General features: G+C 41.6%; 200 protein-coding genes, 4 tRNA genes and 1 pseudogene (1 of these 205 running past the window's edge). 71 read left to right on the top strand and 134 right to left on the bottom strand.

Features of this window, described 5'->3' with window-relative positions:
* Positions 1 to 166: the 5' portion of a 5-(carboxyamino)imidazole ribonucleotide synthase gene (purK, locus tag J5A60_RS04710; RefSeq protein ID WP_212509620.1), read on the bottom strand. The gene continues 923 nt to the left of window position 1, outside the view; the window shows 166 of its 1089 coding nt (coding positions 1-166); it begins with the start codon at positions 164 to 166; its stop codon lies off the left edge, out of view.
* A 140-nt stretch (positions 167 to 306) separates the two neighbouring features.
* Positions 307 to 804: a 5-(carboxyamino)imidazole ribonucleotide mutase gene (gene purE / locus J5A60_RS04705; RefSeq protein ID WP_212509619.1), complete on the bottom strand. Its 498-nt coding sequence runs from the start codon at positions 802 to 804 to the stop codon at positions 307 to 309.
* 152 nt (positions 805 to 956) lie between these two features.
* Between purE and pepN the strand changes: the two genes are divergently transcribed.
* The 3 genes from pepN to J5A60_RS04690 all read left to right on the top strand — a co-directional run bounded on the left by pepN (position 957) and on the right by J5A60_RS04690 (position 5507).
* On the top strand, positions 957 to 3566 hold the full coding sequence (gene pepN / locus J5A60_RS04700) for an aminopeptidase N (protein ID WP_212509618.1): 2610 nt from the start codon (positions 957 to 959) through the stop codon (positions 3564 to 3566).
* Between the two features lie 76 nt (positions 3567 to 3642).
* Positions 3643 to 4662 (top strand): quinone-dependent dihydroorotate dehydrogenase, encoded by a 1020-nt coding sequence (gene pyrD, locus J5A60_RS04695; RefSeq protein WP_212509617.1) that lies wholly within the window; start codon positions 3643 to 3645, stop codon positions 4660 to 4662.
* Between the two features lie 8 nt (positions 4663 to 4670).
* Positions 4671 to 5507 carry a PHP domain-containing protein gene (locus J5A60_RS04690; protein ID WP_212509616.1) on the top strand — a complete coding sequence of 279 codons (837 nt, stop codon included), beginning with the start codon at positions 4671 to 4673 and terminating at the stop codon, positions 5505 to 5507.
* A gap of 47 nt (positions 5508 to 5554) precedes the next feature.
* Here the strand turns inward: J5A60_RS04690 and J5A60_RS04685 are convergent, their stop codons facing one another.
* Positions 5555 to 6451, bottom strand: coding sequence for a LysR family transcriptional regulator (locus tag J5A60_RS04685; protein ID WP_212509615.1), 897 nt, complete (start codon positions 6449 to 6451; stop codon positions 5555 to 5557).
* A gap of 98 nt (positions 6452 to 6549) precedes the next feature.
* Here J5A60_RS04685 and topA point away from each other — a divergent pair, with 98 nt between their 5' ends.
* Entirely contained in the window at positions 6550 to 9156 is a 2607-nt protein-coding gene (gene topA / locus J5A60_RS04680) for a type I DNA topoisomerase (RefSeq protein ID WP_212509614.1), read from the top strand.
* A 166-nt stretch (positions 9157 to 9322) separates the two neighbouring features.
* Here topA and uspE read toward each other — a convergent pair whose 3' ends face one another.
* Both uspE and J5A60_RS04670 read right to left on the bottom strand, forming a co-directional pair.
* The gene (gene uspE / locus J5A60_RS04675; protein WP_212509613.1) at positions 9323 to 10255 is read right to left on the bottom strand and encodes a universal stress protein UspE; all 933 of its coding nucleotides are present in this window, start codon (positions 10253 to 10255) and stop codon (positions 9323 to 9325) included.
* 112 nt (positions 10256 to 10367) lie between these two features.
* Entirely contained in the window at positions 10368 to 11141 is a 774-nt protein-coding gene (locus J5A60_RS04670; protein ID WP_212509612.1) for an FNR family transcription factor, read from the bottom strand.
* A 107-nt stretch (positions 11142 to 11248) separates the two neighbouring features.
* Here J5A60_RS04670 and J5A60_RS04665 point away from each other — a divergent pair, with 107 nt between their 5' ends.
* Positions 11249 to 11419 carry a hypothetical protein gene (locus J5A60_RS04665; RefSeq protein ID WP_212509611.1) on the top strand — a complete coding sequence of 57 codons (171 nt, stop codon included), beginning with the start codon at positions 11249 to 11251 and terminating at the stop codon, positions 11417 to 11419.
* A gap of 58 nt (positions 11420 to 11477) precedes the next feature.
* Here J5A60_RS04665 and ftnA (J5A60_RS04660) read toward each other — a convergent pair whose 3' ends face one another.
* The 14 genes from ftnA (J5A60_RS04660) to rplY all read right to left on the bottom strand — a co-directional run bounded on the left by ftnA (J5A60_RS04660) (position 11478) and on the right by rplY (position 30529).
* Complete coding sequence (ftnA, locus tag J5A60_RS04660; RefSeq protein WP_003686798.1) at positions 11478 to 11975, bottom strand: non-heme ferritin; 498 nt, start codon at positions 11973 to 11975, stop codon at positions 11478 to 11480.
* A gap of 16 nt (positions 11976 to 11991) precedes the next feature.
* Positions 11992 to 12477, bottom strand: coding sequence for a non-heme ferritin (gene ftnA, locus J5A60_RS04655; RefSeq protein WP_109858854.1), 486 nt, complete (start codon positions 12475 to 12477; stop codon positions 11992 to 11994).
* An 893-nt stretch (positions 12478 to 13370) separates the two neighbouring features.
* Positions 13371 to 14795 carry an exodeoxyribonuclease I gene (gene sbcB / locus J5A60_RS04650; protein ID WP_212509610.1) on the bottom strand — a complete coding sequence of 475 codons (1425 nt, stop codon included), beginning with the start codon at positions 14793 to 14795 and terminating at the stop codon, positions 13371 to 13373.
* A gap of 14 nt (positions 14796 to 14809) precedes the next feature.
* Positions 14810 to 15682 carry a DMT family transporter gene (locus tag J5A60_RS04645; protein ID WP_212509609.1) on the bottom strand — a complete coding sequence of 291 codons (873 nt, stop codon included), beginning with the start codon at positions 15680 to 15682 and terminating at the stop codon, positions 14810 to 14812.
* Positions 15683 to 15703: 21 nt separating this feature from the next.
* Positions 15704 to 16600, bottom strand: a complete 897-nt coding sequence (locus J5A60_RS04640) for a restriction endonuclease (RefSeq protein ID WP_212509608.1) — start codon at positions 16598 to 16600, stop codon at positions 15704 to 15706.
* 70 nt (positions 16601 to 16670) lie between these two features.
* A complete protein-coding gene (gene mukB / locus J5A60_RS04635; protein WP_212509607.1) occupies positions 16671 to 21164 on the bottom strand; it encodes a chromosome partition protein MukB in 4494 nt (1497 codons plus the stop codon).
* Entirely contained in the window at positions 21164 to 21904 is a 741-nt protein-coding gene (gene mukE, locus J5A60_RS04630; RefSeq protein WP_006718195.1) for a chromosome partition protein MukE, read from the bottom strand. The genes mukB and mukE overlap by 1 nt, the downstream gene beginning before the upstream one ends.
* A 93-nt stretch (positions 21905 to 21997) precedes the next feature.
* Positions 21998 to 23320: a chromosome partition protein MukF gene (gene mukF / locus J5A60_RS04625; protein WP_006718191.1), complete on the bottom strand. Its 1323-nt coding sequence runs from the start codon at positions 23318 to 23320 to the stop codon at positions 21998 to 22000.
* A gap of 133 nt (positions 23321 to 23453) precedes the next feature.
* On the bottom strand, positions 23454 to 24332 hold the full coding sequence (locus tag J5A60_RS04620; protein ID WP_006718189.1) for a D-alanyl-D-alanine carboxypeptidase family protein: 879 nt from the start codon (positions 24330 to 24332) through the stop codon (positions 23454 to 23456).
* Positions 24333 to 24450: 118 nt separating this feature from the next.
* The gene (locus J5A60_RS04615; RefSeq protein ID WP_032997874.1) at positions 24451 to 26760 is read right to left on the bottom strand and encodes an autotransporter outer membrane beta-barrel domain-containing protein; all 2310 of its coding nucleotides are present in this window, start codon (positions 26758 to 26760) and stop codon (positions 24451 to 24453) included.
* A 168-nt stretch (positions 26761 to 26928) separates the two neighbouring features.
* The gene (locus J5A60_RS04610) at positions 26929 to 28884 is read right to left on the bottom strand and encodes an autotransporter outer membrane beta-barrel domain-containing protein (protein WP_249113864.1); all 1956 of its coding nucleotides are present in this window, start codon (positions 28882 to 28884) and stop codon (positions 26929 to 26931) included.
* Between the two features lie 50 nt (positions 28885 to 28934).
* Positions 28935 to 29276 carry a hypothetical protein gene (locus J5A60_RS09545; protein ID WP_249113863.1) on the bottom strand — a complete coding sequence of 114 codons (342 nt, stop codon included), beginning with the start codon at positions 29274 to 29276 and terminating at the stop codon, positions 28935 to 28937.
* 222 nt (positions 29277 to 29498) lie between these two features.
* On the bottom strand, positions 29499 to 30107 hold the full coding sequence (locus J5A60_RS04605) for a lipoprotein HlpB (protein ID WP_212509606.1): 609 nt from the start codon (positions 30105 to 30107) through the stop codon (positions 29499 to 29501).
* Positions 30108 to 30241: 134 nt separating this feature from the next.
* Positions 30242 to 30529 (bottom strand): 50S ribosomal protein L25, encoded by a 288-nt coding sequence (gene rplY, locus J5A60_RS04600; RefSeq protein ID WP_109432345.1) that lies wholly within the window; start codon positions 30527 to 30529, stop codon positions 30242 to 30244.
* A gap of 213 nt (positions 30530 to 30742) precedes the next feature.
* Between rplY and J5A60_RS04595 the strand changes: the two genes are divergently transcribed.
* A complete protein-coding gene (locus J5A60_RS04595; protein ID WP_006718177.1) occupies positions 30743 to 31351 on the top strand; it encodes a DedA family protein in 609 nt (202 codons plus the stop codon).
* Positions 31352 to 31446: 95 nt separating this feature from the next.
* On the opposite strand, the gene J5A60_RS04590 is transcribed toward J5A60_RS04595, so the two are convergent.
* From J5A60_RS04590 to J5A60_RS04545, 10 genes are all read right to left on the bottom strand, one after another.
* A complete protein-coding gene (locus J5A60_RS04590) occupies positions 31447 to 33912 on the bottom strand; it encodes a glycogen/starch/alpha-glucan phosphorylase (protein ID WP_212510725.1) in 2466 nt (821 codons plus the stop codon).
* A 118-nt stretch (positions 33913 to 34030) separates the two neighbouring features.
* Positions 34031 to 35470 carry a glycogen synthase GlgA gene (gene glgA, locus J5A60_RS04585; RefSeq protein WP_006718173.1) on the bottom strand — a complete coding sequence of 480 codons (1440 nt, stop codon included), beginning with the start codon at positions 35468 to 35470 and terminating at the stop codon, positions 34031 to 34033.
* Positions 35471 to 35704: 234 nt separating this feature from the next.
* Positions 35705 to 37003 carry a glucose-1-phosphate adenylyltransferase gene (gene glgC, locus J5A60_RS04580; RefSeq protein WP_212510724.1) on the bottom strand — a complete coding sequence of 433 codons (1299 nt, stop codon included), beginning with the start codon at positions 37001 to 37003 and terminating at the stop codon, positions 35705 to 35707.
* Positions 37004 to 37024: 21 nt separating this feature from the next.
* Positions 37025 to 39040, bottom strand: coding sequence for a glycogen debranching protein GlgX (glgX, locus tag J5A60_RS04575; protein ID WP_212510723.1), 2016 nt, complete (start codon positions 39038 to 39040; stop codon positions 37025 to 37027).
* Positions 39041 to 39043: 3 nt separating this feature from the next.
* Positions 39044 to 41233: a 1,4-alpha-glucan branching protein GlgB gene (gene glgB, locus J5A60_RS04570; RefSeq protein ID WP_212510722.1), complete on the bottom strand. Its 2190-nt coding sequence runs from the start codon at positions 41231 to 41233 to the stop codon at positions 39044 to 39046.
* A gap of 12 nt (positions 41234 to 41245) precedes the next feature.
* On the bottom strand, positions 41246 to 43339 hold the full coding sequence (gene malQ / locus J5A60_RS04565) for a 4-alpha-glucanotransferase (RefSeq protein WP_212510721.1): 2094 nt from the start codon (positions 43337 to 43339) through the stop codon (positions 41246 to 41248).
* Between the two features lie 254 nt (positions 43340 to 43593).
* Complete coding sequence (locus tag J5A60_RS04560; RefSeq protein WP_212510720.1) at positions 43594 to 44037, bottom strand: YcgN family cysteine cluster protein; 444 nt, start codon at positions 44035 to 44037, stop codon at positions 43594 to 43596.
* A gap of 174 nt (positions 44038 to 44211) precedes the next feature.
* Positions 44212 to 45474 (bottom strand): cytosine deaminase, encoded by a 1263-nt coding sequence (locus tag J5A60_RS04555; RefSeq protein WP_212510719.1) that lies wholly within the window; start codon positions 45472 to 45474, stop codon positions 44212 to 44214.
* Positions 45475 to 45483: 9 nt separating this feature from the next.
* The gene (gene codB, locus J5A60_RS04550) at positions 45484 to 46710 is read right to left on the bottom strand and encodes a cytosine permease (RefSeq protein ID WP_212510718.1); all 1227 of its coding nucleotides are present in this window, start codon (positions 46708 to 46710) and stop codon (positions 45484 to 45486) included.
* Positions 46711 to 46870: 160 nt separating this feature from the next.
* A complete protein-coding gene (locus J5A60_RS04545) occupies positions 46871 to 47575 on the bottom strand; it encodes a DUF6882 domain-containing protein (protein WP_212510717.1) in 705 nt (234 codons plus the stop codon).
* Positions 47576 to 47775: 200 nt separating this feature from the next.
* On the opposite strand from J5A60_RS04545, the gene J5A60_RS04540 reads away from it, so the two are divergent.
* Genes J5A60_RS04540 through J5A60_RS04530 form a run of 3 tightly spaced genes read left to right on the top strand, consistent with a single transcriptional unit; the run spans position 47776 to position 49536 of the window.
* A complete protein-coding gene (locus J5A60_RS04540; protein WP_032997867.1) occupies positions 47776 to 48444 on the top strand; it encodes a CsgG/HfaB family protein in 669 nt (222 codons plus the stop codon).
* Between the two features lie 10 nt (positions 48445 to 48454).
* Positions 48455 to 48865, top strand: coding sequence for a DUF4810 domain-containing protein (locus tag J5A60_RS04535; protein ID WP_212510716.1), 411 nt, complete (start codon positions 48455 to 48457; stop codon positions 48863 to 48865).
* Positions 48862 to 49536 (top strand): DUF799 domain-containing protein, encoded by a 675-nt coding sequence (locus tag J5A60_RS04530; protein ID WP_212510715.1) that lies wholly within the window; start codon positions 48862 to 48864, stop codon positions 49534 to 49536. The genes J5A60_RS04535 and J5A60_RS04530 overlap by 4 nt, the downstream gene beginning before the upstream one ends.
* A gap of 134 nt (positions 49537 to 49670) precedes the next feature.
* Here J5A60_RS04530 and J5A60_RS04525 read toward each other — a convergent pair whose 3' ends face one another.
* The 3 genes from J5A60_RS04525 to J5A60_RS04515 all read right to left on the bottom strand — a co-directional run bounded on the left by J5A60_RS04525 (position 49671) and on the right by J5A60_RS04515 (position 51900).
* The gene (locus J5A60_RS04525; RefSeq protein ID WP_249113897.1) at positions 49671 to 50522 is read right to left on the bottom strand and encodes a hypothetical protein; all 852 of its coding nucleotides are present in this window, start codon (positions 50520 to 50522) and stop codon (positions 49671 to 49673) included.
* A gap of 5 nt (positions 50523 to 50527) precedes the next feature.
* Positions 50528 to 50722: a hypothetical protein gene (locus tag J5A60_RS04520; RefSeq protein ID WP_212510713.1), complete on the bottom strand. Its 195-nt coding sequence runs from the start codon at positions 50720 to 50722 to the stop codon at positions 50528 to 50530.
* 350 nt (positions 50723 to 51072) lie between these two features.
* Positions 51073 to 51900, bottom strand: a complete 828-nt coding sequence (locus J5A60_RS04515) for a neutral zinc metallopeptidase (RefSeq protein WP_212510712.1) — start codon at positions 51898 to 51900, stop codon at positions 51073 to 51075.
* 137 nt (positions 51901 to 52037) lie between these two features.
* Here J5A60_RS04515 and lysM point away from each other — a divergent pair, with 137 nt between their 5' ends.
* Positions 52038 to 52481 (top strand): peptidoglycan-binding protein LysM, encoded by a 444-nt coding sequence (gene lysM, locus J5A60_RS04510; protein ID WP_212510711.1) that lies wholly within the window; start codon positions 52038 to 52040, stop codon positions 52479 to 52481.
* Positions 52482 to 52975: 494 nt separating this feature from the next.
* Positions 52976 to 53311: a hypothetical protein gene (locus tag J5A60_RS04505; protein WP_212510710.1), complete on the top strand. Its 336-nt coding sequence runs from the start codon at positions 52976 to 52978 to the stop codon at positions 53309 to 53311.
* A 414-nt stretch (positions 53312 to 53725) separates the two neighbouring features.
* On the opposite strand, the gene J5A60_RS04500 is transcribed toward J5A60_RS04505, so the two are convergent.
* The 15 genes from J5A60_RS04500 to glnS all read right to left on the bottom strand — a co-directional run bounded on the left by J5A60_RS04500 (position 53726) and on the right by glnS (position 75666).
* Positions 53726 to 54382: a hypothetical protein gene (locus J5A60_RS04500; RefSeq protein ID WP_212510709.1), complete on the bottom strand. Its 657-nt coding sequence runs from the start codon at positions 54380 to 54382 to the stop codon at positions 53726 to 53728.
* Between the two features lie 179 nt (positions 54383 to 54561).
* Complete coding sequence (locus J5A60_RS04495; protein ID WP_212510708.1) at positions 54562 to 54801, bottom strand: hypothetical protein; 240 nt, start codon at positions 54799 to 54801, stop codon at positions 54562 to 54564.
* Positions 54801 to 55061, bottom strand: coding sequence for a hypothetical protein (locus J5A60_RS04490; RefSeq protein ID WP_212510707.1), 261 nt, complete (start codon positions 55059 to 55061; stop codon positions 54801 to 54803). Before J5A60_RS04490 ends, J5A60_RS04495 begins: the two co-directional genes overlap by 1 nt.
* Positions 55062 to 55430: 369 nt before the next feature.
* The gene (locus tag J5A60_RS04485; RefSeq protein ID WP_106014042.1) at positions 55431 to 55733 is read right to left on the bottom strand and encodes a hypothetical protein; all 303 of its coding nucleotides are present in this window, start codon (positions 55731 to 55733) and stop codon (positions 55431 to 55433) included.
* 6 nt (positions 55734 to 55739) lie between these two features.
* Positions 55740 to 58619, bottom strand: coding sequence for a hemagglutinin repeat-containing protein (locus J5A60_RS04480; RefSeq protein WP_249113896.1), 2880 nt, complete (start codon positions 58617 to 58619; stop codon positions 55740 to 55742).
* A gap of 264 nt (positions 58620 to 58883) precedes the next feature.
* On the bottom strand, positions 58884 to 59192 hold the full coding sequence (locus J5A60_RS04475; RefSeq protein ID WP_006718129.1) for a hypothetical protein: 309 nt from the start codon (positions 59190 to 59192) through the stop codon (positions 58884 to 58886).
* Positions 59193 to 59604: 412 nt separating this feature from the next.
* Complete coding sequence (locus J5A60_RS04470) at positions 59605 to 61359, bottom strand: hypothetical protein (protein WP_169308658.1); 1755 nt, start codon at positions 61357 to 61359, stop codon at positions 59605 to 59607.
* A 200-nt stretch (positions 61360 to 61559) separates the two neighbouring features.
* Entirely contained in the window at positions 61560 to 62105 is a 546-nt protein-coding gene (locus tag J5A60_RS04465; protein ID WP_111704458.1) for an RNA 2'-phosphotransferase, read from the bottom strand.
* Between the two features lies 1 nt (position 62106).
* The gene (locus J5A60_RS04460) at positions 62107 to 62493 is read right to left on the bottom strand and encodes an SMI1/KNR4 family protein (protein ID WP_212510705.1); all 387 of its coding nucleotides are present in this window, start codon (positions 62491 to 62493) and stop codon (positions 62107 to 62109) included.
* Between the two features lie 128 nt (positions 62494 to 62621).
* Complete coding sequence (locus tag J5A60_RS04455; protein ID WP_006718120.1) at positions 62622 to 62963, bottom strand: hypothetical protein; 342 nt, start codon at positions 62961 to 62963, stop codon at positions 62622 to 62624.
* Positions 62964 to 63054: 91 nt separating this feature from the next.
* Positions 63055 to 63399, bottom strand: coding sequence for a hypothetical protein (locus J5A60_RS04450; protein ID WP_198493435.1), 345 nt, complete (start codon positions 63397 to 63399; stop codon positions 63055 to 63057).
* An 856-nt stretch (positions 63400 to 64255) separates the two neighbouring features.
* Entirely contained in the window at positions 64256 to 64627 is a 372-nt protein-coding gene (locus J5A60_RS04445; RefSeq protein WP_006718116.1) for a hypothetical protein, read from the bottom strand.
* Complete coding sequence (locus J5A60_RS09540; RefSeq protein ID WP_249113895.1) at positions 64627 to 72060, bottom strand: hemagglutinin repeat-containing protein; 7434 nt, start codon at positions 72058 to 72060, stop codon at positions 64627 to 64629. Before J5A60_RS09540 ends, J5A60_RS04445 begins: the two co-directional genes overlap by 1 nt.
* Before the next feature lie 42 nt (positions 72061 to 72102).
* A complete protein-coding gene (locus J5A60_RS04420) occupies positions 72103 to 73860 on the bottom strand; it encodes a ShlB/FhaC/HecB family hemolysin secretion/activation protein (protein ID WP_212510704.1) in 1758 nt (585 codons plus the stop codon).
* Positions 73861 to 73995: 135 nt separating this feature from the next.
* Positions 73996 to 75666 carry a glutamine--tRNA ligase gene (glnS, locus tag J5A60_RS04415; RefSeq protein WP_212510703.1) on the bottom strand — a complete coding sequence of 557 codons (1671 nt, stop codon included), beginning with the start codon at positions 75664 to 75666 and terminating at the stop codon, positions 73996 to 73998.
* A gap of 266 nt (positions 75667 to 75932) precedes the next feature.
* On the opposite strand from glnS, the gene J5A60_RS04410 reads away from it, so the two are divergent.
* From J5A60_RS04410 to J5A60_RS04400, 3 genes are all read left to right on the top strand, one after another.
* Positions 75933 to 77108 (top strand): efflux RND transporter periplasmic adaptor subunit, encoded by a 1176-nt coding sequence (locus tag J5A60_RS04410; RefSeq protein WP_212510702.1) that lies wholly within the window; start codon positions 75933 to 75935, stop codon positions 77106 to 77108.
* Between the two features lie 19 nt (positions 77109 to 77127).
* Positions 77128 to 79059, top strand: coding sequence for a MacB family efflux pump subunit (locus J5A60_RS04405; RefSeq protein ID WP_212510701.1), 1932 nt, complete (start codon positions 77128 to 77130; stop codon positions 79057 to 79059).
* A gap of 87 nt (positions 79060 to 79146) precedes the next feature.
* Positions 79147 to 80517, top strand: coding sequence for a TolC family protein (locus tag J5A60_RS04400; protein WP_212510700.1), 1371 nt, complete (start codon positions 79147 to 79149; stop codon positions 80515 to 80517).
* A gap of 128 nt (positions 80518 to 80645) precedes the next feature.
* On the opposite strand, the gene J5A60_RS04395 is transcribed toward J5A60_RS04400, so the two are convergent.
* The 3 genes from J5A60_RS04395 to J5A60_RS04385 form a co-directional block, all read right to left on the bottom strand.
* Positions 80646 to 80969, bottom strand: a complete 324-nt coding sequence (locus tag J5A60_RS04395) for a zinc ribbon domain-containing protein YjdM (protein WP_048750901.1) — start codon at positions 80967 to 80969, stop codon at positions 80646 to 80648.
* A gap of 73 nt (positions 80970 to 81042) precedes the next feature.
* Positions 81043 to 81924 (bottom strand): DMT family transporter, encoded by an 882-nt coding sequence (locus J5A60_RS04390; protein ID WP_212510699.1) that lies wholly within the window; start codon positions 81922 to 81924, stop codon positions 81043 to 81045.
* 44 nt (positions 81925 to 81968) lie between these two features.
* Positions 81969 to 82649, bottom strand: a complete 681-nt coding sequence (locus J5A60_RS04385) for a TIGR01621 family pseudouridine synthase (protein WP_212510698.1) — start codon at positions 82647 to 82649, stop codon at positions 81969 to 81971.
* 139 nt (positions 82650 to 82788) lie between these two features.
* Here J5A60_RS04385 and J5A60_RS04380 point away from each other — a divergent pair, with 139 nt between their 5' ends.
* From J5A60_RS04380 to J5A60_RS04370, 3 genes are read left to right on the top strand one after another with little or no spacing between them, the layout of a single operon-like run.
* Positions 82789 to 83697, top strand: a complete 909-nt coding sequence (locus tag J5A60_RS04380) for a lysine exporter LysO family protein (protein ID WP_212510697.1) — start codon at positions 82789 to 82791, stop codon at positions 83695 to 83697.
* 13 nt (positions 83698 to 83710) lie between these two features.
* Positions 83711 to 85168 carry a cardiolipin synthase gene (gene cls, locus J5A60_RS04375; RefSeq protein ID WP_212510696.1) on the top strand — a complete coding sequence of 486 codons (1458 nt, stop codon included), beginning with the start codon at positions 83711 to 83713 and terminating at the stop codon, positions 85166 to 85168.
* Between the two features lie 58 nt (positions 85169 to 85226).
* On the top strand, positions 85227 to 85868 hold the full coding sequence (locus tag J5A60_RS04370; protein WP_212510695.1) for a histidine phosphatase family protein: 642 nt from the start codon (positions 85227 to 85229) through the stop codon (positions 85866 to 85868).
* Positions 85869 to 85924: 56 nt separating this feature from the next.
* Here the strand turns inward: J5A60_RS04370 and folC are convergent, their stop codons facing one another.
* Together folC and accD are read right to left on the bottom strand one after the other, a co-directional pair.
* A complete protein-coding gene (folC, locus tag J5A60_RS04365) occupies positions 85925 to 87271 on the bottom strand; it encodes a bifunctional tetrahydrofolate synthase/dihydrofolate synthase (protein WP_212510694.1) in 1347 nt (448 codons plus the stop codon).
* Between the two features lie 2 nt (positions 87272 to 87273).
* Positions 87274 to 88161 carry an acetyl-CoA carboxylase, carboxyltransferase subunit beta gene (accD, locus tag J5A60_RS04360; protein WP_109432374.1) on the bottom strand — a complete coding sequence of 296 codons (888 nt, stop codon included), beginning with the start codon at positions 88159 to 88161 and terminating at the stop codon, positions 87274 to 87276.
* Positions 88162 to 88357: 196 nt separating this feature from the next.
* Between accD and J5A60_RS04355 the strand changes: the two genes are divergently transcribed.
* The 4 genes from J5A60_RS04355 to dxs all read left to right on the top strand — a co-directional run bounded on the left by J5A60_RS04355 (position 88358) and on the right by dxs (position 92529).
* Entirely contained in the window at positions 88358 to 89308 is a 951-nt protein-coding gene (locus J5A60_RS04355) for an alpha/beta hydrolase (RefSeq protein ID WP_212510693.1), read from the top strand.
* 137 nt (positions 89309 to 89445) lie between these two features.
* Positions 89446 to 89691, top strand: a complete 246-nt coding sequence (xseB, locus tag J5A60_RS04350) for an exodeoxyribonuclease VII small subunit (RefSeq protein WP_212510692.1) — start codon at positions 89446 to 89448, stop codon at positions 89689 to 89691.
* 10 nt (positions 89692 to 89701) lie between these two features.
* Positions 89702 to 90592, top strand: coding sequence for a (2E,6E)-farnesyl diphosphate synthase (gene ispA, locus J5A60_RS04345; protein WP_212510691.1), 891 nt, complete (start codon positions 89702 to 89704; stop codon positions 90590 to 90592).
* Between the two features lie 80 nt (positions 90593 to 90672).
* Complete coding sequence (dxs, locus tag J5A60_RS04340) at positions 90673 to 92529, top strand: 1-deoxy-D-xylulose-5-phosphate synthase (protein ID WP_212510690.1); 1857 nt, start codon at positions 90673 to 90675, stop codon at positions 92527 to 92529.
* A gap of 389 nt (positions 92530 to 92918) precedes the next feature.
* On the opposite strand, the gene rplT is transcribed toward dxs, so the two are convergent.
* The 4 genes from rplT to thrS form a co-directional block, all read right to left on the bottom strand.
* Complete coding sequence (rplT, locus tag J5A60_RS04335) at positions 92919 to 93272, bottom strand: 50S ribosomal protein L20 (protein ID WP_005596075.1); 354 nt, start codon at positions 93270 to 93272, stop codon at positions 92919 to 92921.
* Positions 93273 to 93327: 55 nt separating this feature from the next.
* Entirely contained in the window at positions 93328 to 93525 is a 198-nt protein-coding gene (gene rpmI, locus J5A60_RS04330) for a 50S ribosomal protein L35 (RefSeq protein WP_005542274.1), read from the bottom strand.
* 206 nt (positions 93526 to 93731) lie between these two features.
* Positions 93732 to 94274, bottom strand: a complete 543-nt coding sequence (infC, locus tag J5A60_RS04325) for a translation initiation factor IF-3 (RefSeq protein ID WP_081456132.1) — start codon at positions 94272 to 94274, stop codon at positions 93732 to 93734.
* Between the two features lie 303 nt (positions 94275 to 94577).
* Positions 94578 to 96509, bottom strand: coding sequence for a threonine--tRNA ligase (gene thrS / locus J5A60_RS04320; RefSeq protein WP_212510689.1), 1932 nt, complete (start codon positions 96507 to 96509; stop codon positions 94578 to 94580).
* A gap of 239 nt (positions 96510 to 96748) precedes the next feature.
* Between thrS and J5A60_RS04315 the strand changes: the two genes are divergently transcribed.
* Entirely contained in the window at positions 96749 to 97624 is an 876-nt protein-coding gene (locus J5A60_RS04315) for a fructosamine kinase family protein (protein ID WP_212510688.1), read from the top strand.
* Positions 97625 to 97682: 58 nt separating this feature from the next.
* On the opposite strand, the gene sohB is transcribed toward J5A60_RS04315, so the two are convergent.
* Positions 97683 to 98741, bottom strand: coding sequence for a protease SohB (gene sohB, locus J5A60_RS04310; RefSeq protein WP_109127927.1), 1059 nt, complete (start codon positions 98739 to 98741; stop codon positions 97683 to 97685).
* 199 nt (positions 98742 to 98940) lie between these two features.
* On the opposite strand from sohB, the gene J5A60_RS04305 reads away from it, so the two are divergent.
* Positions 98941 to 99531, top strand: coding sequence for an FMN-dependent NADH-azoreductase (locus J5A60_RS04305; protein ID WP_109127926.1), 591 nt, complete (start codon positions 98941 to 98943; stop codon positions 99529 to 99531).
* A 90-nt stretch (positions 99532 to 99621) separates the two neighbouring features.
* On the opposite strand, the gene J5A60_RS04300 is transcribed toward J5A60_RS04305, so the two are convergent.
* Both J5A60_RS04300 and J5A60_RS04295 read right to left on the bottom strand, forming a co-directional pair.
* The gene (locus J5A60_RS04300; protein WP_109127925.1) at positions 99622 to 100959 is read right to left on the bottom strand and encodes an NAD(P)/FAD-dependent oxidoreductase; all 1338 of its coding nucleotides are present in this window, start codon (positions 100957 to 100959) and stop codon (positions 99622 to 99624) included.
* Positions 100960 to 101217: 258 nt separating this feature from the next.
* Positions 101218 to 102807 (bottom strand): glycerol-3-phosphate dehydrogenase/oxidase, encoded by a 1590-nt coding sequence (locus tag J5A60_RS04295; RefSeq protein WP_212510687.1) that lies wholly within the window; start codon positions 102805 to 102807, stop codon positions 101218 to 101220.
* A gap of 319 nt (positions 102808 to 103126) precedes the next feature.
* On the opposite strand from J5A60_RS04295, the gene J5A60_RS04290 reads away from it, so the two are divergent.
* The gene (locus tag J5A60_RS04290) at positions 103127 to 103921 is read left to right on the top strand and encodes an MIP/aquaporin family protein (protein ID WP_212510686.1); all 795 of its coding nucleotides are present in this window, start codon (positions 103127 to 103129) and stop codon (positions 103919 to 103921) included.
* A gap of 34 nt (positions 103922 to 103955) precedes the next feature.
* The gene (glpK, locus tag J5A60_RS04285; RefSeq protein WP_212510685.1) at positions 103956 to 105455 is read left to right on the top strand and encodes a glycerol kinase GlpK; all 1500 of its coding nucleotides are present in this window, start codon (positions 103956 to 103958) and stop codon (positions 105453 to 105455) included.
* 130 nt (positions 105456 to 105585) lie between these two features.
* On the opposite strand, the gene rsmI is transcribed toward glpK, so the two are convergent.
* Positions 105586 to 106434, bottom strand: a complete 849-nt coding sequence (gene rsmI, locus J5A60_RS04280; protein WP_212510684.1) for a 16S rRNA (cytidine(1402)-2'-O)-methyltransferase — start codon at positions 106432 to 106434, stop codon at positions 105586 to 105588.
* Between the two features lie 76 nt (positions 106435 to 106510).
* Between rsmI and J5A60_RS04275 the strand changes: the two genes are divergently transcribed.
* The 4 genes from J5A60_RS04275 (at position 106511) to dolP (ending at position 109841) form a co-directional block, all read left to right on the top strand.
* Positions 106511 to 108229 (top strand): penicillin-binding protein activator, encoded by a 1719-nt coding sequence (locus J5A60_RS04275; protein ID WP_212510683.1) that lies wholly within the window; start codon positions 106511 to 106513, stop codon positions 108227 to 108229.
* A gap of 9 nt (positions 108230 to 108238) precedes the next feature.
* A complete protein-coding gene (locus J5A60_RS04270) occupies positions 108239 to 108598 on the top strand; it encodes a YraN family protein (RefSeq protein ID WP_006717984.1) in 360 nt (119 codons plus the stop codon).
* A gap of 5 nt (positions 108599 to 108603) precedes the next feature.
* A complete protein-coding gene (locus tag J5A60_RS04265) occupies positions 108604 to 109188 on the top strand; it encodes an SIS domain-containing protein (RefSeq protein WP_109432392.1) in 585 nt (194 codons plus the stop codon).
* Between the two features lie 65 nt (positions 109189 to 109253).
* Positions 109254 to 109841, top strand: a complete 588-nt coding sequence (gene dolP, locus J5A60_RS04260; protein WP_212510682.1) for a division/outer membrane stress-associated lipid-binding lipoprotein — start codon at positions 109254 to 109256, stop codon at positions 109839 to 109841.
* A gap of 92 nt (positions 109842 to 109933) precedes the next feature.
* On the opposite strand, the gene can is transcribed toward dolP, so the two are convergent.
* Positions 109934 to 110626, bottom strand: a complete 693-nt coding sequence (gene can, locus J5A60_RS04255) for a carbonate dehydratase (protein WP_212510681.1) — start codon at positions 110624 to 110626, stop codon at positions 109934 to 109936.
* Positions 110627 to 110837: 211 nt separating this feature from the next.
* Between can and msrB the strand changes: the two genes are divergently transcribed.
* From msrB to J5A60_RS04240, 3 genes are read left to right on the top strand one after another with little or no spacing between them, the layout of a single operon-like run.
* Positions 110838 to 111908 carry a peptide-methionine (R)-S-oxide reductase MsrB gene (msrB, locus tag J5A60_RS04250; protein ID WP_212510680.1) on the top strand — a complete coding sequence of 357 codons (1071 nt, stop codon included), beginning with the start codon at positions 110838 to 110840 and terminating at the stop codon, positions 111906 to 111908.
* Between the two features lie 3 nt (positions 111909 to 111911).
* Complete coding sequence (locus tag J5A60_RS04245; RefSeq protein ID WP_212510679.1) at positions 111912 to 112553, top strand: cytochrome c biogenesis protein CcdA; 642 nt, start codon at positions 111912 to 111914, stop codon at positions 112551 to 112553.
* A gap of 15 nt (positions 112554 to 112568) precedes the next feature.
* The gene (locus tag J5A60_RS04240) at positions 112569 to 113051 is read left to right on the top strand and encodes a redoxin family protein (RefSeq protein ID WP_212510678.1); all 483 of its coding nucleotides are present in this window, start codon (positions 112569 to 112571) and stop codon (positions 113049 to 113051) included.
* Between the two features lie 73 nt (positions 113052 to 113124).
* On the opposite strand, the gene J5A60_RS04235 is transcribed toward J5A60_RS04240, so the two are convergent.
* Together J5A60_RS04235 and J5A60_RS04230 are read right to left on the bottom strand one after the other, a co-directional pair.
* Positions 113125 to 113754 carry a DUF1919 domain-containing protein gene (locus tag J5A60_RS04235; protein WP_212510677.1) on the bottom strand — a complete coding sequence of 210 codons (630 nt, stop codon included), beginning with the start codon at positions 113752 to 113754 and terminating at the stop codon, positions 113125 to 113127.
* A gap of 58 nt (positions 113755 to 113812) precedes the next feature.
* A complete protein-coding gene (locus tag J5A60_RS04230) occupies positions 113813 to 114784 on the bottom strand; it encodes an oxidoreductase (protein WP_212510676.1) in 972 nt (323 codons plus the stop codon).
* Between the two features lie 60 nt (positions 114785 to 114844).
* Between J5A60_RS04230 and ybaK the strand changes: the two genes are divergently transcribed.
* Entirely contained in the window at positions 114845 to 115324 is a 480-nt protein-coding gene (gene ybaK, locus J5A60_RS04225; RefSeq protein WP_109103744.1) for a Cys-tRNA(Pro) deacylase, read from the top strand.
* A gap of 112 nt (positions 115325 to 115436) precedes the next feature.
* Here the strand turns inward: ybaK and J5A60_RS04220 are convergent, their stop codons facing one another.
* Positions 115437 to 116834, bottom strand: coding sequence for an MATE family efflux transporter (locus J5A60_RS04220; RefSeq protein ID WP_212510675.1), 1398 nt, complete (start codon positions 116832 to 116834; stop codon positions 115437 to 115439).
* A 24-nt stretch (positions 116835 to 116858) separates the two neighbouring features.
* Here J5A60_RS04220 and J5A60_RS04215 point away from each other — a divergent pair, with 24 nt between their 5' ends.
* Positions 116859 to 117473: a riboflavin synthase subunit alpha gene (locus J5A60_RS04215; RefSeq protein ID WP_212510674.1), complete on the top strand. Its 615-nt coding sequence runs from the start codon at positions 116859 to 116861 to the stop codon at positions 117471 to 117473.
* A gap of 100 nt (positions 117474 to 117573) precedes the next feature.
* Entirely contained in the window at positions 117574 to 117876 is a 303-nt protein-coding gene (gene yhbY / locus J5A60_RS04210; RefSeq protein ID WP_212510673.1) for a ribosome assembly RNA-binding protein YhbY, read from the top strand.
* Positions 117877 to 117943: 67 nt separating this feature from the next.
* Here yhbY and greA read toward each other — a convergent pair whose 3' ends face one another.
* Positions 117944 to 118420 carry a transcription elongation factor GreA gene (gene greA / locus J5A60_RS04205; RefSeq protein ID WP_109127911.1) on the bottom strand — a complete coding sequence of 159 codons (477 nt, stop codon included), beginning with the start codon at positions 118418 to 118420 and terminating at the stop codon, positions 117944 to 117946.
* A gap of 183 nt (positions 118421 to 118603) precedes the next feature.
* On the opposite strand from greA, the gene dacB reads away from it, so the two are divergent.
* Positions 118604 to 120022: a serine-type D-Ala-D-Ala carboxypeptidase gene (dacB, locus tag J5A60_RS04200; protein ID WP_249113894.1), complete on the top strand. Its 1419-nt coding sequence runs from the start codon at positions 118604 to 118606 to the stop codon at positions 120020 to 120022.
* Positions 120023 to 120132: 110 nt separating this feature from the next.
* Here dacB and folE read toward each other — a convergent pair whose 3' ends face one another.
* Positions 120133 to 120789, bottom strand: a complete 657-nt coding sequence (gene folE, locus J5A60_RS04195; RefSeq protein ID WP_111294286.1) for a GTP cyclohydrolase I FolE — start codon at positions 120787 to 120789, stop codon at positions 120133 to 120135.
* A 192-nt stretch (positions 120790 to 120981) separates the two neighbouring features.
* Here folE and moeA point away from each other — a divergent pair, with 192 nt between their 5' ends.
* Both moeA and moeB read left to right on the top strand, forming a co-directional pair.
* Positions 120982 to 122196 (top strand): molybdopterin molybdotransferase MoeA, encoded by a 1215-nt coding sequence (moeA, locus tag J5A60_RS04190; RefSeq protein WP_212510671.1) that lies wholly within the window; start codon positions 120982 to 120984, stop codon positions 122194 to 122196.
* Between the two features lie 15 nt (positions 122197 to 122211).
* Positions 122212 to 122940: a molybdopterin-synthase adenylyltransferase MoeB gene (gene moeB, locus J5A60_RS04185; protein WP_212510670.1), complete on the top strand. Its 729-nt coding sequence runs from the start codon at positions 122212 to 122214 to the stop codon at positions 122938 to 122940.
* A gap of 153 nt (positions 122941 to 123093) precedes the next feature.
* On the opposite strand, the pseudogene J5A60_RS04180 reads toward moeB, so the two are convergent.
* From J5A60_RS04180 to yfbV, 4 genes and pseudogenes are all read right to left on the bottom strand, one after another.
* Positions 123094 to 124057 (bottom strand): annotated as a pseudogene (locus J5A60_RS04180) (hypothetical protein).
* A 178-nt stretch (positions 124058 to 124235) separates the two neighbouring features.
* Positions 124236 to 125747 (bottom strand): amidophosphoribosyltransferase, encoded by a 1512-nt coding sequence (gene purF, locus J5A60_RS04175; protein ID WP_212510669.1) that lies wholly within the window; start codon positions 125745 to 125747, stop codon positions 124236 to 124238.
* Between the two features lie 13 nt (positions 125748 to 125760).
* Positions 125761 to 126306 carry a CvpA family protein gene (locus J5A60_RS04170; protein ID WP_109127906.1) on the bottom strand — a complete coding sequence of 182 codons (546 nt, stop codon included), beginning with the start codon at positions 126304 to 126306 and terminating at the stop codon, positions 125761 to 125763.
* Between the two features lie 177 nt (positions 126307 to 126483).
* On the bottom strand, positions 126484 to 126927 hold the full coding sequence (gene yfbV / locus J5A60_RS04165; RefSeq protein ID WP_048750943.1) for a terminus macrodomain insulation protein YfbV: 444 nt from the start codon (positions 126925 to 126927) through the stop codon (positions 126484 to 126486).
* Positions 126928 to 127220: 293 nt separating this feature from the next.
* Here yfbV and J5A60_RS04160 point away from each other — a divergent pair, with 293 nt between their 5' ends.
* Positions 127221 to 128423 (top strand): acetate kinase, encoded by a 1203-nt coding sequence (locus tag J5A60_RS04160; RefSeq protein ID WP_048750944.1) that lies wholly within the window; start codon positions 127221 to 127223, stop codon positions 128421 to 128423.
* Between the two features lie 71 nt (positions 128424 to 128494).
* On the top strand, positions 128495 to 130630 hold the full coding sequence (gene pta, locus J5A60_RS04155; protein ID WP_212510668.1) for a phosphate acetyltransferase: 2136 nt from the start codon (positions 128495 to 128497) through the stop codon (positions 130628 to 130630).
* Between the two features lie 142 nt (positions 130631 to 130772).
* On the opposite strand, the gene folK is transcribed toward pta, so the two are convergent.
* The 3 genes from folK to dksA form a co-directional block, all read right to left on the bottom strand.
* Positions 130773 to 131279 (bottom strand): 2-amino-4-hydroxy-6-hydroxymethyldihydropteridine diphosphokinase, encoded by a 507-nt coding sequence (gene folK, locus J5A60_RS04150; protein ID WP_212510667.1) that lies wholly within the window; start codon positions 131277 to 131279, stop codon positions 130773 to 130775.
* Entirely contained in the window at positions 131272 to 132561 is a 1290-nt protein-coding gene (gene pcnB, locus J5A60_RS04145; protein WP_212510666.1) for a polynucleotide adenylyltransferase PcnB, read from the bottom strand. Before pcnB ends, folK begins: the two co-directional genes overlap by 8 nt.
* A 283-nt stretch (positions 132562 to 132844) precedes the next feature.
* Entirely contained in the window at positions 132845 to 133282 is a 438-nt protein-coding gene (dksA, locus tag J5A60_RS04140) for an RNA polymerase-binding protein DksA (protein ID WP_006717934.1), read from the bottom strand.
* A gap of 293 nt (positions 133283 to 133575) precedes the next feature.
* Here dksA and J5A60_RS04135 point away from each other — a divergent pair, with 293 nt between their 5' ends.
* The 6 genes from J5A60_RS04135 to uvrC all read left to right on the top strand — a co-directional run bounded on the left by J5A60_RS04135 (position 133576) and on the right by uvrC (position 141699).
* The gene (locus J5A60_RS04135; protein ID WP_212510665.1) at positions 133576 to 136005 is read left to right on the top strand and encodes a DNA internalization-related competence protein ComEC/Rec2; all 2430 of its coding nucleotides are present in this window, start codon (positions 133576 to 133578) and stop codon (positions 136003 to 136005) included.
* A 44-nt stretch (positions 136006 to 136049) separates the two neighbouring features.
* The gene (gene msbA, locus J5A60_RS04130; protein ID WP_212510664.1) at positions 136050 to 137798 is read left to right on the top strand and encodes a lipid A ABC transporter ATP-binding protein/permease MsbA; all 1749 of its coding nucleotides are present in this window, start codon (positions 136050 to 136052) and stop codon (positions 137796 to 137798) included.
* 18 nt (positions 137799 to 137816) lie between these two features.
* Positions 137817 to 138797: a tetraacyldisaccharide 4'-kinase gene (lpxK, locus tag J5A60_RS04125; protein ID WP_212510663.1), complete on the top strand. Its 981-nt coding sequence runs from the start codon at positions 137817 to 137819 to the stop codon at positions 138795 to 138797.
* Between the two features lie 6 nt (positions 138798 to 138803).
* Positions 138804 to 138983, top strand: coding sequence for a Trm112 family protein (locus J5A60_RS04120; protein WP_006717924.1), 180 nt, complete (start codon positions 138804 to 138806; stop codon positions 138981 to 138983).
* Position 138984: 1 nt separating this feature from the next.
* A complete protein-coding gene (gene kdsB, locus J5A60_RS04115) occupies positions 138985 to 139758 on the top strand; it encodes a 3-deoxy-manno-octulosonate cytidylyltransferase (protein ID WP_006717922.1) in 774 nt (257 codons plus the stop codon).
* A 111-nt stretch (positions 139759 to 139869) separates the two neighbouring features.
* Positions 139870 to 141699, top strand: a complete 1830-nt coding sequence (gene uvrC / locus J5A60_RS04110; RefSeq protein WP_212510747.1) for an excinuclease ABC subunit UvrC — start codon at positions 139870 to 139872, stop codon at positions 141697 to 141699.
* Positions 141700 to 141833: 134 nt separating this feature from the next.
* On the opposite strand, the gene J5A60_RS04105 is transcribed toward uvrC, so the two are convergent.
* The 11 genes from J5A60_RS04105 to J5A60_RS04055 form a co-directional block, all read right to left on the bottom strand.
* Complete coding sequence (locus J5A60_RS04105; protein ID WP_212510662.1) at positions 141834 to 142925, bottom strand: extracellular solute-binding protein; 1092 nt, start codon at positions 142923 to 142925, stop codon at positions 141834 to 141836.
* A 19-nt stretch (positions 142926 to 142944) separates the two neighbouring features.
* Complete coding sequence (locus J5A60_RS04100) at positions 142945 to 143796, bottom strand: ABC transporter permease (RefSeq protein ID WP_109127896.1); 852 nt, start codon at positions 143794 to 143796, stop codon at positions 142945 to 142947.
* The gene (locus J5A60_RS04095) at positions 143793 to 144662 is read right to left on the bottom strand and encodes an ABC transporter permease (RefSeq protein ID WP_109860367.1); all 870 of its coding nucleotides are present in this window, start codon (positions 144660 to 144662) and stop codon (positions 143793 to 143795) included. The genes J5A60_RS04100 and J5A60_RS04095 overlap by 4 nt, the downstream gene beginning before the upstream one ends.
* Entirely contained in the window at positions 144659 to 145729 is a 1071-nt protein-coding gene (locus tag J5A60_RS04090) for an ABC transporter ATP-binding protein (RefSeq protein WP_212510661.1), read from the bottom strand. Before J5A60_RS04090 ends, J5A60_RS04095 begins: the two co-directional genes overlap by 4 nt.
* A gap of 174 nt (positions 145730 to 145903) precedes the next feature.
* The gene (locus J5A60_RS04085) at positions 145904 to 146665 is read right to left on the bottom strand and encodes an ABC transporter ATP-binding protein (RefSeq protein WP_212510660.1); all 762 of its coding nucleotides are present in this window, start codon (positions 146663 to 146665) and stop codon (positions 145904 to 145906) included.
* 4 nt (positions 146666 to 146669) lie between these two features.
* The gene (locus J5A60_RS04080) at positions 146670 to 147647 is read right to left on the bottom strand and encodes an iron ABC transporter permease (RefSeq protein WP_212510659.1); all 978 of its coding nucleotides are present in this window, start codon (positions 147645 to 147647) and stop codon (positions 146670 to 146672) included.
* A gap of 72 nt (positions 147648 to 147719) precedes the next feature.
* Complete coding sequence (locus J5A60_RS04075) at positions 147720 to 148145, bottom strand: transposase (RefSeq protein WP_212510658.1); 426 nt, start codon at positions 148143 to 148145, stop codon at positions 147720 to 147722.
* Positions 148146 to 148239: 94 nt separating this feature from the next.
* Positions 148240 to 149052, bottom strand: coding sequence for a helical backbone metal receptor (locus J5A60_RS04070; protein WP_212510657.1), 813 nt, complete (start codon positions 149050 to 149052; stop codon positions 148240 to 148242).
* A 66-nt stretch (positions 149053 to 149118) separates the two neighbouring features.
* Positions 149119 to 151047, bottom strand: a complete 1929-nt coding sequence (locus tag J5A60_RS04065) for a TonB-dependent siderophore receptor (RefSeq protein WP_212510656.1) — start codon at positions 151045 to 151047, stop codon at positions 149119 to 149121.
* Between the two features lie 89 nt (positions 151048 to 151136).
* Positions 151137 to 152081, bottom strand: a complete 945-nt coding sequence (locus J5A60_RS04060) for a 2-hydroxyacid dehydrogenase (RefSeq protein ID WP_212510655.1) — start codon at positions 152079 to 152081, stop codon at positions 151137 to 151139.
* Positions 152082 to 152233: 152 nt separating this feature from the next.
* Entirely contained in the window at positions 152234 to 152800 is a 567-nt protein-coding gene (locus tag J5A60_RS04055; protein ID WP_212510654.1) for an anthranilate synthase component II, read from the bottom strand.
* Positions 152801 to 152894: 94 nt separating this feature from the next.
* Between J5A60_RS04055 and J5A60_RS04050 the strand changes: the two genes are divergently transcribed.
* A complete protein-coding gene (locus J5A60_RS04050; protein ID WP_212510653.1) occupies positions 152895 to 153872 on the top strand; it encodes an aminodeoxychorismate synthase component I in 978 nt (325 codons plus the stop codon).
* A 2-nt stretch (positions 153873 to 153874) separates the two neighbouring features.
* Positions 153875 to 154471, top strand: coding sequence for an aminotransferase class IV family protein (locus J5A60_RS04045; RefSeq protein ID WP_212510652.1), 597 nt, complete (start codon positions 153875 to 153877; stop codon positions 154469 to 154471).
* A gap of 81 nt (positions 154472 to 154552) precedes the next feature.
* Here the strand turns inward: J5A60_RS04045 and J5A60_RS04040 are convergent, their stop codons facing one another.
* The 4 genes from J5A60_RS04040 to aceE all read right to left on the bottom strand — a co-directional run bounded on the left by J5A60_RS04040 (position 154553) and on the right by aceE (position 161720).
* Entirely contained in the window at positions 154553 to 155359 is an 807-nt protein-coding gene (locus tag J5A60_RS04040) for a CatB-related O-acetyltransferase (protein WP_249113891.1), read from the bottom strand.
* Between the two features lie 227 nt (positions 155360 to 155586).
* Complete coding sequence (gene lpdA / locus J5A60_RS04035; RefSeq protein WP_212510651.1) at positions 155587 to 157011, bottom strand: dihydrolipoyl dehydrogenase; 1425 nt, start codon at positions 157009 to 157011, stop codon at positions 155587 to 155589.
* A gap of 97 nt (positions 157012 to 157108) precedes the next feature.
* Positions 157109 to 158989, bottom strand: a complete 1881-nt coding sequence (gene aceF / locus J5A60_RS04030; RefSeq protein ID WP_109858944.1) for a pyruvate dehydrogenase complex dihydrolipoyllysine-residue acetyltransferase — start codon at positions 158987 to 158989, stop codon at positions 157109 to 157111.
* Between the two features lie 73 nt (positions 158990 to 159062).
* The gene (gene aceE, locus J5A60_RS04025) at positions 159063 to 161720 is read right to left on the bottom strand and encodes a pyruvate dehydrogenase (acetyl-transferring), homodimeric type (RefSeq protein ID WP_109127883.1); all 2658 of its coding nucleotides are present in this window, start codon (positions 161718 to 161720) and stop codon (positions 159063 to 159065) included.
* Positions 161721 to 162155: 435 nt separating this feature from the next.
* Here aceE and tehB point away from each other — a divergent pair, with 435 nt between their 5' ends.
* Positions 162156 to 163016 carry an SAM-dependent methyltransferase TehB gene (tehB, locus tag J5A60_RS04020; protein ID WP_212510650.1) on the top strand — a complete coding sequence of 287 codons (861 nt, stop codon included), beginning with the start codon at positions 162156 to 162158 and terminating at the stop codon, positions 163014 to 163016.
* Positions 163017 to 163088: 72 nt separating this feature from the next.
* On the opposite strand, the gene dapD is transcribed toward tehB, so the two are convergent.
* The 6 genes from dapD to sppA form a co-directional block, all read right to left on the bottom strand.
* Positions 163089 to 163916 carry a 2,3,4,5-tetrahydropyridine-2,6-dicarboxylate N-succinyltransferase gene (gene dapD / locus J5A60_RS04015; RefSeq protein ID WP_048750968.1) on the bottom strand — a complete coding sequence of 276 codons (828 nt, stop codon included), beginning with the start codon at positions 163914 to 163916 and terminating at the stop codon, positions 163089 to 163091.
* Between the two features lie 43 nt (positions 163917 to 163959).
* Positions 163960 to 164931 carry an HTH-type transcriptional regulator CysB gene (cysB, locus tag J5A60_RS04010; RefSeq protein ID WP_048750969.1) on the bottom strand — a complete coding sequence of 324 codons (972 nt, stop codon included), beginning with the start codon at positions 164929 to 164931 and terminating at the stop codon, positions 163960 to 163962.
* A gap of 34 nt (positions 164932 to 164965) precedes the next feature.
* On the bottom strand, positions 164966 to 165952 hold the full coding sequence (rluB, locus tag J5A60_RS04005; RefSeq protein WP_048750970.1) for a 23S rRNA pseudouridine(2605) synthase RluB: 987 nt from the start codon (positions 165950 to 165952) through the stop codon (positions 164966 to 164968).
* A gap of 45 nt (positions 165953 to 165997) precedes the next feature.
* Entirely contained in the window at positions 165998 to 166621 is a 624-nt protein-coding gene (locus J5A60_RS04000; protein WP_006717883.1) for an L-threonylcarbamoyladenylate synthase, read from the bottom strand.
* Between the two features lie 79 nt (positions 166622 to 166700).
* Complete coding sequence (gene tyrA, locus J5A60_RS03995; protein WP_212510649.1) at positions 166701 to 167825, bottom strand: bifunctional chorismate mutase/prephenate dehydrogenase; 1125 nt, start codon at positions 167823 to 167825, stop codon at positions 166701 to 166703.
* A gap of 40 nt (positions 167826 to 167865) precedes the next feature.
* A complete protein-coding gene (gene sppA, locus J5A60_RS03990; RefSeq protein WP_212510648.1) occupies positions 167866 to 169752 on the bottom strand; it encodes a signal peptide peptidase SppA in 1887 nt (628 codons plus the stop codon).
* A 134-nt stretch (positions 169753 to 169886) separates the two neighbouring features.
* On the opposite strand from sppA, the gene J5A60_RS03985 reads away from it, so the two are divergent.
* The 4 genes from J5A60_RS03985 (at position 169887) to J5A60_RS03970 (ending at position 171900) form a co-directional block, all read left to right on the top strand.
* The gene (locus J5A60_RS03985; protein WP_212510647.1) at positions 169887 to 170441 is read left to right on the top strand and encodes an NAD(P)H nitroreductase; all 555 of its coding nucleotides are present in this window, start codon (positions 169887 to 169889) and stop codon (positions 170439 to 170441) included.
* Between the two features lie 247 nt (positions 170442 to 170688).
* Positions 170689 to 170880 carry a DUF2892 domain-containing protein gene (locus J5A60_RS03980; protein WP_006717876.1) on the top strand — a complete coding sequence of 64 codons (192 nt, stop codon included), beginning with the start codon at positions 170689 to 170691 and terminating at the stop codon, positions 170878 to 170880.
* 73 nt (positions 170881 to 170953) lie between these two features.
* Positions 170954 to 171385 (top strand): rhodanese-like domain-containing protein, encoded by a 432-nt coding sequence (locus J5A60_RS03975; protein WP_371817621.1) that lies wholly within the window; start codon positions 170954 to 170956, stop codon positions 171383 to 171385.
* A 212-nt stretch (positions 171386 to 171597) separates the two neighbouring features.
* Entirely contained in the window at positions 171598 to 171900 is a 303-nt protein-coding gene (locus J5A60_RS03970) for a helix-turn-helix transcriptional regulator (protein WP_006717872.1), read from the top strand.
* A 73-nt stretch (positions 171901 to 171973) separates the two neighbouring features.
* Here the strand turns inward: J5A60_RS03970 and rfbB are convergent, their stop codons facing one another.
* From rfbB to J5A60_RS03930, 8 genes are all read right to left on the bottom strand, one after another.
* The gene (gene rfbB, locus J5A60_RS03965) at positions 171974 to 173002 is read right to left on the bottom strand and encodes a dTDP-glucose 4,6-dehydratase (protein ID WP_212510646.1); all 1029 of its coding nucleotides are present in this window, start codon (positions 173000 to 173002) and stop codon (positions 171974 to 171976) included.
* A gap of 6 nt (positions 173003 to 173008) precedes the next feature.
* The gene (locus tag J5A60_RS03960; RefSeq protein ID WP_212510645.1) at positions 173009 to 173797 is read right to left on the bottom strand and encodes a TIGR01619 family protein; all 789 of its coding nucleotides are present in this window, start codon (positions 173795 to 173797) and stop codon (positions 173009 to 173011) included.
* Entirely contained in the window at positions 173797 to 174600 is an 804-nt protein-coding gene (gene xthA, locus J5A60_RS03955) for an exodeoxyribonuclease III (RefSeq protein WP_048750978.1), read from the bottom strand. The genes J5A60_RS03960 and xthA overlap by 1 nt, the downstream gene beginning before the upstream one ends.
* A gap of 24 nt (positions 174601 to 174624) precedes the next feature.
* Positions 174625 to 175743: a lytic murein transglycosylase gene (locus J5A60_RS03950; protein WP_048750979.1), complete on the bottom strand. Its 1119-nt coding sequence runs from the start codon at positions 175741 to 175743 to the stop codon at positions 174625 to 174627.
* A gap of 3 nt (positions 175744 to 175746) precedes the next feature.
* Positions 175747 to 176550 carry a glycosyltransferase gene (locus tag J5A60_RS03945; protein WP_048750980.1) on the bottom strand — a complete coding sequence of 268 codons (804 nt, stop codon included), beginning with the start codon at positions 176548 to 176550 and terminating at the stop codon, positions 175747 to 175749.
* A 95-nt stretch (positions 176551 to 176645) separates the two neighbouring features.
* Positions 176646 to 177527 (bottom strand): glycosyltransferase family 2 protein, encoded by an 882-nt coding sequence (locus J5A60_RS03940; protein ID WP_212510644.1) that lies wholly within the window; start codon positions 177525 to 177527, stop codon positions 176646 to 176648.
* Complete coding sequence (locus J5A60_RS03935; RefSeq protein ID WP_212510643.1) at positions 177527 to 178720, bottom strand: hypothetical protein; 1194 nt, start codon at positions 178718 to 178720, stop codon at positions 177527 to 177529. The genes J5A60_RS03940 and J5A60_RS03935 overlap by 1 nt, the downstream gene beginning before the upstream one ends.
* A gap of 8 nt (positions 178721 to 178728) precedes the next feature.
* Positions 178729 to 179499, bottom strand: coding sequence for a glycosyltransferase family 25 protein (locus J5A60_RS03930; RefSeq protein WP_212510642.1), 771 nt, complete (start codon positions 179497 to 179499; stop codon positions 178729 to 178731).
* A 148-nt stretch (positions 179500 to 179647) separates the two neighbouring features.
* On the opposite strand from J5A60_RS03930, the gene J5A60_RS03925 reads away from it, so the two are divergent.
* The 4 genes from J5A60_RS03925 (at position 179648) to J5A60_RS03910 (ending at position 183911) form a co-directional block, all read left to right on the top strand.
* Positions 179648 to 181171 (top strand): oligosaccharide flippase family protein, encoded by a 1524-nt coding sequence (locus J5A60_RS03925; protein WP_212510641.1) that lies wholly within the window; start codon positions 179648 to 179650, stop codon positions 181169 to 181171.
* On the top strand, positions 181168 to 182133 hold the full coding sequence (locus tag J5A60_RS03920; RefSeq protein WP_212510640.1) for a polysaccharide pyruvyl transferase family protein: 966 nt from the start codon (positions 181168 to 181170) through the stop codon (positions 182131 to 182133). Before J5A60_RS03925 ends, J5A60_RS03920 begins: the two co-directional genes overlap by 4 nt.
* Positions 182134 to 182164: 31 nt before the next feature.
* Positions 182165 to 182908, top strand: coding sequence for a YdcF family protein (locus tag J5A60_RS03915; RefSeq protein WP_212510639.1), 744 nt, complete (start codon positions 182165 to 182167; stop codon positions 182906 to 182908).
* Positions 182909 to 183080: 172 nt separating this feature from the next.
* On the top strand, positions 183081 to 183911 hold the full coding sequence (locus J5A60_RS03910) for a DNA ligase (RefSeq protein WP_212510638.1): 831 nt from the start codon (positions 183081 to 183083) through the stop codon (positions 183909 to 183911).
* A gap of 36 nt (positions 183912 to 183947) precedes the next feature.
* Here the strand turns inward: J5A60_RS03910 and truB are convergent, their stop codons facing one another.
* The 7 genes from truB to J5A60_RS03875 form a co-directional block, all read right to left on the bottom strand.
* Positions 183948 to 184868 carry a tRNA pseudouridine(55) synthase TruB gene (truB, locus tag J5A60_RS03905; RefSeq protein WP_212510637.1) on the bottom strand — a complete coding sequence of 307 codons (921 nt, stop codon included), beginning with the start codon at positions 184866 to 184868 and terminating at the stop codon, positions 183948 to 183950.
* Positions 184868 to 185254, bottom strand: coding sequence for a 30S ribosome-binding factor RbfA (gene rbfA, locus J5A60_RS03900; RefSeq protein ID WP_005700694.1), 387 nt, complete (start codon positions 185252 to 185254; stop codon positions 184868 to 184870). Before rbfA ends, truB begins: the two co-directional genes overlap by 1 nt.
* A gap of 147 nt (positions 185255 to 185401) precedes the next feature.
* Positions 185402 to 187897 (bottom strand): translation initiation factor IF-2, encoded by a 2496-nt coding sequence (gene infB / locus J5A60_RS03895; RefSeq protein WP_212510636.1) that lies wholly within the window; start codon positions 187895 to 187897, stop codon positions 185402 to 185404.
* Positions 187898 to 187912: 15 nt separating this feature from the next.
* Positions 187913 to 189409, bottom strand: coding sequence for a transcription termination factor NusA (nusA, locus tag J5A60_RS03890; protein ID WP_212510635.1), 1497 nt, complete (start codon positions 189407 to 189409; stop codon positions 187913 to 187915).
* A gap of 23 nt (positions 189410 to 189432) precedes the next feature.
* The gene (rimP, locus tag J5A60_RS03885; RefSeq protein ID WP_212510634.1) at positions 189433 to 189888 is read right to left on the bottom strand and encodes a ribosome maturation factor RimP; all 456 of its coding nucleotides are present in this window, start codon (positions 189886 to 189888) and stop codon (positions 189433 to 189435) included.
* Between the two features lie 155 nt (positions 189889 to 190043).
* Positions 190044 to 190120 (bottom strand) — tRNA-Met (locus J5A60_RS03880).
* Between the two features lie 99 nt (positions 190121 to 190219).
* Complete coding sequence (locus J5A60_RS03875; protein WP_048748887.1) at positions 190220 to 190471, bottom strand: YcgL domain-containing protein; 252 nt, start codon at positions 190469 to 190471, stop codon at positions 190220 to 190222.
* 84 nt (positions 190472 to 190555) lie between these two features.
* Between J5A60_RS03875 and minC the strand changes: the two genes are divergently transcribed.
* Positions 190556 to 191218: a septum site-determining protein MinC gene (gene minC, locus J5A60_RS03870; protein WP_212510633.1), complete on the top strand. Its 663-nt coding sequence runs from the start codon at positions 190556 to 190558 to the stop codon at positions 191216 to 191218.
* An 18-nt stretch (positions 191219 to 191236) separates the two neighbouring features.
* Here the strand turns inward: minC and J5A60_RS03865 are convergent, their stop codons facing one another.
* The 7 genes from J5A60_RS03865 to sstT all read right to left on the bottom strand — a co-directional run bounded on the left by J5A60_RS03865 (position 191237) and on the right by sstT (position 197600).
* Complete coding sequence (locus tag J5A60_RS03865) at positions 191237 to 191641, bottom strand: hypothetical protein (protein ID WP_212510632.1); 405 nt, start codon at positions 191639 to 191641, stop codon at positions 191237 to 191239.
* Positions 191642 to 191736: 95 nt separating this feature from the next.
* Entirely contained in the window at positions 191737 to 192207 is a 471-nt protein-coding gene (gene sixA, locus J5A60_RS03860) for a phosphohistidine phosphatase SixA (RefSeq protein WP_212510631.1), read from the bottom strand.
* Positions 192208 to 192225: 18 nt separating this feature from the next.
* Positions 192226 to 193560, bottom strand: coding sequence for a phosphoglucosamine mutase (gene glmM, locus J5A60_RS03855; RefSeq protein ID WP_212510630.1), 1335 nt, complete (start codon positions 193558 to 193560; stop codon positions 192226 to 192228).
* Between the two features lie 66 nt (positions 193561 to 193626).
* Complete coding sequence (gene folP / locus J5A60_RS03850; RefSeq protein ID WP_109103723.1) at positions 193627 to 194454, bottom strand: dihydropteroate synthase; 828 nt, start codon at positions 194452 to 194454, stop codon at positions 193627 to 193629.
* 90 nt (positions 194455 to 194544) lie between these two features.
* Positions 194545 to 195651 carry a DNA polymerase IV gene (gene dinB / locus J5A60_RS03845; protein ID WP_109103722.1) on the bottom strand — a complete coding sequence of 369 codons (1107 nt, stop codon included), beginning with the start codon at positions 195649 to 195651 and terminating at the stop codon, positions 194545 to 194547.
* A 74-nt stretch (positions 195652 to 195725) separates the two neighbouring features.
* Complete coding sequence (locus J5A60_RS03840; RefSeq protein WP_109103721.1) at positions 195726 to 196238, bottom strand: hypothetical protein; 513 nt, start codon at positions 196236 to 196238, stop codon at positions 195726 to 195728.
* Between the two features lie 123 nt (positions 196239 to 196361).
* A complete protein-coding gene (gene sstT / locus J5A60_RS03835; protein ID WP_109103720.1) occupies positions 196362 to 197600 on the bottom strand; it encodes a serine/threonine transporter SstT in 1239 nt (412 codons plus the stop codon).
* Between the two features lie 317 nt (positions 197601 to 197917).
* On the opposite strand from sstT, the gene J5A60_RS03830 reads away from it, so the two are divergent.
* Entirely contained in the window at positions 197918 to 198367 is a 450-nt protein-coding gene (locus tag J5A60_RS03830) for a LexA family transcriptional regulator (RefSeq protein ID WP_048748903.1), read from the top strand.
* Between the two features lie 86 nt (positions 198368 to 198453).
* On the opposite strand, the gene J5A60_RS03825 is transcribed toward J5A60_RS03830, so the two are convergent.
* From J5A60_RS03825 to J5A60_RS03800, 6 genes are all read right to left on the bottom strand, one after another.
* The gene (locus J5A60_RS03825) at positions 198454 to 198966 is read right to left on the bottom strand and encodes an NlpC/P60 family protein (protein WP_109103865.1); all 513 of its coding nucleotides are present in this window, start codon (positions 198964 to 198966) and stop codon (positions 198454 to 198456) included.
* Positions 198967 to 199142: 176 nt separating this feature from the next.
* Entirely contained in the window at positions 199143 to 199997 is an 855-nt protein-coding gene (gene kdsA / locus J5A60_RS03820) for a 3-deoxy-8-phosphooctulonate synthase (RefSeq protein WP_109103719.1), read from the bottom strand.
* A gap of 9 nt (positions 199998 to 200006) precedes the next feature.
* Positions 200007 to 200906 carry a peptide chain release factor N(5)-glutamine methyltransferase gene (prmC, locus tag J5A60_RS03815; RefSeq protein ID WP_109103718.1) on the bottom strand — a complete coding sequence of 300 codons (900 nt, stop codon included), beginning with the start codon at positions 200904 to 200906 and terminating at the stop codon, positions 200007 to 200009.
* A 44-nt stretch (positions 200907 to 200950) separates the two neighbouring features.
* On the bottom strand, positions 200951 to 202033 hold the full coding sequence (gene prfA / locus J5A60_RS03810) for a peptide chain release factor 1 (protein WP_109103717.1): 1083 nt from the start codon (positions 202031 to 202033) through the stop codon (positions 200951 to 200953).
* 138 nt (positions 202034 to 202171) lie between these two features.
* Entirely contained in the window at positions 202172 to 202627 is a 456-nt protein-coding gene (locus tag J5A60_RS03805) for a glycine zipper 2TM domain-containing protein (protein ID WP_212510629.1), read from the bottom strand.
* 96 nt (positions 202628 to 202723) lie between these two features.
* A complete protein-coding gene (locus tag J5A60_RS03800) occupies positions 202724 to 203311 on the bottom strand; it encodes a VOC family protein (RefSeq protein ID WP_212510628.1) in 588 nt (195 codons plus the stop codon).
* A 96-nt stretch (positions 203312 to 203407) separates the two neighbouring features.
* On the opposite strand from J5A60_RS03800, the gene argS reads away from it, so the two are divergent.
* Positions 203408 to 205141, top strand: coding sequence for an arginine--tRNA ligase (gene argS / locus J5A60_RS03795; protein WP_212510627.1), 1734 nt, complete (start codon positions 203408 to 203410; stop codon positions 205139 to 205141).
* Positions 205142 to 205497: 356 nt separating this feature from the next.
* Here argS and J5A60_RS03790 read toward each other — a convergent pair whose 3' ends face one another.
* Positions 205498 to 206934 carry a YdgA family protein gene (locus tag J5A60_RS03790; protein ID WP_212510626.1) on the bottom strand — a complete coding sequence of 479 codons (1437 nt, stop codon included), beginning with the start codon at positions 206932 to 206934 and terminating at the stop codon, positions 205498 to 205500.
* Between the two features lie 336 nt (positions 206935 to 207270).
* On the opposite strand from J5A60_RS03790, the gene dnaK reads away from it, so the two are divergent.
* From dnaK to dnaJ, 4 genes are all read left to right on the top strand, one after another.
* Complete coding sequence (dnaK, locus tag J5A60_RS03785) at positions 207271 to 209172, top strand: molecular chaperone DnaK (protein WP_212510625.1); 1902 nt, start codon at positions 207271 to 207273, stop codon at positions 209170 to 209172.
* 120 nt (positions 209173 to 209292) lie between these two features.
* A complete protein-coding gene (locus J5A60_RS03780; protein ID WP_212510624.1) occupies positions 209293 to 209691 on the top strand; it encodes a GyrI-like domain-containing protein in 399 nt (132 codons plus the stop codon).
* A 75-nt stretch (positions 209692 to 209766) separates the two neighbouring features.
* Positions 209767 to 211035, top strand: a complete 1269-nt coding sequence (locus tag J5A60_RS03775; protein ID WP_212510623.1) for an O-acetylhomoserine aminocarboxypropyltransferase/cysteine synthase family protein — start codon at positions 209767 to 209769, stop codon at positions 211033 to 211035.
* A gap of 269 nt (positions 211036 to 211304) precedes the next feature.
* Entirely contained in the window at positions 211305 to 212432 is a 1128-nt protein-coding gene (gene dnaJ / locus J5A60_RS03770; RefSeq protein WP_212510622.1) for a molecular chaperone DnaJ, read from the top strand.
* Between the two features lie 131 nt (positions 212433 to 212563).
* Here dnaJ and J5A60_RS03765 read toward each other — a convergent pair whose 3' ends face one another.
* Together J5A60_RS03765 and metC are read right to left on the bottom strand one after the other, a co-directional pair.
* Positions 212564 to 213625, bottom strand: a complete 1062-nt coding sequence (locus J5A60_RS03765) for a porin (protein WP_109103709.1) — start codon at positions 213623 to 213625, stop codon at positions 212564 to 212566.
* Between the two features lie 200 nt (positions 213626 to 213825).
* Positions 213826 to 215019 carry a cystathionine beta-lyase gene (gene metC, locus J5A60_RS03760; RefSeq protein ID WP_006717786.1) on the bottom strand — a complete coding sequence of 398 codons (1194 nt, stop codon included), beginning with the start codon at positions 215017 to 215019 and terminating at the stop codon, positions 213826 to 213828.
* A gap of 186 nt (positions 215020 to 215205) precedes the next feature.
* On the opposite strand from metC, the gene pgsA reads away from it, so the two are divergent.
* The 5 genes from pgsA to J5A60_RS03735 all read left to right on the top strand — a co-directional run bounded on the left by pgsA (position 215206) and on the right by J5A60_RS03735 (position 218514).
* Complete coding sequence (pgsA, locus tag J5A60_RS03755) at positions 215206 to 215763, top strand: CDP-diacylglycerol--glycerol-3-phosphate 3-phosphatidyltransferase (protein WP_212510621.1); 558 nt, start codon at positions 215206 to 215208, stop codon at positions 215761 to 215763.
* A gap of 153 nt (positions 215764 to 215916) precedes the next feature.
* A tRNA-Gly gene (locus J5A60_RS03750) sits at positions 215917 to 215992 on the top strand.
* Position 215993: 1 nt separating this feature from the next.
* Positions 215994 to 216080: transfer RNA gene (locus J5A60_RS03745), tRNA-Leu, on the top strand.
* A gap of 52 nt (positions 216081 to 216132) precedes the next feature.
* Positions 216133 to 216208, top strand: a tRNA-Lys gene (locus J5A60_RS03740).
* A gap of 920 nt (positions 216209 to 217128) precedes the next feature.
* A complete protein-coding gene (locus J5A60_RS03735) occupies positions 217129 to 218514 on the top strand; it encodes a cytochrome-c peroxidase (protein ID WP_212510620.1) in 1386 nt (461 codons plus the stop codon).
* 83 nt (positions 218515 to 218597) lie between these two features.
* Here the strand turns inward: J5A60_RS03735 and rnd are convergent, their stop codons facing one another.
* The 5 genes from rnd to J5A60_RS03710 all read right to left on the bottom strand — a co-directional run bounded on the left by rnd (position 218598) and on the right by J5A60_RS03710 (position 224834).
* Positions 218598 to 219755, bottom strand: coding sequence for a ribonuclease D (gene rnd, locus J5A60_RS03730; protein WP_212510619.1), 1158 nt, complete (start codon positions 219753 to 219755; stop codon positions 218598 to 218600).
* 63 nt (positions 219756 to 219818) lie between these two features.
* Complete coding sequence (gene fadD, locus J5A60_RS03725) at positions 219819 to 221510, bottom strand: long-chain-fatty-acid--CoA ligase FadD (protein WP_212510618.1); 1692 nt, start codon at positions 221508 to 221510, stop codon at positions 219819 to 219821.
* 66 nt (positions 221511 to 221576) lie between these two features.
* The gene (locus J5A60_RS03720; RefSeq protein WP_212510617.1) at positions 221577 to 222131 is read right to left on the bottom strand and encodes a Slp family lipoprotein; all 555 of its coding nucleotides are present in this window, start codon (positions 222129 to 222131) and stop codon (positions 221577 to 221579) included.
* 31 nt (positions 222132 to 222162) lie between these two features.
* On the bottom strand, positions 222163 to 222885 hold the full coding sequence (gene tsaB / locus J5A60_RS03715; RefSeq protein WP_212510616.1) for a tRNA (adenosine(37)-N6)-threonylcarbamoyltransferase complex dimerization subunit type 1 TsaB: 723 nt from the start codon (positions 222883 to 222885) through the stop codon (positions 222163 to 222165).
* A gap of 2 nt (positions 222886 to 222887) precedes the next feature.
* On the bottom strand, positions 222888 to 224834 hold the full coding sequence (locus J5A60_RS03710) for an ATP-dependent DNA helicase (RefSeq protein WP_212510615.1): 1947 nt from the start codon (positions 224832 to 224834) through the stop codon (positions 222888 to 222890).
* A gap of 70 nt (positions 224835 to 224904) precedes the next feature.
* Here J5A60_RS03710 and J5A60_RS03705 point away from each other — a divergent pair, with 70 nt between their 5' ends.
* Positions 224905 to 225726 carry a D-hexose-6-phosphate mutarotase gene (locus tag J5A60_RS03705; RefSeq protein ID WP_212510614.1) on the top strand — a complete coding sequence of 274 codons (822 nt, stop codon included), beginning with the start codon at positions 224905 to 224907 and terminating at the stop codon, positions 225724 to 225726.
* 208 nt (positions 225727 to 225934) lie between these two features.
* Positions 225935 to 226303 carry a rhodanese-like domain-containing protein gene (locus tag J5A60_RS03700; protein WP_212510613.1) on the top strand — a complete coding sequence of 123 codons (369 nt, stop codon included), beginning with the start codon at positions 225935 to 225937 and terminating at the stop codon, positions 226301 to 226303.
* Between the two features lie 123 nt (positions 226304 to 226426).
* Here J5A60_RS03700 and ygiD read toward each other — a convergent pair whose 3' ends face one another.
* The 4 genes from ygiD to J5A60_RS03680 form a co-directional block, all read right to left on the bottom strand.
* Positions 226427 to 227212, bottom strand: coding sequence for a 4,5-DOPA dioxygenase extradiol (gene ygiD, locus J5A60_RS03695; RefSeq protein WP_212510612.1), 786 nt, complete (start codon positions 227210 to 227212; stop codon positions 226427 to 226429).
* A gap of 158 nt (positions 227213 to 227370) precedes the next feature.
* A complete protein-coding gene (locus tag J5A60_RS03690; RefSeq protein ID WP_212510745.1) occupies positions 227371 to 228156 on the bottom strand; it encodes a LysR family transcriptional regulator in 786 nt (261 codons plus the stop codon).
* Positions 228157 to 228281: 125 nt separating this feature from the next.
* Positions 228282 to 229391, bottom strand: a complete 1110-nt coding sequence (locus J5A60_RS03685; RefSeq protein WP_212510611.1) for a hypothetical protein — start codon at positions 229389 to 229391, stop codon at positions 228282 to 228284.
* Entirely contained in the window at positions 229384 to 230571 is a 1188-nt protein-coding gene (locus J5A60_RS03680) for a DNA cytosine methyltransferase (protein ID WP_212510610.1), read from the bottom strand. The genes J5A60_RS03685 and J5A60_RS03680 overlap by 8 nt, the downstream gene beginning before the upstream one ends.
* Between the last annotated feature and the right edge of the window lie 115 nt (positions 230572 to 230686).

Below are 230686 nucleotides of genomic sequence, written 5' to 3'. Positions count from 1 at the left end.
CGATTTCCGCAGTAATAATGTCATTCGGCGATAATTCAAATACCGGCGCATCGAAAGGTAACGGTTGAACATGAATATCTAAAGGTGCACCGGCATAGCGTAACATTCTGCCGAGCTGTCCATTGCCAAGCACATAAATCGTCGGGTAGAGGGCGGATTTTTGCATAGTATTCTCATTGATTTTTATTGATGGCACAAACGTTCATGTTTGCACTACCTTTAGTTACTTATTAAAAAACGCGGAAAAAAATGACCGCACTTTTTAGGTTGAGCATGGATAAAGTGCGGTAGATATTTTTGTTGTTTTTAACGTCGCGGGTCCGGATTGTCTAACACGCTTTGTGTTTGTGCCTGTCTGAACTCATGTAAGCGTTGTGCTAATTCAGCATTATTCATGGCTAACATTTGTGCGGCTAATAAGCCTGCATTTGCCGCACCGGCAGGTCCAATAGCTAAGGTGCCAACGGGAATGCCTTTAGGCATTTGCACGATGGAATAGAGGCTATCTACACCACTTAATATGGAACTTTTCACCGGTACGCCAAGTACGGGCACGATGGTTTTGGCAGCGATCATTCCCGGCAGATGGGCAGCACCGCCTGCACCGGCAATAATCACTTGATAACCCTTTTGTTGTGCATTTTCGGCAAACTGGAAGAGTTTATCGGGGGTGCGGTGTGCAGAAACAATCTCTACGTGATAAGAAACCTGTAATTGATCGAGGATTTGCGTGGCTTCTTGCATGGTTGCCCAATCACTTTGAGAACCCATTACAATCGCGACTTTTGGGGATGTTAAAGACATTTTTGCCTCATTCTTGGAGATAAAAAACGGCGCTAGAATAGCATAATGCGCAAACGTTTGCGATAACTTTGCCAAAGAAAATCCATTTGCAACTTAAGGCTAAAAATCATATCCTTAACGGCACTTTTTAGCCCTTAGAATTAGGTTGTTTTATGCTCGCTAAAGCCAAATATAGAAAAGATTATCAAACCCCCGATTTCACTGTTACCGACATTTATCTTGATTTCCAATTGGAGCCTGAAAAAACATTTGTTGTAGCAACAAGTCAATATCAACGTCTTAACAAAGAAAGTACGACATTGCGTTTAGACGGGCATGATTTTCAATTTTCTTCCATTAAATTAAATGGCAAACCGTTCTCCCAATATCAGCAGGACAGTGAAAGTTTAACGTTGGATTTAGCGCGAGTAGAGGCGGACCAATTTGAGCTGGAAATTACCACTGTTTTAAGTCCTGCTGCCAACACCTCATTACAAGGGTTATACCAATCCGGTGAAGCATTTTGTACACAATGTGAAGCAGAGGGCTTTCGTCAAATTACTTACATGTTAGACCGTCCGGATATCTTAGCGCGTTACACCACGAAAATTACGGCAGATAAAACGAAATATCCTTTTTTACTTTCTAACGGCAATCGCATTAACAGCGGCGATTTAGAGGATGGACGTCATTGGGTTGAATGGCATGATCCCTTCCCAAAACCAAGCTATTTATTTGCTTTAGTGGCAGGCGATTTTGATGTACTGAAAGATAAATTCATCACCAAAAGTGGTCGTGAAGTCGCTTTAGAATTGTATGTTAATCGTGGCAATTTAGATCGCGCCGATTGGGCAATGCAAAGTTTAAAACGTGCCATGAAATGGGATGAAGAACGTTTTGATTTAGAATATGACCTCGATATTTACATGATTGTCGCGGTGGACTTCTTCAACATGGGCGCCATGGAAAATAAAGGGCTGAATATTTTTAATGACAAATATGTCTTGGCCAATCCTCAAACGGCAACCGATGACGACTATTTAGCCATTGAAAGTGTGATTGCGCATGAATACTTCCACAACTGGACAGGGAATCGAGTCACTTGCCGTGATTGGTTTCAACTAAGTTTAAAAGAAGGTTTAACGGTTTTCCGTGATCAGGAGTTTTCCTCTGACACAGGCTCCCGCCCGGTAAATCGCATTAATAACGTGAAGTTTTTGCGTACCGTACAATTTGCTGAAGACGCAGGCCCGATGGCACATCCGATTCGTCCGGAAAAAGTAATTGAAATGAATAACTTCTATACGGTCACAGTGTACGAAAAAGGGGCGGAAGTGATTCGCATGTTGCATACCTTATTGGGCGAAGAAGGCTTTCAAAAGGGCATGAAGTTATATATTGCGGAAAATGATGGCAAAGCCGCAACTTGTGAAGATTTTGTGTCAGCCATGGAACGTGCCAATGATTTGGATTTAACCCAGTTCCGCCGTTGGTATAGTCAATCCGGTACACCGGAGTTAACCATCAGTGATTGTTACGATGAAAAAAATCACGTTTATCAATTGCAGGTTTCTCAATTAACGCCACCAACGGCAGATCAAATGGAAAAAGTGAATTTACACATTCCGTTGAAAATTGCGTTATATGATGAAAAAGGGGCAGCACAAACGCTTTATGATGCCGATGGTGTTGTGGATAATGTGTTAAACATTACACAAAAAGATCAAACCTTTGAATTTCATAATATTTACACCAAGCCGGTTCCAGCATTGTTATGTGATTTCTCTGCACCGGTGAAATTAGATTACGATTATTCCACTTCACAACTGATTACTTTATTAAAATTTGCTGAAAACGGGTTTATTCGTTGGGATGCCGCACAGATGTTACTTGGTGCTGAGTTACGACGTAACGTAACTAACTATCAGCAAGGACAACCGCTAGAATTATCAGCAGAAATTGCAGCGGTGCTTTATCAAGTTTTAGATAATTATCAAAAAGACATTGAGTTAACCAGTTTAATTCTGACATTACCGAAAGCGACAGAATTTGCCGAATTATTTAAAACCATTGATCCTGATGCAATCAGTGCTGCACGGGAATTTATGGCACATACCATCGCCGACAATTTAAAAGAATTACTGTTAAAAACTTATAATCAAATTCGTTTAGATGATTACCAAATCAATCGTCAAGACATTGCATTGCGCAAACTGCGCAATGTGTGCTTAAGTTATTTGGCATATAGTAATATCGGAAATAATTTGGTGAATAAGCATTACACCTATTCCAATAACATGACCGACACGCTTGCCGCTTTAACTTCTGCGACGCAAGCGAAATTGGCCTGCCGGGACGGTTTATTGGCTGATTTTGAGCTAAAATGGCAACATGATGGTTTAGTTATGGACAAATGGTTTGCCTTACAAGCTACTCGTCCGGAAGACAATGTGCTGCAAAATGTGATGCAGTTAATGGATCACCCAAGCTTTAATTTTAATAACCCGAATCGCGTGCGTTCTCTAATCGGTGCCTTTGCGGGACAAAACTTAAAGGCTTTCCATGCTATTGACGGTTCAGGCTATCGTTTCTTAACGGATATTTTGATTAAGCTAAACAAAAGCAACCCACAGGTGGCTTCTCGGTTAATTGAGCCGTTAATTCGTTTTGCACGTTATGATGCGCAGCGCCAAACCTTGATGAAACGTGCGCTAGAACGCATTAGTGAGACAGAGGATTTATCTCGCGATTTATTTGAGAAAATCGAAAAAGCGTTACAGTAAACATAAAAGTGCGGTTAAATTTGACCGCACTTTTTCTATTCCTTTCACAGTTAACTATCCGGAGAGATAAACGAGTATGTATTCTTTCATTCGTAAAGGGATTTTTGCCCTTGATCCTGAAGATGCGCATAATTTGGTGATAAAAGCCCTTGGCTTAGCGGCACATTCGCCGGTTCATTTTTTATTAAAACAACTTCTAAATTGCCCTCAAGGCACACCCAAAATGGTCATGGGGATTGAATTTAAAAATCCTATCGGTTTGGCGGCAGGTGCAGATAAAAACGCTGAAGCGATTGATGGCTTTGGTGCCATGGGCTTTGGTTTCATTGAAGTGGGCACAGTGACGCCATTGGCGCAAGAGGGGAATGCCAAACCACGCCAGTTTCGTTTGGTAGAAGCCGAAGGTATTATTAATCGAAACGGTTTCAATAATTATGGTATCGATCAGCTAATTGAAAATGTCAAAAAATCCCACTATGACGGTGTGTTAGGGATTAATATCGGTAAAAATAAACTGACGCCTTTAGAACAAGGGAAAGATGATTATCTGATTTGTTTGAATAAAGCCTATAACTACGCCGGTTATATTACCGTGAATATTTCTTCGCCTAATACGCCGGATTTGCGCCAGCTGCAATATGGTGATTATTTTGATGATTTGTTGAGAAGCATTAAATTCCGTCAACAAGAATTAGTGACACAATATGGCAAATATGTGCCGATTGCAGTGAAAATTGCACCGGATTTAGCGGAAAGTGAGTTAATTCAAATTGCCGATACGTTGTTGCGTCATAAAATGGACGGTGTCATTGCCACCAATACGACGATTTCTCGCGACAACGTCACACATTTAAAAAATGCTGAGCAGCAGGGCGGATTAAGCGGAAAACCATTACAACAGAAAAGCACGGAAATCATTAAACGATTACACCAAGAACTCAAAGGACAGCTCCCCATTATTGGCAGCGGCGGCATTGATGGTGTGCAAAATGCGCAAGAAAAAATCCAAGCTGGCGCCGAGCTTTTACAAGTGTATTCAGGCTTGATTTACCATGGCCCCAAATTGGTGAAAGAATTAGTTCAAGCAATTAAATAAGGAAAAGCATGATCAAATATGACCTACATTGCCATAGTACTGCCTCGGACGGTATCTTGACACCATCTGAGGTGGTTTTGCGTGCTCATGAAAAAGGCGTGAATGTATTGGCATTGACAGATCATGACACCGTTGCCGGGGTTGCAGAGGCGAGACAGCAGGCAGACGCTTTAGGCATGAGGCTCATTAATGGCGTGGAAATTTCCACGTTGTGGGAAAATCGCTCCATTCATATTGTAGGGTTAGGGTTTGATATTTCACATGAAAAAATGACCGCACTTTTAGCAGAGCAAGCGAAATTACGCGAGATTCGAGCGCAAGAAATCGGGGCGAAATTAGAAAGAATCGGTGTGGAACATGCCTATTCAGAGGCAAAAAAATTAGCCGGCGACGGAGAAGTGACCCGAGCCCATTATGCCCGTCATTTAGTACAAATCGGTAAAGTTTCTAATGATGGTCAAGCCTTTAAACGTTATTTGGGGCAGGGGAAGTCGGCGTATGTCAAACCGCAGTGGGTTGATATTCCAACAACCATCGACATCATTCATCAAGCCGGTGGGGTTGCCGTGTTTGCCCACCCGTTGCGTTATACGATGACTATGAAGTGGGTACAAAAACTGACGGAAAGTTTTAAAGCATGGGGCGGCGATGCCATTGAAATTTCAGGCTGTGGGCAACGCCGCGATCAATATCAGTTGTTAGTAAAACTTGCGGAAGAACATCAACTTGCCGGCTCTATGGGGTCTGATTTCCATTTTCCTTGTGCGTGGGTGGAGTTAGGCAGACTCGCACCGTTGCCGGAGCACATTCCTTTTGTTTTAGACATAAAAAATGACCTTGCTTAATTGCAAGGTCATGTAAAACGAAAATGTACTTAAAAAGGACCGCACTTTTACGGTTTTGTCTTACATAAATCCAGCCGAGTAATAAAATCAATGAAGGCTTTGACTTTGGCTGACAAATGACGGCGGTGTGGATAAACAATGTGTAAATCCAACTCTTGTTGTCGGTAGTCCGCTAAAATCTCAACCAATTTTCCCGAAGCCAATTCTTCCTCAATAAAGAAACGTGGAGTGTTAATAATGCCAACACCGTCAACGCACAATGAAGCAAGGGTTAAGCCATTATTACACACCAGTTTAGAACGCATTTTAATACGCTGAATTTTATTGTGTTTGTTAAATTCCCAATAAATTTGATTTCCTGTGGCTTTGTATAAAAGACAGTCGTGATGTTCTAATTCTTCCGGTGTTTGTGGTGTACCATGAATGGTTAAATATTCCGGTGAAGCGACGAAGTGCATTGAGGAGGTCGCAATTTTCTTTGCCACCAAGGAACTGTCTTGCAGATAACCAATACGCAAAGCTAAATCAAATCCTTCGCTGACCAAATCAATCATGCGATCGTTAAACTCAATGTCCACGTGTAAATTCGGATGGGCTTTAACAAAACTCGCTAAATTCGGCGTAATAAATCGTAAACCGAAATCACGCGGCACGGAAACCGTTAAATTGCCTTGCAGAGACGTAGAAAGATTGCTGATACTGGATTCGGCTTCCTCCAATTCCAATAAAATCGGCTGGCAACGCTGATAATAGAGGCTGCCGGCTTCCGTTGGCACAATCTTACGGGTAGTTCGTTGTAACAAACGTGTTTTTAACTGTTCTTCTAATTGAGAAACCAATTTGCTTGCCATGGCAACGGAGATATTTTGCAATGCGGCCGCTTTGGTAAAACTTTGAGTTTCAATCACTTTGCAAAAAATTGAAATTGCGTTGAGTTTATCCATTTCTTATGCCTTTTGGAAAAAAGTAGTTGACCTACTTGAAGATAGTTAGCAATATAGCGGGCAATTTTATACAAGTTAATCGAAATTAGGTAATAATAATGACAAAATCCTTGGTTATTGTGGAGTCGCCGGCGAAGGCGAAAACCATTAATAAATATTTAGGAAACAATTATGTAGTGAAATCTAGCGTGGGCCATATTCGTGATTTGCCGACGGTGGGTTCCGCGACCGGAGAGAAAGCCAAACCTATTTCCACCAAAGGTCTTAGTGCGGAAGAAAAGCAAGCGATAAAACAACAAAAAGAACAAGATGCTTTAGTCAAACGCATGGGGATCGACCCATATCACAGTTGGAAAGCCAACTATCAGATTTTACCCGGTAAAGAAAAAGTCGTTGCTGAACTAAAATCCCTTGCCAAAAAAGCCGATCATATTTATCTCGCTACCGACTTGGATAGAGAAGGAGAGGCCATCGCGTGGCATTTGCGTGAGGTGATTGGCGGTGAGGATGAACGCTATAGCCGTGTCGTCTTCAACGAAATTACGAAAAATGCCATTAAACAAGCCTTTGAACATCCTGAAAATTTGAACATGGATCGCGTGAATGCGCAGCAAACTCGCCGTTTCCTAGATCGTGTTGTCGGTTTTATGGTGTCGCCGTTGCTGTGGAAAAAAGTGGCGCGAGGGTTATCTGCCGGCCGTGTGCAATCGGTCGCCGTGAAATTGATTGTAGAACGTGAGCGTGAGATTAAGGCGTTTGTGCCGCAAGAATATTGGGAAGTTTCCGTTCTTACTAACACACCGAAAGGTGATGAAATTCAGTTAGATGTCACGCAATTTAAAGGCAAAAAATTTGAGCCGAAAAATGCGGAACAGGTACAAAGTGCGGTGGATTTTTTAAGTAAATCCGATTATGTCATTTCTGATTTAGAAACCAAGCCGACCAGTTCTCGACCAAGAGCACCGTTCATTACGTCTACGCTACAACAAACGGCAAGTACCCGTTTGGGCTTTGGTGTAAAGAAAACCATGATGTTAGCGCAACGTTTATATGAAGCGGGTTACATCACTTATATGCGTACGGACTCCACTAATTTAAGCCAAGATGCCTTAAATATGGTGCGCGGTTATATTGAAAAACATTACGGACACGCTTATTTACCGGAAAAACCGAATTTTTACTCCAGTAAAGACAATGCGCAAGAAGCCCATGAGGCTATTCGACCTTCCGATATTCATGTTGGATTAAATGATTTAGTCGGCATGGAAAAAGATGCCGTGCGTTTATACGATTTAATTTGGCGTCAGTTTGTAGCCTGTCAAATGCCGGCTGCACAATATGACAGTACCACGTTAACAGTGACAGCAGGGGATTATACGTTAACGGCCAAAGGACGTATTTTACGTTTTGACGGTTGGACAAAAGTATTGCCGCAACAAAGTAAATCTGCTGAAGATCAAGCGCTACCGGATGTTTCTGTTAACGGTAAGCTCAATTTGTCTGCAGTGCAGCCACAACAATATTTCACTAAACCACCGGCACGTTTTTCAGAAGCCGCATTAGTGAAAGAATTGGAAAAACGTGGTATTGGCCGACCTTCCACCTATGCCGCCATTATTTCTACGATTCAGGAACGCGGTTATGTGCGTACAGAAAACCGTCGTTTTTATGCAGAAAAAATGGGCGAAATTGTGACCGATCGCTTAAATCAATCTTTTGCTGATTTAATGAGCTATGATTTTACTGCCAATATGGAAGATGTGTTGGACCAAATAGCGTCCGGCGAGAAAAACTGGAAAACCGAATTAAACCAATTCTTCAAAGATTTCTCGACTCAACTGACCAAAGCGGAATTAGACGAATTAGAAGGCGGAATGCGTCCGAATAATTTGGTCGAAACCGATATTGTTTGTCCGACTTGCGGACGCAATATGGCCATCAGAACGGCTAGCACAGGAGTTTTCTTAGGTTGTACCGGTTATTCTTTGCCACCGAAAGAACGTTGCAAAACTACTATTAATTTGATTCCGGAAGCGGAATTATTAAATGTGTTGGATGATGCATCGGAAACGAAAGCGCTAATGGAACGTAAGCGTTGTCCGAAATGTGGTACGGCGATGGATAGTTACATTATCGATCCACATCGCAAATTGCACATTTGCGGTAATAATCCAAATTGCGAGGGTTATTTAATCGAAGAGGGTAAATTTAAGATTAAAGGCTATGACGGTCCGGTTGTCGAATGTGATAAGTGCGGTGGCGATATGCACCTCAAATTAGGACGTTTCGGTAAATACATGGGCTGTACGCAATGTGATAACACCCGTAAAATTTTAAAAAATGGTGAAGTTGCACCACCAAAAGAAGACCCGATTCCTTTCCCCGAATTAAAATGCGAAAAATCGGATGCTTACTTTGTATTACGCGATGGTGCCAGCGGCGTGTTTATGTCAGCCCATAATTTCCCGAAATCTCGTGAAACTCGCGCCCCGAAAGTGGTAGAATTGGCGTTGTATCGTGAGCGTTTACCGGAGAAATTGCGCTACTTAGCCGATGCACCACAAGTCGATCCGGAGGGGAATGAGGCAATTATTCGTTTTAGCCGTAAGGAAAAACGTCAATATGTTACCTCTGAAAAGAATGGCAAAGCCACGAAATGGATTGTGGATTTTGTCGATGGAAAATGGATAGAGCGGAAGAAGTAATTTCCTTCTTCTTTATTGAAAGTTAAAAGTGCGGACTAAAAAACAGTTAAATTTTAGACCGCACTTTTCTTATTAAAAAACCACCTATAGAGGTGGTTTTTGTTTTATCAGAATACCCATAATTTTTCTGCAATAAGAAAAAATCATTAAACTGAAAGCAATTAAATTAATTTTCTTTCTTTGATGGCTTGATGGCCAATAAATTGCAGTCTAGTTTGCTAATGACATGTTCCGCTGTATTTCCTAAAAATGCGGCAGAAAGCCCCGTTCTACCAATGGTTCCTAAAATTACGAGTTCAGCTTCGATTTTTTTAGCAATTTGCGGAATCACATCTTCCGGGAAGCCTTCAACTACATGGGTATGATCGTCATTAATACCGTATTTTTGGCGCAATGCCTTCATATTAATTAAATATTGTCCACGTAAACCGCTATTGTATTCACCAGAGCTGAACTCCGGTAAATCTATAGCCATATTGATTGGCGTTGGCGGATAAGCGGTAACAAGATGGATATTGCCACGATCTAAAGATGCCGCTAAATCCATACTTAATGAGACTAATTCATCATTAAACGAGCTATGCGCTTCATTTTCATCATCAGATACGTTGACAGCGACTAAAACCCGGCGTTGGTGTTTCCAATCGCCATCTTTCACTACTAAAATAGGTACCGGACATTTACGCAGTAATTGCCAGTCAACCGGCGTCACGATTAATGATGTCAGGCTTTCTTCCGCTTTAGTGTATTTCACCACCAAATCATATCCTTGATTTTCTACTTCAGTGGCAATGGCTTCTGCCTCATTGCTGTTCCAAACAACGGTTGTAGCAAATTCAATTCCATCAGAAGCATATTTTTCAATGTAGGGTTGAATGGCTAATTTACGTTGTTCAATGACATTTTTATGCATTTCTGTACGTTCTTCCGAGGAAAGTAACGCAGACATTTCATAAGATAAATCGTAAATTGCGAGGAAAAGGGTTATTTTTACTGGGGATTGGCTTTTTTGCTCTTGAGCTAAACGAACAGCTCTAGCAAGGGCATATTGTTTGTCATTTTCAGGATTTAAAATCACCAGTATGTTATTGAATTTCATGTACAACCTCCATTTATTGGTTATAAATAGGGTAGAACATTCTTGAATAAATGACAAGGAGAGAGACTTAAAAAGGCATCCGGCGCAATTTTATGCGCCGAAAAGGGAAAGGTTAGATAACCATTTTGATTTTAGTTTTATTAGTGCCGGATAGATCGATTAACTCTGCCATATTGTTAATCGTAATGTATTTTCCTTGTACAGACAAAACACCTAGTTTTTGGAAACGGCCAAGTAAACGACTGATTGTTTCAACGGTGAGACCGAGATAATTACCGATATCACCACGTGTCATCGTTAAACGGAATTCTCGAGCGGAAAAGCCGCGTGCAGAATAGCGTTGCGATAAATTATAAATAAAAGCGGCAAGGCGTTCTTCAGCATTCATTTTTGAGAGTAATAAAATCATTTCTTGATCACTTTTAATTTCATTACTCATTAAACGCATAATTTGTTGGCGTAATTTCGGCATTTTGCCGGATAAATCATCCAAAATATCAAACGGAATTTCGCACACCATAGCGGTTTCCAGGGCTTGAGCAAAACTTGGATGTTGCATATTCATAATCGCATCAAAACCGACTAAATCTCCCGGTAAATGAAAAGAAGTAATTTGTTCTTCACCGGTTTCACTAATTGTGTAAGATTTAATCGTACCAGAGCGAATAGCATAGAGTGATGTAAGTTCATCCCCTGCTTTGAAAAGCACTTGAGATTTCTGGATAGGTTTTTTACGTTCAATGATATTATCTAATTGATCTAATTCATGTTCATTTAAAGTAAAAGGAATACATAGCTGACTAATGCTACAATTTTGACAATGGATTGCGCATCCACCAGATTGAACTCGACGTCCTAATTTTGTTTCAGTCGGTAAAATTTTCATTTATTCCCCAAATTCCAGAAAAATGGAAAAGAATCGTGTAAAATTGATCTATCTCAATAATACCACTAAATTATTAATTTAAAAAGTACAAACATTGGTGAGGAAGTATGGCTGCTGAAAAACTAACTAAAAAGCGCTTAATTCAAATTTTACTGGCGCTAGTTATTCTACTTATTGCGTTTTTTTATCGTACATTTCATTATGAAACCAACCAACAATCTCAATATCCTTCAAAAACACCTGAAAAAAGCACCGCACTTTTAGACAAAAGTAGCTAGATTTTGATATAAAAAAAGGCTAAATCGATAATGACTTAGCCTTTTTCATCAGACTTGATTAGTTGTTTGTTGTTAATGCGCCTAAATCTTTATCAACTAAGAATAAACCTTTACCATCTTCACCAAGAAGATTTAATTTATCCAAAATTCCACTGAATAATTTTTCTTCTTCATGTTGTTCAGCCACATACCATTGTAAGAAGTTAAAGGCAGAGTAGTCTTTCTCTTCAAAAGTTCTACCAACTAATTCATTGATTTTAGAGGTAATTAACTTTTCATGTTCATAAGTTAATTCAAGTACTTGTTTCAATGAGGAAAATTGATGAGGTGGTTCATCAATTTGTGTGATGATAGCCAAAGCGCCGGTCTCATTTAAATAAGTGAAGAGTTTACGCATATGCTGCATTTCTTCAGCCGCATGCTCTGATAAAAATTTTGCAGCTCCCTCGAAACCTTGTTGTTCGCACCAGGCGCTCATTTGTAAATATAAGTTAGAAGAATAAAACTCTAAATTCATTTGATCATTTAATAGTTTAATCACGCTATTTGATAACATTTTATTTCTCCTATTCTTATAAAGTTTTTAATTCACGATCAATGTAGTAGAGCGCTGTGCCACTTTCACCAAGAAGTTTGAATTTATCAACAATACTGTTAAATAATTTTTCTTCTTCATGCTGTTCAGCCACATACCATTGTAAGAAGTTAAAAGTAGAGTAATCCTTTTCTGCAAAAGTACTCTCAACTAACTCATTAATTTTAGATGTCACTAGTTTTTCGTGTTCAAGTGTTGTTTCAAAAACTTCTTTTAATGAAGCGTAATCGTGTTTAGGAGCGTCAATTTTACCTAACAAAGGCATCCCACTGGTTTCGCTCACATAAGTAAACAACTTTTGCATATGTTCCAATTCTTCATCGGCATGACGAAGTAAAAATGCTGCAGCGCCTTCATAACCATGTTTATGGCACCATGCACTCATTTGCAAATAGACATTTGATGAATAGAACTCAAGATTAATTTGTTCGTTTAATTTTGCTGTAATTGACTTACTTAGCATAACTAACTCCTTTCCTTAATATGGTTAATAGATGTATCACAATACAAAATTTGTATTTGCGGATGAATTTTACTCACATTATTGAGAATAGTCAATTTTATTTTATTGATTTTTAGTGTAACCCATTAATTTAAAAGGATTTTATAAGTAAAATCATTCTCATTTGGCTAGATTTAATGAAATGAGTTATCAATATCGCCTTTGCTCAAATTCTCTAGAGAAATGATGAGGTGTTGGAAAGAGAATCGCAGATTTCCAAAGTTTTTTGCTATTACTTATTAAATCCAAAACACTGGATAAATAGAAAACATGAAAATTTAATGTTTTTTATAGAATTACGCATCAAAGCGATATAGCTTCAAAGTAGGTAGGTTATCCTTAATATCTAAATGTGACAAATACTATTTAATATTTAACATAATATGCATTATACGAAATTAGTTATAGGGTGAGCAAAAACTACGAATTAATAAGATCACAGACTTATACACAAGTCACTCTTACTAGTAAAACTAGATGAAAAGTGATTTTTCATGATATGTAACAAATATAAAAATGAAGTTATAGACTTTAAGTTTGAAATGTAAATATTTATTCAACAAAAGTAAGAGGCGGAAAATCATAGTATATTTGCTATTGTTTCCTGTATTCCTTCGTTTTTACGCCTTACTTTATTGGAAAGTAATTTTTATGAAAGGGATGAAATTTAGGGATAGATTGCGCTACGTGAAATCTAGAGTTGTTCTCAGGGGTTATTTTTGCCAAATTTTCAAAATACATAAAAATAAAAAAACACGCTGAATTTTTATCCAGCGTGTTTTCATTATTTAATATTTAGTGACGTTGTCTCTTTTCTTCTATTGAAAAAACTTTAAAAAATTTGACCGCACTTTCTAATCAATTATCTTATTGCCATATTCATAAACTTTTTGTAATAAAGTCAGCTTTTCTTCATTGTTCTCATTTTGTGCAGCTAACTCTTGAAGGCTTTGCTCAAATCGCAAAACTTCAGCCTCTAATTTTTTCCGGCGATATTTTTGCCATTTAATTTGTTCAGCTCTGTTCAATGTGCGATAAAAATGTCTGGCGCGATAATGAAACAACAATTGAGGGATTCTTGGGTCTTGAAAACTCAGATTATGTTCAGCGAGCTTTTCGGGTTCCAAAGTGCGTAAAATAGCCATATTGTTTTTATCTGCATCACTAAAAAAGCCATTATAAAGTTCAGTTTCAACATTATCAGATGTTTCAAACTTGCGATCTTGCTGAAAAATATCTATGACTTTTTGTCGAATATCCTTAGATGCCAACAAACGCTGTTGATTTTTCTCGCATAATGCTCGATCAATCCCTAAACGTTCAGCATTTTGAGGCAATAAGGTTTTTTCCGGCGCTACAATAGGACATTTATTGATATGAATGAGCTTTAACGGAACAGGAAGCATTCCGGCCTCTAACAACATTTCTTTCTTCGTATAAAGATTTTCACGCAACTCCTCTGCCGATTTTGCCAGCAAATCATCAATATTGGCGGTTAAATCGCATACTATTACCGCATTTTTATTCGTTGGGTGCCAAGCTAAAGGTGCAATTAATGTCGTATTTCCACGGTAATTTCCTAACATTCCCGACACATGTACTAACGGCGTCATTTCTGCGGTATTAATGAGTTTTTCAATCTCTTTTTTTCCACGATTTTCAAAGAAATATTGAAATAACTTCGGCTGTTTTTGCTTAATTAATTTTGCCATTTCAATAGTGGCATATACATCGGACATGGCGTCATGAGCATTGGTATGTTCTATTCCATTCGCCTCCGTCAGTTTTTCCAAACGAAAACTCGGCATGCCTTCATCATCTAAAGGCCACTCAATGCCATCGGGACGCAAGGCATAGCATGCACGCACTAAATCCAACAAATCCCAGCGGGAATTACCATTTTTCCAGCTGTATTCATAAGGATCTATAAAATTGCGATAAAAGGTATATCGCGTCATTTCATCGTCATAACGGATATTATTGAATCCCATAACGCAGGTATGTGGTTGGCTGAATTCCTGTAAAATTCGAGCGGCAAAATCCGGTTCCGGCAGGCCTTTTTCATTACACTCCTGTGGTGTAATGCCTGTCACTAACACAGCCTCCGGAGCAGGCAAATAATCGTTGGTTTGCTTGCAATACAACACAACGGGCTCGCCTATAATGTTAAAATCGGCATCTGTACGAATACCCCCAAACTGCGCCGGGCGATCGGTTGCCGGATTGACACCAAAACTTTCATAGTCGTAAATGAAAAAGCTGAAATCGTTTTTTGCCATCATTTTTCTCAAATTTAAGCCAAGATTTTATCGAGATAATACAAACAGAAAATTGCACACAAGCTGAATACAATGCCTAACCAGTTAACTTTACTGATTTTTTCTTTAAAAATTAATGCGCCGGTAATCGTACCTAAACAAATCACCCCAATGTTCATACCGGCAAAAACCAATGTCGGATTTGCTCCAAAACTCTGATGGGCTTTTATGTAGAACAGAATATTGAAGAAATTCAGCCCCCCTAAAATAATGCCGCCAATAAAATTTGCGACATTCCATTGCGTTCGTTTGAATAACAAGTAAATAAACATAATGCAGGCAGCCAAGGAAAACGCAATGAATAGCGTCGTAGGGAATGCTCCCCCGCTTTTCGCTACTTGTTTAAACAAAATATCGATGATGCCATAACCAAACCACACACCGACTAAGCCCAAAACACCTCGAAAATCGACCACACTTTGCTCATTTGGTTTGCTTAAAAGGCAAAACAACCCGATAAATGCCAACACAATACCAACGACTTTTGATTGACTTAGGATTTCGTGGAAAATTAAAAACGCAGCGAGAATGGGTAAAAATAAGGATAAGCGTTGTGCCGCATCAGAACGTACAATACCGGCAAATTCCACAGCTTTGGACATAATGATAAACACGCTTGGTAACAAAATACCTAATGCCAAGAAAATCGGTGTATTTTCGCTTTGGACAATAAACTCACTGAATTCAAGACCTTTGAAATCCGGTTTCAATAAAAACCAACTAAGTGACAACGCCACAATATAGTTAAAGGCGATAGCTTGCTGAATAACGATATTACGCTTGCGGGCGACTTTTAATAATACAGACACCGCAACACTACAGAGAACGGCGATAATGAGGTTGTGCATAGCTAAATTTTCCTTATTAAATTATTCTTCAAAAAAATCACGATCAATTTCACAAAGCTCAATAGTTTGTTTCACATAAACGCCAACTTTATGTTTAACCATTAGATTACACAATTGATCACCATTGATTAGTATAATAACCAAATTCTGTATGTTCTTTGCATAATTAATAGCTTCTTTCGAGAAATCAGATGTTGTAATAAAAACTGCTTTTTGTGTAGGCTTATCAGAGATTGCACCTACAAATTTTTGTATTTCAGGTCGTGAAACATTATCTTTCCAGCGTTTTGCTTGAATATAAATTTTACTTAAACCGAGCTCATCTTCACTAATAATTCCATCGATTCCTTCATCAGCCCCTTTAGCTGTTAAAGATGTATAATTGCTAGTTCCATATCCCATTTTGTTTAGCAATTGCAAAACTAAATTTTCAAAAAATCTAGGATCTTTATTTGTGATTTCGTCTAATAAATTACTTTTTAATGCTGCTGTTAGTTCAAGGTAGATATCATCAATTCTTTCATTAGGTGTTTTTTCTTGAGATGTAAATTTAGCTTCCTTTTTATCCTTTGGCTTAGACTTACTTTCTTTACCATGTACTTCCTGATACCAATTCTCAAATAGTTTCTCATCCTTAGCAATTGAAAAACCCAATTCTGTTATTTGATAAATGCCACGGGATATTCTCAATAAAAGTTTCTCTCTTTCAGGTATATTATTTAGTGTAGATAAATAGGTAATTGCCCAATCTGCCCTATTTTTATAAAGTGCTTGTCCTGATTTTATTCGTTCACTTATTTGTTGTTCAGTTAAAGAAAAGTACTTTACTATGAATTGATATACATCACTACGAGAGTATTCTTTCCGATCAGAAAATAATCTTAAAATAGGAAACATCATTTCTTTATATGTTTGCATATTTGTTCCTTAACAAAAAGTGCGGTCAAAAAATACTTCATTTTTTAACCGCACTTTTTTATTTATTAAACTACTCTGTTGCGCCGAATCCGCGTAATCCGACCACATGAACGTGTTCGTGATTACCGGAGATTTTACGCACCAGTTTATAGGTGGTGCCTTTTTCCGGGCTGATGTTTTCCGGTGCAGCAATCAGTAGCTGCATATCTAGGCGTTCGCATAGCTCAAACAAAGTAGAAATGGATTTCGCATCAAGACGAGCCGCTTCGTCCAAGAACAATAAGCGGCACGGCACGATGTCTTTGCCACGAATGCGACGGCTTTCTTCTTCCCAGCTTTGTACCACCATTAAGAGGATGGACATACCGGTACCAATAGCTTCCCCTGTGGATAATGCGCCGCTTTCTGCGCGCAACCAACCATCTGCGCCACGGTAAACTTCCACTTCTAAGTCGAGGTAATTACGGTAATCCAATAATTCTTCACCGATGGTTTGCGCAGTACGTTGTCCTACATCAATATGCGGGTTGAGGCGTTGATATAGCTTCGCAATGGCCTCGGAGAAAGTCATCCGGTTGTCGCTGAACAGATCTTGATAATCTGACTGATTGCCAGATAACGCATCCAACAACATGGCATGCGTATCACGAATATTCACCACTAAACGTACCGATTTCACCTGACCAAAGGCGATATTTTGTAGGCCTTGGTTCAGCATACGAATGCGATTTTGTTCACGTTGAATGGTTTTACGCATGATATTCGCCACACTTTCAGAACTGATCGCCAATTTTTGTTCACGACCGGTCAATTCTTCCGTTAAGCGGGAAAGCTCGATTTCCATTTGTTCAATTGCATCAATCGGGTCATCGGTTTTCAGAATATCCTGACGAATACGTTCGCGCAGATGTTGATATACGGCGATAAAGAACCGCACTTTATTTTCCGGTTTACGGCTATCTTCCGACAAACGTAAGGCATCACGCAGATATTCATTGTCAGCAACCGCTGTACGCAACGCACCTAGCGCTTTATCCGACATGGAACGTAATTCATCTGCGGATAAATAGGCTAATTCACGACGATTTAAACGTTTTTCTACATCGGAATTACGGGATAAACGAAGCACCACACACCAACTCATTTTGGCTGCCGTCACCAACTCACGCTGGGTTTTATAATCACGTTCTGCTTTACGAATACGACGAATCAGATTTTCCGCTTCGCTTTCGATAAGGGTTAGTTGTTTTTCAATGTAAGAACGGCGTTGGCGATTAGTAGAAAGTTGTTGATATAACTCGTCACGACGAATTTTGGCACGTTCTTCCGCACCTTCATCAGCACGCACACCCAATTCACCAATTTCTTGCATCAATTCCTGCAACATTTGATTTTTACTGTTGAAAGAACTTTGCAATTGAATCAACACTTGATTGTACTGCGCATATTGCGCTTGAACTTGACGTAATTGTTCGCGCTGAATTTCACGTTGTTGCTGCATTTGTTCTAAACGCGCGCGTAACTGTTCGTTTAATTCAGAGGTTTCCGTTTGTACGCTTTCCGCATAATTGAAATGTGCTTTGCGTTGCACCACATCCGCCAAGGCAAAGACTTTTTGTTGCACTTGTTTTTGTAGCTGAATGGCTTGTTCATAATCGGCTTTTAAGTGCTCGTAATTTTCCGGGTCGCTTTGCAATGTGTTAGCAATCGGTTCTAATTGTGACAACGTGACACCGTGTTGACGGATAAATAATTCATCCTGCTCTGCAAAATCTAATTGCTCACGACATTCTTCAATGCGATCAGTTAAGCTATCATCAGCCAATAATGGCAATTGCGGAATTAATTTATTCAACAACTGCATTCTTTCTTTCGCATCATCTAAACGAAGACGAATTTGTTGCTCGCCGATCACCAATTGATTAAGCTCGCGCTCAATTTCATTGCGTTGTTGATTGGTCTTCGCCATCACTTGTTCTGGATTGGCTTGGAATGCCAAGGCTAAATGCAGACCAACAAACTGGCTAAAATGCTCATGTAAACGCTGGCATTTTTGCACATCAAAAGCACGTTGTGCGTACTGCTCCGCCACTTCTTCACGTTTAGCCTGTAATTCTTCTAAATGTTTTTCACGAGCCGCACGGCCGAATAACGGAATTTCAGGGAATTTGGAATAACGCAATTCACGATCGGACACCTGAACAACTACACCAAGCTCTAACTCTTGCGCGGAAAGTACGCTGTCGTCAAATGCTGCCGGATCGCCCTCGATTAAATACAAATCTTCCGGGCAATCTTCCAAATTAGCGAGTTGCTCTTTCACCGCATTCAAATCACGCACCACAATAGCGTGGCGTGCCGGGCCGTATAAGGCGGAGAAATAAGGCGCGTCTTCGATCGGCACATCATCGTATAATTCAGACAGCAACACGCCACCGAAACGTTCTGCCAGCACATTCAAACGGGCATCTTCCGAACCATCCGGCTGACTTAAACGGCTAATTTGCTCGTCTAATTGCTGACGTTGAAGTTCTAGCTGGTCGCGCTCCATGGTCAATTCGCGCTCTTTGGTCAGCTGTGATTGCATGAAATTCATCACATCCTGACTGTCTGCGAATTCTTCTCCACTCTGCTCCTGCAAGCGTTCCAATGCCGCTTGAGCGGTTAACCAAGCCGGCGCTTTACGTGCGTTTTCATCATAAAGTGCGGTTAAGTTTTCACGTTTTTGACGTAGCGTTGAACGTTGCTCAACTAAATCAGAAAGTTCGGCAGATAAATCCTCAATTAAGACTTCTTGATCGCCATAAAACGCTTCTAATTCATCCGCCGTTTCTAAGCTTTGATTCGCACGTTGATTAAAATCATTTAATAATCTCACCGCACTTTGTTGTTGATTTAAGCGCTGCTCTAACTCATGTAACTTAGCATGCAATTGCGGCGTTTGTTGTGCTTGGAGTTTTTGTGTCGGATATTCGCGTAATAATTCTTTTGCACTTTCCCATGCGGCAGAACGAGGCACTTCTCCAGCAATTTTACAAACCAACTGATAGGCTTTATCAAATTGCGTTTTCGCCGCCTCGGAAATAGACATTTTTTGCTCTAGTTCAAGCACGTTATCTGTCAACACTTCCGCTTGCGCTTCAAATTCTTCGTGATATGCCTCCACGTTTTTTACCGATAAATCGGCTAATCCACACAACGTCTTGGCTTTTTCTAAGGCTTGAATGGCTTGCTGATATTGCAATGCACGGGTTTGTTGTGCATCAAGCGCTTGCTGATAATCTGCTAATTGGGAACGCAAGTTGTCAACTTCTTGTTCTGTTTGTTCAAATTGCGCCTGACTTTCTTCCAGTTGCTCGTTAGCAGTTTCAACCACCATTTTCTGCTCTTCCAAGCGTTCGGTCAGTTCACTGACATCTTCTTGATAACGAGAGATTTTTTCCTGATGACGTAACGCATTTAACACCAAATTCAGGTGATCAAGCGCACTTTGGTGATCCACTTCCAGGATTCTTTCACTTTCGGCTAACTCAGCGGCTTCACGGCTTAATTCAACTAAACGATGTTGTGATAAATTCTGTTCAGACTTGGCTTTATACCACTCCTGACGGAAATTTAATGCGGTTTCAATGTTGCCACGACGCTCGTTGGCATTTCGCATATAATCCGCCGCCACATAATTAGTCGATTCGGTGATTAAATGTTTAAATAAATCGCGATCCGCTTGGGTGACTTTAATCGCTTCCAACGTCATGCGGTTTTCACGCAAAGCGCTTTCCATGTCTTGGAAGGCTTTTTTCACACCAAGATTTTCCGGCAATAAGTAATCACGCAAGGAACGGGTAATGGCACTGGAAATACCGCCGTATAAAGAGGCTTCGATAAGTTTATAGAATTTGCTGCGGTCGGAAGAAGAACGTAAGCGTTTTGGAATAATCCCCAAATCAAACATCATGCCATGGTAATCTGTGATGGAATGATATTGTTTAAATTGCGCGCCGCCCTGCTCAACTTTGTCTTTTAGTTCATTTAAGGTCAGTACGCGCGCTTGACGTTCGTTAATGGTTTCGGTGAAAAGTGCGGTCGGATTGACAGACAATTCTACGCCTTGAATAGAAAAGGTTTTTAAATCCACTTTTTTATCACGGCCTGCCACTTGCTGCAGACGTACACCCGCAATAATCCGTTGATGACGGGAGTTGATGGTATCCAACGCCGCGTAACACACGCCCGGACGCAATTTACCGTGCAAACCTTTATCACGCGAACCGCTTGTGGCACCGGCTTCCGTGGTGTTACGGAAGTGCAATAAGGTTAAGTCCGGAATCAACGCTGTCACAAATCCGGCCATGGTCGTAGATTTACCGGCACCGTTACCACCTGAAAGTGTGGTCACCAATTCGTCTAAATCAAAGGTACGGGCAAAGAAACCGTTCCAGTTGATGAGCGTTAAAGAACGGAACTTACCGCGTTCTACCCCACTGTTTTGATTAAAGATGACCGGCGCTACATCAGAGGATGCAATATCCATTACTTCATTTTCCAGAGATAATTCTTCAGTCATTATTCTTGTTCCTCTTCTACGAATTCGTCTTCAACGTCAGTATCGTTTTCAGTGCTTTCTGTATCGCGTTGTAATGCTGCTTTTTCAGCTTGTAAAGATTGTGGCGTTGCCGCTTCACCATCGCGAATTAAGCGTAATTGTGCTTCAATCGGATCATCACCGGCACGCACTTCTGCGCCGAAACGGAATACCGATTCAGAAATGGTAAACTTGCCACTATTCGGTTCACCTACGGTATAAATCATGCCTAAACGGCGCAAACGACCGATTGCCGCACGCACTTTTTCTGCTAATTTTTGTTTATCCAAATCGGAACCACTGGAACGTTGATTCACCGCTTTCAGTAACTTGCCTTCATCCGCTAAATTCAGCAATTCGTCATACACTTCCTGAGTACTAAAAATACCTTGTTGAGCTAGTCGCTCCGGGCTTAAATACAAATAACACAACACCTTACCCACTAACATTTCCAATTCAGTTAACACAGAACGGGCAATGAGTGTTGTCGCTTTCGGGCGTAAATAGAAAAAACCTTCCGGCGCACGAATCAGTTCGACGTTATAGCGACGATAGAACAGATCCAGTTCCGTTTGAAAATCAAGTAAAAAAGCGTGGTTATCTAAATGTTCTGTGCCGATATGTTTACCGGAACGCAACTGGCTGTCCACAGCAGGAAATAACGGGTTGGCAATGGCAGCTGCCAATTTCGGTGAAATTACATCTTGAAGGTTGTCTGTCATTATTTTTTTCTCTAACTGAATTGCTCTGTTATTGTCTTATTCGTGCGATAGCGAAATACGACTCAAAAAACGCGTGGATTTTCGACCGCACTTTTAATATTTATCAATGATATGCGCCTGAACTTCTGCGCCGTAATCGTTAATTTCTGTCCAATGCGGATAGATACCTGCCAAGTCATCGCCTGCAATACCTAAACGCACAGCCTGATCCACGATAATTCGCGCTACATCAAAATGTTGTATCAATGGATAATTTTCTAATTGTTGCTTCAACACTAAACTTAAATTAATCGGACGATTTTGTTCGCGGTAATCAATTAATAAGCCTTGCATGTGTTCGACGATTTTTTCGCGAATATCGGCTAAAGATTCAAATTGTAATTCTTCCGGCAATTCGCCCAAGGCATCTTCTTCGCGTAGTGCTAATTCCTCATCGCGCAAATCAACTAAACGCTCTGCTTGCGCTGTCCACAAGAACCAAGGGTTGTCGAAATAATGATGAATAGAATTGCGTAAACGTTGGGAAAAGACGCGATTTTTATCCATATCAATGGCGGTACGGATAAATTTATGCACGTGGCGGTCGTAGCCGATCCACAAATCGATAGCTTGTTGTCCCCAACTGATAATGCGGTCTAGCTTAGCTTGCAAATCAATGATTAATTGTTCGATAAAATACAATTCTTGGCGACCGATCACACAATCTTGAATGCGTAATAATTGCGCCTGTAATTTGTCACCGGCAGCATTTAAGGTGTCTTGGAGTTCCCGTAAATTGCCGGAGGTTTCATCTAATAATTGTTCACAGCTGGAAATTGCTGCTTGCCAATCTTTGGTTAACAGGGCGGCGATATCTTCTTTAATGCTTTGTTGATTTTCATCCATCACGCGTTGTGACAAGTCAATGCTGTCAAAAATTTCTGCAACGGAATATTTTAATGGTGCAAAAACACTACGACGCCAATAATGCTCATCGCCGTCTTCTTCAGCGGCATCAGAAGCACGTTGGATTTCATCAGCAACAATGGAAAGTTGAACGGAAAGACGTAAGGCAGAAAATTCACGTTGACGAATGTAATAATCGGATACACCAACCCCCAACGGCGTTAAGCGATAAATCGCTAAACCTTCGGTAAATTCACTGCTAAAACGGTTAAGAAAACGTTGTTTAACCAGTTCATTAATTGCATTATTAGCACGAACGGCAATTGTTTCTTGAGATTGTTCAAAGGCGGTGGAAATGTGGCGGAAAATATCGACTAAATCAGCTTCTAACATTTCGCCGTCAAAACGTTCATTATTATAAACGGCAATCGCCAGTAAAAATGCCAAACGCTCTGTCGGCAAATTTAAGGAAAACTCACGTTCTTTCGCCCAGGAGACCAGTTCGGGAATGGTTTGTGATGTGTCAAGCATGAGGGATCTCACAACAGGTTAATTTCAACAAAAAATTGTGGGAATTATACAGGAATTTGCCTTTTCTAACAGCTTGAAAATGGAAAGTGCGGTCAAAAAAACAATGGTTTTTCGGATAAAACTTATCTTTAGATTAACCTGCAACTTTTTTGATTAATTCATTCATACCCTCTTCATCATAGCCTTCTTCATATTGCATATCCTCTACGAAATCTCTCAATACTTTGCTATTTAACGCGGTACAACCGTATTTTTCCAATTTGCTTTTGGTAAAGCTGGAACGATACGCAGAGGAGATATTATTGAGGCTTATCACGCCGATGGTGGCTCGATTGCAAGGCACTTTATTGACGAACACCAAATTGTATCCTGATTCGCGGATATAGCCGGTTTTATTGATAGCCGCACTAAACATTTCGTCACGCACGAGTTTATTGGTGTTCTTCACAAAAATATTGCGCTTTCCTGTTTGGATATAGGTGGAAGAGATATTAGAAAGACGTTTAATTTCCGCGTTATTTAAAGAATATTTAGCTAGCTTCACCAAATCCATCACGCTGGACACATTACTGTTAGATAAACCTGAACTGTCGCTAAAATGAGTTGAGGTCATACCAAGCGCTCTCGCCTTATCATTCATTTTTTTTATGAATTGTTGACGGCTCATACCGGCTGAACGGGACAAAGCATGTGCAGCATAATTATCAGAATGCACCAACATCGCTTTCAATAATTCGTTGCAAGAAATGGGTGTGTATCTAGGCAATTTTGTGCTTGTGCCTTTGATGTGGTCCGCATCTTCTGCAGTAATTGAGGCTGTGCAACGGGCATTTTTGTTATGTTCCAAAAACACATTTGCCGTCATTAATTTTGTTACAGAAGCAATGGGACGCACGCTATGAGGTGAGCTACTTTCCAATATTTTATTGTGGGTAAAGTCATACACAACATAAGATTGTGCAACGGCAACCGTTGGTAGTAAAAATAATAAAGGCAAGGTTTTTGATAACATAGGATGATTCAAAGAAGTAAGCAACGGCGCTATTTTAGCAGTTTTTCAAGGTGAGATTAAATAAAAAAACCACCCTCAACAGAAGGTGGTTTTTGTCTTTATATATTCGTTATTTAAATTACCAAGCGTAGCTATAACCTAACACGGCTTTCGCACCGGAACGGGTACCTTTACTGCCTAGAGAATGTTCTAAACGAAGATCGGCATGAATAGCGTGATTACCAAATGGTACATTGAGACCTGCACCGCCTTCTAACCAAGTGCGGGCATCATTTTCGCCATATTTTTTATCACCGATTAAAACAGATTTTGCGGACATAAAATCATGCCATACGTTTGCAACAAAATACACGGTTGGGTTACGTTGGAAGTCTTTACTGTGACTTAAACGCACACCGATACGTCCACGTAAATTGTTGTCCGTACCTTGTTCAACACGGCGATCTGCATCGTGATAGAACGATTGAAGTTTCAAGCGTTGGTAAACCAATTGGGTTTGTGGTTCAAGGCGCCAGTTGGAATTACCCAATGCAAAGCTGTGACCACCTTCAACGGATAACGCACCGCTCCAACCATGTTGTCTTACTTCCGGATTAGATACAAAGTTGTATTTGTTCGTTAAGTAAGAGAATTGCGCCACTGTGTCCACATAGGCATTATTTGGTGCACGGTATAAGTGATATACACCGATATTTGCCGCAGTAGTTTTACCTTTACCGATATATTTATCTGCAATAAGCTCACCGTGTTCAGCACGATATTGGTCGTAGAAACGGCTGTCTGCACGAGAATACGCAAAATATACACCACTTAGAGATTGTGGCAGACCATTTTGCATTTCGCTACGGTTAAAGTCGTAACCTACTTGTGCGATATATTGTGAGCTGTCAACGTCTAAACGGGTACGACCCTCGGTTTCTAAACGTTTACCGGAAACTCGCGCCCACACGGCAGAATTTGGTGATTGTCTGATTTCACCACGGCGTTGATGTAAGGTATCCAACACGCTATAGCCTAATTCCATATTGACACGAGGCATTTGGATATACGCAGTGGCCGGTTCGATATAAATATCATGACCAAGTACTTTTAATGTCCAAGCATAAGTTGTGCCATTTTTCTTGGCTAACTGCGCTTCATCCGCATTTCTGGTTTTTGCTGTACCCTCAAAGATAGCTTCACTATTAGGATCATCCATCTTAATCATATCTGCAGAAAAAATATTTTCCCGCGCCTGACGAAGTACATCCCCTTCAATGAAACCATTGCGAGTTGAAACAATAGTGCGACCTGTTGCTTTACCTTTAATATGTAATGTATCAGAACTACTATTGTTATTATTCCAAGTCGTTTTTACGATTAATTTACCGCCATCAGAATGATAGTCGCCTTCCACGGTAAGGGTTTTATTTGCGTTTTCAGAGGTAAGATCAAGCGTACCTTTATTATTAAGGTTGGTTACTGTTGCATTAAAGTTATTTAACTCAAATGTCCCTTTCTCACCGATATCAACATTACTTTTAACGGAAGCGTCGCCAAAAGCATTATCTCTACCAACTTTTAATGTACCGTTAGTAATATTTACATTAGAATTAACACCACTCATGTTTCTTGGTGCAAATAAAGTGGTGCCACTACCTCTTTGAACAAAGTCTACAATCTTAGTAGTAGGCGAAGCTGAAGTCATTTCAGGGGTAAAGTTAAAATTATCTGTTTGTGCGAAATCAAATTTGACTTTTTGAGGATTCTCTTCAAGTTTAATTTTTTCTACATCAAACGTACCTGCTTTGTTGTTATCACCAATTTGGATGTTGGTTGTACCATTTCCTACTCTTAATGTCCCCGCAGTAAGTTGACCTTCATCTGCAACTAATACATTAACAGTGTTGGTTTTAGAGCTCCAATCACTGGCGGCAACACGGATTTCGGCATTTTTCGGGTACTGAAGCAATGAACCTTTACCTGTGACTGAAATTACCGTATTGGTGACATCTTCCGGGGTATCACGAAGCCATCCCCAAAAGTGAGGTGTCGGTTCAGTTCCTTCGAATTCACCGATTACCTGCCCACCATTGGAAACATATAAATTACCATTACCAAAGTTACCGATATTCATTGGATTATTGGCATTACTGTTTACAACGAGTTTACTGCCTTGCCCGTCAACGACAACAGTTCCTTTAGACTGGCGATGGTTGGCTATATGTAATGTACCTTGTATATTTACAACAGAGCCTCCATCAATTCTAAGATTGCCTTCATTACCAGTACCAGTACCAACTTGAATTAAGCCGTTAACCGTATCCGGATTGACTTTTCCAAGGGTTTCCGGAATTCCGTCATTAGTCCCAGACCAAGTAACACTTGCATTTGCTGCTAATGGGGCAGCTAATAAAAGTAATGTTAATTTATTAAGTTTGAACTTCATAGTTTTCTCTCGTCCTTTTGTTGTTGTATATATCATTGTTGATTTTATCACTCTTAGATCAGGTAAACAAATCAGCAACACGTATTGTAAGGAATTTATAAAAGTTCTTAATAAAAAAACCACCTTCAACAGAAGGTGGTTTTTGTTTTTATATATTCGTTATTTGAATTACCAAGCGTAACTATAACCTAATACAGCTTTCGCACCGGAACGGTTACCTTTATTGCCTAGAGAATGTTCTAAACGAAGATCAGCATGAATAGCATGGTTACCGAATGGTACATTTAAACCTGCACCGCCTTCCAACCAAGTGCGGGCATCATTTTCGTTATATTTGGTGTCACCGATTAAGACAGATTTTGCAGTAATAAAATCATGCCATACGTTTGCAACAAAATACACGGTTGGGTTACGTTGGAAGTCTTTACTGTGACTTAAACGCACACCGATACGTCCACGTAAATTGTTGTCCGTACCTTGTTCAACACGGCGGTCTGCATCGTGATAGAACGATTGAAGTTTCAAGCGTTGGTAAACCAATTGGGTTTGTGGTTCAAGGCGCCAGTTGGAATTACCCAATGCAAAGCTGTGACCACCTTCAACGGATAACGCACCGCTCCAACCATGTTGTCTTACTTCCGGATTAGATACAAAGTTGTATTTGTTCGTTAAGTAAGAGAATTGCGCCACGGTGTCCACATAGGCATTATTTGGTGCACGGTATAAGTGATATACACCGATGTTTGCTGCTGTTGTTTTACCTTTACCGGTATATTTATCAGCAGCCACAACGCCGTTTTCAGCACGATATTGGTCGTAGAAACGGCTATCTGCACGAGAATACGCAAAATATACACCACTTAGAGATTGTGGCAGACCATTTTGCATTTCGCTACGGTTAAAGTCGTAACCTACTTGTGCGATATATTGTGAGCTGTCAACGTCTAAACGGGTACGACCCTCAGTTTCTAAACGTTTACCGGAAACTCGCGCCCAAACGGCAGAATTTGGTGATTGGCTAATTTCACCACGACGTTGGTGTAAGGTATCCAACACGCTATAGCCTAATTCCATATTGACACGAGGCATTTGAATATAAGCGGTAGCAGGCTCAATATAAATATTTTGACCAAGTGCTTTTAAGGTCCATGCATAAGTATTCGCATCTTTTTTAGTTAATTGTGCTTCACTAGCATTGGTTGTTTTCGCTGTGCCGGTAAAGGTACCTGAATGATTTGCATCAGCAACTTTAACTACATCTGCAGAATAAATATCTTGATTCGTTTGACGAACTACATCACCTTCGATGAAACCTGTAGAGGTTGACACAACAGTGTTCCCTGTTGCTGTTCCTTTAATATCTAGCACATCAGAAGAGCTATTAGCATTATTCCAAATTGTTTTCACTAATAGTTTTCCGTCGCCACTGTAATCTCCATAAACAGTAAGTTTTTTATCTGCATTATCTGAAGTAAGATCAAGCGTACCTTGATTGTTAATGGTGCTAACAGAGGCATTAAAATTGTTTAACGCTAATGTACCTTTCTCACCAATATTCACTTCAGTGGTAACAGAATCGTTACCGAATGCATTATCTCTACCGAATGCATTATCTCTACCGACTTTTAATGTACCATCAGTAATGTCTACATTTGAATTCACGTTATTCATACCTATTGGAGCAAATAAAGTTGTGCCAGAACCACTTTGTATGAAATTAACATGAGATTCTTTCAGTGAACGATGCGTGTGGATAATAGGGGTAAAATTCAACATATCATTTTGGTCAAAGGTGAATTTTACATCTGCACTACCAATAGTAAAACGTTTAACATCTAGCGTTCCACCTTTACTTTTGTTCCCGATTTGGATATTGGCTGTGCCAGATTCTAATTGCAACACACCTGCGCTGAGTTTACCACCATTAGAAATCAACAAATCGAGGGTTGTTGCCTTATGACCTCCACCCACTACACGAATTAAGGAGTTTTTATGATAAGAAAGTTCCGAACCTTCACCATCAATAACAATTTTAGTGTCAATCGCTGTTCGAGCCGTTCCATTATGAAGAAACCATCCCCAAAAGTGAGGAGCGTTAGGATTACCATGAAATGTTGAGGTCACCTTTCCGCCCTCTAAAATAGAGAGATTCGCATTACTATAGTTACCAACATTTAACTCCCCCCTACATTTAATTCACTTCCAGCACCAGTGACAGTAAATTTAGCACCGAAACCGTCATTGTTTTGATTCCCAATATACACTGTACCTGTAGAGTTTAATTTGGAACCATTGTCGATGGTCATTTCACCCTTGGTTTGCCCGCTAGGGTTTGTTTTAGCCCCTTCCGAAATCGATAAAGGCCCATTTATAGTGTGCTCTTGATTATCGGTTATATTTGTAGCCAGATTAGAAGGAAGAAGATTATGTTCACTTCCGTTATGAGAAATACCTGCATGAGCAATAAGCGGAGCTGATAATAAAACTAATGTAAGTTTATTAAGTTTGAATTCCATTTTATCCTCGTCTTTAATTAAAAAAGGTCCTAAATTCTAGCACGCCATGCACCCCAATACAAATCAAAGGAGTGTTTCGGAAAAAAACTGACATAAAACTCACCGCACTTTTTTGATTTAATTAGAAAAGTGCGGTGAGTTTTCAAGGTATATTTCATATAAAAAAATCGCCCTACTGCGGAACAATAAGGCGATTTATTTTTAGATAAATAAGTCAGAATATTATTTTGCGTCTTGTGCGGGCGCTGCTACCGGTGCAGGATTAAATTTTTGTTCTAATTCGACACTTTGTTTTTGTAACTCGGTCATCGCATTTCTTAATGCTTCAGCTTTTTCAGCATAAGCTTTTTGTTGTTCTTGTGTTGGAGTTGGATTGATTAAACTCACATTCGCTTGTTCAACTAAAAGGGCGGTTGCTAAATTCAATACTTTTTTAGTTTGTTCTTTTACTGTTTTAATCGACTCAGATTTCAATTCCAATGCATCTAAACTTGCAATAGTATCGGCCACAGATTGATTAAATGTATTAATCGCCTCTTTTACTTTTTTGTCATCTTTTTCTTGAACTGCTGCAACTAAATTTTGTTGAAGTTTTTGTTGAGCATCTAATTGAACTTGTTCTTGAGCCTTGTTCCATTCCAATAATTTTTTATAATCTGCTTCTTCAACATCGATATCTGAAACTTTATTTTCTTCAGTTTTTACTTCAGTAGTCGTTTGTGTTTGTGCTGCTTCCGGTTTCGCTTCTGGTGCTTTGTCTGCCGGTTTGTCGCAAGCTGTTAAGAAAAGAGCCAATAATGCGGTAGCACTAATTTTTGTAAATTTGTTCATAAAAAATCCTTATTAATTGTTGATGAAAATTACTCTATTACGAGCAAAAGACGGGGCGTTAGACATAGCATGTTATGATTCGTTCAATCTTTTAAAATAAAAAAACTCCGAGAATTTCGGAGTTTTTTTCATGATTAAACGCGTTTGAAGTCAACGTGAACCAATTTTGGTTTGAACGGGTGACGTTGCATTGCTTGTGCTTTTACTGCAACTTCTTTACCGTCGATAACTAAAGTAATCACATCGGAATAGAATGAATCGTGTGCTTGAGCGTTGTTAACTTCATCATGGTTTAAGATAATAGAAACCGGTGCTTCGCTACCACCGTAAACGATAGCAGGAATTTGACCGTTATGACGCAGGCGGCGGCTCGCACCCTTACCTTGCGCTGTACGAACTTCAGCGTTAAATTTAAATGCCATTGTTATGTTCTCTTTTGTAAAGATTAAAATTAAAAAATCGCAGGCGACCCAGCGATTTCCACAAATTTTGCTCAAAGCCTGAACTTTGAGGTGGTGCATTATAATGAATTCGTGGTGCTAAAGCAAACGAAAATCTTGTTAATTTTCCTAGATATTACGCTAAAAAACGGGCTAAAATAAGGCGTTATTTTTATTGAGTTAAAAGAGTATTCGATGGAATTTTTAATTAACTTTTTTAGTGATTACGGCTATTTTGCCGTGCTATTTGTTTTGATTATTTGTGGTTTTGGCGTGCCGATTCCCGAAGACATTACCTTAGTGTCCGGTGGTGTTATTTCCGGTTTGGGTTATACCAATGTGCATATCATGTTAGTTGTGAGTCTATTTGGTGTCCTCTTAGGTGATAGCACTATGTATTGGCTGGGACGTATTTATGGCACAAAAATTTTACGTTTCCGCCCTATTCGACGCTTTTTAACCTTAGAGCGTTTACGTATGGTTCGGAGCAAATTTGAACAATATGGCAATCGTGTTTTATTTGTTGCCCGTTTTTTACCGGGATTACGTGCACCGATTTATATGGTTGCCGGCATTACCCGTCGCGTGAGTTTTATTCGCTTTCTTTTATTAGATTTTTTTGCCGCCATTATTTCTGTACCTATTTGGGTTTATTTAGGGGATTTCGGGGCAAGTAACTTGGATTGGCTACATGAGCAAATCAAAAAAGGACAGTCCATTATTTATATTTTAATTGCGCTTTTAGCAATCTATCTGGTCTGGAAATGGCGTAAAGGACGTAAAAATACTGGCAAAAAAGCATAAAGTGCGGTCAAAAATCAAAACGTTTTTCTAGTTACTTTAAGCCCATAAAACAAAACCCCATTCAGATTCAAATGGGGTTTCTTTTTATCAGGAAATTATTTCTCGAGATTTAATGGCTCAATGTGCCAAATATTTTCCGCGTATTCCTTAATGGTGCGGTCGGAAGAGAAATAACCCATGTTAACAATATTTTGAATCGTGCTATCAATCCATGCATCACGGTTTTTATATTTTTCATCCACCAATTTTTGTGCGTCCACATAGCTGCGGAAATCAGCAAAGGCTTGGTAGAAATCGTGATATTGTAAACCCTGTAATAGCTGTTGATAACGGTTCGGATCGTTTTCGGAGAAACGGCCGTTAATAATTTGATCAACAACGTTTCTGAGTTCCACATCCTCTTGATAGAAATTAAATGGACAGTAACCGTCGCGACGTAACTTCTCTACTTGTTCTACGGTATTACCGAAAATAAAGATGTGGTCTTTGCCGACATTTTCCAAAATTTCTACGTTTGCACCATCCAATGTACCCAAGGTTAATGCACCATTTAATGCAAATTTCATGTTACTGGTACCGGAGGCTTCCGTACCTGCTAAAGAAATTTGTTCAGAAATATCTGCAGCCGGAATGATCAATTGAGCCAAGCTTACGCTGTAGTTCGGGATGAAGACCACTTTTAAGCGGCCGCCCAAACGGCCATCGTTATTGATGACATTCGCAACATCATTAATTAAATGGATGGTTTGTTTCGCTGCATAATACGCCGATGCTGCTTTACCAGATAAGATAAACACACGAGGTTGCCAATCTTTTTCCGGATGCTCTAACATGGCGTTGTAACGAGCAATAATATGCAACACGTTCAAAATTTGACGTTTATATTCGTGAATACGTTTTACTTGAACGTCAAATAACGCATGGGGATCCAAATCAATGTTTAACGTTTTCTTCACGTAATTTGCCAATTTCACTTTATTTGCAAATTTAATATCGGCAATGGCGTGTTTGAAATCTGCTTCATGGGCGTATTGTTTTAATTTTTCGATTTGGCTTAAATCGCAACGCCAATCAGAACCGATATATTTATCAAATAACGACGCTAATTGTGGGTTTGCCACAGCAAGCCAACGACGCGGGGTAATACCATTAGTCACATTAGTGAAACGTTCCGGATAAATACGCGCGAAATCCGAAAAAGTAGATGTCACCATTAAGTCGGAATGAATTGCCGCAACACCGTTGACCTTGTGCGAACCAACCACGGATAACCAACCCATGCGAACTTTACGTTGATACCCTTCTTCTACTAAAGAAACGCGACGAATGAAATCTACGTCGGTAGTGATGTAGGTTTTGACGTATTCCAAGAAATGATCGTTAATTTCAAAAATCATTTGTAAATGACGCGGTAAGATTTTCGCCATCATTTCTACCGGCCAGGTTTCTAACGCTTCAGACATTAATGTGTGGCAAGTATAAGAGAAAATGCGACGGGTCATATCCCAGGCTTTTTGCCATTCAAAGCCTTCTTCATCAATTAAAATGCGCATTAACTCAGGAATCGCTAATGCCGGGTGAGTATCATTTAAATGAATTGCCACTTTATCCGCTAAATTTTCCATGCTGTCATGGGTACGTTTATGGCGACGGATAATGTCTTGCAATGAAGCGGAAACCAAGAAGTATTCTTGACGTAAGCGCAATTCACGGCCATTCCAAGTGGAATCATCCGGATAAAGCACACGAGAAAGATTTTTAATAGAGGCGCGGCTTTCCACGGCAGCAATGTGTTGACCGCGGTTAAAGTCTTCTAAGTTGAAAAGTTCACCGGCATGAGCAGACCACAAACGTAATGTGGCCGCAGAATCATTTTTATAGCCTGGAATCACTTGGTCATAAGCAAGTGCGGTCACTTCTTCGCCTTTATTCCAGATACATTTTTTGCCTTCAAAATGAATATTACCGCCGAAAGAAACGGTAAAACGTTTAGACGGACGAATAAATTCCCAAGGAGCCCCTTTTTCTAACCAGGCATCCGGGCGTTCAACTTGTTGGCCATCTTCAATTTTTTGACGGAACATACCGTATTCATAACGAATACCGTACCCCATGCCCGGCAAACCTAATGTCGCAATAGAATCCATGAAACAGGCAGCCAAACGACCTAAACCACCGTTACCTAAACCCGGGTCCACTTCTTTTTCAATAATTTCTTCTAAATCAACGTTTAATTCGGAAAGGGCTTCTTTAGCGATGTCATACAACCCTTCTGCGATCATGGCATTGGATAAGGTACGACCAATCAAAAATTCCATTGATAAATAATAAACACGGCGGGAGTCTTCTGCTCTAGCTTCGCGTGCAGTGGTAATCCAACCTTCGGTGACGAAATCACGTACGGCATATAATGTGGCGTTTAGCCAATCCCGTTGACTCGCTTCTTTTGGTGAGCGGCCAATTAAAAAAATCAGCTTATAAACAATCGTCTTTTTCAATGAATCGACATTGACTTCAGGTCGATCATATAGGAATGGAGAATCGAAATTATCCATTATCATAAAAATAGTCCTCAGTTAATAAAAAAAGCGGGTGAATTTTAATCATTCAAAATAAAAAAACAACAACAATCTTCTGCGCAAATTTTGTTTTCTCTCTACGCAGAAGATAAGTATTTCATTAGTGAGATAAAATTCTTTGATATAAATGTTGGTAATGGGTTGCAGAGATTTGCCAACTAAAATCTTGTTCCATTGCAATGACTCGAACCGTTGCCCATAAACGTTGTTTTTTCCATAAAGCAAATGCCGTTTGTAACGCTTGGCGCAAATCATCCGCCGTCGCATGACTAAAGACAAATCCGGTTGCTGTTCGAGCTTGAATATTTTCCGCCGTGCTATTGACCACCGTATCCGCCAAACCACCCGTTGCACGAACTAAGGGTAACGTACCGTATTTTAAACCGTAAAGCTGTGTTAAACCGCAAGGTTCAAAACGGCTTGGCACTAAAATAACATCGCCACCGGCAACCATCAAATGTGATAACGCTTCATCGTAGCCAATTTTAACGGCAATATTTTGCGGATAGGTTTCCGCTAATTGACGAATACCGGCTTCTAAGTGCGGTGCGCCTGAGCCAAGAATCGCCAACTGTCCACCCTGTTTAACGATTTCATCAGCGCTTTCTAGCAATAAATCAACGCCTTTTTGTTCTGTTAAACGGGTCACCATGACAAACAATAGCGCATCAGATTGTTGTGGAAGATTGAAATAAGCTTGTAGATCCGCTTTGTTTTTCGTTTTGCCACCCATGTATTTCAACTTGTAACCATGTTGAATGTACTGATCGTTCATCGGATGCCAAATTTTTTCGTCAACGCCATTTAGAATGCCCACCAAGCGCCCTTCATGATCTAGGGTTGAAAGTAAGCCTTGTAAGCCATAAGCAAATTCCGGTGTGGTAATTTCTTTCGCATAAGTCGGACTAACGGCTGTCACGGCATCTGAATAATAGAGCCCGGCTTTTAAGTAAGAAATTTGCCCAAACAATTCTAAGCCATCTACATGGAACATACTGTGCGGCAAGCCGATTTCAAATAAATGGCGATAATCAAATTGACCTTGATAGGCTAAATTATGAATGGTGAAGACGGATTTTGCCGGACGCCCTTTATTAAATAAATACGCCGCCGTTAGACCTGCGTGCCAGTCATGGGCATGAACAACTTCGGCACGCCACCAACTATCTAAACCGGTGGTCAATTCAGCCCCAACCCACGCTAACAATGCGAAACGTTTGTAGTTATCGCCGTAATCATTGTAATTAGCATCGTGATAAGGGTTGCCTTCACGCGCATATAAGTGCGGTGCATCAATAAGATAAACGCCGACACCGTTATATTCGCCATAGCGCAAAACGATATGACCGGCAAAATTATCAAATTCTGTCACCACGGACGTGTGCGGAATGCCAGCCATAATCGCCGGATAAGCCGGCAACAAAATACGTGCATCAATGCCGATTTCTTTTTGTGCAAATGGCAATGCGCCCATCACATCGGCTAATCCGCCGGTTTTCAGTAAAGGATATAACTCCGAGCAAACGTGTAATACTTTCATTTTATTTACCTAATATGACGCACGTTTTCTAACGCGTGTCGTTATAAACAATTCTGTTACAGGCACAAGCGAAGACGCTTGCGCCTGTATTTACCTTCTTAAAGTGCGGTCACAAAATCCGAAGGATTTTGAACGTTGGCTTTGCCAACGGCTCCGAAGGAGCGAATAAATCACTTGCGTGATTTATGAGTAATAGTTAAAACGTTTTGAAAACTGACCGCACTTTATTTCACGTTAATCTAAATGTTCTTCCGAGAACACTTCTTGTCCTTCTAATTTTTTCAACATCGAAGGTGTCACTAAAATGACTTTACCAGTTGAACTGATGCGGAAGCGTTTGCTGTCCAATTCGCGATCAACACCGATTTGCATACCGTCCGGAATGACACAATGGCGGTCAATAATACAGTATTTCAACACGCAATTTTTACCGACACTCACTTCCGGCAACACGACACTATGATCGATCACTGAGCCTTCATTAATTTTAATGCGATCAAATAACACGGAATAACTGATTGACGCATCGGTAATCACACAACCACCGCCGATAAGGGAGTTATCCACCGGCTTAACATTGGCATTTTTATAGAAGAATTTAGACGGATACGCTTGTACCGGGTTTCCGCGAATCGGCCAAGTTTGGTCATAAATATCTAATTGCGGATTTTCAGACACTAAGTCGATGTTTGATTGCCAGAAGCTATCCAATGTCCCCACATCACGCCAATAAATATCACCCTCGGTATTGCGACCCATGCAAGAACGGCTGAACGGATGGGCATATAACGTGCCTTCTTCCAAACATTTCGGCAATACATCTTTACCGAAGTCATGAGATGTGCAAGGCGTATTCACTTCGCGATCTAACATTTGATAGAGATAGTCTGCATCAAACACATAAATCCCCATGGAAGCCAACGAGGTATCCGGTTTGCCCACCATTGCCGGTGGATCTTTCGGTTTTTCCACGAAGGCTTTCACTTTCAGATTTTCATTGACTGCCATCACGCCAAATTCATGCGCTTCAGAACGTGGTACTTCAATACAGCCCACGGTACATTTTGCACCACTGGTCACGTGGTCTAACAACATTTGGCTATAGTCTTGTTTATAAATGTGGTCACCTGCGAGAATTAAGACGTATTTCGGACGGTAGTGATCACGAATAATCGCCATATTTTGATATACCGCATCAGCTGTACCGCGATACCAAGTGGAGTCATCAATTTGTTGACGCGCCGGGAGCATATCAATGAATTCACCGCGCTCTTGTGGTAAGAAAGACCAACCTTTTTGTAAATGACGTAATAAAGAGTGAGCAGCATATTGCGTGACGACACCAATGCGGTTTAAGCCGGAGTTAATACAGTTGGACAAAGCGAAATCGATGATTCGACGGTTACCACCAAAATAAAGTGCCGGTTTTGCACGTTTATCCGTTAATTCATGCAGACGTGAACCGCGGCCACCAGCCAAAATAAGCACTAAGGTGCTTTTAACGAGATCGTGTTTATTTAGATTAGCTTTCATAGTGAACTCCGTTATATTGTTTTAAGTATCCATTTTTTTCAACACACAAAACGCCATACCACCTACATCAACTTGCCGTTGTTGCTCCGTTAAGTTTGTTGTACCTGCCACGGCCTTCCAGTGTCCATCAAACGCGACGGGCAACATAAAAGACTGGGGTTCTGCTTTCGCATTGATTAAGAAAAGCCATTGCTGATCTAATACCACTTGCAGCGCTTTGCTTTCCCGATTATGCCAATCCTCGGTTCGCATTGATTCACCCTCAATGTTGAGCCAAGTGACATTTTCATCTGACCACCAAACATCCCGTTGCAAACTTTGAATTTGTTTTCGTGTTGCAATCAGTTGTTTGGTCAAGTCAAATAATTCCTGATTGAAATCCTGCCATTTCAGCCACGTGATTTCATTATCCTGACAATAGGCGTTATTGTTACCGAATTGCGTGTTGCCGAATTCATCGCCGGCAAGCAACATTGGTGTGCCGTTGCCCAATAACAAACTTGCCAATAATCCGCTTTGCGCTAAAACGCGCTGATTTTCCACCGCACTTTGGTACTCGTCATTTAGGTCTAATTGACAGCCCTCAATGCCATGGTTGTAACTGTAATTTTCATTGCGACCATCGCGATTATCTTCGCCGTTCGCCTCGTTATGTTTATGGTTATAGCTGACCAAATCGCGCAACGTAAAACCATCGTGAGCGGTAATAAAATTCAGGGTGGTGTGCGGCAAGCGCGCCTCTTGTTTGAACAAATCGCTTGATCCTGCAAAACGTTCGGCAAATGCGCCCACTTCCCCACTTTTCCATAACCAAAAACGACACATATCATCACGGAAGCGGTCGTTCCATTCGGCAAAATAATGGGGAAAACGCCCTAATTGATAACCGTAATGGCCAATATCCCAAGGCTCGCTGATGAATTTCACCTGCTGTAAACTCGGTACTTGAGCGATGTCATCAAACAGTTTGGCGTGTGGATTGAAATCCGGTGACTCACGCCCTAATACCGTGCCTAAATCAAAACGGAAACCATCTACATGGCATTCTTCCACCCAATAACGCAGGCAATCCACCACCCATTTTCGGGTGATGTCATTGGCGAGATTCAGCATATTGCCGCAACCTGTCCAGTTAATATATTCGCCTTGCTCGTTTTGCCAATAATACGTCCGATCATCAATGCCACGTTGGCTAAAGGTTGGGAACGGTTTTTCTGATTCTGCCGTGTGGTTAAACACCACATCTAAAATTACTTCAATCCCCGCTTCATGTAACGCTTTCACCATGCTTTTGAATTCATACAACGGGTTTTCAGGGTTTTCTTCGGAGCAATACTTTGGCTCTACTGCAAACATCGCCAACGGGTTATATCCCCAATAATTTTGTAATCCTTTTTCTTGCAAGTGCGGTTCGTTTACGTGGTAATTAATCGGCAACAATTCCACGGCGGTGATACCTAATGCTTTTAAATACGCCACACTTTGCGGTTGCGCCAAACCGGCATAAGTTCCGCGTAACTTTTCAGGTAGCTCTGCACGTAATTGGCTAAAGCCTTTTACGCTGAGTTCATAAATCACGGTCTCAGCCCAAGGTGTTTTCGGGGCTTTATCGTGTTGCCAATCAAATGCCGTCTCAATAATTTGACCTTTCGGCGCAAATTCAGCGTTATCTCGTGGATCATTTAACTGAAAAATCGACCGCACTTCTGGCGAACTTAAATCCGGTTTACCCACCACGGCTTTTGCATAAGGATCAAGCATGAGCTTGTTTGGATTAGCTAAAGTGCGGTCATTTTCGGCAGTGATTCTAAAACCGTACTGCGTCCTCTGAGTAACGCCACTAAGCGCAATATGCCAAACATTTTCGCTGCGATGCATAGCAAAACGCTGCTCTTTTTTGCCATTCTCAAACAGACACAACTCCACGGCATCCGCCACAGAAGAATACAGCGCAAAATTAGTGACTTGCTCGCCGTTTTCTTCATATTGGCTATAACCGAACGGATAAGCCTTGCCCTGATTTTTTACTGCAACCATGCTTTATCCTTGATATTTCAAATAGAGGGTTGCCAATGGTGGAATCGAAACAGAAATAGAATGATCTCGTCCGTGGCTTGGGATTGCCTCGCTTTCCACTGCACCGCAGTTACCAAGATTTGAGCCTTCGTAAAAGGATGAATCTGTATTTAAGATTTCGTGATATTGACCAGCAACATTCACGCCCATACGATAATCATGGCGTGGCACTGGCGTAAAGTTACTGATCACAATAATGCGCTCGCCTTTGCTGCTACGTCGTTCAAAGGCAAATACAGAATTTTGCGCATCATCCACGACCAACCAATCGAAGCCTTGCGGATCCGAATCCAGTTCAAAGAGCGGTGCGTTTTCGCGATAAATTTTATTGAGGTCTTTCACCAACTGTTGCATGCCGATGTGCCATCTTCCGCCGATGGATTCATCTAATAAGAACCAATCAAGACTTTCGCGGTAATTCCATTCGCGTCCTTGGGCAAATTCATTTCCCATGAACAATAATTTTTTACCCGGATAACCCCACATGTAGCCGTAATAAGCGCGTAAGTTCGCGAATTTTTGCCACGCATCCCCCGGCATTTTACCGATTAAGGAACATTTTCCATGTACCACTTCATCGTGGGAAAGCGGTAATACAAAGTTTTCACTGTATTGATACACCATGCCGAAAGTCATTTGGTTGTGGTGATATTGGCGATAGACCGGATCTTTTTCCATGTAAGAAAGCGTGTCATTCATCCAGCCCATGTTCCATTTGAAATTAAAGCCCAAGCCCCCCTTTTCGGTTGGATGTGTTACACCGGCAAAAGAGGTCGATTCTTCCGCAATGGAAACCGCCCCTTGCACTTCACTATGAATTTTCCAGTTGGTGTGTTTTAAGAATTCAATGGCTTCTAAATTTTCCCGTCCGCCGTATTGGTTCGGAATCCATTCTCCCTCGGCACGGCTGTAATCACGATAAATCATGGAGGCCACCGCATCGACACGAATACCGTCAACGCCGAAACGTTCAATCCAATATAAGGCGTTACTGGATAAGAAGTTTTTCACTTCGTTGCGACCATAGTTGTAAATGAGCGTGTTCCAGTCTTGATGGAATCCTTCGCGAGGATCGGCGTGTTCATATAATGCCGTGCCGTCAAAGGCGACTAAACCATGGGTATCGCTTGGGAAATGCCCCGGCACCCAGTCTAAAATCACGTTGATGCCGGCTTCATGGGCGCGTTCCACTAAACGTTTAAACCCTTCCGGCGTACCAAAACGGCTGGTTGGAGAATACAGACCTAGCGGTTGATAGCCCCAAGAACCGTCAAACGGGAATTCGGAAAGCGGTAAAAACTCAATGTGCGTAAAGCCCATTTCTTTTACATAAGGAATCAATTCATCGCCGATTTGGTCGTAATCCAACCAGAAATTATTTTCTAAATTACGGCGCCAAGAGCCCAAATGCACTTCATAAATGGAAATCGGTTGATCCCATTGGTTGGCTTTACGACGGGCTTCTGTCATTGGCACAATGTCTGGTAACGCGCTAATTTGTGACGCCGTATCAGGACGTAACTGTGAACTGAAGGCATAAGGGTCGGCTTTTAAGCGTAAATTGCCGTGGCAATCAATTAATTCGAATTTATATAACTGCCCTAATGCAACTTTCGGTAGGAATAATTCCCATACACCGCTTGCCGGATGTAAGCGCATCAGATGGCGACGTCCGTCCCAATAGTTGAAATCCCCCACCACAGACACCCGTTTAGCATTCGGTGCCCACAAACGGAAGTTCACACCGGAAACACCATCACATTCGATAAAATGCGCCCCTAACACTTCATACGGACGCAAGAATGAGCCTTCAGCTAAAAGCCATTCATCCAAATCATTAATCATTGGATGATAACGATAAGGGTCTTCAAGGATTTGCGATTCTTTGCCCCAATACACTTGTAATTGATAGGCAAAGAAATCTCGGGTTTTCGGCACAACACCGGCAAAAAAACCTCTGTCATCTAAGCAATCCAATTCACAGACGGTGTCTTGATTTTCTTTATCAATGACGCTGACACGACCCGCATCCGGCAATAAAGCACGAATTTCAATGCCGTTATCGGTTTCGTGCATACCCAACACGGAAAAAGGATCAGAATGTGTTCCATCAAAGAATTGATTAATCACGGATTGCGCTACTAGTTGAGTCATAATAAATCCTCGCTAAGCTCTGCGGGCTTGATTAATTAAAGAGAAAAATGCGGTCATTTGCGCATCATCAAAAATAAGTTCTAAAGATTGGCTTAATTTTTTCCGCCAATTCGGATATTCCGTTGAAGTGCCCGGCAAATTGAATGACACTTCTTGGTTCAATAAATTTTCTAATTGCACGCCCACCAACTGGCTTGCACTTTCTGCTAAATAACGGTGGATTTGACGGTTCAAATTGTCGTGCATTGCCATGCTTAAAGCATCGCCCCAATAATCGGGTGGTAAATAACCGTCGCGGTGTAAACTGTCTAATAAAGCTTGTTTATCTACGACGCGTTGATCGTATTTTTCTTTTAAAACGTCACCTTCTAAAATGCCGAGCTGACCGAACAACGCCAAATCAAGACAATGCCAGAAACTTTGTAAAGAAGGCACATCATGGGTGCCGATAGTAGCAAAGGCATGTGGTGGAAAATCCTGTTTAAGCGGATACATTTTGTTACGTTGTGCAAAATACAACACAAAATACGAGAAAATACGAAACTCGTTTAATTTCAACCGTACTTCATCAGGCACGGTGCCTAAATCCTCACCAATCACTAAACACTGGTTGCGTTGGCTTTCAATGGCAAGAATCGCCATCAGCTCATCAAACGGATAATGCACATAAGCGCCATCTGCCGCTGTTTTATTTTCAGGAATCAGCCACAAACGGAACAAGCCCATCACGTGATCGATACGCAACACACCAAAATTCTGCATATTGGCACGTAACATCTCAATAAACGGTTGGAAACCACGGGCTTTTAACACGCTTGGATTATATGGCGGCAAATTCCAATTCTGTCCGACGGGGCCCAACGGATCAGGCGGCGCACCGACAGACGCGTTCACACAATAAAGTTCCGGGTCTGACCACACATCGGCACTTCCGCGGGAGCTGTTTACGGCTAAATCACCATAAATACCAAGTTGCATTCCCACTTGACGGCATAACGCTTGTAGCTCACTTAATTGTTGTGATGTCGCCCATTGTAACCACGCGTAGAATTCCACTTGCGCTTCATGTTCTTTTAACAAGGCTTTGCGGTCACACGCTGAGATCGTTTGCCACGCTTTACGCCAGCCCAACCAACCAATGGTATTTTCTTCCGCCTGTTGGTGTTCATGCTCAATGCCATCTAACACATTAAAGAGCCCTTGCAATAACAATGCTTCACCTTGTGCTTTTTTGAAAGCATCAAAATCTTGGCGACGGGCGATGATTTGTGCAGATTTACTACGTTTAAAGAAATCGAATAGTTGTTCAAGTGCGGTCAGTTTTAGCTGCATTATTTCGCCGTAAGCCACGGTTTTGGCTTCACGCAAGGAGGTTATTTGTTCTTGCACAGGTGTGGAATGAAACCAAGTTTGCACGGAACGGGATAATTTAAATTCCGGCAAAGCGGCAATATCCAAATAAATAAAATTTAACCAACGGCGGGAAGAAGAGCTATAAGGGCTTGCCCATTCCGGCACGGCGGGATACATCAAATGCAACGGATTAATACCAATAAAATCCGCGCCCTTTTTTGCGCCCTGCTCGATTAAATACGCCAAATCCCCGAAGTCACCGATACCCCAGTTGGTTTGAGAACGTAAACTATATAACTGAACATTTATCCCCCACGCTTTTTTCGTTTGCAACACCGGTGGTTGATAGGCGGTACGCGGTGCCACTAAAACACGAACCACATATTTTTGATTAGCCGTGGAAAGATTTAATTGATAGTAACCAAACGGCAACGAAGGCAATAAAATAGATGGGCTTGAAGAACAGGTTTGCTCAACACATTTTTTACCTTGTTCATCAAGAAGTTTAATATTTAGGGAAACAGGCTCGGAAAGGGATAAACGCGCTAAATCATAATGAATCGGCTCGTTTTCAAAGGCGGTAATCACATCATCAAACGCCCCTTTTTCCCGTTTACTCGGCGGTTGCAAAAGTGCGGTGAAATAACGCAACGTTTCCGGAGGTGCATAAATCAAATGCCCATCGATATCATAATGAGAAAGCGAAATGCCAACATCTTCAGCAAATCGTTTAAGAGAATCAGAAACTTGCATACGAACCTACAACTCAATACAACACAAAAATAACGATTTATAAGTATTGTAGTGAAGGGGCAGGTAAAAACAACGTTTTTAATCCAAATTAGTGATCTCCATCAAAATAAATCTTTCAGTATTTACAAGCAGTAAGCAGTAATTTTGGCTGAGTTTTCAATCGCCTATTTAGCAAATAAAAAAAGCCCACTTAACCTGGGCTTTTTTAAGGAAATCATTTCTTATTGATGTGATAACTATTCCAACGCTGAAATCTATTGTTCTTCATCCACAACAAACTCAAACCAATCAATGACATCACATTCATGAATGCCGTTTTGGATTAACACGCCTGCACGTTTAACACTTTCAGGATCACCGCTAATTAACGGGTGCCATGACGGCAACGGTTTGCCTTCATAAAGTAAACGATAGGCGCAAGTCGCTGGCAGCCAACCAAATTCAGGTAAATTGTCTTTGGTCAGTTTGGTGCAATCCTCTTCCAACTCAAAACGTTTCAAATAATTACCGCACTTTCCTGTTTCTAAATCCAATAAATTGCACGCGATACGGGTGTAATACAAACGCTCATATTTGCCCTCGCCATCAATATATTTACGATAACAACACTTACCGCAACCATCACATAATGCCTCCCATTCGGCATCATTCATATCAAGCAGGTTTTTGTGTCGCCAGAAATCAGGTTCTAATTGCATAGGATTATTTACCGGTTTGGTTTTAAAAGCGGAAATTATAGTGAGGAACGCAGCCTGTGACAAATACTGAAAGAGAGGTTTAGAAAAACAAAAAAGTGCGGTCAATATTGACGATGTTTTTCAACGGAAAAAACACATCGGATATTGACCGCACTTATCCTTAAAAAAGACAGATTAACGATAAGTGACGCGTTCGTTATCGTTTAAATGAATGGTCGTTTCAGCTAATTTGGTTTCTGCAATGACCTTGCCTTGTCGAATAGAATAACGTGTCGGCACTTGACGACGTACTGCATCGAAACCGTTTTCCGCCGGTAAAATAATAAAGTTAGCAGCATTCCCCTCTTCCACGCCATAACCTTGCAACCCTAGCGCTTTTGCACTATTTTCAGTCACTAATTTTAAGCCGTCGTTAATTTGTCCGTAGCCCATGAGTTGGCAAACGTGTAACCCCATGTGTAACACCTGTAACATATTCGCCGTTCCTAACGGATACCATGGGTCAAATACGTCATCATGGCCGAAACACACGTTGATCTTGTTTTTCAGCATTTCTTTGACGCGCGTCACGCCACGGCGTTTTGGATAAGTATCGAATCGCCCCTGCAAATGAATGTTGACGAGCGGATTAGCCACAAAATGAATTTTGGATAATTTCAACAAACGGAAAAGACGAGAGGCATAGGCGTTATTGTACGAATGCATTGCAGTGGTATGGCTCGCCGTCACTTTGTCGCCCATTTCATATTTCAATGCTAATGCGGCAACCGTTTCCACAAAACGGGATTGTTCATCGTCAATTTCATCACAGTGAATATCGATTTGTTTGTTGTATTTGCGCGCAATATTGAAGGCAATATGCATGGATTCCACGCCGTATTCACGGGTGAATTCAAAATGCGGAATGCCCCCCACCACATCTGCGCCCATTGCCATGGCTTGATCCAACAAGGCTTCGCCGTTCGGATAAGACAAAATCCCCTCTTGTGGAAATGCCACAATTTGAAGATCGACCCAAGGGGCAACTTCTTTTTTCACTTCGAGCATGGCTTTAAGTGCGGTTAACGTGGGGTCAGACACATCCACGTGGGTACGCACATGTTGCACGCCATTTGCGATTTGCCATTTTAAGGTTTTCCACGCACGGGATTTCACATCCTCATGGCTCAATAAAGATTTTCGTTCAGCCCAGCGTTCAATCCCTTCAAATAAAGTACCGGATTGGTTCCAGTTCGGTTGTCCTGCGGTTTGGGTCGCATCCAAATGAATGTGCGGTTCAACAAACGGCGGATACACAATGCCCTGTTCGCCGTCTAAAATGTCACCGGAAAAATTAATCTGTTCTTCGTTAGGCAGAATACGATCAATCTTGCCGTCTTCAATAGCAATCTGCCATAAGCCTTCACGACCGTTAATATGAATATTTTTAACTAACATTTATCGCACCTATTTAAACGCCAATTTTTTACCGAATAACGGCGTTAACACAAAATAAGCCACTGCGCCGCCAATAACGGCATTTAACGGAATAATACCCGGCAAGAATTTACCGCAAGCAATCCCGATTGCCACAGAGATAATTGCCGTCCAGTTGATGGTGACAAATTTTGCTTGTTCAAAATTGGTATAGGCTTTATTACGCAAAATATAGTCGGCAATGATAACGCCCCCAATCGGTGGGATGGCGGCAGATAAAAACGTTAACCAGCCCACAAAGTTGTTGTATAACCACAAGGCGCAAAGCGTACCGATCACACCGTTTAACACCGATAATGGACGGCTACTCCAGCCGGTAATATTGGCGAAACCCAAACCGGAGGCATAAAGCGCGTTATCGTTAGTCGTCCAAATGTTTAAACCAAGTACAATAATCGCCGGCAGAATTAATCCTTGGGCAACCATCACATCAGAAATATCGGACATCCCGGTTACCGCTGCCCCAGCGGCGCCAAAGACGAACATTAATGAGTTGCCCAAGAAGAACGCAATCATGCTGATGAGAATCGCTTGTTTGGCTTTGCGTCCGAAACGCACAAAGTCTGCCGTTAATGAACCGGCGCTGATAAAAGAGCCCACAACCAAGGTAATTGCCATAGGTAAGGAAATGTCGTCTTTCGGCATGATATTTTCTAATACAGATAAACCACCGGCATCCGTTACCGCCAAATACACCGAATAAGAACCAAGCACAGCAATTGCCGGCACCGCAATGGTGGAAAGAATGGTCAGTGCGGAAATACCGAAGAAAACCGTAATGGTCATTAATAAACCTGAGCCTAAAATTAAATAGTTTACATCAATGCCGGTAACTTTATTCACCGGAATCGCAAACATCGCCACCCCGACACCGAACCAGCCCACTTGGGTGCCGCCTAAAATTAAAGATGGCAACCAAGAGCCTTTAACACCGAAGGAATAACGCGCCAAAACATGGGTTGTTAAGCCGGTTTTTGCACCGATGTAGCCAAGAAATGACGTGTAAATCCCTAACATTAAGTTACCGATGATCACGGCTAACCAGAAATCATGGTAAGTGAGTGATGTGCCCAGCGTGCCGCCCGTCCACATACTTGCAGAGAAAAACGTTAATCCCAGCATAACAAACGTTAGTGCCACAGCACCTTTACGTTCATGTTGTGGAACGGGCTTCAAACTAAAATTTTCAGAACTCATTTTTGTATCCTTTCAAAGTAAAAAAAATCGGCAAATTCTAATCCTTAGCAAAGCCAAAAGCAAACGTTTGCTTTGTGAAGAAAAATAAAAGTGCGGTCAACATCCAGCGTGTTTTTTCAATTAAAAAACATCGTCAATATTGACCGCACTTCCTCTAACACTACCCTTTCAGCTGCGACAAACGCCCTTCTTCATCAAAAATACCGACAATTTCTTTTTCACCACGACGGGCGATTAAATGGGTTTCCGTATTTTCGATAATGCGATATTCCTTTGCCGTTACATAATTTTGTAGCACTTTTTTCTGGGCTTTAATTTCAAATAAAGAAATGAATTGCGGATAAACGGACAAGATTCTCAAATGTTCTTCTTCCAAAGAGAAGGTCTTTCGTAAACTGCGATCTTTCACCGTCACCAACAATGCACCCGCACCAAAATTGCCCACGTAATAACCGTCAGACTCAAACATGCCCAACGCGACCAATCCAAAACTGTGCACATCATTCAAGGCAAGTTCCCGATTAGGTTTTGTGAGTTCATCAATTTTGTATTTTTTGCCGTAAGCACGAAATTCTTTCGCTTGTTCCAACAACTTCGCAGGAATATTGGCGGTTTGGTTTGCCCAACTCCAAAGCCAGGTTTGACTCTCAAAAGAAAAAGAGCCCAACACCTGAACCGGATAAGTATATTGCTCGCCAAAGGTGATTTTCCCCGCTTTCAAATCCACGCACCAATCCAAATTTTCTACTCGTTCAGCGAAATCCAGCTGCTTTTCAAACCCAATAATCGCATAGCGATCGTATAAGCTTGAAAAACTTTTATAGCCGCTAAATTGAATCATGCCGAATATTTTTTTAAATAACACGAAGGTTTCTCCTGATTGGTTTCATAAAGTGCGGTGCGTTTTTAAATTGTTTTTAAGTCTGATAAAAACACCGCTAAAAGATGGTTAACTTACATAAATTCTGCAGAAAATTCGATAGCGAAGGAACAATAAATTCTTTAAAATGCAACGTCCTTGATATTCAGGGCACTTTTTATTCATGAAAATATAAGGATTCTATGATGAAAAAATTCTATCCGGTTTTATTATCAGCAAGTATTTTAGCATTAGCAGGCTGTGCAACTGAAGGTTCTCGTACCGTAGAAGTGCAAAAAGTCAACAGCTACAACACCGCTTATCATGGCGTAAAAGCACCGATTTCTGTCGGTAAATTTGACAACCGTTCAAGCTATCAAAATGGCGTATTCTCCGATGGCGTCGACCAATTAGGAAATCAAGCAAAAACGATTCTAGTTTCTCATTTACAACAATCAGGCCGTTTTAGTGTGTTAGATCGCACCAATATGTCTGAAACTGCAGCAGAAGCAAAAATCAAAGGTAAAAAACAAACCTTAAAAGGCGCAAATTATGTGGTTACCGGCGATGTAACGGAATTTGGCCGTAAAACTGTTGGCGACCAACAATTATTTGGCATTTTAGGTCGCGGAAAACAACAAGTGGCTTACGCGAAAGTCACCTTAAACATTGTTAACACACAAACATCTGAAGTGGTTTATTCCGTTCAAGGTGCCGGCGAATACAATCTTTCCAACCGTGAAGTATTAGGCTTTGGCGGTACTTCAGGATACGACTCAACACTCAATGGCAAAGTGTTAGATTTAGCCATTCGTGAAGCGGTAAACAACCTTGTTTCAGGTGTTGAAGCAGGTCAATGGAAACCGGCTAATTAAGGGTTAGATAATGAAGAAATTAACACTTCTCGTTTGTTTGTCTGCCGTCGCTGTATTGACGGCTTGTTCATCAGGGCACAAACAACACTCGCTCTACACTTGGAATGGTGATGTTTACCCTTCTTCTGTTTATCAACACCTAACACAAGAAGGTGATCCGCAAGAACAACTGCAAAAATTAGAAGAACTGGCTCAACTGGATGGCGGTAACAAAGTGCCACCCGGTTTATACGCACAAATTGGTCTTCTATATGGGCAATTAGGGAATACGGGAAAAATGGCTGAATCTTATCAAAAAGAAATGAGCCTGTTTCCTGAATCGACACAATACATCAATTTCCTGTTAAATAAAGGAAAAAAAGTAGAGACAGCCCAAGAAAATCGCGCAAATAAAAAAGCGAAAAAAGGAGAGAAAAAATGAGAAATATTTCACTCTATTTAGCCATGGCTTGCGCATTTTTGCTTTCAGCGTGTTCTGCAATGAAGCCAACGCCGTATGACTATACCAACTATTTAGAGAGCAAACCGCAGTCTATTCTTGTATTGCTTCCAACCGATACGGCCAATGATGTAAAAGGCTCCCCGGCTGTGTTGGCACAAGCTATTTCGCCATTGGCAGAAAATGGTTACTATGTTTTTCCACCGGCTCTTGTTTATCAAACCTTTAAAAATAACGGGTTAACACAAGCGCAAGAAATTCATAACGTCAACCCACAAAAATTACGCGAGATTTTTGGTGCCGATGCCGTGCTCTACATTAATGTGGACGACTACGGTGTGAATTACCAAGTGTTCGACAGCGTAACCAGAGTGAAAGTGAGTGGCAAACTCGTTGACTTACGCAATGGTAAAACATTATGGGAAGGCAAAGGCTATGCGGACGATGCTGAAAGCAATAACAACGGCGGCGCACTTGCTATGCTGGTGACCGCAGTCGTTAAACAGATTGCTAATAACGTGTCCGATAAAGGATATAAAGTGGCAGGATGGGCAACCGGAAACATGTTAGGTCGTTCTTGTAATGGCTGCTTGCTTTACGGCCCAAGACATCCATCATACGGACAAGATCCTCAATTAAAGATGCCTAAATAATCCCCTTTCGATAAACCAAAGGCTGATTTCGACACACCGTCAAAATCAGCCTTTTTTAATGAATAAGTTCGGTCAATTTTTGAGACGTTTTAAAACTCTTTTAAAAAAGACCGCACTTTAATTTATTGTATTAATTAAAAATCTTCTACATATTGCATAAAATCAAACTCGCCCTCAGCACGTGAGAATAAATGAGCAGCATAATGATCTATTGCCTCTGCTGGATTCGTCAACTTTTTAATACCCATCACATCTGCTCTAGGTATCACATAAACATTACGTTCATCATTATGTGAAGACACAAATAATTGATATCCTGTTTTACTCCAATCATCATTGGAGCGGGTATCAAGCAAACATCTTAATTCAAAATATTTTTCATTATTGAATTTATCATCGTCATAACTTTGTCTAAAAGTATGATGAAATTTCTGTTCTAGAAAAGCTGTATATTCAGGAAGTGCAACGCCATGACTATCTTCAAAACCTTCTATAATTGAATGAATTGGCATTAATAATAATGAAGGTAAATTACTTTTATATATATTTGAAGTTACACTTTCTGAGACAATCCATTTATCACTAAAAAATAACCAAGAGTTAAGCAATTCATAAGGAATACTTTTATGATGTAGCTTATATTCTCCCTTGGAGAATGAAAATGGGTCATAACTTATGTAATAAACAATATCATTAATTATTACGCCAAATTCAGTTATATCATTCATTACTGGAATCTGGCTTCTTTTAATAGCATAAAAAAATCTTCCATCGTATAAATAAGAATATGACTCAGGCTGTATAACTTTAAATCGTTCAATAAGATAATTTTCTGGTTCAACTTTATTTACTAAATTTAAACCATCAAATTTCATTGGGTCAAAATCATCAAACTTTCGATAAAATAAGTTTATTTTATCAAAGCATAGCTCTGATAAGTTGAAATAGACTTCGTCAAACTCTTTATATAAATCAGATTTAGTCATAAATTTCACTTAAGACCTCTCTTTTTAATCTGTTCCTTAACTAAAGCCACCATATTTCTTTGAGTGTTTTCTAAATACGCTCTATATGTTGGTGATATATCTTTGTTTTCCTTAACATATCTCTGCCAACCTTCCGTTCCAGTTTCAATTTTAGCTCCTTTAGATGAATTTAGTTCCTTTGGTAAAGGCTGTAAATTCATAGGGTGATTAATTAATTCATTTTGAACATGTTTTGGTAATTTATCAAAACCATCAATTTTATTAAATGCCCCCCACGATGGCGCGCGTTTCCTAACGCGTGCCTAAAACATCAATACCTATTAGTTCAAATCTTCACTATTCTTATTAATAACTTCATTTTGTTTATTTTTAGATAGATACAAACTCGCATTATGAAACGCGCGCTATCTGATTTGAATAAATCAAAGGCCGATTTCGACACACCGTCAACATCAGCCTTTTGATGAATAAGTGCGGTCAGTTTTCAACATGTTTTTCTGCATTGAAAAACGCCTCAAAAATCCACCGCACTTTTTATTTCTGCCAACCGCTAAAAGGGATTACATTGTGCCGGATTGCCGCCGGTTAGCCCCACTTTAAACCATTGCAAACGCTGAGCTGACGTGCCATGGGTAAAACTATCGGGAACCACATAACCTTGGCTGCGTTTTTGCAAACGGTCATCACCTACCGATTCCGCTGCATTAAACGCTTTTTCAATATCGCCGCGTTCAAATAAACCGCTTTTTACCGCTTGTGATGCCCACACGCCGGCATAGCAATCCGCCTGAAGTTCCAATTTCACGGAAAGTTGATTCGCTTCTGCGCGGGATGAACGACTTTGCAGACGATGCACTTGTGTCAACGTACCGAATAAATTCTGTACATGATGCCCTACTTCATGGGCAATCACATAAGCAAACGCAGATTCGCCGGCTGCACCCAGTTTATTTTTCATGTCGTTATAAAACGATAAATCCAAATAGACCCGTTGATCATTCGGACAATAAAATGGCCCCATGGCAGATTGCCCCGTACCGCACGCCGTTGGGGTTACGCCGTTGTAGATAACCATTCGAGGTTCTACATATTGTCGGTTATTTTTGGAAAAGTATGTCGACCACACTTCCTCTGTGTCGCCCAGCACCACTTTAGAGAGTTTAAATAATTGGTCTTCTTGCTGTGATTGCAAAGGTAAACTTTGCGTAGTGCCCACCTCCATCTCACCAACCAAGCCTGATAAATCCACGCCATAATAAGCACCGACTAAAATAATGATCAGCCCCAAAACACCAGTCGGTTTTCCGCCACCGAAACCACCGCCCGAGGAGCGTCTATCCTCCACATTTGAACTTTCTCTACGACCTTGCCAACGCATAAGCTTTCCTATCTTTAAGTTAAATTCGCGCTATTCTAATCTAGAACCATTTTTTCCGCCTAACATTTTATTCCTAGACTTATATGGCTGAATTGGGTATGTTGTGGCCCCCTCAATGAATCAATAAGGAGATGAAAATGGGATTATTTGATTTTGTCGGCGATATTGGCAAAAAAATTTTTAGCAAAGAAGAAGAGGCTTCTGCCGCAGTAACCAACCACATTAATGAAGACAACCCGGGCGTTGCGGATGTGGCGGTGAAAGTCGAAAACGGCGTGGCGAAAATTTCGGGCGTCGCCAGCTCTGCCGGTGCTTTAGAAAAAGCGGTATTAATGGCAGGTAACATCATCGGTATCAGCAATGTCAATATTGATGACGTGACGGTAAAAAACGGAGAAACCCTTGCCGGCGATGATGAATTTTATGTCATCCAAAAAGGCGATACGCTTTGGAAAATCGCTGAAAAACATTATGGCAATGGGAGTAAATACACAGCAATCGTGGCGGCGAATAAAGAAGTGATTAAAGACGCAGATAAAATCTTCCCAGGTCAAAAAATTCGTTTACCGAAAAGCCTATAGTGTTATTTAAAAACGTTTCGATAAACGACCGCAATTCACGTCTAAATTAAACGTCATCTGCACGTGGATAAGTCAATGTTAGATATAAGCGCGCGTTAGAAAATGCGCGCAATCTGGGGGCATACGTATCTGTTAAAAAGAGCGGTCAATTTTTGAGAGGTTTTAAAACTCTTTGAAAATTGACCGCACTTTATATCCCAATTCAAACTGTATGCATCTTAAGTATCAAACAGCGCTGGTATCTTTAGTCGAACTTAACATTCTTTGGGCATAGTTTTCGAAGCTGCCAAGTGATTAATATTCTCAGAAAAAACCACCTCAAACTTATCATCTTTTGAGCAAAAATTTAAGAATTCTATTGCATTATTACAGTCATCACTTAAAGAAATACAACCATACCCTTTTTCTCCAAAAAATATTGACTTTATTTTTTTTCTTCTTAGAATCGTTCTTTAGATTACAACCCTAGTACCTAGCATCAAAGGAAACTTCATATGAAATACACATTAAGTTTGTTAATGATATTAACCTTGTCCGCTTGTGGAGTAGTCGGTAATAAGACCATTTCTGACAATTCGTTAAAAAATAAAGCCGCATTTGCATTAAATGTTCCGGCTGAAAGTATTAGAATTTCTAATCGCCATGGAGACATCGATTCAGTCAAATTCGTAGCAACAACAGGCGGTAAATCATACTCTTGCTATGTAACCACTGTCATGGGAGCAGTTTCATCTGACGCCTTATGTTCCGGTTCAAATGTTCATGGCGGCAAAGGAAGTCGAGGAAGATCGAGTTGTAACGCTTTATTGAAAGCTGCTGGCCGCTGCTAATAATTGCCGTAAATCGAGCAAAAGGTCGTCTGAAACTATTTCAGACGACCTTTTTTATAAATCATATCTTGCTCTTTTACTCTTGAGTTTTCCCCCCACGATGGCGAAAGCGTCCTCGCTTGTGCCTATCAACTAAAAGTGCGGTCACAAAATCCAAAGGATTTTGAACATTGGTTCTCCCAACGTTTATGGGAAAATTCACAATGTTTTTATTAAACAGCACCAGCGTAGACGCTGGCGCCATCAGAGGGGAAATTATAAGATTAGCTTAAAAATAAGCTGCGCTGAAAATACAAAAAGTGTGATCAACTTTTGAGAAGTTTTAAAACTCTTTGAAAATTGACCGCACTTTATATCCCAATTCAAACTGTATGCATCTTAAGTATCAAACAGCGCTGGTATCTTTAATCAAACTTAACATTCTTTGGGCATAGTTTTCGAAGCTGCCAAGTGATTAATATTCTCAGAAAAAACCACCTCAAACTTATCATCTTTTGAGCAAAAATTTAAGAATTCTATTGCATTATTACAGTCATCACTTAAAGAAATACAACCATACCCTTTTTCACTATGAGGATACAATAACAAAGAGAGATTTGGGTTTATAAGAAAGCAAATCTCGCCAAAAACCTTATTATACCCCATCACTAGCTCACAATATGAAAGGAACTTATCCTTATCAAAGGTAAAATTTAGCAAGTTCGCAGGATATAAGATTTCATCAAAATTATCAGCCTCATAGTATTCCTCCATTAATCCATTGTAAGGAATGAGAAAGCCATCCCTCTTTGCTTCTTTATATAACTTTTCAAGCTTATTAATAAATTCATTAGAGTAGTCATCAATATCTCTACCATCATCAAATGTTAAAGAGCTTAGTAAAAAAAAACCACTCAAATCCTCACCAAAAAATTTCTTAATAAGCTCATTTGCTTTCAAAATCATTGTCTCATCAGATATATTTTTAGCTTCAAAATATCCAATCCAATTATTACTAGATGAAAATCCATTAAAGTTAATTCCACCTAATGATATAGTTTTATTTGCCATTAAATTTAATAACTTTTCCATCACTTCTTCCTATAGTAATCGCCCACGATGGCGCGCGTCTCCTAACGCGTGCCTAAAATATCAATTTCATTTAATGATGATTTTACTATTTTCATTAACAACTTCATTTTGTTTATTTTTAGATAGATACAAGCACTCGTCAGAAGACGCGCGCTGTCTAGGGTGTATTAATATAAATCTTATTGTAATAGATCATTTTTCTTATAATACATATAAAAAACTACAAATATAATTACAGATAAGAAAATTATCATTTTTATTTCCTTGGCTGTTTTTTGTACAAAAAACAATGCTAAATCTATATCAAAAGCAGGCATATTATTCTCTATGTTATACATAAACTTAGCTAATAAAAACATAGTAAAAGAAACAAAAACACTAGAAAGTAGAGAAAATAAAATAAGGTAGATAACTTTCATTAATCATTCTCCTGTGAAGAAGAAAAATGTAATTGATAGAACCTATTACCAGATTCTCCAACAGCCACACCTAGAATATTAGGTACTATATTGCGTCTATAAGACTCAATATAAGGTGCTTTATTACTAATAGATTGAGGATTGTATTTAGACCAAGTGAGATTTGAGTTAATTTTTTTATCCAATGGTATTTCAACTGCTTTACCCATACCGTAACCAATAGCCGAACCAATACCGCTACTTATTGCTCCTTGAGACATGGATTTATCTGTAACGTAGTTATTTAGCGCCCCTGAGGCAGCATTACCCTCCCCCCACCGTTAAACCAAATCCCCCACGATGGCGCAAGCGTCCTCGCTTGTGCCTATCAACTAAAAGTGCGGTCAAAAAATTCAAAGAATTTTGAATATTGGCTCTGCCGATGGTTATGGGTAAAATTCACAATGTTTTTATTAAATAGCACCAGCGTGGACGCTGGCGCTATCATTGGGGCACCTCTCCTGACACATGACAAAAAATCAATTTCATTTGATTCAGATTTTTACTATTTTCATGGATAACTTCATTTTGTTTATTTTTAGTTAGATATAAGCACGCGTTAGGAAACGCGCGCTATCTAGGGACCTATATTATTCATACTTTTCATGGCGCTTATATACACATATATAATTATCAAAAGATAAATATTTAGGGTAATCAATCCTAACTAAATTCTCATCAATAGTATAATCTTCACCAAAATTAGAAATAATATCTGTACCTATTTCATAAATTACTTCACTCCAATAGTTAGAGATATCACCATCAATAACAACATAAATACTTATACAATTTTCATTGATTCTTATATAAACACCTCTAACCTCTTTAGTAATTTTGCCTATCAAGGCATTTTGGGTAACAATTCTTAATCTTATAATGTCATTATTCATAGACTATTATTCCTTTGGTTTAGCCGGAACTACATGATATCCATTTTTACTATAATGAATAATCCCCATAGTTGTTGGAGTTCGATCTCCTGTAACAGGATCAATATAAATACCGATATTTTTATTGAAGTTCACCCTTTCTTTAGAACCAGGAAGCCCAATTTCAGTTTTTCCCACTTGCTGTCCAGTTCCTACATAACCTTTTAAAGAATCTAAACTTACAGTGATAATACTTTTCTGTTGTCCATTAGCAAGAGAAACTTTATACTCATTTGTGTTTTCTAAATGCTTATTTTGCTTGGATATCTCAATTTCTAAGTTATTTAAATTAACTTTTGTAGTGCGATATCCCTTAGTCTCCCCAACAATCGGCAACTTTTCGTTTGCATTGGCTCCTTTTGGCAACTTAGTACCCACATAATTCAGTGTCGTTCCTGCTCGAGCACTACCAACCAATTCCGCAAAAGCTTTATAGGCATAAATTTCATTTAAGAAACTTTTTGCCTCGGCTAAAGACACATTTTTTTCTTTCGCCCAGTTAATCGCTATCTTTTCAAACTCGACCGAATTCGAATCTTTACCTTTGAGAATAGCCTCTACATTTTGATAAGCCTGCGGATAAAGCTCTTTAAATTTAAGGTTATAACTTAAATTTTGTTCATAACTGAATCTGGCATAATCCGCTTCATTTACCAAAGACTGGCATGCCTGACTACTTACACCAGAGGAACAAGCACTTATAATCGCACGGTCTCTTTCCGAATCCAGTTTTTCAAGATAGGAAAGTCTTGCTTTTTCTTCTTCAGTAGCTTGATTATTTTTAACTTTTCGCGCTAAAACCGCTTTTTCTTCCGCTTCCTGTCTGAAAAGATAATTATTCTCCACCGCCCTTTTAGCCGTCTCAGCCCCAGAAGTCGCTGCAAGGAAATTACCCCCTTGCTCTGCTGTGGTGCCATTCGCTTTCGCTGTCAATGCCGCAGCCAATCCGCCCGCCAGTTGACTTAACGTGCTAATGTTTTCCTTCTCATTTGCCGTTAATTCACTGACCGGTTTGCCATAAGCTCTTGCGATGATTTCAGCGGTTGCTTCACCTGTCACCCCAGCAATTGCGCCCGTTAATGGGTCTTTGCCTGTCACTTGGAACTCCACTGCAGAAAGAAGAGCATGTGCCATGAGATTAGTCGCTTTGTCTTTTGCCGTGTCGCCTGCCGTCATCTCGTGGATTTTTTGATTGAGATAAGGCGAAGCAAGAGCAACAAGACTGCCTGCGGTATCGTTTTGTGCTGCCGCTTGTAATGCCGCCGTCACCGCTCGAATCGCCATGCCTTTTTCACTACCTATGCCGTAAGTGCGGTCAATTTCACCTTGAGTTTTCGTGATTTCGGCTTGAACGTTTGTTAGCTGTTGCTTAATGGCGGCAAGCTGTTGTTCATTACCCGCTTGTCCCTGCAAGGCTTTTTCTTGCTCTTCCAGCTTAAACTTCTCAAGCCCTAGCTTGTTGATTTTCTCACGCTCATTATACGTGGCGATGCTTATCGCGTTGTTCGTGATGTCGCCTATCACTTTCGCCATTTCTTGGCGTTCTTGCACTTTTTGTAAATCTTGCTTTTCAACTCGTTGATTCGCATTCTTCGTATCCCGTGAAAGTGCGGTCAGATTTTCCGGGGTTTCGGTCTCTATCTGAATATTGCCACTAATGGCTGATTTGGTGGTGCTTCGCTCCCTTTCATTCGTGTTACCTAATAAGCTCAACGCACTGCTTATCGCCTGCATCGGGTTAATGCCTCCCGTGCCCGCACTGATGCTCGCACTTTCCGTTTTAATCTCACTGCGGTTTTCAATATCGGTATGTGTGAGCGATTTTGTTTTAAAGCGGTTTTTACTTTCATCAGCACTACTTTCGATGATGGCGGCGTTCAATTGAGCATGGTTGTGGATGTTGGCATCCATGCCATCCTCTCCGACACGAATCCCGGCTTGTTCATTGACTTGCGCATAATCCACTTTTGCCTTGTTGTAAGACGCACTCACCGATGCACCACCGCCCGAACCATACGCCACCGAGCCGCTTGCACTCGCACTCGTTTGTTTCGATTCGTATTTTTCCGTATCTTGACGGCTCATTATCGTCAGATTTTGAATATCCGCTTCCCAACGTTTTGCTTTAAGATTTGCCGCATCAAGAGTTAAGTCGCCTTCCTCACTGTTCGTGATGATTTTATCTGCCGTCAGATGGCTGTTTTGCCAACGTTCGCTATCCGAGTTCGACTTGCCCTTGGCTACATTCACCGAACCCTCTATACCAAATCCGTAACTATTACCGTTGGTACCCACAAAAACTCCGACACTACCGCCGGCCGATTTATTCTCTGTACGCTGATGCTCTTCGTCTTTCACCCCTTTGATGTCAATCCCCTGTTTGCCTGAAAGCGCCATTAACTTGGCATTCGCATCCACGCCTTCAAAAACCACTTTTTCACCACGGGCTTTAATATCTAGTATTCCTGTATTGATAGTTGATTTCTGATGTTGAATACTTTGGCTTTCACTGGTTTGCGTTTGTTTTTGGCTACCATAACCAATACTAATTTTGACACTCGGGCTGGACGTGGTTCCGTTTTGTTGCATATTCCCTGCCCGCAATGCATCTAACGTCTCAGCTACCTTACCGACATTTTGTGCCGCCATTACAACTTCCTCTGCAGCTTTTATGCCATAAAGCGCTTTGAGTTTTGGGTTACTGACTTGTTGTGCGCGTTTTACACTGTGATAGACAGCTTGCGCCATGTCGGTTACCGGTGTACTTACCGCCAAATTTACGCCGGATTGTTTATACTCATGACGCTCATTAGAATGGATAATATCTTTCCCCGCCTCAACCTTCACGCTCGCGCCCCTCAATGGTGCGCTATCAGGGGGTTATTGTAATGGCACAAGCGTGGACGCTTGCGCCATCATGGGGTTTGAGTTGTATGCGAAGTTGGATGTGAAAGGTTTGCTTAACATAAGCATCGTTGAAAATACAAAAAGTGCGGTCAATTTTGAGAAGTTTTAAAACTCTTTGAAAATTGACCACACTTTATATCTAGATATTTAAAATTTTATGCTATTCAAGTATCCCTCTGGGTAACCAAAACACTACTAGCTAATTCATTTATCTTTCAGCATTCTTCCTAAATAAAAACAAAATAAGAGCGAGATAAATACTATAGGAAAAAAACCCAATACTTTTAATATATTAACTTTACTAAAGTCAAAGTTAAACTTTGATAATACAAACAAATATGTTATAGCTAATGTAAATATCGACATTTTAAATATATTGAAAAGATCTCTTTTATTCATTTTTATCTCCTGTTGCAATTCGCTCATACGCTTTTTCAAAAGCATTTGCGCCAACTTCGCCCCACGATGGCGCAAGCGTCCTCGCTTGTGCCTATCAACTAAAAGTGCGGTCACAAAATCCAAAGAATTTTGAACATTGGTTCTCCCAACGTTTATGGGTAAAATTCGCAATATTTTTATTAAACAGCGCAAGCGTGGACGCTTGCGCTATCATTGAGTCTAAGTTTTGGGGTGCAGATCACTTTATACTATATCTTTTTAAATCATTAAACCGCTATGCTAAGGTTTTCTTCTCTTCGCTTTCTTCTTGGAGAGCTTCGATTTTTGTCTATCATTTTTTTTATTCTCACCATAAATTTCTGGAGAATAGTAAGAAATCAAAAGAGCCGAAAAGCATAAAAAACCTCCCCATATTATAAGATTATAAATAAAATGATTTAAATCAGGTTCGATTTTTCCTCTTAGAATAAGAGTAAAATATATAAAACAGAAAGATAATATCGAAGCTATGATAATTCTAATAATCTTACTTGCTTTCATTTTTTGAGTCCTTAACTGATTTTTCCTGATTATTATAAATATTTTCTGTTACTTTACTCATGCTTGAAGACATCAATCTTTTAACATTTTCATCCTTTATAAATAACCCAAAGTTTTTAGAAAACCAAACCGATGTACCTGAATCTCTAACAGCCTCACCAAAAGATTTACCTTCAATTACTCCTTTTGTAACATCTAGACCAAATCCTAATCCATCACTAGCTTTATGAGTTAAACCTGAATATGTAGAATCAGCAATGACTTTCCCTCCACTTTGGAGAATATTATTGCCATTGATTTCTTTTTGACCAGTAGCATAAGGGATCGTTTCTGCCGCTGTATTAATCCCAGCCTCAATACCAAATGCAACTTTATAGGGGCGCGGGATTGCCTTATAACCAGCCGCAACATCCTTGCCTATTTCTCCAGCTACATACCCCATAGCAGATGCCATTTGACTCCCTTCTGCAACAACTTGATTACCTAATCTCGCTGTTGCCCCCAGTATCGGCTTAGCCCCCGTATATAAACTCGGTAAACTATAGACAAAATTTGCTGTTTCCGGACTTAATCCTGTCACTTGACTGAGCAATTGACCACCTAATGTATTTTGATTTTTACCGGTAAGAATCACTCTCCCGCCGGTATAAGTATTATCAGCTCCATAAGCAGCAACCGGTACGCCTGCCACGCATCCAATACCGGTTTCACAAAGACCTGTACCGACAGTCATAGCCGCAACACCTCCTACTGCTTGTACAACACCACCAGCGCGTGTTGTTACAGCATATTTCGTATCGATTCTATTCGCGTGATCTAGCGCTTTATAAGTATTGTTATATTCAAATAGTTTGTTCTGCACACCGGAACCAAAAGGATCACTAAATGTTTCAGTTTGGCGTTTTAATAATGCTCTTTCTTGGGCATATTCCGCCGTATTACCAAGTTGTTCTACTGCTCTCGCTTGTTCATACGATTTGGCATAATCCGGATCATCTGTAGGAATCTGCGCAGAACAATGCACTAACGCACAAGCCGCAATTTCTAAACGACGTTCCTTTTCTTCATCGCCATTTGCAAGCAACTTAATACGCTCTTTCTCATTTTGATGAAGCTGTCTGTTATACGTCTCCGCATTGTAAGATGCCAACGCCCCCTGTTTAATCGTTTCACTTGTCCCACCGGTCACTGCACCCGCTGCCGCACCTATCGCCAACGCGGTCATTTGTTGTGCCGCTTGTTTAAGCTTCTCCTTTTGTCCTGCATCTAACTTAAGGTCTTTCGTGTGTTCGTTTAAGTAATCTGTAACATACGTGTTCAACCACTCCGACCCTGCACCGGCTGCCGCACCTGTCGCAACATTCCCCCCTGACATCTTCGCTGCCAATGCGCCCGCAAGGGCATGCATCGCAATCTTCTCTTTGCTACCGTCTTCAAATTCAAATGCTTTGGCTACATCACCTGTGATTTTTGAAAATAACTCACCGGCTACTTGCGCCGCTTCTTGTTGTTCTTTGATTTCCTGTAAATCAAAGGCTTTCATCTTATGATTGGCGTTCTTCGTATCACGTGAAAGTGCGGTCAGATTTTCCGGTGTTTCTGTGTCAATTTGAATATTAGACCCTACCGCTGATTGCGTTTGACTTGTAGCACTTTCATGTTTATTCCCTAAAGCACTCGCCGCGGCAGCCATCGCATTTTTAGCATTCTGTGCCATATCCGTTGAAAGCCCTGCGCTCACGCTTTTCACTTCAACCTCACTGCGATTTTCAATATCGGTATGACTGAGCGATTTTGTTTGGAAGCGGTTTTTATCTTGGTCGGCTTCACTGTGATATCAAAATTTGCTTAAAATAAGCATCATTGAAAATACAAAAGTGCGGTCAATTTTTGAGAGGTTTTAAAACTCTTTTAAAATTAACCGCACTTTACTGGTTTCATTTAGAAGTTATCTTTAATAAATTCAGCTGGAATACCATCTGATAACCATACTTTTTCATTACCTATATAAAACTTAATGCCTTTAGATTGAGCTAATTCTGTATCAATTATCAGAAGAATTGTCTCTCCTTTTTTTCTATCCCCGACCAATTTTGCTGTCTCAACATCCTCAGATAAATGTACATATTGACGAGACATCGGCCTCAATCCATTTGATTTAATATCATCTAAATAATTTATACTTGTCCCATGGTATAAATACTTTGGTGGATAACCAATTTCTTTAGAAATTTTCATTGGAATTGAATGACCATAAAAAGCTCTTATTTTCCCATTTTTAATCTCATGTCTTTTCTTTTCCGATAGGTTGATCATTTTAACTAAATCGTCTTCGGTTAACGTATTCCATTTTTCATCACTATTTCTAAATGATGAAATTAATTGTTCGACAGAAACCCAACCTTCAGAATCCAGTTCTAATTCATATTCCCATGGCGCATGACGAAGCGCATAGGAAACTTCTTTACTTAAATTTAAATAGTCCATTTTAATACTCTTTTGCAGTTTTGATTTCTTCTGCTAACCACTCATCAAAATCCTTACATTCATATTTATTGGCTTCATTACCAAGATCGTGAACATAAACTCTCGGGTTTCCAGAATAATCCGTCAATTTGAAACAAGCTGCCCAATCGCCATCTCTAGCAAATGATATTAAATCAGCTACACCTGTTAGTTTTTCTATTGCTTTACTATAAAGATAAACACTGTCCTCTATCTCTGAATTCTCATAATCAGGATCTTCAAACCACCAAGGAAAATATTCCAATTCATTTATCTTTTCCATATTACTGGATAAATCAATATAAGACTGAGGAAACTTAAAGTTTTCAGGTAATTGTTCTTTAGGATATAAATTAAATTTAGTTTGCATAATCACCTCCTTTATTTTATGACTTTTGGATCATACAGGGAACCATGAGCTAACTTAGCAGACCAACTCTTATCAAACCTATAAAATAAAGTTATAGAATTTAATTTATTAATATTTTATAAAAATTATCATTCGCCATACTTATCTTTAATATTTTTATATATTTCCTCAAAAATATTATTAATTTCTTCATCTCCACTATGATAAAGTTCCCAATCAAAATCATTTAATTCTATTGGTTGAATGTTTATATACAATCCATTACTTTCAATTCTTTTATCCCAATTTAAAATATCATTTGAATTTATTACATTAAATTGAGACAGCTCCTCTAAAACAGGAGTTAAGTCTGACGGCCTCCTTATTAATACATAAATTTTATTTAAATATAAATTAATAAACAATCCAAAACCAAAATACACCTCACCAACTTTGAATTCAAAATCTGTTTTTTTAGATTCCAACATCATCTCTTATTTTCCTCCATTTTAAATTTAAAGTCATTAACTTCCCCCTTAACTTTAAAATCTTTTGTCTCATAATAAACTACTATACTAATTATTATTCCCTACAAAATGATGATGGATAAACATAAACTAACTTTATAAGATTATTATCAATAAATATATTTATACTCTCACCATTTTTATTACAAAGCTCATCAACACCAACCTCCTTATAATCCATTCCCAGTAAGACTTTCTTAATGTGAAGATAATTATCATTTATTAAATTAATAACATAAGATGATATTTTAGAATAATCTTCTATGTTAATTATTCTATTGCCAGCCTTATCCTTCAATATAAGAATGGTTTCATTTTTACGTTTTAATGCATCATTTTTTTTATGAATCTGTGATGTTAAACCTATCATTGAAGCCACAAAAAAAAGAAGTAATAACAAACATTTTTTCTTCATCATTTATTTAATGGAATTGAATAATCCCCTCCAACAGAAAAACCTCCACCAACACCTAAAGAATATATATTTCTAGGCTTATCAGATATTGTTCTAGAGAAGCCACTGCAAACATAAAAGCATCCTTTTGCCCCCAAACTCCCCCCCCCCCACGATGGCGCAAGCGTCCTCGCTTGTGCCTATCAACTAAAAGTGCGGTCAAAAAATTCAAAGGATTTTGAACATTGTTTCTCCCAACGTTTATGGGTAAAATTCGCAATGTTTTTATTAAACAGCATCAGCGTGGACGCTGGCGCTATTATTGGTGCTTGTTATGGCACAAGCGTGGACGCTTGCGCCATCTATGGGGGATATTCTTAAAGCACCTTTCATCTTCTTTTTAAATTATCTGAAATAAATATAGATAAAAAGAGTAAAGGAAATCCCTTACTAAACACATTAAAGGAAAATAAAACAATGTCTTTTATTTCACTTAAAGATATTTCTCCCCAATTTAATATATAGGATATAAGAATTAAAAATAACGAAAACCCAATAAAGCAAACTATGGATACAAAAAATGTAAAAACCAAATACTGGAATAACCTACTTAGCATCATTATCACCTTTTAACCAGCTATTTATTTTCGGCTCATTCTTCTCCAACTTATTATTTATACATTCCCCAATGATGGCGCGCATCTCCTGACGCGTGCCTAAAACATCGATTTCGTTTGATTCAGATTTTTACTATTTTCATTAACAACTTCGATTTGTCTATTTTTAGGTAGATACAAGCACGCGTTAGGAAGCGCGCGCTATCTAGGTGGGGATATCTGGGTCAATATCATTATACTACTTGCTATTCTTCAATCTCCCTATTATTTAAAATCAAATTTAAATCATAAAGAAAATCCTCTTTTTCATCTTCTTCTAAAACAGAAACTAGCTCATCAAGGTTATTATTCAATAAAATCTCTTGTATTTCATTAAAAACTATCTGATGACTCAATATATGCCTTGCTCCATTAGTTATAATAAAAATTACATTTAGCATTAACTTCTCAATTAGCAAATCAAAATGCCCATCAAAACTATCTAAAGCACCTCCCCATTCATTAAATTCTCCATGCCAACTCTTTACTTTCCCTTCAGTAAATTTACGTTGACACCAAATGTAAGCATCCTCAAAAAACCATTGTTTTAAAGTTTCATAATTAACTCGTTTTGCCATTATTTTTCTCCATTATGTTTAATTGCTTTTCCGTTATTGTCAAAAACATTTACCTTTATATTTGGATAGCGTTTGATAAATTGGTCTACTACACCTAGACAACTTAAGCAAGCTGGACGCTCAGTAAATATTGTGACCTGACCTTTTGCTTGTCTATTAGAACCTAATTGATCAGCTAAGTTAGATAAAATCTTATACTCAGAATCAACTCTTCTATCTATCAAATCTCCCTTTTTGTTAGGTAATTTTAGAGATTCAAATTTTGTTTCTCCTTGCCCAACAAAACTACCTTGTGCTTTATCTATTTGACTATGGCCAACTAATTTTCTAGTGGTTAATCCATCAATATTAATTTGAGCAACGGCTGCATTCCCACTTCTCTGCAACTTAGGTGATAAAGTTGATCTAGCCTCTGACAATTGATGACGATAATCAGGTATCATTAAAACACTACCAGTGGGTTTTTTACTTAAATCTTTAACAACTTTTTCAAACCCGGCTTTCTGCTTCATTGCTAACTCCTCTTTTAATTTAGGATACAATGCTGCATTCTCAGCACCACTTGAACGATAATCCTCATCCCCGACATTAGTACGCTTATACCCATCCATTCCCGATGTCGGATAAGCTTTATTTTTTCCACTAATTAAGCTCTTAACATTGCTTAATCCAACTCTTGCATAGCCTGTTGCTGTACCAGCCTCCATAGCATTCAAACCAAATTTTGTTGTATCCGAAAGCTTGCTAAAACTTTCTGCATTCTCACTTTCAACTAAATTAAATAATGCAGTACGATTCGCTGTATTTAAATCATTTGGATAATACACCGTCATACGACTAAAGAACCCTAAATTTCTCTCAAGCTCTTCAGCCCCAGTATTCATTTCATGTAAATGTGCCGTTTCACAAACCACATTACCCTTACACGCTATGAGTTGCTGACGATTCTCTTCACTAATCCCTTTATATTTCTCTAAAATCGGTTTAGTATCACGGCCCTCTTTTTGCGCTTTGCTCAGTTCTCGAATGAAGTTCTGAACATCTGCAATACTTAGATAATTATTCTCTACCGCCCTTTTAGCCGTCTCTGCCCCAGAGGTTGCAGTAAGGAAACTACCCCCTTGTTCTGCTGTGGTGCCATTCGCCTTCGCCGTCAATGCCGCAGCCAGCCCACCCGCCAGTTGACTTAACGTGCTAATGTTTTCCTTCTCATTTGCCGTTAATTCACTGACCGGTTTACCATAAGCTCTCGCGATGATTTCAGCGGTTGCCTCACCTGTTACCCCGGCAATTGCGCCTGTTAATGGGTCTTTGCCTGTCACTTGGAACTCCACCGCAGAAAGCAGGGCATGCGCCATGAGATTTGCAGCTTTGTCTTTTGCCGTGTCGCCTGCCGTCATCTCGTGGATTTTTTGATTGAGATAAGGCGAAGCCAGTGCGACAAGACTGCCTGCGGTATCGTTTTGTGCCGCCGCTTGTAATGCCGCCGTCACAGCTCGAATCGCCATCCCTTTTTCACTACCTATGCCGTAAGCATCATCAATCCCTTTTTGAATGACACTAATTTGTTTACCGATTTCTTGCGCTTGCGTACTCTCTTTGCCGTATTTTTCTTCCGCTTTAAATTTTTCAAGACTCAGTTTATTAATCTTCTCACGCTCATTATACGTGGCAATGCTTATCGCGTTGTTCGTGATGTCGCCTATCACTTTCGCCATTTCTTGGCGTTCTTGCACTTTTTGTAAATCTTGCTTTTCAACTCGTTGATTCGCATTCTTCGTATCCCGTGAAAGTGCGGTCAGATTTTCCGGTGTTTCGGTCTCTATCTGAATGTTGCCACTAATAGCTGATTTGGTGGTGCTTCGCTCTCTTTCATTCGTGTTACCTAATAAGCTCAACGCACTGCTAAGCGCCTGCATCGGGTTAATGCCTCCCGTGCCCGCACTGATGCTCGCACTTTCCGTTTTAATCTCACTGCGGTTTTCAATATCGGTATGTGTGAGCGATTTTGTTTTAAAGCGGTTTTTACTTTCATCAGCATCACTTTCGATGATGGCGGCGTTCAGTTGAGCATGGTTGTGGATGTTGGCATCCATGCCATCCTCTCCGACACGAATCCCGGCTTGTTCATTGACTTGCGCATAATCCACTTTTGCCTTGTTGTATGACGCACTCACCGATGCCCCACCGCCCGAACCATACGCCACCGAACCGCTTGCACTCGCACTCGTTTGTTTCGATTCGTATTTTTCCGTATCTTGACGGCTCGTTATTGTCAGATTTTGAATATCCGCTTCCCAACGTTTTGCTTTAAGATTCGCCGCATCAAGGGTTAAGTCGCCTTCTTCACTGTTCGTGATGATTTTATCTGCCGTCAGATGGCTGTTTTGCCAACGCTCGCTATCTGAGTTCGACTTGCCCTTCGCCACATTCACCGAACCTTCTATACCCAATCCGTAACTATTACCGTTGGTACCCACAAAAACACCGACACTACCGCCGGACGATTTATTCTCCGTACGCTGATGCTCTTCGTCTTTCACCCCTTTGATGTCAATCCCCTGTTTACCGGAAAGCGCCATTAGCTTGGCATTCGCATCCACGCCTTCAAAAACCACTTTTTCACCACGGGCTTTAATATCTAGTATTCCTGTATTGATAGTTGATTTCTGATGTTGAATACTTTGGCTTTCACTGGTTTGCGTTTGTTTTTGGCTACCATAACCAATACTAATTTTGACACTCGGGCTGGACGTGGTTCCGTTTTGTTGCATATTCCCTGCCCGCAATGCATCTAACGTCTCTGCTACCTTACCGACATTTTGTGCCGCCATTGCAACTTCCTCTGCCGCTTTTATGCCATAAAGCGCTTTGAGTTTTGGATTACTGACTTGTTGTGCGCGTTTTACACTGTGATAGACAGCTTGCGCCATGTCGGTTACCGGTGTACTTACCGCCAAATTTACGCCGGATTGTTTATACTCATGACGCTCATTAGAATGGATAATATCTTTCCCCGCCTCAACCTTCACGCTCGCGCCTTCAACATCTATACGATTCGCTTTCGGTGTTATCATGTCCGTGCCCATCACTTGAGCATGATTGCCGGCACTGATTTTTACATTGCCATCCATTGCCCCCAAGGTGCTTCGCGCATCCGATTGCGTCCAACCTTCCGATTCAACATGATGTTTTTCCGATTTCGAACCAAAGGTGATGCCTCCGCCACTCGTAAACACACCCGACGTCTTCTTCGTTTGTTGATGCACTTCTTTGAATCGATTGGTGTCCGCAGCTAGAACAACATCCTCTCCCGCTTGAATGCTTAGGTTTTTATCGGCAATACCCTGCAGTCCTTTGGCTTTCACATCTTTGCCTGCACTTAACAAAATGTCTTTTCCACTAAGTTGAGTGCCTACATGACTGTCTAATTGTGCTTTGTCTAAGCTTGTTTTTGTGGTCTTCGCCAAACTGCCGCTTTTCGTTTGATGGAACTCCTCAAAATCAGAGCTTTCTTTTGCTCCATTCAAAACCAAATCATTTTCTGCAATCGCGGTGAGTTTTTCGGCACTTTCAAGTCGGGCACCTTCCGACAAGAGGTCTTTCGCCGCAACTGTGACATTCCCCTTGCCTTTGATATGGCTCACCACTGCCTTTTCTATTTTCTCGTGGCGAGAGTCATTGCCTCCCCCCATCTTTTCATCATATCCCACCGAAAGTGCGGTCAGATTTAAAGCCGTTTTAGCTTGAACCAGCGTGCTGCCTTTACCTTCATTGATAATATCTGCGCCCTGTGCCTCCAATTTATTGGAGGAAAGATGTAATGTACCGTCTTCCCCCTTCACATGGAACAATGCTTTACGTGCAAGCGTGGTTTGCTCGCGTTGAAAACCGGATAACGCGATTTCATTTGTGGCTGTCGTACTTCTATGAGTTAAATTACCGCCTACATTTGCCACTAGTGTTTTTTCGGCTTCTACAGTACCGCCGATGTTGTCAAAATTGCCTTTTGTTTGAATACCGACTTGTTCACCTTGAATGACGCCTTCATTAAATAAGCTTTCCGCATTTAACAAAGCGAGTTTTCGTCCGACAATAGTTCCGCTGTTAACAACCTGATTACCGTGTAAATCAATCTCTTCCCCTGAAAGCAAACTTCCTTTTCCATTGATATCGCCCGGTTGAACCATGGCATATACACGTGGCGCCATGACGTTAACTTGTTTACCGCTTGGTAAAGTCACTGTTTTTTCTTCAAACCATACGATATCCGACGTTAGTTGTGCCACTTGAGCAGCCGACAATGCGACACCCGGCGTAAGATTGAATTTTTTTGCAAACGTAATACCGTTATCCATTAATGCCTTATATTGACTTTCCAAATCTTTGAATTCGCCTAAAAACATTTTACCGGTAAGTTGATTGATTTGGTCGCGCACTAAATGCTGCTCATAATAACCGTCACCAAGGCGTTTAAGGACATTTTGCGGATCGCTACGCAATGCGCTGAACATATAGTCACTGTTAAGCCATTTTTTGCGATCAGTAAATGCCGGATCTGTTTCGATTAATGCGCCCTCTGTTTCCGGATTGAGTCGGTATAACGAAGAACTTGGCAATAACACCTCATTCGCTTTTGTCATTAAGGCTTGGCTTTGGGACGGAAGGGTGGACGAATTATTTCGATAATCCACCTGTTCCTTACTTTGTGCCACCCCCATTTTAAATTCTGTCGTCACATGGTTGTTATAAGCATTGACTGCCCCCCAATCCCGCTGAAAATAGCGTTTAACCCCGCCACGCCAGCGATCTGCCGTCCATTGTGATGTGCCGTATTCATTTAATACGTGATAGCCGGTTTCATCTTCATTGCGTACATCACCATTTAAGCTTAAACGTCCGCCGGATATCATCTGGCTTCGATCATTGAGTACTTGTGCACCATTGATAACAATATCTCCGCCAGCCAAAATTTGACCTGGTAACGTGGTTTTTACGACGCTTTCATCAATGACTCGTTGATTAAGTTTGGTTATCCAAAAATGGCTAAAGGTTTTACCCAATAAACGTTGATTATGTTCGGCAATTTTACTTTGCAAAGCATTAAACGCCTGTTCATTGGCATCAATCCAACTTTTAAATGGTGCAATTGCCTGCTGATAATCATTTAAACGTGTTTCATAAGTTGCTTTTTCTTTTTCATAATTGGCTAACGCAATGTTGTAATCAGCAACAGCTTTCTCATAATCCGCCAAACGGGCAGCATAGCTTTCTGCTTTTTCTCTTCTGTTTTTTCTTGGTTTTTCGATCTCTGTTGGTTTGATCGGTTCTTCAGGCATTTCAATATCCGCTAAACCTGCCGGCATCTCAGTTGGTGCTTGAATACCGAAATAAGCCCATGCCGGGTTCTGTGGCCCATATACGGACTCCGGTTTTAAGCGGCAACTGGCTTCATTGGTATAATCTTGACACTGATATTCGTTAACTGTCGGTAATAGCCGATCTGCACGAATTTCCTCTCCTTCTTCTAACGCCTTTGCTCCGTCTTGACGAAATGCCAATTTCCCTGCACGACTAAATGGAATCCATTTTAATAAAGCGTAATCAATCCGCTCTTCAGTTTTATAGCCTTGCGGAATGACATAGCTCTCTGAAATCGGCTCATCTGATTGGTTTTCAATTTCTGCACGAAAATGTAGATTTCGATTAACTACATCAGCGACATTTAAGCGAATTGCCCCAGACGAAGATTCAATTGTGCCACTTTCATTTAATAATTGAGCCGCTTGCCCCTCCGCTTGATATTGATCATTAAGCGCGCCGGCAATCGTCACGCCCTTCTCACCATATAATGTCGAGGCACCTTGTTGACTTGCTACGTAATTTGCTGTCTTGTTGTGGATTTTTTGTGCCCCTAAGGTGAGTGTATCCCGTGCAGCAATAATCCCATCTTGACGGATACCATCTGCGTTTAGCTCATCTTCATTGATAATCGTCGTTGCGCCAATAGCAATTCGGTTACCATAAATACGTCCGGAGCCGGTATTTTGCACTGTATCCGCTTTAATAATTAAATCCGGCTCACGCTGTTCTTGTTCTCCACGGCTTTGAATTAATCCTCGATTGTTTACGGTCTTTTTAGTATTAATACGCACTGCCTGGCTTTGAATTTCCCCTTGAGATGTTTGTGTCAAAGCTTTTGCAGATAGGCTAACTTCTTGTTTTCCTCCAATGACACCTGATTGTGAAATTTCATGCTGACTTTCAATTTTTGCCTTGCCTTGATGAGATAAAAGATGTCCACCTTTTTGATTATCGATGCTTTGTTGAGCGCGAACATGAAGATCCTGTTGAGCTTGAATGTGCCCGCTATTCACAATTCGTCCTTGACTATCAATGTTCACCTCACCGGCAGAGGCACCGATGTGGCCGGCGTTGCGTACACCGAGGCCTTGGCCGTTATCCACCAAATGAATTTTCTCGGCATACATGCCGCCCAATTGGCTCACATCCACGCTGTAAGCTTGTGGGTTTTCTAAAGTGCGGTCGCTTTCCACAGTGTTTTTATCGCCTACATAAACCACCGAATCATTCGTGCGGTCAACTTTGTTTTTACCAGTGGTGACTTTAATGGCTTTTTTCGACCACACACCGCCATCAATTTGCGCTTTTTCTGCAATGATATCGGTGTAATCCGCCTGGCGGTTATCCATGCCCTTGCCGGCCACCTTAACTTTGCCGCCGTTGACCTCATAGCCTTTGAGCTCACCATTTTCTAATTGAGCTTTTCCCGTAGTCATGGTGGCGCGTCCTGCGTTAATGACACCACAACCATCGCAATGGATACCACTCGGGTTCGCAATCACAACATCGGCCTTTTGTCCGGCCACTTCTACATAGCCCTTTAACCGACTCGGAGCAGATGAATTGACTTCATTTAAAATCACCTTCGCTTCACCTGCGGCTAAATTGGGGTTGCCTTGTACCCAACCGGCCGTTTGGGTTTGTACTGCCTTACGAGCGTTGTTTAATACGGCGCCTTTTTCCGCCACATCAAATTGCGAGTATTGGTTACGCGACACGCCGCCTGCACTTGGTGTTTGAATATTGACTTGTGGCAAGCCATTCGCCGTCTGTAACACCGTTGGTTGTTGATTGCCCGGTGCTGATTTGTCTGCGCGAATCGCCATATCCGCATTTGCCAACGCAGCAGGAGAAACGAAAACGAACCCCAACGCTAACATAATGCTGAAATGAACCGGTGTGAGAGTGCCGAATAAAGTAGAAAGTGCGGTGGCTTTTAACGTTGTTTTTATCTCTGCACTTTCAATATTTTCGCTCGTGGCTTTGCCTTTTGATTTGGCAAGTTCCGATACAACCACAAGTTGATTTAATACTTGGCTGAAAATAACTTTGTAATGTTTTTTATTCATGATGTTTCCTTAATAATAAAATCTGCTTATTTTAAAAAATACTTAAAAACGATAGCTGAGGTTAAACCCTGTTGTTACATGACTTGTTCTGAAACCTTGCGGTTTTCGAATTGGTGTGCCAACAAAATATTCATAATTTAGTCCCCAAAGATTACCGCGCATCCCCAATGCACCACCGGTTAAACTATTGCCTACTTGTAATTCCTCATTGCTTGAACGGACAACACCTCGGTCGAGTCCGAGATAAATCTCATGTCCTTTGTTCATCACATTCCATGCCAGTTCGTTGCGCCAAAGCCAACCGCGCTCTCCGGAAAGAGTAAGTTCACCGTCAAATCCACGTACCGTATAGCGACCGCCAATGCTGAATTTGTCTTGTTGCACGAGCGGTGATTTATTCCATTGCGCTTGCCAATAGGTATTAAAGCGCCAAGGTTGTTTTCCAATGTTGAACGGATAACTAAAATCAAGAGAGGCGGTCAAAATCCGCATTCTTGAGGTGCCTTCATTAAATCGTTCTTCCGGTGCACGAAGGGCATTATTCGCACCGGTCCCCCGTTTGTAATTAGCGGAAATAGAAAATGTCGCTACGCCTACATAGTGTGTGTGCGTAAGACCTAGCTCCCATCCGGCTGTACGACGACGTTGAACCTCAACTTCCGTATCATTGATATAGTTGTGGGACTTTTTCGTCCATAAGGCAATATTCGTGTAAGTTTTATGTTGTGCGCCACGGCTCAGTAGACGACTTAAATTGAGTTTCATTTGTTTACTTTCGCCGGAATACTCATAAGACTCAAAAGCACCCGCAACGGTTTGATGATAGGTATAGCGAGAACCGGAAAGCGTCAGCAAATAGTTTTTCCACGGAATGGAATAATACAAGCTTAGATTATGACTGCCATAATCTCCCTCAGCCGCATCACTATGTCGTTTAAAACTGCGCGTACCGCTAATATAAAACATGTCATTTAAGCGAAGCGGGTTATCCCAAGAAAAAGTGGCGGCTCCCTGTAAACGTCCTGTCGATTTGGAACCCGAATCATCCAATCCTAACGTTAAATGAAATGGAATGCGGTGTTTATATGCCACCACAATATCTGTCTCACCCAAAGCCTCTCCGGGCTGAAGCTCAATATTAGCGTCAGCACTTGGTACTCTCTTAAGGTTTTCTAGGCCTTGCTCAATTTCCCGCACATTCAATAAATCCCCAACAGCCATAGGCATAGCAAACCAAAGCATACTTCTTGTTGCAAAAGGAACAGCACTTTGGTCTTGTAATTGGATATGCCCCACTTTTCCCGGAATCACCGTTAATCTAAGCACGCCTGTACGTAAATCTTGCGGTTCCGCAACCACTCTTGTAGTCACATACCCCTGCTCAATCAAATAATTTTGAATTCGACGTAATAAGACGTTAATTCCTTGAGCCCCAACACAGGTCGGTAACGCAAAATCTCCCTCTGAATAGACCGCACTTTTTGCCCAGGAAAATGAGCTAGGAGAAAAAGAGGTAGATTCTGAAACGGTGTGTTGATAATCGGTAAGAACAAGCTGATGAATAGGAAAACAGAGTTCTTCATTTTTTGGAAATCCAAGTGCATGTACCTTTTCACTTTCCAAGCGAACTGTCGGGGCTTTTACTTGTTGGGATTGAATCTCAGCATTTAAAATATTTTGTTGCTGTTGTTGGCGTGTATCGACTGCCTGCTGTGTGGAATCCTGTATTGAACTAGGTTCAGCAAACGCAGGTAACATAGCGGTAGAAAGACTAAAAGCAGCGAAATAGGTAAATCTCATGTTTTATTGGTTCCATATGTAATGAATAAAAATACTATTCCTTCTAAACCCCAATCACTATTGGCATTAACAGTTAAAAAAGTGCGGTCGAAATTCGACACGAAAAACGACCGCACTTTTTAATAGGTAATAAGGTTAGAAACCTTCTTTCAAGCTCACCGTTAAGTTAAACACCAAATGTTCCGGATGGCTGTCTTTACTGTCAGCACAGAAATAGCCTTCACGTTCAAATTGGTAGCCTTTTTCTGCTTCCGCATTGCCAAGGCTTTGTTCGACGAAACCGTGTTTCACCACTAAGGACGTTGGGTTTAGCACGCTTTCGATGTTTTCTTCTGCGCCCGGGTTTGGCACGGTGAAAAGGCGTTCGTATAAACGGAATTCTGCCGGGTGGTTGTGTGTGGCGGAAACCCAGTGGATTACGCCTTTCACTTTGCGGCCATCTGCCGGGTTTTTACCTAAGGTTTCCGGATCATAGGTACAGAAAATGGTGGTGATTTCACCGTTGGCATCTTTTTCCACACGCTCGGCTTTAATCACATAAGCATTACGCAAACGCACTTCTTTGCCTAACACTAAGCGTTTATATTGTTTGTTGGCTTCTTCACGGAAATCTGCACGATCAATGTAAATTTCTTTGCTGAACGGCAATTGGCGTTCGCCTAATTCCGGACGATTCGGGTGATTCGGCGCAGTCAACATTTCTTCGCCTTCAAAATTTTCAATCACCACACGAACAGGATCGATAACTGCCATGGCACGTGGCGCATTTTGGTTTAAATCATCACGAATGCAAGATTCTAATGCACTGTATTCCACCACGTTGTCTTGTTTGGTCACGCCAATACGACGACAGAATTCACGCAATGACGCCGGCGTATAACCGCGACGACGTAAACCTGAAATGGTCGGCATACGCGGATCGTTCCAGCCATCTACAATGCCTTCATTGACTAATTTCAACAATTTACGTTTAGAGGTGAGCGTGCCTTCTAAATTTAAACGGGAGAATTCATATTGGTGCGGCAATGGGCGCTCAATGCTGATATTTTCCAATACCCAGTCGTATAAACGGCGGTTGTCTTGGAATTCGAGAGTACATAATGAATGTGTAATGCGCTCGATGGCATCGGAAATACAGTGGGTAAAATCGTACATTGGATAAATGCACCATTTGTCACCGGTTTGGTGGTGGCTGGCAAATTTAATACGATAAATGACCGGGTCGCGCATCACCATAAACGGCGACGCCATGTCGATTTTCGCACGCAAACTCAGTGTGCCTTCTGCAAATTCACCGTTTTTCATTCGCTCGAATAACGCGAGGTTTTCTTCTACGCTACGATCACGATACGGGCTGTTTTTCCCCGGCTCGGTTAACGTGCCGCGATATTCGCGCATTTCTTCCGGTGAAAGTTCGTCCACATACGCCAATCCTTTTTTGATCAACTCAATGGCATAACCATAAAGTGCATCAAAATAATCGGAAGCATAACGCGGCTCACCTTCCCATTTGAAACCTAACCATTCCACATCGGCTTTGATGGAATCTACATATTCCACATCTTCTTTCACCGGATTGGTATCGTCAAAACGAAGGTTACATAACCCGTTATATTCTTTTGCTAAACCGAAGTTTAAACAGATAGATTTGGCATGACCGATGTGCAAATAGCCGTTCGGCTCAGGTGGGAAACGGGTGTGAACGCATTGGTGTTTACCGGACGCTAAATCTTCATCAATAATTTGGGTAATAAAATTGTGCGGACGGGCATTTTCCGTCGTTTCTAAGATAGTTTCTGTACTCATAATTTTCTCAATTAAAACGCATAAAAAAATAACCGCACTATTCTACACATTTTTCCTTGAAAGCTGAAATTTATCTAAGGAATCGCAGTGTTATTTGTTTCAGCACAAGGCAAAATCTTGCGTGGACTTTTGAAATTTCTCGTGCAAAAAATTTAATTTCCCATTAAAATGCGTCACTAAATGAACGTTCATTCATTAATAATTAAGATTTCCTTAATCTTTCTCCTGTATTCTATTTTCACTGTTTCCTTAACCCTTGAGAAAATATGACAAAAAAACATTGGATAATGGCCGCACTGGCTGCAGCGGTGGTCACCGGCGGTTATTTTTTTATGGGCGATTCCACGCCTAAAACCACCTATTTAACGGAAACCGTGCAACGTGGCGACATTGAAAAAAATGTGGTCGCAACAGGCTCAATTGAAAGTGTCAACACCGTTGATGTGGGCGCGCAGGTTTCCGGTAAAGTCACCAAACTCTATGTGGCTTTAGGTCAGCAAGTGAAAAAAGGCGATTTGATTGCGGAGATTGATTCCACCACGCAAATCAACACGCTAAACACTCGAAAAGCGGCGCTTGCAAGCGACCAAGCCCAGTTTGTCGCGCGTAAAACCGCCTATGATGTGGCGCTTTCTAATTACCATCGTTTAACCAAATTGTATGCGCAAAAAGGCACGTCCTTGGACAGCTTAAACAGTGCAAAAGCGACCTTAGATAACGCCAAAGCGGAAATGAATGTGGTGCAGGAAAACATCAAACAAGCAGAAATTGAAGTGAATACGGCGGAAACCAATGTAGGCTACACCAAAATCACCTCGCCGATTGACGGCACAGTGATTGCCACACCGGTTTCTGAAGGCCAAACGGTAAACTCCAATCAAACCACGCCGACCATCGTCAAAGTGGCGGATTTAAGCAAAATGCGCATTAAACCAGAAATTTCCGAAGGCGATATTACGAAAGTGAAAGCCGGACAAGAGGTGACCTTTAGTATTTTATCCGACAGCAAAACCCTTTATCACGCCAAAATTGAATCCGTTGATCCGGCGACAACGACGATTAGCAATAGCTCCACGTCCAGCACCACAACTTCAACGTCAAGCACCAGTAACAGCGCAGTTTATTACTACGCCAACATTATCGTAGAAAATCCCAACCGGATTTTGCGCATCGGCATGACCACGGAAAACAACATCAAAATTGCCAACGTGCAAAACGTGCTTTCCGTGCCGAATATGGCAATTCAAACGCAAAACGGTAAAACCTTTGTGAAGGTATTAAACAGCAACAACCAACCGGAACAGCGCGAAGTAGAAATCGGCGTACAAAACGATTACCAAACAGAAATTAAATCCGGCGTTGCTGAAGGCGAAAAAGTCATTGTGTCACAAGTGGCTGCCGGCGAAGCCGTCGGCAATATGCGCGGACCACGAATTTTCTAAAGTGCGGTGGAAATTTCCAATGAATATTATTGAAATGAAAAACATCAACCGCTACTTTGGCGCCGGCGAAAATCGTGTTCATATTCTTAAAGACATTTCATTAAATATCGAAAAAGGCGATTTCGTTGCCATTATCGGGCAATCGGGTTCGGGCAAATCCACGTTGATGAACATTATTGGTTGTTTGGATACAGCGACCAGCGGTTCGTACAAAATCGATGAGAAAGAAACCATCGAATTAACCGCCGATCAGCTCTCCGATTTACGCAGTCAAAAATTCGGTTTTATTTTCCAACGTTACAATTTATTGAGCAGCCTTACTGCAGCAGAAAATGTGGCATTACCGGCAATTTATGCGGGCATGCCCCACAATCAACGTTTGGAACGCGCCAAACAATTATTGGAAAAACTGGGGTTAAGCGATAAATGGCAGAATAAACCTAATCAACTCTCCGGTGGGCAACAACAACGGGTGAGTATCGCCCGCGCCCTAATGAACGGGGGAGAAATCATTTTAGCCGATGAACCCACCGGTGCGTTGGATTCGCAAAGTGGCGAAAATGTGATGGAAATCCTGCGTCAACTGCACCAAGAAGGGCATACCATTATTATGGTTACCCACGATAAACACATCGCCGCCAACGCCAATCGGATGATTGAAATCAAAGACGGCGAAATTATCAGTGACACGCAAACCCAGCCGGTGAAAAGTGCGGTCAAAAATTCAGGTGTTTTTAAAGGACGTTTCGGCTTCAGCAAAGATCAGCTGATGGAAGCCTTTCGGATGTCTGTCAGTGCCATTGTGGCACATAAAATGCGCTCTTTGCTCACCATGCTTGGCATCATTATTGGGATCACTTCCGTGGTGTCCGTGGTGGCATTGGGCAATGGCTCGCAACAAAAAATTTTGGAAAATATTCGCGGCATCGGCACAAACACCATCACCATTTTTAACGGCACCGGCTTTGGTGATCGCCGTGCGGAACAAATGCAGAATCTTACAGTTAACGATGCCAACACATTAAGCCAACAAACCTATGTGCAAAGCGTTACGCCGAATAGCGCGTCAAGCGGCACATTGATTTATGGGAATAAAGCATTTTCGACGACGTCCTTAAAAGGTGTGAGCGAAGAATCTTTTGATGTGGAAGGTTTAAAATTAAAACAAGGTCGCCTGTTATCAGCGCAAGATGTGGCAGAAAACGCCCAAGTGGCGTTAATTGATGAAAGTGCCAAAAAAGCCATTTTCCCCAATGAAGATCCACTCGGCAAAGTGGTGATGTTTAACAAACGTCCGTTGCGTATTATCGGTGTCGTGTCCGACCGACAAATGGGTGGTGCGAGCAGTTCACTGAATCTTTATGCGCCCTACACCACCGTCATGAACCGCATTTCAGGCAGCAAAAAAATCGGTTCGATTACGGTCAAAGTCGCAGAAGATGTGAACACAACTGCAGCAGAAAAAGGCATTACGGAATTGCTGACGCTACGCCACGGCAAAAAAGACTTTTTCATCATGAACAGCGACACCATTAAACAAACTATCGAAAGCACCACCGGTACGATGAAGTTGCTTATCTCCTCTATTGCCTTTATTTCCTTAATCGTCGGCGGGATTGGCGTGATGAACATTATGTTGGTGTCAGTGACCGAACGCACCAAAGAAATCGGCGTTCGCATGGCAATCGGCGCAAGACAATCCAACATCCTGCAACAATTTTTAATTGAAGCCGTGTTGATTTGTTTAATTGGTGGTGTCACCGGGATTCTATTGTCAGGCGCCATTGGCTTGCTGTTTAACACCTTTATGACCGATTTCACCATGGCATTTTCCGGCGGTTCGATTATTGCCGCCGTCGCCTTTTCCAGCTTAATCGGCGTAGTGTTCGGCTACACCCCGGCAAAACGTGCTGCACAGTTAGATCCGATTACGGCATTAGCCCGTGAATAGATTTTGTAAAACCTAAAAATGCGGTTAAAATCGATCGCACTTTTGAGGCATACGATAGCCCCCTTGAACCTTAAAGAAGGATAAAAAATGTTAAAAATGAAAAAATTAACCCTTGCAGTGGTGATGGCAACAACCCTCGCCGGCTGTGCCAATATTGGCGATTCTTATCAAGCCAGCCTCGATAATTACAAACAATATGAAGAGATCACCAAGCAATACAACATTAAAGACAACTGGTGGGCGCTTTATAACGATGCACAACTCAACCGAGTGGTCGAACAAGCCCTTGCAAATAATAAAGATCTAGCCAAAGCGGCAGTTTCCGTGAACCGTGCGCTGTATAGCGCCAACCTTGCTGGAGCAAACTTGATTCCAGCCTTTAGCGGTACAGCAAAATCCTCTGCCCAAAAAGACATTAATCGTGGTGGCAATTCAGCAATCACACACACCGGCGCGTTAAATGTGTCTTATACGTTGGATTTATGGCGTCGTTTAGCCGACGTGGCCGATGCGGCAGAATGGTCACATAAAGCCACCATTGAAGACATGGAATCTACCCGTCTTTCTTTAATCAACTCGGTGGTGACAACCTACTACCAAATTGCCTATTTAAACGATGCCATTAGCACCACTCAAGAAAGCATCAAATATTACACCGACATCAGCAACATCATGAAAAATCGCTTGGCACAAGGTGTCGCAGACAGTGCTAGCGTAGATCAGGCTCAACAAGCGGTATTAACGGCGCGTAATAATTTAATTACTTTACAAACCAACCGTAAAAACGCAGAAAAAACCTTACGCAATTTGCTGAACTTAAAACCGGATGACACATTAAACATCAACTTCCCGCATATTTTGAGCGTGAAAACTGTGGGCGTGAATTTAAACGTGCCGGTTTCTGTAATCGCCAACCGTCCTGATGTGAAAGGCTATCAAGCCCGTTTAAGCAGTGCATTTAAAAACGCCAAAGCCACTGAAAAAAGCTGGTTCCCGGAAATTACCTTGGGTGGCAGCTTAAGCCGTAACGCCACTAATCAAACCGGCGCGACCACATTCTCCTCTATTGGCGCCGGTAACGTTGGTATTACACTACCGTTCTTAAATTGGAACACCGTTAAATGGAACGTGAAAATCTCTGAAGCAGATTACGAAACAGCCCGTTTAAACTATGAAAAAAGTATCACCACCGCGTTAAATGACGTAGATACCAACTACTACGCATTCACTCAAGCGCAAAGCCACTTTAGCAACGTGCAACAAACGTACAATTACAACCAACGCATTACACAATATTACCGTAACCGCTATAACGCAGGCGTGTCTGAATTGCGCGAATGGTTGACGGCAGCCAATACGGAAAAAGCCTCCCAGCTTTCCATTTTGCAAGCCAAATTCAACGTGATTCAGGCAGAAAATGCCGTTTACAGCTCCATGGCAGGTTACTACTCTCGTTAAACAAAAATGCGGTGAAAAATCACCGCACTTTCTCTAAAAAAGCAAAAACGGTGCTTAATTAACAAAGCGCCGTTTTTTTATGAAGCTCACTACGCACAAATCAAGTGCGGTGATTTTCTAGCGTATTTTTATGCTTTCTTCAAAAACTCTGATTTCAACATAATTTTGCCGCAATCCACGTTGTGGTCGCCACGAGCAAGGCGGATGCCTTTAAATTTTGTGCCTTTCTTTAACACTTCGGAAGAGCCTTTAAGTTTTAAATCTTTGATGAGTAGCACGTCATCGCCATCAGCCAGCAAATTGCCGTTGCTGTCTTTGACAATAAGCGCATCATCGTCATGCTCTTCGACTTCGTTGCCGGTCCATTCATGGCCACAATCCGGGCAAACAAATTGGATAGAATCGTGATAGGTGTTTTCGCCTTTGCAAGATGGACAAATTGGATATTCCATGGATTTCCTCGTTTTCAATGTCATTTCAAAGTGCGCTATTGTAGCGGAAAATCAACTGTTTTTGGGGAATAAATTATGCTTTCGTTTTCCCTTGGCCGCGCAGCCTTGCCAATAAACTAACAGAAACAATGATCACGAGAGAGCCGATCCAAAAATGCACTGTCGGCACATTCTGCCAAAACAGCCAGTCACAGATGCTGGAAAAAATCACACCGGTAAACGCAAAAGGCGTGATGACATTTGCCGGTGCGTATTTAAACGCACGCGTCAGCAAAAGTTGGAAAATTAAGCCGAATCCGCCCACCAATAAAAGCATAAATAAGCCATGCGCTGTCGGGAGCGTCCATTGCGCCATAAAAAATAACGGTAATAAAATCGCCCCAAGTAAATGGAAATAGAAAACGATATTTTTCGGCGAATTATGCTTATTTAATTCCTGCAAACTGATAAATGCCATGGCAGCTAAAGTCGCCCCGCCCAATGCCACAAAAATATAATAGGGCTCCACCTCGCCGTGGTGATCGGTGAGCAAAATAATCGCTACACCAATAAATCCCAGCACACTGCAGGCAATAACTTTCAGCGGGGTGCGAGTACGCAAAAGAAAGAGCAACACCGGCACGAATAACGCAGAGGTATTCAATAGCAAAATAGAAATGGAAAGCGGCAAATATTTGATGGCATAAAAAGTACATAACATACTGCCGATGCCGGCAAGGTTGCGAATCACCAAAAACGGCCATTGGCGCATTTCGACTCGGAAATCGCCATCGCGAATCATAAAAGGTAACAAGAAAACAAAACCAATCAGAAAGCGAGAAAACAAAATTTCACTTGCCGGTAATTCGTCCGAGGCATATTTTACGAACACGCCCATCAAGGCAATGCTGATATAGGCAAGCACCATACAAACAATGGCTTTGTGGTATGAACTGGTTATGATCTTATTCGGCATTGGTAACGTTCCTTGATTCGCAGCGCCCAAAGTGCGGTCAATTCTTAAGGTGTTTTTTCATTTTCACCATGAAGATATTTTTCAATGTCCCGCCAAAAACGTTGAAAAATTTCACCGCACTTTTCGCTCTTATTAAGAGGTGTTCCCTTAATTTGAACCTTCAAACCCGAATAGTCAAATGATAATTGGTAGGCGTGTAAATAAGTACGATCAGCCTCATCTCCACCATACAATTCATCCCCTAAAATCGGACTACCTAAACTTTTCATTGCGACACGCAGTTGGTGGGTTTTACCGGTTTTTGGTTGCAAGATAAATAAACGCAAATTAGGGACCAAACTGTGTGAAACAAAATCTGTCACGGCTGGATTTTCTTTGCTTTGGCAAAGTTTCCACGCGCCTCTTCTGGCCTTTTGCATATCTCCACTGATTCTACCCTGTTTTTTCTTCGGTTTATGCGTTGCTAATGCAATGTATGTTTTCTGAATTTGATGTTGCGCGAATTTCTGCGACAACGTCACAGCTGCACGTTCGTTTAAGGCGAGAATCAATAAGCCTGAAGTAACTTTGTCCAGCCGATGCACCAGCCAAACCTTCGGTATACCAAGTTGCTGCGCCACTAATTGAGTTAACCCCACATCCGCGTCATCTTTATGTACGCTAATGCCATTAGGCTTATTGATCACAATAAAATCAGGGTGTCGAAATACAATTTGGAATGTCATAGGGAAATACTAGAGGAAAATGATGGCCGAAAGTATAGCACAATCAATGACCTTAGCTTTAGTGTTAAGGCTCACCGATAGGCGAAAATAGGGAAAAGTGCTATACTTTGCCACCTAACAGCATTTGAAGGTGACAACAGTGTACGAAGGGTTACTCATTATTTTAGTGCCGATGTTTATCGGTTACATGGTGAAAGTGAAAAATCATGCAATTTTGCAATCTTTCGGTCGCGTGACCATGATTTTGCTGTACATGATTCTCTTCACCATGGGTTTTTCACTCGGACAACTGGATGATTTAGCACAACAATTACCGCAAATCGGCGTTTATGCCCTCACCTTTATTTTGTTTATCCAAGGTCTAAATTTCATCGGCTTATTTCTTTACGACAAGCTCCATCCACAGCCACTAAAACACATTGCAGAAAAAATCCCCTCGCGTTGGCATATCATGTTGGATTCATTAAAATTATGCACGGTGGTGCTCATTGGTTTCGTGGTTGGTTGGCTGTTCAAAGGTCATTTTGCTTTGCCCCATGACGCCACCACTTATGTGCTGGTTGTCATGATTTTTTGTGTGGGCGTGCAATTGCGCAACAATGGCATTTCCATGCGAGCGGTATTTTTCAATAAACGCGGCTTAGAGATGGGCGTGATTTTCATGTTCACCTCATTACTTGGTGGCATTATCGCGGCTTTCATATTGTCAGTGCCGATGATACAAGGGTTAGCCGTGTCCTCCGGTTTTGGCTGGTATTCTTTGTCTAGCGTAACCCTCAGTAATGCTTGGGGGCCGATTTGGGGCAGTATTGCGTTTTTTAATGATTTATCGCGTGAATTGATTAGCTTATTTATTATCCCGCTATTCATGCAAAACTACCGTTCAACTGCGGTGGGTTTTCCGGGGGCAACCTCACTGGATGTCACCTTACCCATTATTCAAAAAGCCGGTGGCGTAGAAGTTTTACCGCTCGCCTTTAGTTTTGGGTTTATCACAAACATTACACCGCCGATTTTATTAATGCTTTTTACCTCGACACCTTTATAACGCGGTCATTTTTATGAATATCGAACAAATTATCGCCTACATTATTCCTGCACTTATCTGGGTTCTCACCATTGCCATTACCATTCGTTTGGTCATGAAAAAGCAATCTGTCGCCGCCATGCTATCTTGGTTGATGGTGATTTATGTGTTTCCTATCATCGGCATTGTGGCGTATTTGATCTTCGGGGAAATTAATCTCGGGAAGCGCCGCGCAACACTATTCAACCAGCTCAAACCCCAATTTATGGCGTGGTTCGACAGGCTATCGAAATGCGATAACTTGGTGAATACGAAAACCAATCTACTCTATCGTTCGATTTTCGACTTAGCCAAACAACGTCTTGGCATTCCTTGTGTTTTAGGAAACGAACTGCATATTCTGGACACTCCGGAAAACATCATGCGCAGCATCATTGAAGACATCGAACGCGCAGAAAAATCCATCAATATGGTGTTTTATATTTGGTCGCCTTCTGGTTTGGTGAACGACGTCAAAGAAGCCCTTATCGCAGCCTGTCAACGTGGGGTGAAAGTACGTATTTTATTGGATTCCGTGGGCAGTCGCCCGTTTTTAAAAAGTGCAGATTGTCGTGCTATGCAAGCCCAAGGAATTGAGATTGTTGAAACCTTACATGTGAATTTATTCCGCATGTTTTTCAGTCGAATCGATTTACGTCAACATCGCAAAATTATTGTGATCGATAACCAAATTGCTTACACCGGCAGTATGAACATGGTGGATCCGAAGTTCTTCAAAAAAGATAGCAATGTGGGCGAATGGATTGATGTCATGGTACGTATCAATGGCCCTGTGTCTGCCGTTCTCAACGGTTTGCATGCGTGGGACTGGGAAATTGAAACAGGACAATCCGTGCCATTAGATATTCCTGATTGCCCGTTATTACCTTTGGAACAAAACAATTCTCACGCAGTACAAATTCTTGCCACCGGCCCGAGTTTTCCAGATGATTTAATGGCGCAATCTCTCGCCATCGCAATTTTTTCTGCACGGAAAAGCATTGTTATCACCTCTCCTTACTTTGTGCCAAGCCATAATATTGCCGAAGCATTACGCACAGCCGCCCTACGAGGTGTGGATGTCTCTATCATTCTGCCAAAAGAAAATGATTCGATGATGGTACATTGGGCAAGCCGTACATTTTTTGATGATTTACTCGCCGCCGGTGTAAAAATTTATCATTTCAATAAAGGCTTACTGCACACCAAGAGCATGCTGATTGATAATAAATTGGCGTTGGTTGGCACTGTAAACATGGATATGCGCAGCTTTTTATTGAATTTTGAAGTGACCATGGTGGTGGAAGATGCGGCATTCGCGAACGAAATTTCCCTTTTGCATGAAAGCTACATCAAAAACGCTGAACTGCTGAACTACGACGAATGGGCAAATCGCTCCGTTTATCAACGCATTATCGAAAAACTGTTTTTCCTTTTCAGCCCGCTCTTATAAAAAAGTGCGGTCATTTTTTTCTGCGTTTTTATCTCAACAAGATTTAACAGGATAATTCATGAATAAACATCTCACGTTCTACTTAGTCCGCCACGGACGTACTCTTTGGAACGAGCAAGGATTATTACAAGGATTCGGCAACTCCGACTTAACCGAACAAGGTGTTAAAGGGGCAAAACAAACCGGTGAGGCATTACAACGCATTCCTTTTGTTGCTGCCTATTCCAGCTGTTTACAACGTACCATCGACACAGCGCAATATATTTTAGGCGAGCGCGATGTGCCGCTGTTTCAACATAAAGGGTTAAACGAGCAATATTTCGGGTCTTGGGAAGGTTTACCGGTGGAAGAATTGCGTTCTTTAGAAGAATTCAATCAAATGCTCAAAGATGCCGCAAATTATAAAGCGCAAAGCAATGGCGGAGAAACCTTTGAACAACTTGCCAAACGAGCAATGAAAGCGCTTCAGGACATTATTCAAGTACATGAACAAGGCAATATTTTGATTGTTTCACACGGACATACATTGCGTTTATTGCTTGCTTTACTTGCCGGAATAAGCTGGCAAGAACATCGTCATGAAGGCAAAAGCCAATCTCTGTTAAATTGTGCGATTAACATCGTGCACTATAAACAAAGCTATGCGACGGACGGAAAATTTATTATTGAAACCATAAATGAAGCGGGACATTTAAGTTAAAAAAAGCGCCAAGGGTTGTTCCTCGGCGCTTTTGTTTTTTGGTGAAGCTAACGTCTTTAGGCTTGGATTAATGTCAGAAACTCGCCCACAGTATGAAAAGAGCCAAATATCAGCACGGTATCATTTTCATTGGCAATTTCCACCGCACTTTTTACCCCTTCTGCGACGGAGTCGGCATAACTGCCTTGTGCATTCAAATGGTGTTGAGTTGCAATCTGTTGCAACGTCACAAACAATTCTTTACCCTGTTGACCGCGATAACCGCCTAATGTGACACAACGCCATTCGTCAACCAGTGGAAGTAACGGCGTCAACACGCCTGCCGCATCTTTATCTTTTAAAATACCGCAAACGGCAATCAGTTTTCCTTGCGATTGAGCTTTAAGTGCGGTCAGTTTTTCCGCTAAATAACGTGCTGCGTGCGGATTATGCCCTACATCAATAATCATACGCGGTAGCGCTTCCACTTCACGCTGAACCATTTGCGCGAAATGCGTTAAGCTTTCCGGTTTCATCGTTTGAAAACGCCCGGTGAGTTCCACCTCAAGCAAGGATTTTTTCATAGTTTCAAGAGAAATCTCAAACGGCAATTTTTGCACCGCCGCCAATGCAGTTGCGGCATTGGCTAACGGAATTTGGCAAAGCGGTAAATCCGCGAGCAAATTCCACCGCACTTTTTCGTCTTCACGCGTGGTTTGCCATGTCCAGCCTTGTTCTTGTTGACTAAAATGCCAATCAAGATGACGACAAAATAATTGGCAACCTAATGTTTCGGCATGCGCCAACATGGTTTGCGGAATGTTAGGTTCGCCGATAATCACCGGTTTATTGGCACGGAAAATACCTGCTTTTTCAAACCCGATTTGTTCGCGTGTAGAACCGAGGAAATCTGTATGATCAATGTCAATACTGGTAATAACCGCCATATCATTGTCCACGATATTCGTGGCATCCAAGCGACCACCCAGCCCCACTTCTAAAATCACCACATCCAATTTTGCTTGTTTAAACAGATGCAATGCCGACAAGGTGCTGAATTCAAAATACGTTAATGATTGCGTTTTGTTTTGCTCGATATAGACAAAAGATGCTGTATGCTCTGAATCATCCAACTCTTGGTTCTGAATACGAACACGTTCGTTATAACGTAACAAATGGGGAGAAGAATACACGCCGACACGATAGCCCGCATTTAATAAAATGGTTTCTAACAAACGACAAGTGGTACCTTTGCCATTTGTACCGCCCACGGTAATCACGAAAGGTGCCGGCGTAAGCAAACCCAATTCTTGAGCGACAGATTTAATACGTTCCAGCCCTAAATCAATCGCTTTAAAATGACTGTTTTCCAAATAAGAAAGCCACTCGTCGAGTGGCGAAGTGGCTTTTAAAATCGTATTCATATTTATTCTTCTGTGATTAATTCGCTTTCCACAAAAGGAGATGGCTTATTCATCAGTTTACTGACCAAACTCGCCAAGGTATTACGCATATCAGCACGTTTTACGATCATGTCGATTGCGCCTTTTTCCAATAAAAATTCACTGCGTTGGAAACCTTCCGGCAATTTTTCACGCACGGTTTGTTCAATAACACGCGGACCGGCAAACCCGATTAAGGCTTTTGGTTCAGCAATGTTGATATCGCCTAACATCGCGAAACTTGCAGAAACGCCACCTAAGGTTGGATCCGTTAATACGGAAATGAATGGTACGCCTTTTTCACGCATCTTAGCCAACACGGCACTGGTTTTTGCCATTTGCATCAGGGAGAACAAGGCTTCCTGCATACGTGCACCACCACTGGCAGAGAAACAGACAAACGGGCAATTTTCTTCAATGGCTTTTTCTGCGGCTTTGACAAATTTCGCCCCCACCACAGATCCCATGGAGCCGCCCATGAAGCTAAAGTTAGAGGCTGCCGCCACAATCGGCATATTGTATAACGTACCGTAGAATGCAATTAACGCATCTTTTTCGCCGGTATCTTTCTGAGCCGCGGTAATACGATCTTTATATTTCTTCAAGTCTTTGAATTTCAAGATATCTTTCGGTTCTAACTCTGCCGCTAATTCTTGTACGCTGTCTTGATCCAATAAGCCCAATAAACGCTCGCGCGCATCAATACGCATATGGTGTCCGCATTTTGGACAAACTTCCAAATGACGTTTTAATTCTTCACGATATAGCACCTGATCGCATGAGGTACATTTTGTCCACACGCCTTCAGGCACATTGGCTTTGCGGGAAGAAGACGAGGTATTTTTACTAAAAATTCTATCAATCCAGCTCATATTTAACCTTTTTCTCTTGATTAACAAAAAATTACGCGCTATTAGACCATAATTTTGAAAAATTTTATAGCAATTTATACTGATCTGATTAGTCATCAAGTGCGGTCATTTTTTCGGGTATTTTTATCTGATAAAAACGTTAGAAAAACTGACCGCACTTTGCTACGCTAGCGCAAAAACTCACATAGGAACATGTATGAAACCGTTATTATTGGCACTTTCTTGTGGCGTATTCTTTAATCTTGCCGAGGGGCATCAAGCAACTTCAATGGGCAATTTAAAACCGGCTATTCTCCCTAATGCACAGGAATATATGCTTCACAGCCAATTTACGAAAAAAGATTATCGCATTCAGGTGATGCCTGTTGGAGAAGTAAAGCATATCGGCTATTCCGTTCTCTACGTGTTAGACGGCGATGCCCTTTTCCCAGCGGCTGCCAGCATGGCGCAAAACATGATGGCGCGATCACAAGAAACCAATGCCGTACCATTTTTAATAGTCGGCATCGGCTACCCGAATACTCAACTTCTTAATGCGGCAGAACGCGCGCAAGATTATACGCCGCCGTCAGAACGTTACGACAATACCGGCGATAAAACCAATAAAAAATTTGGAGGTGCAGAAAATTTTTATCGCTTTATTCAGGAAGAACTCGCGCCGGATTTGCACCGCCGTTTTTCAATTAACACGGCTCAACAAAACATTTTCGGGCATTCTTATGGTGGTCTATTTAGTTTATATAGTTTGTTTAATCACCCGAATGGCTTCCGCAACTATCTTATCGCCAGCCCTTCAGTATGGTGGAATCAGCAACGGATTTTACAAGATTTACCTACATTTTCCGAACATCTGCAAAACATAAAAGAGAAAATTGGCGTGCGTTTTACCGTTGGGGAATATGAACAAAAATTGGCGCCTTATATGAAACAAGATCCCGAACGACAAAAGCAGTTAGATCAGCGCGCCATGGTGACGCAAGTAAAAAATTTAGCGGAAAAACTGAATGCGCTGCCTAATGACAAGCTATCCGTTGTGAGTAAAATTTATGATGAAGAAACCCATATGACCAGTGTCATGCCGGCTTTATTAGAGGGGTTGAAGTGGCTTTATTCTCGCTGTAAAGCACAACAAGATTGTGCACATTAACCCAAAGTGCGGTGTCTTTTTTAGTTGTTTTTTAGAAGAGATTATTCACCGGAAATACCCTAAATTCGCCCTAACAATAGCGATAAAAATCAAGTACAATACGGCAATTCTATTTTGCTGCAAAAAAGGATAAGACCATGGCGCGCAAAGCGGCTGAAAAAAACGAACCGGATTTTGAAAATACCTTAAAACGACTGGAAGAAATCGTCTCCCGTTTGGAAAATAACGACCTTTCTCTTGAAGAGGCATTAAAAGATTTTGAACAAGGCATCAAACTGGCTCAGTTAGGTCAAGAACGCTTACAGCAAGCGGAACAGCACATCCAAATTTTGTTACAAAAAAACGAAAGTGCCAAACTCAGCGATTATCAAGCGGAAGAATAACGGGGCGGCAATGTATCAGTTCTCAGAAGATTTACAGCAAGTTCAGCAGCGAATTAATCACTTTTTAACAGAACAATTTGCTCATCTTGATAGTGCGCCGGCGCCTTTAGCTGACGCCATGAAATATGGCTTGTTGTTGGGTGGAAAACGTATTCGCCCCTTTTTAGTTTACGCCACTGGCAGAATGCTTGGTGCCAACGATGCACAGCTCGATTACGCTGCTGCCGCCATTGAAGCCATTCATGCTTATTCATTGATTCACGATGATCTGCCGGCCATGGACGACGATGAATTGCGTCGCGGTCATAAAACCTGTCACATTGCGTTTGACGAAGCCACCGCGATTTTAGCTGGTGATGCATTACAAGCCTTTGCCTTTGAGATTTTAACGGATATTCCAACGCTATCGGCGGAACAAAAACTGGCACTCATTAAAACCTTAAGTGCCGCATCCGGAGTTAAAGGCATGTGTTTGGGACAAAGTTTGGATTTAATGTCAGAACAAAAAATAATTACTCTGCAAGAATTGGAACACATCCATCTAAATAAAACCGGTGCCTTGCTCACGGCAGCGCTCACGATGGGCTTTATTTGCTCTCCTCATTTTGCTGACAAGGCTTTAGCTCAACAACTGGAACGCTACGCTACAGATATTGGTTTGGCTTTCCAAGTGCAAGACGATATTTTAGACATTGAAGGCGACAGCGAAACCATCGGCAAAACGGTCGGCTCCGATTTGACGGCAGATAAAAGCACGTATCCGAAATTATTGGGGCTGGAAGGTGCCAAACAAAAAGCACAAGAACTTTACGAAATGGCATTAGCCGAACTCAAAGATTTACCTTTTGATACCACCGCACTTTATGCGTTGGCGGAATTTATCATTAAACGAAAAAGCTAATCTGCCCAAAGTGCGGTGGAAATTAGACCTGTTTTTAACGTAGTGATAGATAAATTTTAACGTTGGATTGATTACTCCTTATGCAAAACTACCCCCTTTTATCATTGATTAATTCGCCTGAAGATTTACGCTTGTTAAACAAAGAACAACTCCCTCAAGTGTGTCAAGAACTGCGCGAATACCTGTTGGAATCGGTGAGTCAAAGTAGCGGACATTTAGCGTCCGGTTTAGGCACGGTGGAACTTACCGTTGCACTGCATTATGTCTTTAAAACACCTTTCGATCAGTTAATTTGGGATGTGGGCCATCAAGCCTATCCTCATAAAATCTTAACCGGTCGTCGTGACCAAATGTCAACCATTCGACAAAAAGGCGGGTTACATCCCTTCCCTTGGCGTGGTGAAAGCGAATTTGACGTGTTAAGCGTAGGACACTCTTCCACCTCGATCAGCGCAGGGTTAGGTATTGCCATTGCCGCCGAACGGGAAAATGCCGGAAGACAAACGGTTTGTGTTATTGGTGACGGCGCCATTACTGCCGGCATGGCATTTGAGGCATTAAATCACGCCGGCGCGTTGCACACCAATATGTTGGTGATTTTAAATGATAACGAAATGTCTATTTCGGAAAATGTCGGCGCGTTAAACAACCATCTTGCCCGAATTTTCTCCGGTTCGTTCTACTCTACCGTGCGCGACGGTAGCAAAAAAATTCTCGATAAAGTACCAACGGTAAAAAACTTTATGAAAAAAACCGAAGAACACATGAAAGGCGTGATGTTCTCACCGGAAAGTACCTTATTTGAAGAATTGGGATTCAACTATATTGGCCCCATCGACGGACACAATATTGATGAATTAATCGCGACATTGAGCAATATGCGCGATCTAAAAGGTCCTCAATTACTCCACATAAAAACCAAGAAAGGCAAAGGCTATACACCGGCAGAAAAAGATCCTATCGGTTTCCATGGCGTGCCAAAATTCGACCATTTAAGCGGCCAGTTACCGAAATCCAATGCCACCCCAACCTATTCCAAAATTTTCGGCGATTGGTTATGTGAAATGGCAGAACGAGATCCAAAACTTATCGGGATCACCCCGGCAATGCGCGAAGGTTCCGGCATGGTGGAATTTTCTCAACGTTTCCCACAACAGTATTTTGATGTGGCGATTGCTGAACAACACGCAGTGACATTTGCAGCCGGTTTGGCAATTGGTGGATACAAGCCTGTGGTTGCTATTTATTCAACTTTCTTGCAACGCGCTTATGACCAGCTCATTCATGATGTCGCCATTCAAGATCTGCCCGTTCTCTTCGCCATTGACCGTGCAGGCATTGTCGGCGCCGATGGACAAACTCACCAAGGTGCATTTGATATCAGTTTTATGCGCTGTATTCCAAACCTTATCATCATGACGCCAAGCAATGAAAATGAATGCCGCCAAATGCTTTATACCGGCTACCATTACGGTAAGCCTGCTGCCGTGCGTTATCCACGCGGAAATGCCGTAGGTGTTACCTTAGAACCTTTACAACCATTGGAATTGGGTAAATCAAAGCGTATTCGTGAAGGTAAAAAAATTGCTATTTTGAATTTCGGAACCCTCTTACCAAACGCCTTGATTGCCGCAGAAAAACTGGATGCAACCGTCATTGATATGCGTTTTGTAAAACCGTTAGATGCAACTCGTATTAACGAGATTGCCAACAGCCATGAACTTATTGTGACCTTAGAGGAAAATGCGATTCAAGGTGGCGCCGGAAGTGCGGTGGCGGAAGTATTGAATCAGCAACAACACCAGGTGAAATTATTGCAATTAGGTTTACCGGATTTCTTTATCCCGCAAGGATCGCAAGCAGAAACGCTCACCGATTTAAAATTAGACGCTGCTGGGATTGAACAACAAATTGTGGATTTTCTTGCTGAGAAATAATCCTACCGCCATAAAAAACGACAGGTGATTCAGCATCTGTCGTTTTTCTTTTTTTAGGCTCATCTCATTTTCTAAAAAATAAAATAAATTTTTCTTTTTTATTTGAACTATTTTAAAGATACTTAGTCTTAAAGATTGCTAGTGCACTGCAAATGCAGTTGTCTTTTAACGTTTTCTTATATTTAAGACCTCCCCGCTATCCAGAAATTGGATAGCGGTTTTTTCTTTTTAGAGAAAAGGAAAAAGTGCGATCTGTTTTAGGTGAGTGTTAAAAGAGTGAATTAAAATCTGATTCTATTTCTATTACGCCGAAAACAATAAAATCTAAAAAATACGCATAAAAAAGGACGCCCTAAAGCGTCCTAATTTTTTACCTAAACTTTAACGAATTAAAGTGCAGATTTTGCTTTTTCAACTAATGCAGCAAATGCTACTTTGTCGAATACTGCGATATCGGCAAGGATCTTACGGTCAATTTCAACAGACGCTTTTTTCAAGCCGTTGATAAATTTGCTGTAAGATAAACCATTTTGACGAGCCGCTGCGTTGATACGTGCAATCCATAATTGACGGAATTGACGTTTACGTTGACGACGGTCACGATATGCGTATTGACCAGCTTTGATCACCGCTTGGAAAGCAACGCGATACACGCGTGAACGTGCACCATAATAACCTTTAGCAGCCTTAAGAACTTTCTTATGGCGTGCTCTTGCAATAACACCACGTTTTACACGAGCCATTATTTAATCTCCTATGTAATATTTTTAACTAAAATGAACTGACGTACGTTTGTGCTTATGCGTATGGCAAGCACGCTACTACTAATACTAAGTCGGACTTAGCAACCATAGATTTATGGCGTAGGTGACGTTTACGTTTTGTTGTTTTCTTAGTCAAAATATGACGTAAGTGAGATTGTTTACGCTTGAAACCACCAGAAGCAGTTTTTTTGAAACGCTTAGCAGCACCGCGTACTGTTTTAATTTTAGGCATTGTTAAATAACTCCGCATTTTTAAGTTTAAACAACATAACCAGGCGAATCGTTTTAAGGCGATTACTTGTAGGCACTGATTATTTCCAACCAAGGCAATCAAATTGCCCTTTTCAAACGTCATTAGGCTGCGTAGTGTGCCCAATGTACCGTTGTATCTTCACCGAAGTGAAAATTCCGTTATCCAGATGAAATCTGAACAAAAAATTATTTTTTCTTAGGTGCCAACACCATAACTGCTTGACGACCTTCTAATTTCCCCGGCGCAGATTCAACCACAGAAATATCGGCTAAATCATTTTTCACACGCTCCAATACATCAAAACCGATGTCTTGGTGAGCCATCTCTCGACCGCGGAAACGTACGGTAATTTTAGCTTTATCGCCATCCTCCAAAAAGCGGATTAGGCTACGTAATTTAACTTGGTAGTCACCTTCATCTGTGCCAGGACGGAATTTAATTTCCTTCACTTGCACCACTTTTTGTTTTTTCTTCTGTTCTTTCGCTGTTTTGCTCTTTTCGTAGAGGAATTTACCGTAGTTCATAATGCGACACACAGGTGGTTCCGCATTTGGACTGATTTCTACAAGATCTAAAGCTGCGGCTTCCGCCATTTCTAACGCTTGTTGAATCGCAACAACCCCAACTTGCTCGCCGTCCTGATCAATCAAGCGGACTTCTTTTACTCTAATTTCGTCATTAATGCGATTAGGGCGATTTACTGCAGGTGCTTTTTTTACGGTTTTAATAATGATATTCCTCTATTAATTAAGCCTCAAAACTGCTGTTTTACTATACAAAAACAGAAGTTAAATTCATTTTTAATGCTCTAAGAATGAGCAAAAACGGGGTGCATTTTACAGAATTTCACCACGTTACGCAATAGCGGAAAACACAGTAATTCCGCCTTTTATTTGTATGTACACAGGATTAATTTCATTAAAAATAAACCTGCTACATTTTAGGTTCATATTAACTAGAAACATTCACTGTTTAACAAATAAAAAGTGCGGTCGTTTTTGACCGCACTTTTATGTTTTTAGGCAAGAAAACTACTCTTCACCCAACAATTTCAAGTCGCGATTTCTGACTTGTTTTTTCAGAATGTCTAAGAATTCTTCCACAGTGAATGTGCCGAGATCTTGACCTTTACGGGTACGTACCGCCACTTTGCCGGTTTCGATTTCTTTATCACCACAAACCAACATATAAGGCACACGACGTAAGGTGTGTTCGCGGATTTTGAAACCGACTTTTTCGTTACGCAAATCGGTTTTCACGCGTAAACCTGCATCAGATAACTGTTTTGCCACCTTTTGTACATACTCAGATTGAGAATCGGTGATGTTCATCACAACCGCTTGCGTTGGCGCCAACCATGCAGGGAAGAAACCTGCGTATTCTTCGGTGATGATACCGATGAAACGTTCGATAGAACCTAAAATCGCACGGTGAATCATTACCGGTGTACGGCGATCATTATCTTCCGCCACATAAGACGCATTTAAACGGCCCGGTAGTGCAAAGTCTAATTGGATAGTACCGCACTGCCATTCACGATCTAAGCAGTCGCGTAAGGCAAACTCAATTTTTGGACCATAGAATGCGCCTTCGCCTTCTTGAATTTCATATTCAAGCCCATTGTGTGCTAACGCAGCGGCAAGACCTGCTTCTGCACGATCCCACATATCATCGGCACCGATACGTTTTTCCGGACGGGTTGAAAGTTTAACGAAGATATTAGTAAAGCCAAAGGTACTGTAAATATCGTAAACCATACGAATACAGCTCGTTACTTCGCTTTCAATTTGATCTTCCGTACAGAAAATATGTGCATCGTCTTGAGTAAAACCACGTACACGCATTAAACCGTGTAAAGAACCGGAAGGCTCATTACGGTGGCAAGAACCGAATTCCGCCATACGAATTGGTAAATCGCGATAAGATTTTAACCCTTGGTTAAAAATTTGAACGTGTCCCGGGCAGTTCATCGGTTTGATGGCGTATTCACGGTTTTCCGATTGTGTGGTAAACATCAAATCACCGTAGTTTTGCCAGTGGCCGGTTTTTTCCCACAATACGCGGTCCATCATGAACGGACCTTTCACTTCTTGATAATCGTATTGTTTTAATTTGGTACGTACGAAGGTTTCCAATTCACGGAAAATCGTCCAACCATCGTTGTGCCAGAACACCATACCCGGTGCTTCTTCTTGCATGTGATATAAATCCAATGCCTTACCAATTTTACGGTGGTCACGTTTTGCTGCTTCTTCCAAGCGTTGCAAATAGGCATCGAGTTGTTTTTTATCTGCCCACGCCGTGCCGTAAATACGTTGCAACATTTTGTTTTTGCTGTCACCGCGCCAGTAGGCACCGGCAATTTTTTGTAATTTGAAATGATGGCAGAAACGCATATTCGGCACATGCGGGCCACGACACATATCAATATATTCTTGGTGATGATAAAGCGCAGGCGTTGCAGTACGCTCGATGTTCTCATCTAAGATTGCCATCTTGTACGGCTCGCCACGTTTTTCAAACGTATCTCTTGCTTCTTGCCAGCTGACCGGCGTTTTAATCACGTCGTAATCCGTTTTCGCCAATTCCAACATGCGTTTTTCAAGGGCATCAATATCTTCTTGGGTTAAAGAGCGGTCTAAATCCACGTCATAATAGAAACCGTTGTCAATCGTTGGACCGATGGCCATTTTGACATCAGGGAATAATTGTTTAATCGCGTGACCGAGTAAGTGTGCCGTAGAGTGACGAATAATTTCCAAACCATCTTCGTCTTTGGCAGTAATAATTTCTAATGTGCTATCTTCGGTAATCAGATCGCAGGCATCTTTACGTTCACCGTTGACACGACCGGCAATGGTCGCTTTAGCAAGACCTGCGCCAATATTTTGCGCAACTTCTAAGACAGTAACAGGTTTATCGAATTGACGTTGTGAACCGTCAGGTAAAGTAATAACTGGCATAATGCATCCTTATACAGTGGTCACCCATACGCAAGGTGGCTTGTTTCATTTAATTAAAAAACGTTTTAAAAAAGCACCGCACTTTTATCATCCTTACAAACGGACAAGCCAAGTGCGGCGCGCAATTCTAGCATATTTTAGAAGGACAACCAAATGCCTAAATTTTGACTTGAGTCACAGTAATTTTTTCTTAATCTTTTACACTAGAAACATGATTAACTGAAAAGAAGGAACAGAGCATGTGGAAGTCGATTTCTCAAGTTTTAGCTGATCAATTCGGGGCGTATTATTCCATCAAAAATAAAACCAAAATTCATACCGGCGAAATGCATGAATCTTGGATCATTGATGACGGCATTCAACCTGTCTTTGTAAAAATGAATGAAAAGTCCTACCGTTCCATGTTCCGTGCCGAAGCGGATCAGTTAATCATGTTGGCAAAAACCAATACCGTTCGTGTGCCGGAAGTCTATGGCGTCGGTTGTTCACAAAATCACAGTTTTCTGTTGTTAGAAGGATTAGCAATGCAGCCGAATACGCCACAAAATATGGCGGAATTTGGTGAACAACTGGCTCGGCTACACCAATATCAAGGTTCAGAAAATTACGGTTTATCTTTTGATACCTGGCTCGGGCCGCAATATCAACCGAATGAATGGGGTTCCCGTTGGGCAAAATTCTTCAGTGAACAACGCATTGGTTGGCAATTACAGCTCTGTGCGGAAAAAAATCTGCATTTCGGTGATAAAGAAAAAATCATCAAAGCTGTCGCAACCTTGTTAGCCAAACATCAACCTCAGCCATCCTTATTGCATGGAAACTTGTGGATTGAAAACTGCGCCAACATTGACGGCCATACAGTGACTTATGATCCGGCATGCTATTGGGGCGATCGGGAATGTGATTTGGCTTTCACCGAATTATTCGAGCCGTTCCCACAAGAATTCTATGAAAATTACCACCGCACTTTTCCATTAGATGAAGGTTATCAAGAGCGGAAAATCATTTATCAGCTTTATCATCTGCTTAACTTCAGTAGCCGTTTCCATGGCAACTATGTGGCTCTTGCCAATAAACTCGTACACGATGTGTTACAACGTTACGAAAATCGCTAAAGGCGACATAAAAAAGAAAGGGCGCGATGCCCTTTCTTTTTATTTGTATAGCGTGATTTTACATCAGCGTTCTTTCGTTTTTCTTTAACCAACGTAACGCAATATTATCGGCGCTCTCCTCTGCTTGCTTACCCACTTTTTGCAACAAAGATTTTTTCACCACATATTTCACACCAATAAGCTGTTTTTCTTTCATGGCTTGCAACAATAAATCATCACTGGTCATAATCTCATCCACGAGATTCAAATTTAATGCCTGTTGACCAAACCAGTGCTCACCGGTTGCCACTTGTTCTACATCCAAGTGCGGTCGATTTTGCGAAACAAATTGTTTGAATAACTGGTGGGTTTCTTCCAATTCCTGTTGGAATTTTTGTTTTCCTTTTTCGGTATTTTCACCCAACATTGTCACGGTACGTTTATATTCTCCTGCCGTCATTACATCCACGTCCACATCATGTTTTTTCAATAAACGATGAATGTTTGGGATCTGAGCAACAACCCCGATAGACCCAATAATCGCAAAAGGCGCAGACACAATTTTATCGGCAACGCAGGCCATCATATAACCACCGCTTGCCGCCACTTTATCCACGGCAACCGTCAACTTGATGTTATGCTGTTTTAAACGCATTAATTGCGATGCGGCTAACCCATAACCATGCACCACGCCACCGGGGCTTTCCAAGCAAAGCAACACTTCATCATTTGGTTTCGCCACCTGAACAATGGCGCTGATTTCTTCCCGCAATGCCGCCGTTTCTGAAGCAGAAATATCCCCTTTAAAATGTAATACATAAAGGCTTGGTTTACGTTCAGATTTCGTATCTTCGCCTTTTTTACGTTGTGCTTTTAAGGCTTTTTCTTTCGCCTTTTCTGCCTTTTTCTCAGCTTTTTCCGCCTCTTTTAATTCTTCTTCGCTGAGGTGAAAGTTACTCAATATTTTACTGTTTTCCTCAAATTCTTTTGATAAATCGGTAATCACCAATTCACCGTGCAAATGCGCTTTTTTTTGTTTCATGGCAATGATCATGGCAACCACTGCCGCAACCACCAATAACAAGGTGATCACTTCTAAAATAAACACGCCATAACCGACAAAAATATCAGACCACATAATTGTTCCTTAGTAAGAATAAATAAGGTCCAGGATTATAAAGTATCGCTTATCTCAATGCCACCTTCACGGCTAGCTGAAAAATAAAGGATTATTAACCCAGCATTAATAATGCTTTTCAAAAAGCCCTATTTATCTTTCTTAAATACCCGTTAAAATGACCGCACTTTTCATTTCATGATTTCAAAAAGGAGCTAACATGAATAATGTTCTCGTCTTAAAATCCAGCATTCTGGCAGACAATTCACAAACCAACCAATTATCCGATTATTTCGTCAGTAAACTTGCCGACAAAAATGTGGTTATCCGTGATCTTGCCGCAAATCCACTACCGCATTTTGATGCAACGGCTGCAACGGCATTGCGCGGCCAACCAACAAGTGCTGAAGAAAATGCATTATTGGCGTTATCTGATGAATTAGTGGCGGAAATTAAAAAGGCAGACACGTTGATTATTAACGCGCCGATGTATAACTTCCATATTCCGACACAACTAAAAAGTTATTTTGATTTTATTGCACGTCCGCGTGTCACTTTCCAATATTCTGAAAAAGGCCAGGAAGGTTTATTAAAAGGTAAAAAAGCCGTGGTGTTAGTCGCGTTTGGTGGTTTTCATCAAAACCAGCCAACGGATTTAGTCACGTCATACATGAAGGCTATTTTAGGCTTTGTTGGTATTACCGATGTGCAATTCGTTTACATGGAAGGCATTGGATTTGGTCCGGAAGCGGTCGAAAAAGCACAAGCCCAAGCCAAAGCAGAAATTGATAAAATAGCAATCACACTTTAATCACACCTAAAAACAAAAAAGCACCATGAAGGTGCTTTTTTTGTGGACAAAATACAAAGAAAAGTGCGGTCATTTTTTTCCGCATTTTTCTTAATGCAGTTTTAATGACGGTCTTAAATAACGGTTCAAATGCCCTACCACAATAATTAAACCGGTTTTAAAGCAACCGTGTAATGCCGCTTGATGCATGCGATAAAGGGACACATACATCCATTGTGCGATCTTACCTTCAATGGTCATGGAAGAACCGCCGGTAATCTTGCCGCCTAACGCGCCAAACGCGGTAAATTCAGATAAAGACACCAATGAACCTTTGTCGTTATATTTAAAATCTTTCAATGGTTTGTTATCAAATAAAGCAATGATATTTTTCGCACAACGGCTTGCCATTTGGTGTGCAGCTTGTGCTTTTGGCGGCACCGGTTTGCCATCATCTTGCATAAAGAAACAACAATCGCCCATGGCAAAAATCGTGTCGTCATTTGTGGTTTGCAAGGTTTTCTTCACCACTAATTGATTTATTCGATTGATTTCCAATCCGTCAAAACGTTTCGTAATACCCGAAGTGCGAATGCCTGCCGACCATACAATTAAATCCGCCGGAATATGTTGTCCATCTTTTGTTACCAACTGTTTTTTATTCGCTTCAACAATCATCGTATTGGTTTTTACATTCACACCCAATTTGCGTAGCTCTTCCGTGGCATCATTGGAAATACGTTCAGGCAATGCAGGTAAAATACGGGATCCGGCTTCGATTAAGGTCACTTTTAAACGGCTGCTATCAATTTGCCCATAACCATAAGAAGACAAATGCTCTGCGGCGTTATAAAGCTCAGCAGAAAGCTCCACGCCCGTTGCCCCAGCGCCCACAATCGCGATATTGATGTGACCATCTTGCACTAATTCTTGTTTACTGTCAGTCTCACCAATATCGTCCAATACTTGGTTTTCACGGAGTTTCAGGAAAAGCTCTAACATTTTTTGTTGAAAACGCATGGCCTGCGCTGAGCTATCTAAAAAGATACAGTTTTCCGCCACACCTTTTGTGTTGAAATCGTTAGATTTACTGCCAATGGCAATCACTAAATAATCGTAAGGAATGCGACGGGAAACCACGATCATATCGCCATCGTCGCCATAAACCGGCGCTAGTTCCACATATTTATGTTGGCGATTTAAGCCAACCATGGAACCTTGCTCAAAGTTGAAATAATGATTGTGGGCATGGGCACGATAACTTAATGCCTCTACGCCATCATCTAATGCACCGGTCGCTAATTCATGTAACAACGGTTTCCATAAATGGGTTTGGTTGCGATCAATTAAGGTGACATTGGCACGTTTCTTACGCCCAAGTTTATTGCCTAAATGGGTAGCAAGTTCAAGCCCGCCGGCACCACCACCGACAATGACGATGTTTTTCATAAATACCTCTAAACTAAAAAATAAAAAGTAAAAAATTAATTAACAATATTTTAACACCGGTTTTGCCATTTTTCTTAGACGCAATTTAGAAAAGCCGGAAAATACCTCATTTCTGTTACTCGAATGAAAACAAAAGTGCGGTAAAAAATAGCGTCATTTTTCACCGCACTTTCCTTTCGATATTCCGTCATTCAATAGTAAAAAAGAAAAAGGCAACATGATGTTGCCTTTTATCTTAACTTCAGGAGAAAACGAAAATTAGTTTTGTGGCGCGTAATCCACAAGCAAATAATGTTTCGCAATGCTTAAGAACGTTTCTACTTGTTCTTTTTGCCATTGTTCATCTTTGCCTAATTCTTTTGCCATGACGCTTGCCACTTTAGCTGCACTGTCAATGGCTGCACGCGCATCAAGGAACAACAAACGAACACGACGAGCAAGAACATCTTCAACGGATTGTGCCATTTCTTCACGCACCGCCCAAACCACTTCAGCAACGCTATTCGGATGACGCGGATGAATTTTTTCCGCCATTTCCGGATGTTCAGCTTCCAATGCTTTAATTGCCGGAATGTCAGCACCGTAAATATACAAGTGATTTTTCAAGTCAACTTGTTCAGCAGGAATTTTACCGTGAATTGCCAAATCGGTCGTCACACATGGTTTTTTCGCTAATTGCGGATGCACGTTCAATGCTTCATCCACAGTGTCTTCGGACATTTGACGATAAGTCGTCCATTTACCACCGGTGATTGTCACCAAGCCACTGTCGCTAACCACAACTTTATGGCTACGAGACACTTCTTTGGTGCTTTGACCGGCTTTTTCCGGTGCGGCTAACGGACGAAGACCGGCGAAAATACTCAATACGTCATCGCGTGTTGGTTTTTTCGTTAAATATTGACCGGCAGTATCCAAAATAAATTGAATTTCTTGTTCTAAAGCAATCGGCTCATAAGACGGATCTTTAACCAACGTATCGGTTGTACCAACCACCAATCTTTCATGCCATGGCACCGCAAACAATACACGACCGTCAGAAGTTTTCGGAATCATCAATGCGTCATCACTTGGCAAGAAGGATTTATCCAATACCAAATGCACCCCTTGGCTTGGCACAACGAATTTTTTATCAGTACCGTGATCCATAGATAAAATATCATTCATGAACACACCGGTAGCATTAATCACCGCAGTACCTTGTACGCTATATTGTTCGCCACTTAATTCATCCGTAAATTTAACGCCGTTAACTTTGCCTTGTTGATCTTTGAGCAATTCGGTTACTTTCGCATAATTCAACACGGTACCGCCTTGTTCCACAACAGTTTGTGCAATATTCACCGCTAAACGAGAGTCATCAAACTGACCATCTTTATACACTACGCCGTTTTTCAAATCTGCGCTGTTTAAGGTTGGTAAACGTTGCATTGTTGTATTTTTACTGATGGCGATGGTTTTACCTAAGCTTAAATTGCCAGATAAATAATCATATAAACCTAAACCGATGCGGTATTTCACGGTATCAATAAAATTGTAGTTAGGAATGATGAAGTTTTGGTTTTTGAATAAGTGGGACGCATTTTTTGCTAAACGACCACGTTCGCGTAATGCTTCTTTTACCAATGCAACATCACCTGCAGCCAAATAACGCACACCACCATGTACTAATTTAGTACTACGGCTCGAGGTACCTTTTGCAAAGTCATAGCCTTCCAATAACAATGTTTTATAGCCACGTGATGCTGAGTCCAAAGCAATACCTAAACCACTAGCACCGCCACCAACAACAATAAAATCCCATTGTGCTGTATTTTTTACGTTTTCAAGCTGCGTATTTCTTTGCATTTTTTCACCTCAAAGATTGATATCGAATTGTTTATTTTTAATACGAAATGTTCGTTTATGCTCATTTTATCACACCAAACGAAAATAAATGAAACAAAAGAAAATATAAATTTCTAAATTTGTGATCATGATCACGATTAATGCTCAATCATTCTAAAATTTACGCAAACGTTTGCTTAAACGATTAAATATTCTGTGAACCTGCTCACAAATTAAACTATTTTTGTTTGCTTGGCGAAAATTTATTCATTAATTTGACGCCGCATTCTGTTTTAAAACGAAATGCTTCTTATCAATTCCTTCTCATTAAGGAGAGCTTATGGCTACAAATCACACACTGAAAGGCGCTTGTATTGCGGAGTTTTTAGGTACAGGACTTCTGATTTTCTTTGGTTGCGGTTGTGTCGCAGCAGCAAAACTAGCGGGTGCGGCATTCGGGCTTTGGGAAATATCTATAGTTTGGGGGATCGGGGTCGCTATGGCGGTATACTGTACTGCCGGCGTGTCGGGAGCCCACTTAAATCCGGCAGTAACCATTGCTTTATGGAAATTTGCTTGCTTTGACGGCAAAAAAGTTATTCCTTACATCATCGCACAAATGGCTGGTGCATTTGTTGCCGCCGCGTTGATTTATTTGCTTTATCAAGATCTTTTTGCCGCAACGGAAGCCGCACAAAATATCGTTCGCGGAGAAAGCATTGGTGTTGCCAATGTATTCTCAACCTATCCGCATCCACACATCACATTTTACAAAGCATTTTTAGTGGAAACAGTGATTACCGCCATTTTAATGGGCTTAATCTTAGCCTTAACCGATGATGGCAACGGCGTACCCAAAGGCCCGATGGCTCCCCTATTGATTGGCTTACTCATTGCCGTCATCGGTGGTGCAACCGGTCCATTAACCGGCTTTGCCATGAACCCTGCACGTGACTTTGGCCCGAAATTATTTGCCTATTTTGCCGGCTGGGGCGACATTGCGCTCACCGGTGGTTTAGCCATTCCTTATTTCCTCGTCCCTTTAATTGCACCAATTGTCGGTGGTTTGCTTGGCGCTTGGGGATACCAACGTTTTATCGGTAAACATTTACCGTGTAACTGCGGCGAATCCTAGTTCACCCGCTTTATTTCTATATAAGGAGAAACTCATGACTCAAGAATACATTATTGCTCTCGACCAAGGCACTACAAGCTCCCGTGCGGTTTTATTAGATAAAAACGCCAATATCGTCGAAGTGGCACAGCGTGAATTTACCCAAATTTATCCGCAAGCAGGCTGGGTTGAACATAATCCGATGGAAATCTGGGCAAGCCAAAGTTCCACATTAAACGAAGTCGTTGCTAAAGCGGGTATTACCTCCGATAAAATTGCCGCTATCGGAATTACCAACCAGCGCGAAACCACGGTTGTCTGGGAAAAAGAAACGGGCAAACCGATTTATAACGCTATTGTTTGGCAATGTCGTCGTACTGCCGATATTTGTACCCAATTAAAAGCCGATGGACACGAAAGCTATATTCGTAAAACCACCGGGCTTGTCGTTGACCCTTACTTTTCCGGTACAAAAATCAAATGGATTTTAGATCATGTTGAAGGCGCCAGAGAACGTGCTGAAAAAGGCGAATTGTTGTTTGGTACCGTTGATACTTGGTTAGTTTGGAAACTGACCCAAGGTCGAGCTCATGTGACCGACTATACCAACGCATCTCGTACTATGCTGTTTAATATCCACACCAAGCAATGGGATGACAAAATGCTTGAGTTATTGGATATTCCAAAAACCATGTTGCCGAAAGTATGCAATTCCTCTGAAGTGTATGGACAAACCAACATTGGGGGTAAAGGCGGTGTGCGGATTCCTGTAGCGGGTATTGCAGGTGATCAACAAGCCGCGCTTTACGGTCATTTATGTGTGGAACCCGGTATGGCGAAAAACACTTACGGTACCGGTTGCTTCATGCTCATGAATACCGGAGAAAGAGCGGTCGAATCTAAAAACGGATTGCTCACCACCATTGCGTGCAATGCCAAAGGCAAACCTTGCTACGCCTTAGAAGGTTCTATTTTTATGGGTGGCGCATCAATCCAATGGTTACGTGACGAATTGCGTTTAATTCACGACAGCGCCGATTCCGAATATTTCGCCACTAAAGTGAAAGATACCAATGGCGTGTATGTCGTTCCAGCCTTTACCGGTTTAGGCGCACCATATTGGGATCCATATGCACGCGGTGCGATTGTCGGCTTATCCCGTGGCGCCAATCGTAACCATATCGTCCGCGCTACCCTAGAAGCCATCGCCTACCAAACCCGTGAATTATTAGATGCGATGCAATCTGACAGTGGTGAAAAATTAGCGGCTTTACGCGTGGACGGTGGTGCCGTTGCCAATAATTTCTTAATGCAATTCCAAGCAGATATTCTTGATGTGAAGGTTGAGCGTCCAAAAGTGCGTGAAGTTACTGCACTCGGCGCCGCCTACCTCGCCGGACTTGCGGTAGGATTCTGGAAAGACTTGGAAGAATTGCGTGGCAAAGCTATTGTCGAACGGACATTTGAACCGAAAGAAACACCGGAAAAACGCACCGCACTTTATCAAGGTTGGAAGAAAGCGGTTCAGCGTGCATTGGCGTGGGAGGAGGAATAAAAAATTTAACCTTCCTACATCTTTTATATATGGGCGAGAGATTTTCCTCTCGCCTTTTTATATGGAAGAAAATGGAAACAGTATTTCGCGATTTTCAAGATAAAAAATACTTAAAAAACCAACCGCACTTTTAGCTTAAAAATTCCAAGCCGAACTGATACAACTGATTTTTCTTATAGCCATAAAGCTCCGCTACAATAGCCGCCGCCTTCTTCAATGGTAATTCTTGACTAATCAATTCAAGGGCTTTTACCGCTTGCGGAGAAATTTCATCATTGTTTTCTTCTTGTGTTTTTCCCTCAACAATCACCACCATTTCCCCTTTGGTGCGATTCGGATCTTGCACCAACCAAGCAATTAAATCGGCTAACTTGTCGCCATGAATCGTCTCCCATGTTTTGGTAATTTCACGCGCCAACACCACATAACGTTCGTCGCCAAACACGGTTTGCATATCCGCAAGGCTGTCTAAAATACGATGGGTCGATTCATAGAAAATCAAAGTGCGGTCTTCATTCTCCACGTTTTTTAGTTTATCCAAACGTGCTTTACTTTTTGCCGGCAAGAACCCCTCAAAGCAAAAACGGTCAGAAGCAATCCCCGAAGCACATAACGCGGTAATCGCTGCACAAGCCCCCGGCAACGGCACAACTTGAATTCCCGCTTGGCGGCATTGACGCACTAAATGAAATCCGGGATCGCTGATCAGTGGCGTGCCCGCATCAGAAATTAACGCAATATTCGTGCCTTGTAATAACTTCTCCAACAATGCGCCGGCTTTTTGTTGCTCATTGTGATCATGCAAAGCAAAAAACGGTTTTTTAATGCCGTAATGGCTTAACAATAGTCCACTGTGGCGAGTATCTTCTGCGGCAATTAAATCCACTTTTTCAAAGGTTTCTAGTGCCCGTTGAGTGATGTCCTGCAAATTGCCAATCGGCGTGGCGACGATGTATAAAATTCCTTTTGAATTGCTCATTTCGTGTTTCTTTTATTTGCTTTTAGTGAGTGACATAAGTAAGATCGCCCCAATTGTTTCAACAAATGGAGTAATTATGTCTATTCTATTACAACGCATTAATTTTAAAAAAGGATTAATGCCTTTTTTCTTTACGCTGTTATTAGCGGGTTGTACCACCAGTTTTTTCGGTGGTAATACGGCTAACATGCTAAAAGAGGATGCGAATGCCAGTTCAGATTTTTATATGAACAAAATCGAACAAACACAAAAAGTGGAAGAACAACAAACCTATAAATTGTTGGCAGCGCGTGTCTTGATCACCGAAAATAAAATCCCTCAAGCACAAGCCTTATTAAATGAATTAAAAGATCTCAATCCGGATCAACTTGTCGATAAATCCCTTATTGAGGCACATATTGCGGCAGTAAAAAACGATAATACCAGTGCAGCAAACGTATTAAAAAACGTAAATTTAGCGCAATTAAGTCCATCTCAAACCGGTCGCTATTATGCTGTAAAAGCACGTATTGCTGAAAATAAAGCAGACATTATTGAAGCAGTAAAAGCTCGTATTCAAATGGATCAAGTGCTTAGCGATGTACAAAGAAAACAAGAAAATAACGACCGCACTTGGGCGTTATTACGCAGCGCAAATCGAGGTATCATCAATAACACACAAGATGAAGGCAACCTTGCTTTAGCCGGCTGGTTGGCATTAACCCGTGCATATAACGACAATATCAATCAACCGACACAATTAAGCCAAGCACTACAAAATTGGAAAACCTCTTATTCAAACCACTCTGCGGCTTATTTATTCCCGACAGAATTGCAAGGTTTGTTTAACTTCCAACAAACTTCTTTAACCAAAGTGGCCTTACTTTTACCTTTAAGCGGTAATGGTCAAATTCTAGGCAATACGATTAAATCCGGTTTTGATGCAGCAAGAGGCGGCGACACCTCCGTTCAAGTACAATTTTATGACACCGTGGCAACACCGGTGAATGACATTATTGCTCAAGCAAAACAAGCCGGTGCCCGTGCGATTATCGGTCCATTATTGAAACAAAACGTTGATACTCTTCTCAACAATCCATCCGCACTTCAAGATCTAAGCGTATTAACCTTAAATGCAACACAAAATGCCCGTGCAATCGGTCAAGTGTGCTATTACGGTCTATCTCCAGAAGATGAAGCGGAATCAGCAGCCAATAAAATGTGGGCTGACGGTATCCGTGAACCGATGGTTGCCGTGCCACAAAACGATTTTGGGCAACGGACCGCCACCGCGTTTAATGTACGTTGGCAACAATTGGCTGGTACAGATGCAAATATCAAATACTACAATCAATCTGCAGATGTCGGCGTTGCATTACAAGGTCAAAATCTACAAGGATTATATGTTGCAGCAAAAAGCGATGAATTGGCTGATTTAAAAACAGTTATTGATAACAGCGGTAGCAACATCAAATTGTATGCCAGCTCACGTAGCAACTCTTCCAATAATAGCCCTGAATATCGTTTATTGATGAACGGATTACAATTCAGCGATATTCCGTTCTTTAAAGATACGGATTCCGCCCAATATCAAAAAATTGCCAACAATACGAATGGCGATTACTCTCTGATGCGTTTATACGCAATGGGCGCAGATGCTTGGTTGCTTATCAATCATTTCAATGAATTACGCCAAGTACCGGGTTATCAAATTGACGGTTTAACCGGTAAATTAAGCGCAGGTCCGAACTGCAATATCGAACGCGACATGACTTGGTTCCAATACCAAAATGGTGGCATCCAAGTATTAAACTAAGTTGAACGTATGTTCTCTCTAAAACGTCAACAAGGGGCGAGATTTGAACACAAAGCTCGCCTTTTTTTAGAATCTCAAGGCTTAACTTTTCTTGCCGCCAATCAAAATTTCAAATGCGGTGAATTAGATCTCGTCATGCTAGATCAAGATACAATCGTGTTTGTAGAAGTACGTCAACGTAAAAACGATCATTTCGGTTCCGCCGTAGAAAGTGTTGACTGGAAAAAACAGCAACGTTGGATGGATGCGGCAACGCTTTGGTTAGCACAACGAAAGCAAAGCTTAGAAGATACGGATTGTCGTTTCGATTTAGTTGCTTTTGGTCATTCCGAGCATGACATTCAATGGATTCCCAACTTTCTTGATTAATCACTATGTTAAATAAACTCAATGCGTTATATGAAGAAAATATCAAAACGCATATTTACTCAAAAAGCTTACTTAGCCCACAAATCGCTGAGGCCACACAGCTATTAATCAACAGTCTCTTACGCGGTAATAAAGTTATCGCTTGTGGAGAAGGCCGTTCTTACATTAATGCACAATGCTTGGTAGCAAATTTACTCAATCGCTATGAATTAAAACGCCCAAGCTTTCCCTCCGTCCTGTTAAGTTTAGATAGTGCGGTCGGTTCTACTTTCGTTTCTGACAATACCCTAGAAAAGCTTTATCAACACCAATTCAATGCCATTGCACAGCAAGGCGATATTTTGGTGGTCTTTGCGCCATTAGGCAATGAGAGCAATATTCTCAACATTATCACACATGCCGTGAACAAAGAGATCAATGTGATTGTCTTAACGGGAAACAGTAACGATCATATTCAAGGGATTTTAACGGAAAAGGATTTACACATTTCCGTACCAAGTTCAAAAGAAAGTCGAATTTTGGAAAATCATTTATTCATTATTAACAGCATTTGCGAACTGATTGATTTCAAACTGTTCTCACATTCGTAACTTGACAGAAAGTAAGCGTTCAAGTCACACTAACGCCAATAATCAAACATAAAAAGGAGATGACTATGTTACCAAGTTCACTAAAAAAACTGGCATTCATTTTTGCTGGCGCCATGTTATTACAAGGATGTGTTGCCGCAGCTATCGGTGGTGCAGCCGTTGCCGGTGCCACCAAAGTCGCAACAGACCCAAGAACAGTAGGCACCCAAATTGATGATGAAACCTTAGAAGAAAGAGTAAAATCAGCCATCTATAAAGATCAACAAATTAAATCTGAAGCACGCATTAGTATCACCTCCTATAGCGGCCGCATCTTATTAACCGGTCAAGTACCTAACGATAATTTACGAGAAATCGCGACATCATTAGCTAAAGGTGTACAAAATGTAAATGATGTTTATAACGAAGTGCGCATCGGACCAAAAGTGAGCTTTTCTCAAATCAGTAAAGATGCTTGGATTACGAGCCAAATCAAATCCAAAATGCTCGTAGATTCCAAAGTGAAAACCAGTGATGTGAAAGTGATTACCGAAAACAATGAAGTCTTCCTATTGGGTAACGTAACGCATGACCAAGGCAATGCTGCGGCAGAAATTGCTCGTAATGTTTCCGGTGTGACTAAAGTAGTGAAAGTCTTTAATTATTTGAATTAATACCTGAAAAGTGCGGTCAAAAATGACCGCACTTTTCAATTAAACATGACTCAAACTAAAAGGGTTGAACATTTACGTTCAACCCTTTTATATTATTCCGCCTCTCGCTCATGATCTTTTTTCAACATTTCTTCTTCGTTTAATTTCAATAAACGAGCAATCGCATTGCGATAAGAAATTTCGAGAGTTTCACGACTGGTGGCAATTACGCCTTGATCAACCAAGAAACCATCATTCACGTCATAAACCCAACCATGCAGAGATAATTTCTTGCCGTTTTTCCAGGCATTTTTCACAATGGAAGTGCGTCCCAAATTATATACCTGCTCCGCCACATTTAACTTAGTCAACATATCGGCACGTCGTTCCGGTGAAAGATTGCCAAGCAAATGACTATGTTTGAACCAAATATCTCGGATATGCAACAACCAGTTATTAATTAAACCCAAATCTTTATCATTCATTGCAGCATGAATACCGCCACAATTTGTATGGCCACAAATAATGATGTGTTCGATATTCAGCACATCCACGGCATATTGCACCACGGAGAGACAGTTAAAGTCTGTATGAATCACTTGGTTAGCCACGTTACGATGAACAAATAATTCTCCCGGCTCCAAGTTCGTCAACTTCTCTGCCGGTACACGACTATCCGAGCAACCAATCCATAAATAATGCGGCTGTTGATGCTCGGCCAATTCTTGAAAGTAAGTGGAGTTTTCCTCTTTCATTTTCGTTGCCCACGCATAATTGTTGGCAAACAGCGTTTCTATTCTTTTCATCGCTAATCCTCTTTCCTACAAAATCAAAAGGTGCTCAGTATAGCCCAATTATTTTTTCGATAAAATTTCTTTTTATTATCCCCTCTTCTTCTATTCATGATTTAATTGTGCCTAAAATTCATGAAAAATGTGTAAGAAAGCCCTAGCAACTTCGTCTAATAAATACAAAGGAATTGGCATTACACTCTTTTCAAGTTACTAAGGAGACCTTATGAAAAAATCAAAATTAGTCCTGATATTGACCGCACTTTTATCCTGTGCAGCAATCCCGACAAGTGTTATGGCAGAAAATCACATTCAACCAACCATGGAGAAAAGCAATATGTCTGAAGCAACAAAAGATCTTCACGAGATTTATTTAGCCGGTGGCTGTTTCTGGGGCATTGAAGCTTATATGGAACGTATTTATGGCGTGGAAGATGCCGTGTCCGGTTATGCCAATGGCAAAGGTGACAAAACCAGTTATCAAATGATCGGCATTACGGATCACGCAGAAACGGTAAAAGTGACCTATGATCGCAATAAAATTTCGCTAGATAAATTACTGAAATATTATTTTCAAGTCATTGATCCGACCAGTGTCAACAAACAAGGTAATGACCGAGGCAGACAATATCGTACCGGTATTTATTATCAAGACTCAGCGGATAAAGCTGTGATTGAAAAAGAACTTGCCGCACTGCAAGAAAAATACAAAAACAAAATTCAAGTTGAAGTGGAACCGTTACGCAATTACGTGTTGGCGGAAGACTACCATCAGGATTATTTAAAGAAAAACCCAAACGGCTATTGCCACATTGATTTGGAACAAGCCAATAACCTCATTATTGATGAGAAAGATTACCCAAAACCAAGCGATGCGGAGCTCAAAGCAAAATTAACCCCGTTACAATATAGCGTGACACAAAACAAAAATACCGAGCATTCTTTTAGTAATGAATATTGGGATAACTTCAAACCGGGCATCTATGTAGATGTCACCACGGGCGAACCGTTGTTCTCCTCTAAAGATAAATTTGAATCCGGTTGCGGTTGGCCGAGTTTTACCAAACCGATTGCTAAAGAGGTGGTAACTTATCAAGACGATCACAGTTTTAATATGCTCAGAACGGAAGTCATCAGCCGTAGCGGAAAAGCCCATTTAGGTCATGTGTTTGACGATGGTCCGAAAGATAAAGGCGGTTTGCGCTATTGCATTAACAGCGCTTCCATCAAATTTATTCCATTGGAAGACATGGCAAAAGAAAACTATGGCTACCTGATTAATGCGGTGAAGGAGTAAAGAATGTTTGATCAGCAGTTATTAATCGGCACGGTTTTCCTTGCCGGTCTAGCCTCCTTTTTGTCGCCTTGTATCTTCCCCATTATTCCTATTTATTTTGGCATTTTGACGAAAGGCGGCAGAAAGATTCTGAACACCTTTTTGTTCATTGCAGGCTTATCCTTAACCTTTGTGAGCCTTGGATTTAGTTTCGGTTTTCTCGGCAATTTGTTCTTTAACGACACCGTTAGAATCATTGCCGGCATTATCGTCATTATTTTAGGAATTCACCAATTAGGTATTATCAAGTTGAATTTCTTAGAAAGAACGAAAGTGGTGGAAGTGAAAACTGAAGGCAAAAGTGCCTCCTTTGAAGCCTTTTTCCTCGGGCTGACATTTAGTCTTGGTTGGACACCTTGTATCGGCCCGATTTTAGCTTCCGTGTTGGCACTTTCCGGTGACGAAGGATCTGCATTATACGGTGCGGCGATGATGATGGTTTATGTATTTGGCTTGGCGACACCATTCGTGCTGTTCTCCTTGTTTTCCCAAGAACTGCTCAAACGCAGCAAAGCACTGAATAAACACTTAGGTAAATTCAAAATTGTCGGTGGATTATTAATTATCGTCATGGGCGTTTTACTCATCACCAATAACTTACAATAAAAGGAAATATTAACTATGAAAAAAATTATTGCATTATTATTCATGGCATTCAGCGTAAATAGCTTTGCCGAAGGAGAAAACTCATTGAAAGACATTCAATTTAAGGACTTAAATAATAACGTGGTCACACTCGATCAAGTTACCACCAAAAGCAAACCGGTTTACATCAAAATGTGGGCGTCTTGGTGTCCGATTTGTCTTGCCGGTTTAGCAGAAATTAACGAACTCAGTGCCGATCAAAGCAAAAACTTTGACGTTATTACCATCGTTTCTCCGGGCACTAAAGGCGAAAAAGAAACCCAAGATTTTATCGAGTGGTACAAAGGGTTGGATTATAAAAACATCATTGTGTTGCTCGACGAAAGCGGTGAAAGCCTTAAACGCGGAAAAGTACGCGGTTATCCGTCCAGTTTAGTATTGGATGCCAATTTCACCCTTCAAAAAACTTTACCGGGGCATTTAGGCTCGGCGCAAATTAAACAATTAATGGAAAATTAAATTCACTCACCATGAAAAAAGTGCGGTGAAAATCCACCGCACTTTTTTATTCTCTTGTTATCGTAAATTTTATTTAAGCTTGGTTAAACCAGGCTACGTAATCAAATTGATCGTAATATTTTTTGCCGTTCCAACCAGAGAATGCGAATAAATCGCCCACCTGATCATCTTGCTCAAAACCACGAATATAAAACGCCGATTTCAAGTGCGGATAAGGTTTATGGGTAAACACCACTTTATTTTTAAAGGGTAAGCGATCAAAGGCTTCAAGCTCTTCTTCAATCATACCTTGAGGGCTGTCTTTATCTGTCATCATGATAAATAAATTATCCAAATTGACACGTTTTAAACGGTTTTCCCATTTTTCTTGAGCTTCCTGCTCGCTGTGGTAATGCATAAAATGAATGGGAATGTCGTCCAAACAACCGATGGGATAAGGTTTGTCACTTGGCTTAAAAACTAAGGTTTGCTGATGATAATGGGGTATATTTTGCAAGTAACGAATAAAATCCCGCGGTTTAATAAATAAATTCACAAAAGGCGAATTAAACGGCTCATTTAAATCGTGCAAAATAAACGCGCCGACACAATTACTCGACAGCACCGACATTCCGTGATTTTGTAATCGCGCTCTTAATTCACGATTAATGGCTCTTCTGTGATATTTATTGATTGCACTTCTGATTTTTGAAAATAAAAACATAATGAATACTCTGACAACAAAAAAGTGCGGTGAATTTCTACCGCACTTTTAACTTAAACTAATACCCTTTTTGATACACCAATTCCGCCAATTTCACGCCAAGCAACGCAATATCAAAGCGTTGTTCATCGGCAACCGACCAAAATTGCATACCGTTTTCGAGTGCGGTTAAGCCACCAATATGCAATTTAGGCGCTTCACCGGCTTCAGCTTCCCCGTTTGTAACCGGTGTCAATGCAGACGCTTCACGATAATCCACAAGCTCATTGGCTTGCCATGCTTGAAGCTGTGCTTGCGCGTCAGATTCATACTCCGAACGCAACGTCACCATTTGCGCCATGCCATAAAAAACCGGCACGTGCACTTGATGGAAAATCACATTCGATAATTGAGGAAAGATTTTCTCCACTTGCGCCGCAAGACTTGCAGGCGATTTCGGAGACGGGAACACATCAAACGCCAAGCGTTGTTGTTCCTCATCTAGCGGGATACCGTTTAACAACTGCGCCGTTTGCCCAGCCAGTTTATTCACGGTATCGCTATCAATATAAGATGCCGGCAATAAGGAGGTGACTAAAACCTGAGAAAGCGTATTTTCGCGGGCAAATTGTGACACAGAGAAAACAAATTGAGTGACTTGCGGATCTGGTAACGAAACAATGTTACGTTGTAATACAACTAACTGTTCATCATTAATACTTGGCACAATCAACGGCACATCATTTAACGAGGCACACACACCTTTCAAATCAATCACGACACAACCCGCTTGCGCCGCTTTAGCCATATGCGCTGCGTACGCGACATCGCCGGCAAAGAAAACATAATTGAAATCTGACCATTCCGTTTCGTCTAATGGACGTTGTTCGACACTTTTATTATTAAACCGAATTCCTTGTTCTTCACTAAAAGGGAAAAGCTCAACGACGGATAATTTCTCAATTTCTAAACAACTCTGCTCTAATGTCTCCGCCAACTTCTCGCATAAATCAAATTCCGCGACAAGGGCGACATTTAAACTTGTACTCATTTTTTTCTCCGCAGTAAAATAAACGGGCTACATTTTACTGAATTATCATGAGGAAATACAATGACACCGGCGATTGACTTACTGAAAAAACACAAGGTGCCTTTCACGTTACATCACTACGATCACGATCCTGATAATACGCATTTTGGCGACGAGGCCGCTGAAAAATTAGGCATCAATCCCGACCAATCTTTCAAAACCTTATTGGTGGCAGAAAACGGTGATCAGAAAAAGCTCGCCTGTTTCGTCTTACCAACCAGCCATATGTTAAGTTTGAAAAAAGCCGCAAAAGCTCTCGGGGTGAAAAAACTAGAAATGGCAGACAAAGACGCCGCCCAAAAAAGTACAGGCTATCTGGTAGGTGGCATCAGTCCATTAGGTCAAAAGAAACGAGTCACCACCGTCATTGATCATTCCGCCTTAAACTTTGATCAAATTTACGTTTCCGGCGGCAAACGTGGCTTAAGCGTGGAACTCGCACCGCAAGATTTGGCTAAGATCTTAAATGCGCAATTTGTGGACATTGTGGATGAAGGATAAAAGTGCGGTCGATTTTCAGGGCGTTTTTTATTGTCTTCCCTTAATTTATCCTAAAAAACAACCGCACTTTAGATGAAAAAAGCCTGCTACAACGGTAACAGGCGGCTTATGTTTATTTCAACTTTTCCAAGCGTGCTAGCAGCACGTCATCAGGTAATCGCTGAATTTTTCGGAGACGATAAATTAATAAAATCGCGGCTAAGGTTAAACTCACAATAAAGGCAATCCAGAACCCTTTTGCCGCAATACCACCGGTAATAATCAAATCGGTACGTGCCAACGCGTAACCCAGTGGCATACCGACAACCCAATAGCAAAATAACGTGATGTACAAAATGGCTTTGGTGTCTTTATAACCACGCAACACGCCACCGATAATCACTTGTACCGTGTCAGAAAATTGGTATAGCGAGGCAATTAATAATAAGGTACCTGCCATGGCAATCACTTCAACGTCTTTCACAAAAATGGCAGCAATATGCTCACGTAAAATTACCGTTAAAAATGCGGTGATTATCGCAACCGATAATCCGACCGCCAAGGCAGAATACGACACCAGTTTTGCCCCATGTGGCGACTTTTCGCCTAAACGTTGCCCCACTAAAATGGTGGTTGCCATACCAATTGACATGGGCAACATGAAGACAAACGAACTGGTGTTTAAAGCAATTTGGTGGCTCGCCACAACATCAGCACCAAGTGGTGATAGAAATAATGAAGTCAATGCAAATAACGCCACTTCACAACAAAGCGCCATGGCGATAGGAAACCCAAGTTTCAGCAACTTGCTCAATGTACACACATTCGGACGTTCGACAATCTTGTCGAAGACCTTTAAATCACGTTGATTTCTCGCACGCACACAATAGGTCAACATGAGAAGACACATCATCCAGTTCACGATTGCCGTTGCAATACCACAGCCCACCGCCCCAAATGCCGGAATACCGAGTTTGCCGTAAATGAAAATATAGTTAAGGGGAATGTTGAGCATTAAACCGAGGAAAGCAATCACCATGGCAGGCTTGGTTTTGGCAATACCATCATTTAAACAACGAAAATTAATCATTAATAAATAACCCGGCAAGCCCCAAATCATGGCGTGTAAATAGCCGCTTGTGATCTCCGCCAAACGAGGTTCCATATCCATGTTTTGCAACACAACATCGCTGTGATAAATCAACAAGCCGAGCGGAATACAGCTCAACACCACAATCCAAATGCCTTGACGCACCTGATGAGCAATCCGTTTACGCTGACCGGAGCCATTCAAATAGGAAATGGTCGGAGGCAAGGCGAGTAACAACCCGTGTCCGAATAACACCAACGGCAACCAAATGGAGGCACCTACGGAAATGGCTGCCATGTCTGCTGCGCTCACACGCCCTGCCATGATGGTATCCACCATCCCCATGGAATTTTGCGCAATTTGCGCAAGCAAAATCGGAATGGTAATAGCAATTAATTTTTTGGCTTCAATATGATATTCTTTGACGAAGTTTAGATTCATAAATAAATAGATGTCGAGGTCATTATGTTTACAGGCATTGTGCAAGGTACGGCACAAATTAAGGCTATTACAGAAGGGGCTAATTTTAGAACACACGTGGTGGAAATGCCACAAGAAATGCTGAAAGGATTACAAATCGGCGCCTCTGTTGCGCACAATGGCGTGTGTTTAACCGTCACCGAAATCAAAGGCAATTTGGTGAGTTTCGACTTAATGCAAGAAACCTTGAAAATCACTAATTTAGGCGAATTGCAGGTCGGTGATTTCGTGAATATCGAACGCGCCATGCAAATGGGCACAGAAATCGGCGGGCATATTTTATCCGGCCATGTGTATTGCACCGCGAACATCATTGAACGCATTCCTTCCGAAAACAACCTACAGATGTGGTTCCAGCTGCCGAATAAAACCATGATAAAATATGTGTTAACCAAAGGCTTTATTGCCGTGGACGGCATTAGTTTAACTATCGGTGAAGTCCGCAAACAAAGCTTCTGCGTCAACCTGATTCCGGAAACCATTCATCGTACGCTAATTGGCAAGAAAGAGGTGGGCAAAAAAGTCAATATTGAAATCGATCCGCAAACGCAAGCCATTGTGGATACGGTGGAACGTTATTTGACACAGAAAGAAGCCTAAAAGTGCGGTTGTTTTTAGCGGCGTTTTTTCATCAGAATTTATTGGCTAAAACGCCCGTTTTGCTTTAGAATCAGCCATCAATTTTTTCAATGAGATTATTATGTCAATTGCATTATCAACTAAACAAAAACAATATTTAAAAGGCCTCGCCCACCATTTAAGCCCGGTAGTCATGCTCGGTGGCAACGGCTTAACAGAAGGCGTGTTGGCTGAAATTGATTTATCACTCAATCATCACGAATTGATTAAAGTGAAAATCAACGGTTCTGATCGCGAAACCAAACAATTGATTATTGATGCTATCGTGCGTGAAACCGGCGCTGCGGAAGTACAAACTATCGGTCATGTATTAGTGTTGTATCGCCCAAGTGAAGAAAATAAAATTCAACTTCCGCGTAAATAAGACAAAACACAAACATGAAAAAAGGCAGTTATTTAACTGCCTTTTTTGTTATTGATTGCGAAAAAAGTTACACATACTCTACTTCAATAATTTCAAATTCAACCGCGCCGCCCGGCGTAGCAATATTGACGACATCATCCACTTCTTTCCCCACCAAACCACGAGCAATCGGCGAATTCACAGAAATCAACCCGTTTTTAATGTCAGCCTCATCATCGCCCACAATACGATAAGTCACTTCTTCATCCGTATTGGTATTAAATAACACCACCGTTGCACCAAAGATCACTTTGCCGTTATTGGGAATTTTGGTGACATCAATGACTTGGCTGTTACCGAGTTTACCTTCGATTTCCTGAATGCGTCCTTCACAGAAACCTTGTTGTTCGCGTGCTGCATGATATTCCGCATTCTCTTTTAAGTCGCCATGTTCACGTGCTTCTGCAATGGCTTTGATAATTTCCGGGCGACGTTCATTCTTCAAATAATCCAGTTCTTCGCGCAATAATTGCGCGCCACGAACGGTCATTGGAATTTGTTGCATTCTTCTTTTCCCTAAATTTAAACAAAAGAAAAACTGTGGAATCCCAGGGATTCCACAGCATAAATTAATCCGTTATAGAGGGAGAAAAGCATTTACTCCCGCGTATTCGCGTACTATTATTGTTCGCCTGAAAAAAAATAGCAACCTCAAGTCTAAATTATGTGTCAGTTTTACTCATTTCGTATGTTCAAAAAAATCTGTTTTCTCCTTGGCTTAACAGCAACCACTTCGACTTTTGCCTATGTTGATGTAAACAATTACCTCGACAAACTACCTGAGGGTGCAAATTTGGCTTTTATCGCCAAAAACATTAATCAAAATAAGATTGTCGCCGACTATCAAGGGCAAACCTTCATGTTACCCGCCAGTACACAAAAAGTGTTCACCGCGTTGGCGGCAAAATTAGCGCTCGGCGATTCATTTCAATTTCAGACCGCTCTTTTAACCAACGGAAAAGTACAAAATGGTCAACTCGACGGCGACTTAATCGTGCGTTTCACCGGCGACCCGGATCTCACCAGCGGACAATTATTCAACTTATTCGCAGAATTAAAGAAACAAAACATCAATAAAATCACCGGAAATCTGATTTTGGATACTTCTGTGTTTACCGGTCATGATCGCGGTTTAGGTTGGATTTGGAACGACCTGACCATGTGTTTTAATTCTCCACCTGCGGCGGTAAACATTGATAATAACTGCTTTTATGTGGATATTGATGCGAACCTGCCGGAAGGACAACAAGTCAAATTTAACGTGCCGTCACAGTACCCGATTCAAGTGTTCGGACAGGTTTATGTGGCCGGCAAAGAGGAAGCCGGCTATTGTCAATTAGATGCAGTGGTACACGACAATAACCGCTATCAAGTGAAAGGTTGTTTAGCGCGCCAAGCCAAGCCTTTTGGATTGAGTTTTGCTGTACAAGATCCCGATGCTTATGCTGCGGCAATCATTCAACGTCAACTAAAACGCCTGAACATTGAATTTAACGGACAAGTACAACAACCCTATCGCCAGCAACAAGGACAAGTTTTAGCACAACATCTCTCGAAACCCTTGCCAGAACTCATCAAGAAAATGATGAAAAAATCCGATAACCAAATTGCCGATGCCTTGTTCCGTACTATCGCTTATCATAAATACAAGCGCCCCGCCTCCTTCCAACTGGGGACATTAGCGATGAAAAGCGTGTTATCGCAGGTAGGCATTAAATTTGGCAACAGTATTATTGCTGACGGTTCCGGGCTTTCCCGCCATAATTTGGTCGCACCACAAACCATGTTACAGGTGTTAGATTACATTGCTAAAAATGAAGACAAATTACATTTACTGGACTCGTTCCCGATTGCCGGTGTGGATGGCACCTTGAGCGGACGCGGTTCCTTAATCAATCCGCCATTAATAAAAAATGTGATAGCGAAAACCGGGGCATTAAAAGGCGTGTATAACTTGGCAGGCTACCTCACCAACGCGCGTGGAGAAAAAGTGGCATTCGTACAATTCATCAATGGATATTCTACCGGCGATTTAGAAAGCAAAACCAAACGTGCACCGTTAGTGCAATTTGAAAGCGGCGTGTATAACGCGCTCTATCAAGATTAATGTAACCGGCTAAAACTAAACAAGAAGTGCGGTGGATTTTTCAAACGTTTTAAAACGTCATGAAAATCCACCGCACTTTTAATTGAACGACTGACTAAACCGTCGCAAAATTATTTATTAATCAAACTCAAAAATTCTTTACGGGTTTCGCGATCTTCTAAGAACACGCCACCAAAGGCAGAAGTGACTGTATAACTGTTTGCGTCTTTAATGCCACGACATTTCACACAAAAATGCGTTGCTTTCACATACACGGCAACATCGTCCGTTTCTAAAATTGTTTGGAATGCCAATAAAATTTGCTCTGTTAAACGCTCTTGTACTTGAGGGCGTTGAGCAAAAAAAGACACTACGCGATTAATTTTAGATAAACCGATGACCCATTTTTTCGGGTAATAGGCCACAGAAACCTTACCGTCGATGGTCACGAAATGATGCTCACATGTACTGGTTAATGTGACATCATTCACTAGCACCATTTCGCTAACTTTCATACGGTTAGCAATATTAGTAATCTTAGGAAAATTAGCGTAATCCAAGCCACTGAAGATTTCATCTACAAACATTTTTGCAAGACGTGACGGGGTTTCTTCAATACTGTCGTCATTTAAATCTAAACCGATTAAACGTAAAACTTCCCGCATGTGTTGTTCGATTTTTGTGCGGCGTTCATCTTTTGTTTCATTCAACACCGCCATCGGTGTTTCAATTCCTTTCTGAACCAGCGCCGTACGGACTTTCTCTGCTTCAGGTGAAATATCGTTCATTTACTGCTCCCAATAAAAATAATGCCGCATTTTAACAAAATCACCGACAATAATAAAATGAAGATAATGACTAGCCTCCATGAAAAGTTTTATTTAAAACCTGTTTCAACATGTTCTCTTGCAAGTATTTTTTGAAACATCCTAAAGCCCGAGTATAATGGGCGGACTTTTTTATTCTTACAAGGATTCCGTATGTTGCCGCTGTCTCAAGCACTTGAACAAATGTTAAATCAACTTCCTTCTCCGACTGGCACGGAAACGTTGCCGATACATCAAGCCAGTCAACGAATTTGTGCTGAAAATGTCATTTCTCCGATTAATGTCCCTTCTTTCGATAACTCTGCGATGGACGGTTATGCAGTACGGTTGGCAGATTTACAACAATCCATGACACTCTCTGTTGCTGGGAAAGCCTTTGCCGGTGCGCCTTTTGAGGGAGAATGGACGGCACAAAGTGCAGTCAGAATTATGACCGGTGCGATGATTCCCCAAGGCGCTGACGCGGTGGTAATGCAAGAAGAGGTTCAAGTGAACGATGATGGCTCGGTGACGTTCACCAGTCTGCCTAAATTGGGGCAAAACATTCGCCGTATTGGGGAAGATGTAAAAGAAGGCGATGTGGTATTACAACAAGGCGCATTGTTAAACGCGGTATCCTTACCCCTACTTGCCTCTCTAGGCATTGAAAAGGTGAAGGTTTTCCCACGATTAAAAGTGGCCGTGCTTTCTACCGGCGATGAGCTGGTTCCAGTCGGTCAACCGTTACAAGCCGGTCAAATTTATGACACGAACCGTTTCACCGTAAAACTGTTGTTAGAGAAACTCAATTGCGACGTATTGGATTTTGGTATTTTGCCGGACAACGAAGCGCAATTTGAAAAGGCCTTTTTGGAAGCCCAACAACAAGCAGATTTGGTCATCACCAGTGGCGGGGTGTCTGTGGGGGAAGCGGATTTCACCAAACATATTTTAGAAAAAGTCGGCAAAATCAACTTCTGGAAAATTGCCATTAAACCGGGCAAGCCTTTTGCTTTTGGTAAATTAGAAAAAGCCTGGTTCTGTGGCTTGCCGGGCAATCCGGTATCAGCCTTGGTGACCTTCTATCAATTAGTACAACCAGCAATCGCCAAATTGAGCGGTTACAGTCAATGGAGAGCGCCAATGCGTTTACCGGCCATTGCGGCGAGCAATCTGAAAAAAGCACCGGGACGCTTAGACTTCCAACGAGGTTTCTACCAACTCAATGCACAAGGTCAAATTGAAGTACAACCGGTAGGCTTCCAAGGCTCGCATTTGTTTAGTTCCTTTGAGAAAAGCAACTGTTTTATCGTGTTGGAACAAGAGCGGGGCAACGTTGTTGCAGGTGAAACCGTCACCATCGAACCGTTTAACGATTTATTACGCTAATACATTGAGTTTGCTATGGAATTAAGCCATCAGGAAGAATTGCGTTACAACCGTCAAATCGTGTTGAAAGACATTGATTTTGACGGACAAGAAACGTTAAAAAGTAGCAAAATGCTGATTGTTGGTCTCGGCGGATTAGGTTGTGCCGCCGGCCAATATTTAGCTGTTGCCGGTGTGGGGCATTTAACCTTACTGGATTTCGACTCCGTAGATTTATCCAATTTACAACGCCAAGTATTGCATGATGACAGTCGCCTTGGTATGCCAAAAGTGGAATCAGCGAAACTTTCCTTGCAACGTCTGAACCCGCACATTCAGGTGGACACTATCCATCAATTATTGGATGAACAACAACTTCACGACTTAGTTAGCAAATTTGATGTGGTATTGGATTGCACCGACAACATCACGACACGCAATCAATTAGATTTAGCTTGTGCCACCCATAAAATCCCACTCATTTCCGGCGCAGCTATTCGTATGGAAGGACAGGTTTCTGTTTTCACCTATGAAGACAATACGCCAACCTATCATACGCTCAGCCGCTTATTCGGCGACAACGCGTTAAGCTGTGTAGAAGCCGGCGTATTGGCACCGATTGTCGGTTTGGTTGGTTCTATTCAAGCCTTAGAAGCCATCAAAGTGCGGTTAAAAATCGGCAAGAATTTGTGTGGCAGGTTATTATTGATTGATGGAATGACGATGTCGGTAAGAGAAGTCAAATTGCCGAATAGCAGTATGTAAATAATGGAGGCACGCAACGGAAAATGCGTGCCTCCATGAAATTGTTTAAATATTCAATTATGCTTTTCTAAAAAACACATTCAAAATCCACCGCACTTTATCCCCTCTATTTCAATCATAGTTAATCAGACAATAAAAATACGTTACGTTATTTTAAAAGATGGCTTCTAAACGTAAAAATGCACCGATATGATGGCGACGATCATGGTTTTTATCATTGTAGTAATTCAATTCAGGCTGAATAAAAAACCACTGACGCAAAATCGGCTGACGCCAAGTAATAAATGGGCCGTATTGGTTAAGATGAAATTGTTTATTATCGATATCACCACCAATAAAAATGCCATAATTTAGCCGTTTATAGTTGTTGAAGTCGTGTTGACGATAAAAACTGTTCCCCCAAGAGTTTTTCTCATCAATATCATGTTCAGACTGCAAATACAGGTGATTCGCAAGAAGAGTATTCGCCGAATCCCGATACTTGTTTTCAAAGTTCGTCCGCAAATAATGTTTACTATTGGTTCCGTAGCGGTAAATTTGCTCCAATCGGGTAGAGAAACGATCAGTAATAAGCCATTCTTTTCCTGCTCTAAAGCGTAAATAAATATCGCTACCGGAACGAATAGCTAGATCGATGTCAGTATCAATGCCTAATTTTTTAATGGAGTCGGACCAGCGTAAACCGACCGAGGCATTATCTTTCCGTGTTTGACGCCGATCATAATGTTTATTTTTATTTAATGGTTGGTTATAAACCTTACCGATATAGTTTTTATCTCGCGTTTCATTATCTAAATCTTCATCACCAAAGACTAAACTCAAGTGTTTTTTTTTATGCCGGCAGGCGAATTTTCCCACGGATACGTGGTTTAATGGAAAAGTGATCATAATGATCCTATTGGCTATCCAACATGATACGCAAGCCGGCAGTCGCTAGTTGATTAGGATCTGGCTCTCCCATCCATTCATCCATCGCATGCGCCTACCTACGCAGGGTGGCTCGTATTTCTTGGTGTTGTTCATCTACCCATGTTTTTTCCTGTTCTTCCGCCAAAACACCGAAGGACGGTAACAAACCGATAAAAACAGATGCTCTTAACAAAGAGGATTTTTTCATATGTAGCTCCTTTACTTATATCGATGCCGTATTAGCCCTATACTTATGCGATTTAAGACAAACCTGTCACAAAAAATCCACATGTAAATGACGTTTCTATTAAATTTCTTATTTGCCGGCTTCTACATAAAACAAACGGCGCCTAATGCGCCGTTTGTTTTGATAAATGGAAGCTTCTCTATCTCTCGTTATGCATCTCAAGATTAGAAGAATCCTTTTCGCGTTTTTTCTTCGCAGCATCATTACGTTGTTCAGCGATGTTATCCAGATAGGCTTCGGTAATATCACCGGTGACATAACAACCTGTGAACACGGAACAATCAAATGCTTTAATGGATGGGTTTTCTTGTTGTACAGAGCCGGTTAAATCCGCTAAGTCTTGGAATACTAATTTATCCACGCCGATAAGTTTGGCGATTTCGTCAGTATTACGTTCATAGGCAATTAATTCGCTGCGCGTCGGCATATCGATACCATATACGTTCGGATAGCGAATTTCCGGTGCTGCGGAAGCAAAATACACTTTTTTCGCGCCGGCAGCGCGAGCCATCTCTACGATTTGTTCAGAGGTCGTGCCACGCACGATAGAGTCATCCACCAATAACACATTTTTGCCCTTAAATTCAGAAGCAATGGTATTCAATTTGCGACGAACAGAACTCACTCGCTGCGCTTGACCCGGCATAATGAATGTGCGGCCGACATAACGATTTTTTACAAATCCTTGGCGATAAGGTTTGTTCAACACATTAGCAATACGCAAGGCAATATCATTAGAGGTTTCCGGCACCGGAATCACCACATCAATATCCATGTCTTGCCATTCACGGGCGATTTTTTCCCCTAAACGTTGTCCCATGTGCACACGGGCTGCGTAAACAGAAACCCCGTCAATGCAGGAATCCGGGCGGGCAAAATAGACATATTCAAAAATACACGGCGTTAACACGGGATTATCAGCACATTGTTCCGCATATAGTTCACCGTCAAAGGTAATAAAAATCGCTTCTCCCGGTGCCACATCACGCATGAATTCAAAACCGACGACATCCAGTGCGACACTTTCGGAAGCCACCATGTATTCAGTTTTGCCGTTTTCTTCACGTTTACCTAACACCAGAGGACGAATACCATGAGGATCGCGAAACGCCACCATGCCGTGATCGATGATCATCGCAATACATGCATAAGCACCTCGAATATCTGTATGCGTTTGTTTCACTGCATTAAAAATATCTTGCGGTGTTAAAGCGTATTTTTGTGGTTGATCGAGGTGATAAGCAAGAATGTTCAATAAAAGTTCGGAGTCGGAATTGGTGTTCACATGACGGCGGGCAAGATTAAAGAGTTTTTCTTTCAATTCGGCAGAGTTTGTTAAATTGCCGTTATGCACCAAGGTTAAACCATAAGGCGAGTTCACATAAAACGGCTGTGCTTCCGAGACGCTGGAACTTCCTGCGGTAGGATAACGTACATGGCCGATGCCGGTATTGCCCGCTAAACGCAACATATGTACCTGTTGAAACACATCACTCACCAAACCGTTCGCTTTACGCAAACGAAAGCGGTTTTCGTCATCAATGGTGACGATACCTGCAGCATCCTGTCCGCGATGCTGTAAAACGGTTAAGGCATCATAAATTGCTTGATTTACCGGGGTTTGACTGACAATACCGACAATACCGCACATGCTCGTTGTTCCTCTACTGATTCTGAGTTGAAGTTGGGATTGGATTTGAAGCCGGCGTAGTCACTTGCTCCAAATTCAAGGTTGAATTTAAAAAACTGGAATTTGCTTGTATCTGTTGAAAGAACCAATCCACCACAAAACGAAAGTGCGGTATTAATTTTGACTCTTTCCACCAATCACTTTGATTTGACGCGGTGAACGTATCCAAGAAAAATAAAATTGCCGCCACAATGAGCACGCCACGTAATAGCCCGAAGCAAGCACCAAGTACTCGATCCGTCCCGCTTAAGCCGGTACGATCCACTAACTGACCTAATACATAATTCACGATAGCGCCAACAATCAATGAGGCAATAAATAAGATAGCAATGGCAACACCATTGCGGATATACAGGGATTCAATGGAGGTTAACAAACCCGCCAAATACACATAAAAATTGCTTGCAATAAAAAATGCCACAATCCAACTGGCTAGTGACATCACTTCGCGGACGAAGCCGCGTAATAAGCTGACAATAACGGAAAAAACAATAATGCCGATAATAATGTAATCAATCATCAAATCATCTCTAAAGTGTTGAAAAAGACACTTCTATTTGCAACGGGCGCTATTCTAGCAAAAAAAGAAAACGTTTGCGCAAAAAATTACGCACTAAAAAACGCCCTTTTGCACAAAGAAGCAAAGGGGCGTCACTATACCATTGTTATGTTTGGGAATATAGAAAAAATCGGTGGGTTAAAGCTCCTGCCAAAAATCACGGGGTAATTTTTTCTGAGCAAGATTCAATAGCTTTGCTAAATCCAAATAAGTGAGCTTGTCGGGGAAAGAAGGTAAGGTATCCTCCGTCTCTCTCAATTTTTCAAAAACGCGTTGAAAACCCACCGCACTTTGAGGTGATAATGGCGTTTGTGCGCGTTTGCCCAACCAATAAAAGCCTTGTAAAGGCAAGCATAACGCAAATAAAGCACTTAACACCGCAACAGCAAGTGCCATATTGTCGCCATGCGCATAAATTTGCTGCCACACCACAAATAATACCGCAAGAAACGGCATCATTTTCTGGGCAAATAAGGTTGCTTTAATAATGCGATTTTCGGGAAAAATAGCGCCTAACTTTGGTTCTAAAGGCCAACTATTTAAATATTGTTGCCCAACTTTTAATGTACGATAAAAACCCATTTCATGCTTATCCTTAGTTTTAATCCGAATGAAGGTTGCTCAACATAACATAAACCGAGCTATTTTTTCATTTTCTACATAACCACCTCTTCTTTGGTAGTCTCTTTTTTCGGGGAAAATGAATCACTTATCAAATGTAAAAAATTTGCTAAATTTTTTGATTCAAGTCGCATTTTTTGTCGTTGAGAATTTATTTTAAAGAGTGAAAGGTGTATCCTATCGCAGTTTAATTTTCTATTATTCGTTCAATATTTGAACGAATTTTGTTTAACTCAAACCAGTATAGGTCGCTTATGTCTGAAAAATTAGTCCTAATCCTCAATTGTGGTAGCTCTTCATTAAAATTTTCTATTTTGAATCCTGCCACCGGCGAAGAAAAATTGTCCGGCTTAGCCGAAGCGTTTTACTTACCTGAAGCCCGTATCAAATGGAAATTACACGGCGAAAAAGGACAGGCTGATTTAGGTGCCGGTGCCGCTCACGCCGAAGCGTTAAATTTTGTTGTTAATAACATTTTCTCGCTTGATCCTGAATTACAAAAAGGCGTTGTTGCTATCGGTCACCGTATCGTACACGGCGGCGAAAAATTCACTTCTTCCGTTATCGTTACCGATGAAGTGGTTAAAGGCATCGAAGATGCAATTCAATTTGCGCCATTGCACAACCCTGCACACTTAATCGGTATCAAAGAGGCATTCAAACTCTTCCCGCATTTGAAAGAGAAAAACGTGGTGGTATTTGATACTGCATTCCATCAAACCATGCCGGAAGAGGCGTACTTATACGCATTACCTTACTCTTTATATCGCGATCACGGTGTTCGTCGCTACGGCGCACACGGTACAAGCCACTATTATGTCAGCCGTGAAGCGGCAAAACGTTTAGGCGTCGCAGAAGACAAAGTAAACGTGATCACTTGCCATTTAGGTAACGGCGGTTCCGTATCCGCAATTCGTCATGGCGAATGTATCGATACCTCTATGGGTTTAACCCCGTTAGAAGGTTTAGTGATGGGTACCCGTTGTGGTGACATCGACCCGGCTATCGTTTTCTACATGCACGACACCCTTGGTATGTCCGTTGAAGAAATCAACACCACCTTAACGAAAAAATCCGGTTTGCTTGGTTTAACCGAAGTCACCAGTGACTGCCGTTATGCCGAAGACAACTATGACAAAGAAATCCCGGCAAAACGCGCATTAGACGTTTATTGCTACCGTTTAGCGAAATACATCGGTTCTTATATGGCCGTTATCGGTGAGCGTTTGGATGCCATCGTCTTTACCGGCGGTATTGGTGAAAACTCTGCGCACGTACGCGAACTCACCTTAGCGCACTTAAAATTATTCGGTTATAAATTGGATAATGAGAAAAACATGGCTGCCCGTTTTGGTAACGAAGGCGTGATTACCGCTGACAACACCCCAGTCGCCATGGTTATTCCAACCAATGAAGAATTAGTGATCGCACAAGACACCGCACGTCTTTGCATCTAAAACGTAATCTATAAACTGCCGATTTATTCGGCAGTTTCTTTTTAATCCTCTATTCCAATCGAAGGTAAATTATGTCTCGTACTATTATTTTAATTCCGATTAGCACCGGCGTAGGTTTAACCAGCGTAACGCTTGGTTTAATCAACGCGCTTGAACAAAAAGGTGCCAAAGTCGGTTTCATGAAACCTATTTCTCAACCAAATACCGGTGAAGATATTATCGACCGCACAACCTCTATCGTACGCACCAGCACCGGTTTAGAAACGGCTGAGCCGTTTATGCTAAGCGTGGCAGAATCGCTGATCGGTCAAAACCAATCTGATGTTTTATTAGAAAAAATCGTTGAAAATCATCAACGTCTTGCTAAAAACAATGAAATTGTCATTGTGGAAGGCTTGATTCCAACCCGCAAACATTCTTTCGCCAATAGCATTAACTACGAAATCGCCCAAGCACTTGATGCAGAAATCGTCTTAGTTGCGGCACCGGCCACAGAAACCCCGGCACAATTAAAAGAACGTGTAGAAGCAGCAGCTTCTCTATTCGGTGGTCAAGGCAATAAAAATCTCCTTGGCGTGATCGTGAACAAATTCAACGCACCGGTGGATGAATCCGGCAGAACCCGCCCAGATTTAAGCGAAATTTTCGATTCTTTCCAACACAGCCACAACAGCGAATCCGAGTTGGTAAAATTATTTGCACAAAGCCAGCTCAACTTACTGGCATGTATCCCATGGTCTGCTGATCTTATTGCAACCCGTGCGATTGATTTAATTAAACATTTAGGCGCATCTATTCTTAATGAAGGGGATGTAAACCGTCGTATTCGTGGTATCACTTTCTGTGCAAGAAGCTTGCCAAATATGGTGGAACACTTCCGTGCCGGAAGCTTACTCGTGGTTTCTGCTGACCGCCCTGACGTAATCGTGGCAGCGGCACTTGCGGTATCCAACGGTATTGAAATCGGCGGTTTATTATTAACCGGCGGTTACAAATTAGATCCTCAAATCAACAAACTTTGTCAGCATGTTTTTGAAAACAAAAAATTGCCGGTTTTCCGTATTGAAGGCAACACCTGGCAAACCGCTTTAAGCCTACAAAACTTTAATCTTGAAGTACCGGTTGACGATAAAGAGCGCATTGAAAACATCAAACGCTACACCAGCGAAAAATTAGATGCCGCCTTCGTTAACGGATTAGTTGAAGCTTCAAGCCGTTTACGTCGTTTATCGCCACCAGCATTCCGCTTCCAATTAACGGAATTAGCCCGTGCGGCGAATAAACGTATCGTCTTACCGGAAGGCGATGAACCACGTACAATCAAAGCGGCAATCTTATGTGCTGAACGCGGTATCGCAGAATGTATCTTGTTGGCCAACCCTGAAGAAGTAAAACGCGTTGCTGAATCTCAAGGTGTGAAATTAGTCAAAGGTATTACGGTCGTTGACCCAGCAAGCGTGCGTGAAAACTATGTCGCGCGTTTAGTAGAACTACGTAAAGCCAAAGGCATGACAGAAACCATGGCGCGTGAACAATTAGAAGATAACGTTGTACTTGGCACGATGATGTTAGAAGCCAACGAAGTGGACGGTTTGGTATCCGGCGCAGTTCACACTACAGCCAACACCATTCGCCCACCGATGCAAATTATTAAAACCGCACCGGGTAGCTCCATTATTTCTTCTATCTTCTTCATGTTGTTACCGGATCAAGTGTTGGTTTACGGTGACTGCGCTGTGAACCCAGATCCGACCGCAGAACAACTTGCGGAAATTGCGATTCAATCTGCCGAATCGGCGAAATCCTTCGGTATCGAACCGAAAGTGGCGATGATCTCCTACTCTACCGGCTCTTCCGGTAGCGGAGCAGACGTTGAAAAAGTGAAAGAAGCGACTCGTATTGCGAAAGAAAAACGTCCTGACTTACTCATCGACGGTCCATTACAATACGATGCGGCAGTGATGGAAGATGTGGCTCGTTCTAAAGCACCAAATTCTCCGGTTGCCGGTCAAGCTACCGTATTCATCTTCCCAGATCTGAATACCGGTAACACCACTTATAAAGCAGTTCAACGTTCTGCCGACCTTGTTTCTATCGGCCCGATGCTCCAAGGTATGCGCAAACCGGTGAACGACTTGTCCCGTGGTGCGTTGGTCGATGACATCGTGTACACCATTGCATTAACAGCAATTCAAGCGACACAATAAAAAAACGCTTGAAAAACCGACCGCACTTTCGTGCAAAAGAAAAGGCTTTCGTAATGAAAGCCTTTTTATTTATCAAAACGATTGAATTAACTCATCCGTTCTTTTGGCGCCAATCGCCTTTTATTTAAAGGGAAAAGTGCGGTCAGTTTTTGAGGTGAATTTCATTTTTGTGCTTCACAATCATCATTTGGTGATCGGCAAATTTCTGCACAAGCGTTTGAATTGATTGCCCATTTGGCAACGAAAGATGAGGCGCAATTTCTGCCAACGGAATAATCACAAATTCACGCTGATGCATATCATAATGTGGCACTGTCAGGCGTTCCGACTGAATAATGTGATTAGAATACAGCAAAATATCCAAATCCAATGTCCGTTCTCCCCAGCGACGCAGACGCACACGACCTTGTTCATGTTCAATGCGTTGCAATTCATCCAACAATGCAAGAGGCGCAAGTGCGGTTTCCAAACAAGCCACAGCATTCACATAATCCGGCTGATCTTGTGGCCCAAGAGGCTTGCTTTGATAAAAAGAACTCACCGCCACTAATTTTGAGTCAGACAATTCATTCATCACCTGCAATGCAGAAATCAGTTGCGCCTGAGGATTAGCAAGGTTACTTCCCAAAGCAACATACACCTTATTCATGGCTAACCTTTTTTACAGAATGATGCCGTTTACGGCGATGATATTTGCGTTTTCTCGGTTGACTCGGCAGATCTTTTACCAAATCTTGTCGTTGGGTTTCGTTGCTAAATTGATATTCATGCCACCATGCCGCTAATTCAACGGCTTCACCGCCCTCAATTTCTGCGCGCATAACCAATAAATCAAAGCCCGCACGGAATTTTGATTGCTCAATGGCACGCTGCACAGATTTTGGCGTGCGTTTTAAGAACTGCAACTGTAACGACCAAATATCGCGAATCACCGTGGTATAACGACGTGGCACGGCTAACGCATTACATAACACATCTAACAAGTCGTTAGAAGCCAAGGCATAGGCATCATTGTTATTCAAACCGCCTTCATTTTTTAGAATTTCCACTCTTTCACGCAACGGATACCAGAAAAATGCCGCAAATAAGAACGCCGGATTGATCGGTAATTTATCTGCCACACGCTCATCAGTGGAAGTCAACGCACGCAAAATCATTTTTTCTGCCATGCTGTCTTCACGCTCGGTGAAATACGTTGGCAACAACGGGAAAAGCTGTTCAAACAAACCATATTGACGTAATAAATGATACGTTTTTACGCCATGCCCGCTTTGTAATAACTTCAAGCTTTCTTCAAATAAACGTGCCGGTGGAATATTTTTGAGTAAATGTGCAAGAGATTTAATGGGCGCTTCACTTGGTTTATCCAAGAACATTTCCAATTTAGCCATAAAGCGAATAGAGCGCAGCATGCGTACCGGATCTTCCTGATAGCGGGTCACCGGATCACCGATTAAACGTAATTTACCGTTTTTTAAATCGTCAATACCGTTGAAATAATCTTTCAACGTGTTGTCTTGTGGATTGTAATACAGCGCGTTTACGCTGAAATCACGGCGTTCCGCATCTTGTTCCAAGGTGCCGTACACGTTATCACGCAACAGCATGCCCTCTTCGCTTTGCTTGGCAAGCTTTTCATTATGATGTTCTGCATGACCAGCACGGAAAGTCGCCACTTCAATAATCTCACGGCCAAACATCACGTGCGCCAAACGGAAACGACGTCCAACCAAACGACACTGACGTTGAAAAACCGCTTGGATTTGTTCCGGACGGGCATTGGTCGCCACATCAAAATCTTTTGGTTTTTTACCGAGCAATAAGTCACGCAAACAACCGCCGACCACATAGGTTTCATAGCCTTGTCGTTGTAGTTTTTCCACCACCGTCAACGCATTACGATTAAACATACGTGGCGTAATGCCATGCATGGATGCCTTAATGCTATGTCTGAAATCTTTTTTAGGTGTGTTTCTTTTATTGTGGGATGAACCCTGAGCCTTGTTTTTTACAGGTTCAGTCACTGTGATAGAGGGTCTTTTAGGTGAGGCTTTAATGTCATTTTGAGCAGCAGGATGTTTTTTGATTTTCTTGCTCAAAAGATTTTTAATATAGGTAAAGATAAGACATCTCCGTTTATCAGAAAAATAATGTGAAAGTGCGGTCGAAAAATAAGGTGTTTTTTGACCGCACTTTTATCTGTTTTGAGTCGAATTAACCGACCATTTGTTTTTCGCGAATTTCCGCTAATGTTTTGCAGTCGATACACAAATCTGCTGTCGGACGCGCTTCTAAACGTTTAATCCCAATTTCCACGCCACAAGAATCGCAATAGCCGAAATCGTCTGTATCCAATTTTTTCAACGTATTTTCGATTTTCTTCATTAATTTACGTTCACGATCGCGAGCACGTAATTCCAAACTGAACTCTTCTTCTTGTGTCGCGCGGTCAGCTGGATCCGGGAAGTTAGCCGCTTCATCTTGCATATGAGCAACGGTCCGAGATGCTTCATCTCTAATTTGATCATGCCAGGCTTGAAGGATTTTTTTGAAATGTAGCACTTGGTGCTCATTCATGTATTCTTCACCTTTCTTTTCTTTGTAAGGCTCAACGCCGGCTAAAGCCAATAAACTTAAAGACGCTTTACTCATGTGTATCTCCTAATAAAAAATTCATCCATTTCATAGTGTTAAGCCCACAATCAGTGTCGCTTAATATGATTACTACCCCAAAGTAAAACCGATTAAAAAATGGACCCAAATTTTGAAGGCGTATAAATAGCAGAACTCACCCTATTTATCAAATAATATTTGCATATCCATTCAGTTTTTTAAGGTTTTTTTTTATTTTTGTGATTTAGATTCCAATATTTTTGAAGACTTATTTTCCCTCCCTTGAAATTCTTTCATAGTCCCTGCCATGGAATAAAAGTGCGGTAAAAAATGTGGGTGTTTCGTTAGATAAATTTGCGGGAAGTTTAATTGTAAGCAGTATCACTTTGGTGTTTTTACCCGAGTCGTTTTTAGTCTCTTGGCAAACAGCACTTTATTTATCCCTTCTTTTATGTCCGCTCATTTTGCTTGCCCGACGTTTATCCTGTCATAAAACGAAATACTCGCTTCTTTGGTTGCTTTTGTTCACGCTCAATCTGGCTTATGCGCATCAGCCAGCAATACAGTTGCTAACACAAGCGGATGATATTGCCCGTTTGCCGAAAACCATTCATACCGAATTTACCGTGGAAGAGATCCTGCATCAGCAACAATATCAAACCGTAGTTATCCGTGTGAAACTTGCGGATAATCAGCCAGAACAACGTCTTTACGCCAATTGGAAACTTAAACAAAACGTGAATATTGGCGAACGTTATGTGGGAGAGTTGCGCCTTCGCCCTATTTCCTCACGGCTCAATAAAGACGGGTTTGATCGCCAACAATGGTACTTCAGCAAACGCATCACTGCGTGGGCAGAAGTGAAAAGTGCGGTCAAAATAGATCACGTTTTTTCATGGCGGCAAAGCGCACTTCATCATGCGCTCAAGCAAACAGAACCGTTATCTCAACAAGGGTTGTTATTAGCACTTGGTTTTGGCGAACGGGCATGGCTTGAAAACGCCACATGGCAAATTTATCAAAAAACCAATACGGCACACTTGATTGCTATTTCAGGATTACATATCGGTCTGGCGATGATGTTAGGCTTTGCCTTGGCGCGCTTACTCCAATTTACGTTTCCAACCCATTACATCACCCCAACCTTTCCGATTTTCTGCGGCATGATTTTAGCCCTGCTTTATAGTCAACTTGCAGGGCTTGCCATTCCTACGTTACGTGCCATGATTGCCCTCGCTTTACTCTACGCTATTCAGCATTTAAGACTGCATTGGACGGTGTGGCAACTGTTATTGCGAGTGGTCGCACTACTGATTTTTATCGATCCGCTCATGTTGCTTTCCACCAGTTTTTGGCTATCTGTCGGCGCGGTCACCTGTTTGATTATTTGGTATCAATGTTTTCCGCTGTCCTTATTACACTGGCGTGGAAAATCACTCAGCCACTCGCTTTGGGGAAAAGTGCGGTACGTTTTCGGTTTATTTCATTTGCAACTTGGTTTGCTTTGGTTATTCACGCCGATTCAATTATTCTTTTTCAACGGCATTTCCTTAAACAGTTTTATTGCTAATCTTATTGCCGTGCCACTTTATAGCTTCATTTTAGTGCCATTGGTGCTGTTTGCTGTGCTCACCCAAGGCAGTTGGAACACCTGGTGGCTTGCCAATGATCTGGCAGAAAAAATCACCGCACTTTTAGCCCCGTTGCAGGATCATTGGCTGGCTATTTCTCTTCCCCATAGTTTATGGATAACACTCGTTTTAACCTGCCTGTTTTTAGGCTTGCTTCATTACGTTTATAAACCCCAGAAACCTCTTTCTTCTACATTGGAATTAGCAAAACTCACTCGTTTAAAGGGATTTCACCTCGCTGCTGAACGCACCTTAAGTTTTCCCTTACAAAAGACAATTTACGGGTTAGGTTGCGGATTGATTGTATTTTGCGGCACCACATTGGCTTACCACTACCTTTCCCGCCCAAATTGGCAATTGGATACCTTAGATGTGGGGCAAGGGTTAGCGACATTGATCGTGAAAGATGGCAAAGGCATGCTGTACGACACCGGCTCAAGTTGGGAAAGCGGCAGTATGGTGCAGTTAGAAATTCTGCCTTATTTACAGCGACAAGGCATTCAGCTGGAATGGTTGATTTTAAGTCATGATGACAACGATCATTCGGGCGGTGCCCGTGCGATGTTGAGCGCTTATCCCGACATTCAACTGACCACCGCTTCGCAAAAACGTTATGGCGAAAAAAACACGGAAGAAAACGACCGCACTTTTTGCCTTGCCGGTAAACAATGGACATGGCAAGGATTATATTTTACTGTGCTCTCCCCAAACAACATCGTGCCCCGTGCGGAAAATCCCGATTCCTGCACACTGTTGTTAACGGACGGCAAATACAATATTTTACTGACCGGTGACGCGGATCTCAGCGTGGAATACAAAATTCTGCCAAAGCTGAATAAAATCCATGTACTACAAGTGGGACACCACGGCAGTAAAACCTCGACAGGAGAAGCATTGGTACATCACACACGGCCGGACATTGCGCTGATTTCCAGCGGGCGTTGGAATCCCTGGCACTTTCCAAACAACGAGGTTATGGCAAGGCTAAAGCAGCAAGGCACACAAAGTTACAATACGGCAGAAACAGGTCAAATCAGTTTGTTATTTCATGAAAATAAAATAGAAATTCAAACTGCTCGGGCTGAATTTTCGCCATGGTATCGCAGATTAATTGGCTTGAAGGGCAAATAAAGGTACAATGCGCCATTATTTTTGACCCAAAGACAGAAATTATTATGCAAGATCAAGATCTTTCTACTATGCAAACCTTTAAGCGTCTGTGGCCAATGATTAGTCCGTATAAAGCCGGTTTGATTGTTTCCGCTGTTGCCTTAATTCTCAACGCCCTAACCGACTCCGGCTTAATTTTCCTACTCAAACCCTTATTGGATGAGGGCTTTGGTAAAGCAGACGCATCATTTTTAAAATACATGTCTGTCTTTGTTGTGTTAATCATTATCTTACGCGGCGTGTCCAGCTTTATTTCCAACTATTGCTTGGCTTGGGTTTCCGGTAAAGTGGTGATGACCATGCGTCGCCGTTTATTCAAACATTTAATGTTTATGCCGGTCAGTTTTTTTGATAAAAACGCTGCCGGAAAACTCCTTTCCCGCATCACTTATGACTCTGAAATGATCGCCAGCGCCTCTTCCGGATCATTGATTACCATAGTGCGTGAAGGCGCTTATTTAATTTCTCTTCTTTGCGTCATGCTTTATACCAGCTGGCAACTCTCTTTGGTGCTTTTTGTTATCGGGCCAATCATCGGCATTTTGATCAGCATGGTTTCTAAAAAATTCCGCAATTTAAGCCGTAACATGCAAAACTCCATGGGGGATTTAACCTCAACGGCAGAACAAATGTTAAAAGGACATAAAGTGGTACTGTCTTTCGGTGGCCAAATTATTGAAGAAGAACGTTTCAATCACGTCAGCAATGATATGCGCCGTAAAGGCATGAAAATGACGGCAGCAGATGCCATTGCCGATCCTGTGGTGCAAATCATTGCCTCGTTTGCCCTTGCTGCCGTGTTATACCTCGCGAGTTTCCCTTCCATCATGGATCAAAACTTAAGTGCGGGGACATTTACCGTTGTTTTCTCTTCCATGCTTGCCTTAATGCGCCCGTTAAAATCCTTAACTAACGTTAACGCCCAATTCCAACGCGGTATGGCAGCCTGTCAAACCTTGTTCGGCATTTTAGACATGGAAACGGAAAAAGACACCGGTACGCATAAAGCAGACAAGGTAAAAGGCGATCTTGAATTTAAAAATGTCACCTTTCGCTATGAAGGAAAAGAAGAACTTGCCTTGGACAATATTTCTTTCCACATTCCTCATGGCAAAACTGTGGCATTGGTGGGGCGTTCCGGTTCCGGTAAATCTACCATCGCTAATTTAGTGACCCGTTTCTATGATGTTACTCAAGGTGAAATTTTGTTAGATGGCGTGAATATTCAAGATTATCGTCTATCGGATTTACGCGAAAATTGTGCCGTTGTCTCCCAACAAGTGCACTTATTCAACGATACCATCGCCAATAACATCGCTTATGCAGCGAAAGATAAATATAGCCGTGAAGAAATCATTAACGCAGCAAAAGCGGCTCATGCCATGGAATTTATCGAACATTTAGAACATGGTTTGGATACCGTTATCGGCGAAAATGGCGCCAGCTTATCCGGCGGTCAACGCCAACGTTTAGCTATTGCTCGTGCGTTATTGCGTAATTCACCGGTGTTAATTTTAGATGAAGCGACCTCCGCTTTAGATACGGAATCCGAGCGTGCGATTCAAGCCGCATTGGAAGAAATTCAAAAAGATCGTACCGTTTTGGTGATCGCGCATCGTTTATCCACCATTGAAAAGGCTGACGAAATTCTTGTCGTTGAAAACGGACAAATTAAAGAACGCGGCAACCACCAAGCCCTATTGGCACAAGGCGGTGCATATAAACAATTACACGGCATGCAGTTCAGTCAATAATTAATCTAAGGAGAAAGTATGCAGTTTTGGTATTCCCATTCGTGGATCACATGGCTACTCTGCCCTTTCTCCTTGTTATTTTGGCTGATTAGTACTCTTCGTCGAGCGCTCTTTCGCTTTCATATCTTAAAATCCTATCGCGCACCGGTTCCCGTTGTAGTCGTTGGCAATTTATCTGTGGGCGGAAACGGAAAAACACCCGCGGTGATTTGGTTGGTCGAAGAACTCCGCAAGTGCGGTCTCCATGTCGGGGTGATTTCCCGTGGTTATGGCAGCCAAGCCAAAACTTATCCTTTGTTGGTCACACCGGCCAGTGATCCGGTGCAAGCCGGTGATGAACCGGTTTTAATTGCCACACGGACACAAGCGCCCGTTTGCATTTCCCCTAATCGTCAACAGGCTATTGAATGTCTATTACAACATGCACCTTGTGATGTCATCATCAGCGATGACGGCTTGCAACATTACAAATTACAGCGTGATGTTGAAATCGTGATCATGGATGCTCAACGTGGTCTAGGCAACGGTTTCTTGTTACCGGCAGGCCCGTTACGCGAATTACCAAGCCGTTTACAATCCGTCGATTTCATTATTACCAACGGCGCAGAAAATCAATACAGCGATGCGGTGATGCTCTTAAAACCACAATACGCCGTAAATTTAGTAACCAAAGCGCAACGTCCGTTAAATGAATTTAACCACGCCACGGCTATTGCCGGTATCGGCAATCCACCACGCTTTTTTGCGATGTTAGAACAACAGGGAATCACATTAAGCGAAACCCAAGCCTTCCAAGATCATCAGGCTTTTACCGTGTCTTTGTTTGATAAATTCGATAAAAATCAACCGCTCTTCATGACCGAAAAAGATGCGGTGAAGTGTCTCGCCTTTGCGCAAGAAAATTGGTGGTATGTGCCGGTAACCACAGAAATCCAAGGGAATAAAACACAGCAACTGATTCAAAAAATCGCGCAAAAGTGCGGTCAAAAATCAAAGTAAAATACCATGAACAAACAATTATTGGATATCGTGGCTTGTCCAACTTGCCATGGACATTTGGAATACGATGAGCAACATCAACGTTTAATTTGTCGCATTGAAAAGCTTGCCTACCCGATCAAAAACGGTATTCCGATATTATTAGCAGAACAGGCAGAAACATTAAGCCAATCAGAGGAACAATAACATGACCCAATTCACTGTAATCATTCCCGCCCGTTACGCCTCCAGCCGTTTACCGGGCAAGCCATTGGCGGACATTGCCGGCAAGCCAATGATTCAACATGTTTTTGAACAAGCCAAACAATCCGGTGCTAGCCGAATTATTATCGCGACCGACAATGAACAGGTGGCTGCCGCCACCAAAAATTTTGGTGCAGAAGTATGCATGACGGCAGAAAGCCACAACTCCGGCACAGAACGTTTAGCTGAAGTGGTTGAAAAACTGGCGATTCCCGACAACGAAATCATCGTGAACATTCAAGGTGATGAACCGCTTATTCCACCGGTGATCGTCAAACAAGTGGCAGAAAATCTCGCTAACTACCCTGTCAACATGGCAAGCCTTGCGGTTAATATCGACGAGCCTGAGGAGTTATTTAATCCCAACGTGGTGAAAGTGCTAACCGACAAAGACGGCTATGTGCTTTATTTCTCCCGTGCAGTGATTCCTTGGGATCGCGATCAATTTGCGCAAATGGATGACGTAGCAAAATTGCAACTGAACACACAATACCTACGCCATATTGGGATTTATGCTTATCGAGCCGGTTTCATTAAACAATATGTGCAATGGCAACCGACCGCATTAGAACACATCGAAAAACTGGAACAGCTACGCGTGCTTTGGAACGGCGAAAAAATTCATGTAGAACTCGCCAAAGAAGTGCCGGCTGTGGGTGTGGATACCACCGAAGATTTGGAAAAAGTGCGGTCGATTTTAGCGAAAAAATCACATTAACGATGAATCTCCCCTAACCCCTCTTTACTAAAGAGGGGAATTTGCTTTAAAAAAATAACGACGATAATGTTTAAAATCATTTCAATATCAAATCCGACTTAATCATTCATGATGACTTTCGACGCCAAAAAATTCCTCGCTAACGTACCGCACTTGCCGGGCGTTTATCGTATGTATGACGATAGCAACACGGTGATTTATGTGGGTAAAGCGAAAGATCTGAAAAAACGCTTATCCAGTTATTTTCGTAAGCAGTTAAACAGCAAAAAAACGGAAGCATTGGTGGCATCAATTCATCATATTGAAACCACGATTACCACCTCGGAAACAGAAGCGCTCCTGCTTGAGCATAATTACATCAAAACCTATCAGCCGCGTTATAACGTGTTGTTACGCGATGATAAATCCTATCCATATATTTTATTAACCAAAGAAACTCATCCTCGTATTACGTCTTATCGCGGCTCGAAAAAAATCCAAGGGGAATATTTCGGCCCTTATCCCAATGCCGGCGCTGTGCGTGAGACCTTGTCTTTGTTGCAAAAATTGTTCCCTATTCGGCAATGCGAAAATTCGGTGTATAACAATCGCTCGCGCCCTTGTTTGCAATATCAAATCGGGCGTTGTCTTGCCCCCTGCGTGAAAGGTTATGTAACAGACGAAGCCTATGCGCAACAGGTAAATTTTGCCCGCTTGTTCTTACAGGGGAAAGATCAACAAGTGTTGGATCATTTGGTCAAACAAATGGAACAGGCAAGTCAGCAACTGAATTTTGAAGAGGCGGCACGGGTTCGCGATCAAATTCAGGCGGTGCGCGCAGTAATTGAAAAACAATTTGTCGCCAACGATCGCCATGATGACATTGATATTATCGCCATCGCCTACCAACTTGGTGTGGCTTGCGTGCAGGTGTTGTTTATCCGTCAAGGTAAGATTTTGGGTAATCGTAGCTACTTCCCGAAAGTACCAAGCAATACCAATCTAGCAGAACTCACTGAAACCTTTGTTGGGCAATTTTATCTACAGGCACACCAAGGCAGAACCATTCCGAACACCATTATCGTGGATCAAAAACTGGAAGAAAAAGCCGATTTGGAAACCTTGTTAAGCGACCAAGCGGGGCGCAAAGTTATCATTCAAGATCATGCCAAAGGTGATAAAAGCAAATACCTGCAGCTGGCCCAAATGAATGCCAAAGCAGCATTGGTCACAAAATTGAAACAATCTACCTTGCAACATGATCGCTATGCTGCCCTGCAAGAATTACTCGGCATTAATGCCATCAAACGCATGGAATGTTTTGATATCAGCCACACGATGGGCGAACAAACCATCGCTTCCTGCGTGGTGTTCAATCAGGACGGGCCGCTAAAATCCGATTACCGTCGTTTCAACATCAGCGGCATCACCAAAGGCGATGACTACGCGGCTATGGAACAAGCACTGTTAAAACGCTACGACAAAGATTTGGAAGAAGACAAAATCCCCGATATTATTTTTATCGATGGCGGCAAAGGACAACTCAACCGAGCGTTACAAGTGTTTGAAAATCTCAAGGTAAAATGGAATAAAAACCGACCGCACTTAATTGGCGTTGCCAAAGGCGTCGATCGTCGTGCGGGCTTGGAAACCCTGATTTTAAGCAAATGGGATAAAGAATTGCATTTGCCATCGGACAGCCTCGCACTCCATTTAATCCAACATATCCGCGATGAAAGCCACAACCACGCCATCAGCGGACACCGCAAAAAACGCCAACAGCATTTTACCCAAAGTGGCTTAGAAAGCATTGAAGGCGTAGGCGCCAAACGCCGCCAAGCCCTTCTCAAATACCTTGGCGGCTTACAAGGCGTTAAAAACGCTACCCTCGATGAAATTGCCTCCGTCCCCGGCATTTCAAAAGCACTGGCAGAAAAGATTTTTGAAACATTGCAGCATTAGATTTAAATAGAAAGTGCGGTCAGTTTTCTTGGTATTTTTCAAACGAAAAATGTTAAAGAAACTAACCGCACTTTTTAGATTAAAGGCTCGCCTAAAAAACGCGAGCCAATATTTCATATCATATTTTCATCAACTTAACGCGAAATCACCTCTTTTGTGAAAGATTCCATCTCCGCTTTACGCCATGGCGTTGAGAAGAAAATAGTATCTTTCAAGCCAGATTGACTATCTAGTGGGCGTACACCAAATTCTTCACTTAATTTTTGCTGTACTTCAGGTGACGTAATCCAATGAACAAAAACAAGTGATGCTGCTGGATTTGGCGAATTTTTCGCCACAGTCACCACATTACCACCTCCTGGCATACCAAATTTTGGTACATAGAATTTTAAGCGGTCAGTAATCGCACCTTGTTTTTGCAAACTGAATAAGTGATCTTGCCATGCAGAAACAATCACCAACTCACCGTCATTTAAGCGGGTTAGACTGTCTGCATTGGAGGCGGTACGGATTAACGCATCTTTTTTACTACTAAACCAATCCCAAGTTTTTTTCCAGTTAGCAATTTGTGCCTCATCAATTTTATCGGTGCGATAATCATAGTCGCCATTAATATAGACTAAGGCACGTTGAATAAATGCATTACCGGAGCTACCACCATTCGGATCAGAATAACCAAATTTTTTCGGATTTTTATCAATATAACTTTCCATATCAGCCCAAGACTGAGGTAACTCCTCTTCTTTAATTCGCAGCGGATCATATGCCAAACCCGTTTGATTTCCCCAATAACCTACTGCTACATCACCTAATTCTACACCTTGCAAATGATGGTTGAGTTTGTCGAAATTCGGCAAATTGTTGAGTTTGACAAGAATATCATTTTTCGCCACGTTACCTAGTCGGTCCGCATTAAGTACGATAACGTCCATTTTGCCGGTTTCCAAGTTTTTCTCAGCAATTAATTTATTAATATTGCCGTCTAGTGTCCCTTCCGGCACTTTAACTTTAATGCCGTACTGGCTTTCAAACGCTTTGACAAAATTACGGAATTGAGGTTGTAAATACCATACACTTATGGTGACTTTCCCCTCTTTTTTTGCCAAATCTTCAATTTCACTCCAAGATTTACCAGTTAAATCTGTAGCCGCAGAGGCAAGCGTACTTACAGCTAAAGCTGCTGCGGTAAGACTGATAGAAACAAATTTACGGATATTTTTTTGCATAAGATTCTCCTTATTAAAATTATGCTTTTCCTGTGGATTGAGAGAGATAATTCCCTTTCAGTAATTTTTCGATAATCATCATTAAAATGATATTCGGCACCAACAAGATAATAGACACCACGGCCGCATTCGGACGAATGAAAGAATAACCGAGGAAAGAATACAAAATCGTTGGTACGGTGATGAAATCTGGTGAACCGATAACAAAAGCAATAGCAAATTCTTCGATACTTTTCACCAAACAGAAAATAATCGATGCCAAAAAACTTGGTTTTAACATCGGCATATATACATCTTTGAATACTGTAAACTTAGATGCGCCCAAATCACGACTGGCATCAATGAGGTCTTGTGGTACGGAAGAAAAACCAGCGGACAAAATCCGAATAGCGTAAGGTAAGGTAAGTACGACGTGTCCAATAACAATACCAATAAACGGATTATTAATATTTAAATCCAATAACATACGGCTGAAAAACAACGCAATAATCATACCGGGAATAACCAACGGAATCAGTGTTAATAATTCCGCTAATTTTTTACCTCTAAATTCCATACGCCCAAAAGCATAGGCGGTTGGCAGAGAAAGTAAAATCGTGATCAGAGAAACTGTAGGCGCAATGGTATAACTGTTAAACATGGCCTCCGGTAAAGACGTGGTTTCCCATACAATTTTCCAACGTTCAAAAGATAATGATTGAGGGAAAATATCCGGATAACTCCAAGGCTTTGCCGGATCCACTAATGACCAAAGCCCCGCCATTAAAAATGGTAAAAACAACCAAATAAAATTGGCAAAAATAAAGAAAGTTAAAGAAATACGTGCGATTAATCGACCATTTTTCGTTGTGATTTGTGCGGAACTGCTCATTTTACTTCTCCACGTTTGACAGCTAATGGTTTAATCAGTAATGACACTAAAATGGTGAAAAAGGCAGAGGTCAGCATAATGGTTAACGCCATGACCGCACTTTGATTCCACTCTTCAAATTCATAGGCGGACATTTGCATTAAACGCGCCAAAGAATAAGTGCTACGCGGACCGGCGATGCTATAAAAGGCAAAATCGCCCAATGCGCCGATAAAGATCAAAATAAAGGAAACTTGCACCGCACCTAAGGTCAGCGGAAAGATCACATAACGAAAACGTTGCCAAGGGCTCGAACCTAAATTCGCAGCAGCATCTAATAAATCTGTTTTCAACGAATTGACCGCGCCACCAATAAGAATTAAAGCAAAAGGAATGTTTTTCCACATTTGTAAAATCACTACCCCCCAGCCAAACTCGTCATTTTGTAGGGTTTTGGGTTCGTTCCAAATGCCTAAATAAACGAATACTTCATTAAGAATGCCGTGATAAGAAATCATATTGACAAACAAAAAGGCTGCAACCAAACCCGGTACCAACATAGGCGCCCGTAAGATGGTGATGATCGTTACCTTGGCAGGTAATTTTTTACGCAACCACATAGCAATAGGATAAGCCACGATGATGGATAAAATCGCGCCTAATAGGGACACTTTTACGGAATAAATATACGAATTTTGAAATACAGGGCTATTTAATACCGCTTTCCAATATTCCAGACTAAATTGGCTTTCTTCACCACTCATGCTGTATAAACCGAGGCTCTGCGAAACTACAATGTAGAATGTAGACCCCATTAAAAATAGGATCGTACCTAAGCCACTACACAACAAGAGCCATGCTTTCAGATCATTTTTCAGATTTTTCATTTTACGGACTCCAAGAATGTAATCGCATTACGAGGAATCGTAAAAGTAAGTTTATCGCTTAAACTTGGGCATTTCGTCAGTTGCAAACGTAATTTTTTCTCTTCATCATTACGTTTAATAACACCTTGCACTTCCGTGATATTGCCCATAAACGCGGTGTTGACAATATCCACGGTGATTTGATTTTCCACTTCCGTTTGGGCGTTTGGTAACAATTCAATGTCTTCCGGTCGGAAGCAAATATAAATCCGTTCCGATTCCGGCTTTTTCTCAGAAAACACGGTGAAATCACCAAAAATAGAACTGACCGCATACAGGTTCTCACTGATATTTTTTACATTAGCTTCTGTGATATTCGCGATACCGATAAAATCGGCCACAAAGCGATTTTTTGGGTGATGATAAATATCTTGCGGAGAACCGATTTGCTCAATCGCCCCTTTATTTAGCACGATAATTTTATCAGACATGGTTAAGGCTTCCGCCTGATCGTGAGTCACATAAATACTGGTTAAATTGTATTGCTTGGAAAGTTGCTTAATTTCAAAACGTACACTTTCGCGCAATTTGGCGTCTAAATTTGAAAGCGGCTCATCAAATAAAATTACATCAGGGCGGGTTACCATAGCACGAGCCAATGCAACACGTTGTTGTTGTCCACCAGAAAGCTCGCTTGGTAATTTTAGTTTATGAAACTCTAAATCCATTTGTTTCAAGGCGAGGTTTAAACGTTGCTTTTGTTTTTCTATATCGATTGAACGTTGCTTTAAACCATAACAAATATTGTGAGAAACGTTGAGATGAGGGAAAAGGGCATAAGATTGGAAGCACATGGCAGTATTACGTTTTTCCGGCGGAACATCATTAACATTTTTTCCTCCGATCAGAATTTCACCTTCATCCGGCACATGGAAACCAGCAATGAGCTTCAACAACGAGGTTTTACCACAGCCACTAGGTCCCAATAAGGTGACAAACTCCCCTTCCTCGGCGGTAAAAGTAATATTATTCGCCGCGTAAAAATCGCCAAATTTTTTTGTAATATTTTTAATTTCTAACTTTGCCATGTTGACATCCTTCCTGCTTGGCTTATTTGAATTTATTGATGTATTAATAAACTTGCAGGAATTGGGTGTCAATTAAATAAGCGGAAGAATCTTGGATTCGTGATAAGGATCACATTGCCCATTGAATTTATTAACATTATTAAAACAATAATGATAATTTACAGTTAGAGCATATTACGCATAATCCGTTTTATATAACTCATTACTTAACTTCTCAATCCCCATAATCTCTTTTTTCGCTTCATCAATTTCTGCCCGAATACTAAATGCGTTTGCCAAATTCTCGGCGGTTAATACGTTTGTTGTTTCGCCGTTGGCGATGATTTGTCCTTGATTCAATAAAATTACTTCGTCGCAGAATTTATAGGCTAAAGAAAGGTGGTGGATTGCAACCACGCAGGTGTGGCTGGGCGTAAGAGATTTCAATTGTTCCATAATATCGATTTGATAAAACGGATCGAGGGCGGCAATCGGTTCGTCAGCGAGCAATAAAGGCGCATTTTTAATACAACAACGGGCAAGTTGTACACGAGCTTTTTCGCCGCCGGAAAGTTGGCGAAAGGATTTTTCTAATAAATGTGAAACGGAAAATGTTTCTGAAATCGACCGCACTTTTTCTTGTTCTTTGGCTCGATTAAGCGGATTCGGTAACCCCAACGCGATAACATCATACACAGATAAATCCCAGTGAATTTCCGTGTTTTGTGCAAGGTAAGCTAATTGTTGGCTTTTTTGTGCGGCGCTCATGGTGGTTAATCTGTTGTCATCGAACCAAATTTCACCGCTTTTGATAGGCAAAATACCGGCGATGGTTTTCAGCAACGTCGATTTACCCGCACCGTTAGCACCCATAATGCCGACCAATTTGCCCTTTGAAATAGTACAGTTAATGTCTTTTAAGCCGTAAGGTTGGGAGAGATTCTCGATTTTAATCATAAAGTTACCTTGCCAATCGCCGTTGTTCTGTCAATAAAATCCAAATTAAACACGGGGCGCCGATAATTGCCGTAAGCGTGCCGATGTAAATGTGAGAGAAAAATGGCACATATTGCACACAAAGATCTGCAATTAACAGCAATAAAGCCCCAAATAAGGCACTGGTTATGTAAAGTTGTGATGGGCGTTTTTTCAGTAGGATGCGTGCGAAGTGCGGTGCAATTAACCCGATAAAACCAATAGAGCCCGTTTGTGGAATCGTTGCGCCAACAAGTAAAGCAACGCCAAAGGTGGTGATAAAAAAACTGCGTTTCGGATCGATTCCCATGGTGCCGGCGGTCTCTTCACCGAAACTGAGTAAATCCACATAACGACGTTCTCGGTATAAACAAACTAAACCAAACAGAACGATCTGCAGTGAAATCACCAAAGTGTCAAGCTTCGCCCACATCAATGAGCCTTGCAACCAACGGTAAAGCTCCGCCAATGCCCAAGGGCTTTCGGCATTAGATAACAACAACGCAATGGCGGCGCCAAGCAACATATTCACCGCCAAACCACCAAGGAGCATCATGGTCGTGCCATGATTTTTGGCAATGGCATACACCAATAAAAAACTCGCTAATGCCCCTGCAACACCGCCAAATAGCAATACCGTAAATGGCACAGAAAAATAGTAAAGAATAAGCACACTGGCAGCAGTTGCCCCGGCGCTACTGCCGAGCAAACCGGGACTTGCCAATGGATTTTGAAAAATACCCTGCATGGCATTGCCCGCAAGGGCAAGACTGGCACCGGTTAAAATCGCCAAACCAATACGCGGTATACGGATATCCCACAGCACGAGAGAACGCATATCAGTGAGCACCCCATCCGCATTTTTAAGATGCGCAAAATCGCCAAGTTGATGATAAAGGGCGATGCCTGTTATCAACAGCAAGAATGAAAAAAGTATTGCGTTTAGACGTTTTGGATTCTTCATTATTATTCCGTAGGGACAGACTTTATGTCTGTCCTATAAATATTATGAGTAATATCAGACAGGGATAAACTCCTACGAGTTATAAAATCGATCTAATTCCCACTGCAAAGGATTATTTTCAATGTATGTAGCAATTCGTTCATAATCTTTATTTTGAGAAATCATAAAACTATGGTACTGCTTTGTTACATTTCCTTTAAATTTTTTGACAATTTCTGATAACTGCACATTATCTTGATTAAACCAAATAAAATGTAAATGGTTTGGCATAATGACAAAATCCGTAAGAATACTATTCGGATAATACTTCGTTAGACTTAATAAAATTTCTTTTAATATTTCACCAAATACATTTAATTGCATTACACCATCAATAATTTCGCCAAATACACACTGACGATTTTTAGTGCAAATCGTAACAAAATAACAACCGTATTGAGAATAATCGAAAAATGGTAATCGTAAATGTTCACGGCGGCGATAAGATGACTGAATCATGTTGACCTTTTATTTTCTCTTGCTTTTGTAGAAATAAACTTATCTCTGTTCTATCAATATTTGTTATGCCATCGGACAGACATAAAGTCTGTCCCTACGATAATTTTTTCATAAGTTTCTGACTGTGAATACTTTGATTATAAATCATCTCCGCCCCCTGCCACACGCCATGATCAAAGCAATAAGTATATTTCATCGGAATGCGAAAGTGCGGTCGATTTTCAAAGTATTTTTTTAACAGCGGATGGTCAAGCAATTCCGCCTGTTCGTTATAGCTTTGTTGGTCAGTGATTTCGATTAACCCGTTGGGTTGGGCAAGCAACACTTTTTCTAATGAAAAATTTTGTGGGGTCAATGGGTATTTTAACGGCGTTAAACCAAGCAATGCTAATAGCACGTTATATTGCGGGAAAATGGGTTCCACTACGCCGGTCTCCGATAACATTAACGTATCGGTCAAGGACACATTCAGTTTGGTCTTTTGAAATTTTAATTTTGCCACCAACTGTTCCGCATGGGCTTCATTACCGGTGATTTTCCCGAGTTGCAACAGGAGTTCAAATAATTCTTCGGCGGTTTGTGGGCTGTCATTAATCGGCACAATTTTTACGCCAAGGCGCTTTAAATCGGAAACCAATTGCGGATAAAAGGTTTCATTAATCAACAGGGTTTTATCCAAATAAGGCAACAATGCGGTAAGTTGCGGTTCAAGGATAGGTTTGTCCCGATTAATTTTATCCAACATCATGCGCGGATTTTGAGAGTAAGGCGACATTGCCGCGATTTGTTCCGGACGGGCAATTTCCGCAAGCAGTCGATCGCTGCACAAGGTGAGCGACACAAATTCCTCAGCGTATGCAGAAAAGGAAAGAAAAAGTGCGGTGAAAATAACAGATGTTTTTTTCATATAACGAAGGCGGGTTTTCAGCCCGCCATGATTAAAAAATTCGGCAGATCAAAGCCCGCCTTACGATTAGAACGATCCTCTCAAGCCAACATAAACATGACGTCCGTCTTGACCATAGCCAAGGACGTTTTCGTATTTTTTATTGAATACGTTGTTGAGGTTTGCGTAAACCGTCAAACTCTCCGCCACTTTGTAGTTCACGCCTACGTTTGCCAAGGTGTAAGATGGCAATTTCACTTTATGTGTACTGTAGCTTGGTGAATAGTAGGTATCCATGCGTTTGCCGGTGTAAGACAAATTCACATCTGCGCCCAATTTTTCAGTAATCTGATAGGCTAAGCCTGTGTTGGCTAAATGTTTCGGACGGCGTGCCAATTCAATCCCTTTGCTGTCTCGGGTTTGGGTATATGTATAGTTCGCATAAGCGGTTAATACATCTGTGATTTTACCATTGTAAGCCACTTCAAGACCTTTAACCTTGCTCTTCCCATCAAGATTGACGGCACGGCTTGCATAGGTGACGGAATTAATCACTTCGCTACTAATCGCATTTTTCACGTTACGCGTGAAATAAGTGATATCAACGCTATGGCGGTGATCATCTGTTTCAAATAAGAAACCAATATCGCCCCCTAAACTTTTCTCAGGTTGTAAATTTGGGTTGCCGATATAGCGTGCGTTATAGCCGTAATATTCCGTAATTGTCGGATTTTGAATTGCTGAACCAATGCTTGCGTGTGCTTTCATATTGTTATGTAAGCGATAAGCCCCGGCAATACGACCTGTCCATGAATTTTCGTATTCAGAGCTATCAGTGTAACGACCACTCATATTCAAACTATGATCCGCATCGTGTAATAGGCGATATTCTGCCGCGACGCTTTTCTCAATAAGCTTTTTATTACCCGCATTATTGAAATAAGACGAGTTAAAATCTGTTTTTTGATAGTCTGTTAAGAAACTTAAACCTTGCGTGATGGAGCCTTCACGATCAAAATTCACATCTAATTGATAGTTCGCATTGAGTTTTTTCGCATCGTAAGCTGAGGCATAGCCAACCGTATCGCTGTCGGTTTTGATATGGCTTACGCCAACTTTATGTTTAAGTAATTCATCGCCATTACCTAAGAAACCACTTAATTTAAATAAGGTATCACGTGTACGAGTGTAATGACCTTTTTCATCTGTTGCACTGTTATCAAAGTTAGCTGTTTGACTGCTATGAGAGGTTAAGAAATCAAAGCCTTTTTGGTTATCGTCATAGCCAAAACGAAGAGAGGCATTATCACGGTGGAATTTATCACGCTCACTTGCTCCACCGGTACTGACCGCTGTGCCATCTTGTGCCGTGTAGTTAAAACGGTCTTTGCTGAGTGCTGAAATGCCTTTGGTGTGGTGGCTGTCGCCGTGTAAAGCATAATAAAAATTGTTATTTGAACCGGAAAGGGTTAATGAACCATCAACAGTGCGGTGAGATCCTGTGCCGAAATCATAGTCAACATTGAAGGTTTTGCCTTTTTCGAGGCCTTTTTTGGTGGTGATATAAATCACACCACCCATCGCATCACTTCCCCAAAGTGCGGATTGCTCACCGCGTAAGACTTCGATGCGATCGATGTTGCTTAAAGCTAATCCACCGAAATCAAAACCGTAGCCGGAAACCGGATTGGCTTTTACACCATCAATAATCACGGCAGTGTGGTTTGCATCCGCACCACGTAAAAACACATTAGTTAATGTACCACGACCGCCTGAAGCGCTTACGGCAAGGCTTGGCACGGTTTTCAACACATCGCTCACATAAGTGGCGTTGCGCTCGGCAAAATCTTTTTCAGTGAGAACCGTAACAGAGGAAGCGGTTTGATCTTGGTTCACCGGTGTGGCATACGCAGAATAAACGACAACAGGATCTAATTCGGTTTTTGTGTTTTCACCGGCGAAGGCGATCGTTGGAAGCGCAAATAACATTGCAGTTGTGATAAGATTTTTTTTCATGGTTAGGTTTCTTTAAGTTAGAAAATGTGATTTGCCATCAAAAATGGCGCTCTTTTTTAGGCGCCACATCATACCACAGGAAATAAGAATTACTTACCGTGCATCACAAAATCTTCGATATTTTGTGCGACTTTATTCACTAAGGTGGTCACTGCCGAATCACTCGCCCACGCAATATGCGGTGTGATTAACAAATTAGGTAAGCGTTTTGCCGCTTGAATTAATGGGTTGTCCTTTTCCGGTGGTTCTTTAACCAATACATCCAAGGCTGCCCCGGCAATTTTGCCGTTTTCTAGCGCCTCTAACAATGCTGCTTCATCCACCAATAGGCCTCGCCCGGTATTGATGAGATAAGCCGTCGGTTTCATTAATGCCAACGTTTCCGCATTGATTAAATTTTTGGTGGTATCGGTTAACGGGCAATGCAGCGTAACAATATCCGCTTGTTTCAATACGGTTTCAAACTCTGTGTACCCCTCACGAATGTGGCTTGCCCCTTTGTGTTCCGCATACAATACGTTCATGCCCAATAATTGCGCCAAACGTCCCACTTCTGTGCCTAAGCAACCTTTACCAAATACACCTAACGTCGCACCACGCACATCCGTTATCGGATAATCGGTGTAGCAGAACTGTCCGCAGGTGGCCCAACGATCAGAGGTCACTTGATCGCGATGATACCCAATAAGACTGTGTTTTAATGAGAAAATCATACCCAAGACATGCTCCGGCACGGCCACACTGGAATAACCGGGCACATTTTTTACGGCAATGCCGAGGTCTTTCGCAGCGTCTAAATCAATGTTGTTGGTACCGGTGGCAGTAATGGCGATGAGTTTTAATTTCGGTAATCGGCTTAATAATTCTCGGTCAAACACCACTTTGTTGGTCACCACAATATCGGCGTCTTTGGCGCGTTCAAAGGTTTCCTCCGGCAATGTGCGGTCATATTCCGTCCAAGTGTGTGGAAAGCTTGGGCGTGGAATATCATGGCTTGCGGGAATACTGGTACGATCGAGAAAAACAATATTCATCAAAAACTCCTTTAGTTTCACAATATTTGAATATAGCGTCTAACCTTAAAGAAGCCCTTGCGCAAAAACAAGGGAGAGAAAGGATTTTTGTGATTTGTGTGATCCCGATCTAAAAAACGTAGCGAAAAAGCACCGCACTTTGATGGCGATTCTTAAGATTCCTGCAACCAATTTCGCAAAATTTGCTCACCATATTCCGAAATATAGGATTCCGGGTGAAATTGCACCCCGTAAATCGGCAACGTTTTATGCTGCATGGCCATAATGATGTTGTCATCACAACGGGCGGTAATTTGTAATGCGCTTGGGAAATTCTGCTCACTTACCGCCCAAGAATGATATAAGCCAATTTGAAAGGCCTGCGGCATATCTTTAAAGAGAAGGGATTCCGCCACACACTGCAACCGCTTGGCTTGCCCATGACGAGGGGATGGGAGATTATGTAATTCTGCACCAAAAAATTCGCATAACATTTGATGCCCTAAACACACACCCAAAATGGATTTACTGTGCTGATAACATGCCAGCAACTCAAATAATTGCGGATAAGCGCGCGGTACATCCGGGCCGGGAGAAATCAATAAATGAGAAAAATCGCCTACGGCATCTAAATCCAGTTCTTCCACATTGACCACTTGAAATGGCACATCTAAACGACGGATGAGATCCACTAAGTTGAATGTAAAAGAATCGTGATTATTGATGATCAGTAGCGACATAAACTCTTTCTCTGAGGGCTAAGTAGGCGGTGAAGTATATAATTTTATGGCGATTTAAGCTAAAATTTTCGCCGATTTTTCACGAGATAATGTTATGTGGCAAGATTTTATTCAACAAGCAAACCAATTTGGCAAAACGAAAACGCCCTTCTTCTTTTTAATTGATTTTGAGCAACAAAAACCGATATTGTGCCCGTTAAATAAAACAGCAGAACAGGGCATTTTTGTGCAATTTCCTGACTATAACAACGTGAATTGGCGGGAAGATTTACCGATAGTGCCTTTTTATTTACATAAACAGCCAATGGATTTTGCCACATATCAAAAGGGGTTTGATTTAGTACAACAAGAACAGCACTTCGGCAATTCCTATTTGCTGAATCTGACCTACCCTACACCGATTGAAACCCATTATTCACTGCGCCAACTGTTCCAACAGAGCCAAGCGAAGTATAAATTGTTGTTCAAAGATCAATTTGTGTGTTTTTCACCGGAATGTTTTGTCAATTTATACAACAACCAGATTTTCACTTATCCGATGAAAGGCACGATTGATGCAACGCTGCCCCATGCTCAAGCCACCTTGCTCAACAATCAAAAAGAACAGCGAGAACATTACACCATCGTGGATTTAATGCGGAATGATTTAGCCACCGTCGCTGAAAACATTCAAGTGACTCACTTTCGTTATGTGGAAGAAATACAAACAGAACGCGGTGCCATTTTGCAAACCAGTTCCGAAATTCGTGGTGAATTGGCAGAGAACTGGCAGAAAGAAATCGGTTCTCTTCTTGCCAAACTGTTACCCGCCGGATCTATCAGTGGCGCCCCCAAAGAAAAAACCGTACAAATTATTCAACAGGCCGAACAACAACCTCGCGGCTATTACACCGGTATATTCGGTATTTTTGACGGTGAAAAATTACAAAGTGCGGTGGCAATTCGTTTTATTGAAGACACAGAAAAAGGCTTTGTTTTCCGCAGTGGCGGTGGCATTACCATTCAAAGTGACGCACAGGAAGAATATCAAGAATTGATTCAAAAAGTGTATGTGCCGTTACAGAGGGCTTAACCATGGAATTTCCTTTATTTGAAACCCTTGCCATCGAACAAGGCAAAATCCGCAATATCGAACGCCATCAACAACGCTACGAACGCAGTTTACAGGCATTTTATAGCAAACAAAGTGCGGTCGTTTTCCCTCGCATTTTTCAACTTGCCGAACATATTCGTGTACCGCTCGAACTGGCTGCCGAACCGCTGATTCGTTGCCGAATCGATTACAACGCCAAGCAAATTCAATGCCGTTATTTTCCTTACCAGCGTAAACATTACCGCACCTTTAAACCGGTTATCTGCGACCACATTGACTACGGCTTGAAATTCGCTGACCGCACTTTATTAAACGAATTACTCGCGCAAAAAGGCGATTGCGATGAAATCATGATCATCAAAAACGGGCATGTCACCGACTGCACTATCGGCAACCTTATTTTCCGCCAAGGTACACAATGGTTCACCCCTGACACGCCACTCCTTGAAGGCACCCAACGGGCGGCATTATTAGCCCAAGGTCGTATAAAAGTGCGGTCAATTTTAGCAACAGATTTGAGTTTGTTTGAAGAAATCAGGTTGATCAATGCGTTGAATGACGGAACAAACGGAATATAGCGGGAGTGTGCATTTTTCAATGCACACTGAAGAAAGTAAATAAAGACTTAAGACAAACTAAAAGACATTTGATTTATGATACTAGAGAGAAGGAAATATCTCAGATAAATTAAAATTTTTATATATATGCTCCTTTATTTCACCAGAGGAAATCATAATGTTCATTTGATTAATAAAATAGTCAATATCGTCACATTTACTGTTATCTGGTAAATCAACATAGTTGTAATTCCACCATTTAATTCTCATTAATTCATCAATCACATCATAGCTAAATCTATATCGAATAATCCTAGCAGGAACTCCTCCAACAATTGCATAAGGTGGTACGTCCTTTGTCACAACTGAATTTGAAGCAATAACTGCACCATCACCTATCGTTATTCCTCCTTTTAAAACTACGTCCTCAGCAATCCAAACGTCATTTCCAATAATTGGAGGTTCAGGAATAGTTTTTATGGGATTTAATACCCAATCATGTTTAAATTCACTTAATGCAAATTTATCAAACTCTCCATTATAAGTAAGCATATGTGTTGTAAATCTATTTAATGGATGACTTCCCGCCATGATTTTTACATTAGAAGCAATACTACAAAATCTCCCAATTTTTACATTACATGTAAAGTGACAAGTTGGAAGAGAAAAAGCTCCTACACTAGAAAAATTTCTTACTGGCATTGTTGAATATTGCTCTACAATAACATCATCTTCTATTTCGATTTTTGTTCCTTTGCTTATAAAAAATTTCTTTTCCTTATAAATTTCCTCTCCTTTATGTGAAAGATAAATCTTATTATCCAGACAAAACTCAGAATGTTTTTTTGTCCAGCGAAATGAACGTGTATGCTTACATTCTTCTTTAAATTTATATAAAGTTACTGACATAAATGGTCTATTTAAATAATTTGCTTTATTTGGTAAGCTCCACATTGTAATAATTCAAAATATGTTCAAAACGAGCACCACAATAAAAGCAGAAAAGAGAGAAATAGAATATCAATGATAAAAGACACACTAAATAATATCTTTACCAAATCATTACTACCGGCAATTAATTACTCCTACATAAAAGCCTTCCTAAACAGAAAGGCTTTTATGTTTAATTAAATAAATTATTTTTTCTTCGCTTTTGGATTTGGTAAGTCGGTGACCGAACCTTCGAAGACTTCGGCCGCTAAACCGACAGATTCGTGTAAGGTCGGGTGAGCGTGGATGGTCAACGCGATGTCTTCCGCATCACAGCCCATTTCGATCGCCAAACCGATTTCACCTAACAATTCACCTGCGTTGGTACCTACAATAGCTCCACCTAATACGCGATGAGTGTCTTTATCGAAAATCAGTTTCGTCATACCGTCAGCACAGTCAGAAGCAATAGCACGACCGGAAGCCGCCCACGGGAAGTTTGCTACTTCGTAGTTCAAGCCTTCTGCTTTACATTCTTTCTCAGTTTTACCTACCCATGCCACTTCAGGCTCAGTATAGGCAATAGAAGGAATCACTTTCGGATCGAAATAGTGTTTTTTACCTGCGATAACTTCAGCAGCCACGTGACCTTCGTGAACACCTTTATGCGCTAACATTGGTTGACCCACAATATCACCGATAGCAAAAATGTGAGAAACATTGGTACGCATTTGTTTGTCGGTACGAATGAAACCACGTTCATCAACGTTGACGCCGGCTTTTTCTGCATCAAGCAATTTACCGTTTGGTGTACGACCGATAGCCACTAATACGGCATCGTAACGTTTGGTGATGTTGCCCGCTTTACCCTCCATAGACACATGGATGCCGTCTTCTTTCGCTTCTACGGCAGTCACTTTGGTTTCAAGCATTAAATTGAATTTTTGCTCAATACGTTTAGTGAAGATTTTAACGATATCTTTGTCTGCAGCAGGAATCACTTGGTCGAACATTTCAACCACATCAACTTTAGAACCTAATGCTTGGTAAACGGTCCCCATTTCCAAACCGATGATACCACCGCCCATGATTAACAATTCTTTTGGCACTTCACGCAATGCAAGCGCATCCGTAGAATCCCAAACACGCGGATCGTGGTGTGGAATAAATGGTAATTCAATTGGACGAGAACCCGCCGCGATAATTGCATTATCAAATTTTACGTTAGTAACATTACCGTCTTTGTCGGTTACCGCTAAAGTATGGGAATCAGCAAATTTTGCTTCGCCTTGTACCACTTGTACTTTACGCATTTTTGCCATACCGGCTAAACCACCGGTTAAGCGAGAAACCACGCCTTCTTTACCGGCACGAATTTTATCTAAATCAATAGTTGGTTCAGCAAAAACAACGCCGTGATGTTCAACGTGTTTGGCTTCTTCAATAATTTTTGCAACGTGTAATAACGCTTTAGACGGAATACAACCTACGTTTAAACAAACGCCGCCTAAAGTAGAATAACGTTCAACGATGACTGTTTCTAAGCCCAAGTCAGCACAACGGAATGCAGCGGAATAACCTGCCGGACCTGCGCCAAGCACAACCACTTGGGTTTTCACTTCTTTACTCATTTTGTCTCCTTAAAAATGCGATTTTTTATGACCGCACTTCATTTAATCAAACGCTAAAAATTTAAAAATGCCTCTCTCATTTGAGAGGCACAATAAATTACATAATTAAACGACGTAAATCTGCTAACACAGAACCGATGTAGCTAATGAAGCGTGCACCGTCGGCACCGTCAATCACACGGTGGTCGAATGACAAGGAAATCGGAAGAATTAAGCGCGGTGCGAAATCTTTACCGTTCCATACAGGTTCCATTGAAGATTTGGATACACCTAAAATCGCCACTTCAGGCGCATTCACGATTGGCGCAAAGTGAGTTGTACCCAAACCACCGATACTGGAGATGGTGAAACAGCCACCTTGCATATCGGATGCCGTTAATTTACCGTCACGTGCTTTTTTAGACACTTCCGCTAATTCACGGGAAAGCTCGATAATGCCTTTTTTGTTCACATCTTTGAATACCGGTACAACCAAACCATTTGGTGTATCTACCGCCACGCCGATGTTGATGTATTTTTTCAAGATTAAGCGCTGTGCATCTTCAGTGATAGAACTGTTGAAACGAGGATACGCTTCTAATGCTTTAGCAACCGCTTTCATAATAAACACAACCGGTGTGATTTTCACGCCAAGTTTTTGTTTTTCCGCTAAGGCATTTTGTTCTTTACGGAAAGCTTCTAACTCGGTGATATCTGCTTTATCGAAATGAGTAACGTGTGGAATCATAACCCAGTTACGATGTAAGTTCGCACCGGAAATCTTATTGATACGGCTTAATTCCACTTCTTCGATTTCACCAAATTTGCTGAAATCAACTTTCGGCCATGGTAGCAAGCCTAAACCTGCGCCATTTGCAGTACCAGTAGCCGCTGAAGAACCACTTTCTAACGCTTTCACTGCCGCTTTTACATAAGCTTGAACGTCTTCTTTTAAGATACGACCTTTACGACCGGTACCCTTCACTTTATCTAAGTTCACACCGAATTCACGAGCAAGACGGCGAATCACCGGTGTGGCGTGTGCAAAACTTTTCGCTGAAGTGACATCAGCATCAGATGCAGTTGCTGCCGGCGCAGAAGGTGCGGCAGCTGGCGCAGCTACCTGTGCCGGTGCTGCGGCTTGTGATGTAGCTGCAGCAACCGGTGCAGCACCTGCCACTTCAAATTTCATAATTAATGAACCGGTAGAGACTTTGTCGCCCACTTTCACTAAAATTTCTTTAACGACACCTGCAAATGGTGCTGGCACTTCCATCGAAGCTTTGTCACCTTCAACGGTAATTAATGACTGCTCTTCGGTGATGCTATCGCCCACTTTTACCATAATTTCAGTCACGTTAACTTCGTCACCGCCGATATCAGGGACATTCACCTCTTTCACACCACCGGCAACCGGTACTGCAGGCGCGGCAGCAGGCGCAGATGCCACTGGTGCTGAAGCAGACGCACTGCCGGCAACTTCAAAACGCATAATCAATGTGCCAGTGGACACTTTATCGCCCGCTTTGATAATGATTTCTTTCACGATACCGGCAACAGGTGCTGGCACTTCCATAGACGCTTTATCACCTTCAACGTTAATAATGGATTGATCCACTTCAACACGATCGCCTACGTTGACCATAACATCGGTAACGTTGACTTCATCAGAACCGATATCCGGCACATTCACATCAACTACTTGTGCACTAGCCGGCGCAGCGGCAGGTGCTGCGGCCGGTTGAGCGGCTTGTGCAGGTGCTGCGTCAGCGCTATCTAGTACCAACATAGGCGTGCCTGTGGTCACTTTATCTCCCACTTTCACTAACACTTCTTTAACCACGCCTGCTTCAGGTGCCGGCACTTCCATCGATGCTTTATCACCTTCAACATTGATGATGGATTGATCCGCAGTAATTGTATCTCCAACTTTTACCATCACTTCGGTAACGGTCACTTCATCACTACCGATATCCGGAATTTGAATTTGTTTAGCCATTTCTTTTTACCTTTTAAACGTTTGGAAAACCAACCGCACTTTCATCAAGTGCGGTCGTTTTTTTCGTTATTTTTTATGCGTATAACGGATTCAATCTTTCAGGATCGATACCGTATTTTGCGATTGCTTCGGCAACCACTTTCTTGTCAACTGTGCCTTCTTGTGCCAACACATGTAATGCGGCAACCACAACGTGGTGTGCATCTACTTCAAAGTGGTCACGCAAGTTCGCACGGCTATCGGAACGACCGAAACCATCCGTACCCAACACATGATAATGTTTAGCCGGTACATAAGCGCGGATTTGCTCAGCAAAAAGCTTCATGTAGTCGGTTGCTGCAACGGCAGGCTTGTCGTTCATCACTTGAGCAACGTATGGCACACGTGGTGTTTCGGTTGGATGTAACATATTCCAACGAACCGCATCCGCCCCCTCGCGAGCAGCTTCAGTGAAGGATGGCGCACTATAAACATCAGAGCTGATGCCGTAGTCGTTAGCCAAGATTTGAGCCGCTTCACGTACATGACGCAAGATCGCACCGGAACCAAGTAATTGCACTTCGCCTTTACCTTTTCCTTGTACGCGTTCAAATTTATAAAGACCTTTACGAATACCTTCTTCAGAGCCTGCAGGCATTGCTGGTTGATCGTAAATTTCGTTTAATGTGGTGATGTAATAGAACACATCTTCTTGTTTTTCACCATACATACGGTTAATACCGTCTTGCATGATAACCGCCACTTCATAAGCGAATGCCGGGTCATAAGAGACACAGTTAGGAATCGTTAAAGATTGAATGTGGCTGTGACCATCTTCGTGTTGTAAACCTTCACCATTCAATGTTGTACGACCGGAAGTTCCACCAATCATGAAACCGCGTGCCAATTGGTCACCTGCTGCCCACATCAAGTCACCAACACGTTGGAAACCAAACATAGAGTAATAGATGAAGAATGGAATCATCGGTACATTACTGACGGAGTAAGAGGTTGCCGCTGCTAACCAAGAAGACGTTGCACCTAATTCGTTGATACCTTCTTGTAATACTTGTCCATCTTTCGCCTCACGGTAGTAAGCCACTAAATCGCGGTCGGATGGGACATAATTTTGACCATGCGGGTTGTAAATACCGATTTGACGGAATAAGCCTTCCATACCGAAAGTACGCGCTTCGTCTGCCACGATTGGCACAATGTGTTGACCCACATTTTTGTCTTTTAATAACGTATTCAAGAAACGAACGAATGCCATTGTGGTTGAAATCGGACGTGGTTGCGCTTCTAACAAGGCAGAGAATTCTGAAAGCTCAGGTACTTTGAAGTCCACGGTAAATTTCGGTTGACGTGCAGGCACATAACCTTGCAATGCTTTACGATGTTCATGTAAGTATTTGTACTCTTCGGAACCTTCTGGGAAGGTGACGTAAGGCAAGCTTTCCAAATCTTCATCTTTCACTGGAATGTGGAAGTAGTCGCGGTAAGCTTTGATACTGTCAGCAGACATTTTTTTGGATTGGTGTGCGGTGTTTTTACTTTCTGCTTCCGCAATTTTATAGCCTTTCACAGATTGCACTAAGATAACAACCGGTTTACCGGCATTTTGTGCTTTCTTGAATGCAGCAAACACTTTAAGCGGATCATGACCGCCACGTTGTAACGCCCAAATTTCATCATCAGTCATATCAGCAACTAATGCGGCGGTTTCCGGGTAACGACCGAAGAAGTGTTCACGTACGTAAGCACCGTCTTTAGATTTGAATGTTAAGTAGTCACCATCAACCACTTCCATCATTAATTGGGTGAGTTTACCTGTGGTGTCTTTAGCAAATAATTTATCCCAACGACTACCCCACATGACTTTGATCACTTCCCAACCGGCGCCCACGAATAAACCTTCTAATTCTTGAACGATTTTACCGTTACCGTTTACCGGGCCGTCTAAGCGTTGTAAGTTACAGGAAATGACGAAAATTAAGTTATCTAAATGTTCGCGAGCGGCGAAAGTTAATGCACCTTTAGATTCAATTTCATCCATCTCGCCATCGCCTAAGAAGGCATACACTTTTTGATCAGCAGTGTCTTTCAAACCACGATTGTGTAAGTATTTTAAGAAACGGGCTTGATAAATGGCGTTCACCGGGCCTAAACCCATAGAAACGGTTGAGAATTGCCAGAAATCAGGCATTAATTTCGGGTGAGGGTAAGAAGACAAACCTTTGCCATCCACTTCTTGACGGAAGTTGTTTAATTGCTCTTCCGTTAAACGTCCTTCTAGGAAAGCTCGAGCATACATCCCCGGCGCCGCGTGGCCTTGGAAGAAGACTAAGTCACCGCCGTTTTTCTCTGTTGCTGCTTTGAAGAAATGGTTAAAACCGACTTCATACATGGTTGCCGCAGATTGGAAAGTGGATAAGTGGCCACCTAAATCAAGGTCTTTTTTCTGTCCGCGTAATACCATCATCACGGCATTCCAACGAACATAAGAACGAATGCGACGTTCAATCTCTAAATTGCCCGGATAAGCCGGTTGCTCGGAAACTGGAATGGTATTCACATAATCGGTTGTGATCCCACTAGGTAAAGAAACGCCACCGGCGCGAGCTTGTTGCATAACTTGATCGATAATGAACTGAGCGCGCTCAATGCCTTCCTCACGAATTAACGAATCAATTGCTGCCAACCAATCGTTAGTCTCGATCGGATCTACGTCATTTTTTAACAATTCTGACATAGTTTTTTCCTTATTTTGTTAAGTTAGAAGTACGTTTAACGCTACTTTTGGTAGCAATTAAACAACGAATTGATAACTAAAAATGGTTTAATTTGCCAAAACCCCTATGTAAACTGTACAAAAAACATACATTACAAATTTTTAACAAATAATGTAAATCTTATTAGATTTTTTGAAAGAATGATAGTGATTTTTATCTCTGCAGCGGAAAATATCTTATCGCCGAGCTCTTTTAAATAACCATTTATACATAAATTTACGCGACAATCTTCAACACCCAAGAAAACACCTAAAAAAACCACCGCACTTTCTAAAATAGGTGATCGTCATCACATATTAGCCATTGAAAAAAAGAATTAAATATTGCGTATTTTGCTCAATTAACCTACCATTAGACTCAACTATTTATATCGCATAAAAATTTGGAGATAAAAAATGCAAAACGAACTTATTTGTTACAAAAAAATGCCGGTTTGGACTAAAGACAGCTTGCCAAAAATGTTTCAAGAAAAGCACAACACCAAAGTCGGCACTTGGGGAAAACTCACCGTCTTAAAGGGCAAACTCAAATTTTATGTGTTAACGGAAAATGGCGATATTGTGAGCGAACACATTTTCACCCCACAAGATGAAACACCTTTCGTTGAACCTCAACTTTGGCATCGTGTCGAAGCCCTTTCCGATGATTTGGAATGTTTCCTTGAATTTTATTGCACCAAGGAAGACTACTTCAGCAAAAAATACAATATGACCGCGACTCATGGCGATGTGGTCAATGCGGCTAAAATTATCAAACCATGTAAGGTGTTAGATTTAGGTTGTGGACAAGGGCGTAACTCTCTCTATTTGAGTTTACTCGGCTATGATGTAACTTCTTGGGATCACAATGAAAACAGTCTCCAATTTTTAAACGAGACTAAAGAAAAAGAAAATCTGAAAATTCAGACCGCTCTTTACAATATCAACGATGCAAACATTCAAGAAAACTATGATTTTATTTTGTCAACTGTGGTCTTTATGTTCCTCGATCGCACCCGCGTACCGGCAATTATTGAAAACATGCAAAACCACACCAATCCGGGTGGTTACAATTTAATCGTGGCCGCCATGTCCACAGCGGAAGTGCCTTGCCCGGTACCCTTCTCTTTCACCTTTGGTGAAAATGAATTGAAAGAATACTACAAAGATTGGGAATTCTTGGAATACAACGAAAACATGGGTGAACTGCACAAAACCGATGAAAACGGCAATCGCTATAAAATGAAGTTTGTGACCATGTTGGCAAGAAAGAAATAGTTTGCCGATTTAGAAAAGAAAAAGACCGCACTTTGCGATATAAAGTGCGGTCTTTTTTTATTGCGTTTTTAATTATTCTTCAATGGAACGTAATAATTCGTTGATACCGACTTTTCCTAGCGTTTTGGCATCCACTTTTTTCACGATAACGGCACAGTAAAGGCTGTATTTACCGCATTTTGACGGAAGGCTACCAGAAACAACAACAGACCCCGCCGGTACACGACCATAGTGAATTTCGCCGGTTTCACGATCGTAAATTTTAGTGGATTGACCAATAAAGACCCCCATAGAGATTACACAACCGTCTTCAACGATAACGCCTTCAACAACTTCGGAACGTGCACCGATAAAGCAGTTATCACCAATAATAGTTGGGTTAGCTTGTAATGGCTCTAACACGCCACCGATCCCTACGCCACCGGATAAGTGCACGTTTTTACCGATTTGTGCGCAAGAGCCGACCGTTGCCCAAGTATCCACCATCGTTCCTTCGCCCACATACGCACCAATATTCACATAAGATGGCATTAACACTGTGTTCTTAGCAATGTATGCCCCTTTACGCACAGTAGCAGATGGCACCACGCGGAAACCTTCTTGTTGGAAACGTTCTTCCGTGTAATCAGCAAATTTTAAAGCAACTTTGTCGTAGTATTTGGTTTCTGCACCATCAATGATTTGATTTTCATTGATACGGAAAGAAAGCAATACCGCTTTCTTTAACCATTGGTGAGTCACCCATTCGCCATCAATTTTTTCTGCTACGCGATATTTACCGCAGTCTAAGCCTTCAATCACTTCTTCAATGGCTGCGCGAGTTTGTGCATCAACAGTTTTAGGTGTGATTTCCGCACGTTTTTCAAAGGCGTTTTCAATAATTTGTTGTAAATTTGACATCTTGCTTCCTATATCAGTGTGAATAAAAATAAATGCGTTAAGATTACAATACTTCTAACGTGACATTACTAAATAACTTTTTCACATCGCTATTATCATGCAATCTTTCGGCTTTTTCGACATTGGTTCGAGTCAAGTGCGGTGAAAAATAATTAATAAAGTCATACATATAATTTCGTAAGAATGCACCATTCTTAAATGCAATTTGTGTCATGCTTGGACGGAATAAATGATCTGCTTTGATAGCCACTAAATCCTTATCTGCCGATGTATGTGCCATAGAAGCCATAATCCCGACGCCTAAGCCCATGCGTACATAGGTTTTGATAATATCCGCATCCGTTGCAGTAAACACAATGTTTGGCAAAATCCCCGCACTATTAAAAGCATAATCCAAATCAGATGCGCCAGTAAAACCAAAGGTATAGGTAATCAAAGGATATTTACCCAATTCTTCAATCGTGAGATGTTCACATTGTGCTAAAGGATGATCGGGTTTCACAATCACGGAGCGATTCCATAAATAACACGGCAGCAATACCACATCATCAAAGAGATATTGTGCTTCGGTAGTAATGGCTAAATCCACTTCGTCAGACATCAACGCATCATAAATTTGTGTAGGCGAACCTTGATGAATATGCAAACTTACATTGGGATAACGCTGAGAAAATTTCTCGACCACCGCAGGCAACATATAACGCGCCTGCGTATTTGTCGTTGCAATACGCAATACACCTTGTTCAGGCTTGGTATATTCATCGGCAACAGAACGAATGCCTTGCATTTTCATCATAATCTCACGAGAGATCGCCACAATTTTTTTCCCGGGCGGCGTTAATCCTTTGATGTGCTTACCATTACGCTCAAAAATCTCTACGCCTAGCTCATTTTCCAATAAGCGTACCTGTTTACTAATCCCCGGTTGCGATGTGAATAGCACATGCGCAGCTTCCGTGATATTCATATTTTGATTAGCGACTTCAACAATATAGCGAAGCTGTTGAAATTTCATAAATTCTCCTTTTAATGACAACCGTAAAGTGCGGTTATTTTTTATAACGTTTACTTAATTCTGAATAACGTTTAACTGCCTTACGGATTTTCCCTGTCTTTGGCTTACGTCGTTGCTTATTCATGTCTAATTTGGTTTCGGTTTCCGGTGGTAAACCGACCAATTCACGTAAATAATTCACGTCTGCCAGTTCCATCTCCTGCCAGCCACCACGTGGTAAATTCTTCATCAATTTAATGTTGCCATAACGAATACGAATCAAGCGGCTCACTTGGATGCCTTGCGATTCCCATAAACGACGCACTTCACGATTACGTCCTTCCATTAAAGTCACATCAAACCATTGATTCATCCCCACCCCACCAACAAATTTAATCTCTTTAAAATTTGCCGGGCCGTCTTCCAATTGAACGCCTTTTTTTAAGCGATTCAACATAGCGTCATCCACTGCACCAAACACGCGCACGGAATATTCCCGTTCAACTTCGCGGCTTGGGTGCATTAAACGATTCGCCAATTCACCATCCGTTGTGAATAACAATAAACCCGATGTATTAATATCTAAACGACCTACTGCAATCCAACGAGCACCGGTTAAACGCGGCAAACGATCAAACACGGTAGCGCGCCCTTCCGGATCATGGCGGGTGCAAAGCTCACCTTCCGGTTTGTAATACATTAATACACGACACACTTCTTTCTGCGCCTGTGTCAGATTAATTAAATGACCGTCAATACGCACTTTCACACCGGAATTCACGTTAATTCGATCGCCTAGCGTTGCGATTTTACCATCTACACTGACTCGATTTTCCGCAATAATGCTTTCGATTTCACGACGGGAGCCTTGCCCGGCTCGAGCTAATACTTTTTGTAACTTCTCGCCTTCGGCTGAAGTCATTTTCATCTCATTTTTTCCATTTGGTTTTACTGAAGTTGGACGATTTTTCGCTACGACAGGTTGGTTTTTCTGTGTAAAGTGCGGTCGATTTTGAACGCGTTTTTGTGTTGTGGGTTTCATAAATCCTCGTTGTCGCTTTCCCAAGCGTCTTTTTCAAAAATAGGTTTAAATAAACGGAGCGACCGAACCACTGCCTTCACGCAAAATTACCGGTGTTTCTGTCGTTAAATCAACCACAGTGGTTGGCTCTTGTCCTAAATAACCGCCGTGAATAATTAAATCCACTTGATGTTCTAAGCGGTCTCGAATTTCTTCCGGATCTGATTGGGTAATATGCTCTTCGTTAGGCAACATTAAAGAACAAGATAAAATCGGTTCACCCAACGCTTTTAATAAATCCAAGGCAATTTGATTATCCGGTACGCGAATCCCGATGGTTTTTCGTTTGGACGTCATTAAACGGCGTGGTAATTCTTTGGTTGCCGTTAAAATAAAAGTATAACGTCCTGGCGTGTTGTTTTTGATCAAGCGATAAGCAGAATTCGTCACCAAAGAATAATTGGATAACTCCGATAAATCACTGCACACCAAAGTAAAATTATGCCCTTCCGGTAATTGGCGAATTTGCACGATACGATCCATCGCATGCTTATCCCCAATCATGCAACCCAATGCATAGCCGGAATCGGTAGGATACACGATCACGCCGCCATTACGTAAAATTTCAACCGCTTGATTGATTAAACGCACCTGCGGATTTTCCGAATGGATATAAAAAAATTGACTCATCTGTTTTCAGTCTCCGAGTAAAATTGCGGCGTATTATAGCAGTTTAAGCGCCTGCAGGATAACGCTTTGTACCGTACTATTAAACGTTTCTTGCGTCACTGGCTTGCTGTAATAATTGACGGCTTTCCTGTAAAAATTGTTCTGAATAATCACCGAACCAGTCGCGAATTTGATTGAATTGATCAATAAAGCCTTGACGATCATGGTTTTTGAAAAAATCAAAGCCGACTTCATAACTGTTTTTCAGATGTTCAATCACCGCTAAGTTTTCCGGTTTATCCGCAATAATGTCAGCATATAATGCTGCATCCTGTGCAAATAGACGTCCGACCATTGCCAATTCCAAACGATAAATCGGCGAAGATAATGCTAATAATTTTTCCAATTCCACCGGCTGTTGCGATAAATACAAACCATATACAAACGTCGAAAAGTGGCGCAACGCCTGAATATAGGTCATGTGATGATCATGTTCTGCCGCATCCACTTGGTAAATTTTTGCGCCCCAAATTTGAATTTGTTGTAACAACCACTGATAGCATTCGGTAAAACGCCCATCACAACATGCCACCACTTGTTTTGCCATACTGACGATATCCGGCCCGAACATCGGATGCAAACCCACCACTGCACCTTGATGCACTTCCAGCATTTTTTGTAACGGCACTCGTTTCACAGAGGTTAAATCCGCCAACAACATATTTGGGGTAAGATAAGGTTTAAGACGTTCAATCACTTCAGGCGTATTGGCGATAGGCACAGAAACAATCACGACATCCGCCTCTTGCAAAATATGCTCTGCCTGAGGCCAATCCTCGTGTTCCAACGCCACAACAGGATAACCGGAACCTTCAAGATAACGCCCAAACAAACACCCAAGTTTGCCTCGCCCACCTACAATAACAATTTTGCGAATTGCAGGATTTACGGTTTTAAAGCCGAAACGATTTTCACTGACATAAGACTCACGCATAATGCGGCGTAAAATGTCTTCAATTAAATCCGGCGACAACCCAAGTTGCTCAGCGGCTTCACGTTTGCGTTGCAGAATTTCGACTTCACGTTCCGGCACATAAATAGGCAAGCCATGTTGTTGTTTGACCTCACCCACTTTATGCACCACATCCAAGCGCTTTGCCAAAAGCTGTAGCAATTCTTGATCTAATTGATCAATTTGCGCTCTTAACTCTGCTAACTGTTCCATCTTATCTCCGCTAAAAACCCCCGAAAAACCGACCGCACTTTTATTTCACAGAACCGCAGGTTAAGCAATATAAATATTGCCCTTTCGGATCGTTAAACGTATTTAACAAACCCAGTTGTTTTTTAAACTGTGTCATTTCTTTTGGTAATCCGACAGTTTCTGTCATCACACGCTGTAACCAAATGCGCCCTTCACCTTTGAAATCACGCATGATTTTCTTAATCAACGTACGCTCATCGTCCACCATCCATTCCACAGAGAAACGACTTTCATCAATTTTTTCTTGCTCCGCGCGTCTTTCATTCACCAATTCCATGGCTTTTCCTAGAGCGGTATCAAGATTACCTAACTCATCCACCAATTTATGCGCTAACGCTTCGGAACCAAGCCAAACTTGACCTTGTGCAACCCTATCCACTTGGGCTTTAGTTAAATGACGCCCCTCGCTCACTTTAGTTAAGAATTGATCGTAACCATGTTCAATTTCCAGCTGTAATACATCATTTAATTCAGCGGGCAACGGGCTTAAAAGAGAACCTAACGCCAAATCGGACGTTTTCACGCCATCGGCAGAAACGCCAATTTTCTTAATGGTGTTCTCGAAAGTAGGTAACACGGCAAAAATACCGATAGAGCCGGTAATGGTGTTTTTATCTGCCACAATATAATCCGCCGTGGAAGAAATCCAATAACCACCGGATGCGGCCATCCCCCCCATAGAAACCACCACCGGCTTACCGGCTTTCTGTAAATGCGTTACTTCCTGACGAATGATTTCAGAAGCAAAAGCGCTGCCGCCCGGGCTATTGACACGCAATACCACGCCTTTTACGTCTTTATCATCGTGTGCCTGACGCAATAACATCGCAATCGTATCGCCACCGGCATTTTCCTCATCACTTTCGCCGTCCACAATCGCGCCCTCGACGTTCACTACGGCAATTTTATTGTCTGTTTCGCCGGTTAAACGATCCGGTAAAGAGGCTAAATAAGTATCAAAATCCACGGTTTTCGGCTGATGTTCTTTGTCTTCACCAAAAAGTGCGATCAATTTTTTATTTAAATCAAAACGATCCAACACATCAGTAATTAATTTACGTTTTACCGCATATGCTGTACTGTCGCCTTTTAATGCTTTTAACTCGGTCAAATAGGTATTTGCACTCGGCGCGACAACCGCTTTAGGAATATCTCGATTGGTGGCCACCTGTGCCGTGTAATTCTCCCACATGATATTCAACCAACGTTGCAAATTAGCACGCGCTTCAGGCGACATATCATTACGGAAAAACGGCTCAACGGCTGATTTATAGGTGCCCACACGGAACACATGCGGGTTCACGTCTAATTTATCCAGCATCTCTTTGTAATACAGCGTTTCCTGTGCCAAGCCTTCAATAGACACACTGCCGATAGGATTCATGTAAATTTCATCGGCATAACTGGCGAGGAAATATTGAGATTGGTTGTAGCTGTCCGAATAGGCGATCACTTGTTTACCGCTATCTTTGAAATTCTCAATCGCTTCACCGACATATTCAAGCGATGGCAAATCGCCTCCTTGAAAATAATTGAGATCCAACACCAAGCCTTTCACGTTGTCATCTTGTGCTGCTGAATCAATGGCATAAATGACATCAAAGGTCGAATATTGTTGCGCAATACGTTGATCATCCAATTCTTTTAGCATGCTTTTGAAACTGCTTTGATCATCGCGATTATCTGCCAAATAGCCATCCAGTTGTAATAACAACGCCCCTTGATCACCTTTTAACACGACTTTTTCCTGTTTATCCGCCCCAACAATCAGGGTAAAAACGGAAAGTGCCAATAAAACAAAAATCAAGAAAACGATATTCATGACTAAATCACGAATAAAATTAAGGATACGCCAGGCAAACTTCACCAAAGAGACGATAAATTTCATATAACCTCGAAAAATCAACAAAATGGCGTTTAAAATACCATAAACCTACGTCTGAATAAACCTAGAGAAAAGCCTGTTTTAAAAACTGTGCTATAATCCACCGCACGTTATTTCTTCTATAAAAGGAAGCTCAAATGGATGCATTACAACTCCTCACGAAACGCAGTTCACAAAAAAAACTTAACGAACCGGCACCCAATAAACAGCAATTAAACCAAATCTTTCAAGCCGCCTTGCGTGTACCAGATCACGGTAAATTACAACCTTACCGTTTTGTGGTTATCGAAAAAGAAAAAATGGCTACCTTCGGCGATTTGTTAAAAAGTGCGGTGCATGAACTCAATCTGGGTGAAGAACGTTTGAAAAAAGCTGAAAACCTTGCCGGTCGCGCACCGATGGTTATTGGTGTGGTCGCGAAATTAGATCCGACCATTAAGAAAGTGCCGGAATGGGAACAACTACTCTGCGCCGGTTGCGCCACTTATGCGATGCAACTTGCCGCCAACGCGTTAGGCTTTAAAAACGTTTGGATCAGCGGCCCTTGGCTAGAGGGTTCGGCACTACGCAACGCTTTCCGATGTGAAGTACAAGATAAAATTATTGGTTTTATTATGTTAGGTTCCGGCGAAGAAAAATTAGAAAGAGAGAAAAAAGTACTCAGTTTAGACGATGTAGTTTCTTCCTTGTAAATCCCCTAAAAAACAACAGAAAAACAGACCGCACTTTAGATAGAATGAGTAAAGTGCGGTCTGTTTTTTCATTATTTTCAGCACAGCAAACGAACGTTTTCTCTGCTTTAATCTCTTTCCTTTATTTGTCGTGATAAAAAATAATGCCAAATAAATAGAAAAGTTTTGACAACGCATCATATCATATAATACTATTTTTATATGTTAACTCTTTGTTAACTATTAATTGAAACTTAAGGAGACAAATATGAACCCAAATGTTGGTGGTATGGATAAAGTTATTCGAATCGTTCTAGGTATCGTTCTTATTGCCTTGACCTTAACGAATGTTATCGGTTGGTGGGGCTGGATTGGTGTTGTTCCGTTATTAACCGGACTATTCTCACGCTGCGGTCTTTATTCACTACTTGGCATCAACACCTGCCCATTAAAAAAATAATTCATTAACACATCATTTTCACTCGGCAGAAATGCCGAGTGTTTTTCTATTTTAAAGAAAACATAAAAATACTATGACGATTTCCATCATTTCTGCCTTAGAGGCAAAAAATAGATTAGCCTCCGGCGCCTTATTAATTGATATTCGCCAACCTGAAGAATATCAACGTGAACATATTGAAGGAGCAATGTTACAGCCCCTTTCTGAATTACAACGTCAAGGTCTAGATAAAACCCTAAAACAAGGAAGTTGCCTTATTTTCCACTGTAAATCCGGTGCAAGAACCGGTAGCCAATCGACGTTTCTCAAACAACTGGCACAAGAGCATCATTGCGAAGCATATCTTCTTCAAGATGGGATAACCGGTTGGAAAAATGCCGGACTTGCCACACGAGTTAATCTCTCACAACCGATTGATATTATGCGTCAAGTTCAAATTGCTGCAGGAAGCTTGATTTTACTAGGTTCAGTATTAGGGTGGTCTGTTTCACCTTATTTTTATTAGCTACCCGTATTTGTCGGTGCAGGGCTCACTTTTGCCGGAATCAGCGGTTTTTGTGGTATGGCTAAACTACTAACCCTCATACCATGGAATCAAAAATAGTCGATTAGATCATAAAATAACGGAAAAAAACAGTTCGGTTATTGGTTTCACTCGTCGAGGTGTGTAGAATACGTGCCCCTACCCATAATGAGTAAAGACTGAAATAGAATCTGATGAAAGATATATTGGAAAAAAGTAACGAAGCCAGCAACTTCTTAAAATTGTTAGCCAATCCAAATCGCTTAGCCATTTTGTGCTGCTTACATGAACAGCGATATAACGTCACTGAATTAACCGTCAAAATGAATATGCCACAAGCGGCTATGTCCAACCAACTGGCTCTTTTGCGTAAAGCAGGCTTAGTGGCAAGTGATGTCAAACATCGGGAACGTGTGTATTACATTAACGATCCGAAAGTCGTTGAAATGATCAAACTATTGCACGGCTTTTTCTGTGACTCATCCGCTGAAAAATGAACATAAAAAAACGCAGAACCAATTTCTGCGTTTTTTCATTTTATAAAATCCATACTTACATTTTTATCGAATTTTACGACCGCACTTTTGCGCACCAATCAAGATGTGCTAGATACCATTGAACAGTACTGCGCATCGCCTCCATAAAGTCCGCTTGTGGCTGCCAATGCAATTCTTGACGAATTTTTGTGGCATCAAGTGCATAACGCACATCATGTCCGGGACGGTCAGCTGTATGCACGATAAGATCTCGATAACGTTTTATTCCCTGAGGCTTATTGGGGGCCAATTCCTCCAAAATAGCGCAAAGTACCTGTACAATCTCAAGATTCGTTTTTTCACAATGCGCGCTAATATTGTAGCTTTCTCCAATACGCCCTTGCTGAAGAACGAGATACAACGCTTGAACATGATCCTCAACGTATAGCCAATCCCGAATTTGTTGCCCATTACCATAAATCGGCAACGGCTCTCCACTTAATGCATTTAAAATCATCACCGGAATCAATTTTTCCGGATATTGGTAAGGTCCATAATTATTCGCGCAATGGGTGATGATTATCGGCAGTCCATAAGTGCGGTGCCAAGCACGAACCAAATGATCCGATGAGGCTTTTGAAGCTGAATAAGGGCTACTAGGCGCATAAACTGATGTTTCCGAGGACAAATCCAACGTCCCTACCACATCACCATAAACTTCATCTGTCGAAATATGCAAAAAACGGAAGGTCTTTTTCTTCTCGGCTGACAGTTGTTGATAATAATCACTTGAGGCTTCTAACAACGTATAGGTGCCAACAATATTGGTTTGAATAAATGCCGCTGCGCCATAAATAGAACGGTCCACATGGCTTTCTGCCGCAAAATGCACCACACAATCGGGCTGATGTTCTTTTAAAATGCGTTGAACCGCTTGCGCATCACAAATATCAGCCTGTTCAAAAACATAACGCGGATTAGTCACCACCTCATGCAACGACTCAAGATTGCCTGCATAAGTCAATTTATCCAAATTCACAATCTGATCTTGCGTATGATAAATACTATGACGAATAAATGCTGAACCAATAAATCCGGCACCGCCGGTGACAAGAATTTTCATAGAAGATTAATTTGCTTTCACCTGATTAATCGTATCGCTTTCCCAGCCCACATACTCACCGGAGAATTTTTCTGCCAAACGTTCAAACTGCTCTACATAACGGAAAATATCATCGTTATCCAATGTCATTTCCTGCTCTATTTTGACGATATAAAACCCTTCTTTGTCGTCTTCATCTTCGAAAATCAGCGGGGCACTGCTGTAACTCATGGAATGATAGGAAAGATCACGAAGATTGGCCTCTTCCATAAATTGGAACATCTGCTGTTCTTCTGCAAACTGAAACGTATGTTCAACAAGATAGTTATCCGCTAAATCTCTGCCATTTTGTAACAACATATCCAAAATTTCTTCTGTGACATTGAGTTTCATTTCCAGCGGCGATGGCAATAAAAAATCAAAATAAGTATCCCAGTTAGGATCCTCTTGCACCGTAATCTCTTCAATGTCTTCCTTAAACTGGTCGAGTACATCGAAAAGTGCGGTGGTTTCATCGCAATAAAAATAAAGCTTTAAATGCCCTTCAGTAAAAATATGTCCGGCATAAAGTAGCTCTGGCAATGCGGAAGCCTGTACCAAAATTTTGAATAATTCCTTCACCACCCGATGATGTTCATCTAACGTCGGCATCGTATTTTCATCCGCTTCATAAGGCAATGAAACCTGCACGATCTTGTTAAATTTATCAGGGGTAAATTGTTCAAAAATATCTAAATTAACGGTACAAGAAGCCATATTGCCGTTAATTAAGGTACGGTAATTTTGCCAATTTTGTTCAGGATTTTTTAACGGCATTATTTAAACTCCGCCCAAATCGGTGCGTGATCTGATGGCTTGTCCATGGCACGAATATCAAGCGCAATCCCGGTATCCACACAATGCGCTGCCAACGCTTTATTTGCCAAAATGTGGTCAATGCGTAAACCGCGATTATCATCAAATCCTTTTGAGCGGTAATCAAACCATGAGAATTTATCGTTTACCGTCGGGTTTAAATAACGGAAAGTGTCTTCTAAGCCATACGCGTATAAGCGTTGATACCATTCGCGTTCTTCCGGCAAGAAGGAACATTTACCGGTGCGCAACCAGCGTTTACGATTTTCTTCGCCGATACCAATGTCCAAATCAGACGGGCTGATGTTCATATCGCCCATAATAATCACCGGGTTTTGTGCATTATGGTCTTGTTCCAAATAGCGCTGTAAATCCGCATAGAATTTTTGTTTTGCCGGGAATTTGGTTGGATGTTCACGGCTTTCACCTTGTGGAAAATAGCCGTTAATCACCGTTAATTGCCCAAATGGCGTGTCTAAGTCAATCATGATAATGCGTTTTTGGGCTTCTTCATCATCGGTTGGGAAACCTTTTCTCACCAATAACGGCGCCTGTTTACTCAACAAAGCCACGCCATAATGCCCTTTTTGACCAAAATGGTTGATGTGATAGCCAAGATGATCCACCAACTCATAAGGAAAGACTTCATCCGCCACTTTAATTTCTTGCAAACCAAGGACATCCGGTTGGTATTTCTTAATAATTTCTTCTAATTGATGAGGTCTTGCTCTTAGTCCGTTGATGTTAAACGACATCACTTTCATATTCATTCCTTATTTTTAATTGCGTTACTCGCCTACACGTTGCTGAATTCTATCAGCAAACATACCGATACTCACGGCGAAATAATTCGACTTGTTCCAATGCAATAACGTGCGATAGTTGTTTGACACTAAAAACGCTCGCCCTAATTCACGATCCGGTCTCACCAACCACAAATCCGCTTGAGAAAGTGCGGTCAGTTTTTGCTGCGTTTCCGGCGTTTGGAATTTCAGGCTGACACCTCGATTTTGCCAATCGGTTAAGCGACGCTGTTTCCCCTCTTCCGTGCCGGAGAGCGCCATATCAATCGGCTGATTCACCGTGACTTCAACGCCCCAAGGGAGATTAGGGTTCCAGCCCTCGGTGTGCAAATAATTGGCGATAGAGGCAAACACATCATAGTGTTCCGTCCAAATGTTTTTCTCACCGTCTCCATTCCCATCTACAGCATAACGCAAATAGGAACTTGGCATAAATTGGGTTTGCCCCATAGCACCCGCCCATGACCCCCTCATTTTGTGGCGCTGAATATGATCCCGTTGCAGCATTTTCATGGCCGCAATAAATTCTTTACTGAATAACGCTTCGCGACGTCCATCAAAAGCCAACGTGGCCAATACGGACAACACATCATAACTGCCTTGATAATAGCCAAAACTGCTTTCCATGCCCCACAATGCCATCAAATAATTTTTCGGGACACTAAAGGTTTGGCTCGCCTTTTCCAGTTGTGGCAGTTGCTCCCAATAACGTGCAGAAGCCGTCTCTACTTTATTTTCGGTTAATACGCGATTTAAGTAATTGGTCGTGCCATTTGGGTTTATCACCGGCGGCGCATTAGGATCGCGTTTACGAATTCGTCCCGCTTGTTGATCGTCCAAATCCACGGATTTTTGGATGTAGTTAATGTTATTTTGTGCATTCAACACATCCATTGAAACGCCTTCTGCAGCGGCTTTGCCTTTCAAGAAATTCACATAATCATTAAAGTTCTCTAATGTGCGAGGCTTGCTATAAACCTCGCTTGCTGCAACAGCGTGAATACCATGAGTTCCACCACTTGAAGAGGGGCTATGAGAAGAACAACCTACCACAAAAAGTGCGGTAAAAATAACGGATGTTTTTAAAAATGAGGTAAATGTCATGGGCTATTTTCTCAAGAACGTATGATAAAGACTTTTCAATAAGGACGTTGGCAGCAATCGTGCACCGGAACGCAAAGCAAACGTAAACAAGCCGGAAAATAATCCTTGGATACCTAAACGATATTTCAATTTAAACAAACGCCACTCTGCTTTAGCTTGATTTAAACCACGACGACGCCCTACCATGCCGTTACCAACACGGGCGTACACCAAAATATCCGGCAAATTCGCCACTTTTTGACCTTGTGCCACAAGCTTGATCCACAAATAATAATCCTCTTGCAGATCTTCATATCCACCACAATTTATGACCGCACTTTTTTGATACGCCACGGTCATGTGATTGAAAGGGCAACGTTTTTGCGTGAATTTCACAATGTCTTGCGCTGTTGTCGGCACATTGCGATACGCCACGATGTCGTTAACATTGTCACCAAACTCAGCAATTTGTCCGCCGAAAATAATCGTATCCGGATGTTGTTCAATAAATGCCACTTGCTTTTCAAAGCGTTCCGGCACGCAAATATCATCGGTATCCATACGGAAAACCCAATCATGCGAACAATGTTTTAAACCTTCATTGAGCGCTTTGCCTAAACCTAAGTTTTTCGGCAACTTCACTAAGTTTAAGGGTAATTTTGTTTCGAATTCAGTGACAACCGCCTCTAGTTCCGGTGTCACCGCACCATCAAACACTAAGACGATTTCATCGGCAGGATGAGTTTGTGCCACGAGGCTTTCAAAACATTCTCTTAAATATAGTGGATTTTCCTTAACGTATAAGGACATTAAAACTGAAAATTTCATCTCTTTTCTCTTTGTCTTCGTAGGGACAGACTGTATGCCTGTCCTTATATCTTTAACTTTGGTATCGGACAGGCATAAAGCCTATCACAACGCCATTACATAAAGCGTTTCAAATTGATCGCCAGGCTCGGGGAAATCAGCACCACTAAGGCAATGATCAACTGCTTCACGCTTTTGGTCTGTTTGAAAATATCAAAATAATACACCGCCGCCTTGCGGGATAAATTCATGATATGCGGATAGGCCAAAATGTAGCTCGCATTAATATTGAAATTGCGCGCCTGTGCCTCCGTTTTCACATAATGCTGGCGGATATATTCAATGGCTTTTTGCGTATTGGTGGTATCCGTAGAAACGCTCGAACGCTTGGTATGGAAAGTACAATGGGTTAAAGGTGCGTTAATTTTATACGGCTTAAAACTTGGCTCTTGCAACAATTTCAGCAAGAAATCGTAGTCTTCCAAAGATCGAAGTGCGGTCGATAATCCGCCTATTTTTAAAAACAGATCTTTTTTCACCCCAATCATCGGCATACCGCCGATTTTATTGGCCAGTAAAATACGCTCAACGCTGATCTCCTGTGGCTCAATAGGCGAGGTTTCATAGGTAAAACCTTCGTTGACCATTTCGCATTTCGCCGGATGATAGACAAAATTAATGTCTTGGTGCGCTGCGATGGTTTCCGCCAATATTTCGCATTTATTGGGCGCAAAGCGATCATCGTCATCTAAAAACAACAACCATGCCTGCTGCGCATAGCGCGCTCCGATATTGCGGCTTTCCGCAGCGCCTTGATTGGTTTCATTACGAATTACATGCACGGGGAAAGGATACGATTGCTCCACCACTACAGGCTCTTTAGAGCAGTCATCCACGATCACCACGTCAAAATTATGGACGGTTTGTTCACTTAAACTGGCCAACAAAGCAGGAATTTCTTCTTTCCGGTTATAAGAAGGAACAATAATACTGAACATTAGTTCGCCTCCTTTTGTTTAAACAACACAAGCTGTTTCCCTTGGCTACCGAACAACGATAAAAACATCAACATCACAAACATAATGCCCGGGAAAGCAAAGGTATCGGCTTTCACGTTGCAAAGGGACAAAATCGCCAACGTGGAAAGGGTGAATTTCCAACTGCCATCAAACCAATTTAACGCCACCTTGCGCACAAAATAGAAGGTCACGACAAAACACACCAAAGCATAAGACACGCCACCGTAGAGAATTTGGCGCAAAAAGCCGGAATCGGTATGGCCGTAATAACGCCCAACCACCAATTCCCCCGTCATATACATGCCGTCACCTTGAATAAATTGTTTTAAGGTTGGCATAAACAAATGGTTTTTCATCAGCGTATCCGTTGAAGAACTCACAAAGCCTTCTCCGTGCAATAAATTAATCACCGGTTCAAGTGCATGGGCCACATACGGATTTTCCGGTAGGAAATACGCCAGTAATAACACTAACAACACAAAAGAAATTAACGCCGGAAGATACCGCACTTTGAAATACACCAAAATGCTGATCGCAGAAATGGTGAGGAAGGTTCTGCCGGAAATCAGCCCGATACATAACATGAAAAAAATCAGCACGCTCGGCAAGGTATTCTGTTTCGCGTTATACGCCAGCAAGAAATGAAACAACATCAAATAGAACAAACTTAATTGGAAAAAAGCCGCCGAGGTGAGGTTATATAAGCGATATTCTTGCTCAGATCCATAAAAACGATCGGGTAATAAGGCATTCGTGGAAAGCAAGAAATCAACGATCCAAGACACGCCAAGCAACGCCAACAAGCCCAATACAAATTGCAGAATCACGCCAATCTGTAAATCCTTCACAACGGCGAACTGCCGGTTCGGACGGGCATAAAATGCATTATAAACGCCCACGCCAAACACAAATAAAATCAGCAATTTCACATACATGGCGATCACGGAGAAATCTCGCGTGCCGTTGATAAGCAGCGGAATCAGGCTAAACACAATTAAGCCGAACAACACCACCAAGCTGTCTAACGGCAACACAATGCCCTGCGCCTGTTGCTTTTTAACATAGCGATATGCCAAAAACAGGAAGGCCACCAGCCCGACTCCCCATGACATACGTAACACATGGAATAACCAAGGATCGTAGAGATAAAAAAGGTTAAAAAGTGCGGTCATTTTTTTCGTTATTTTCCTAAATTCTTTTTAATTGCAAACAGTTTCTTTAACGGGTATTTCAATAATTTTTTTGCCAAATTATTGGATTTAGAGCCGCGAATCGCCTCTAAATTGCTCATGAGGGTTGGATTTTCAATAGCCATTAACGGGCGTACCACCTTATTATTTAGGTGAAATTGCGTTTCAAACAACAGGAAATCATCTGCCAACCAAAAAGCTTTTTCTTGTGTCAACACGTCAAGAAAACGACGGGCTGCAGACTTTTTAATGAGATACGCCACCGTTCCGGCAAAATAACTTTTATACGGATATGCCACCGTCACATCCGCCACTTTTTGACGTAAAAAAGAAAATGTCGTCGGATAATTAATTTCCAATTCCACATCATCAAAAGACTCAATTTTAGATTGCCCGATAAGAACAATATCTGCCGAGCAATGTTGGGTTAAAAGTGCGGTCGTTTTTTCCGATAAATCGGCATTAAACAGCGCATCATCTTCACATACCAAGGCATAATCCGTTTCCGCAATACGCTCATCGGCAACGATTCGGCGATAAACTTCAAGATGGCTCAATGTACAGCCTATTTCACCTTTTGTCACACTACGCCCATAATGTTGTTCAAACTTTGTCAGGTTGAACACTTCGGACAATGCATTCCATTCTTTCTGCATGGTGTTAATCGCGGAAAACACCTCAAAATCTGCCGTGTTAGGTTGAGAAAAGAACAATTCGCGACGCTGAACGTCCTTATCTAACGAAATCAAATATTTCTTCATAAAAAATCTCAATAAAATCGATTGTCTGCTGGTTTGTCTGTCAGTTGGCGGGAAACCGAAATAGTTGCATAAAAGATTGCTGATTATACTAAAGAAATCTATAATCCCCCACCTATTTTACGGTAAAAACACAAGTTCGATTTTCCCGATGTCCAACAAAACCATTGCTAAAAACACCCTCTTTCTTTATATCCGCATGTTGTTCAATATGGGCGCGATGCTGTATATCTCGCGCGTGGTGTTGCGCGTATTGGGCGTGGAAGATTTCGGGATCTACAACATTGTCATGGGCGTGGTGATTTTGTTCTCTTTCTTTAACGGCACCATGACCGCCACCACACAACGCTTCATTAACGTCGAAAAAGCCTCAAACGACAGCAAGCGCATCAATAAAGTATTTAATATCAGTATTCTCAATCACTTATTGATTATGTTAGTCGTGGTAATCTTGGCGGAAACCGTCGGGCTGTGGTTCCTTAATCATAAATTAATTATTCCTGCCGCACGTATGCAAGCGGCCAATATTGTTTATCAGGTTGCGTTGATCATTGCCTTGATTGAAATTATCAAAGTGCCCTTTAACGCCATGATTGTTGCCCATGAACGCATGTCTTTTTATGCCTGGTTGGGGTTAGCTGAAACCGCCTTTAAACTGACGGCTATCTTTATTTTGATGCATATCGAACACTACGACAAACTGATTTCTTACAGCCTCTTGTTGTTGTGTGTCAGCCTATTAGTATTTACCCTTTATTTTCGTTTTACACGCAAGGCTTTCTACACGGAAACCCGTTTCCATTTTGAGAAAGATTTACATACCACCAAAGAAATGATGAGCTTTTCCGGCTGGATGCTGGTGGGGCAACTCGCTTATGTAGGATCAACGCAAGGGCTGAATATGGTGACCAACCTGTTCTTCGGCGTTGCCGCAAATGCAGCGGTCGGCATTGCGACTCAAGTGGATACCGCCGTGTATAGTTTTGTGAACAACTTCCAAGTGGCGTTTAATCCGCAACTGGTGCAATCCTATGCGGCTAAAGACTATGAGCGAAATAAAAAGTTGATCTTGGGCACCTCAAAATATTCTTTTTATTTAATCGCGATTTTATCCGCACCGGTGCTGTATTTCAGTCATACCTTATTAACCCTTTGGTTAGGCGATAATGTGCCGATGTACACCGATAAACTGGTACAAGCCACGCTTGTTTGCTCCCTCATCAGTGCTATGGCGGGGTCATTTTGGATGACGGCGTTAGCCATAGGTTCTAAAACCATTAAACAATACAACGTTATCTTGGCGATTATCGATCTTTGTACCGTGCCGCTTGCCTATTATCTGTTTACCTTAGGCTACAATCCGGTCTATGCCTTTATCGGTAAATTCTGCACCGCACTTTTCATGCAGCTTTATCGCCTCTACTTTATTAACAAAAGAATTAAATTTAATCGCAAAGAATTTGTCTCATACTTAACAAATATCAGCCTGGTTTTCGCCTTATTATTAGGCTTAATTTATTTCTCGGACACACAGCGCACCTACTCATTCTTGGAATTTGTAGGAGAAGCGTTCCTTCTTGAAGTCGTACTCATTTCAGTCATCTTAATGGTGGGATTAAACAAAACTGAAAAAGACTTTTTATTTAGCCATTTAAGAAAAAGAGTGAAAAGATGAATCAACAACTCATTGATTTAAAAAACAAGTTAGCTCCGATTGCAGATTTAATTGAAGATAAAAACGATGTTTTTTATCTTGATTACCCGTTGCATTTAAACGTGGGCGATTTATTGATTTATCACGGAACAGAACAGTTTTTTACAGATCACAATATTCGTGTCACCTTAAAACGCAGTGAATTTGATGTGGACATTGAAGAACTGAAACAAAAAATCACTCCAAACACCACAATTTTGCTCCACGGCGGGGGTAATTTCGGCGATCTTTATCCGCAACACCAAAAAATTCGCGAAACGGTGGTGGAAACGTTTCCCCACAACCGTGTGATTGTGTTACCACAAACGTTATTCTATAAAAGCCAAGAAACGTTAGAAAAATCCGCCGCACTTTTCATGCAACATAAAGATTGTCATTTGCTGGCACGCGACGAAAGAACGGCAAACGCCTTTAAACAGTTTTCACCAAACGTACATTTATCACCGGATATGGCGCATGAACTGTACGGAACATTGCCGACCAAAAATACCCAAACAGGGCAATCGCTATATTTCTTACGCAAAGATATTGAAGCCAGCGATATCGAAAAAAATATTACAGCACAACTCCCGGCAGGAAGTCATATTAAAGACTGGGAAGATGTGTTGTCCGAACGAGATGATTTAGTCTTAGCCGTTACTTGGCGTTTAGCTAAATTCGCCAAGCGTCATCAGTTAACCGGCTTAAAAAATATTGTTCATCGCTTTTGGAAAGCATACACCAAACGCATTATAAAACGCGTTGCCAAAACCTTTTTAAGCTATGACAACATCACCACGACGCGTCTGCACGGTCACATTTTTTCCTGTTTATTGGAAATCCCAAACGTGGTTTGCGATAACTCTTACGGCAAAAACACCGGCTACGCCAATTTATGGACAAAAGAACTGGATTTTGTCGAGTTTTATACTCAACAAAAATAAGATGTTGTGCATTGATTAATGGAATGAAATCATGTTTGAACTCAAAAAACTCATCACCGCCATGATGCTACCGCCATTTAATATTTTGATTTTATGGCTATTCTCGCTTTTATTTTCATTCTTTAAATACAAAACATTAAGCCGCCTTTGTGCATTTTTCGGCATTGTGCTGCTCTATCTTGTCAGTATTCCCTACACGGCACAAACGCTAAAAGACAGCTTAGTCACCGAAGATAATCTAACCTTAAACGATTATAAACAGGCTCAAGCCATCGTTTTATTGGGCGGTGGCGTGCGTGATAGCAAAGAACTCTATGCACCGCTTGCGTCTTCTGCCACACAACTAGAACGTTTACGCTACGCGGCTTATTTGCAAAAAGAAACGCAGCTGCCCTTGTTGATTAGCGGTGTCAGCCCGACCGGTGCCTCAGAAGGCAAAGTTTCTGCAGAAGAATTACAGACGTTCTTTAATGTGCCAACGAAATGGCTAGAAGAAAAATCTTTAACCACCAAAGAAAATGCCTTATATACCCGTCAATTACTAGAAAAAGAAGGCATCCATAAAATCATTTTGGTGACGAATGAATGGCATATGCAACGGGCAAAACTCTTGTTTCAACAGCAAGGATTCGATGTCTTGCCGGCAAGCGTAGGCGAAGGCATTACACCGGACTCTTACGGATTAAACATGATGCACTTTGTGCCTCAAGCCGGTGCAATGGCAAAAAATATGCAATTACTGAAAGAGTGGATTGGCTACCTCAAAGAGAAATAATCTCTCTTTTTTCACCGCACTTTCAGTCCCCCAATTTTAAATGCGCTCTTCTTCAGGCGCATTTTTTATGTCCGTTTATTTTTTAGTTGCGATCATGCTCGCAAAATCATGAGCCTTTTTCTACAGCTCCAATGCCTTGTTTTAAGATGATTTTTATTTCAAGGAGTCCTCTATGCGTTATTTCAAACTTTGCTTGAGTCTGCTCTTTTTTAGCGTGTCTTGTTACGCCGAAAAACCTGATTTGATGTTGTTAGAAAACTATAAAGATCAAAACGTAGCCGGATGGGTGATGAGTGAAAAATTGGATGGCGTACGTGGCTATTGGGATGGCAAACTGCTTTTTACTCGAGGAGGCGTTTCTCTGGCTCCACCCGCTTATTTTCTGGAAAATTTTCCGCCGTTTGCCATTGATGGCGAATTATTTAGCCAACGTGATCAATTTGCGGAAATCTCTTCTATCGTGCGAGCTTATCAAGATAAGGGTTGGCATACATTAAAACTATATGTCTTTGATGTGCCTGATGCTAAAGGGGATTTATTTGCCCGTTTGGCAGCATTAAAGGCCTATCTAGCAGAACATCCCTCTCAATACATTGAAATCATCGAACAAATTCCTATTGAAAGTCCACAACATATCCGTCAATTTTTACAACAAGTGGAACAGCAAAAAGGCGAAGGCATCGTGCTTCGTAACCCTAATGCGCCCTACGAAAGAAAACGCAGTTCACACATTCTTAAATTAAAGACCGCACTTGATGAAGAATGCACGGTTATCGCCCACCATGCCGGCAAAGGGCAATTTGAAAATGTCATGGGATCGCTTACCTGTGAAAATCACCGAGGGCAATTCAAAATTGGTTCCGGTTTCAAATTGGAAGATCGAACAACTCCTCCTCCCATCGGTTCACAAATCACCTATAAATATCGAGGCTTAACAAACAAAGGCAAGCCCCGATTTGCTACTTATTGGCGTAGAAAAATAGAAGAGCCGAGCAAGCCATAAAACATAAAAAAGTGCGGTGAAATTTCACAGCACTTTTTATTCATACACCACTAATCGCTGTGGACGAATCACGTTATTCTCATCAATCACCGCCACGCCAAGAAAGCGATTTTCATGGGAAAATAACCGCACTTGACCTTGTAGCCTGTTAAGGTTATCGAATTTGATACGTTGACCAAATCCAATGCCTTGCGTTTGGCTTTCATTTAAGGTTAACGCCGGCAACTTCGCCACGGCAGTATCCATTGGCAATAATAAGGCATCTAACAAACTCAAATCTTGTGATTCTGCCAAAGCTTGCAACGCATTCCAATCCAACATTTTTTCTGTCGGATAATCCGCCACTGCTGTGCGACGCAACATCGTTACATGGGCGCCACAGCCCAACGCCTCTCCTAAATCATCCACCAAAGTGCGAATGTAGGTGCCTTTGGAACAATGTACTTCAAGGGTTAAATAGGGCACATTATATTCGATGAAGTTCAGTTCAAAGATCGTAATAGGACGTGCTTCCCGCTCCACCGTAATACCTTGACGGGCATATTCATAAAGCGGTTTGCCATTGTGTTTCAACGCGGAAAACATGGTGGGCACTTGTAAAATGTCCCCACGGAATTGTTCAAGTGCGGTCAGAATTTCAGGCGTTTTGACGTTCACATCACGGGTTTCGACAATTTGCCCTTCTGCATCTGAAGTATCAGTACGTTCACCCAGTTTTGCCGTGACTAAATAACGTTTATCAGCATCTAGCAAAAACTGCGAAAACTTGGTGGCTTCGCCCAAACAAATGGGCAACATTCCGGTAGCCAGCGGATCTAAGGCACCGGTATGCCCTGCCTTGTTTGCCTGAAAAATGCGTTTTACTTTTTGCATGATGTCGTTGGAAGACATGCCTTGCGGCTTATCCAACAAAAACACACCATGAATATCACGCCCACGTTTACGCGGTTTGGACATTAGTCTTTGTCCTCAACGTGTTTTTTCTCATCTTCGCGCACAACATTGGTCACCAAGTTAGACATACGCATACCTTCGACCAAAGATTGATCGTAGATAAAACGAATCTCCGGTACGATACGCAGACGCATAGCTTTGCCTAACAACGTGCGAATATAAGGCGCGGCTTTTTCTAAGCCTTTCATGCCCTGCGCAATCGCCTGTTCATCGTGATCAAATAAAAAAGTGACGAACACTTTGGCATAAGCCAAATCACTGGACACTTCCACGTCGGACACCGTCACCATGCCAATACGCGGATCTTTCACTTCGCGCTGTAAAATCACCGCGATTTCTTTTTGGATTTCTTGTGCGACACGGTCGCTACGTTTGAATTCTCGAGCCATTTTGTTTCTCTTTAATTGTCCACGGGCAAATATACCCACGGTTAGGCCTAATGCTTCCCCTTCGGAAACGCTTGTATACAGCCATAAAGGTAACGCATTACCCTAGGCAAAAAGTGCGGTCAAATTTGACCGCACTTTCTTTTAAGATTAAATCGAGCGTTTAATCTCAACGACTTCGAACACCTCAATCTGGTCGCCGACTTTTACGTCATTGTAGTTCTTCACGCCGATACCACATTCCATACCGTTACGCACTTCAGATACGTCGTCTTTGAAGCGACGGAGAGATTCCAATTCACCTTCGAAGATCACCACGTTGTCGCGTAACACGCGGATTGGGTTGTTACGTTTCACAATACCTTCGGTCACCATACAACCAGCGATAGCGCCGAATTTCGGATGTTTAAACACATCACGCACTTCAGCCAAGCCGATGATTTCTTGTTTAAATTCTGGTTGTAACATACCGCTCATCGCTGCTTTCACATCATTTAAGAGTTCATAAATGATGGAGTAATAACGAAGATCGATATTTTCGGCTTCGATAATACGACGAGCTGATGCATCCGCACGGACGTTAAAGCCGACCATAATCGCGTTGGAAGCTGCGGCTAACGTTGCGTCAGTTTCAGAAATACCACCCACACCGGAACCGACAACTTTCACTTTTACTTCATCAGTAGAAAGCTCTTGTAACGATTGAATAATCGCTTCCACAGAACCTTGTACGTCTGCTTTCACAATGATGTTGAGTTCAGCGACATCACCTTCCGTCATATTGCTAAACATATTTTCAAGTTTCGCTTTTTGCTGACGAGCCAGTTTCACTTCACGGAATTTACCTTGACGGTGTAGTGCCACTTCACGTGCTTTTTTCTCATCACGAACCACAGTTGCTTCATCACCCGCTGCCGGAACGCCAGAAAGACCTAACACCTCAACAGGGATAGATGGACCGGCTTCCTCGATTTCTTGACCGTTTTCATCACGCATCGCACGAACACGACCATACTCAAAACCGCAAAGTACGATATCGCCTTTATGTAACGTACCGGATTGAACAAGAATGGTTGCCACCGGACCACGACCTTTATCAAGGTAAGATTCGATCACAACACCACTTGCCATACCGTCTTTCACTGCAGTTAATTCAAGGACTTCTGATTGAAGTAAGATGGCATCTAATAAATCATCGATACCCATCCCTTTCTTCGCAGAAACAGGGACGAATTGCACATCACCACCGAATTTTTCAGAAATCACTTCGTGTTGAAGTAATTCTTGTTCCACGCGATCCGGATTGGCTTCCGGTTTATCGATTTTGTTCACTGCAACTACTAAAGGCGCACCTGCTGCTTTGGCGTGCTGGATCGCTTCAATGGTTTGAGGCATCACACCATCATCTGCCGCAACCACAAGTACCACGATATCCGTTGCTTTCGCACCACGTGCACGCATAGAGGTAAATGCCGCGTGTCCCGGAGTATCTAGGAAGGTAATCATCTTACCGTCATCCATTTCTACGTGGTATGCACCGATGTGCTGAGTAATACCACCCGCCTCGCTGGCTGCCACTTTCGCTTTACGAATGTAGTCAAGTAAGGAAGTTTTACCATGGTCAACGTGACCCATAATGGTTACTACCGGCGCACGCGTCACTTTTTCAGCATTAACATCACGATCGCCTAATACTTCTTCTTCAAGCTCATTTTCGTTACGAAGAATCACTTTGTGCCCTAACTCTTCTGCCACTAATTGTGCAGTTTCTTGGTCAAGCACTTGGTTAATGGTTACCATTTCGCCCATTTTCATCATCGCCTTGATGATTTCGGTGGCTTTGGTCGCCATCTTATTTGCTAATTCTGCAACGGTAATGGTTTCACCAATGACAACATCTGTTTTCACCGCCTGAACAGGTTTTGTAAAGGCTTGTTGTAATGCAGCACCTTTCTTACCATTTTTACCTTTGCCGAATTTACCGTCTTTTAGGTTACGGCGGTTAGACTCGCGCTCGTTTTTATTGCTTTCATTTTCATCATCACGTCCGCCTTTTTTCGCTTTAGCGACTTTATTTTTACCGCGACCGCGACCTTCATTACGACGTTCTTCTTCATCTTCTGCTTCTAAAGCATAACGAGAGCTTAAATTGTAATCGGTATAATCTTCTGAGGCGCTTTCATTGCTTGACGTATCAGCTTCAGCATAACGTTTCGCTTCCTCAGCCGCTTTACGCGCTTGTTCTTCCGCTTTTTGACGAGCTAACTCTTCCGCTTTACGGCGTAATTCCGCCTCTTCGGCTTTACGTTTTTCTTTTTCCGGATCAACCGATTTAGGTTTATTTTCAACCGCACTTTGTGCTTGTTTCGCTTTTTCCGCTGCTTCTTTGTCTTTCGCTGCTTTCTCTTTGGCGGCTTTTTCTCTTAGCGCTTTTTCTTCCGCCGCTTTTTGCTCAGCTTCTTGTTTCGCTTTTAATTTTGCGGCTTCTTCAGCTCTTTGTGCTGCTTCTGTTGGAATTGTACGTTTTTTACGTACTTCAACTTGCACTTCTTTACTCTTACCAGAAGCACTCGTTCCGCTCACGGTCGTTTTTGTTCTACGCTGTAAGCTCAGTTTCTTTGGGGCATTTTTTAATTCTTCTGTCATCTTTTCACTCCTTCATTACTCAGTGAACCAACAAATGTTTCGCGCTGCCATAATTAAATCTGCAGCTTGTTCGGCACTGAGTCCTTCAATGTCGGCTAAATCATCAACGCCTTGCTCAGCAAGATCTTCCAAGGTCGTGATTTGTTTTTCTGCCAATTTAAAGGCGATGTGACGATTCATGCCTTCAAGATTCAACAAACGATCTTCAATTTTTGCTTTTTTCAACGCTTCTTCTTCTGCCAAGGCTTTCGCTGTAATGGCATTTTTCGCGCGGGTTTGCAATTCCTCTACTAAATCTTCATCTTCCAAACCATCAATGGCGGTTAATTCGCTCACGGAAACATACGCCAATTCTTCTAACGTAGAGAAACCTTCATCAATTAATAATTGTGCAAATTCCTCGTCGATCTCCAAGGCATCAATGAATAAGTTCAATACTTTGTCGTCTTCCGCTTGGTGTTTTGCATTTAAGTCTTGGGTAGTCATAACGTTTAACACCCAACCGGTTAATTGAGTTGCCAAACGTACGTTTTGACCATTACGGCCAATGGCTTGCGCCAAATTCGCTTCTTCTACCGCAATATCCATCGCATGTTTATCTTCATCAACAACGATAGAACTCACATCTGCCGGCGCCATGGCATTGATCACGAATTGTGCCGGGTTGTCATCCCAAAGCACGATATCAACACGCTCACCGCCTAACTCATTGGTAATCGCTTGAACACGAGCACCACGCATCCCTACGCAAGCGCCTACAGGATCAATACGTTTATCATTGCTCTTCACCGCAATTTTAGCGCGAGAACCCGGATCGCGTGCTGCACTTCTAATTTCAATTAATTCTTCACCAATTTCCGGCACTTCCAAACGGAACAATTCAATTAACATTTCCGGTTTAGCACGTGTTACGAATAATTGTGCGCCTTTGCTTTCCGGGCTCACTTTATATAACACACCGCGTACACGGTCACCCGGGCGGAAGTTTTCACGCGGTAACATATCTTCACGTAACATCACCGCTTCTGCTTTATTACCGTCTTCACCATTCACATCTAAAATGATGCTATCGCGGTTACTTTTCTTCACGGTCGCCGTAATAATTTGTCCTTCTTTCGAACGGAATTGATCAACAATTTTGCTGCGCTCCGCCTCACGAATTTTAGTGCTAATCACTTGACGCGCAGTTTGCATCGCAATACGGTCAAAGGCGATAGATTCGATTTGATCTTCCACATAATCACCAATTTGTGCATTAGGGTCTTCAAAACGAGCTGCTTCTAAGGTGATTTCTTTTGTTGGGTTATTCACTTCTTCCACAACTAACCAACGACGGAATGTGTCAAACTCACCGGTCTTAGTATTAATCGCAACACGAACATCAACGTCATATTCGTATTTCTTTTTGGTGGAAAGGGCAATAGCGCTTTCCAACGCTTCAAAAATTTTTTCACGTGGAAGCAATTTCTCATTGGATACGGCTTCTGCCGCTAATAAAATTTCTTTACTCATGCTTTTTCTATCCTTCTTTAAATTTAAAATTTCGGAACAACGTTCGCTTTTTGAATGTTGCCAAACGCCAAAATCTGTTCTTGTTTATCAACAATCAACGTAATCATGTCATTTTCAATTTTAGCCAATTCACCTTGCCATTTACGACGATCCGCCACCGGAATACGCAAATGCACGACAATTTCCTGGCCGATATAACGGGTATATTGCGCGAAGGTAAATAGCGGACGATCTAACCCTGGAGAAGACACTTCAAGGTTATATTTATCGGCAATCGGATCTTCCACATCTAACACGGCGCTCACTTGACGGCTTACATCGGCACAATCTTCTACTGTGACGCCACCTTCTTTATCAATAAATAAACGCACGGTTAAATAACGACCAACGCGTTGGCATTCAATGCCCCAAAGCTCGCAGCCGAGATCTTCTACCGAGCCTTGTAATAAATCCTGTAATTTTTGTTCCAAAGTTGCCAAAACAACCTCCCTAAACGATAGACGTAAAAAAAGGGCTTACAGCCCAGTTTTTCAATAATTATCAACGTATTAAAAACAACGCGTTGATATTTAAACAACAAATTTATCGTATAAAAAAACCCCAAAATTGGGGTTCTTTTTACTGAACTTGTGATTGGTTGCGGGGGCCGGATTTGAACCGACGACCTTCGGGTTATGAGCCCGACGAGCTACCAAGCTGCTCCACCCCGCGTCCGAAATATGTGGCGTATTATAGTGTTCTAGAACACAAATAGCAAGATTTAATTCAGCAAAAGTCTGAGAAAAAACGGTCTGAAAATTCACCGCACTTTTAAAGACTAAACAACCAATCATCTTTTTTCGGCGTTTGTAAGTAAAATCCTTTTTCTTTAATTTGCTGCAACACTTCCGTTTTATCGGCATTTACCAACGGTTTTGTACCGGCAAGATTAAACAACATGACAAAAACCGGTTTACCAAAAACCGTTAATAACGCTTCAGGTAACGCATCAAATTGATCACGTTTTTCAATATAAAGATACATGCCAGCTTCTTTTGGGCTTTTATAAATAGCACATAGCATAATTTTGCTCCAAGACAAGGTTCAAGTTGCCGATTTTGCAATAATTCATTATCATTAAGCAACTTTTTTCCTTGGAATTTCTTTATGGCTCAAGATATTATCGAACTACGAACAGGTCAATTTTCCGCTGTATTTATCAGTATCAATAGTTCAAGCTTGACCGCAATTAAGCGCGCATTGACAAAGAAAAGCAAAACTTCCCCTTCATTATTTAAAAATATTGAAGTGATTTTGCAATTCAATCCTATGCTGGAAAAAGTGAATTTAACCGAACTAAAAGCACTGCTTGCCGAATATCACATTCACGTCATTGGGGTTGCCGACTGGCAAAATCATCTACAAAGAGAATTAATTTTAACCGCCGATTTACCGATTCTAGGCAACATTGATAATCTTTCAGAAATACTTCCTGAGCCACGCTATCTGCCGACCAAAGTCATAACCCACAATGTTATTGATAAGCAGGTTATTTATGCAAAAAATAGTGATTTGATTATTCATGGCGACGTAGAACAAGGCGCTGAAGTCGCTGCAGATGGCAATATTCATATTTATGGCGAATTATTAGGGCGTGCCATGGCGGGGGTCAACAGTAATTCCGGTGCGATCTATACACAATATTTAGATGCCGAATTTTTAGCGGTAAATAGTCGTTTCTTACACAAAGAAAAAATCCCAACTGAATTTTTATATCGTTCAGTCAGGATTTTTGCTGAAAAGGATAAATTAGTTTTCATCCCATTCTAAAAGCAGGAAATCTGCCTTTTATTTATTTTCAGTGCGTTCTTTTACGGCGTCTTTCACTTCAGCCGCTTTTTCAGATACCGCACCTGCAGCTTGACTCACTTTCTCAGCCGCTGCATCTTTCATTTCACCGGCCTTGCTTGCGATTGAATCCATTTTTTCAGAGGCAGTTTCTTTTGCTTCAGCGACTTTCTCAGCCGCAGCGTCTTTCATTTCACCTGCTTTTGTTACCACAGCGTCTTTTGTTTCTTTAACTGCTTCAACGGTTGCCGTTTTTACATCTTGCGCTGCACTGACTACCGCTTCTTTTGCTTCTGAAACACTGGCTTTAGCCTGTTCAACTTTTTGTGAAGTTTTATTGTCATCACATGCAGTAACACTTAACACTGCACCTAAGACTAAGGCGGTTAATACTGATTTTTTCATAGTAGCTCCTAACAAATAAAAAAATAAACGCCTCACAAACCTATTTTGTAAGACGTTTACAGTGTGTAACAAAATGACGTAAAAAGAAATGTTTTTTAGTTCGTTTTACTGAAATATTTTATTTCTTTAACTTCAGCTCGCTGATTATTCAAATGAACCTCAACAATCGTAGCGGGATAAAAACTCGCCGGATTTCGACCGCACAATTCCTTCATAATATCCCCCACCAAAGGCAAATGAGAGATCAGCAGGAGGTTGCTGTGTCCTTCTTTTTCCAACAAAGCCACATAAGAACTAACCAAACCGGAATCTCCATAAGGCGTAATGCCTTCCCACACTTCCAATTTATCGGAAAGTTGTTGCTCAAAAACCTGATTAATTTCATCAAAGGTTTCTAAAGCTCGGGTATAAGGGCTCACCAAGACTTTATCGAACTCAAGTGCGGTGGATTTTAGCCACCTTCCTTGAAGTCGGGATTGTTCTCTACCGTTAGCGTTAAGATGACGTGCTTTATCCGAGTTCGCCATCAATTCTGCTTCGCCATGACGCATAATAAATAAATGCATTTATAATAACCTTAAAGATTAATTGGCTTTCACCGCTTCAGCGATTTCTTCTGCACATTGCTGAGCCAATGCGCCGTCTTCACATTCCACCATCACGCGAATTAACGGCTCAGTGCCTGATTTACGCAGTAAAATACGTCCTTTGCCGGCCAGGCGTTTTTCAACCTCTGCAGCAACCGATTTCACGGCATCGCTTTCTAATGGGTTATTACCACCGGCAAAACGCACATTAATTAATACTTGTGGGAATAATTTGACTGCATCGGCTAATTCGTTCAGCGACAAATGATGTTTTACCATTGCGGTCAACACGGCTAAAGAAGCGATAATGCCATCGCCGGTCGTATTACGATCCGCAATAATAATATGCCCCGAGTTTTCACCGCCTAAGCCCCAACCGCGTTCTTGCATTTGTTCCAACACATAACGGTCGCCCACATTGGCGCGCACAAACGGAATGGCTAATTGTTTTAAGGCAAGTTCAAGACTCATATTGCTCATTAAGGTGCCTACGACACCGCCTTGCAAACGCCCTTCGCGCAAGGCTTCACGCGCAATAATAAATAATATTTGGTCACCATCGACTTTATTCCCGAGATGATCCACCATAATTAAACGGTCGCCATCACCATCGTACGCTAACCCCACATCCGCTTGTACTTCTAACACTTTTTGTTGCAACGCTTTGATATCCGTTGCACCGCATTTTTCATTAATGTTCATGCCATTCGGATGGGTGCCAATTTCAATGACTTCCGCGCCTAATTCACGCATAACATTCGGCGCAATATGATAGGTTGCGCCATTGGCACAATCCACCACAATTTTATATCCCTCTAAACTCAAGTGCGCCGGAAAGGTACTTTTACAAAATTCAATATAACGGCCTGCAGCATCTTTAATTCGGCTGGCTCGACCTAATTCGGCAGATTCAACACAGTCCATCGGTTGCTCCAACATGGCTTCGATAGCTTCCTCCACATCATCGGGTAATTTCGTCCCTTGTGTAGAAAAGAATTTAATCCCATTGTCATAATACGGATTATGGGAAGCGGATATCACGATACCGGCTTCCGCGCGGAACGTGCGGGTTAAATAAGCGATGGCAGGCGTCGGCATCGGGCCGGTAAATGCCGCAGATAAACCGGCTGCTGCCAAACCGGCCTCAAGAGCAGATTCAAGCATATAGCCCGAAATTCGGGTATCTTTACCAATCAGCACCACGCGAGACCCTTGTGTCGCTAATACTTTGCCTGCAGCCCAACCGAGTTTTAAAACAAAATCAGGGGTAATCGGATGACTACCGACTTTTCCACGCACCCCATCAGTACCAAAATATTTACGTTCAGCCATGTTTCAATTCCTTCTCAATAAAAATGTTATTTATTATTTTATGCCGTCATTCGTCTGACAGCACAATTACGCATTCTGTGTTGCAAGCCAAATTTTAAGGGCATCGGCAGTTTCACCAACATCATGTACACGCAAAATGCTGGCGCCTTTCATCGCAGCAATTAATGCGGCAGCCACACTACCCACTGTCCGTTGTTCTACAGGCTTATCCAACACAGCACCAATCATGGATTTACGAGAAATTCCCGCCAACACCGGATACCCTTGTTCACATAAAACAGAAAATTGTTGTAACAAACAATAATTATGTTGCACGCTTTTGCCAAAACCAAAGCCGGGATCCCAAATCAGATTCTCTTTTTTGATTCCCGAAGCCAAACATTGTTCCGTTCTCTGCTGCATAAATTTTAAAACATCCGCCACCACATCATCGTAATGCGGATTGATCTGCATTGTTCGCGGCTGCCCTTGCATATGCATAATGCACACCGGCAATGCCAAACGAACGGCAGTTTGTAATGCATCAGGTTCTTGTAAAGCGCGAATATCATTAATCAAATCCATGCCCACCTTAGCAGCCTCTTGCATCACCTGTGCTTTGGAACTATCTACCGAAATCCAGCAATCGAACCGTTTTCTCACCGCCTCAACTAAAGGAACAACCCGATCAAGTTCCTCTTCTAACGTCACCTCTTCTGCCATCGGGCGGGTTGATTCTCCTCCAATATCAATAATCGATGCGCCTTGATTCAACATCGTTTCTACTTGGAACAACGCCTTGTCTAATTGGAAAAATTTACCGCTATCAGAAAAAGAATCCGGGGTGAAATTGAGGATCCCCATAATTTTAGGGGTAGAAAGATCGAGTGTTTTATTATTTGCTGTTAATTTCATAGATTATTCGCTTACCGTTTAGGTAAAAAGTGCGGTGTATTATAAGAGAATTTCTATAGCCTGCCAAAAAGAAAGCATAAAGAAAGGAGGTTATTTATCACCCTCTTCAGAAAATCCCCACAAGCTCATTTGCCCTGAATGGTTTTCTTCCGGCAACATGACATGCAAGCCAATTAAACGAATACTTCGCCCCTGTCTACGTTGCCAAATTTGACTTAGCAGCTGTTGAAAATTTTCTCTCGAAAATACTACCGCACTTTTTTCTAGAGTCGTCACCTGAAAATCTTCAAACTTGAGTTTCACACCAATTTTTCTCAACTGTGAAAAAGGAATATTGGCAGCAGAACGTTGCACGCGTTTTACTAATTGAGCATATAACTCATCCAACACGGCAATGCCCTGTTCCAAGGCAGTAATATTCGTCAATAATGTCGTTTCAACACCAATGGATTTACGCTCTCGATGAGGCTGAATCATTCGCTCATCAATACCATGGCTGTATGACCAAATTTGTTGCCCCATCTTACCCAATGCGTTTAACAAGAGATGCCGATCAATTTTTTGTACATCTGCACAACATGCTAAGCCCATTTGCAGTAATTTTTCCGAGGTTACTTTGCCCACACCTGGAATTTTTTTAAGTGGCAAATGAGCAACAAACTCATCGACATCTTTGGGTTCAATCACAAATTGCCCGTTCGGTTTATTTTGATCGGATGCGATTTTGGCTAAAAATTTTAATGGTGCAACACCGGCAGAAGCGGTTAACCGAAGTTCATCCCAAATGGCTTGGCGAATATCTTGTGCGATCCAAGTTGCCGAACCGGAACATTTATCACAATCGGTTACATCTAAATAAGCCTCATCTAAAGAAAGAGGTTCAATGATCGTTGTATAACGCTGGAAAATTTGATGAATTTGACGGGAAACCTCGCGATATAGAGGCATGTTAACCGGCAGTAAAACCAAATGAGGGCACAATTTTAGCGCCTGTGCGGTTGGCATTGCACTGTGTAGCCCAAACTTGCGGGCGATGTAATTACATGTTGTCAGCACGCCTCGTTGCTCTGCTCTTCCACCAACAGCAACTGGCTTATCCGCCAATGTAGGATTTTCACGCATTTCAATGGAAGCATAAAAACAGTCCATATCAATGTGAATAATTTTTCTAGGCTTGCAGGAAAGAGAATCAGGCATAAAAAAGTGCGGTTAAAAAACATGTTATTTTCTAACCGCACTTTAGCATAAATCACTGGATGAAAAAACAGTATTTAATTTTTAACATTCATTTTTTGCCCATCCGCAAAAACAACATTTTCCGGTACGGCATAAATCATTAAGTTTTCTTGTACATTACTAAATAAAGAGCGATATTCATTCGGCACTTTATTAAATGGAATGCGCAAATTAATATCTGCCTTAGCTGCAGGCGCCATTGGTTGAGCAAAACTTAATGGCACGCTTTGTAAATGAACAATTTGTTTATCGTATGTATAGACACTTAGCCATTGAAGAAATTTTATTGGTTTATTGCTTTTATTTTCAACCGTAAATTTAACTAACACATAAGCCTGATTATTATCATCAACTGCAATCTCCCGTCCTTCAACACCTACAACAACATAATTTTGAAAAACGCCCAAGGAAACACTTTGCGCATTTGAGTTTTTTTTATCAACTTGTTGTTCGAGTTGATTCGGTATTCCTTGAGGCGTTTTTTCTGCCGCAACAACTACATTGCTTGCAAAGAGGAACGATAAAAAAATAGAAACGAATAATTTCATTCAAATGACCTATATCTAAATTAAGAAATAATGGGCTAAAGAATATACCGTGCGACACAAAAAGTAAAAAGGATAGATGAATTTCTATCCTTTTTCATATTTTATATCATGCGATTTTATCTTCTACTTTTTCTCTTCATCCGCAATACAAGCTGCTGCGGTGAAAAGTACATCGGTAGATGAGTTAAGTGCGGTTTCTGTAGAATCTTGTAAGATACCGATAATGAAACCAACCCCGATCATTTGTGCCGCAACATCATCAGAAATTCCAAATAGGCTACATGCTAATGGAATTAACAATAATGAACCACCGGCAACCCCGGATGCGCCACAAGCACACAAGCTAGCCACGAGACTTAACAGAATTGCACTACCGAAAGAAACCTCAATGCCTAAGGTATGCACTGCCGCAAGGGTTAAAATGGTGATCGTAATCGCAGCACCGGCCATATTAATGGTTGCGCCCAATGGGATAGAAACAGAATAAGTTTCTTCATCTAAATTCAGGCGTTTCGCAAGATTGATGTTCACCGGAATATTGGCTGCAGAACTACGGGTAAAGAATGCGGTTACACCACTTTCACGCAAACAAGTCCAAACTAATGGATATGGATTGCGACGGATTTTCCAGAAAACTAAAACCGGATTCACAACAAAAGCCACAAATAACATGGAGCCGACTAACACGCTTAATAATTGAATATAGCCGCCTAATGCTACCAATCCTTTATCTGCTAATGTTTCAGAAACTAAACCGAATACACCGATTGGCGCAAATAAAATAACGACATAAACAATTTTGGAGACCGCTTCAGAAATATCGGAAATCACGGTTTTAGTTGCATCAGAAGCATGACGTAAGGCCAAACCTAAGCCGATAGACCAAGTCAATACGCCAATGAAATTCGCTTTAAATAATGCATTTAGCGGGTTGTCCACCATATTGAAAATTAAATCCAACAATACGGTTCCAACACCTTTTGGTGCAGCAGAAATATCTTCTTTTACTGATAATGCGACTTCTGTTGGGAACAAGAATCCTGCAATAACAGCAACTAATGCTGCTAAGAAAGTACCGACCAAATACAACACAATGATGGATTTCATGCTGGTTTTGGAGCCCACTTTCTTATTGGCAATTGCGGCCATAACCAAAACAAAGATCAATAATGGTGCAACAGCACGTAGTGAACGAACAAAAATTTGACCTAACACACCGACTTTTTCAGCCAAGTTAAAACCTAATGTCGGTTGTAACATAGGTGTAATGAGTGCGACCAAAATACCTAACACTAAACCAACAGCAATACGTTTGACCAAACTGCCTTGGAAGAAGAGTGAAATTAAACGAGACATATTCATAATAAGTTAACGAGAGTTATGCAATCACTTGCGGTTGATCTTAGAATCAAAACTGATTCCCCCAGGTCGATAAAGATAGCGGAATTTTTTGATAAAATAAATACGAACATTTAACTTTCATTAAGTTTATAGAAATTTTGATAAATTTCTTTAGATTAGATCCAATAAACCTAATACTTTTTTAGAAAACAATAAGTCCGACATTATCCTATCGAAAAAATAATTCAAAAATTTATTTTTTACCTGTTGACTTACTGGATATAAAAACAGTATATTTAACTGTATAAAAACACAGTTTATTTTACTGAGGAGCAGATATGAACTACCACCACAACGTTGTTGCACAAAACGATCACATGTTTTCTTATCAACCCATTCCTTTTTTTGAAGATATGAAACAAGAAAATCGTAGTTTCAATAAAAAACTTGATCTCAACTTGTATTGCATTAAACGTCCTCAACAAACATGTTTTATTCGAATGACAAATCCTAATATGCTCGCCTGGGGAATTGAAGAAGGTGATATGTTGGTCGTAGAAAATAATGAGGAATTATTTTTAGACGAATTGATCGTCCTTGAAGTAAACAATGAATTTCACGTATATGAGTTTATTGCACACAACAACGGGGAATTTATTTTCTTATCTTTGGACTCTAAAATGGAAAATATTAAAACGACCAATTGGCGAGAACTACCGATTGTAGGCACCGTAACCAATGTCATTCATCAACTACAACGTAAAAATACACTTCGCTTTGCCGCCTAATAAAAGAACTACCTGCATCTCAAATAAAAAAGCGGTCAAAAATGCTAACACTTTTGACCGCTTTTTTATGTTTCAGAAAAATAAACTTAAAGCACTCGACGAGATTGCGTATAAGTTCTTGCCCAGTAATCATCGTTTAATGACTCAATAATGACACCACGACTGGTACTGGAATGCATAAATTTATCGCCGCCAATATACACGCCAACATGCTTGTTTTTACGGAAGAAAACTAAATCACCAACTTTTAATTCACTTTTTTCAATTTTTGTGCCGACATGACGTTGTTCAGATGTAGAGCGAGGCAATGCTAAACCATAAGCTTTCAAGAAAGTCGTTTGCATAAAACCGGAACAATCAATGCCCCCTTTCGTCAGACCGCCTAAACGATAACGTGTACCTGCCCATTCTTGATATATGTTCGCAAGTTGTTTATCCATTAGCTCAGAATATTGATGCGGTTTATTCGTTTTTAGTTGCGCATGAATTAATTGGTTTAACTGTTCTTGATCTTGTACTGAAGCAGCAACATTCTTTGTAGAATTTGAACATGCCGCCAAAACAAATAAAGGAACAATCATCAAAAATTTTTTAAACATAAACATTAAATTTTTTTATTTAAATAGAGATTCATTGACAAAATTTTGCTGGATCCTAGCGTAAAATGAAGAAAAAATCCAGAAAAAGCTCAATTTAATTTCATAAAATTCATGTTTTATCGCATATATAGTGCATAAAAAGAATTTTATGCACTATATATTGAATATTGAAGAGACTAGTTAGAGGTGTCTAATTCAGGGAAGGATTTCACCAAATCATCCACGGCTTTCATTTGTGCAACAAAGGCTTCCAATTTATCTAACGGTAACGCTGACGGGCCATCACATTTGGCTTTGTTCGGCTCCGGGTGAGCCTCTAGGAATAGACCGGCCAAGCCAACAGCTAAACCAGCACGGGCAAGTTCGGTGACTTGCGCACGACGACCACCCGATGCTGCACCAAACGGGTCGCGACATTGCAATGAATGGGTCACATCAAAAATCACCGGACAACCTTTAGAGACATTTTTCATCACGCTGAAACCCAGCATATCGACGATTAAATTGTCATAGCCGAAATTCGTGCCACGATCACACAAAATCACTTTATCGTTGCCGCATTCAGCGATTTTTTCCACAATATTGCCCATTTGTCCCGGGCTTAAAAATTGCGGTTTTTTCACATTAATGATTGCACCGGTACGCGCCATCGCTTCAACTAAATCTGTTTGGCGAGCAAGAAATGCCGGTAACTGAATAATATCCGCCACCTCGGCAACCGGTTGGCATTGATAAATTTCATGTACATCCGTAATGATTTTTACGCCGAATGTTTGCTTTAACTCAGCAAAAATCTTCAATCCCTGCTCCATGCCCGGGCCACGATAAGAATGAATGGAAGAACGGTTTGCCTTATCAAAAGAGGCTTTGAACACATAAGGTACGCCCAATTTTTGCGTCACTTCCACATATTTTTCACACACTTGCATTGCCATATCGCGGCTTTCGAGCACATTCATGCCGCCAAATAAGACAAAGGGTTTATCGTTGGCAATTTGAATATCGCCTAATTGAATGCATTTATTTTGCATATGTCTTCCTTATTTATTTTCAGTTTGAGCCCAACAACCTAAGGTTACGCGCTCATTATTTCCGTAATCCCGTAAAGTTTCAATCGATGTCCAAAAATTCTCTTGGAAAATCGACCGCACTTTTTCCCTTTGTTGCCAACCGTGTTCCACCAACAGATAACCGCCTGTCCGCATAAATTTCGGCGCATTGGCAATAATATGACGTAAGTCCGCATAGCCTTCTTCTTCCGCCACTAACGCCGACAAGGGCTCAAAGCGTACATCTCCTTGGGTTAAATGTTCATCCTTTGCATCAATATAAGGCGGATTACTCACAATCAAATCAAATGTGCCTGTCACCTTGTCAAACCAATGGCTTTGTAAAAAACTGACGTCTAACTGATTTTTTTCCGCATTGGATGTCGCCAACGCCACCACATTCGGCATGACATCCACACCGATAATTTCCAGTTGAATGTGCTGTTTTTGCGCAATGGGTTTCAGTTCAGAGGCTAACGCCAAGGCAATCGCGCCCGTGCCGGTACCCAGATCTAAAATACGAAAACATTGGGAATCTTGACCGCACTTTTGTAGCTTTTCAATGGCAATCGCTAGCGCTTTTTCCACCAGAATTTCTGTATCAGGACGAGGAATCAGCGTGCCTGCCGACACATTCAGTGGCAACGACCAAAACTCTTTTTCACCGAGAAGATAAGCGATAGGCTCACCTTGCAGACGACGAGATAAAAGTGCGGTCAGTTTTTCTTGTGTTTTTTCGTCCAACAGCGTCTCGCCAAAAGCCAAAATAAATGCGCGAGATTTTTGCGTCACAAATTGCAATAACACCTGTGCATCAGTTCTGCCATTTTCCGTAGGATTCGCCTGATTTAACGCTTGCGTGGCTTGTTGCAGCCATTGTTGATAATTCATTTTCGTCAAATAAAATGAACGAGCCGTTAAGCTCGTTCTCATCGTTAATTTTGTTCGGACAATGCCGCCAACTGATCCGCCTGGTATTCGGTGATAATCGGCTGAATCAAATCATCAATTTTACCGTTCATCACTTCATCTAAGCGATAAATCGTCAAGTTAATGCGGTGATCGGTCACACGCCCTTGTGGGTAGTTGTAGGTACGAATTTTATCTGATCGGTCACCGGAACCCAAAAGGTTACGACGGGTATCCGCTTGCTCTTGCGCCAATTTTTCCTGTTCTTGTTGCACTAAACGGGAAGCAAGCACGGACAAGGCTTTGGCTTTATTTTTATGTTGTGAACGCTCATCCTGACATTCCACTACCATGCCGGTTGGAATATGGGTAATACGCACGGCGGAATCGGTTTTATTGATGTGCTGACCACCCGCACCGGAGGCACGATAAGTGTCAATACGTAAATCTGATGGGTTAATTTCCGGCATTTCAGATTCCGGCAATTCCGGCATCACCGCAACAGTACACGCAGAGGTATGAATACGCCCTTGTGACTCAGTTTTCGGTACACGTTGTACACGGTGCCCGCCAGATTCAAATTTTAATTGGCCATAGGCACCATCGCCGCTCACAAGGGCAATAATTTCTTTAAATCCGCCCTGCTCGCTTTCGTTTTCACTCAGCACTTCAATGCGCCAGCGTTTGGTTTCCGCATAACGGCTGTACATACGGAAAAGATCACCGGCGAAAATCCCGGCTTCATCACCACCGGTACCGGCGCGGATTTCAAGGTAGCAGTTATATTCGTCGTTCGGATCTTTCGGTAGTAAGAGAATTTGTAAATGCTGCTCAACTTGTTCCAGTTCGGCTTTGGATTCTTCAATCTCCATTTGTGCCATTTCTTTCATTTCTGGGTCGTCAAGCAGGAGCTGCGCTTCTTCTAAATTGGCATTAAGCTGATTCCAACGGCTAAAACTTTTCACCACGTCTTCAAGTTGCGAATATTCTTTGGAATAGGCTCTGAATTTATCTTGATCACTAATGACAGAAGCATCGCCTAACAACGCTTCAAGCTCTTCATAACGTTCTTTTAAGCTATCTAATTTATTGATAATAGAGGGTTTCATTCTTTAACCTTCGAAGGAAAATGGAAAGGGAAATAAAAAAATCGGGGCATTCTAGCACAGAATAGAAATGTTATTGAAGTTTAGGCAATAAAAAAGGCTTTCGAGCTTATCTCAAAAGCCTTTCTCATCTTATTTAAATTAAAGTGCGGAAACATTCAAACGTGAACCACCAACAATACGCACACGCGCACCTGGCACGAGATTCGCTTCGGCTTTTTGCACCACAACAATTTCTTTGCCGTCATCTTTGCGAATAACCATTTCAATGGCGCTAACTTGGCTGGCTTTTTCTTCAACCTTACTGCCGACAACGGCACCGGCAACCGCACCAACCGCAGTGGCTAACGCCCTGCCTGTGCCACCACCGATCGCTGAACCGGCAATACCGCCAATCGCACCACCACCGATCGTGCCTACTACGCCTTGATTGTCTGATTGAATTTTCACCGGACGGGTGGAAACAATAGTGCCGTAACTAATCGAACGGGCTTCTTTTGCTTGAGTACCCGAATAGACGTTACCGCCATAAATATCTTCATTGGCGCAACCAACAAGAGTTAAGCTTATTAAAATAGCTAATGCGATCTTTTTCATAAAAGCTCCTTAAACACGAAATTAACCTTTTATTTTGCTTATTTATTCTTTGATAAATAAACGATGAATCTGATTTTATTGAACCGCTTTATATCATCAAACCGCGCTTACAATTTGCTTGATGCTGTATGGGTGGAACTTGATACAAGTAGGATTCTGCGTCTTATCCACAAAACTTACTGCAATAGACAAATTGAGCAGTGTTTCACCACTCCCTTTCGGTTCGCTCGTTTTGACTTTAAAACGTTCGGGTTGGTTCCGCAAGAATGTATTTTTTATTCTTGCTAACCATTCTGCTGCGGTTTCATTGGGTAAAAATGGAACAACCACCTCAATATGCTCCCAAGTTTCCTGCGGATAATGTTTATCTTTTGGGAAAGGTAATTCCACCACATCAACCTTTTGTTGCGCCAAACGCAAAGGCTCATGTAACTGAATCAAATAAATCACTCTACCGTTAATCAGGTTATCGCTCAACACCGAGCCATGCTCTAACAATAGCGTCAGCCAAGCCTTCGCTGTTTGTTCGGTGTTTACCCGCAAAGAAAGGTGATCAATTTCATATTGAGTAAAATCGACATTAAGCTGTTGCGCCAATGCCTGAATTTTTTGCTCAAAATCCTGAAAGTCGGTAAAAAGTGCGGTCTGTTTTTCAAATATTTTATGGGGAAAGCGAAACGACATAATTTTCCTTTTTGACTTTTCTGAAAGGTGAAAGAACGGTATTATATCGAGCTATTTTATCAGCCCAAACTTATTTCAAAAAATTAAGGTTCAGCCGTGAATATTCAATCTATTTTATCCGAAAAAATCAAACAGGCGATGATTGCAGCCGGTGCCGACGCACAATGTGAAGCCCTCGTTCGCCAATCGGGCAAAGTGCAGTTTGGTGATTATCAAGCCAATGGCATCATGCCGGTCGCCAAGAAATTGGGATTAAACCCACGTGAATTTGCCCAAAGCGTATTAGACAAAGCAGAATTACAAGACATTGCAGAAAAAACGGAAATTGCCGGCCCGGGATTTATTAACATTTTTCTAAAAGAAACTTGGCTTGCAGATAAGATCAGCTGCGCTGTACAAGATCCAAAATTAGGCGTACACAATCCGAAAAAACAAACCGTGGTTGTGGACTATTCCTCCCCAAACGTTGCCAAAGAAATGCACGTGGGACATTTGCGTTCAACCATTATCGGTGATGCCGTCGTACGTACACTTGAATTTTTAGGTAACAACGTCATCCGCGCCAACCATGTGGGCGACTGGGGTACTCAATTCGGTATGCTGATTGCCTATTTGGAAAAAATGGAAAACGAACATGCCAGCGAAATGGAATTGAGCGATTTAGAAGCTTTTTATCGTGCGGCAAAAAAACATTATGACGAAGATCCGGTCTTTGCCGAAAAAGCCCGTAACTATGTTGTAAAACTGCAAAGTGGCGATGAATATTGCCGCACTATGTGGCAAAAACTGGTGAAGATCACCATGCAACAAAACCAACATAACTACGATCGTCTCAACGTGACCTTAACAGACAAAGATGTGATGGGTGAAAGCTTGTATAACCCAATGTTGCCGGGCATTGTTGAAGATCTGAAAAAACAAGGTTTGGCCGTAGAAGATGACGGCGCATTAGTAGTTTATTTGGATGAATTCAAAAATAAAGATGGCGACCCAATGGGCGTTATCGTGCAGAAAAAAGATGGTGGCTTCCTTTACACCACCACCGACATCGCGGCTGCCAAATACCGTTATGAAACCTTAAAAGCCAACCGTGCATTAGTCTTCTCCGATACGCGCCAAAGCCAACATATGCAACAAGCTTGGCTGATTACTCGTAAAGCAGGCTATGTGCCGGACAGTTTCCAGCTAGAACACAAAAATTTCGGCATGATGTTAGGCAAGGACGGCAAACCGTTCAAAACCCGTAGTGGTGACACCGTGAAACTGGCCGATTTATTAGACGAAGCCATTGAACGCGCGGGTGTATTAATTTCGCAAAAATCCACCGCACTTTCTGAACAAGAAAAAGCGGATGTCATTGAGGCCGTCGGTATCGGTTCAGTGAAATATGCGGACTTATCTAAAAACCGCACCACGGATTATGTATTCGACTGGGACAATATGTTGAGCTTTGAAGGCAACACGGCGCCTTATATGCAATATGCCTACACCCGCATTCGTTCGATTTTCAATCGTAGCCAAATTGCCCTAAGCGAAGTAGAACAAGCCCAATTAAGCATTACTGATGAAAAAGAACGTGCTTTGGCAATCAAATTATTGCAATTTGAAGAGGCCGTTCAAGTGGTTGGAAAAGAAGGTACACCGCATGTGCTTTGTGCTTATTTATATGAATTGGCAGGCGTGTTCTCTTCTTTCTACGAGCATTGCCCGATTCTGAATAACGACGATCAACAAGTGAAGCTCAGTCGCTTAAAACTGGCGTTGTTAACAGAAAGAACGTTAAAACAAGGGTTGGATTTACTCGGCATTAAAACCGTTGAGAAAATGTAATCTCATTAATCAACTACATCCCGCTTTTTATGGCGGGATTTTTTTATCCCAAAAATCATGTCATGAATAATGAGAAAAATAGGTAAAAAAAAAGTGCCTCACAGGAGGCACTACTCGGAAAGCAAAATATGTTTGGCTATTTGTATAGCACTTATTTTTGTTGGGGCTAAGGATAGCAACATGCCATTATAAAGCAAACGGTTATTTGTAATTTTGTGAACTCACTCACGGTTTTACATCAATTTATTCTCTGATAAGAAAGGCGCTATAAACAGAAAGTGCGGTCGACATTCAAAACGTTTTGTAAATCGACCGCACTTTATATGCACAATATTATCGAGGGATATTGATATAAACTACTGCCCCATTGACATCATGGCTAAAAACAGGATAGAAAACACTTGCTCTTCCGGAATCACGTTTCCATTTAATTTAAGCTCACCTTTTTCCAGCACAAGATCGAGTTTAACGGATTTTCCATCCTCAACCAGAATACCTTGCTGCACACTATTTTTAACGCCTAAATTAACTTGTTCTGTTGCCACTTTAGTTGCCTGTTCTTTATCATCAAGTCGGTCTAACTGCAATACCGTCGCAGCTCCCTCAATTAACGCTTCTTTATTGGCATCCATTTTGAAAATAAAGTGGTTAAACAAACGGAAAATCTTCCCTTGGCTAATCGCATTTTCAAAATCAGCGCTTGCCATGGAAATATCCAAATTGGAGGCTAATTTACCGGCTTTATTGTTAAGTGTCGGATTAAAGATAAACTGCGGTTGAGTATCAATGAATTTTTTCGTGATCTGCACTTCTTCACCGGTAAGCACATCATGCGGTTGTTTCGCGGATTCGTTATAAACCTGAATTAATTGGTTAAAGGTTTCACCGTCAACATGATTTAACGCCATATCAATGGTTAAATCTCCTAAATCAGCATCACGGACAGCAATGCCGTTAAATACGATTTTTGCCCCGGAATCTAAGATGTTATCTTTTCTTACCGTATCAAAATAGACTTTCCAATTCTTAAATTCAACGTGATTGTTTTTTCCTTCAGAATCTATTCCATTGAACTTCACCGCACCGCCTGACAAAGATTGTTTGCCGGTGGAAAGATACGCCCATTCCGGAATGCGTTGATACTCAGCATCAATTTTTAAATCGTTAAACTCAACAGAAGCATTTTTATCCGGCTCACTATATTGAAGTTTATTCAGCACAAAATCTAATTTATTCACACCATCGCGCTTGAAGCCCAGTTTCATATCCAAGCCATTCACAGCCAATGTTCCTTCTTCCATCACAGCTTCAAAAGGCACAAGATCCACACGAGAAGATCCGCTTTGGTTATAATCGACAGTGGTAGTCACCATAATCGGCGTTTTGCCTTTTGTTGCCTCAAACCAAGGAGTCGTTGTTTCATTTTTAGTCATCAAATCCACACTGGAAAACAGACTTGGCATGAAATTAAAATGACTTAGCTGATTTAACGGCAACGGGCCATGGTATAACGTCCCTTCAAATGGCAACGTCCAAGTTTTGCTCGGATTTTCAAGCTCAGCCACTAAAATGTCATATTTAGTTTTAGAACTAAATAAACCACGCTCGAAAGACACATGATCAAAGCGAATATCCAAACCGAGAGAATCCGCAGATTGGTGAAGATCTTTATTGACGAGATTGACTTGACGGACAAATTCTTCTTCTGCCACTTTTCCCGTGTACCATGCACCACCAACCCAGGCGGCACCTAATGCAGCAATAACACCTAACGTTAACGTTGATTTTTTCATACCCTCTGTCCTTAATAAATAAAAAGTGAAATAACTTGGCTAATCTACCATAAATTTAATTTTTTAGAAAAAAGACCACTAAATTTTTCTCTTCCTCTTGAATCTCTTACTTTTATCCTCATTTTACAAAACGAATCAGGATTGAACCACAAATGTGTCGTTCTAGCAACAAGCCTTTGGGTAAAGCTAGCACTGAAAATCCATCTGATTTTTGAACCGTACTTTTCATGCATTGAAAAAATTTTTAAATAAATGCCTTGAAATGCAAAATTCAATCCACATCTTACAATCCGTAAACCATTACACCGAATTTAAAATTTTACGAGGAGAAAAAAAATGGGAAAAATTATTGGTATTGACTTAGGTACAACAAACTCTTGTGTTGCTGTGATGGATGGCGATAAACCACGCGTGATTGAAAACGCAGAAGGCGATCGTACCACCCCGTCAATTATTGCTTATACAAATGATAACGAAATTTTAGTCGGTCAACCGGCAAAACGCCAAGCGGTGACCAACCCGAAAAACACCTTATTCGCAATCAAACGTTTAATCGGCCGTCGTTTTGAAGATGCTGAAGTAAAACGTGATATCGACATCATGCCATTTGAGATTACACGTGCAGACAATGGCGATGCATGGGTCAATGTGAAAGGCGATAAATTAGCACCTCCGCAAATTTCTGCCGAAGTGTTGAAAAAAATGAAAAAAACCGCCGAAGATTTCTTGGGCGAACCGGTTACTGAAGCGGTTATTACCGTGCCGGCATACTTTAACGATGCGCAACGTCAAGCAACCAAAGATGCTGGTCGTATCGCAGGTTTAGAAGTTAAACGTATCATCAACGAACCAACTGCAGCCGCACTAGCTTACGGCTTGGATAAAGGTCAAGGTAACAAAACAATCGCTGTTTACGACTTAGGTGGTGGTACATTCGATTTATCCATCATCGAAATCGATGAAGTGGGTGGCGAAAAAACATTCGAAGTATTAGCAACCAACGGTGATACTCACTTAGGTGGTGAAGACTTCGATAACCGTGTGATCAACTATTTGGTCGATGAATTCCAAAAAGAACAAGGCATTGACTTGCGTAAAGATCCGCTTGCAATGCAACGTTTAAAAGAAGCAGGTGAAAAAGCAAAAATTGAGCTTTCTTCCGCACAACAAACGGATGTGAACTTACCTTACATCACAGCGGATGCAACCGGTCCTAAACACTTAAACATCAAGTTGACCCGTGCAAAATTAGAATCTTTAGTTGAAGATTTGGTGGCGAAATCCCTTGAGCCGGTGAAAGTTGCCTTATCTGATGCCGGATTAAGCGCATCACAAATTGATGATGTTATCCTAGTGGGCGGTCAAACCCGTATGCCATTAGTACAACAAAAAGTAGAAGAGTTCTTCGGTAAAGCGCCACGTAAAGACGTTAACCCTGACGAAGCCGTTGCGATTGGTGCAGCGGTACAAGGTGGCGTGTTAGCAGGTGATGTAAAAGACGTATTGTTGTTAGACGTTACCCCATTATCATTGGGTATCGAAACCATGGGCGGTGTGATGACCACCTTAATTGAGAAAAACACCACGATTCCAACCAAAAAATCTCAAGTGTTCTCAACTGCTGAAGATAACCAAAGTGCGGTAACTATTCACGTGTTACAAGGTGAACGTAAACAAGCGTCTGCCAACAAATCTTTAGGTCAATTTAACCTTGAAGGCATCAACCCTGCTCCACGCGGTATGCCACAAATTGAAGTGACCTTCGACATCGACGCAGACGGTATCATCCATGTTTCTGCGAAAGACAAAGGCACCGGTAAAGAACAACAAATCACCATTAAAGCGTCTTCCGGTTTAAGTGATGAAGAAATTCAACAAATGGTACGCGATGCCGAAGCGAACGCTGAAGCTGACCGTAAATTTGAAGAATTAGTACAAGCTCGCAACCAAGCCGATCACCTTGTACACGGTACACGTAAACAATTAGAAGAAGCAGGTGATAAAGTTCCAGCCGCAGATCGTGCCGCTATCGAAAGCGCATTAAGCGACTTAGAAGCTGCAGCGAAAGGCGAAGACAAAGCAGTGATTGAAGCCAAACTTCAAGCCCTTGCCGAAGTTGCACAAAAACTTGCACAAACAGCACAACCGCAAGGCGAGCCACAACAAGCGCAAAGCAACGGCAAACCAAACGATGATGTTGTTGATGCTGAGTTTGAAGAAGTGAAAGATAATAAGTAATTTCACTCTCACTAAAATAGAAGGGCGTAGCAATACGCCCTTTTGGTGTATTCATCAACCACAATTTTTCCTGACTTTATTTAAAAAAGTGAAGTCAGGAAAAATAAACCAGGAGGATAAATGGCGTTAAAACTCTACCCCATCGTACAACAACGCTTAAATAATGACATAGCAAATGAGATAATCCCAGCCCTTTGGCAAAACAATTTCGATAAACTACCACAAGGCCACTATTGTTATGGCATTTATTTTAATTATGCGACGAATCACCAAGCAGACTATGATTTTGCGATTGCAAGTGAAGCCGTATTAGAGACCAATATCCCAGTGATTGAAGTTGAAGATTTGAGTTTCTACGAAGTTTTCCGTTGCAAAGTAGATAAAATTTATCAAACATGGCAACTGATCTGGAAAAAAGAACAACAAGGTTTGCTTAAGCGGGCTTATTCTGTGGATTTTGAAAAATACCACCCTGATGGTTTGGTAGAAATTTATATCGCCGTTGAACCACATTGTTAAGCTCAAAGTGTGTAAAATTTTATAAAAAATGACCGCACTTTTCCCCTCAAAACAAACACAACCCAAGGAAAAATAATGGAATTTGCAACAAAATGTCTCCATGCCGGCTATAGCCCTAAAAATGGTGAGCCGCGTGTTCAACCCATCGTACAAAGCACAACTTACACTTACGACTCTGCGGAAGAAATCGGCAAATTATTTGATTTGCAAGCGGCTGGCTATTTCTATACCCGTCTTGCAAATCCAACCACGAATGCAGCAGAAGAAAAAATTACCGCACTTGAAGGCGGTGTGGCGACAATGTGTACCGCGTCAGGACAATCTGCAGTGTTTTATGCCATGTTGAATATTTTAGAAGCCGGCGATCACTTTATTTCTTCCTCTTGTGTCTATGGCGGCACTTACAATTTATTTGCACATACGTTCAAAAAAATGGGGATTGAAGTCAGTTTTGTGGATCAAGATTTGCCACTCGAAGAACTCAAAAAGGCTATTCGTCCAAATACCAAAGCTGTTTTTGCCGAAACCATTGCAAACCCGGCGTTACGAGTGCTAGATATTGAAAAATTTGCTGCCTTAGCCCAAGCTGCGCAGGCACCGTTACTAATCGACAACACCTTTGCCACTCCTTATTTTTGCCGCCCAATCGAATTTGGCGCAAACGTGGTTATTCATAGCACATCTAAATATTTAGATGGCCATGCCATTGCACTTGGCGGCTCCATTACAGACGGCGGAAATTTCGATTGGAATAACGGTAAATACCCACAATTAAGCACACCGGACCAAACATATCACGGGTTGGTTTATACAGAAACCTTTGGCCCAGCCGCTTATATTGTCAAAGCGCGCGTACAATTAATGCGTGATTTAGGCGCAACACCGGCACCGCAAAACAGCTTCTTATTGAATGTCGGCATGGAAACCCTCGCGCTGCGTATGCAACGTCATTATGAAAATGCTCAAACGGTCGCTGAGTTTTTGGAAAAACATCCGCAAGTAGAAAACGTCAGCTATCCGGGATTAATCCGCTCTCCTGATTACGCACTCAAACAAAAATACTTACCAAACGGTTTGTGTGGTGTCATTTCTTTTGAAATCAAGGGAGGCAAAGACGCTGCGGCAAAATGGCTAAATGCCTTACAAATGACCTCGCGTGAAGTGCATGTGGCGGATATTCGTACTTGCGCGTTACATCCTGCGACCTCAACGCATCGCCAATTAAGTGAAGTCGAATTAGAAAAAGCAGGGATTTCCGCAGGATTAATTCGCCTTTCTTGTGGTATTGAAAGTGTTCAAGATATTTTGGCTGACTTAGAACAAGCCTTCAATGCGGCAAAATAATCGTATTTAAGGCTGGCAATCGGCCTACCTCTTTGAACAACGACAAAATCATATCGTAACAGAAATATAGACGGCTCATTTTGGTTTATTGGCTTTCGTTTGGCTGTAAAAAACGAAAATAAGCCGAGCCATGCCTTAATAAATTCATGTGTTGGCTCTTGATATTTCTGGCTTTCGGTATCATTTTGTCTTTAGCGATATTGTTCATGTAATACAATAAACAATCATAAAAGTAGCATTTGATATTTTAAACGGAAAATTGAAACATTATGGCAAAACAAGACTACTACGAACTTCTCGGCGTTTCTAAATCCGCCGATGAAAAAGAAATTAAGCGTGCCTATAAAAAGCTCGCAATGCAATATCACCCGGACAGAACTCAAGGTGATAAAAAGAAAGAAGAAAAATTTAAAGAAATCCAAGAGGCCTATGAAGTCCTCAGCGATAAGCAAAAACGGGCCAACTATGATCAATACGGCCATGCCGCCTTTGAACAAGGTTTCGGTGCCGGCGGTGGTGGTTTTGGCGGTGCGGATTTCGGCGATATTTTTGGCGATATGTTCGGTGACATTTTTGGCGGTGGCGGACGTGGACGCCAACGTGTCGTGCGTGGTGATGACTTACGCTACGACCTTGAAATCACCCTTGAAGAAGCCGTCAAAGGTACGACCAAAGACATTAAAATTCATACGCTTGCCCCTTGTGAAACTTGTCATGGCTCTGGCGCTGAAGCCGGTTCAAAAGTGGAAACCTGTCCACATTGTCACGGTTCAGGTCGCTTACGCCGTCAACAAGGTTTCTTTGTAACGGAACAACCTTGTCATTTCTGTCATGGGACCGGTAAGAAAATTGAGAAACCATGTAAAACTTGCCACGGTGACGGCAGAGTGAATAAGCCGAAAAACCTTTCTGTAAAAATTCCGGCCGGCGTAGATACAGGAAATCAATTGCGCTTATCAGGCGAAGGCGCAGCAGGTGAAAATGGGGCACCGGCAGGCGATTTATATGTTGTAATCCATGTGAAAGAGCATCACATTTTTGAGCGTGATGGCAGCAACCTTTATTGTGAAGTACCGATTAGCTTCACTATGGCAGCCCTTGGTGGCGAAATTGAAGTGCCAACATTGGATGGCCGTGTTAAGTTAAAAATTCCGGAAGAGACCCAAACAGGTAAATTATTCCGTATGCGTGGTAAAGGTGTTACTTCTACGCGTAGTGGGTATGCCGGTGATTTAATCTGTCGAATTGTGGTAGAAACACCGGTAAAACTAAAGGAAGAACAAAAAGCATTGCTACGGAAGCTTGAAGAAAGCTTAGAAGGGCAAACGAAACAGCGCCCAAAATCCTCTAGCTTCCTCGATGGTGTAAAACGCTTCTTTGATGATTTAACGAAGTAAAATTAACAAAATCTACCACCAAAGTGCGGTAGAAATTCTAAGTATTTCTACCGCACTTTTTTAATCATAAAAACTCAGGAACAAAAAAAGACCGACATTATGTCGGTCTTTTTAATGAGTATTAACTCAAATTAGAAGTGTACACGTAAACCTGCACCGTAGATATTTTCGTTGGTACGTTGACCAAGGTTATCTTTTTCAGTTGCACGAGTATATTGTACATAAGGAACTACATTTTTGTGAAGTTTGTAATCAACAACCGCAATATAATGGTTTTTGATAGTTTTACCGTCATCTTGCGCTGTCGCGTTAGTATCATATTTCTTGCTCAAACGTTCCCATTGTAAACCAAATGTCGTAGGAATACCTGTAAGACCATTTAAGTCATATTTAGCTTCTAAGAAAATATACTTAGATTTGTTATTGTCATCTTGAGTTCTATATTTATGAACACCTTGACCATAAGCAGCACCTAATTTCAAGTCTTGCAATTGATAATGAGTTGCTAAGACCCAAGTATGATTTTTTTGGTTAGTTTCAGAGCTTGCTTGAGTATCATATTGATCTACTGTATAAACTGCAGCGGCATCAACTTTGTGGTTATCAGCAATTTCGTAGTTATAAAATGCACCAACTTGGTAACCATTTTTATAATTTTTTGCAGTGTGTTTCTCAGCATTACCAAACAAGTAATCTACGCCGAAACTAAAGCCACCGAATTCAGCAGAGCTGAATTTAACAGATTTGTCTGCACGAGTTGTTAATGGGTTTAATGCTCCAGAATCATAGTATAAGCTATCGCCTACAACATCATCAGCTGTGGTTGATTGACGACCAAAGCTTAATTTACCTACATTTTCAAAGCCTAAACCAACAAATAATTTACGAGTTGTTGGATCACCAAAGTCATTTTCAGCCTTTTGTTTGTTTTTAAGAGCATCTCTCTCAAAACGCAATTCATAACCTGCGAATGCAGATAATCCATTTTCTAATGCTTGAGATGCTTTGATATTAATACGGGAACCATCGTTAACTAAATTACCACGTTGGTTTTCACCTAACTTACCTAGGAAGATACGCATTGAACCGCCAAGTTCAACTTTAGTACCGTCTTGGTTATAAACTGTTGCTGCACTTGAAGTGCCTGCTGCTGCTAAAGCAGCGATTGCTAATGCGATTACTGTCTTTTTCATAATCATCATTCCTTTTTCAGAACTTACTTGTTATTAAGGTAAATTTGAACTTTTCAAATTGTGAATAGTCCAAGCTACTTCTTTCGAAGCGACTAAATGTTGCCAAAGAAAAATTAGACCGTCAATAAAAAGTTCCTTTTTTTCTGCCTATTTTCTGATACAGATCACATTTTCCTACGTCAATTTAGGAAAAAACGTTCTCAAATTGCATTTAATCGTCTAAACCCGGCATTTAAATCTTCAATTAAATCATCAACATCTTCCAAACCAACGTGAATACGAATCAGCGTTCCCTCTAATTTACGTGAAATATTCGGGCGAATTTTGGCTATTTCTTCCGGCTGATTACAAAGAATAAGCGATTCAAAGCCGCCCCAAGAATACGCCATCGTAAATAATTCAAAATGATCCATAAATGCTTCTAACTGTTGTTGAGTAAGCTTTTGTTTTAATTCAAATGAAAATAGACCACTTGCTCCAAGAAAATCTTGTTGGAAAAATACATGCCCTGGGCAGCTTGGCAATGCCGGATGATATACGGCTTTGACTTCAGGTTGTTGTGCCAACCATTGTGCCACTTTAATGCTATTTTCCTCATGTTGTTTTAATCGAATACCCAACGTGCGTAAACCACGAGCTGTCGTATAAGCGCTATCGGCATCCACCATTTGTCCCATTAAATAGGAATGCTCACGCAATTTATCCCAACAACGAGCATTAGACACGGCGGTACCGATCATCACGTCAGAATGTCCCACTAAATATTTCGTCCCCGCTTGGATGGAAATATCAATATCATGTTCTAAAGCTTTAAAAAGAACGCCACCGCCCCACGTGTTATCAATCATAATCACGATTTCCGGATTTACTTTTCGCACCGCTTTCACAATGGCTGGAATATCAGGCACTTCCATGGTTAACGAACTCGGCGATTCAAGAAATAAGACTTTACTATTCGGTTGAACTAAGCGGGCTATATCCTCGCCAATCATCGGATCATAATATGTGGTTGCTATCCCCATTTTTTGCAAAATGATATTGCAAAAATCTTGTGTAGGCTCATAAGCCGCACCGGTCATTAAGATATGATCACCGGTTTGTACAAAGGACAGAATGCTGTTTGTCACAGCGGCAGCACCACAAGGATACAAATAGCAACCTGCACCACCTTCTAATTCACACATTGCATCTTGCAAAGCAAAATGTGTTAGTGTGCCGCGTCTGCCATAAAAGAGTTCACCTTTTGCTCTATTCATTGTGGCGTGTTTTTTATCGGCTAAACAATCAAAAACCAAAGAAGAAGCACGTTGCACCACTGGATTAACGGCGCCTTGGGTATAACGTTTTTTTCTGCCCGCATGAACTAACGCGGTTGCAAGAGATTTTTCTGACATGATGACATCCTATAAAATAATAAAAAAATCGAGTAAAAGTGCGGTCGTTTTTGCCGTTAAAAATATTAACGCCAAATTCTTATCATCACTAGAGTTTCTTTTTAAATCAAATTTCTAAATTGGCATTTTAAAAGGGAAGAATCTGATTTAGAATAAGCACACTATTCACCTCTAGCAAAATGAATCATGAAACTTAATATTCCCATTTTTCTTACGATTTTTCGCGTTATTTTGATTCCTTTCTTTGTTATTACCTTTTATTTACCTTTCGATTGGGCGCCTTTCTTAACTACTCTACTTTTCTTCATTGCCGGTGTCACCGATTGGCTTGATGGCTATTTAGCAAGAAAATGGAAACAAACCACCCGATTCGGAGCCTTTTTGGATCCTGTCGCGGATAAAATTATGGTGGTCGCGGGTTTGGTCTTAGTGGTGGAATATAACCATACTTTTTGGATTACGATTCCCGCAATCGTGGTCATTTCAAGAGAAATTATTATTTCTGCTTTACGTGAATGGATGGCTGAATTAGGTAGCCGCAGTAAAGTCGCAGTATCTTGGTTAGGCAAAGTAAAAACCACATCCCAAATGCTCGCATTAGGCGGATTATTATGGCGTTATAACACCGCAATGGAAATCATTGCCATAATTCTGCTTTATGTTGCTGCCATTTTAACAATTTGGTCTATGTTGCAATATCTGAATGCGGCTAAAGACAGCCTATTAGAAGACTTACGCGAATAAAAGTGCGGTCGTTTTTGGCCGTATTTTTATTTTGAGTTTTTTCCAAAGTTGAATTTTTTTTAAGCAGTTAAATAATTTTTTAAAATTTCTATTTGACTCACAATCATAAATGAGTAAAATGCACTCCGTTGTTTAGCGCTGCTAAATGATGACGCGGGAATAGCTCAGTTGGTAGAGCACGACCTTGCCAAGGTCGGGGTCGCGAGTTCGAGCCTCGTTTCCCGCTCCAAGCCCGAGTGGTGGAATCGGTAGACACAAGGGATTTAAAATCCCTCGCCTTTCGAGGCGTGCCAGTTCAAGTCTGGCCTCGGGCACCATTTTAAAGATAATCCACCTTTTAAAAAATCCTTATTTAATATCAATCCTTTAGGGTCGTTAGCTCAGTCGGTAGAGCAGCGGACTTTTAATCCGTTGGTCGAAGGTTCGAATCCTTCACGACCCACCAAATATAAATTCCCAATTATTCGATATATTCTTTCTCTTAATCTTTATTTTCTCTTTAATGAATAAAATAAGGTGTTACCCTTATTTATTAAACGCGTACCCCTCTCCTTATGACAATTATCGAAAATAGCATTAACAGTTTTAGCTCTACTTGAAAAACAACGTTTGATTGTACGTGAGAATAAGGAATTCTATTATGAATAATTCGGAAGGGTTCGATATAGAAAGAGAATTACACACAAGATCAATTTGATAATTCCTTGGCACTCTTCAACAAGGCTATCAGCTAAGCGTAAAAGGCCTCTTCCTATTATAACTATAATGCTTCAACATGAGTGTTGGCGCTTCTTTCTTTAGTCGTTATAAAGTAGCAACAGCGGTGAAAGGGACGGAGTCAAGGCGAATATCTTAGGATTTACGTAACGAACGTTTCAGCTACCGGAGAACGGTAGCAACTATATGCATCACTAGATACATTCCCATTTGTGGCGTTCTGCTTCTCTCAAAAAGCGAGAATGAAAGGAAAGGCTTAAAATAAGTCAAGTTGAACATCAAATTGATTTTGTTAGATTGGCGTCACTCCTAGCGCATAGGAAAACCATGAACTCACCTTCGGGTGAAACTGAACCGCGTCGAATTCGGCGCGGTTCTCTTTTATAGAAAAATAATTTCCTAGCATCGTTTGCCCACCAAAATTTAGTTTTTGTCTATTGATAATTCTTTTTCAATTAGATTTATTTATGGTATTTTCAAGCCTTCTTTGTGCATTCCTTTTACCCAATTACCTATTTTTGATTAATAAAAGCGATTAAATCCATTGCTTTTTCAAATTAAATTTATTGATTTAAATCATATAGTTAGATTCTGTTTTTAGCCATAATCGCCCTGCTTTTTTTACTTTTTTAATATTGGAGCATGATTATGAAAAAATTTGCACTTAAAGCCGCAGTCATCGCGATTGCAGGTTATTTAGGCGTTGTTGGGTATATTCATCTATATGATAAGGGGCAGTCAGAAAAATTACTTGCTGAAGGCAATTACTCTGCTGAACAACAACAGGTTGCTAAAATCTTGTTAGATAACGGTTGTCAATATTGTCACTCCCCTAATGTTGATTTGCCTTTCTATGCTAATCTTCCGTTAGCGGATTCCATCTTAAGTCGCGATATTGAATCAGGTAAACGCGTCTTTTTATTAAATAAATTACTGGATGGCTTAAAAGATCCAAGTAAATTATCTGAAGTTGATTTAGCAAAACTTGAACGCGTGATTGAAAATAACGAAATGCCGGTAGCGACATTCCGTCATCTTCACTGGGGCAGTCGTCCGGATGAAAACGAAAAAACCACGCTATTAAATTGGATTCGCGAACAACGTAAAGCCTTTTTACCGGCAAATACGGAAGGGACAAATCCTCACAGCCTGATCCAACCAATTCCGGATTCCATCATGACTGATCCTGTCAAAATTGAACTCGGTCGCAAACTCTTTATGGATGACCGTCTCTCTCAAGATGGCACAGTTCAATGCGAAACCTGCCACCAACTCGATAAAGGTGGGGTTGACCGCTTGGATGTCTCTATCGGTATTGAAGGCAAAAAAGGCGGCATCAATGCGCCAACCGTATTTAACGCCGCATTTAACTTCGTCCAATTCTGGGATGGTCGTGCAATCGATCTCGCCGATCAAGCAGGTGGACCACCGATTAACCCGGTTGAAATGGGTAGCCACACCTGGGATGACATCGTAGCGAAATTTAAACAGGATGAAGAATTCAAAAAAGAATTCTTAAAAGTGTATCCTGAAGTGAGCCAAGCGACATTAACCCACGCTATCGGTGAATATGAAAAAACCTTAATCACCCCAAATAGCGATTTTGACCGCTACTTAAAAGGCGATAAAACCGCATTAAATGAACAGCAATTAAAAGGCTACGAATTGTTTAAGAAACATAAATGCGACACCTGCCATACCGGTGTGAATATGGGTGGACAATCTTACGAATACATGGGTATTTACGGCGATTACTTCAAAGATCGTGGCACACCAATCACTGAAGCCGATCAAGGTCGTTTCGCTCAAACCAAGGATCCGTATGATATGCATCGCTTTAAAGTGCCGTCATTGCGTAATATCGCATTAACTGCGCCTTATATGCACGATGCGTCTGCAAAAGACTTGAAAGAAGCTGTTCGTATTATGTTGCAATACCAAAGCAATGTGAAACCACAACAGCAAGACATTGATGACATTACTTCTTTCTTAGAAAGTCTCAATGGTGAGTTTGAAGGTAAGAAATTGCAATAATCACCATCAATAAAAAGTGCGGTGAATTTTCAACACGTTTTTAAACGTCGTAAAAATTCACCGCACTTTTTTATTTAAATATCTTATGCATCAAATGCTTTTAAGGATTCCAACAGGCTTTCACCAAATGGTTTACGCCAACCACTTAATAATTCCGGCGGTTCATCCTCCGTTTCTTTTCGCCAGTGCCACTTCATCAGACTTTCTAAATGACGCTTACTGGCAATCACTTCTTTCGGTAAATTCGCCGGCGCAATCTGTATTAATTGTTGTTGCATTGCTTTCAACGCAACTTTATAGCGCGAATCATCCGCCAGACGTTGAATTGGCTGCGGATAATCACCCTCTGAAATGCGTTTCACCTGATCAATAATTTGTAGCAATTTCTTACCGTGAATACGAACTTCTGCCGTGCTTAAGCCGAGCTCTAATAAAGTCGATGTGTTCTTCGGATTGTATTTTGCCACTTGCCATAAGTTTTCTGCACGTACCACAAAATTTAACGCTAAATCCCGTTTCATGGCTTCTTCCATGCGCCATTTTGCCAGCAATTTTAAACGCATTAATTCTAGGGAATTTAACTTCCACGCATTAGGAATCGCAAAATAAGCCGTATCAGGATTTTTAACAGCATGAGCCCGTTTGTTCAGTAAAAATTCACATTCATTTTTAACCGCACTTTGCCATTCGGTTTGTGCCAGTTGTGTCTGCATTTGTGCATATAAAGGCAACAAATACCACACATCAGCAGCAGCATATCGTAACTGTATCTCTGATAATGGACGTGCTAGCCAATCGGTGCGTGATGCCCCTTTATCAATTTCAATGTGGAAATAATGTTGTACCAACGTAGCAAAACCGGCAGAACCGGCAAAACCAAGAAAATTCGCCATCACCTGTGTATCGCACATAGGCTGTGGTAATTGCGCGAAATAATGTTGAAAAACTTCCAGGTCCTCACCGCAAGCATGCAATACTTTTAATACGCTTTCATCAGCAAGTAAGGCAATAAAAGGGGAAAAATCCTGAATCGTTGTCGGATCAATTAACGCCACTTCATCACAGGCATACAATTGAATTAACCCTAATTTCGGGTGCAAAGTTCTGACTCGAATAAATTCCGTGTCTAATGCCACCGTACTTTGTGTTCTTGCCTGTTCACAAACATCAAGCAACGCTTGATCATCAGTAATTAATCGAAAGCGTGGCGGGGTGTTACATTCTTTTATTTGATATGTCATAGAAATAAAGGAGAGAATGTGCTGTAAAGCGACATTCTCTCTCGCATTGATTAATAAAATAACTTAGGCAGTTGTCGCACGTTTCGCAATTTCTTCATCACGTAAAACACGACGTAAAATTTTACCCACGTTGGTTTTCGGCAATTCTTCACGGAACTCAATGTCTTTTGGAATTTTATAGCCGGTTAAATATTTGCGGCAGTGTTGTCGTAATTCATCGCGGGTTAAACTTTCCTCTTTCTTCACGACGAAGAGTTTGATGGTTTCCCCGGACACGTCATTTGGCACGCCGATTGCCGCCACTTCAGCCACTTTATTGTTTAACATCGCCACATCTTCGATTTCATTCGGATACACGTTAAAACCGGACACCAAAATCATGTCTTTTTTGCGATCAACAATGCGCAAGCTGTAACTTTCATCCATGATCACAATATCACCGGTTGCCATCCAACCGTCTTTGATCACTTCTGCGGTGGCTTCTGCGCGTTGCCAATACCCTTGCATCACCTGTTCGCCTTTCACCCATAACTCCCCTGCTTCACCGAGAGCTGCTTCAGTGCCGTCTTCTTTCACAATGCGAATATCGGTGTTCGGCACCGGCACACCAATACTGCCGTTATGCTTCACCACATTCACCGGGCACGCCGCAATTAGCGGAGAGCATTCTGTCATGCCGTAACCTTCAATAATGTTACAACCGGTCAATTCATGCCAACGAGTGGCAACGGATTGGTGAATCGCCATACCGCCGCCTACAGAAAGTTTTAAGGCAGAAAAATTCACGTTCTTCAACTCGTCATTGTTTAACAAGGCGTTAAACAAGGTATTCACGCCGGTAATTGCCACAAACGGATATTTTTTCAGTTCTTTTACGAAACCCGGAATATCACGCGGGTTCGTAATTAATACGGCAGTCACCCCCAATTCAATAAACAACAAGCAGTTCACGGTGAGGGCAAAAACGTGATACAGAGGCAAGGCCAAAATGGCTAATCGTTCACGACTACGATCGCCCACAAAAGGATGGGCAATCCACTTGGCTTGAAACACATTCACGATAATATTGCCGTGCGACAGCATCGCGCCTTTTGCTACGCCCGTCGTGCCACCTGTGTATTGCAAAAAGGCCAAATCATCGCGTTCTATTTGCGGACGGACATATTGACGATATTTCCCCACATTCAACACTTCACGGAACGTGACCGCACTTGGCAACTTATATTTTGGCACGAGTTTCTTCACGTATTTCACCACGAAGTTCACTAATGTGCGTTTACCAAAAGACAACTGATCGCCCATACGGGTCAAAATGACGTGTTTCACAGAGGTGTTGAAAACAATTTTTTCTAACGTAGAGGCAAAGTTAGACACTACCACAATGGCTTTAGCGCCACTGTCTTGAAGTTGATGTTCTAACTCGCGTGGTGTGTAAAGCGGATTCACGTTCACCACCACAAGGCCGGCACGTAAAATCCCAAATAACGCGATAGGATATTGCAACAAATTCGGCATCATTAATGCCACACGATCACCACGTTCTAACTTCAATTCATTTTGCAAATAGGCCGCAAAAGCACGACTGCGTTCTTCCAATTTACGAAACGTTAACACTTGTCCCATATTAATATAAGCAGCGCGGTCGGGATGTTCACGAATCGCTTTATCAAACATATCTAAAATCGAATCATATTCTGACGTATCCAATTCACGCTCAGAACCTTCCGGATAATTTTGAAACCAAGGTTTAGTCATGATGATTCCTTATCTTTTTTCTTTATTTTTATAAAATGAGGCGGAATTCTAACACTCCGCCTAAACTTAATACAAATTATAGCGAAGACGTGGTTCGGCCCACATGAATCTCGGCGCCCACCAGCCGTATGGATAAAACGGTCCGTAATCATACATGTCGTCCGGATCGTAATAATATTCTTGTACTAACTTCCAAAGTCGATATTGATGGGCTTGCACCACCGGATAGCTGTAATCCGCTTGATCAATTTTGCCCAGCTCTTTGCCGCTTAACACACCGGCAACGGTAATGTATTGATCTTTTAAGTTTTCCGGATCCACGAAGCCGTTTAAGTAGGCAATAAAACGTCCGTTACTGTGGCTATCAATCATTGGTTTTGCGGAGAAATAGGCGACCGTTTGATTCAACACTTCCACTTTTGTCTGATTTTTTAATGCAGTAGCGGAAATCACTTTGCCGCCCAAACGCACTTTCACACAACGGCAGTCATAATCTTGCGGTTGAATGTTATTTAAATTTAACGCATCAAATTGTTTTGGCTCTAACCCTTGCGGCGCCGACACACAACCGGTTAAAACAAGAGAAAGTGCGGTCAATATTAACCCTATTTTTTTGCTCATTTTAATGCTCCTCTCAAAAGGTGATTAAAATCTACTCTCGCCCCGGCAATTTCTTCCACGTCACTTCATTGCGTAAGTAAATCGGCTCAATCTCCAACGGGCTGATGGTCTCGCCGGCAAACCATTTTGGCAATGCCAAATCCAGCATATATAAAGCGGAAGGCAAAGTGATATCCGTCGTTTTACCAAGATTCGCGTCGCTTAATTCAGGATAAGCCGCCCAGCCAGTTCCTGCTAAAACGGTGTTTTCATGATGTTGTTGAGCCACTTGCTCAATGACTTTTGATGGGCTGCACACCTGCTCGGCAATCATCGGCTGCCAATCTAAAAACTCGCCGAAATCTGACCGCACTTTTTGCGCCTGCCATTGGGCGAAATACACTTCATTCATACGGGCATCAATCGCTGTCAGCACATTTTCCGCCTGATATTGCACATAGGCAGCTTGTGCCATTGCGGCTAAATTGGACACTGGAATCACCGGCAAATCAGCCCCAAAGGCTAAGCCTTGAGCAATACCAGCGCCAATACGCACACCGGTAAAACTGCCCGGACCACGTCCAAAAACCAAGGCATCCACTTGATGTAGCGTAATGCCTGCTTGAGCCAAAATTTCATCCACCATCGGCAAAATATGTTTGGTGTGTTCACGCTGTGCAAATTGCGCTAAATGTGTTTTTTCACTGCCGCGTAACAAAGCAACAGAACAAGCCTCTGTTGCGGTATCCAAAGCTAATAATGTGACATTTTTCATATTTATATTGATTCGTTGTTATCGTCTGTCTTTAAAGTTGTTAAGAATTGTACCACTTTGTGCAAATCCCGCGTACGTTTAAAATTCGGCAAACTGCGCAAAAAGGTTTCCCCATAAGGTCGCATCACCAAACGGTTATCGCAAATAATCACAGCACCGCGATCGGTCACATCACGAATTAACCGTCCTACGCCCTGCTTCAACGTAATCACCGCTTCGGGAATTTGAATATCGTTAAACGGATCGCCGCCCTGCAAACGGCAATCTTCAATGCGGGCTTTCAGTAAAGGCTCATCAGGCGCAGTAAACGGCAGTTTATCGATAATCACCAGCGACAAGGCATCGCCCCGCACATCCACGCCTTCCCAAAAACTGGAGGTGGCCACCAACACGCTGTGCGATTGGGAAATAAATTGTTCCAACAAGGTGGTTTTCGCCGTCTCGCCCTGCAATAAAATCGTCAGTTCACTGTTTTCACGAAAATAGTCCGCCAGGCTACGCATCATGGCGTAAGATGTACAAAGCACAAAACAACGGCCTTGGTTGGCTTCGATAATCGGCAGTAACATCTTGCCTAATTGAGTGAACGTGCCGCTGTGATTGGTTGCCGGCAGATAACGTGGCACGCATAGTAAGGATTGCTCCGCATAATTAAAGGGGCTTGGCAGAATTTTCTGCGCAGCCTGTTGAATACCTAAACGCTGGCAAAAATGGGCAAAAGTGCCACCTACTTCCAGCGTGGCTGAAGTGAAAATCCAGGCGCATTTTTGTTTCGCCATTTGCTCACCAAACTTGTCCGCCACAGTAAGTGGCGTAATGTGTAGCCCAAACTGGCGACCGATACATTCAAACCAATAGCAATAGCCGGTGATTTCTGTTTCCGTCAGGCGTTTAAGTAGATTTTGTAACTGCGCAATGCGCTCAAAAATGCTGTCTAGCGTTTGCGAACGCCCCAAGCCCAATTTTACCACTTCAGCGGTGAAATTCAGTTTTTCCAGTAAAAAATCAAAGGCTTTTTTGACCGCACTTTGTTGCAGCATTTGCCGCCAGTTACCGCGCAAATTGCCTTCCCCCAACATTAAACGAAAATCCTGCACGATTTTTAACAGCTGATCTGCCGCCACACCAAGCTGTTTCATATCTTTCACTTCGGTGCGGTAGGTAATTTGAATGTCTTTACATAAATCAAAAAGTTGGCGGGATGTCACCGATTGACCGAAATATTGGCTGGCGATATCAGGCAGTTGGTGCGCTTCATCAAACACAATCACTTCTGCATTCGGGATCAATTCACCAAAGCCGTTTTCTTTCACTGCCATGTCGGCAAAAAATAAGTGATGGTTAACCACCACCAAATCCGCATTCAACGCTTTTTTACGCGCCAATGCCACAAAACAATCTGCATAATTAGGACAATCACTCCCCAAACAACTTTCCGCCGTGCTGGTGAGTTGAGGCAAAATCGGGCTGTCTTCGGCAATTTCAATACATTCGGACAAATCCCCAGTCTTCGTGGCATTGCGCCATTTGCGCACTTTGGATAAATCGTGCAACACACTACGATCACCCAGCACGCCTTGCGCAATCACCTGCTCCAAACGTTCTAAACATAAATAATTAGCCCGCCCTTTGAGCAAAGCAATTTTGCCGCTATACCCGAGGGCTTTTTGAATGGCGGGCAAGTCGCGATTAAACAGCTGATCTTGCAAGTTTTTGGAACCGGTGGAAATGATGGTTTTCTTTTTCGCCAATAACGCCGGCGCCAAATACGCAAAGGTTTTGCCCGTCCCCGTACCGGCTTCCACCACTAACGCCCCTTGCTGTTCAATAGCATTGCCCACCGCCGTCGCCATATCGACCTGTTCTGCGCGGGGACGAAAGCCCTTGATATGGGCGCTCAATGCACCGTCTGAGGAAAACGCCTTGCTAATTTGTTTTGAATACGCCATTATTTTTCACCTGTTAAAAAGTCGGCACAGTATAGCAGATTTCCCCTCTTTCTGAATCAACAAGGACAAGATGATGAACATTCAATTACAACAACAAATCACGCCGGAATTGAGCTTATATGCTTACAACGACATTCCCGTTTTACATTTACGCCACGCCGTCGGCACCGCAAAAATCGCCTTACAAGGTGCGCATTTATTCAGCTGGAAACCGGTACATAGCAAGCAAGACGTGCTGTGGTTAAGTGATATCGAGCCGTTTAAAGCCGGTAACGCCATTCGCGGCGGTATTCCTATTTGCTATCCATGGTTTAATAATGCCGGCACACCGGCGCACGGTTTCGCGCGCACCAGCCTGTGGCAACTAAGCAACTATGAGATTGGCAGCGATAAAGTGCGGTTAGTTTTTTCGTTGTTTTCAAAACACCACCTCATTTTGGCTAAAATTGAAATGCTGTTCACCGAACATTGCGATGTACGCTTTACTCACTACGGCGAAACCGGCATGGAAAACGTGCAACTGGCGCTACACAGTTATTTCAACATTGGCAACATCGCTAACACAACGATCGTCAACCTGCCAACAACCTGTTTTAACTCCCTGACCCAATCGCAGGAAACCGTGCCTTCACCACGCACCATCAATGAAAACGTGGATTGCATTTATGTCGCCCCACAGGAACCAACGGAAATTCACGACCAAACCAACCAACGCACCCTATTCGTGACACATCAAAATGCCAGCGATGTGGTGTTATGGAACCCATGGCACAAAGCCACAAGCAGCATGTCAGAAAACGGCTATCAAACCATGGTATGCGTAGAAACCGCGCGAATCCATCACACTCTTGAGGCTGGCGAAACCGTGGCGGTGAGATTGAGTGTGAAATAGTTCAAAGTGCGGTCAGATTTTTAGATGTTTTTCAAAACTCAACTTCTGATCGCTTGAGCTCTGCCTAAATTCCCTAAAATTTCCTATCAAAACGATTCATGAAACATCTCATTTTGAGGCTAATTTGCCATTTATTACTGCCGTGTTTGCGAGTAACATAATGGGCGATTCAAAACACATAACCATCCATATAAAAGGAGATTAAATCATGAAAAAATTGATGACTGCGATCGTTTTCGCTGCTGCGATGACAGCCCCCTTAGCTGCCTCTGCAGCCTCTATGCCAGAAACAGAAAAAGCGATGGCCCAGCAAGCAAACACAAAAGGCGTTTGGATTGACGTTCGCTCTGCCGAAGAATTTAACGCAGGCCATTTACAAGATGCGGTGAACATTCCTCACGATCAAATCCTTGAACGCATCCAATCCGTTAGCCCGGATAAAGATGCCCCGGTTAACCTCTACTGCCGCAGTGGCCGCCGTGCAGAGTCTGCATTGAATGAGCTTAAAAAAGCCGGCTATACCAATGTCACCAACCATGGCGGTTATGAAGATTTGGTTAAGAAAGGCATGAAATAATCACATCTCATTAAAAATAAAAATCCCCTAGATATTTAATTTAGGGGATTTTTTGTGAGCTTTTTTAACAAACTTTAATTCACAACCAATGTAGTGATTTAAATATAAAGTCTTACGTTCATTTTAACCCACCAACACAGACGTCATACTCAATGAACCGGCAATCAAATGATCATTGAAAAATGCCACTTTTTCATCCGACTCACGCAACGCCATTACATACAAGAGTGGCAAATAGTGATCAAGTGTGGGTACGGAAAGTGCCGCATTTTCACCAAATTGCTCATAATGCACCAATTCATCGTTATTTTGCGTGGTCATTGCGTGATTAATGTGATCACGGAACGCATACGCCCAGTCGTATCCTGCACCGATTTGATCAATATGTTCCCAGCTTATCGCTCTTAGATTATGCACAATATTGCCGCTGCCGATAATCAACACGCCCTGTTCACGCAAAGTAGATAATTTTTTCGCTAAATTAAAATGCCACTCCGCTGGTTGCAAACGGTTAAGACTCAGTTGCACCACAGGAATATCGGCATCGGGATACAGAAATTTCAGCACCGCCCAAGTGCCATGATCAAAACCGCGCGTTGGGTTCAGATCGACATTTTCCGGTTGTAATAACGACCGCACTTGCTCCGCCAATTCAGGCGAACCGGGCGCCGGATATTGCACTTGGCTGAGTTCTTCAGGAAAACCGTAGAAATCGTAAATCATTTCAGGCTGTTCGCCCGATGAAACCTGCAAACGGCTGCTATACCAATGCGCTGAAATCATCAAAATGGCTTTCGGTTTGGCAAACTTTTGCGTAATTAGGCTGAAATTCTGATTGAATGGGTTTTCTTTATCTAACACATTCATCGGGCTACCATGCCCGACAAACAATACAGGCATTTTTTTCATCGTTGCCTCCTTAATATCTGATGAGGCGGATTGTACGGATAAATGATTAAGCAATAAACCGCACTTTATAAACAACATATTTTCCCAGTAGGAAATGATGAAATATTCTTTGGCTTTGCTAAAAAATTAAAATCAAAAGGCCGTCTGAAAGTTGAGTTTCAGACGACCTTTTCTATTTTCAACCACTCAATCAACGCCTCCGCTGCCTGCGTTTTGTGGCGGTTGGGCGGGTAGTACAAGTCCATCGGCGGATAGATGGCGCGGACGTGAGCGAAAATTTCCAGCAGTGCGCCCGAGGCGAGTTCGTCGGCGACGGCGTAGTACGGCAGCCAGGTCAGTCCCAAGCCGTCCAGCGCGGAGGTTTTGATGAGTGTCGTGCTGTTAAACGTGAGGCTGGCGGGCACGCGCACGCGGTGGATTTGTCCGTTTTGGAAAAATTCCCAGTCGTCTAAACGGTTAAAAGCGTTGAACGCGGGTACGATGCAGCGGTGGCTTGTGAGTTCGGACGGTATTTCAGGCTGCCCGTGGCGACGCAAATACTCGGGCGCGGCCACCACGCACATCGCCCGCTCGCCCGAAATCGGCACGGCGACCATATCCTGCGCCACATCGCCCAGCGGCCGCACGCCAAAATCAAAGCCCTGCGCCACGATGTCCGACCAACTGTTGTTAATCAAAATCTCCACATCAACTTCGGGAAATTGCGCCAAAAAAGAGCGAATTTTCGAGTAAATCAGGTAAAAAGCAGGATTTTCAGGCGCATTAATCCGCAACTTGCCCCGAACCTTGTCGCCAAAATCGGCAAGCGTCGCCAGCTCCTCCTGAATCCCGCCAAACATCGGCGCAATCCGCTCATACAGCCGCTGCCCCGCCTCCGTGGGCGACATCGACCGGGTGGTGCGGTTTAACAGCTTGGTATTTAAGCGGTTTTCTAAATCGTTCATGCGGTGGCTGAGCGCCGACGGCTGCCCCCCCCAACGCCTGCGCTGCCCGACTAAAATTGCCGAGCTTGACGATTTGGGTGAAAGCGTAGAGGTCGTTGAAGTTGCGGTTGGTGGTCATTTTAAACTTACATATCTGAAATAATTTTGTTCCATGTTGATTTATGTTCGTATTTCAATGTACTGTCTGTTTCTAACAGATTGACATAAAAATCAATAAATTTGGAAGTATCTTCCAATAAACGCAAATAATATTTCAACGATGAGATTAAGCCGTTGGCGATAACATGACAACCGTGGATATTTTTGATTCGTTCTATTTCTTTTTCTAGTTCTACTTTTTCATTTTCATTAATATCTGCCGTAGAAAGCAAATAATAACGATTGACTTGTGTGGTTTTGAACTTTTCAAATGCGTCCTTAACTAGTTGAACTGTGATTGGAATGCCGTGCTTGACTTCTACCGCTTCAAAGGCTTTACCCTGTTCGTCTGTAATATCAATATCGCCAATTCGTCCGCTACGGCTGTCGGCAGATGTGTGATTTTCTAACGATAACAGTTGTTTGCCTGAAAAACGTTTAACTTCTGAAATCATACATTGATAAGCAGCATAAAGTGCCAATACTGGCAATCTTGAAGCTCCGTCTGCATTGTATTTAGCATTGAACTGTTTGGTCAGCAAAGAAATAATCGTATTAATCGGTAAATTGTGCGGTTTGGCAAGATCAATTTCTTGTGCATTGCGCTGCAAAATCAGTTTTTGTAACAAATAATCTAGAATTTTAGTTAAATGTTGATTTTTCTGAATCAGATCGATTGCATTTAGAAAAGCAGTTTTAAGCTCAGCAGGTCGGATTGCCCCTGTATAGTCCTTGTCATAAGGCACTTTTTGCTCCAATGACCGAGTTAGCCAACCACTTTCTGCCATTGCTGGGAATTTTTGTGCTTTTAAAAAAGGCGTAATATTTTTACTATCAAACGTTCTGCCTGAATAGCCATCTTCAATACTGGTTTGATGTTTGCGAATATCTTGTTGGGGATAATTGATTTTATAAACCAAGCTGGTTAAAACTACGGTTAATACACCTTTAGCAGACTCAGAATATGCTAAAACCACATCAAAAGGCTGTCTGATTGAATCTGTTAAATCGGTTTGCGCTTTGTCGTTTGAACCTAGTTTTTCTTGTGCATTCTGACAAGCCTGATTCAAAAATTCCATTACATTAATCTCAGTCATTATTTTCTCCTTGTAAAAATTGCGCTTTAATTTGTTCGCCCACCGCTTTAATCATCGGAATAGCCACAGAATTGCCGATTTGGCGGTATTGTTCGCTTTTGCTGTCTATCATTTTGAATGAGTCGGGAAAGCCCATAATCCGATAACATTCATTAATCGTTAGCTTGCGGACTTGGTTGTCGTGCCAAATCCAAAAACGCCCCGATGATTCTTGAGACGGCAATGCTGGGTGTACACCATCAGTGGAGTAAATGCGGTTGGGCTGTTTGTGAACACGGGATAAATTTTCTGTTCCTTCACGTACGCCTGCTTTACGAATGGCTTTATTGCGATAGCCTGCAAAAATCAGCCCCGATTTTTGTAATTTTTGTTCGGTTAAAATGGTGTAAGGCTCGTCCAAATATTCAAATTGATTGGATTTATCCAAAAAATCTTTTAAAACAGCTTTGGGGCGATGTTTTAATTTTGAAAAATCAAATGCTTTTTCTTGACTGGCAATAATGATGATTCGCTCACGATTTTGTGGCAAGCCGAAGTCGGTGGCATTCAACACTTTGGCTTGAACAAAATAGCCGAGTTCTTCTAAATGTCTGATGATGGTTTGAAGCGTGCGTTTATTATCGTGATAAACCAAATGTTTTACGTTTTCTAAAAAAACGACTTTCGGTTTTTTGGCTTCAATAATTTGAAAAACGTTATAAATCAATGTGCCACGAGTATCTTCAAAGCCTTTCATCTTGCCCGAAATACTAAACGGTTGGCAGGGAAAGCCTGCACAGAGTACATCGTGCTGGGGAATTAAATCCAAAGGAATGGCGGTAATATCGCCAAAAGGCATTTCACCAAAATTCATCTCATAGGTTTTTTGGGCGTGGCTGTTAAATTCTGATGAAAACACACATTGTCCGCCCAATTCTTGCAAGGGAATACGAAAACCGCCAATGCCAGCAAATAAATCAATAAAGGTAAATTCGGCATGAAGCGGTTTGGGAAAAGGAATGTCCCATTCAAGCGGTAACATTTCTTGTATATTTAAATTGTATTTTTGCGAAAAATAATCAGCCGCAGTTTCGCATATCTGATTGGGAGAAAAACTGCCGTTGTGCAAATAGTGGGTTAAATGAGCAAGCTGATCGGTATCGCTGAAATCTAATTTTTGTCTTAATGCGGAGTATTTCATACTGAATGTTATCTTATTAATTTAATTAAATAATTTTACATATTATAGCGTTTTTCCGCCTGTATGGCTAGTTATGGCAGGTACTTGGGTAAGAGTAAGAGCCAGTAAATCCAGT

The organism is Aggregatibacter sp. oral taxon 513, from assembly GCF_018128305.1.
Lineage (GTDB): Bacteria > Pseudomonadota > Gammaproteobacteria > Enterobacterales > Pasteurellaceae > Aggregatibacter > Aggregatibacter segnis_A.
The sequence above is the reverse complement of the archived record's forward strand: the minus strand, read 5'-3'. Positions and strand labels throughout refer to the sequence as shown.

Bases quoted from the DNA above. Each gene is read 5' to 3' on its own strand.
- J5A60_RS03970 (WP_006717872.1), top strand. From the start codon at position 171,598: ATGAAAGATATATTGGAAAAAAGTAACGAAGCCAGCAACTTCTTAAAA.
- J5A60_RS03980 (WP_006717876.1), top strand. From the start codon at position 170,689: ATGAACCCAAATGTTGGTGGTATGGATAAAGTTATTCGAATCGTTCTA.
- J5A60_RS04355 (WP_212510693.1), top strand. From the start codon at position 88,358: ATGAAACCGTTATTATTGGCACTTTCTTGTGGCGTATTCTTTAATCTT.
- J5A60_RS04490 (WP_212510707.1), bottom strand. From the start codon at position 55,061: ATGTCTCAAGGAGCAATAAGTAGCGGTATTGGTTCGGCTATTGGTTAC.
- J5A60_RS04505 (WP_212510710.1), top strand. From the start codon at position 52,976: ATGAAATACACATTAAGTTTGTTAATGATATTAACCTTGTCCGCTTGT.
- J5A60_RS04620 (WP_006718189.1), bottom strand. From the start codon at position 24,332: ATGTTATCAAAAACCTTGCCTTTATTATTTTTACTACCAACGGTTGCC.
- J5A60_RS04170 (WP_109127906.1), bottom strand. From the start codon at position 126,306: ATGATTGATTACATTATTATCGGCATTATTGTTTTTTCCGTTATTGTC.
- folC (WP_212510694.1), bottom strand. From the start codon at position 87,271: ATGAATACGATTTTAAAAGCCACTTCGCCACTCGACGAGTGGCTTTCT.
- J5A60_RS04070 (WP_212510657.1), bottom strand. From the start codon at position 149,052: ATGAAAAAAACATCTGTTATTTTCACCGCACTTTTTCTTTCCTTTTCT.
- rnd (WP_212510619.1), bottom strand. From the start codon at position 219,755: ATGACATATCAAATAAAAGAATGTAACACCCCGCCACGCTTTCGATTA.
- moeB (WP_212510670.1), top strand. From the start codon at position 122,212: ATGGAATTAAGCCATCAGGAAGAATTGCGTTACAACCGTCAAATCGTG.
- glnS (WP_212510703.1), bottom strand. From the start codon at position 75,666: ATGAGTACAGAAACTATCTTAGAAACGACGGAAAATGCCCGTCCGCAC.
- J5A60_RS04085 (WP_212510660.1), bottom strand. From the start codon at position 146,665: ATGATTAAAATCGAGAATCTCTCCCAACCTTACGGCTTAAAAGACATT.
- dacB (WP_249113894.1), top strand. From the start codon at position 118,604: ATGTTCAAAAAAATCTGTTTTCTCCTTGGCTTAACAGCAACCACTTCG.
- J5A60_RS04535 (WP_212510716.1), top strand. From the start codon at position 48,455: ATGAAGAAATTAACACTTCTCGTTTGTTTGTCTGCCGTCGCTGTATTG.
- J5A60_RS04520 (WP_212510713.1), bottom strand. From the start codon at position 50,722: ATGAATTTACAGCCTTTACCAAAGGAACTAAATTCATCTAAAGGAGCT.
- xthA (WP_048750978.1), bottom strand. From the start codon at position 174,600: ATGAAAGTGATGTCGTTTAACATCAACGGACTAAGAGCAAGACCTCAT.
- glpK (WP_212510685.1), top strand. From the start codon at position 103,956: ATGACTCAAGAATACATTATTGCTCTCGACCAAGGCACTACAAGCTCC.
- J5A60_RS04385 (WP_212510698.1), bottom strand. From the start codon at position 82,649: ATGACATTCCAAATTGTATTTCGACACCCTGATTTTATTGTGATCAAT.
- prmC (WP_109103718.1), bottom strand. From the start codon at position 200,906: ATGAATTATCAACAATGGCTGCAACAAGCCACGCAAGCGTTAAATCAG.
- ftnA (WP_003686798.1), bottom strand. From the start codon at position 11,975: ATGTTATCAAATAGCGTGATTAAACTATTAAATGATCAAATGAATTTA.
- J5A60_RS04215 (WP_212510674.1), top strand. From the start codon at position 116,859: ATGTTTACAGGCATTGTGCAAGGTACGGCACAAATTAAGGCTATTACA.
- pyrD (WP_212509617.1), top strand. From the start codon at position 3,643: ATGTATTCTTTCATTCGTAAAGGGATTTTTGCCCTTGATCCTGAAGAT.
- nusA (WP_212510635.1), bottom strand. From the start codon at position 189,409: ATGAGTAAAGAAATTTTATTAGCGGCAGAAGCCGTATCCAATGAGAAA.
- J5A60_RS04040 (WP_249113891.1), bottom strand. From the start codon at position 155,359: ATGTCAGTAACTTTATATAAATTTAAAGAAGAATGTAAGCATACACGT.
- J5A60_RS04065 (WP_212510656.1), bottom strand. From the start codon at position 151,047: ATGAAAAAAAATCTTATCACAACTGCAATGTTATTTGCGCTTCCAACG.
- J5A60_RS04455 (WP_006718120.1), bottom strand. From the start codon at position 62,963: ATGATGTTGGAATCTAAAAAAACAGATTTTGAATTCAAAGTTGGTGAG.
- pta (WP_212510668.1), top strand. From the start codon at position 128,495: ATGTCTCGTACTATTATTTTAATTCCGATTAGCACCGGCGTAGGTTTA.
- J5A60_RS04235 (WP_212510677.1), bottom strand. From the start codon at position 113,754: ATGTTTTTATTTTCAAAAATCAGAAGTGCAATCAATAAATATCACAGA.
- J5A60_RS03945 (WP_048750980.1), bottom strand. From the start codon at position 176,550: ATGAAATTTTCAGTTTTAATGTCCTTATACGTTAAGGAAAATCCACTA.
- J5A60_RS03790 (WP_212510626.1), bottom strand. From the start codon at position 206,934: ATGAAAAAATCAACGTTAACGTTAGGTGTTATTGCTGCATTAGGTGCC.
- cysB (WP_048750969.1), bottom strand. From the start codon at position 164,931: ATGAAATTTCAACAGCTTCGCTATATTGTTGAAGTCGCTAATCAAAAT.
- J5A60_RS09540 (WP_249113895.1), bottom strand. From the start codon at position 72,060: ATGAATAAAAAACATTACAAAGTTATTTTCAGCCAAGTATTAAATCAA.
- J5A60_RS03690 (WP_212510745.1), bottom strand. From the start codon at position 228,156: ATGAACGATTTAGAAAACCGCTTAAATACCAAGCTGTTAAACCGCACC.
- J5A60_RS04370 (WP_212510695.1), top strand. From the start codon at position 85,227: ATGAATAAACATCTCACGTTCTACTTAGTCCGCCACGGACGTACTCTT.
- J5A60_RS03700 (WP_212510613.1), top strand. From the start codon at position 225,935: ATGAAAAAATTGATGACTGCGATCGTTTTCGCTGCTGCGATGACAGCC.
- xseB (WP_212510692.1), top strand. From the start codon at position 89,446: ATGGCGCGCAAAGCGGCTGAAAAAAACGAACCGGATTTTGAAAATACC.
- J5A60_RS04230 (WP_212510676.1), bottom strand. From the start codon at position 114,784: ATGAGTACAAGTTTAAATGTCGCCCTTGTCGCGGAATTTGATTTATGC.
- J5A60_RS04645 (WP_212509609.1), bottom strand. From the start codon at position 15,682: ATGCACAACCTCATTATCGCCGTTCTCTGTAGTGTTGCGGTGTCTGTA.
- J5A60_RS04410 (WP_212510702.1), top strand. From the start codon at position 75,933: ATGACAAAAAAACATTGGATAATGGCCGCACTGGCTGCAGCGGTGGTC.
- purF (WP_212510669.1), bottom strand. From the start codon at position 125,747: ATGTGCGGTATTGTCGGTATTGTCAGTCAAACCCCGGTAAATCAAGCA.
- dapD (WP_048750968.1), bottom strand. From the start codon at position 163,916: ATGTCAAATTTACAACAAATTATTGAAAACGCCTTTGAAAAACGTGCG.
- tsaB (WP_212510616.1), bottom strand. From the start codon at position 222,885: ATGAAAAATGTCACATTATTAGCTTTGGATACCGCAACAGAGGCTTGT.
- moeA (WP_212510671.1), top strand. From the start codon at position 120,982: ATGTTGCCGCTGTCTCAAGCACTTGAACAAATGTTAAATCAACTTCCT.
- J5A60_RS04560 (WP_212510720.1), bottom strand. From the start codon at position 44,037: ATGCAATTAGAACCTGATTTCTGGCGACACAAAAACCTGCTTGATATG.
- sbcB (WP_212509610.1), bottom strand. From the start codon at position 14,795: ATGGCAAAAAACGATTTCAGCTTTTTCATTTACGACTATGAAAGTTTT.
- ybaK (WP_109103744.1), top strand. From the start codon at position 114,845: ATGACACCGGCGATTGACTTACTGAAAAAACACAAGGTGCCTTTCACG.
- J5A60_RS03805 (WP_212510629.1), bottom strand. From the start codon at position 202,627: ATGAAAAAGATCGCATTAGCTATTTTAATAAGCTTAACTCTTGTTGGT.
- J5A60_RS03825 (WP_109103865.1), bottom strand. From the start codon at position 198,966: ATGTTTAAAAAATTTTTGATGATTGTTCCTTTATTTGTTTTGGCGGCA.
- greA (WP_109127911.1), bottom strand. From the start codon at position 118,420: ATGCAACAAATTCCAATGACCGTTCGTGGCGCGCAATTATTGCGCGAA.
- J5A60_RS03935 (WP_212510643.1), bottom strand. From the start codon at position 178,720: ATGACCGCACTTTTTAACCTTTTTTATCTCTACGATCCTTGGTTATTC.
- J5A60_RS04615 (WP_032997874.1), bottom strand. From the start codon at position 26,760: ATGAAGTTCAAACTTAATAAATTAACATTACTTTTATTAGCTGCCCCA.
- mukE (WP_006718195.1), bottom strand. From the start codon at position 21,904: ATGACAGACAACCTTCAAGATGTAATTTCACCGAAATTGGCAGCTGCC.
- J5A60_RS04495 (WP_212510708.1), bottom strand. From the start codon at position 54,801: ATGAAAGTTATCTACCTTATTTTATTTTCTCTACTTTCTAGTGTTTTT.
- kdsA (WP_109103719.1), bottom strand. From the start codon at position 199,997: ATGCAAAATAAATGCATTCAATTAGGCGATATTCAAATTGCCAACGAT.
- glmM (WP_212510630.1), bottom strand. From the start codon at position 193,560: ATGGCTGAACGTAAATATTTTGGTACTGATGGGGTGCGTGGAAAAGTC.
- J5A60_RS04395 (WP_048750901.1), bottom strand. From the start codon at position 80,969: ATGGAATATCCAATTTGTCCATCTTGCAAAGGCGAAAACACCTATCAC.
- J5A60_RS04670 (WP_212509612.1), bottom strand. From the start codon at position 11,141: ATGAAAATTTTACCGACTGAAACAAAATTAGGACGTCGAGTTCAATCT.
- J5A60_RS03720 (WP_212510617.1), bottom strand. From the start codon at position 222,131: ATGAGCAAAAAAATAGGGTTAATATTGACCGCACTTTCTCTTGTTTTA.
- rplY (WP_109432345.1), bottom strand. From the start codon at position 30,529: ATGGCATTTAAATTTAACGCTGAAGTTCGTACAGCGCAAGGTAAGGGT.
- prfA (WP_109103717.1), bottom strand. From the start codon at position 202,033: ATGAAACCCTCTATTATCAATAAATTAGATAGCTTAAAAGAACGTTAT.
- J5A60_RS04640 (WP_212509608.1), bottom strand. From the start codon at position 16,600: ATGCAAACATATAAAGAAATGATGTTTCCTATTTTAAGATTATTTTCT.
- J5A60_RS04605 (WP_212509606.1), bottom strand. From the start codon at position 30,107: ATGAACAAATTTACAAAAATTAGTGCTACCGCATTATTGGCTCTTTTC.
- J5A60_RS03975 (WP_371817621.1), top strand. From the start codon at position 170,954: ATGACGATTTCCATCATTTCTGCCTTAGAGGCAAAAAATAGATTAGCC.
- glgX (WP_212510723.1), bottom strand. From the start codon at position 39,040: ATGGTTGCAGTAAAAAATCAGGGCAAGGCTTATCCGTTCGGTTATAGC.
- J5A60_RS04120 (WP_006717924.1), top strand. From the start codon at position 138,804: ATGAACAAACAATTATTGGATATCGTGGCTTGTCCAACTTGCCATGGA.
- J5A60_RS03840 (WP_109103721.1), bottom strand. From the start codon at position 196,238: ATGAAATTATTCGTTTCTATTTTTTTATCGTTCCTCTTTGCAAGCAAT.
- J5A60_RS04390 (WP_212510699.1), bottom strand. From the start codon at position 81,924: ATGCCGAATAAGATCATAACCAGTTCATACCACAAAGCCATTGTTTGT.
- J5A60_RS03910 (WP_212510638.1), top strand. From the start codon at position 183,081: ATGCGTTATTTCAAACTTTGCTTGAGTCTGCTCTTTTTTAGCGTGTCT.
- can (WP_212510681.1), bottom strand. From the start codon at position 110,626: ATGAAAAGAATAGAAACGCTGTTTGCCAACAATTATGCGTGGGCAACG.
- J5A60_RS03780 (WP_212510624.1), top strand. From the start codon at position 209,293: ATGGCGTTAAAACTCTACCCCATCGTACAACAACGCTTAAATAATGAC.
- pgsA (WP_212510621.1), top strand. From the start codon at position 215,206: ATGAAACTTAATATTCCCATTTTTCTTACGATTTTTCGCGTTATTTTG.
- J5A60_RS04090 (WP_212510661.1), bottom strand. From the start codon at position 145,729: ATGGCAAAGTTAGAAATTAAAAATATTACAAAAAAATTTGGCGATTTT.
- kdsB (WP_006717922.1), top strand. From the start codon at position 138,985: ATGACCCAATTCACTGTAATCATTCCCGCCCGTTACGCCTCCAGCCGT.
- J5A60_RS03960 (WP_212510645.1), bottom strand. From the start codon at position 173,797: ATGCCGTTAAAAAATCCTGAACAAAATTGGCAAAATTACCGTACCTTA.
- lysM (WP_212510711.1), top strand. From the start codon at position 52,038: ATGGGATTATTTGATTTTGTCGGCGATATTGGCAAAAAAATTTTTAGC.
- purE (WP_212509619.1), bottom strand. From the start codon at position 804: ATGTCTTTAACATCCCCAAAAGTCGCGATTGTAATGGGTTCTCAAAGT.
- lpxK (WP_212510663.1), top strand. From the start codon at position 137,817: ATGCAGTTTTGGTATTCCCATTCGTGGATCACATGGCTACTCTGCCCT.
- J5A60_RS04300 (WP_109127925.1), bottom strand. From the start codon at position 100,959: ATGAAAAACATCGTCATTGTCGGTGGTGGTGCCGGCGGGCTTGAACTT.
- folP (WP_109103723.1), bottom strand. From the start codon at position 194,454: ATGAAATTAACAGCAAATAATAAAACACTCGATCTTTCTACCCCTAAA.
- ftnA (WP_109858854.1), bottom strand. From the start codon at position 12,477: ATGCTAAGTAAGTCAATTACAGCAAAATTAAACGAACAAATTAATCTT.
- codB (WP_212510718.1), bottom strand. From the start codon at position 46,710: ATGAGTTCTGAAAATTTTAGTTTGAAGCCCGTTCCACAACATGAACGT.
- aceE (WP_109127883.1), bottom strand. From the start codon at position 161,720: ATGTCAGAATTGTTAAAAAATGACGTAGATCCGATCGAGACTAACGAT.
- J5A60_RS04275 (WP_212510683.1), top strand. From the start codon at position 106,511: ATGTCTATTCTATTACAACGCATTAATTTTAAAAAAGGATTAATGCCT.
- J5A60_RS04075 (WP_212510658.1), bottom strand. From the start codon at position 148,145: ATGATTCAGTCATCTTATCGCCGCCGTGAACATTTACGATTACCATTT.
- J5A60_RS04665 (WP_212509611.1), top strand. From the start codon at position 11,249: ATGGCTGCTGAAAAACTAACTAAAAAGCGCTTAATTCAAATTTTACTG.
- dinB (WP_109103722.1), bottom strand. From the start codon at position 195,651: ATGCCTGATTCTCTTTCCTGCAAGCCTAGAAAAATTATTCACATTGAT.
- dxs (WP_212510690.1), top strand. From the start codon at position 90,673: ATGCAAAACTACCCCCTTTTATCATTGATTAATTCGCCTGAAGATTTA.
- J5A60_RS03800 (WP_212510628.1), bottom strand. From the start codon at position 203,311: ATGTCGTTTCGCTTTCCCCATAAAATATTTGAAAAACAGACCGCACTT.
- uvrC (WP_212510747.1), top strand. From the start codon at position 139,870: ATGACTTTCGACGCCAAAAAATTCCTCGCTAACGTACCGCACTTGCCG.
- J5A60_RS04240 (WP_212510678.1), top strand. From the start codon at position 112,569: ATGAAAAAAATTATTGCATTATTATTCATGGCATTCAGCGTAAATAGC.
- fadD (WP_212510618.1), bottom strand. From the start codon at position 221,510: ATGACTAAACCTTGGTTTCAAAATTATCCGGAAGGTTCTGAGCGTGAA.
- msbA (WP_212510664.1), top strand. From the start codon at position 136,050: ATGCAAGATCAAGATCTTTCTACTATGCAAACCTTTAAGCGTCTGTGG.
- J5A60_RS04485 (WP_106014042.1), bottom strand. From the start codon at position 55,733: ATGAATAATGACATTATAAGATTAAGAATTGTTACCCAAAATGCCTTG.
- pepN (WP_212509618.1), top strand. From the start codon at position 957: ATGCTCGCTAAAGCCAAATATAGAAAAGATTATCAAACCCCCGATTTC.
- J5A60_RS04305 (WP_109127926.1), top strand. From the start codon at position 98,941: ATGAATAATGTTCTCGTCTTAAAATCCAGCATTCTGGCAGACAATTCA.
- J5A60_RS03775 (WP_212510623.1), top strand. From the start codon at position 209,767: ATGGAATTTGCAACAAAATGTCTCCATGCCGGCTATAGCCCTAAAAAT.
- J5A60_RS04045 (WP_212510652.1), top strand. From the start codon at position 153,875: ATGGAATTTCCTTTATTTGAAACCCTTGCCATCGAACAAGGCAAAATC.
- dolP (WP_212510682.1), top strand. From the start codon at position 109,254: ATGTTACCAAGTTCACTAAAAAAACTGGCATTCATTTTTGCTGGCGCC.
- J5A60_RS04540 (WP_032997867.1), top strand. From the start codon at position 47,776: ATGAAAAAATTCTATCCGGTTTTATTATCAGCAAGTATTTTAGCATTA.
- J5A60_RS04160 (WP_048750944.1), top strand. From the start codon at position 127,221: ATGTCTGAAAAATTAGTCCTAATCCTCAATTGTGGTAGCTCTTCATTA.
- minC (WP_212510633.1), top strand. From the start codon at position 190,556: ATGGCTCAAGATATTATCGAACTACGAACAGGTCAATTTTCCGCTGTA.
- J5A60_RS04420 (WP_212510704.1), bottom strand. From the start codon at position 73,860: ATGAGATTTACCTATTTCGCTGCTTTTAGTCTTTCTACCGCTATGTTA.
- malQ (WP_212510721.1), bottom strand. From the start codon at position 43,339: ATGCAAGTTTCTGATTCTCTTAAACGATTTGCTGAAGATGTTGGCATT.
- ygiD (WP_212510612.1), bottom strand. From the start codon at position 227,212: ATGAAAAAAATGCCTGTATTGTTTGTCGGGCATGGTAGCCCGATGAAT.
- J5A60_RS03950 (WP_048750979.1), bottom strand. From the start codon at position 175,743: ATGACATTTACCTCATTTTTAAAAACATCCGTTATTTTTACCGCACTT.
- J5A60_RS03940 (WP_212510644.1), bottom strand. From the start codon at position 177,527: ATGTTCAGTATTATTGTTCCTTCTTATAACCGGAAAGAAGAAATTCCT.
- J5A60_RS04290 (WP_212510686.1), top strand. From the start codon at position 103,127: ATGGCTACAAATCACACACTGAAAGGCGCTTGTATTGCGGAGTTTTTA.
- rplT (WP_005596075.1), bottom strand. From the start codon at position 93,272: ATGGCTCGTGTAAAACGTGGTGTTATTGCAAGAGCACGCCATAAGAAA.
- folK (WP_212510667.1), bottom strand. From the start codon at position 131,279: ATGAATAAGGTGTATGTTGCTTTGGGAAGTAACCTTGCTAATCCTCAG.
- thrS (WP_212510689.1), bottom strand. From the start codon at position 96,509: ATGCCAGTTATTACTTTACCTGACGGTTCACAACGTCAATTCGATAAA.
- ispA (WP_212510691.1), top strand. From the start codon at position 89,702: ATGTATCAGTTCTCAGAAGATTTACAGCAAGTTCAGCAGCGAATTAAT.
- dnaK (WP_212510625.1), top strand. From the start codon at position 207,271: ATGGGAAAAATTATTGGTATTGACTTAGGTACAACAAACTCTTGTGTT.
- dnaJ (WP_212510622.1), top strand. From the start codon at position 211,305: ATGGCAAAACAAGACTACTACGAACTTCTCGGCGTTTCTAAATCCGCC.
- J5A60_RS03710 (WP_212510615.1), bottom strand. From the start codon at position 224,834: ATGGCGTATTCAAAACAAATTAGCAAGGCGTTTTCCTCAGACGGTGCA.
- sohB (WP_109127927.1), bottom strand. From the start codon at position 98,741: ATGTGGTCTGATATTTTTGTCGGTTATGGCGTGTTTATTTTAGAAGTG.
- rpmI (WP_005542274.1), bottom strand. From the start codon at position 93,525: ATGCCTAAAATTAAAACAGTACGCGGTGCTGCTAAGCGTTTCAAAAAA.
- J5A60_RS04555 (WP_212510719.1), bottom strand. From the start codon at position 45,474: ATGTTAGTTAAAAATATTCATATTAACGGTCGTGAAGGCTTATGGCAG.
- J5A60_RS04295 (WP_212510687.1), bottom strand. From the start codon at position 102,807: ATGCAAAGAAATACGCAGCTTGAAAACGTAAAAAATACAGCACAATGG.
- J5A60_RS03865 (WP_212510632.1), bottom strand. From the start codon at position 191,641: ATGAAAAAATCAGTATTAACCGCCTTAGTCTTAGGTGCAGTGTTAAGT.
- J5A60_RS04270 (WP_006717984.1), top strand. From the start codon at position 108,239: ATGTTCTCTCTAAAACGTCAACAAGGGGCGAGATTTGAACACAAAGCT.
- J5A60_RS04515 (WP_212510712.1), bottom strand. From the start codon at position 51,900: ATGCGTTGGCAAGGTCGTAGAGAAAGTTCAAATGTGGAGGATAGACGC.
- msrB (WP_212510680.1), top strand. From the start codon at position 110,838: ATGAAAAAATCAAAATTAGTCCTGATATTGACCGCACTTTTATCCTGT.
- J5A60_RS03915 (WP_212510639.1), top strand. From the start codon at position 182,165: ATGTTTGAACTCAAAAAACTCATCACCGCCATGATGCTACCGCCATTT.
- J5A60_RS04095 (WP_109860367.1), bottom strand. From the start codon at position 144,662: ATGAAAAATCTGAAAAATGATCTGAAAGCATGGCTCTTGTTGTGTAGT.
- J5A60_RS04105 (WP_212510662.1), bottom strand. From the start codon at position 142,925: ATGCAAAAAAATATCCGTAAATTTGTTTCTATCAGTCTTACCGCAGCA.
- J5A60_RS03875 (WP_048748887.1), bottom strand. From the start codon at position 190,471: ATGCTATGTGCTATTTATAAAAGCCCAAAAGAAGCTGGCATGTATCTT.
- truB (WP_212510637.1), bottom strand. From the start codon at position 184,868: ATGTCCAAACCGCGTAAACGTGGGCGTGATATTCATGGTGTGTTTTTG.
- metC (WP_006717786.1), bottom strand. From the start codon at position 215,019: ATGTCAGAAAAATCTCTTGCAACCGCGTTAGTTCATGCGGGCAGAAAA.
- mukB (WP_212509607.1), bottom strand. From the start codon at position 21,164: ATGACTGAAGAATTATCTCTGGAAAATGAAGTAATGGATATTGCATCC.
- J5A60_RS04080 (WP_212510659.1), bottom strand. From the start codon at position 147,647: ATGAAGAATCCAAAACGTCTAAACGCAATACTTTTTTCATTCTTGCTG.
- J5A60_RS03930 (WP_212510642.1), bottom strand. From the start codon at position 179,499: ATGAAGAAATATTTGATTTCGTTAGATAAGGACGTTCAGCGTCGCGAA.
- J5A60_RS03685 (WP_212510611.1), bottom strand. From the start codon at position 229,391: ATGACTGAGATTAATGTAATGGAATTTTTGAATCAGGCTTGTCAGAAT.
- tehB (WP_212510650.1), top strand. From the start codon at position 162,156: ATGCAAAACGAACTTATTTGTTACAAAAAAATGCCGGTTTGGACTAAA.
- glgA (WP_006718173.1), bottom strand. From the start codon at position 35,470: ATGAAAGTATTACACGTTTGCTCGGAGTTATATCCTTTACTGAAAACC.
- J5A60_RS04245 (WP_212510679.1), top strand. From the start codon at position 111,912: ATGTTTGATCAGCAGTTATTAATCGGCACGGTTTTCCTTGCCGGTCTA.
- sstT (WP_109103720.1), bottom strand. From the start codon at position 197,600: ATGAATATGTCTCGTTTAATTTCACTCTTCTTCCAAGGCAGTTTGGTC.
- J5A60_RS04000 (WP_006717883.1), bottom strand. From the start codon at position 166,621: ATGAGTCAATTTTTTTATATCCATTCGGAAAATCCGCAGGTGCGTTTA.
- J5A60_RS03830 (WP_048748903.1), top strand. From the start codon at position 197,918: ATGAACTACCACCACAACGTTGTTGCACAAAACGATCACATGTTTTCT.
- topA (WP_212509614.1), top strand. From the start codon at position 6,550: ATGACAAAATCCTTGGTTATTGTGGAGTCGCCGGCGAAGGCGAAAACC.
- sixA (WP_212510631.1), bottom strand. From the start codon at position 192,207: ATGCATTTATTTATTATGCGTCATGGCGAAGCAGAATTGATGGCGAAC.
- rfbB (WP_212510646.1), bottom strand. From the start codon at position 173,002: ATGAAAATTCTTGTCACCGGCGGTGCCGGATTTATTGGTTCAGCATTT.
- J5A60_RS04500 (WP_212510709.1), bottom strand. From the start codon at position 54,382: ATGGAAAAGTTATTAAATTTAATGGCAAATAAAACTATATCATTAGGT.
- tyrA (WP_212510649.1), bottom strand. From the start codon at position 167,825: ATGGAACAGTTAGCAGAGTTAAGAGCGCAAATTGATCAATTAGATCAA.
- J5A60_RS04220 (WP_212510675.1), bottom strand. From the start codon at position 116,834: ATGAATCTAAACTTCGTCAAAGAATATCATATTGAAGCCAAAAAATTA.
- infB (WP_212510636.1), bottom strand. From the start codon at position 187,897: ATGACAGAAGAATTAAAAAATGCCCCAAAGAAACTGAGCTTACAGCGT.
- J5A60_RS03925 (WP_212510641.1), top strand. From the start codon at position 179,648: ATGTCCAACAAAACCATTGCTAAAAACACCCTCTTTCTTTATATCCGC.
- rluB (WP_048750970.1), bottom strand. From the start codon at position 165,952: ATGAAACCCACAACACAAAAACGCGTTCAAAATCGACCGCACTTTACA.
- J5A60_RS04465 (WP_111704458.1), bottom strand. From the start codon at position 62,105: ATGGACTATTTAAATTTAAGTAAAGAAGTTTCCTATGCGCTTCGTCAT.
- J5A60_RS04055 (WP_212510654.1), bottom strand. From the start codon at position 152,800: ATGTCGCTACTGATCATCAATAATCACGATTCTTTTACATTCAACTTA.
- J5A60_RS04060 (WP_212510655.1), bottom strand. From the start codon at position 152,081: ATGAATATTGTTTTTCTCGATCGTACCAGTATTCCCGCAAGCCATGAT.
- J5A60_RS04400 (WP_212510700.1), top strand. From the start codon at position 79,147: ATGTTAAAAATGAAAAAATTAACCCTTGCAGTGGTGATGGCAACAACC.
- J5A60_RS04460 (WP_212510705.1), bottom strand. From the start codon at position 62,493: ATGCAAACTAAATTTAATTTATATCCTAAAGAACAATTACCTGAAAAC.
- glgC (WP_212510724.1), bottom strand. From the start codon at position 37,003: ATGAAAGCTAATCTAAATAAACACGATCTCGTTAAAAGCACCTTAGTG.
- lpdA (WP_212510651.1), bottom strand. From the start codon at position 157,011: ATGAGTAAAGAAGTGAAAACCCAAGTGGTTGTGCTTGGCGCAGGTCCG.
- yfbV (WP_048750943.1), bottom strand. From the start codon at position 126,927: ATGGGTTTTTATCGTACATTAAAAGTTGGGCAACAATATTTAAATAGT.
- J5A60_RS03920 (WP_212510640.1), top strand. From the start codon at position 181,168: ATGAATCAACAACTCATTGATTTAAAAAACAAGTTAGCTCCGATTGCA.
- accD (WP_109432374.1), bottom strand. From the start codon at position 88,161: ATGAGCTGGATTGATAGAATTTTTAGTAAAAATACCTCGTCTTCTTCC.
- J5A60_RS03985 (WP_212510647.1), top strand. From the start codon at position 169,887: ATGGATGCATTACAACTCCTCACGAAACGCAGTTCACAAAAAAAACTT.
- folE (WP_111294286.1), bottom strand. From the start codon at position 120,789: ATGAACGATATTTCACCTGAAGCAGAGAAAGTCCGTACGGCGCTGGTT.
- J5A60_RS03735 (WP_212510620.1), top strand. From the start codon at position 217,129: ATGAAAAAATTTGCACTTAAAGCCGCAGTCATCGCGATTGCAGGTTAT.
- mukF (WP_006718191.1), bottom strand. From the start codon at position 23,320: ATGCTTGACACATCACAAACCATTCCCGAACTGGTCTCCTGGGCGAAA.
- J5A60_RS04690 (WP_212509616.1), top strand. From the start codon at position 4,671: ATGATCAAATATGACCTACATTGCCATAGTACTGCCTCGGACGGTATC.
- aceF (WP_109858944.1), bottom strand. From the start codon at position 158,989: ATGGCTAAACAAATTCAAATTCCGGATATCGGTAGTGATGAAGTGACC.
- J5A60_RS03680 (WP_212510610.1), bottom strand. From the start codon at position 230,571: ATGAAATACTCCGCATTAAGACAAAAATTAGATTTCAGCGATACCGAT.
- J5A60_RS04050 (WP_212510653.1), top strand. From the start codon at position 152,895: ATGTGGCAAGATTTTATTCAACAAGCAAACCAATTTGGCAAAACGAAA.
- J5A60_RS03705 (WP_212510614.1), top strand. From the start codon at position 224,905: ATGATGAACATTCAATTACAACAACAAATCACGCCGGAATTGAGCTTA.
- J5A60_RS04595 (WP_006718177.1), top strand. From the start codon at position 30,743: ATGGAATTTTTAATTAACTTTTTTAGTGATTACGGCTATTTTGCCGTG.
- sppA (WP_212510648.1), bottom strand. From the start codon at position 169,752: ATGAAATTTATCGTCTCTTTGGTGAAGTTTGCCTGGCGTATCCTTAAT.
- J5A60_RS04445 (WP_006718116.1), bottom strand. From the start codon at position 64,627: ATGGCAAAACGAGTTAATTATGAAACTTTAAAACAATGGTTTTTTGAG.
- J5A60_RS04315 (WP_212510688.1), top strand. From the start codon at position 96,749: ATGTGGAAGTCGATTTCTCAAGTTTTAGCTGATCAATTCGGGGCGTAT.
- J5A60_RS09545 (WP_249113863.1), bottom strand. From the start codon at position 29,276: ATGGAATTCAAACTTAATAAACTTACATTAGTTTTATTATCAGCTCCG.
- uspE (WP_212509613.1), bottom strand. From the start codon at position 10,255: ATGAAATTCAATAACATACTGGTGATTTTAAATCCTGAAAATGACAAA.
- dksA (WP_006717934.1), bottom strand. From the start codon at position 133,282: ATGAGTAAAGCGTCTTTAAGTTTATTGGCTTTAGCCGGCGTTGAGCCT.
- cls (WP_212510696.1), top strand. From the start codon at position 83,711: ATGAATATCGAACAAATTATCGCCTACATTATTCCTGCACTTATCTGG.
- J5A60_RS04590 (WP_212510725.1), bottom strand. From the start codon at position 33,912: ATGATAATGGATAATTTCGATTCTCCATTCCTATATGATCGACCTGAA.
- J5A60_RS04530 (WP_212510715.1), top strand. From the start codon at position 48,862: ATGAGAAATATTTCACTCTATTTAGCCATGGCTTGCGCATTTTTGCTT.
- glgB (WP_212510722.1), bottom strand. From the start codon at position 41,233: ATGACTCAACTAGTAGCGCAATCCGTGATTAATCAATTCTTTGATGGA.
- rsmI (WP_212510684.1), bottom strand. From the start codon at position 106,434: ATGAGCAATTCAAAAGGAATTTTATACATCGTCGCCACGCCGATTGGC.
- J5A60_RS04685 (WP_212509615.1), bottom strand. From the start codon at position 6,451: ATGGATAAACTCAACGCAATTTCAATTTTTTGCAAAGTGATTGAAACT.
- J5A60_RS04525 (WP_249113897.1), bottom strand. From the start codon at position 50,522: ATGACTAAATCTGATTTATATAAAGAGTTTGACGAAGTCTATTTCAAC.
- J5A60_RS04265 (WP_109432392.1), top strand. From the start codon at position 108,604: ATGTTAAATAAACTCAATGCGTTATATGAAGAAAATATCAAAACGCAT.
- yhbY (WP_212510673.1), top strand. From the start codon at position 117,574: ATGTCAATTGCATTATCAACTAAACAAAAACAATATTTAAAAGGCCTC.
- J5A60_RS03765 (WP_109103709.1), bottom strand. From the start codon at position 213,625: ATGAAAAAGACAGTAATCGCATTAGCAATCGCTGCTTTAGCAGCAGCA.
- J5A60_RS04100 (WP_109127896.1), bottom strand. From the start codon at position 143,796: ATGAGCAGTTCCGCACAAATCACAACGAAAAATGGTCGATTAATCGCA.
- pcnB (WP_212510666.1), bottom strand. From the start codon at position 132,561: ATGCATGGCATTACGCCACGTATGTTTAATCGTAATGCGTTGACGGTG.
- J5A60_RS04405 (WP_212510701.1), top strand. From the start codon at position 77,128: ATGAATATTATTGAAATGAAAAACATCAACCGCTACTTTGGCGCCGGC.
- rbfA (WP_005700694.1), bottom strand. From the start codon at position 185,254: ATGGCTCGAGAATTCAAACGTAGCGACCGTGTCGCACAAGAAATCCAA.